This is a genomic window from Cellulosimicrobium sp. JZ28 (genome assembly GCF_015327065.1).
Taxonomy (GTDB): domain Bacteria; phylum Actinomycetota; class Actinomycetes; order Actinomycetales; family Cellulomonadaceae; genus Cellulosimicrobium; species Cellulosimicrobium funkei.
Window position 1 is genome coordinate 1,937,740 of sequence record NZ_CP017660.1, and the last position, 227,687, is coordinate 2,165,426.

The 227,687-nt window shown below is 75.0% G+C and carries 205 protein-coding genes, 2 tRNA genes and 4 pseudogenes (2 of these 211 only partly in view); 119 read left to right on the top strand and 92 right to left on the bottom strand.

Translation table 11 applies throughout. The features are described 5' to 3' along the window. The 3 genes from BJP59_RS08925 to BJP59_RS08935 all read right to left on the bottom strand — a co-directional run. A protein-coding gene (locus tag BJP59_RS08925) for an SDR family NAD(P)-dependent oxidoreductase (protein ID WP_194522753.1) crosses the window boundary here: on the bottom strand, positions 1–850 show its 5' portion. The gene continues 5 nt to the left of window position 1, outside the view; 850 of the gene's 855 nt are visible here — the first part of the coding sequence; it begins with the start codon at positions 848–850; its stop codon lies beyond the left edge, outside the window. 101 nt (positions 851–951) lie between these two features. Then, the gene (locus BJP59_RS08930) at positions 952–1,641 is read right to left on the bottom strand and encodes a YoaK family protein (protein WP_194522754.1); all 690 of its coding nucleotides are present in this window, start codon (positions 1,639–1,641) and stop codon (positions 952–954) included. A gap of 70 nt (positions 1,642–1,711) precedes the next feature. Further along, positions 1,712–2,977, bottom strand: a complete 1,266-nt coding sequence (locus BJP59_RS08935; protein ID WP_194522755.1) for an MFS transporter — start codon at positions 2,975–2,977, stop codon at positions 1,712–1,714. A gap of 75 nt (positions 2,978–3,052) precedes the next feature. On the opposite strand from BJP59_RS08935, the gene BJP59_RS08940 reads away from it, so the two are divergent. From BJP59_RS08940 to BJP59_RS08975, 8 genes are all read left to right on the top strand, one after another. Next, entirely contained in the window at positions 3,053–3,730 is a 678-nt protein-coding gene (locus BJP59_RS08940; protein WP_043652628.1) for a FadR/GntR family transcriptional regulator, read from the top strand. A gap of 176 nt (positions 3,731–3,906) precedes the next feature. Further along, entirely contained in the window at positions 3,907–4,497 is a 591-nt protein-coding gene (locus BJP59_RS08945; protein ID WP_194522756.1) for a hypothetical protein, read from the top strand. 216 nt (positions 4,498–4,713) lie between these two features. Beyond that, positions 4,714–5,472 (top strand): ABC transporter ATP-binding protein, encoded by a 759-nt coding sequence (locus BJP59_RS08950; protein WP_086150538.1) that lies wholly within the window; start codon positions 4,714–4,716, stop codon positions 5,470–5,472. Continuing rightward, positions 5,469–6,350 carry an ABC transporter permease subunit gene (locus BJP59_RS08955; protein WP_194522757.1) on the top strand — a complete coding sequence of 294 codons (882 nt, stop codon included), beginning with the start codon at positions 5,469–5,471 and terminating at the stop codon, positions 6,348–6,350. The genes BJP59_RS08950 and BJP59_RS08955 overlap by 4 nt, the downstream gene beginning before the upstream one ends. 1 nt (position 6,351) lies before the next feature. Then, complete coding sequence (locus tag BJP59_RS08960) at positions 6,352–7,194, top strand: hypothetical protein (protein ID WP_228485358.1); 843 nt, start codon at positions 6,352–6,354, stop codon at positions 7,192–7,194. A 34-nt stretch (positions 7,195–7,228) separates the two neighbouring features. Further along, entirely contained in the window at positions 7,229–8,689 is a 1,461-nt protein-coding gene (locus BJP59_RS08965; RefSeq protein ID WP_228485359.1) for a sensor histidine kinase, read from the top strand. After that, positions 8,686–9,360, top strand: a complete 675-nt coding sequence (locus tag BJP59_RS08970) for a response regulator (RefSeq protein ID WP_194522759.1) — start codon at positions 8,686–8,688, stop codon at positions 9,358–9,360. The genes BJP59_RS08965 and BJP59_RS08970 overlap by 4 nt, the downstream gene beginning before the upstream one ends. Positions 9,361–9,507: 147 nt before the next feature. Next, complete coding sequence (locus tag BJP59_RS08975) at positions 9,508–12,219, top strand: cation-translocating P-type ATPase (protein ID WP_194522760.1); 2,712 nt, start codon at positions 9,508–9,510, stop codon at positions 12,217–12,219. Between the two features lie 22 nt (positions 12,220–12,241). Here the strand turns inward: BJP59_RS08975 and BJP59_RS08980 are convergent, their stop codons facing one another. The 3 genes from BJP59_RS08980 to BJP59_RS08990 form a co-directional block, all read right to left on the bottom strand. Then, the gene (locus tag BJP59_RS08980) at positions 12,242–14,923 is read right to left on the bottom strand and encodes a LuxR C-terminal-related transcriptional regulator (RefSeq protein WP_194522761.1); all 2,682 of its coding nucleotides are present in this window, start codon (positions 14,921–14,923) and stop codon (positions 12,242–12,244) included. A 65-nt stretch (positions 14,924–14,988) separates the two neighbouring features. Continuing rightward, positions 14,989–16,389, bottom strand: coding sequence for a hypothetical protein (locus tag BJP59_RS08985; RefSeq protein WP_194522762.1), 1,401 nt, complete (start codon positions 16,387–16,389; stop codon positions 14,989–14,991). Between the two features lie 9 nt (positions 16,390–16,398). Beyond that, positions 16,399–16,782 (bottom strand): SHOCT domain-containing protein, encoded by a 384-nt coding sequence (locus tag BJP59_RS08990; RefSeq protein ID WP_034654895.1) that lies wholly within the window; start codon positions 16,780–16,782, stop codon positions 16,399–16,401. A 189-nt stretch (positions 16,783–16,971) separates the two neighbouring features. Here BJP59_RS08990 and BJP59_RS19755 point away from each other — a divergent pair, with 189 nt between their 5' ends. The 9 genes from BJP59_RS19755 (at position 16,972) to BJP59_RS09035 (ending at position 28,698) form a co-directional block, all read left to right on the top strand. Continuing rightward, a complete protein-coding gene (locus BJP59_RS19755; protein ID WP_228485360.1) occupies positions 16,972–17,535 on the top strand; it encodes an SHOCT domain-containing protein in 564 nt (187 codons plus the stop codon). Positions 17,536–17,718: 183 nt separating this feature from the next. Further along, the gene (locus BJP59_RS09000) at positions 17,719–18,756 is read left to right on the top strand and encodes an ABC transporter substrate-binding protein (RefSeq protein WP_194522763.1); all 1,038 of its coding nucleotides are present in this window, start codon (positions 17,719–17,721) and stop codon (positions 18,754–18,756) included. Further along, on the top strand, positions 18,753–19,556 hold the full coding sequence (locus tag BJP59_RS09005; protein WP_086150547.1) for an ABC transporter ATP-binding protein: 804 nt from the start codon (positions 18,753–18,755) through the stop codon (positions 19,554–19,556). Before BJP59_RS09000 ends, BJP59_RS09005 begins: the two co-directional genes overlap by 4 nt. After that, positions 19,553–20,449, top strand: coding sequence for an ABC transporter permease (locus tag BJP59_RS09010; RefSeq protein ID WP_194522764.1), 897 nt, complete (start codon positions 19,553–19,555; stop codon positions 20,447–20,449). Before BJP59_RS09005 ends, BJP59_RS09010 begins: the two co-directional genes overlap by 4 nt. Positions 20,450–20,504: 55 nt before the next feature. Next, positions 20,505–21,164 carry a GntR family transcriptional regulator gene (locus BJP59_RS09015; protein WP_021483335.1) on the top strand — a complete coding sequence of 220 codons (660 nt, stop codon included), beginning with the start codon at positions 20,505–20,507 and terminating at the stop codon, positions 21,162–21,164. Between the two features lie 85 nt (positions 21,165–21,249). Next, positions 21,250–22,206, top strand: a complete 957-nt coding sequence (locus tag BJP59_RS09020) for an Ldh family oxidoreductase (RefSeq protein WP_194522765.1) — start codon at positions 21,250–21,252, stop codon at positions 22,204–22,206. Continuing rightward, a complete protein-coding gene (locus tag BJP59_RS09025; protein ID WP_194522766.1) occupies positions 22,203–23,507 on the top strand; it encodes an acyl-CoA thioesterase/BAAT N-terminal domain-containing protein in 1,305 nt (434 codons plus the stop codon). The genes BJP59_RS09020 and BJP59_RS09025 overlap by 4 nt, the downstream gene beginning before the upstream one ends. Positions 23,508–23,576: 69 nt before the next feature. Then, the gene (locus tag BJP59_RS09030; RefSeq protein WP_194522767.1) at positions 23,577–24,440 is read left to right on the top strand and encodes a DUF1684 domain-containing protein; all 864 of its coding nucleotides are present in this window, start codon (positions 23,577–23,579) and stop codon (positions 24,438–24,440) included. Between the two features lie 670 nt (positions 24,441–25,110). Continuing rightward, positions 25,111–28,698 carry a PQQ-dependent sugar dehydrogenase gene (locus BJP59_RS09035; protein WP_228485361.1) on the top strand — a complete coding sequence of 1,196 codons (3,588 nt, stop codon included), beginning with the start codon at positions 25,111–25,113 and terminating at the stop codon, positions 28,696–28,698. A gap of 97 nt (positions 28,699–28,795) precedes the next feature. Here the strand turns inward: BJP59_RS09035 and BJP59_RS09040 are convergent, their stop codons facing one another. After that, entirely contained in the window at positions 28,796–29,932 is a 1,137-nt protein-coding gene (locus BJP59_RS09040; protein ID WP_194522768.1) for an FUSC family protein, read from the bottom strand. A gap of 212 nt (positions 29,933–30,144) precedes the next feature. Here BJP59_RS09040 and BJP59_RS09045 point away from each other — a divergent pair, with 212 nt between their 5' ends. The 5 genes from BJP59_RS09045 to BJP59_RS19760 all read left to right on the top strand — a co-directional run bounded on the left by BJP59_RS09045 (position 30,145) and on the right by BJP59_RS19760 (position 35,546). Next, positions 30,145–31,533 (top strand): extracellular solute-binding protein, encoded by a 1,389-nt coding sequence (locus BJP59_RS09045; RefSeq protein WP_076404749.1) that lies wholly within the window; start codon positions 30,145–30,147, stop codon positions 31,531–31,533. Positions 31,534–31,624: 91 nt separating this feature from the next. After that, complete coding sequence (locus tag BJP59_RS09050; RefSeq protein WP_074807309.1) at positions 31,625–32,527, top strand: carbohydrate ABC transporter permease; 903 nt, start codon at positions 31,625–31,627, stop codon at positions 32,525–32,527. After that, the gene (locus BJP59_RS09055; RefSeq protein WP_194522769.1) at positions 32,524–33,483 is read left to right on the top strand and encodes a carbohydrate ABC transporter permease; all 960 of its coding nucleotides are present in this window, start codon (positions 32,524–32,526) and stop codon (positions 33,481–33,483) included. The genes BJP59_RS09050 and BJP59_RS09055 overlap by 4 nt, the downstream gene beginning before the upstream one ends. A 72-nt stretch (positions 33,484–33,555) precedes the next feature. After that, positions 33,556–34,749, top strand: coding sequence for a zinc-dependent alcohol dehydrogenase (locus BJP59_RS09060; RefSeq protein ID WP_194522770.1), 1,194 nt, complete (start codon positions 33,556–33,558; stop codon positions 34,747–34,749). Beyond that, positions 34,740–35,546, top strand: a complete 807-nt coding sequence (locus BJP59_RS19760; protein ID WP_228485363.1) for a phytoene desaturase family protein — start codon at positions 34,740–34,742, stop codon at positions 35,544–35,546. The genes BJP59_RS09060 and BJP59_RS19760 overlap by 10 nt, the downstream gene beginning before the upstream one ends. An 823-nt stretch (positions 35,547–36,369) precedes the next feature. On the opposite strand, the gene BJP59_RS09070 is transcribed toward BJP59_RS19760, so the two are convergent. Further along, positions 36,370–36,807 carry an SRPBCC family protein gene (locus BJP59_RS09070; RefSeq protein ID WP_043659384.1) on the bottom strand — a complete coding sequence of 146 codons (438 nt, stop codon included), beginning with the start codon at positions 36,805–36,807 and terminating at the stop codon, positions 36,370–36,372. 136 nt (positions 36,808–36,943) lie between these two features. Between BJP59_RS09070 and BJP59_RS09075 the strand changes: the two genes are divergently transcribed. The 3 genes from BJP59_RS09075 to BJP59_RS09085 are packed head-to-tail and all read left to right on the top strand — an operon-like array spanning position 36,944 to position 38,909. Beyond that, positions 36,944–37,621 carry a GAF and ANTAR domain-containing protein gene (locus tag BJP59_RS09075; protein WP_194522771.1) on the top strand — a complete coding sequence of 226 codons (678 nt, stop codon included), beginning with the start codon at positions 36,944–36,946 and terminating at the stop codon, positions 37,619–37,621. Further along, complete coding sequence (locus BJP59_RS09080; protein ID WP_194522772.1) at positions 37,618–38,100, top strand: DUF2243 domain-containing protein; 483 nt, start codon at positions 37,618–37,620, stop codon at positions 38,098–38,100. The genes BJP59_RS09075 and BJP59_RS09080 overlap by 4 nt, the downstream gene beginning before the upstream one ends. After that, positions 38,100–38,909 carry a cytochrome c oxidase assembly protein gene (locus BJP59_RS09085; protein ID WP_194522773.1) on the top strand — a complete coding sequence of 270 codons (810 nt, stop codon included), beginning with the start codon at positions 38,100–38,102 and terminating at the stop codon, positions 38,907–38,909. Before BJP59_RS09080 ends, BJP59_RS09085 begins: the two co-directional genes overlap by 1 nt. Before the next feature lie 12 nt (positions 38,910–38,921). Here BJP59_RS09085 and BJP59_RS09090 read toward each other — a convergent pair whose 3' ends face one another. Continuing rightward, a complete protein-coding gene (locus BJP59_RS09090) occupies positions 38,922–39,356 on the bottom strand; it encodes a DUF6098 family protein (RefSeq protein ID WP_194522774.1) in 435 nt (144 codons plus the stop codon). A gap of 223 nt (positions 39,357–39,579) precedes the next feature. Here BJP59_RS09090 and BJP59_RS09095 point away from each other — a divergent pair, with 223 nt between their 5' ends. Further along, the gene (locus BJP59_RS09095) at positions 39,580–39,759 is read left to right on the top strand and encodes a hypothetical protein (RefSeq protein WP_021482207.1); all 180 of its coding nucleotides are present in this window, start codon (positions 39,580–39,582) and stop codon (positions 39,757–39,759) included. Positions 39,760–39,832: 73 nt separating this feature from the next. Here BJP59_RS09095 and BJP59_RS09100 read toward each other — a convergent pair whose 3' ends face one another. Genes BJP59_RS09100 through BJP59_RS09110 form a run of 3 tightly spaced genes read right to left on the bottom strand, consistent with a single transcriptional unit; the run spans position 39,833 to position 42,555 of the window. Beyond that, entirely contained in the window at positions 39,833–41,188 is a 1,356-nt protein-coding gene (locus BJP59_RS09100) for a cytochrome P450 (protein WP_194522775.1), read from the bottom strand. Next, positions 41,185–41,658, bottom strand: a complete 474-nt coding sequence (locus tag BJP59_RS09105; RefSeq protein ID WP_021483047.1) for a DUF4383 domain-containing protein — start codon at positions 41,656–41,658, stop codon at positions 41,185–41,187. The genes BJP59_RS09100 and BJP59_RS09105 overlap by 4 nt, the downstream gene beginning before the upstream one ends. Before the next feature lie 15 nt (positions 41,659–41,673). Further along, a complete protein-coding gene (locus BJP59_RS09110) occupies positions 41,674–42,555 on the bottom strand; it encodes a manganese catalase family protein (RefSeq protein ID WP_043659575.1) in 882 nt (293 codons plus the stop codon). 386 nt (positions 42,556–42,941) lie between these two features. On the opposite strand from BJP59_RS09110, the gene BJP59_RS09115 reads away from it, so the two are divergent. Further along, positions 42,942–43,538, top strand: a complete 597-nt coding sequence (locus BJP59_RS09115) for a DUF2231 domain-containing protein (RefSeq protein ID WP_194522776.1) — start codon at positions 42,942–42,944, stop codon at positions 43,536–43,538. After that, entirely contained in the window at positions 43,535–44,377 is an 843-nt protein-coding gene (locus tag BJP59_RS09120) for an SDR family NAD(P)-dependent oxidoreductase (RefSeq protein WP_228485364.1), read from the top strand. Before BJP59_RS09115 ends, BJP59_RS09120 begins: the two co-directional genes overlap by 4 nt. On the opposite strand, the gene BJP59_RS09125 is transcribed toward BJP59_RS09120, so the two are convergent. The 4 genes from BJP59_RS09125 to BJP59_RS09140 form a co-directional block, all read right to left on the bottom strand. Next, a complete protein-coding gene (locus tag BJP59_RS09125; protein WP_051028329.1) occupies positions 44,311–44,604 on the bottom strand; it encodes a CDGSH iron-sulfur domain-containing protein in 294 nt (97 codons plus the stop codon). The two genes, BJP59_RS09120 and BJP59_RS09125, sit on opposite strands and share 67 nt — an antisense overlap. Then, positions 44,601–45,605 carry a glycosyltransferase gene (locus BJP59_RS09130; protein ID WP_194522777.1) on the bottom strand — a complete coding sequence of 335 codons (1,005 nt, stop codon included), beginning with the start codon at positions 45,603–45,605 and terminating at the stop codon, positions 44,601–44,603. Before BJP59_RS09130 ends, BJP59_RS09125 begins: the two co-directional genes overlap by 4 nt. Continuing rightward, positions 45,598–46,800, bottom strand: coding sequence for an iron-containing redox enzyme family protein (locus BJP59_RS09135; protein WP_194522778.1), 1,203 nt, complete (start codon positions 46,798–46,800; stop codon positions 45,598–45,600). The genes BJP59_RS09130 and BJP59_RS09135 overlap by 8 nt, the downstream gene beginning before the upstream one ends. Before the next feature lie 116 nt (positions 46,801–46,916). Then, positions 46,917–47,174 (bottom strand): hypothetical protein, encoded by a 258-nt coding sequence (locus tag BJP59_RS09140; protein WP_034654615.1) that lies wholly within the window; start codon positions 47,172–47,174, stop codon positions 46,917–46,919. A 271-nt stretch (positions 47,175–47,445) separates the two neighbouring features. On the opposite strand from BJP59_RS09140, the gene BJP59_RS09145 reads away from it, so the two are divergent. From BJP59_RS09145 to BJP59_RS09155, 3 genes are read left to right on the top strand one after another with little or no spacing between them, the layout of a single operon-like run. Continuing rightward, positions 47,446–48,363, top strand: coding sequence for a hypothetical protein (locus BJP59_RS09145; protein WP_194522779.1), 918 nt, complete (start codon positions 47,446–47,448; stop codon positions 48,361–48,363). Further along, on the top strand, positions 48,347–48,853 hold the full coding sequence (locus BJP59_RS09150) for a phage holin family protein (RefSeq protein ID WP_081600158.1): 507 nt from the start codon (positions 48,347–48,349) through the stop codon (positions 48,851–48,853). The genes BJP59_RS09145 and BJP59_RS09150 overlap by 17 nt, the downstream gene beginning before the upstream one ends. Further along, positions 48,850–49,473 carry a DUF3618 domain-containing protein gene (locus tag BJP59_RS09155; RefSeq protein WP_086150568.1) on the top strand — a complete coding sequence of 208 codons (624 nt, stop codon included), beginning with the start codon at positions 48,850–48,852 and terminating at the stop codon, positions 49,471–49,473. Before BJP59_RS09150 ends, BJP59_RS09155 begins: the two co-directional genes overlap by 4 nt. Positions 49,474–49,620: 147 nt before the next feature. On the opposite strand, the gene BJP59_RS09160 is transcribed toward BJP59_RS09155, so the two are convergent. From BJP59_RS09160 to BJP59_RS09170, 3 genes are all read right to left on the bottom strand, one after another. After that, positions 49,621–53,406 (bottom strand): PQQ-dependent sugar dehydrogenase, encoded by a 3,786-nt coding sequence (locus tag BJP59_RS09160; RefSeq protein WP_194522780.1) that lies wholly within the window; start codon positions 53,404–53,406, stop codon positions 49,621–49,623. 314 nt (positions 53,407–53,720) lie between these two features. Further along, on the bottom strand, positions 53,721–54,518 hold the full coding sequence (locus BJP59_RS09165) for an MBL fold metallo-hydrolase (protein ID WP_194522781.1): 798 nt from the start codon (positions 54,516–54,518) through the stop codon (positions 53,721–53,723). Then, entirely contained in the window at positions 54,515–55,951 is a 1,437-nt protein-coding gene (locus BJP59_RS09170; RefSeq protein WP_194522782.1) for an aldehyde dehydrogenase family protein, read from the bottom strand. Before BJP59_RS09170 ends, BJP59_RS09165 begins: the two co-directional genes overlap by 4 nt. Positions 55,952–56,137: 186 nt before the next feature. Here BJP59_RS09170 and BJP59_RS09175 point away from each other — a divergent pair, with 186 nt between their 5' ends. From BJP59_RS09175 to BJP59_RS09220, 10 genes are all read left to right on the top strand, one after another. After that, the gene (locus BJP59_RS09175) at positions 56,138–57,814 is read left to right on the top strand and encodes a carbamoyltransferase family protein (RefSeq protein ID WP_194522783.1); all 1,677 of its coding nucleotides are present in this window, start codon (positions 56,138–56,140) and stop codon (positions 57,812–57,814) included. Further along, on the top strand, positions 57,811–59,466 hold the full coding sequence (locus BJP59_RS20300; protein ID WP_194522784.1) for an HAD-IIIA family hydrolase: 1,656 nt from the start codon (positions 57,811–57,813) through the stop codon (positions 59,464–59,466). The genes BJP59_RS09175 and BJP59_RS20300 overlap by 4 nt, the downstream gene beginning before the upstream one ends. Beyond that, positions 59,463–60,539 (top strand): glycosyltransferase family 9 protein, encoded by a 1,077-nt coding sequence (locus BJP59_RS09185; RefSeq protein ID WP_194522785.1) that lies wholly within the window; start codon positions 59,463–59,465, stop codon positions 60,537–60,539. The genes BJP59_RS20300 and BJP59_RS09185 overlap by 4 nt, the downstream gene beginning before the upstream one ends. Further along, on the top strand, positions 60,536–61,567 hold the full coding sequence (locus BJP59_RS09190) for a glycosyltransferase (protein ID WP_194522786.1): 1,032 nt from the start codon (positions 60,536–60,538) through the stop codon (positions 61,565–61,567). Before BJP59_RS09185 ends, BJP59_RS09190 begins: the two co-directional genes overlap by 4 nt. Next, positions 61,564–62,838 (top strand): glycosyltransferase, encoded by a 1,275-nt coding sequence (locus BJP59_RS09195; RefSeq protein ID WP_194522787.1) that lies wholly within the window; start codon positions 61,564–61,566, stop codon positions 62,836–62,838. The genes BJP59_RS09190 and BJP59_RS09195 overlap by 4 nt, the downstream gene beginning before the upstream one ends. Further along, a complete protein-coding gene (locus BJP59_RS09200; protein WP_194522788.1) occupies positions 62,835–65,048 on the top strand; it encodes a PfkB family carbohydrate kinase in 2,214 nt (737 codons plus the stop codon). The genes BJP59_RS09195 and BJP59_RS09200 overlap by 4 nt, the downstream gene beginning before the upstream one ends. Then, positions 65,045–65,773, top strand: a complete 729-nt coding sequence (locus BJP59_RS09205) for an SDR family oxidoreductase (RefSeq protein ID WP_194522789.1) — start codon at positions 65,045–65,047, stop codon at positions 65,771–65,773. The genes BJP59_RS09200 and BJP59_RS09205 overlap by 4 nt, the downstream gene beginning before the upstream one ends. Then, on the top strand, positions 65,764–66,903 hold the full coding sequence (locus BJP59_RS09210; RefSeq protein ID WP_336244621.1) for a glycosyltransferase family 9 protein: 1,140 nt from the start codon (positions 65,764–65,766) through the stop codon (positions 66,901–66,903). Before BJP59_RS09205 ends, BJP59_RS09210 begins: the two co-directional genes overlap by 10 nt. Further along, positions 66,900–67,754: an SDR family oxidoreductase gene (locus BJP59_RS09215; protein WP_194522790.1), complete on the top strand. Its 855-nt coding sequence runs from the start codon at positions 66,900–66,902 to the stop codon at positions 67,752–67,754. Before BJP59_RS09210 ends, BJP59_RS09215 begins: the two co-directional genes overlap by 4 nt. A 66-nt stretch (positions 67,755–67,820) precedes the next feature. Continuing rightward, positions 67,821–68,075, top strand: coding sequence for a DUF6480 family protein (locus BJP59_RS09220; protein WP_043654002.1), 255 nt, complete (start codon positions 67,821–67,823; stop codon positions 68,073–68,075). On the opposite strand, the gene BJP59_RS09225 is transcribed toward BJP59_RS09220, so the two are convergent. Next, a complete protein-coding gene (locus tag BJP59_RS09225; RefSeq protein WP_194522791.1) occupies positions 68,051–69,391 on the bottom strand; it encodes a UDP-glucose dehydrogenase family protein in 1,341 nt (446 codons plus the stop codon). The genes BJP59_RS09220 and BJP59_RS09225 overlap by 25 nt on opposite strands. After that, positions 69,388–70,434: an NAD-dependent epimerase/dehydratase family protein gene (locus tag BJP59_RS09230; protein WP_144723418.1), complete on the bottom strand. Its 1,047-nt coding sequence runs from the start codon at positions 70,432–70,434 to the stop codon at positions 69,388–69,390. Before BJP59_RS09230 ends, BJP59_RS09225 begins: the two co-directional genes overlap by 4 nt. Before the next feature lie 247 nt (positions 70,435–70,681). Between BJP59_RS09230 and BJP59_RS09235 the strand changes: the two genes are divergently transcribed. Then, positions 70,682–72,022, top strand: a complete 1,341-nt coding sequence (locus BJP59_RS09235; RefSeq protein ID WP_194522792.1) for an APC family permease — start codon at positions 70,682–70,684, stop codon at positions 72,020–72,022. A gap of 36 nt (positions 72,023–72,058) precedes the next feature. Here the strand turns inward: BJP59_RS09235 and BJP59_RS09240 are convergent, their stop codons facing one another. Continuing rightward, positions 72,059–73,081 carry a LacI family DNA-binding transcriptional regulator gene (locus tag BJP59_RS09240; protein ID WP_168945965.1) on the bottom strand — a complete coding sequence of 341 codons (1,023 nt, stop codon included), beginning with the start codon at positions 73,079–73,081 and terminating at the stop codon, positions 72,059–72,061. 175 nt (positions 73,082–73,256) lie between these two features. On the opposite strand from BJP59_RS09240, the gene BJP59_RS09245 reads away from it, so the two are divergent. The 5 genes from BJP59_RS09245 to BJP59_RS09265 all read left to right on the top strand — a co-directional run bounded on the left by BJP59_RS09245 (position 73,257) and on the right by BJP59_RS09265 (position 77,788). Beyond that, positions 73,257–74,000: a glutamine amidotransferase gene (locus BJP59_RS09245; protein WP_194522793.1), complete on the top strand. Its 744-nt coding sequence runs from the start codon at positions 73,257–73,259 to the stop codon at positions 73,998–74,000. Further along, positions 74,000–74,920 (top strand): ribokinase, encoded by a 921-nt coding sequence (locus BJP59_RS09250; protein ID WP_194522794.1) that lies wholly within the window; start codon positions 74,000–74,002, stop codon positions 74,918–74,920. Before BJP59_RS09245 ends, BJP59_RS09250 begins: the two co-directional genes overlap by 1 nt. Continuing rightward, the gene (locus BJP59_RS09255; protein ID WP_255541889.1) at positions 74,809–76,056 is read left to right on the top strand and encodes a DMT family transporter; all 1,248 of its coding nucleotides are present in this window, start codon (positions 74,809–74,811) and stop codon (positions 76,054–76,056) included. Before BJP59_RS09250 ends, BJP59_RS09255 begins: the two co-directional genes overlap by 112 nt. Continuing rightward, on the top strand, positions 76,053–77,102 hold the full coding sequence (locus BJP59_RS09260; RefSeq protein ID WP_085387813.1) for a phosphotriesterase family protein: 1,050 nt from the start codon (positions 76,053–76,055) through the stop codon (positions 77,100–77,102). Before BJP59_RS09255 ends, BJP59_RS09260 begins: the two co-directional genes overlap by 4 nt. 110 nt (positions 77,103–77,212) lie before the next feature. After that, positions 77,213–77,788 carry a CueP family metal-binding protein gene (locus tag BJP59_RS09265; protein WP_021483840.1) on the top strand — a complete coding sequence of 192 codons (576 nt, stop codon included), beginning with the start codon at positions 77,213–77,215 and terminating at the stop codon, positions 77,786–77,788. 97 nt (positions 77,789–77,885) lie between these two features. On the opposite strand, the gene BJP59_RS09270 is transcribed toward BJP59_RS09265, so the two are convergent. Next, positions 77,886–79,331 carry a ThuA domain-containing protein gene (locus tag BJP59_RS09270; RefSeq protein WP_168945962.1) on the bottom strand — a complete coding sequence of 482 codons (1,446 nt, stop codon included), beginning with the start codon at positions 79,329–79,331 and terminating at the stop codon, positions 77,886–77,888. Between the two features lie 280 nt (positions 79,332–79,611). Between BJP59_RS09270 and BJP59_RS09275 the strand changes: the two genes are divergently transcribed. Beyond that, the gene (locus BJP59_RS09275; RefSeq protein WP_194522795.1) at positions 79,612–80,382 is read left to right on the top strand and encodes a response regulator transcription factor; all 771 of its coding nucleotides are present in this window, start codon (positions 79,612–79,614) and stop codon (positions 80,380–80,382) included. Then, positions 80,375–81,970, top strand: coding sequence for a sensor histidine kinase (locus BJP59_RS09280; protein ID WP_194522796.1), 1,596 nt, complete (start codon positions 80,375–80,377; stop codon positions 81,968–81,970). Before BJP59_RS09275 ends, BJP59_RS09280 begins: the two co-directional genes overlap by 8 nt. A gap of 22 nt (positions 81,971–81,992) precedes the next feature. On the opposite strand, the gene BJP59_RS09285 is transcribed toward BJP59_RS09280, so the two are convergent. The 4 genes from BJP59_RS09285 to BJP59_RS20135 all read right to left on the bottom strand — a co-directional run bounded on the left by BJP59_RS09285 (position 81,993) and on the right by BJP59_RS20135 (position 83,761). After that, positions 81,993–83,165 carry an RtcB family protein gene (locus BJP59_RS09285; RefSeq protein ID WP_194523006.1) on the bottom strand — a complete coding sequence of 391 codons (1,173 nt, stop codon included), beginning with the start codon at positions 83,163–83,165 and terminating at the stop codon, positions 81,993–81,995. Positions 83,166–83,285: 120 nt separating this feature from the next. Beyond that, positions 83,286–83,358, bottom strand: a tRNA-Arg gene (locus tag BJP59_RS09290). A 44-nt stretch (positions 83,359–83,402) separates the two neighbouring features. Further along, positions 83,403–83,474: transfer RNA gene (locus tag BJP59_RS09295), tRNA-Arg, on the bottom strand. Between the two features lie 155 nt (positions 83,475–83,629). Further along, positions 83,630–83,761, bottom strand: coding sequence for a hypothetical protein (locus BJP59_RS20135; RefSeq protein WP_255541878.1), 132 nt, complete (start codon positions 83,759–83,761; stop codon positions 83,630–83,632). Positions 83,762–84,155: 394 nt separating this feature from the next. Here BJP59_RS20135 and BJP59_RS09300 point away from each other — a divergent pair, with 394 nt between their 5' ends. Beyond that, positions 84,156–84,983, top strand: a complete 828-nt coding sequence (locus BJP59_RS09300; protein WP_194522797.1) for a metal-dependent hydrolase — start codon at positions 84,156–84,158, stop codon at positions 84,981–84,983. Between the two features lie 8 nt (positions 84,984–84,991). Here the strand turns inward: BJP59_RS09300 and BJP59_RS09305 are convergent, their stop codons facing one another. Further along, positions 84,992–87,430: an HAD-IC family P-type ATPase gene (locus tag BJP59_RS09305; protein ID WP_194522798.1), complete on the bottom strand. Its 2,439-nt coding sequence runs from the start codon at positions 87,428–87,430 to the stop codon at positions 84,992–84,994. A gap of 356 nt (positions 87,431–87,786) precedes the next feature. On the opposite strand from BJP59_RS09305, the gene BJP59_RS09310 reads away from it, so the two are divergent. The 3 genes from BJP59_RS09310 (at position 87,787) to BJP59_RS09320 (ending at position 90,179) form a co-directional block, all read left to right on the top strand. Then, complete coding sequence (locus BJP59_RS09310) at positions 87,787–88,617, top strand: serine protein kinase RIO (RefSeq protein ID WP_228074523.1); 831 nt, start codon at positions 87,787–87,789, stop codon at positions 88,615–88,617. Positions 88,618–88,704: 87 nt separating this feature from the next. Continuing rightward, a complete protein-coding gene (locus BJP59_RS09315) occupies positions 88,705–89,715 on the top strand; it encodes a Gfo/Idh/MocA family oxidoreductase (protein WP_194522799.1) in 1,011 nt (336 codons plus the stop codon). Between the two features lie 62 nt (positions 89,716–89,777). Continuing rightward, on the top strand, positions 89,778–90,179 hold the full coding sequence (locus BJP59_RS09320; protein ID WP_194522800.1) for a hypothetical protein: 402 nt from the start codon (positions 89,778–89,780) through the stop codon (positions 90,177–90,179). A 42-nt stretch (positions 90,180–90,221) separates the two neighbouring features. On the opposite strand, the gene BJP59_RS09325 is transcribed toward BJP59_RS09320, so the two are convergent. The 4 genes from BJP59_RS09325 to BJP59_RS09340 all read right to left on the bottom strand — a co-directional run bounded on the left by BJP59_RS09325 (position 90,222) and on the right by BJP59_RS09340 (position 97,057). After that, complete coding sequence (locus tag BJP59_RS09325) at positions 90,222–90,506, bottom strand: hypothetical protein (protein ID WP_194522801.1); 285 nt, start codon at positions 90,504–90,506, stop codon at positions 90,222–90,224. A gap of 113 nt (positions 90,507–90,619) precedes the next feature. Continuing rightward, positions 90,620–94,270: an error-prone DNA polymerase gene (locus BJP59_RS09330; RefSeq protein WP_194522802.1), complete on the bottom strand. Its 3,651-nt coding sequence runs from the start codon at positions 94,268–94,270 to the stop codon at positions 90,620–90,622. Continuing rightward, positions 94,263–95,978 carry a DNA polymerase Y family protein gene (locus tag BJP59_RS09335; RefSeq protein ID WP_194522803.1) on the bottom strand — a complete coding sequence of 572 codons (1,716 nt, stop codon included), beginning with the start codon at positions 95,976–95,978 and terminating at the stop codon, positions 94,263–94,265. The genes BJP59_RS09330 and BJP59_RS09335 overlap by 8 nt, the downstream gene beginning before the upstream one ends. Continuing rightward, the gene (locus tag BJP59_RS09340) at positions 95,975–97,057 is read right to left on the bottom strand and encodes a hypothetical protein (protein ID WP_194522804.1); all 1,083 of its coding nucleotides are present in this window, start codon (positions 97,055–97,057) and stop codon (positions 95,975–95,977) included. Before BJP59_RS09340 ends, BJP59_RS09335 begins: the two co-directional genes overlap by 4 nt. A 380-nt stretch (positions 97,058–97,437) precedes the next feature. Between BJP59_RS09340 and BJP59_RS09345 the strand changes: the two genes are divergently transcribed. Continuing rightward, positions 97,438–98,019 carry a YbaK/EbsC family protein gene (locus BJP59_RS09345; RefSeq protein WP_194522805.1) on the top strand — a complete coding sequence of 194 codons (582 nt, stop codon included), beginning with the start codon at positions 97,438–97,440 and terminating at the stop codon, positions 98,017–98,019. Between the two features lie 79 nt (positions 98,020–98,098). Here BJP59_RS09345 and helR read toward each other — a convergent pair whose 3' ends face one another. The 6 genes from helR to BJP59_RS09375 form a co-directional block, all read right to left on the bottom strand. Further along, complete coding sequence (gene helR, locus BJP59_RS09350) at positions 98,099–100,324, bottom strand: RNA polymerase recycling motor ATPase HelR (RefSeq protein ID WP_194523007.1); 2,226 nt, start codon at positions 100,322–100,324, stop codon at positions 98,099–98,101. Positions 100,325–100,750: 426 nt separating this feature from the next. After that, positions 100,751–101,743, bottom strand: coding sequence for a siderophore-interacting protein (locus BJP59_RS09355; protein WP_194522806.1), 993 nt, complete (start codon positions 101,741–101,743; stop codon positions 100,751–100,753). Positions 101,744–101,823: 80 nt separating this feature from the next. Continuing rightward, positions 101,824–104,031 carry an iron ABC transporter permease gene (locus BJP59_RS09360; protein WP_228485366.1) on the bottom strand — a complete coding sequence of 736 codons (2,208 nt, stop codon included), beginning with the start codon at positions 104,029–104,031 and terminating at the stop codon, positions 101,824–101,826. A gap of 58 nt (positions 104,032–104,089) precedes the next feature. After that, the gene (locus BJP59_RS09365; RefSeq protein WP_051876420.1) at positions 104,090–105,088 is read right to left on the bottom strand and encodes an ABC transporter substrate-binding protein; all 999 of its coding nucleotides are present in this window, start codon (positions 105,086–105,088) and stop codon (positions 104,090–104,092) included. A gap of 85 nt (positions 105,089–105,173) precedes the next feature. After that, entirely contained in the window at positions 105,174–106,034 is an 861-nt protein-coding gene (locus BJP59_RS09370) for an ABC transporter ATP-binding protein (protein ID WP_269467728.1), read from the bottom strand. A gap of 80 nt (positions 106,035–106,114) precedes the next feature. After that, complete coding sequence (locus BJP59_RS09375) at positions 106,115–106,999, bottom strand: endonuclease/exonuclease/phosphatase family protein (RefSeq protein ID WP_194522807.1); 885 nt, start codon at positions 106,997–106,999, stop codon at positions 106,115–106,117. Between the two features lie 105 nt (positions 107,000–107,104). Here BJP59_RS09375 and BJP59_RS09380 point away from each other — a divergent pair, with 105 nt between their 5' ends. The 4 genes from BJP59_RS09380 to BJP59_RS09395 all read left to right on the top strand — a co-directional run bounded on the left by BJP59_RS09380 (position 107,105) and on the right by BJP59_RS09395 (position 109,932). Then, positions 107,105–107,737, top strand: a complete 633-nt coding sequence (locus BJP59_RS09380; RefSeq protein WP_076404711.1) for a nucleotidyltransferase family protein — start codon at positions 107,105–107,107, stop codon at positions 107,735–107,737. 85 nt (positions 107,738–107,822) lie between these two features. Beyond that, positions 107,823–108,272 carry an SRPBCC family protein gene (locus BJP59_RS09385; protein WP_194522808.1) on the top strand — a complete coding sequence of 150 codons (450 nt, stop codon included), beginning with the start codon at positions 107,823–107,825 and terminating at the stop codon, positions 108,270–108,272. Beyond that, positions 108,251–109,231, top strand: a complete 981-nt coding sequence (locus BJP59_RS09390) for an alpha/beta fold hydrolase (protein WP_194522809.1) — start codon at positions 108,251–108,253, stop codon at positions 109,229–109,231. The genes BJP59_RS09385 and BJP59_RS09390 overlap by 22 nt, the downstream gene beginning before the upstream one ends. After that, entirely contained in the window at positions 109,228–109,932 is a 705-nt protein-coding gene (locus BJP59_RS09395) for an esterase/lipase family protein (RefSeq protein WP_194522810.1), read from the top strand. The genes BJP59_RS09390 and BJP59_RS09395 overlap by 4 nt, the downstream gene beginning before the upstream one ends. A 9-nt stretch (positions 109,933–109,941) precedes the next feature. Here BJP59_RS09395 and BJP59_RS09400 read toward each other — a convergent pair whose 3' ends face one another. Continuing rightward, entirely contained in the window at positions 109,942–112,176 is a 2,235-nt protein-coding gene (locus BJP59_RS09400; protein WP_228485367.1) for a HelD family protein, read from the bottom strand. An 87-nt stretch (positions 112,177–112,263) separates the two neighbouring features. Continuing rightward, on the bottom strand, positions 112,264–113,145 hold the full coding sequence (locus BJP59_RS09405; RefSeq protein ID WP_228485368.1) for a TrmH family RNA methyltransferase: 882 nt from the start codon (positions 113,143–113,145) through the stop codon (positions 112,264–112,266). Between the two features lie 89 nt (positions 113,146–113,234). Here BJP59_RS09405 and BJP59_RS09410 point away from each other — a divergent pair, with 89 nt between their 5' ends. The 3 genes from BJP59_RS09410 (at position 113,235) to BJP59_RS09420 (ending at position 116,872) form a co-directional block, all read left to right on the top strand. Further along, positions 113,235–113,486, top strand: a complete 252-nt coding sequence (locus BJP59_RS09410) for a type II toxin-antitoxin system Phd/YefM family antitoxin (protein WP_085387794.1) — start codon at positions 113,235–113,237, stop codon at positions 113,484–113,486. Continuing rightward, positions 113,483–113,896 carry a type II toxin-antitoxin system VapC family toxin gene (locus BJP59_RS09415; RefSeq protein ID WP_194522811.1) on the top strand — a complete coding sequence of 138 codons (414 nt, stop codon included), beginning with the start codon at positions 113,483–113,485 and terminating at the stop codon, positions 113,894–113,896. The genes BJP59_RS09410 and BJP59_RS09415 overlap by 4 nt, the downstream gene beginning before the upstream one ends. Positions 113,897–113,980: 84 nt before the next feature. After that, complete coding sequence (locus BJP59_RS09420; RefSeq protein WP_194522812.1) at positions 113,981–116,872, top strand: cation-translocating P-type ATPase; 2,892 nt, start codon at positions 113,981–113,983, stop codon at positions 116,870–116,872. Here BJP59_RS09420 and BJP59_RS09425 read toward each other — a convergent pair. After that, a complete protein-coding gene (locus BJP59_RS09425) occupies positions 116,796–117,944 on the bottom strand; it encodes a glycosyltransferase (RefSeq protein ID WP_194522813.1) in 1,149 nt (382 codons plus the stop codon). The genes BJP59_RS09420 and BJP59_RS09425 overlap by 77 nt on opposite strands. Beyond that, complete coding sequence (locus BJP59_RS09430; protein ID WP_194522814.1) at positions 117,944–118,999, bottom strand: phosphodiester glycosidase family protein; 1,056 nt, start codon at positions 118,997–118,999, stop codon at positions 117,944–117,946. Before BJP59_RS09430 ends, BJP59_RS09425 begins: the two co-directional genes overlap by 1 nt. A 240-nt stretch (positions 119,000–119,239) precedes the next feature. On the opposite strand from BJP59_RS09430, the pseudogene BJP59_RS20305 reads away from it, so the two are divergent. From BJP59_RS20305 to BJP59_RS09445, 4 genes and pseudogenes are all read left to right on the top strand, one after another. Further along, a pseudogene (locus BJP59_RS20305) lies at positions 119,240–120,055 on the top strand (NAD(P)/FAD-dependent oxidoreductase); the annotation flags it as partial. 374 nt (positions 120,056–120,429) lie between these two features. Continuing rightward, entirely contained in the window at positions 120,430–120,915 is a 486-nt protein-coding gene (locus tag BJP59_RS20310; protein ID WP_336244622.1) for a rhodanese-like domain-containing protein, read from the top strand. Then, positions 120,912–121,271 carry a rhodanese-like domain-containing protein gene (locus BJP59_RS09440; protein WP_194522815.1) on the top strand — a complete coding sequence of 120 codons (360 nt, stop codon included), beginning with the start codon at positions 120,912–120,914 and terminating at the stop codon, positions 121,269–121,271. Before BJP59_RS20310 ends, BJP59_RS09440 begins: the two co-directional genes overlap by 4 nt. Positions 121,272–121,534: 263 nt before the next feature. After that, positions 121,535–121,807: a metal-sensitive transcriptional regulator gene (locus tag BJP59_RS09445; RefSeq protein ID WP_021482683.1), complete on the top strand. Its 273-nt coding sequence runs from the start codon at positions 121,535–121,537 to the stop codon at positions 121,805–121,807. A gap of 75 nt (positions 121,808–121,882) precedes the next feature. Here BJP59_RS09445 and BJP59_RS09450 read toward each other — a convergent pair whose 3' ends face one another. The 6 genes from BJP59_RS09450 to BJP59_RS09475 form a co-directional block, all read right to left on the bottom strand. Further along, positions 121,883–123,994 carry an ABC transporter ATP-binding protein gene (locus tag BJP59_RS09450; protein ID WP_194522816.1) on the bottom strand — a complete coding sequence of 704 codons (2,112 nt, stop codon included), beginning with the start codon at positions 123,992–123,994 and terminating at the stop codon, positions 121,883–121,885. Further along, entirely contained in the window at positions 123,991–125,724 is a 1,734-nt protein-coding gene (locus BJP59_RS09455) for an ABC transporter ATP-binding protein (protein WP_194522817.1), read from the bottom strand. Before BJP59_RS09455 ends, BJP59_RS09450 begins: the two co-directional genes overlap by 4 nt. Before the next feature lie 113 nt (positions 125,725–125,837). Continuing rightward, positions 125,838–126,587 (bottom strand): TetR/AcrR family transcriptional regulator, encoded by a 750-nt coding sequence (locus BJP59_RS09460; protein ID WP_228485369.1) that lies wholly within the window; start codon positions 126,585–126,587, stop codon positions 125,838–125,840. A gap of 162 nt (positions 126,588–126,749) precedes the next feature. Beyond that, positions 126,750–128,078 carry an SPFH domain-containing protein gene (locus BJP59_RS09465; RefSeq protein ID WP_086150611.1) on the bottom strand — a complete coding sequence of 443 codons (1,329 nt, stop codon included), beginning with the start codon at positions 128,076–128,078 and terminating at the stop codon, positions 126,750–126,752. Positions 128,079–128,145: 67 nt separating this feature from the next. Continuing rightward, positions 128,146–128,616 carry an NfeD family protein gene (locus tag BJP59_RS09470; protein WP_306303300.1) on the bottom strand — a complete coding sequence of 157 codons (471 nt, stop codon included), beginning with the start codon at positions 128,614–128,616 and terminating at the stop codon, positions 128,146–128,148. Between the two features lie 73 nt (positions 128,617–128,689). Further along, on the bottom strand, positions 128,690–129,478 hold the full coding sequence (locus BJP59_RS09475; protein WP_021483599.1) for an ABC transporter ATP-binding protein: 789 nt from the start codon (positions 129,476–129,478) through the stop codon (positions 128,690–128,692). 27 nt (positions 129,479–129,505) lie between these two features. Between BJP59_RS09475 and BJP59_RS09480 the strand changes: the two genes are divergently transcribed. Continuing rightward, positions 129,506–130,342 (top strand): hypothetical protein, encoded by an 837-nt coding sequence (locus BJP59_RS09480; protein ID WP_228485370.1) that lies wholly within the window; start codon positions 129,506–129,508, stop codon positions 130,340–130,342. 50 nt (positions 130,343–130,392) lie between these two features. Here the strand turns inward: BJP59_RS09480 and BJP59_RS09485 are convergent, their stop codons facing one another. Both BJP59_RS09485 and glgA read right to left on the bottom strand, forming a co-directional pair. Further along, positions 130,393–130,875 carry an SRPBCC domain-containing protein gene (locus tag BJP59_RS09485; RefSeq protein WP_194522818.1) on the bottom strand — a complete coding sequence of 161 codons (483 nt, stop codon included), beginning with the start codon at positions 130,873–130,875 and terminating at the stop codon, positions 130,393–130,395. Beyond that, on the bottom strand, positions 130,872–132,083 hold the full coding sequence (gene glgA / locus BJP59_RS09490; protein WP_034655639.1) for a glycogen synthase: 1,212 nt from the start codon (positions 132,081–132,083) through the stop codon (positions 130,872–130,874). The genes BJP59_RS09485 and glgA overlap by 4 nt, the downstream gene beginning before the upstream one ends. 118 nt (positions 132,084–132,201) lie before the next feature. Between glgA and glgC the strand changes: the two are divergent. Both glgC and serB read left to right on the top strand, forming a co-directional pair. After that, a pseudogene (glgC, locus tag BJP59_RS09495) lies at positions 132,202–133,442 on the top strand (glucose-1-phosphate adenylyltransferase). 86 nt (positions 133,443–133,528) lie between these two features. After that, positions 133,529–134,197: a phosphoserine phosphatase SerB gene (gene serB, locus BJP59_RS09500; protein WP_255541881.1), complete on the top strand. Its 669-nt coding sequence runs from the start codon at positions 133,529–133,531 to the stop codon at positions 134,195–134,197. 70 nt (positions 134,198–134,267) lie between these two features. On the opposite strand, the gene BJP59_RS09505 is transcribed toward serB, so the two are convergent. The 3 genes from BJP59_RS09505 to fabG all read right to left on the bottom strand — a co-directional run bounded on the left by BJP59_RS09505 (position 134,268) and on the right by fabG (position 136,434). Beyond that, the gene (locus BJP59_RS09505) at positions 134,268–134,822 is read right to left on the bottom strand and encodes a SixA phosphatase family protein (protein ID WP_076404699.1); all 555 of its coding nucleotides are present in this window, start codon (positions 134,820–134,822) and stop codon (positions 134,268–134,270) included. After that, the gene (fabI, locus tag BJP59_RS09510; protein ID WP_021483251.1) at positions 134,819–135,586 is read right to left on the bottom strand and encodes an enoyl-ACP reductase FabI; all 768 of its coding nucleotides are present in this window, start codon (positions 135,584–135,586) and stop codon (positions 134,819–134,821) included. Before fabI ends, BJP59_RS09505 begins: the two co-directional genes overlap by 4 nt. A 122-nt stretch (positions 135,587–135,708) precedes the next feature. Beyond that, on the bottom strand, positions 135,709–136,434 hold the full coding sequence (gene fabG / locus BJP59_RS09515; protein ID WP_034655611.1) for a 3-oxoacyl-ACP reductase FabG: 726 nt from the start codon (positions 136,432–136,434) through the stop codon (positions 135,709–135,711). Positions 136,435–136,632: 198 nt separating this feature from the next. Here fabG and BJP59_RS09520 point away from each other — a divergent pair, with 198 nt between their 5' ends. From BJP59_RS09520 to BJP59_RS09550, 7 genes are all read left to right on the top strand, one after another. Further along, positions 136,633–137,001 (top strand): DUF3099 domain-containing protein, encoded by a 369-nt coding sequence (locus tag BJP59_RS09520; protein ID WP_074807059.1) that lies wholly within the window; start codon positions 136,633–136,635, stop codon positions 136,999–137,001. Then, the gene (locus BJP59_RS09525) at positions 136,998–137,246 is read left to right on the top strand and encodes a hypothetical protein (RefSeq protein WP_076404697.1); all 249 of its coding nucleotides are present in this window, start codon (positions 136,998–137,000) and stop codon (positions 137,244–137,246) included. Before BJP59_RS09520 ends, BJP59_RS09525 begins: the two co-directional genes overlap by 4 nt. Next, entirely contained in the window at positions 137,243–138,256 is a 1,014-nt protein-coding gene (locus tag BJP59_RS09530) for an SURF1 family cytochrome oxidase biogenesis protein (RefSeq protein ID WP_194522819.1), read from the top strand. The genes BJP59_RS09525 and BJP59_RS09530 overlap by 4 nt, the downstream gene beginning before the upstream one ends. Before the next feature lie 119 nt (positions 138,257–138,375). Then, complete coding sequence (locus BJP59_RS09535; RefSeq protein ID WP_194522820.1) at positions 138,376–139,311, top strand: ABC transporter ATP-binding protein; 936 nt, start codon at positions 138,376–138,378, stop codon at positions 139,309–139,311. Continuing rightward, the gene (locus BJP59_RS09540) at positions 139,311–140,075 is read left to right on the top strand and encodes an ABC transporter permease (RefSeq protein WP_194522821.1); all 765 of its coding nucleotides are present in this window, start codon (positions 139,311–139,313) and stop codon (positions 140,073–140,075) included. Before BJP59_RS09535 ends, BJP59_RS09540 begins: the two co-directional genes overlap by 1 nt. A 6-nt stretch (positions 140,076–140,081) precedes the next feature. Then, positions 140,082–141,428, top strand: coding sequence for a sensor histidine kinase (locus tag BJP59_RS09545; RefSeq protein WP_194522822.1), 1,347 nt, complete (start codon positions 140,082–140,084; stop codon positions 141,426–141,428). Beyond that, positions 141,413–142,045 carry a response regulator transcription factor gene (locus tag BJP59_RS09550; RefSeq protein ID WP_336244623.1) on the top strand — a complete coding sequence of 211 codons (633 nt, stop codon included), beginning with the start codon at positions 141,413–141,415 and terminating at the stop codon, positions 142,043–142,045. The genes BJP59_RS09545 and BJP59_RS09550 overlap by 16 nt, the downstream gene beginning before the upstream one ends. Positions 142,046–142,051: 6 nt before the next feature. Here BJP59_RS09550 and BJP59_RS09555 read toward each other — a convergent pair whose 3' ends face one another. Then, entirely contained in the window at positions 142,052–143,650 is a 1,599-nt protein-coding gene (locus tag BJP59_RS09555) for an ABC-F family ATP-binding cassette domain-containing protein (protein ID WP_021481119.1), read from the bottom strand. Positions 143,651–143,898: 248 nt separating this feature from the next. On the opposite strand from BJP59_RS09555, the gene BJP59_RS09560 reads away from it, so the two are divergent. The 3 genes from BJP59_RS09560 to ypfJ are packed head-to-tail and all read left to right on the top strand — an operon-like array spanning position 143,899 to position 145,746. Next, the gene (locus BJP59_RS09560; protein WP_021481118.1) at positions 143,899–144,267 is read left to right on the top strand and encodes a hypothetical protein; all 369 of its coding nucleotides are present in this window, start codon (positions 143,899–143,901) and stop codon (positions 144,265–144,267) included. Positions 144,268–144,272: 5 nt separating this feature from the next. Continuing rightward, positions 144,273–144,806, top strand: coding sequence for a hypothetical protein (locus BJP59_RS09565; protein WP_144683509.1), 534 nt, complete (start codon positions 144,273–144,275; stop codon positions 144,804–144,806). A gap of 34 nt (positions 144,807–144,840) precedes the next feature. After that, on the top strand, positions 144,841–145,746 hold the full coding sequence (gene ypfJ / locus BJP59_RS09570; protein ID WP_194522823.1) for a KPN_02809 family neutral zinc metallopeptidase: 906 nt from the start codon (positions 144,841–144,843) through the stop codon (positions 145,744–145,746). Between the two features lie 19 nt (positions 145,747–145,765). On the opposite strand, the gene BJP59_RS09575 is transcribed toward ypfJ, so the two are convergent. Next, a complete protein-coding gene (locus tag BJP59_RS09575; protein WP_194522824.1) occupies positions 145,766–146,899 on the bottom strand; it encodes a GNAT family N-acetyltransferase in 1,134 nt (377 codons plus the stop codon). A 121-nt stretch (positions 146,900–147,020) separates the two neighbouring features. On the opposite strand from BJP59_RS09575, the gene metH reads away from it, so the two are divergent. Beyond that, positions 147,021–150,614 (top strand): methionine synthase, encoded by a 3,594-nt coding sequence (gene metH, locus BJP59_RS09580; protein WP_194522825.1) that lies wholly within the window; start codon positions 147,021–147,023, stop codon positions 150,612–150,614. A gap of 47 nt (positions 150,615–150,661) precedes the next feature. On the opposite strand, the gene BJP59_RS09585 is transcribed toward metH, so the two are convergent. Continuing rightward, positions 150,662–151,330 (bottom strand): hypothetical protein, encoded by a 669-nt coding sequence (locus BJP59_RS09585; RefSeq protein ID WP_194522826.1) that lies wholly within the window; start codon positions 151,328–151,330, stop codon positions 150,662–150,664. Positions 151,331–151,714: 384 nt separating this feature from the next. Between BJP59_RS09585 and BJP59_RS09590 the strand changes: the two genes are divergently transcribed. The 4 genes from BJP59_RS09590 (at position 151,715) to BJP59_RS09605 (ending at position 153,711) form a co-directional block, all read left to right on the top strand. Continuing rightward, complete coding sequence (locus BJP59_RS09590; protein WP_194522827.1) at positions 151,715–152,191, top strand: DUF2975 domain-containing protein; 477 nt, start codon at positions 151,715–151,717, stop codon at positions 152,189–152,191. Continuing rightward, positions 152,192–152,428, top strand: a complete 237-nt coding sequence (locus BJP59_RS09595; protein WP_194522828.1) for a helix-turn-helix domain-containing protein — start codon at positions 152,192–152,194, stop codon at positions 152,426–152,428. It begins immediately after the preceding gene. 85 nt (positions 152,429–152,513) lie between these two features. Beyond that, positions 152,514–153,161 carry a dihydrofolate reductase family protein gene (locus tag BJP59_RS09600; protein WP_194522829.1) on the top strand — a complete coding sequence of 216 codons (648 nt, stop codon included), beginning with the start codon at positions 152,514–152,516 and terminating at the stop codon, positions 153,159–153,161. A gap of 109 nt (positions 153,162–153,270) precedes the next feature. Further along, on the top strand, positions 153,271–153,711 hold the full coding sequence (locus BJP59_RS09605; protein ID WP_194522830.1) for a VOC family protein: 441 nt from the start codon (positions 153,271–153,273) through the stop codon (positions 153,709–153,711). Between the two features lie 9 nt (positions 153,712–153,720). Here the strand turns inward: BJP59_RS09605 and BJP59_RS09610 are convergent, their stop codons facing one another. The 5 genes from BJP59_RS09610 to BJP59_RS09630 form a co-directional block, all read right to left on the bottom strand. Continuing rightward, positions 153,721–154,089 (bottom strand): DUF2200 domain-containing protein, encoded by a 369-nt coding sequence (locus tag BJP59_RS09610; RefSeq protein ID WP_034655594.1) that lies wholly within the window; start codon positions 154,087–154,089, stop codon positions 153,721–153,723. A gap of 71 nt (positions 154,090–154,160) precedes the next feature. Further along, positions 154,161–154,748, bottom strand: a complete 588-nt coding sequence (locus BJP59_RS09615) for a DUF6580 family putative transport protein (protein ID WP_168945924.1) — start codon at positions 154,746–154,748, stop codon at positions 154,161–154,163. Beyond that, a complete protein-coding gene (locus tag BJP59_RS09620) occupies positions 154,745–155,218 on the bottom strand; it encodes a DUF4430 domain-containing protein (RefSeq protein WP_194522831.1) in 474 nt (157 codons plus the stop codon). The genes BJP59_RS09615 and BJP59_RS09620 overlap by 4 nt, the downstream gene beginning before the upstream one ends. A 64-nt stretch (positions 155,219–155,282) precedes the next feature. Further along, a complete protein-coding gene (locus BJP59_RS09625; RefSeq protein ID WP_194522832.1) occupies positions 155,283–155,927 on the bottom strand; it encodes a cation transporter in 645 nt (214 codons plus the stop codon). 2 nt (positions 155,928–155,929) lie between these two features. Beyond that, entirely contained in the window at positions 155,930–158,059 is a 2,130-nt protein-coding gene (locus BJP59_RS09630) for a DNA gyrase/topoisomerase IV subunit B (RefSeq protein WP_061267349.1), read from the bottom strand. Between the two features lie 190 nt (positions 158,060–158,249). Here BJP59_RS09630 and BJP59_RS09635 point away from each other — a divergent pair, with 190 nt between their 5' ends. Then, the gene (locus BJP59_RS09635) at positions 158,250–158,462 is read left to right on the top strand and encodes a DUF7455 domain-containing protein (RefSeq protein ID WP_021479923.1); all 213 of its coding nucleotides are present in this window, start codon (positions 158,250–158,252) and stop codon (positions 158,460–158,462) included. A 199-nt stretch (positions 158,463–158,661) separates the two neighbouring features. Here BJP59_RS09635 and BJP59_RS09640 read toward each other — a convergent pair whose 3' ends face one another. From BJP59_RS09640 to BJP59_RS09650, 3 genes are all read right to left on the bottom strand, one after another. Then, complete coding sequence (locus BJP59_RS09640; RefSeq protein ID WP_194522833.1) at positions 158,662–160,215, bottom strand: RNA polymerase sigma factor; 1,554 nt, start codon at positions 160,213–160,215, stop codon at positions 158,662–158,664. Between the two features lie 348 nt (positions 160,216–160,563). After that, entirely contained in the window at positions 160,564–160,965 is a 402-nt protein-coding gene (locus tag BJP59_RS09645; RefSeq protein WP_021479921.1) for a universal stress protein, read from the bottom strand. Positions 160,966–161,034: 69 nt separating this feature from the next. After that, positions 161,035–162,240, bottom strand: coding sequence for a DUF4192 domain-containing protein (locus BJP59_RS09650; RefSeq protein ID WP_194522834.1), 1,206 nt, complete (start codon positions 162,238–162,240; stop codon positions 161,035–161,037). Here BJP59_RS09650 and BJP59_RS20140 point away from each other — a divergent pair. The 3 genes from BJP59_RS20140 to BJP59_RS09660 all read left to right on the top strand — a co-directional run bounded on the left by BJP59_RS20140 (position 162,239) and on the right by BJP59_RS09660 (position 164,190). After that, positions 162,239–162,367, top strand: a complete 129-nt coding sequence (locus BJP59_RS20140) for a hypothetical protein (RefSeq protein WP_255541882.1) — start codon at positions 162,239–162,241, stop codon at positions 162,365–162,367. The two genes, BJP59_RS09650 and BJP59_RS20140, sit on opposite strands and share 2 nt — an antisense overlap. Positions 162,368–162,380: 13 nt before the next feature. Then, on the top strand, positions 162,381–162,950 hold the full coding sequence (locus BJP59_RS09655) for a hypothetical protein (protein ID WP_194522835.1): 570 nt from the start codon (positions 162,381–162,383) through the stop codon (positions 162,948–162,950). Between the two features lie 70 nt (positions 162,951–163,020). Further along, on the top strand, positions 163,021–164,190 hold the full coding sequence (locus tag BJP59_RS09660; RefSeq protein WP_228485371.1) for a polyprenyl synthetase family protein: 1,170 nt from the start codon (positions 163,021–163,023) through the stop codon (positions 164,188–164,190). A 72-nt stretch (positions 164,191–164,262) separates the two neighbouring features. On the opposite strand, the gene BJP59_RS09665 is transcribed toward BJP59_RS09660, so the two are convergent. Next, positions 164,263–164,688, bottom strand: coding sequence for an Rv2175c family DNA-binding protein (locus BJP59_RS09665; protein WP_034655478.1), 426 nt, complete (start codon positions 164,686–164,688; stop codon positions 164,263–164,265). A 91-nt stretch (positions 164,689–164,779) separates the two neighbouring features. On the opposite strand from BJP59_RS09665, the gene pknB reads away from it, so the two are divergent. Continuing rightward, positions 164,780–166,810 carry a Stk1 family PASTA domain-containing Ser/Thr kinase gene (pknB, locus tag BJP59_RS09670; RefSeq protein ID WP_194522836.1) on the top strand — a complete coding sequence of 677 codons (2,031 nt, stop codon included), beginning with the start codon at positions 164,780–164,782 and terminating at the stop codon, positions 166,808–166,810. 93 nt (positions 166,811–166,903) lie between these two features. Here pknB and BJP59_RS09675 read toward each other — a convergent pair whose 3' ends face one another. The 3 genes from BJP59_RS09675 to BJP59_RS09685 form a co-directional block, all read right to left on the bottom strand. Then, a complete protein-coding gene (locus tag BJP59_RS09675; RefSeq protein WP_043658206.1) occupies positions 166,904–168,253 on the bottom strand; it encodes a class II 3-deoxy-7-phosphoheptulonate synthase in 1,350 nt (449 codons plus the stop codon). Positions 168,254–168,293: 40 nt separating this feature from the next. Beyond that, the gene (locus BJP59_RS09680) at positions 168,294–169,520 is read right to left on the bottom strand and encodes a pyrophosphate--fructose-6-phosphate 1-phosphotransferase (RefSeq protein WP_043658209.1); all 1,227 of its coding nucleotides are present in this window, start codon (positions 169,518–169,520) and stop codon (positions 168,294–168,296) included. 110 nt (positions 169,521–169,630) lie between these two features. Further along, the gene (locus BJP59_RS09685; protein ID WP_228485372.1) at positions 169,631–170,416 is read right to left on the bottom strand and encodes a lysophospholipid acyltransferase family protein; all 786 of its coding nucleotides are present in this window, start codon (positions 170,414–170,416) and stop codon (positions 169,631–169,633) included. 57 nt (positions 170,417–170,473) lie between these two features. Here BJP59_RS09685 and BJP59_RS09690 point away from each other — a divergent pair, with 57 nt between their 5' ends. Then, positions 170,474–171,118 carry a hypothetical protein gene (locus BJP59_RS09690; protein ID WP_194522837.1) on the top strand — a complete coding sequence of 215 codons (645 nt, stop codon included), beginning with the start codon at positions 170,474–170,476 and terminating at the stop codon, positions 171,116–171,118. A 37-nt stretch (positions 171,119–171,155) separates the two neighbouring features. On the opposite strand, the gene BJP59_RS09695 is transcribed toward BJP59_RS09690, so the two are convergent. Then, the gene (locus tag BJP59_RS09695) at positions 171,156–172,103 is read right to left on the bottom strand and encodes an ROK family glucokinase (protein ID WP_194522838.1); all 948 of its coding nucleotides are present in this window, start codon (positions 172,101–172,103) and stop codon (positions 171,156–171,158) included. Between the two features lie 251 nt (positions 172,104–172,354). On the opposite strand from BJP59_RS09695, the gene BJP59_RS09700 reads away from it, so the two are divergent. Continuing rightward, entirely contained in the window at positions 172,355–174,172 is a 1,818-nt protein-coding gene (locus BJP59_RS09700; protein WP_194522839.1) for an AMP-dependent synthetase/ligase, read from the top strand. Positions 174,173–174,241: 69 nt separating this feature from the next. On the opposite strand, the gene BJP59_RS09705 is transcribed toward BJP59_RS09700, so the two are convergent. Beyond that, positions 174,242–175,567 (bottom strand): NYN domain-containing protein, encoded by a 1,326-nt coding sequence (locus BJP59_RS09705; RefSeq protein WP_194522840.1) that lies wholly within the window; start codon positions 175,565–175,567, stop codon positions 174,242–174,244. A 186-nt stretch (positions 175,568–175,753) separates the two neighbouring features. On the opposite strand from BJP59_RS09705, the gene BJP59_RS09710 reads away from it, so the two are divergent. Together BJP59_RS09710 and BJP59_RS09715 are read left to right on the top strand one after the other, a co-directional pair. Next, positions 175,754–177,610, top strand: a complete 1,857-nt coding sequence (locus tag BJP59_RS09710; protein ID WP_194522841.1) for a DEDD exonuclease domain-containing protein — start codon at positions 175,754–175,756, stop codon at positions 177,608–177,610. Beyond that, positions 177,589–177,870 (top strand): Lrp/AsnC family transcriptional regulator, encoded by a 282-nt coding sequence (locus tag BJP59_RS09715; protein ID WP_034654744.1) that lies wholly within the window; start codon positions 177,589–177,591, stop codon positions 177,868–177,870. The genes BJP59_RS09710 and BJP59_RS09715 overlap by 22 nt, the downstream gene beginning before the upstream one ends. Positions 177,871–177,877: 7 nt before the next feature. Here the strand turns inward: BJP59_RS09715 and trpD are convergent, their stop codons facing one another. After that, positions 177,878–178,975, bottom strand: a complete 1,098-nt coding sequence (gene trpD / locus BJP59_RS09720; RefSeq protein ID WP_194522842.1) for an anthranilate phosphoribosyltransferase — start codon at positions 178,973–178,975, stop codon at positions 177,878–177,880. A gap of 34 nt (positions 178,976–179,009) precedes the next feature. After that, positions 179,010–179,447 carry a response regulator transcription factor gene (locus tag BJP59_RS09725; protein WP_021481151.1) on the bottom strand — a complete coding sequence of 146 codons (438 nt, stop codon included), beginning with the start codon at positions 179,445–179,447 and terminating at the stop codon, positions 179,010–179,012. Positions 179,448–179,764: 317 nt separating this feature from the next. On the opposite strand from BJP59_RS09725, the gene ctaE reads away from it, so the two are divergent. From ctaE to BJP59_RS09750, 5 genes are all read left to right on the top strand, one after another. Beyond that, entirely contained in the window at positions 179,765–180,415 is a 651-nt protein-coding gene (ctaE, locus tag BJP59_RS09730; protein WP_021481150.1) for an aa3-type cytochrome oxidase subunit III, read from the top strand. 73 nt (positions 180,416–180,488) lie between these two features. Next, a complete protein-coding gene (gene qcrC, locus BJP59_RS09735) occupies positions 180,489–181,268 on the top strand; it encodes a cytochrome bc1 complex diheme cytochrome c subunit (RefSeq protein WP_021481149.1) in 780 nt (259 codons plus the stop codon). Further along, positions 181,265–182,326: a cytochrome bc1 complex Rieske iron-sulfur subunit gene (qcrA, locus tag BJP59_RS09740; RefSeq protein WP_442861539.1), complete on the top strand. Its 1,062-nt coding sequence runs from the start codon at positions 181,265–181,267 to the stop codon at positions 182,324–182,326. Before qcrC ends, qcrA begins: the two co-directional genes overlap by 4 nt. Continuing rightward, positions 182,323–184,077, top strand: a complete 1,755-nt coding sequence (gene qcrB / locus BJP59_RS09745) for a cytochrome bc1 complex cytochrome b subunit (RefSeq protein ID WP_021481147.1) — start codon at positions 182,323–182,325, stop codon at positions 184,075–184,077. Before qcrA ends, qcrB begins: the two co-directional genes overlap by 4 nt. Positions 184,078–184,269: 192 nt before the next feature. Next, positions 184,270–184,893 carry a superoxide dismutase gene (locus BJP59_RS09750; RefSeq protein WP_085387761.1) on the top strand — a complete coding sequence of 208 codons (624 nt, stop codon included), beginning with the start codon at positions 184,270–184,272 and terminating at the stop codon, positions 184,891–184,893. A gap of 695 nt (positions 184,894–185,588) precedes the next feature. Here BJP59_RS09750 and BJP59_RS09755 read toward each other — a convergent pair. From BJP59_RS09755 to ctaC, 3 genes are read right to left on the bottom strand one after another with little or no spacing between them, the layout of a single operon-like run. Next, a complete protein-coding gene (locus tag BJP59_RS09755; RefSeq protein WP_194522843.1) occupies positions 185,589–185,987 on the bottom strand; it encodes a cytochrome c oxidase subunit 4 in 399 nt (132 codons plus the stop codon). Beyond that, entirely contained in the window at positions 185,984–187,807 is a 1,824-nt protein-coding gene (ctaD, locus tag BJP59_RS09760; RefSeq protein ID WP_021482036.1) for an aa3-type cytochrome oxidase subunit I, read from the bottom strand. Before ctaD ends, BJP59_RS09755 begins: the two co-directional genes overlap by 4 nt. Then, positions 187,807–188,727 (bottom strand): aa3-type cytochrome oxidase subunit II, encoded by a 921-nt coding sequence (ctaC, locus tag BJP59_RS09765; RefSeq protein ID WP_021482035.1) that lies wholly within the window; start codon positions 188,725–188,727, stop codon positions 187,807–187,809. Before ctaC ends, ctaD begins: the two co-directional genes overlap by 1 nt. A gap of 428 nt (positions 188,728–189,155) precedes the next feature. Between ctaC and BJP59_RS09770 the strand changes: the two genes are divergently transcribed. Together BJP59_RS09770 and BJP59_RS09775 are read left to right on the top strand one after the other, a co-directional pair. Next, positions 189,156–190,274: a cysteine desulfurase family protein gene (locus BJP59_RS09770; RefSeq protein ID WP_228485373.1), complete on the top strand. Its 1,119-nt coding sequence runs from the start codon at positions 189,156–189,158 to the stop codon at positions 190,272–190,274. Next, on the top strand, positions 190,271–190,567 hold the full coding sequence (locus tag BJP59_RS09775) for a sulfurtransferase TusA family protein (RefSeq protein ID WP_336244624.1): 297 nt from the start codon (positions 190,271–190,273) through the stop codon (positions 190,565–190,567). The genes BJP59_RS09770 and BJP59_RS09775 overlap by 4 nt, the downstream gene beginning before the upstream one ends. Positions 190,568–190,678: 111 nt before the next feature. Here BJP59_RS09775 and erpA read toward each other — a convergent pair whose 3' ends face one another. Both erpA and BJP59_RS09785 read right to left on the bottom strand, forming a co-directional pair. Continuing rightward, the gene (gene erpA / locus BJP59_RS09780; RefSeq protein WP_043658948.1) at positions 190,679–191,029 is read right to left on the bottom strand and encodes an iron-sulfur cluster insertion protein ErpA; all 351 of its coding nucleotides are present in this window, start codon (positions 191,027–191,029) and stop codon (positions 190,679–190,681) included. Positions 191,030–191,253: 224 nt separating this feature from the next. Further along, positions 191,254–192,471, bottom strand: coding sequence for a glycerate kinase (locus BJP59_RS09785; protein WP_194522845.1), 1,218 nt, complete (start codon positions 192,469–192,471; stop codon positions 191,254–191,256). A gap of 138 nt (positions 192,472–192,609) precedes the next feature. Between BJP59_RS09785 and nadA the strand changes: the two genes are divergently transcribed. Both nadA and BJP59_RS09795 read left to right on the top strand, forming a co-directional pair. After that, complete coding sequence (gene nadA, locus BJP59_RS09790) at positions 192,610–193,818, top strand: quinolinate synthase NadA (RefSeq protein ID WP_194523016.1); 1,209 nt, start codon at positions 192,610–192,612, stop codon at positions 193,816–193,818. 56 nt (positions 193,819–193,874) lie between these two features. Next, positions 193,875–194,474: a DJ-1/PfpI family protein gene (locus tag BJP59_RS09795; RefSeq protein WP_086151535.1), complete on the top strand. Its 600-nt coding sequence runs from the start codon at positions 193,875–193,877 to the stop codon at positions 194,472–194,474. Positions 194,475–194,519: 45 nt separating this feature from the next. Here the strand turns inward: BJP59_RS09795 and BJP59_RS09800 are convergent, their stop codons facing one another. Further along, positions 194,520–194,885 carry a DUF3817 domain-containing protein gene (locus BJP59_RS09800; RefSeq protein WP_228485374.1) on the bottom strand — a complete coding sequence of 122 codons (366 nt, stop codon included), beginning with the start codon at positions 194,883–194,885 and terminating at the stop codon, positions 194,520–194,522. Positions 194,886–194,978: 93 nt separating this feature from the next. Here BJP59_RS09800 and BJP59_RS09805 point away from each other — a divergent pair. Next, positions 194,979–195,508, top strand: a pseudogene (locus tag BJP59_RS09805) (acyl-CoA thioesterase). A 72-nt stretch (positions 195,509–195,580) separates the two neighbouring features. Here BJP59_RS09805 and BJP59_RS09810 read toward each other — a convergent pair. Continuing rightward, positions 195,581–196,990, bottom strand: coding sequence for a dipeptidase (locus tag BJP59_RS09810; protein ID WP_194522846.1), 1,410 nt, complete (start codon positions 196,988–196,990; stop codon positions 195,581–195,583). Positions 196,991–197,201: 211 nt separating this feature from the next. On the opposite strand from BJP59_RS09810, the gene BJP59_RS09815 reads away from it, so the two are divergent. Both BJP59_RS09815 and BJP59_RS09820 read left to right on the top strand, forming a co-directional pair. Then, entirely contained in the window at positions 197,202–197,657 is a 456-nt protein-coding gene (locus BJP59_RS09815) for a DUF3043 domain-containing protein (protein WP_336244626.1), read from the top strand. A 50-nt stretch (positions 197,658–197,707) separates the two neighbouring features. After that, positions 197,708–198,721, top strand: a complete 1,014-nt coding sequence (locus BJP59_RS09820; RefSeq protein WP_021483071.1) for an aldo/keto reductase family protein — start codon at positions 197,708–197,710, stop codon at positions 198,719–198,721. Positions 198,722–198,779: 58 nt separating this feature from the next. On the opposite strand, the gene BJP59_RS20315 is transcribed toward BJP59_RS09820, so the two are convergent. After that, positions 198,780–199,115: a hypothetical protein gene (locus tag BJP59_RS20315; protein ID WP_336244627.1), complete on the bottom strand. Its 336-nt coding sequence runs from the start codon at positions 199,113–199,115 to the stop codon at positions 198,780–198,782. Next, entirely contained in the window at positions 199,112–199,522 is a 411-nt protein-coding gene (locus tag BJP59_RS20320) for a hypothetical protein (protein ID WP_336244628.1), read from the bottom strand. Before BJP59_RS20320 ends, BJP59_RS20315 begins: the two co-directional genes overlap by 4 nt. A gap of 62 nt (positions 199,523–199,584) precedes the next feature. On the opposite strand from BJP59_RS20320, the pseudogene BJP59_RS19780 reads away from it, so the two are divergent. Continuing rightward, positions 199,585–199,812 (top strand): annotated as a pseudogene (locus tag BJP59_RS19780) (GntR family transcriptional regulator); the annotation flags it as partial. 398 nt (positions 199,813–200,210) lie between these two features. After that, on the top strand, positions 200,211–201,095 hold the full coding sequence (locus BJP59_RS19785; RefSeq protein ID WP_228485375.1) for an aminotransferase-like domain-containing protein: 885 nt from the start codon (positions 200,211–200,213) through the stop codon (positions 201,093–201,095). A gap of 108 nt (positions 201,096–201,203) precedes the next feature. Here BJP59_RS19785 and BJP59_RS09835 read toward each other — a convergent pair whose 3' ends face one another. The 4 genes from BJP59_RS09835 to BJP59_RS09850 are packed head-to-tail and all read right to left on the bottom strand — an operon-like array spanning position 201,204 to position 203,443. Continuing rightward, positions 201,204–201,413, bottom strand: coding sequence for a hypothetical protein (locus tag BJP59_RS09835; RefSeq protein ID WP_076405433.1), 210 nt, complete (start codon positions 201,411–201,413; stop codon positions 201,204–201,206). Further along, positions 201,410–202,522, bottom strand: a complete 1,113-nt coding sequence (locus tag BJP59_RS09840) for a quinone-dependent dihydroorotate dehydrogenase (protein WP_194522847.1) — start codon at positions 202,520–202,522, stop codon at positions 201,410–201,412. The genes BJP59_RS09835 and BJP59_RS09840 overlap by 4 nt, the downstream gene beginning before the upstream one ends. After that, complete coding sequence (locus BJP59_RS09845; RefSeq protein ID WP_228485376.1) at positions 202,519–203,070, bottom strand: hypothetical protein; 552 nt, start codon at positions 203,068–203,070, stop codon at positions 202,519–202,521. Before BJP59_RS09845 ends, BJP59_RS09840 begins: the two co-directional genes overlap by 4 nt. A gap of 16 nt (positions 203,071–203,086) precedes the next feature. After that, a complete protein-coding gene (locus BJP59_RS09850) occupies positions 203,087–203,443 on the bottom strand; it encodes a hypothetical protein (protein ID WP_034652936.1) in 357 nt (118 codons plus the stop codon). Positions 203,444–203,532: 89 nt separating this feature from the next. Between BJP59_RS09850 and BJP59_RS09855 the strand changes: the two genes are divergently transcribed. Then, on the top strand, positions 203,533–205,038 hold the full coding sequence (locus BJP59_RS09855; protein ID WP_194522848.1) for a leucyl aminopeptidase: 1,506 nt from the start codon (positions 203,533–203,535) through the stop codon (positions 205,036–205,038). Positions 205,039–205,122: 84 nt separating this feature from the next. On the opposite strand, the gene BJP59_RS09860 is transcribed toward BJP59_RS09855, so the two are convergent. Then, complete coding sequence (locus BJP59_RS09860; RefSeq protein ID WP_043658675.1) at positions 205,123–205,479, bottom strand: hypothetical protein; 357 nt, start codon at positions 205,477–205,479, stop codon at positions 205,123–205,125. 215 nt (positions 205,480–205,694) lie between these two features. On the opposite strand from BJP59_RS09860, the gene lpdA reads away from it, so the two are divergent. The 3 genes from lpdA to BJP59_RS09875 all read left to right on the top strand — a co-directional run bounded on the left by lpdA (position 205,695) and on the right by BJP59_RS09875 (position 210,004). Further along, a complete protein-coding gene (gene lpdA / locus BJP59_RS09865; protein ID WP_194522849.1) occupies positions 205,695–207,077 on the top strand; it encodes a dihydrolipoyl dehydrogenase in 1,383 nt (460 codons plus the stop codon). Between the two features lie 30 nt (positions 207,078–207,107). Next, entirely contained in the window at positions 207,108–208,940 is a 1,833-nt protein-coding gene (sucB, locus tag BJP59_RS09870) for a 2-oxoglutarate dehydrogenase, E2 component, dihydrolipoamide succinyltransferase (RefSeq protein WP_194522850.1), read from the top strand. 170 nt (positions 208,941–209,110) lie between these two features. After that, entirely contained in the window at positions 209,111–210,004 is an 894-nt protein-coding gene (locus BJP59_RS09875; protein ID WP_009864240.1) for a TIGR01777 family oxidoreductase, read from the top strand. A 76-nt stretch (positions 210,005–210,080) separates the two neighbouring features. On the opposite strand, the gene BJP59_RS09880 is transcribed toward BJP59_RS09875, so the two are convergent. Beyond that, positions 210,081–211,601, bottom strand: a complete 1,521-nt coding sequence (locus tag BJP59_RS09880; RefSeq protein WP_194522851.1) for a hypothetical protein — start codon at positions 211,599–211,601, stop codon at positions 210,081–210,083. An 89-nt stretch (positions 211,602–211,690) separates the two neighbouring features. Next, on the bottom strand, positions 211,691–212,731 hold the full coding sequence (locus BJP59_RS09885; protein WP_194522852.1) for a Gfo/Idh/MocA family protein: 1,041 nt from the start codon (positions 212,729–212,731) through the stop codon (positions 211,691–211,693). 173 nt (positions 212,732–212,904) lie between these two features. On the opposite strand from BJP59_RS09885, the gene BJP59_RS09890 reads away from it, so the two are divergent. Further along, entirely contained in the window at positions 212,905–213,618 is a 714-nt protein-coding gene (locus BJP59_RS09890; protein ID WP_034654648.1) for an HNH endonuclease family protein, read from the top strand. On the opposite strand, the gene BJP59_RS09895 is transcribed toward BJP59_RS09890, so the two are convergent. Further along, complete coding sequence (locus BJP59_RS09895) at positions 213,531–215,909, bottom strand: MMPL family transporter (RefSeq protein WP_194522853.1); 2,379 nt, start codon at positions 215,907–215,909, stop codon at positions 213,531–213,533. The two genes, BJP59_RS09890 and BJP59_RS09895, sit on opposite strands and share 88 nt — an antisense overlap. 20 nt (positions 215,910–215,929) lie before the next feature. On the opposite strand from BJP59_RS09895, the gene BJP59_RS09900 reads away from it, so the two are divergent. From BJP59_RS09900 to BJP59_RS09920, 5 genes are all read left to right on the top strand, one after another. Further along, the gene (locus tag BJP59_RS09900; RefSeq protein ID WP_228485378.1) at positions 215,930–216,433 is read left to right on the top strand and encodes a MarR family winged helix-turn-helix transcriptional regulator; all 504 of its coding nucleotides are present in this window, start codon (positions 215,930–215,932) and stop codon (positions 216,431–216,433) included. 9 nt (positions 216,434–216,442) lie between these two features. Beyond that, a complete protein-coding gene (gene lipB / locus BJP59_RS09905; protein ID WP_194522855.1) occupies positions 216,443–217,114 on the top strand; it encodes a lipoyl(octanoyl) transferase LipB in 672 nt (223 codons plus the stop codon). A gap of 83 nt (positions 217,115–217,197) precedes the next feature. Continuing rightward, positions 217,198–218,520: an MFS transporter gene (locus BJP59_RS09910; protein ID WP_194522856.1), complete on the top strand. Its 1,323-nt coding sequence runs from the start codon at positions 217,198–217,200 to the stop codon at positions 218,518–218,520. A gap of 106 nt (positions 218,521–218,626) precedes the next feature. Further along, positions 218,627–219,637, top strand: a complete 1,011-nt coding sequence (gene lipA / locus BJP59_RS09915; protein ID WP_163186892.1) for a lipoyl synthase — start codon at positions 218,627–218,629, stop codon at positions 219,635–219,637. Between the two features lie 10 nt (positions 219,638–219,647). Continuing rightward, positions 219,648–220,391, top strand: coding sequence for a DUF4191 domain-containing protein (locus tag BJP59_RS09920; protein ID WP_021480396.1), 744 nt, complete (start codon positions 219,648–219,650; stop codon positions 220,389–220,391). Positions 220,392–220,507: 116 nt separating this feature from the next. On the opposite strand, the gene BJP59_RS09925 is transcribed toward BJP59_RS09920, so the two are convergent. Further along, positions 220,508–220,984 carry an RDD family protein gene (locus tag BJP59_RS09925; protein WP_031315289.1) on the bottom strand — a complete coding sequence of 159 codons (477 nt, stop codon included), beginning with the start codon at positions 220,982–220,984 and terminating at the stop codon, positions 220,508–220,510. Between the two features lie 262 nt (positions 220,985–221,246). Between BJP59_RS09925 and glnA the strand changes: the two genes are divergently transcribed. After that, positions 221,247–222,671 carry a type I glutamate--ammonia ligase gene (gene glnA, locus BJP59_RS09930; protein ID WP_061269191.1) on the top strand — a complete coding sequence of 475 codons (1,425 nt, stop codon included), beginning with the start codon at positions 221,247–221,249 and terminating at the stop codon, positions 222,669–222,671. 179 nt (positions 222,672–222,850) lie between these two features. Continuing rightward, the gene (locus BJP59_RS09935) at positions 222,851–223,768 is read left to right on the top strand and encodes a glycoside hydrolase family 19 protein (protein WP_194522857.1); all 918 of its coding nucleotides are present in this window, start codon (positions 222,851–222,853) and stop codon (positions 223,766–223,768) included. 99 nt (positions 223,769–223,867) lie between these two features. Here the strand turns inward: BJP59_RS09935 and BJP59_RS09940 are convergent, their stop codons facing one another. After that, positions 223,868–225,601, bottom strand: a complete 1,734-nt coding sequence (locus tag BJP59_RS09940; RefSeq protein ID WP_194522858.1) for a flavin-containing monooxygenase — start codon at positions 225,599–225,601, stop codon at positions 223,868–223,870. 119 nt (positions 225,602–225,720) lie between these two features. Continuing rightward, positions 225,721–227,316 carry an SLC13 family permease gene (locus BJP59_RS09945; protein WP_228485379.1) on the bottom strand — a complete coding sequence of 532 codons (1,596 nt, stop codon included), beginning with the start codon at positions 227,314–227,316 and terminating at the stop codon, positions 225,721–225,723. A 23-nt stretch (positions 227,317–227,339) separates the two neighbouring features. Between BJP59_RS09945 and BJP59_RS09950 the strand changes: the two genes are divergently transcribed. Beyond that, positions 227,340–227,687 carry the start of an NADPH-dependent F420 reductase gene (locus tag BJP59_RS09950; RefSeq protein ID WP_137281137.1) on the top strand. Its footprint extends 360 nt past the window's final position, so 348 of the gene's 708 nt are visible here — the first part of the coding sequence; the start codon lies at positions 227,340–227,342; its stop codon lies beyond the right edge, outside the window.

The window sequence follows — 227,687 nt, forward strand, 5'->3', positions numbered from 1 at the left end:
CCGTGACGTTGGCGCTGTCGCCGCCGGTGACCGCGAGGCTCGTGCCGCTGATCATGGACGCCTCCGGCGAGGCGAGGAAGACGACGGCCGGAGCGACGTCCTCCGGCGCGAGCCACGGCACCCCGAGGGGGAGCTTGCTCGCCAGCCCGGCGGCGGCCGCCCGCTCGTCGCGGGCGACGTCGCCGGTGGGCGCCTTCCCCGACGACTCCAGGGCCTGGGCGTACCGCTCCTCGTGGCGCGTCAGGGCGGTGTCGATCAGGCCGGGGATCACGGCGTTGACGGTGATCCCGTGGGGGCCGAGGTCGAGCGCCGCGGACTTCATGAGCCCGATGAGCCCCCACTTGGAGGCCGAGTACGCGCTGCCCTCGAGCGTGCCGTGCTGCCCCTGGGTCGACGAGGTGAGGATGATCCGCCCGCCGCCGCGCTCGACGAGCAGCGGCGCCGCGGCGCGCAGCACGTTCGCGGCGCCGGTGAGGTTGACGTCGATCGTGTCGTGCCAGAGCTCGTCGCTCATGTCGAGGACCGAGGCGAAGCCCTGGATCCCGGCGTTGGCGAACACGACGTCGAGGCCGCCGAACCGCTCGACGACCTCCCCGAGCGCCGCGCGCACGGCAGCGAGGTCGCGCTGGTCGGCGACCAGCGGCAGCCACGACGCCCCGGCCTCCTCCACGAGCTCGCCGGTCCGCGCGAGGTCGGCCGGGCTCGCGGGCTCGTACTCGAGCGCGCGGCTCGCGACGGCCGCGATGTCGAGGCCGGCGACCCGGTAGCCCGCCCGCGCGAACGCGACCGCCGTCGCGCGCCCGATCCCGCGCGCCGCGCCGGTGACCACGACCACTCGTCCCTGGCTCATCCCGCTCTCCCTCCGAGGGTGCCGTCCCGCGAGGCTAGCCGCGGGACCGAGGGCTGGCAGCCGGAGCACGGCTGACGCGCCCGGGGAGCCCGTCGGGCGCGTCAGCGTGGCGCCCCGGCGTCGTGGCGGCGGGCCAGGGCGAGCGTCGTCGTGCCCACCGCGACGAGGAGGCCCGCCAGCAGCAGGCCGGCCGCACCGGACCACGACCGCACGACGACGGCGCCGACGGCCGCGCCCGTGCCCATCGCGAGCACGGCCCCCGCGCGTCGGGCCGCGCCCTCTCCGGAACCGCCCGCGAGCGGGCTGCTGAGGGCGAGGTTCACGAGCGTCGTGGTGACGACGACGGTCGAGACGTCCTGGACGTGGGCGCCCCGCACGGCGACCGCCTGGGCGCCCATCACGAGCGCGAGGGCGGCGGTGAGGGCCAGGACCGCGGGCGTGGGCAGGCGCCCGACGGCGAGCCACAGCGCGCCGCCCGCGACCACGAGCACCGCTCCCCCGGCGAGCACGCCGAGCGCGCGCCGCGGCATCCGCGCGTCGTCGGCGCGCCCGCGGAGCAGCGCCCCGCACAGGGCGGCGCCGAGGACGAAGGCGACGAGCGCGACGACGTTGTTGAGCAGCGGGATCCCGCCCGCACCGGCGGCGGCGAACCCGACGAAGAGCACGTTGCCCGTCATGTTGCCGGTGAACACCTGGTCGAGCGCGAGGTAGCTCACCGCGTCGACGACGCCCGTCGCCACGGTCAGGACGAGCAGGCCGGCCACGTACGGCCGGTCGCGCGGGTCGGTCATCGTCCGACCGTACGGGCCCGGTCCGGCCGCGGCGCGTCGGCCGGGCGCCGCCCCGAGCCCGCGTGCGGCGTCACGCGCCGGCCGCGCGGTCCTCCACGTCGTCCGCCGGACGGTCGGCGATGACGACGGCGTCGTCGACGAAGCGGGGACGGCAGGCGAACCAGCCGGCCACGACCCCGGGGACGGCGGTCGCGGCGAGCACGACGAGCGGGACGGACCACGAGCCGGTCGCCTCGCGCAGCAGGCCGAGCCCGAGGGGCCCGAAGCAGGCGATCCCGTACCCGATGCCCTGGACGAAGCCGGACACGGCCGACGCCGCCTGGGCCGTCCGCGTGCGCCGGTTGATGAGCGTCATGCACAGGGGGAAGGTGCTCACCCCGATGCCGAGGGCGCACACCCACACCACCGTGCCGTCGAGCGGGGAGAGCAGGAGGCCCAGGTACCCGGCGACGAGCACCACCGAGCACGCGACCACGACGACGAACGGGTTGGTCATCCGGGTGGCGACCTGGGGCACCACCAGCGCCGCGAGCACGCCCCACGCCGAGTACAGCGCGACCATGGAACCACCGAGCGCCGCGCTGCCACCGGCGTCGGTGAGGACGGCCGGCACCCACGTGATGATCGCGTAGTTGGACAGCGACATCATGGCGAAGAGGCCGACGAGGCCCCACGCGGTGGACGACCGGCCCACCCGGAGGCGCGCGCCGGCCGCCGCGACGGGTGCGGGCGCGTGGTGGGCGGCGGGCAGCCGGAGCGCGAGCAGGAGCCAGACGACGGCGGCCACGGCGGCGGGCCCGGCCCAGAGCCCCACGGACAGGCGCCAGCTGCTCGCCTCGGCGACCGGCACCGCGAGCAGCGGGGCGACGAACTGCCCCGTCTGCATGAGGAGGAGGTAGAGCGAGGTCCACAGCGCGAGTCGGTCGGAGAACCAGGCCTTCACCAGCGGCACGATGACGACGTTGGCCGCCCCGATGCCCGCGAGCGCGAGCACCGTCGACAGGACGAGCACGGTCGTCGTCGGGGAGGCCGCGCGCAGCACGAGGGACAGCGCGGTGAGGCCCAGCGCCACGGTGGCCGTGCGCTCGAGCCCGAACCGCCGCGTGACCGCGGGCGCGAGGAAGCCGAACACGGCGAACGACGCCGCGGGGACCGTGCCGAGCAGGCCCGCGACGGCGACACCGAACCCGAGGTCGGCGCCCACCGTCTCCAGCAGCGGGGTGAACCCGGTCACGGCCGTCCGGAGGTTGAGGGCCGTCAGCGCGACGGCGAGACCCGCCCAGAGAGTGAGGCGTCCGGGGCGCACGCGGGGCCGGGAGGGAGAGAGGGTCGTCACGCTACACTCCACACTGAGGTCGGCGGATGATGGGATCATGGGATGAATCTGGAGCAGTCTGGCACAGGCGGACCGATGCGTCGAGTAGGCCTCATCGACCAGGCCGCGGCGCGCTTCCGGGACGAGATCGTCTCGGGTCGCTGGGCGGTCGGCGAACGGATCCCCACGGAGGCCGCGCTCGTGGCGGAGTTCGGCGTCGGGCGCAACACCGTGCGCGAGGCGCTGCAGTCTCTCGTGCACGCCGGGCTGCTGCGCCGCGAGCAGGGCCGCGGCACGTTCGTCATCTCGAGCTCCGAGCTGACCGGCACCCTGGAGCGCCAGCTCGCAGGCGGCAGCCGCCGCCACTACCTCGAGCTCCGGCTCGCCCTCGACAGCACCGCCGCCTCGCTCGCCGCGGCGAGCCGCTCGGACGACGACGTCGAGCACCTGCGCGAGCTCCGCGACCGGCGTGAGGCGGCCTGGGAGGCCGACGACCGCGACGCCCGCGCGCGCGCCGACCTCGACCTGCACCGCGCGATCGTCGCCGCGACGCACAACCCGCTCTACGTCACGCTCTACTCGAGCATGCTCGACGTCTTCACCGTGCACATGCGCGACGAGGAGAACGAGGACGACGAGGCGGCGCACCGCCACCACCACGAGCTGGTCGAGGCCGTCGCGCGGCAGGACGCCGCCGGCGCCGCCGCAGCGGTCGCCGCCATCTTCGGCCCGTTCCTGCCGGGAGCGGACGCCGCGCCCTCCCCGGTCCGGTGAGGCACGGCACCCGGCCGGGCGGCAGGACGCGCCGGGACAGCGAGAGGCCCCGTCGTGTGGAGCGACGGGGCCTCTCGATCCGCTGTCTCATTCGGATCCCGCCGGCGCTCTCACGCCGGAAGCATGCCCCCGAGCCTACCGCTCCCGCGCGGACCCGGGTGCCGTAGCGTCGGGGCGTGACCGCGACCACGCCCGGCGACGACCGGGCGGAGCTCCTCTGGCTGCCCGTCGGGGCGGGGGGCCACGTCGTCCGCCGCACGAGCGCCGCGTGGGAGCGCGCCGCCGCGCTGCTCGCGCGGCGGCGTCCCCGCCCGCTGTTCCACGCGGCGCTGGGACTGCGCTGCGACGGGGTGCCGTACGTCGTCGAGATGACCCCCGCGTGGGGCGGCCCGGTGTGCGACCGGGGCGTCGTCGTGACCGGCCCCGTGGGTCTGCGGCCGCTGGGCCGCTCCCGCTGGTTCCGGTACGAGGTGCGCTGCTGGGCGCACGGCGCCATCCCCGACCGGGAGCACGCCGTCGGGCCACCCGTCGTCGTCACGCGCGACGCCGCCGCGGTCGTGCGGATCCTGCGGGCCGTGCGTGGCGTCCCGCCGCTCACGTGGGGTCGGCGGCCGCCCGGCGGGGGCGAGATGTGGAACTCGAACTCGCTCGTCGCGTGGTCCCTCGCCCGGGCACGACTCGCGACCGACCACGTCCCCCCGGGCGGCGGGCGCGCACCGGGATGGGACGCGGGCGTCCGGATGGCCGCAAGGACCGCCACCGCCTGACCGTCGTCGTGCCCGCCCGCGCCGCGCCCCGTCCCCCGGGCAGGACCGTCCCACCTGGGCATGCTCGTCCCACCCCGGCACGACCTCCTCCTCCCCGAGGAGGAGGCGGGAGGGTCGCGGATCTCGGCCGACCGCCCGAGCCGGGGCCCCGCAGGCGTCCGTAGCGTCGACGACGGCGGTGCCCGACGACCGGGCCCGCGGACGACGGGAGGACCGATGATCCAGGTGGAGGCGCTGACGAAGCGCTACGGACCCACGACGGCGGTGGACGGGCTGACGTTCACGGCGCGGCCCGGGACCGTGACGGGCTTCCTCGGCCCGAACGGTGCCGGGAAGTCCACGACGATGCGCGTCGTCGTCGGGCTGGAGCGCCCGACCTCCGGCACGGCGACCGTGGACGGCCGCCGGTACGCGGACCTGCCGGCGCCCCTGCGCGCGGTCGGGGTCATGCTCGACGCGCGCTCCGTGCACCCGGGCCGCACGGCGTTCCGCCACCTGACGGCGCTCGCCCGCACCCACGGGATCGGGCGGGCGCGCGTGGACGAGGTGATCGGGATGACCGGCCTCGAGAGCGTCGCGGGGCGACGCGCGGGCACGTTCTCGCTCGGGATGGGCCAGCGTCTCGGCATCGCGGGCGCGCTCCTCGGCGACCCCGGGACGCTCGTCCTCGACGAGCCCGTCAACGGCCTGGACCCCGACGGCGTGCTGTGGGTGCGCGGGCTCGTGCGCGGTCTCGCGGCGGAGGGCCGCGCGGTGCTGCTGTCGTCGCACCTCATGCACGAGCTCGCGCTGTGCGCCGACCGCGTCGTCGTCATCGGCCAGGGCCGGTTGCTCGCCGACGCGCCGGTGCAGGAGCTCGCGGGCGAGGCGGGCTCGCTCGAGGAGGCCTACCTGCGGCTCACCGCCGACGCCGTCCAGTACCGCGGCCGTGCCGCGGGCGAGACCGGTCTGGCGTCGGCCGGAGGTGCCCGATGACCGCCCCCACCGCACCGACCGCGTCGTCGCGGCGTGCGCACCCGGCAGGACCCCGGCCCGCGAGCGCCGCTGGTCCCACGCTCCCCCGCGCCGTCGCCGCCGAGTGGACGAGGCTGACGAGCCTGCGCTCGTCGTGGTGGGCGGCCGCGCTCACCGTCGTCGTCTCGGCCGTGCTGACGTACCTCTCGGCCCAGGCGTCGTCCGTGGACCCGGGGTTCGACCCGCTCGGCTCCCTCACGTCGGGCCTCCTGCTGGCCCAGGTGCCGCCGCTCGTCCTGGGCGTCCTCGTCGGGACGGGCGAGTACAGCACGGGCACGTTCCGCACGACGTTCGTCGCCGAGCCGCGGCGCTGGCCCGTGCTCGTGGGGCAGACGGCGGCGACGGCCGCGTTCGCACTGCTCACCGCGGTGCTCGCGGTCGGGGCGGCTGTGCTCGCGCTGCTGCCGTCGGCCCGTGCGCGCGGCCTCGCGCTCGACCTCGGCCGGGACGGCACGCCGCAGGTCCTCGTCGGGATGACGCTCCTGCTCGCCGGCATGGCGCTGCTCGGCCTCGCGATCGGCGCGCTCGTGCGGCGGCCCGTCCCCGCGCTCACCGCGGCGGTGCTCGTCGTGCTCGTGCTGCCGGTCGCGCTCGTGCTGGCGGCCGACCTGTCGGGCGACCCGCTCGCGGCACCCGCGGGCGTCTCGTCGGCGCAGGCGGCGGTGAACACGGTCGTCACGTTCCTGCCCACCGGGGCGGCGTCCCTGCTCACGGGCGAGGGCCCGGTCGAGGGCGCACCCGACCTGGGTGCCGTCGGCGGAGGGCTCGTCCTCGCGGCGTGGGTCCTCGTCCCGCTCGCCCTGGCCGCCGCCCGCCTGCGCACGCGGGACGTGGTCTGACGTGGCCGCGACGATCCCCCCGACGACCCCGGCGCCGACCCGCACCGCGCCCGCGCCCGACCGGCCGCAGGTGAGCCTGCCCCGGGTGCTCGCGGCGGAGTGGGACAAGCTGACGAGCCTGCGCTCGACGGCCTGGCTCGCGCTCGCGACCGTCGCCGCGGCGGCGGGGACGGCATGGGCGCTGGGCGCGTTCGCCCGGCCCGACGCCGGGTCCTCCGGGGCGCCGCTCGCCGTCGCAGGGTCCGTGCTCGCCCAGCTCGGCTTCCTCGTGCTCGGCGCGTGCGTCGGCGCCGGCGAGTTCCGGACCGGCACCGCGCGCGTGACGTTCGCCGCGGTCCCCCGCCGCCTGCCCGTGCTCGCGGCGCAGGCGCTCGTGACGACGGCGGCCGCGCTCGCCGTCGCCGTGCTCGCGCTGGGCGCGGCGCTCGCCGCGACCGCCGGGCAGCGCGCGGACGCCGCGCTCGTGCTCGACCTCGCGGACGGCGAGACGCTGCGCGTGCTGGCGGGATTCGTGCTCTACCTGACCGGGGTCGCCCTCGTGGGCCTGGGCCTGGGGGCGCTCGTGCGGCGGCCGGACGGGGCGCTCGTCGGCGGGGTCGTGCTGCTCGTCGTGCTCGACCACGTGCTCGCGACGAACCCGGGACGCGTCGCGGACACGGCGCGCGCCCTCCTGCCCGGAGCGGGCGCTCGCCTGCTGCAGGACGACGCCCGGCTCGCCGCCCTCGACGCGACGACCCTGGGACCGCACCTCGGCACGTGGGGCGGGGGTCTCGTCCTCGCGGCGTGGGCCGCCGCGCTGCTCGCGGCGGCGGCGTACCGGTTGCGGCGCCATGACGTCGTCTGACGCACCGCGCGACGGCCGATGGGAGAGTAGGCCCGTGCCCTCGTCGCCCCTCGCCCTCCCGTCCGCACCCGGGGCGCACGACGGCGGCCCGCGCGCCGAGCCCGACGTGCGGCGGCGCGGCGCCGTCGGCCGCGTCCTGGCGCGGCACCCGTGGGCGACCGACCTCGCGCTCGCGGGCGCGGTCGCGCTGCTCGGGCTCGTCACCGCGGCGGTCGCGCTCACGACGGTCGAGGGGTCCACCGGGCTGGGGCTGTTCCGCCCCGACGAGCCCGTCGCCCAGGTGGTCGTCGCGGCCTGGCTCGTCGGGGCCGCCCTCGGGGCGGGCCTGCTCCTGGTCCGGCGGTCGCGCCCGCTGACCGTGACGGCGGCCCTCACCGTCCTGGCTGTCGCGTCGCTCGCGACGGCGGGCGTGCTCGGGGTGCTCGGCGTGTGCCTCGCGTGCGCGGTGCACACCGTGGCCGCCGAGCGCGCGCCCCGCACGGCGTGGATCGTGTGCGGGGCGGTGCTCGCCGTCGTCGTGGCGGCGCTGTGGTGGTGGCAGGACATCGGCCTCGCCGAGATGCTGCTGTGGAGCGACCCGATCGTCCTGCCGGACGGCGACCCGGTGCGCGACCTCGCGCAGCCGCCCTTCTCCCCCGGCCGGCGCTCCGTGTCGGTCCTCCTCCTGCTCGCGCTCCTGCTGCTGGGGATGGCGACGGGATCGGGAGCACGGGCACGACGGCTGCACGACGAGGACCTCGTCGCGCGCTACCGCGCCATGGCGCGCGACCGCGACCAGAGCGCGGCGCTCGCCCGGGCCGCCGAGCGGGCGCGGATCGCGCGCGAGATGCACGACGTCGTCGCGCACAGCGTGTCCGTGATGGTCGCGCTGTCCGACGGCGCGGGCGCGGCGCTCGACCGGGCGCCGGACCGCTCGCGCGAGGCCCTGCACGAGCTGTCCCGCACGGGACGGGACGCGCTGGCCGACATGCAGCGCGTCCTCGGCGCGCTCGACCCCGAGGAGGGCGGCGACGGGGCGGGCACCCCGGTCGAGCCGACCGGGACGGACCTCACGGCCGTCGTCGCACGGTTCCGCGCGGCGGGCGTGCCCGTCGCCGCGAGCGGCCTCGACGTCGCGCTGCCTGCGGACACGTCGCTGCGGCTCGGGGCCGTGCGCATCGTGCAGGAGGCCCTGACCAACGTGCTGCGGCACGCGCCCGGGACGCCCGCGGCCGAGGTCGAGGTGCGGCGCACCGCGCACGCGGTCGAGATCGACGTCCGGGACGAGGGCGGAACGCGTCCGGCGGCCGGCGGCGGGACCGGGCGCGGGATCGTGGGCATGCGCGAGCGCGCCGCGCTGCTCGGCGGCGTCGTCGAGGCGGGGCCGCGACCGGGCGGCGGCTGGGCGGTGCACGTGGTCCTGCCCTGCGACCCGGGCGAGGTCGGGGCCCGGAGCGCGCCCGAGCAGGAGCACCCGCACCGCGACGTGCACGACGACGAGGGAGGACGACCGTGACGACCGTGCTGCTCGTCGACGACCAGGCGCTGCTGCGGATGGGCTTCCGGCTCGTCATCGAGTCCGAGCCCGACCTCGAGGTGGTGGGCGAGGCCTCCGACGGACGCGTCGCGCTCGCCCAGGTCGCGGCCCTCGCCCCCGACGTCGTCGTCATGGACGTCCGGATGCCCGGCATGGACGGCATCGAGGCGACCCGGCGCGTCGTCGCCGAGCAACCCGGGACGCGCGTGCTCGTGCTCACGACGTTCGACGTGGACGAGTACGCGTTCGCGGCGCTGCGCGCCGGGGCGAGCGGGTTCCTGCTGAAGAACGCGCGCCCGCACGAGCTCGTCGAGGCGATCCGCACCGTCGCGGCAGGCAGCTCGGTCGTCGCGCCCCGCGTGCTGCGCCGCATGCTCGACCTCTTCGCGCCGCACCTGCCCGCGGGCGAGCAGCCGGCCGTCGACGACGGCCTCGACCCCCGGCTGCGCTCCCTCACGCCGCGCGAGCTCGACGTCCTGCGGTGCGTGGCCGAGGGTATGTCGAACGCCGAGATCGCCGACCGCCTCGTGCTGTCCGCGACGACCGTGAAGACGCACGTCGGCAACCTGCTGGCCAAGCTGGGCGTGCGCGACCGGGTGCAGGCCGTGATCGTCGCGTACGAGAGCGGGCTCGTGGGGTCGCGCGGCTGAGGCCCGGGCGGCACGCGCGTCGAGCGCGGGCGTCGGCGGCACGTCGCGCACCGGTGCCGCGCCGCCGCGGGGCGTTCACCCCCGCCGGGTGAGGACCCCGCCCGAGCCCGCTGCGACGGTGGGACGAGCGCCCGAGAGGAGCCGAGGATGACGGCTGCACCGATCCCCCGACAGCAGGCACCGGCCCCCACGGGCCCCTGGCACACGGCACCGCCCGAGGCGGTGTGCGCGGCGCTCGACGTCGACCCGGCCGTCGGGCTGACGTCCGCGCAGGTCACCGAGCGGCGCGCGCGCTACGGGCCGAACGCGCTCGCGCAGGAGCGCAAGGAACGGCCGTGGCAGGCGTTCCTGCGCCAGTACCGCGACCTCATGCAGCTCGTCCTCGTCGGCGCGGCCGTCGTGAGCATCATCGCGCTCGGGGACGTGACGACCGGCGTCGTCGTGCTCGCCCTCACCGTCCTCAACGCGCTCATGGGCCTGCACCAGGAGGGCAAGGCGGCCCAGAGCGTCGCCGCGCTCCAGCAGATGCTCGTCATGACGGCCACCGTGCGCCGCGACGGGCGCCAGGAGCAGGTTCCCGCCGAGGAGCTCGTGCCGGGCGACGTCGTCGGGTTCGAGGCGGGCGGCAAGATCCCCGCGGACGGGCGGCTGCTCGTCGCCGCCTCGCTCGAGATCGAGGAGGCCGGGCTCACGGGCGAGAGCACGCCCGTCGCGAAGGGCGTCGCGGCGGTCACGGCGGACGACGCCCCGCTCGGCGACCGCACCGACATGGCGTACATGAACTCCCAGGTCACGCGCGGGCGCGGCGAGATGGTCGTCACCGCGACGGGCATGACGACCGAGGTGGGCCGCATCTCCGGGATGCTCAGCGGGGTCGAGCAGGACAGGTCGCCGCTCACGCGCCAGCTCGACCGCATCACGGTGATCATCACGGTCATGGCGGCGGTCGCCCTCGTCGTGGTCGTCGTGCTGGGGCTCGTGCGCGGCGAGGACTTCGACAGCCTCTTCGTGGTCGGGATCAGCCTGGCGATCGCCGCGATCCCGACGGGGCTGCCCGCCGTCGTGACGATGCTCCTGTCGCTCGGCACGCGCCGCCTCGCCGAGGAGGGCGCGATCGTCAAGCGGCTCAAGTCCGTCGAGACGCTCGGGTCGACGTCGGCGATCTGCTCCGACAAGACCGGGACGCTCACGCTCAACCAGATGACGGCGCGCCGGCTCGTGCTCGCCGGGCGCCGGTTCTCCGTCGACGGCGAGGGCTACTCCACGACCGGCCGCATCCTCGCGGCGGCCGGGTCGACCGACGTCCCGCTCGAACCCGTCGCGCTCCCCCTGGCGCTCGCGAGCGACGCCGTCGTGCGCGACGGCGAGTGCATCGGCGACCCCACGGAGGGCGCGGTCGTCGTCCTCGCGGCGAAGGCCGGGCTCGACGTCGAGGAGACGCGCGCCGAGCACCCGCGCGTCGCGGAGGTCCCGTTCGACGCCGCGTACAAGCTCATGGCGACGTTCCACGAGATCGACGGCGAGCTCGTGTGCTTCGTCAAGGGCGCCCCGGACGTGCTGCTCGCCCGCTCGGCCCGGTACCTCACGGCCGACGGAGGGTCGGCGCCCCTCGACGACGCGGGCCGCGCGCGCGTCCTCGCGGAGAACGACGCGCTCGCGGGCGAGGGCATGCGGGTGCTGGCCGTCGCACGGCGCACCGTCGCGCGCGACGAGCTCGCGGGTGACCTGCTCGACGCGGTGCGCGACCTCGAGCTCCTCGCGCTCGTCGGGATCGTGGACCCCCCGCGCCGCGAGGCGCGCGACGCCATCGCCGAGTGCCGCGACGCCGGGATCCGCGTGCGGATGATCACGGGCGACCACGTCACCACGGCCGCGGCGATCGCCGGGCAGCTCGGGATCGAGGGGCGCGCGCTCACGGGCGCCGAGTTCGCCGCGATGTCCGACGCGCAGCTCGAGGCGGAGGTCGGCGAGATCGGCGTGGTCGCGCGCGTGGCGCCGGAGGACAAGGTGCGGCTCGTCGACGTGCTCAAGCGCAAGGGCGACGTGGTCGCGATGACGGGCGACGGCGTGAACGACGCCCCCGCCCTGACGCGCGCGGACATCGGCGTCGCGATGGGGATCACGGGCACCGAGGTGACGAAGGACGCCGCCGAGATGATCCTCACTGACGACAACTTCGCCACGATCGTGGCGGCGGTCGAGGGCGGCCGCGGCCTCTACGACAACCTCATGAAGTACATCCGCTTCCAGATGGTCGTCCTCGTCGGGTTCATCCTCACGTTCGTCGGCGCGGGCATCTTTACCGTGGCCGGGGGCACCCCGCTCACGCCGCTGCAGATCCTGTGGGTCAACTTCGCGATCGACGTGCTGCTCGCCGTCGGTCTCGGCTTCGACGCCGCGACGCCCGGCCTCATGCGGCGTCGACCCCGCCCACCCACGGAGCCGGTCATCGGGCGCGCGCTCGGCGTGCGGCTCGCCGTCGGGGGCGTGCTCATCGCCGTCGGCACGCTCGTCGCCGTCGCGTGGGGCGAGGCCGACGCCGACCTCGCGGTCGCGACGACGATGGGCCTCACCGCGATGTCGCTCCTGCACGTCGTCGCCGCGCTCGAGTGGCGCGACCCGCGGGCGAGCATCCTGTCGTCCGAGACGCTCGCGAACGGCCGCTTCGTCGTGCTCCTGCTCGCGTCGCTCGGGCTCACGTTCCTCGTCACGACGCTCGACGGGCTGCAGCGGATCTTCGGCACCGTCGACCTCGACGGAGGCCAGTGGGGGGTGTGCGCGCTCGTCGCGCTCGCCTTCCTCGTCCTCGTCGAGCTCGGGAAGCTCGTGCTGCGCACGATGGACCGGCGTCGCGCCTGAGCGCGTCTCCTCGGAAGACCCGTCAAGGCACGACGCCGAGCTCGCGGCCGCGCCGCACCGCCTCGCGCCGCGAGCCGACGCCGAGCTTGCGGTAGACCGACTTCAGGTGCGCCTTGACGGTGTTGACCGACACGAAGAGGTCGGCGGCCACCTCGGCGTTGCTCGCCATCGACGGCAGGACGGCGAGGACCGCGAGCTCGCGCTCGGTGAGCGGCTCGACGAGCGGGACCGGCTCCGGTGCCCGGCCCGGTGCGTCCAGGTGGGTGCGCAGCAGCGCGGCGAGCGCGTCGTCGCGGCGCGCGACCGCGCGCGCGAGCGGCTCGTCGAGCTCGGTGCCCCGGACGGCGAGGAACGGCCGGACGACCCGCTCCGCGGCGGCCAGGTCGAGGGCTCGCCCGAGCGAGGCGTCGACGCGGCGCGTGCCCGCCCGGGCGAGCGCGGACGCCTCGACGAGCGCCGCCTCCACCCGCACGACGACGTCCGCCTCCACCCCCGGCGCGTCCCCGAGGCCGGCCACGGCACGCTCCGCCGCCCCGGTGCGGCCCGCCGCGAGGAGCTCGCGCGCACCGCAGACCGCGACGACCGCGGCGCTCCCGAGGCGTTCGCGCGCGAGGCGCGCCCCGAGCGCCGGGCCCGTGCCGTCGTCGACCAGACGCGCGGCCGCCGTGGCGCGCACCCACAGGTCCGCGAGCACGGGGGGCGTCGCGGACCGCCCCAGGGCGCGGTCCGCGGCGACGAGCGCCTGCCGCGCGGCGCGCGCGTGCCCGCGGTCCGCGGCGACGAGCGCCTGCAACAGCCGCACGGCCGCCTCGGACGCGGGCTCGCGCCCGCCGGCGTCCGCCGCGAGGGCGTGCGCGAGGTGCCGGTCGAGCCCGTCGTCCGACGCCCGGAGATACCGCACCCACGCGCGCGCCGCGTGCGCGGGCCGCACGTGCGCGTACCCGTCCCAGCCGCGGCGCTCCGCCTCGACGAGCACCTCGCGCGCGGCGGCGTCCCCCACGTCGAGCCGACCGGCCGCGACGGCGAGGAGCGCCGCGGCGGCGCGCGCCCCGAGGACGTAGAGCTGCGGGGCGCGCCACGACCGGCCACCAGGGGCGGCGAGCGTCCCCGACGTCGTCTCCCCCGCCGGCTCGGGGCCGACCGCGCACCACGCGAGGCCCGCCGCGCGGTGCGCCCGCGCGAGGCCCCGGTACGTCTCGAGGGCGGGGAACGGGTACGGCACCGCGTCCGCCGCGGCGAGCGCGGCGCCCGCGGCCGTCGCAAGGGCCCGCACGTCGCCCGTCGACCGCGCGGCGGACGCGGCGAGCAGCTCGAGGAGCACGGCGGCGGCGGGGTCGGCCACCGGGTCGGCGGCCGGGGCGAGGAGGTCGCGCGCCCGCGCGACGTGGAGCCGGACGGCGTCGAACCGCTCGTCGACGGTCGCGAGCGCGCCCGCGCACAGGTGCAGGCGGGCATCGGGCCGCAGGGTCGCGTACGGCACGCGCCGCAGGACCTGGGCGACGGTCTCGCGGTGCGGCCCCGCGAGCTCCGCCGCCGCGCCCTCGACGAACACCTCGCCGAGCAGCCGCCAGTCCTCCGCGGCCGCCGCGTGCTCCAGGGCGCGCAGCGCCTGCCCGTCCTGCGCGAACCAGCGGGCCGCGGCCTGGTGCGCCTCGCGCAGCCCCGCCGCGTCCTCGGTGCGCAGCTGGTGCAGGAGCATCTCGCGCAGCAGCGGGTGGTAGCGGTACCAGGTGCGCCGGCCGCCCGACGTCATGACGAAACCGTCCGCCGCGGCGAGGCCGGGGAGCAGCCGGTCCGTCGGCGCCCCCGGGTCGAGGACGGCCGCGAGGTCGGGGCACACCGCCGACGCCACGCTCGTGCGCAGGAGGAAGCGCCGGGCCTCGGGCCCCTGGCTGTCGAGGACCTCGGCGAGGAGGAACTCCGCCGCCGAGCGGGCGGCGCGCGCCCGGCTCGTCGCGTCGTGCTCCTCGACGCGCAGCCGCACCCCGACGGCCCAGCCGCCGGTCTCGCCGACGACGCGCCCGGCGTCGTCCGCCGCCAGGTCGCGTCCCTGCGCCGTCGCCAGCGCCGCCACCGCGGGGGCGTCGAACGCGAGCTCGGCGGCACCGACCTCCGTCATCTCGCCCTGCGCGCGCAGGCGCTGCAGACGCAGGAGCGGGTCGACGCGGGTGAGGACCACGAGGTGCAGGGGCAGCCGGTAGCGCAGGAGGTCGTCCACCGTCGCCGCGACCTCGGCGCACGCGGCGTGGTGGAAGTCGTCGAGCACGAGGACCACCGGCTCGGGCAGCGCCTCGATCGCGGCGAGCACGCGGCGCAGGAGGGCGGGCGTGAGGCGCGGCGGCACGACGAGGGTCTCGAGCGGGTGCCCCGCGGGCACCGCCCCGGCCGCCCGCAGCGCCGCGAGCATGTCGGCCCAGAAGGCCGCCGGCTTGTCGTCGAACGGCTCGAGCGTCAGCCACGCGACCCGCGGGCCGGTGCCGCCGCGCGCCCACCGCGCCGCGACGGTCGTCTTCCCCCAGCCCGGGCCCGCCGACACGAGGGTGAGGCGGCGCGTGGCCGCCGCCGCGACGAGCGCCTCGACCTCCGGGCGGCCCACCGTGGACGGTGGCAGCTCGGGGACGGTGGTGCGGGCGCGCGAGGTCCCGGAGGCGTCCGTGGCGTGCGTCACGTCCTCCCGCTCGGCACGCGGCTCGACCGAGGCCATGGGGGCAGGGTATTCCCGGGGCCCCCGGACCGCAGGGCGAGCGGAGCGCGGGCTCGCCACGCGCCTCAGGCCGGCCCGGGACCGGGCGGCGGGGCGACGACGGCGGGCGGGCGGGCGAGGACCTCGACGACGACGAGCACGAGGCCCGCGACGAGCGCGACCCCGACGACGAGGCCGGGCGTAGGCGTGCCCGCGAGCAGCAGGACGAGCGCGGCGGCGGCCACGACGACGACGCGCACGAACGCCTTGTGCCGGCCGAGCCAGTCGCCGACGGGACCCGTCGAGACGCCCCGGCCCTCGCCCCAGCCGCGCGCGGCGGCGCCCGCGCGCCCGAGCCCCGCGCGCAGGCTGCGGGCCGAGGCGCTCGGCCCGCCCACGTACGCGGCGAGCGCGACCACGAGGCCCAGCACGCCCACGGTGCGCAGCGTGAGACGCAGGTAGCCGACGGCCTGGTCGAACACGACCTCCGCGGCGTCGAGCCGCAGCACCTGCCCCGAGAGCGCGCCGAGGTACAGGCCGCGCGCGACGGCGAGCCCGACGCCCAGCGCGACCATCGCCCCCGTGAGGGCGAGCCCGGCCACGACGAGCGCGCGCGAGCGGTGGTTCGCGACGAGGACGCCCGCGGCCAGCAGACCGAGCACGACCCACGGCAGCCACGTCGTGAGCGTCACGACCTGCGCGTACCGGTTCTGGAGCATGACGAGCTCGGCGGACTGCGCGACGGTGAACGTCGCGTCGACCGAGGGTATGCGGGCCGCGACGTCCAGGCCGCGGTCCACGAGACGTTCCTTGAGCAGGTCGATCAGGCCGGAGAGCTGGATGGACAGGCGGCCGTCGTCGCTCACCTGCAGGACGTCGCCGTCCTCGCCGCGCATCACGGCGACGAGCTGCTCGTGCGCCACCCGGTTCGCCTGGAGCCAGGCGCCCTCGAACGCGTCGCTCTCCACGAGCCGCGTCGCCGTCTCGTGCACGAGCGACTCGACGCCGCTCGTGAGCGGCGCCTCCAGCGCGGCGAGCGCGCGGGTCGCGCGCGGCGGGACGTCGCGCTCCTCGAGCCCGCCGACGAGGTCGTCGACGAGCGCGGCCACGTCGATGCGCGACATGACGACCTCGGTGAGCCGCCCGGCGACGGCGGACTGCACGACGGGGTCGCCCGCGAGAGGTCCGACCGTCGCGACGTAGCGGTCGGTGTCCGTGAGCTCGCGCTGCGCCCACGCCGACACCGCGCCGAGCGGCGCGAGGAGCGCCCCGAGCGTGATGAGGACCGCGCACGCGGCGGCGCGCAGCCCGCGCCGGGGCCGCCGCGCCGCCTCCGGCGGGGTCGCGTCGCCGTCCGGGCCCGCGGGCGCCGCGGCGGCCGGCCGCTCCTCGAGCCGGCGCCGCAGCTCCGCGTTCTCGCGCTCCAGCGCGGCGAGGCGCGCGGCGACGTCGGACGCCTCGCGCCCCGGCGCGGTCTCGTCGGCCATCGCGCGTCCTCAGGCGAGCGCTCGGGCCTTGAGCCGGGCGAACTCGTCGGCGTCGATCGTGCCGGCGTCGTACAGCGCCTTGGCGTCCGCGATCTCGCTCGCGGGCGACCTGCCCGTGCCGGCGGTGGCCCGCACGTAGTCGTCCATGACCTGCCGGCGCGCCTGCTGCTCCTCCGCGTGCCGCTCCGCCATGCCCCGCCCGCGCGCGATGACGTAGATCAGCGCGGACAGGTAGGGGACGAAGATCAGCGCGACGATCCACAGCGCCTTCCACCAGCCGCTGAGCGTCTTGTCGCGGAACAGGTCCGCGACGATCTGGAACAGCACGACGAGGTAGGCGATGAAGAAGAACCACCACACCATGAGCCAGAACCAGTCCCAGAATCCGTCCATCGGGCACCCCTCGTGTCGGGTCACGGCGGTCCCGTGACGCTCCCACTGTGGAGCGGCCCCGGCGTCCGCGTGCTCACCCGTCGGGGGTAGTCGGCCGCCCGGCGCCGCGGGCCACCCCCGCCGGGTGATCCCGCCCGGGTCCGTGCCCGCGCATCCTGGACCGACGTGGGCGAGCCGGGAGAAGGACGCATGGACCGCACGACGCTGGTCGAGGTGACGGTGCTGGGGCCGGTGGTGCTGCCCGAGCCCGACCTCGCCGAGCTCGGCGTGCGCCGGTCCGTGGAGTGCACGCGGCTGGAAGCGCGGGTCCGCGACCAGGCCGCGCTGTACGGGCTCCTCCAGCGGCTCGCGGCGCTGGGCCTCGACCTCGTCGAGCTGCGCACGGCGGCGCCCGACGACCGGCCCGACGTCGAGCTCGTCGTCCGCGGCCCCGTGGGCGCGCTCGTGCAGCAGATGCTGGACGACGTCGGGCGCGCCCACCCGGCGTCGAGCACGACGTACCGCGTGCAGGACACCGACCTCGTCGGCGTGCTCGGCGCCGTGACCGGGCTGCCCGACGACGACCGGTCCGGCGCGCACGTCGGGGCGCACGGCGGGGCGCACGACCCCGGGCACGGCGGGACGGCCTCCGGGGGCGCGTCCGCGATGGACGTGCGCATCGCGCAGCTGCGCGACCTCGCCGCGCTGCGGGACCGGGGCGTTCTCACCGACGCCGAGCTCGCGGAGCAGAAGGCGCGCGTCCTCGAGCCCTGAGGACGGCAGACCGGGCGGGCGGGCCGCGCACGGCCGGCCGATGCCCCGTGCGGCGTTGTTTCGCGTTACGTCGTCCCACTCAGCGAGACGATGGGGACCACGCTGGGGCCAACTGATGCACTAGCGCATAGTGGCAAGCACATCACGGCGCGCTTGCTCGTGTGTCAGACCCCAGGAGGACTCATGGCCATCTCACGCCGCTCGTCGGTCACCATCACGCTCGTCGCGGCGGCAGGGATCCTGGCGGGCTGTGCGGGCGGGAGCGACCCGTCCGGCGGCGGGGACGACGCCGCGCCGCAGATCTCGTTCCTCTACTCCCCCTACGCGGACTACGCGCCGTTCTTCCTCGCGGAGGACAAGGGGTACTTCGGGGAGGCGGGCGTCGACGTCGAGCTCCTCGCCAAGGGCGGGACGTCGGGCGAGACCTACCAGCTCGTCAGCACGAACAACGTCACGGCCGGTGGCGCGACGTGGGGCGCGGGCCTGTTCAACGCGACCGAGGCCGGCGCGTCGCTCTCGGTCATCGCGAGCGTCTCGCGCGTGCCGGAGAGCGGGCCGAACCCGGCCCCGTTCGTCGTCGCGGCCGACTCCGGCATCACGTCGATCGAGCAGGTCGCCGGCAGCCGCGTCGGCATCCCTGGCGACGGCGGCTTCGGCATCTACTCGGTGGCCAAGGCGCTGGAGGCCGGCGGCCTCACGCTCGACGACGTCGAGCTCGTCAACGTCGGCCCGCCGGAGACGGGCCCCGCGCTCGTGGGCGGCTCGGTCGACGCCGCCTGGTCGATCGAGCCCATCTCGTCGTCCCTCGAGAGCGAGGGCATCGCGTCCGAGATCCTACCGATCGACTACCACGCGGGCACCGAGCTCGGCGCCCTGGTGTTCAGCACCGAGTACGTCGACGAGCACCCCGACGCGGTCGTCGCGTTCACGGCCGCGTACCTGCGCGCCGCCGCGGAGCTCGAGGCGGGCGGCTGGGACGACCCGGCGAACCAGGAGATCATCGCGCGGTACACCGAGCTGCCGGTCGAGACGCTCACGTCGCTCGCGCTCACGGAGCAGGACCCGACGGGCGAGATCGACTGGGAGGACGTGCACGCCCAGGAGCAGTTCTTCCGCGACCGCGGCACGCTCGAGTACGAGGGCGAGGCGGACGTGGAGAGCATCTTCCGCGCCGACCTCCTCGAGCAGGCGCGCGAGCGGGCCGCGGAGCTCGGCTCGTGACGGCCGTCTCCGTCGAGGGCCTCTGGAAGGGGTTCCACGACCGTCGCCGGGACGACGTGCTCGTCGCGCTCCAGGACGTGTCGCTCACCATCGAGGACAACGAGTTCGTCTGCGTGCTCGGACCCTCCGGGTGCGGCAAGAGCACCCTCCTGCGCATCCTCGCGGGTCTGGAGGAGGCCGACCGCGGCACGGTGACGATGGCGGCGCGTCCGTCCGTCGTCTTCCAGGACCACGGCGTGCTGCCGTGGCTCACGGTCGAGCAGAACGTCGAGTACCCCCTGCGCCTGCGCGGCGTGCGGCGCTCGGCCCGGCGCGAGCGCGTGGCCCCGCTCCTGGACATGGTGGGCCTCACGGAGTTCCGCGGCTTCTACCCGCACCAGCTCTCGGGCGGCATGCGGCAGCGCACGTCGGTCGCGCGGGCGCTGGCCGACGACGGCGCGACCCTCCTCATGGACGAGCCGTTCGGCGCGCTCGACGAGCAGACGCGCGTCGTGCTGCAGCAGGAGCTGCTGAAGATCTGGTCGCAGACCTCGCGGTCGGTGCTCTTCATCACGCACAGCGTCGACGAGGCGCTCGTGCTCGCGGACCGCGTCGTCGTCATGTCCGCGCGGCCCGGGCGCATCCTCGCCGACGTGCGGGTCCCCTTCGACCGCCCGCGCGACATCCTCGAGCTGCGCCGCGACCCGCGCCACGGCGAGATCACGTACGAGCTGTGGCGGCTGCTGCGGGACGCGGAGGCGCAGGACGCGGCGGGGGCGGACGAGCGCTCCGCCGCGGGCGTCCGGGAGGCGGTCGCATGACGACCCCGACCGACGAGCAGGCCCCCGTCCGCCCGGGCGGCCACGCCGCGACGGGCGGCGCCCCGGACACGCCTCACGACGCCGACGACCGCACGGCCGAGATCACGCGCGAGCTGACCGAGGAGCTGCGCCGCCGGCGCACGGGTCGCCTCGTGCGGGTCGTCGGGCCCTTCACGCCGCTCCTGCTCCTCGCGGTGTGGGAGCTCGCGAGCCGGACGAACGTGCTCGACGCGCGGTTCTTCCCGCCGCCGTCGTCGATCGCCGAGACGTTCGCGCAGCTCGTCGGGAGCGGCGAGCTCTTCGAGCACGCGGGCATCACGCTCACGCGCATCGCGATCGGGTTCGTGCTCGGCGCCGTGCCCGGGCTGGTCCTCGGGATCGCGCTCGGGTCGGTCACGACCCTGCGCACGCTCCTCGGGCCGATCTTCGCGAGCCTGCTGCCCGTGCCCAAGGTCGCGATCTTCCCGCTGCTGCTCCTCGTGTTCGGCCTCGGCGAGGCGAGCAAGTACGTGATCGTCGCGATCGGCGTGTTCTTCTACGTCTTCTACAACGCGATGGGCGGCGTGCTCCAGACGCCGCAGATCTACTTCGACGTGGCGACCGCCAACGGCGCGGGCCGGCTCCAGCGCTGGCGCACGGTCGCGCTGCCCGCCGCGCTGCCGAGCATCTTCACCGGGCTCAAGCTCGCCGTGGGCGGCGCGTTCGTCATCATCGCGGCCTCGGAGTTCGTCGGATCGCGCAACGGCCTGGGCTACCTCATCTGGAGCTCGTGGACGACGTTCGCCGTCGCGAAGATGTACGTGGGCATCGTCACCATCTCCGTGCTGGGCTACCTCTCCACGACCCTGGTCACGGTGCTCGAACGACGTCTCGTGCCCTGGTCCCGTCAGTAGGAGGCAGCATGAACCCACCCCACCACGACCCGTCCCGCGTGCCCGGGGCCGGCGCATGAGCGTCGTCCCGGCCGCGGACCGGATCTACCACGAGCTGCGGCGCCGGATCATCTTCACCGAGCTGCGCCCCGGCGAGGAGATCGACGTCACGGAGACGGCGTCCGAGTTCGGGACGTCGCGCACGCCGGTGCGCGACGCGCTGCACCGCCTCGACCACGACGGCCTCGTGGACGTGCGCCCGCGCGCGCTGTGCCGCGTCGCCCCGGTCACCCTCAAGACGCTCGTCGACGTGCTCGACGTGCGCGAGGCGACGGGACCGATGGCGACGCGCCTCGCGGCCGCCCACGCGAGCCCGGCCGAGGTCGACGAGCTCGCGGCGATCGCCGAGGGCACGTACCCGCAGGCGCAGGACGTGCAGTCGATCCTGTCGGCGTCGCACCTGTTCCACTGCCGGGTCGCGAAGTACTCGCGCAACCCCCGGCTGCACGCGATCACCGAGCTCGCGCTCGAGGACCTGGAGCGGGCGTTCCGGCTCTGCGGGCGCCAGCCCCTGGAGCCCGGACCTCCGCTCGACGACCACCGGCTCCTCATCGAGGCGCTCCGCGCGGGCGACGGCGAGCGTGCCGCCCGCCTCGAGCTCGAGCACATCCGCCGCGGTCGCAGCGTCGTCATGGGCCTCGCGATCGACTCCGGGGCGTTCTTCGGCGACGACTGAGCGTCCCTCCCGCGTGACGACCCGCACGTCCCGCCCCGCCCCGCTCGCACGACCCGACCCACCGCCACCACCCGAGAGGACCGCCGTGCCCGCCACCCCCACCGTGCGCGTCGACGCCGCGGAAGCCCGCGCCCGGGCCCGCGCGGCGCTCGCCGCCCACGACCCCGCCGACGCCGACCTCGCTGCCCGCGCCGTCGTCTCGGGGGACGCGTCGGGGTGGCCGGAGTTCGGCCTCGCGCTCCTCGTCCGCGAGCTGCGGGACGCCCGCGAGCGGACGACGACGGGGCGGGCCGGGTCCGCGGCGCCGTCCGCCGTCGTGACCGGGGCGACCGCGACGCTGGACGCGTACGACCTCCCCGGGCCGGTCGCGCTCGCCGGGGCGGTCCGCCAGGCGGCGGGGCTCGCGCGCGGGCTCGGCGTCGGCGTGGTCGCCGTGCGCCACGCGGGCGGGACCGGGCGCGTCGGCGCGTACGTCCGCGCGCTCGGCCAGGACGGGCTGGTCGGGGTCGCGCTCGCCCAGTCCCCCGCGACCGTCGCCCCCTACGGCGGGACCGCGCCCGTGGTCGGCACGAACCCGCTCGCCGTGGCGGTGCCGCGGGCCGGGCAGGGTCGTGCGCTCGTCGTGGACGCCGCGACGAGCGCCGTCACGCTCGCCGACGCGCGGCGCCGGGCCCGGCAGGGCACGCCCCTGCCCGACGGCGCGGCGCTCGGCCCCGGCGGCGAGCCCACCCGGGACGCGGGCGCCGTCGGCGCGCTGCTCCCCGCAGGCCTGCTCGGATCCCTCCTCGGCCTCACGGTCGAGGCGCTCGCCGGGCTGCTGACCGGGGCGCGCGGCGACGCCGTGGGGCGCGGGCTCTGGGTGCTCGCGCTCGACCCCCGCGCGTTCGGCGCCGAGGACCTCGCCGACCGGGCCGACCGCCTCGGCGACGACTGGGAGCGCGCCGGGGGCCATGTCCCGGGCGCCCGGCCGGACGCGGAGGCGTTCGACGTCGACCGCGACGTCTGGGACGCGCTGGATCCGGCGACGGGAGGCACGCCGTGACGCTCCGGCTCGCCGTCAGCCCCGCCGACGACCTGCTCGACGTCGCCCGCCGCATCGAGGTGAGCGGCGCCGCACCGGGCGCGCTCGTCACGGTCCGCGCGACGACGGACCGCGCGGGGACCGCGTGGTCCGCCCGCGCGACCTACCGCGCGGACCGGGCCGGCACCGTCCGGCTCGACCGCGACCCGCCGATGTCCGGGGACTACGGGCGCGTCGACGGGATGGCGCTCCTCACGTCGCAGCGGCCCGACCCGACAACCGGCACGGCGCCCGGTCGGCCGGCCGCGACCGACGTCGCGCGCCCGCTGCGCACGCGCCTCGAGGCGTGGGACGAGTCCGACGCCACGCAGCGCGCGACGGCCGACCTCGTGCAGCGCTGGACCGGACCGGGGGTGCGACGGCGCGAGGTCCGCGAGGACGGGCTCGTCGGCACGCTCTTCGTGCCGCAGGGCGACGGTCCGCACCCGACGATCGTCGTGCTCAACGGCTCCGGCGGCGGGATCAACGAGCAGCGCGGCGCGCTCTACGCGTCGCGCGGCGTGCAGGCGCTCGCGCTCGGCTACTTCGGCGTGCCCGGGCTGCCCGACCACATCACCCGCACGCCGCTGGAGTACTTCGAGACCGCGCTGCGCCACGTGCACCGCGAGCTCGCGCCGCGCGCCGGCGTCGTCGTGGTGAGCGGCCAGTCGCGGGGCGGCGAGCTCGCGCTCCTGCTGGGCGCCACTTACCCCGACCTGGTGGGCGCCGTCGTCGCGTACGTGCCCGGGGCCCACGTGCACGGCTCGCAGGGCGCCGCGGACCCCGCGCAGGGGTGGGACTCCCCCACGTGGACGCTCGGCGGCGAGCCGCTCCCGCACCTGTGGCAGGACAACCCCGGCGTGACGTGGCAGCCGTGGACCGGCGGGCCGCCCCCGGACCGGTACCGCGACGTCTACGTCGACGGCCTGCGCGACCGCCGGTTCGCCTCCGCGTCGCGCATCCCCGTCGAGCGCGTCGCGGGCCCCGTCGCGTGCGTCTCCGGCATGGCCGACGGCCTGTGGCCCTCGAGCATGTACGCGCGCCAGGTCGTCGAGACGCTGCGCGCCGCGGGCCACGCCCACGAGACGCTGCTGCTCGACTACCCCGACGCGGGCCACTCGATCGCCCTGCCGCACCTCCCCGTCGCGCAGGGCCCGACGCGCCACCCCGTCTCCGGCATCGAGCTGTCGGTCGGCGGGACCCCCGCGGGCAACGCGTTCGCCGACGCCGACTCGTTCGCGCAGGTGCGCGCGTTCGTGGAGCGCGCGACGCGCGTGCCCTGACCTGCACCCCGGACCCTGTCCAGACCTGTGACCCGACCCGTGACCCGAACCATCGACGAGAGGACCGACATGTCCGCAGTGAGCGCCGAGTACCGCCAGGAGTGGGAGCGGTGGCACCGTGCCCGGATCGACGAGCTGACGAGCCCGTACGGGTGGATGTCCATGGTCAGCCAGGACTGGCTGACGGGCGACGAGCCGCTGCAGGTCGAGGGCGTGCCCGGCACCTGGTCGGTCCAGGACGACGAGGTCGTGTACACGCCCGACGGCAGCGGGGAGACGGTCACGCTCGACGGCGCCCCCGTGACCTCGCCGACGCCCGTGTCGACCGGCCACAAGTACTCCCTCGTGCCCGCGTTCTACGGCGACCTGCGCGTCGAGACCATCCGCCGCACCGACGCGACCGGCCGCCAGATCTTCGGCGTGCGCGTCCGCGACCCGCGCGAGGCGGCCCGCAAGCGCCTCGACGACATCGAGACGTTCCCGCTCGACGAGCGGTGGATCCTCCCGGCGCGGTTCACGCGGACGGCCGAGCAGGCGTCGGACTACCCGACGGTCGAGCGCGGCGTGTTCGAGGAGCAGCGCGTGATCGGCACCGTGACGTTCACCCTGGACGGGACGGAGCACACGCTCCTCGTCGCCGGGCGCCCGGACGACGACACGGGCATCGAGCGCGGCAACGCGCACTTCACCGACACCACGAGCGGCAAGGAGACCTACGGCAACGGCCGGCTCGTGCGCGTCCCCGACACCGAGCGGGACGGCGACACCGTGGTCGACCTCAACCGCGCCTTCTCCTTCCCGTGCGCGTTCACGAACTTCGTCACGTGCCCGCTCGCCCCGGCGCAGAACCGGCTGCCGGTCGCGGTGACCGCGGGCGAGAAGAAGCCGCCGCTCCAGATCGACCGCATCCAGACCTTCGCGCAGGCCTCCTGACCCGTCCGCGCGACGCCCCCGACGGCGGGCGACCGGCACGTCCGGTTGCCCGCCGTCGTCGTCCCTGCGGCCTCCTCGGCGCCGCGCGCACGGATCTCTTGACACTCGGAAAGCGCTTCCCTACGCTGCGAGAGTCGCGCACACGGACGTGCCGCTCGAGAGCAGGACGGGAGAGCAGGACGCGGCGACCGACGAGGTCACCGACCGTGCGCCCGGCCCGGACGGGCCTCGCCGCAACGACGCGGGGACGAGGACCGACGGCGTGCAGGAGGGCCGGCCCGGCGGCGGACGCCCGGCGGGTCGGTCGCATGACAGCGCTAACCAGCGTCGTGCCAGCACCATCCGACGAAGTGGAGCAGACGATGACGTCTACGCATGCGAGCCGACGAGGCAGGGCGGCGCTCGCCCTGTCCCTCGCGGCCGTCCTGGGAGGGACCCTCCTCGGACCACCGGCGGCCGCGGAGGAGGCCGCGGACGAGTTCAGCGAGGTCCTCAGCTTCGAGTCCTACCAGCGGACCGCCCTGAACGGCCAGGACGGCTGGTCCGCCTCCTCCGCCGCCCGGGTGATCGCCGACCCGCTCAACGGCAACAACCAGGTGCTCGAGATGGTCGGGGGACCCAGCGCGCCCACCGCGCCGTCCCCGGCATCGCCGACGGGACGACGGGGACCGTGTTCTTCCGCTTCCTGCGCACGGGGAGCGTGGACACGTCGTTCGGGATCACGGACCACGACGCGCCGTCCGACTACGCGCACAGCCGCGCCTACGTGAACAACCAGAACAACGACGTCATGCTCGTGCGCGACGGCGGCGCCTTCAAGCCCGCGGGCATGTGGTCGCGCGACACGTGGCAGTGCGTCTGGATCGTCGCCGACAACGCGACCGACAAGGTCAGCGTGTACAGCCAGGGCGGCCCGTACGAGGAGGTCACGCGGCTGCCCGCGGGCACCGAGCAGCAGTTCGGCTTCCGGCAGGGCGTGAGCGGCGCGCTCGACCGCTTCTTCTGGATCAACGGCGCGAGCAGCGCGGGCCGGCTCATGCTCGACGACGTCGCGGTCGACACGACCGGGCAGAACCTCGCCGTCCCGACCGGCAACCCGGCCGACTGCGCCGGGGGCGGCACCGCGCCGAGCGAGCCGCTGCTCAACCCGCTGCCGGACCCGACGCCGTCGACCCTCGGCATCGAGGTGACCGAGCTGGCCCAGCTCCCCGAGTCGTCGACGACGCCGGCGACGCAGGACCAGCGCCTCGTGCGGCACAACCGGATCACGCACCTCGACGAGATCCCGGACGGCTCCGGCCGCCTCATGGTGCCGGACAACAACGCGGTGCTCTACACGGTCGACAAGGACACCGGGGAGCACGTGGCGTACCTCGACGTGCGCCAGCAGTTCCTCGACAACTTCCACAACAGCGCGGGCCTCGGGACCGGACTCGGCTCCGCCGAGTTCCACCCCGACTTCGCCGAGAACGGCCTGTTCTACACGGTGCACACCGAGGGCGGCACCGCGCTGACGCAGGACACGCCGGACTACCCGGCGTACGGCAACACGCAGTTCCACAGCGTCGTCACGGAGTGGAAGGCCACCGACCCGTCCGCACCGGTCTTCGCGGGCACGAGCCGCGAGGTCCTGCGCGTGCCGTTCGCCGGCCGCGTGCACACGGTGCAGCAGATCGCGTTCAACCCCACGGTGACCGAGGGTGACGCCGACTACGGAAACCTCTACGTCCTCGTGGGCGACGGCGGCAACGGCGTCGGCAACGGCAACCCGCAGGACCTCGCGACGCCGCAGGGCAAGGTCTTCCGCATCGACCCGCTCGGCGACGACAGCGCCAACGGGAGATACGGGATCCCCGCGGACAACCCGTTCGTCGGCACCCCCGGGGCGCTGCCCGAGATCTACGCCCTCGGCCTGCGCGACCCGCACCGCATCAGCTGGGACCCCGAGGGCGACCACACGATGTACCTCGGGCACATCGGCGAGTGGCAGGTCGAGTCGGTGTACGCCGTCGAGCCGGGCGACAACTTCGGCTGGTCCGTGCGCGAGGGGCCGTTCCTCGCGGACAACCGGCAGATCTTCCCCCTGCCCGCCGACGACGCGCAGCACGGCTTCACCTACCCCGTCGCCGCGTACGACCACAACCGCGACCCGGGCCAGACCGGCGACGCGGGCGTCGCGCTCAACGGCGGCTTCGTGTACCGCGGGGACATCCCGGAGCTGCGCGGCCGCTACCTGTTCACCGACCTCGTGCGCGGGTGGGTCCTGGGCACCGAGGCCGACGAGATGGTCCGGAACGACGGCGACCCGGCCGACCTCGCCGAGATCGAGCACCTGCGCGTGTTCGCCGACGGCGCGGAGACGACGTTCCAGGAGCTCGTCGGCGACCAGCGGGTCGACCTGCGGTTCGGCGCGGACGCCGACGGGGAGCTGTACCTCGTCTCGAAGGCGAACGGGAAGATCTGGCAGGTGACCGGCGCGCGGCGCGCGACGGCCGCCTCCCCCGTCGCGCTGCCCGAGCTCGCCCCGAACCTCGTCGCGCACTACGACTTCGACCACCCCGTCCCGGGTGCGCCGACGTGGGAGGCGGACCAGGGCTGGTCGGGGACCGACATCGAGCTCGTCAACGGCGGCGTCGAGATGCGCGTGGCGGACCGGGCCTACCCCGGTGCGGGCGAGGCGCTCCAGACGCAGCAGATGAGTCCCCGGACGGCGTCGAACGACGACTGGAAGGCCGGCGTCTACGACCCCGACGGCGTCGACTCCCTCGGTGCGTTCGCCGGGGCGGACGAGATCTCCGTGATGGGCTGGTTCAAGCCGACCGGCGAGCACCCCGCCCTCAACTCGGGCACGGCGAACCCCGACGACCGCTACAACGCGATCGGGCTCGCCGGAGTCCTGACCGGGACGTCGGACGGGCACGCGGTGCGCGCGCTGCTCGAGGTCATCACGGTGGACGGCGAGCTGCGGCTCGTCGCGCTCGGGCGCCGCCTCGACGGCGGCGGCTCGTGGACGTTCGCGGCCGACCTGCCGTGGGACCAGATCCTCCAGCGCAACCAGTGGGTGCACCTCGCCGCGACGTTCGACTTCGCGGGCGGGGAGATGAAGCTGTACCGCAACGGCGATGAGCTCGAGGGCCGGTACACGGCCTCGAACCCGTGGGGCGCGGGCGCGACGTCGCCCACCGACCCCGCGGGGATCAAGATCGGCGGGAGCTTCCCGCAGGACACGCGCGAGGCGAACCCGTTCCACGGCCGCATGGACGACCTCATGTTCCTCGACGTCGTCCCGACGCCCGAGCAGGTCGCCGCGCAGTACGCGCTGTTCGGCGCCCAGCCGGTCGAGCCTCCGACGCCGCCGTCGTGCGCGCCGGCGGGCGAGCCGATCACCGACGTCCTCGGTGCCGAGCACTGGGCGCCGCGCACGCCGTCGAAGTGGCAGTTCCCGGGCGACGCGGTCGTGCTCGCGCAGGCGGGCGACAACCCGAACGACGGCATCCGCCGTCCGTTCGAGTACGCGGTCCTCACCGAGGGCCCCGAGCTCGGGTCGTTCGCGCTCGACGCCGAGGTGCGGCTCGACGCCCCCGCGTCCGTGAACAACCGCGACGTGATCGTGGTGTTCGGCTGGCAGTCGGACACGCAGTACTACTACGCGCACCTGTCGCAGGACAACACGATCTACGCGCACAACGGCATCTTCAAGGTCGACGGCAAGGACCGGGAGCGGATCGACGACCAGTGGGACGGCGCCGTCGGGGCTCCCCCGGCGGTCACCGACGAGGAGTGGCACGACGTGCGCGTCGTGCGCTGCGCGGACAGCGGCGACGTCGCCGTCTACGTCGACGGGCTCGACACACCGCTCCTCACCGCGAACGACACGACGTTCGGCACGGGCCGCGTCGGGTTCGGCTCGTTCGACAACACCGGCAGCCTGCGCGACCTCGTCGTCACGCCGGCGCAGGAGCCGGCCGGCGTGGCGCTCGACGTCGTCGTGACGCCGCGGTGCCTCGCGGGCAAGGCGTACCTCGCGGTCGCGGCGACGAACGCGTCCGACGTCGTGGCGGACGTGACGCTCACGACGGCGTTCGGGTCGCGCACGGTCGCGGGCGTCGCGCCCGGGGCGGCGGCCTACCAGTCGTTCGCCACGCGCGCGACGACGCTCGACGCAGGGGCCGTCACCGTGTCCGCCATGGCGACGGTCGACGGCGAGGAGGTGACGAGCGAGGAGGTGGTCGAGCACGCGGCGCACGCCTGCGGCTGACGCGCCCCTGAGCACCTGAGCTGACGACCCGAGCCGCCCCGGCTCCCACGGCTGCGTCCGACCAGCCTGCGGGACCGGGGCGGCTCTGCGCCCGGTGTCACACGGCCGTCAGCACCGCCACGCCGCGCCGCAGGGCGAGCACGACCGCGCCTGCGACGAAGTAGTCCCGGTCGTCCTCGCGGCGCGCCGCCCGGACGCCGTCGTGCAGCGCCTGCGTCCGCGCGGAGACCTCGCGCAGCGCGTCCGCGTCGGCGGGCTCCGTGCCGACGGACCGCAGCGCACCGGCGTAGGCGTCCAGAGCACGGGCCGCGAGCGGCCGCAGGCGGGCGCCGAGCGCGAGGTCGTCGCGGTCCTCGCGCTCCCACTCGACGAGCAGCCGCACGAGCGACCCGACGACGCCGGCCGACCCCTCGAGCTCCTGCGCGCGCCGCACCTGCGACGCGGCCCAGTCGCGGTGGCGACGCAGCCGGATGTTGGCGCGCGCGGCCTCCCGGGTCCGCGCGACGGCGTCGCGCGCGCGGGTGAGCGTCGGCTCCACCTCGCGCCGTCGCTCCTCCCACTCCTCCGCCGACGGCGGGCGCTCGCCCGCGAGACCGTCGCCGAGCGCCTCGACCTGGTCGACGAGCGTGTCGCGCAGCCCGTCGAGGGCCTCCTCGGTCGGGGTGAGGGGCAGCGGGGGCACGAGCAGGTTGATCACGACGCCGATGCCCGCACCCACGACGACGAGACCGGCGTACGCGCCGACGAACTCGACCTTCGCGTCGTTGCCGATGATGAGCACGAACAGGGCCGACGTGACCGCCCACGTGCCCATCTCGCCGAACCGCCGCCACCCCGCGCACAGGAGCGCGAGGCCCACGACGACCGCCACGGACAGCGCGCTCGGGGCGAGGACGAGGTCGACGCCCCGGGCGATCGCCGCGCCGACGAGGATCGCGAGGATCGCCTGGGTCGACTCGCGGACGGAGCGCGCGAGCGTGCTCGTCGTCGCGACGACCGCGCCGAGCGGGGCGTAGTAGGGGTACTCGGAGAACGGGGCTGGGGCGAGCACCCCGACGTACCACGCGACGGCCGCCGCGAGCGCGCCCTTGACCGCCAGCGACCACCGAGGGTGGCGCACCCACTGCCGCTGCGCGGCCGTGACCGCGCGGCGCGCCCGTGTCCCTGCCTCCACCACCCGGGGTGCCCGGGCCGCGGGCGGGGTCGGTCCCGTCCTGCTCTCGTCTCGTGCCACGGGACGAGGGTGCCCCGCACGGCGGGCGCCCGCACGCGCGCCTGCCGTGCACGCGCCGGGCGCCGGGCGGGAGCAGCGGTTCGACGTGTGAGCGGGCAGAGCCGGTGCTTCACTGGCGGCGTCGGTGCAGAGAAACGCCGACGCCGTCGAGCACCACGGTGGCGTCGCGCACCCCTGCCGTCCGCCCCGTGGCTCCCACGAGGAGGCAGATGATGGTCCGCCGACGCGGCGCGGCAGCCGCAGGAACGAGCATGGTGGTCGCCGCCCTGGCCCTGACGGGCTGTGCGCAGGGCACCGGTGACGACGGCTCGGACGTCGACTTCACGGCCGACGGGTCACCGTCGGGCGAGCTCTCGGTCATGGGCTTCGGGACCGGCGACGAGATCGGCGAGGTCCGCTACGACCGCGCCGTCGAGGGCCTCGACGGCGTCGACGTGCGCCTCTCGGAGGGCGAGCTCGACATCCAGGCCTTCCTCTCGGCGGTCGCGTCGGGCAACCCGCCGGACGTGGTGTACGCGAACCGTGACCAGATCGGCACGTTCGCGTCGCGCGACGCGATCCTCCCGCTCGACGAGTGCGTCGCGGCCGAGGAGATCGACCTGGACGCGTTCGTGGACACCGCCGTCGACCAGGTGACGTTCGACGGCAGCGTGTACGGGATCCCGGAGTTCAACCAGGTCCAGGTGACGATGGCGAACGCCGACCTGCTCTCCGCGGCCGGGCTCACCGTCGAGGACGTCAACGGCTCGGACCGCGAGGCCGTCACGGCGGCGAACGAGGCGCTCCTGCGCACCGACGGCGGGGCGCTGAGCGTCATCGGGTTCGACTCGAAGCTGCCCGAGTTCCTCCCGCTGTGGTCGAAGGCGGTGGGCGCCGACCTCCTCTCCGAGGACGGCCGCACCGCGCAGCTCGACGCCCCCGAGGTCGTCGAGTCGCTCGAGTGGGCGGTGGGGATCTACGACGCCCAGGGCGGCTTCCCGGCGGTCAAGACGTTCCGCGACTCCGCCGACTTCTTCGGCGCCGGGAACCAGTTCGCGACCGACGCCCTCGGCGCGATGCCGATGGAGCAGTGGTACATCAACGTGCTCAACGAGTCGTCCCCGGACGCCCCCATGGCGTTCGACGCCGTGCGCACGCCCGACGGCGACGCGATCGCGTTCGCGTCCGGCTCCGCCTGGGCCGTCCCGCGCGGGAGCGAGAACCCCGCGGCGGCGTGCCGGTTCGCGCGCCTCATGACGGAGAAGGACGCCTGGGTCGAGGCGGCGCAGGCGCGCGCCGACGCGCGTGCGCAGGACGGCCTGGTCTTCACGGGCGTCCTCACCGGCAACGAGGAGGCGGACCAGCAGATCCGCGACGACCTCGTGCCCGACGACGCGCCCCAGCCGTGGCAGGACGCGATCGACGCGATGTACGAGGCGAACGACGCGACCTTCGCGCTCCCGGCGAACCCCGCGGACAACGAGTTCGAGACCGCCTGGCAGGACGCGGTGAACCGCGTCCTCAACGGCCAGCAGGAGCCGGCCGAGGCGCTCGCGCAGGCTCAGGACGAGGCGCAGAAGGCGCTCGACGACGCCTGGGCGCGGTGGGACGAGGAGGACTGAGGTGGCGGCAGCCGACGTCGCGCCGACCCTGCCGACCCCTCCCCCGGCGTCGGACGGCCCGCGCACGGCCTCGGGCGGTCGCCGCCCGCGCCTGAGCGCGTCCGCGCGGCGGGAGCGCAACGCGGCGCTGCGCTTCATCAGCCCGTGGATCGTCGGGTTCCTCGTGTTCACGGCGTGGCCGATCCTCTACAGCGCCTACCTGTCGCTCACGGACTACGACGTCATCAACGACCCGACGTTCGTCGGTCTCGACAACTACCGGGAGATGGCGCAGGACCCGAAGGTCGCGCTGTCGCTGTGGAACACGCTCGTCTACACGGTGGTCCAGGTGCCCCTCTACACGGTCGTCGCGCTCGCGCTCGCGCTGCTCCTCAACCAGGCGGGCCGGTCGGCCGGCTTCTTCCGCACCGCGTTCTTCATCCCCAAGATGACGCCGCCGGTCGCCGTCGGCGTGCTGCTCCTGCTGCTGTTCAACGGCCAGTACGGCGTCGTCAACCAGGTGCTGTCGTGGTTCGGCATCCAGGGACCGTCGTGGACGACCGACCAGGCCTGGATCAAGCCCGGACTCGTGCTCATCAGCCTCTGGACCGTCGGGTCGGCCGTGATCATCCTGCTCGCCGCCCTGCGCAACGTGCCGAACGACCTGTACGACGCCGCGCGCGTCGACGGGGCAGGGTTCTGGCGCCGCACGCGCGCCGTCACGGTGCCGATGATCAGCGGCGCGCTGTTCTTCGTCGTCGTCATCAACACGATCGCCGGGTTCCAGATGTTCACCGAGGCGTACTCGGCCTACTTCGGCGCCGGCAACTCGACCTACCGCAACGACGCCGCGCTGTTCTACGTGATCTACCTCTTCCAGGAGGGGTTCCAGGAGCTCCACATGGGGTACGCGTCGGCGCTCGCGTGGCTGCTGTTCGTCGTCATCATGCTCGTCACGCTCGTCCAGCTCGTCGTGTCCCGACGGCTCGTCTACTACGAGGGGGAGCAGCGATGACCACCGCACCCTCGTTCCCCCGCCCCGCCGTGAGCGGCCCGGGCGCCGCGCCGGACCCGGCCACGGGTGCGCCCGAGGCGCAGGGCCCGCCGCCCCCCGCCCGGACGCGCGGCGCCGGGCGCGGGCCGCGCCGCCGGTGGCTGCGCGCCGTCGTGCTCGCCGCGCTCGTGCTCGCCACGGTCGCGTTCGTGTACCCGCTGCTGTGGCTGCTCTCCGCGTCGTTCAAGCCGCGCGCCGAGGTGTTCGACAACCGGCTCGTGCCGCGCACGTTCACGCTCGACAACTACGTGACCGTCTGGCAGGAGGCACCGCTCGCGCTGTGGCTCGGGAACACCGTCGTCGTCACCGTGCTCGCCGCGGGCCTCGTCACGGTGTCGAGCGCGCTCGTCGCGTGGGGCTTCGCGTTCTTCCGCTTCCGCGGCCGCGGCGCCCTGTTCGGGCTCGTGCTCGCGACCATGATGCTGCCCGGCGCCGTGACGATGATCCCCACGTTCCTCATCTGGAACCAGCTCGGGCTCGTGGGGACGAACGTGCCGCTGTGGGCGGGGAACCTGTTCGCGAGCGCGTTCTACGTGTTCCTGCTGCGGCAGTTCTTCCTCGGCCTGCCGCGCGAGCCGTTCGAGGCCGCCCGCCTCGACGGCGCGAACAACTGGCAGATGTTCTGGCGCATCGCGGTGCCGCTGTGCCGGCCCGCCCTCGTCCTGACGCTCCTCTTCGAGGCCCAGGCAGCCTGGACGGACCTCATGCGCCCGCTCATCTACCTGCAGGACTCCTCGACCTTCACCATCCCGCGCGGCCTCAAGGCGCTCATCGACCAGTTCGGCCCCGGCGGCGAGTCGCAGTGGGAGGTCGTCGTCACGGCCTCCGTCATCACGACCCTCCCGATGATCCTCCTCTTCTTCCTCGGCCAGCGGCACTTCGTCGAGGGGGTGGCGACGACGGGGAGCAAGGGCTGAGCCCGCGGTCCGCACCACGCACGCGCACCACGCACCACGCACACGCACCACCCACGGAAGGACGGCAGCACCATGCGAGCACTGACCTGGCAGGGACGCGAGAAGGTGAGCGTCGAGGACGTGCCCGACCCCCGGATCGAGCAGCCCACGGACGCGATCGTGCGCGTCACGTCGACCGCGATCTGCGGCTCCGACCTGCACCTGTACGGGGTGCTCGGGATGTTCCTCGACTCCGGCGACGTCCTGGGCCACGAGGCCATGGGCGTCGTCGAGGAGGTCGGGCCCGAGGCGGGGAACCTCCGGGTCGGCGACCGCGTCGTCGTCCCGTTCAACATCGCGTGCGGGCACTGCTGGATGTGCGAGCGCGGGCTGCAGACCCAGTGCGAGACGACGCAGGTCCGGTCGCAGGACAAGGGCGCCGCGCTCTTCGGGTACACGAAGCTCTACGGCCAGGTGCCCGGCGGGCAGGCCCAGTACCTGCGCGTGCCGCAGGCCCAGTACGGGCCGGTCGTCGTGCCCGACGACGGCTCCCCGGACGAGCGCTACCTCTACCTCTCCGACGTCGCGCCCACCGCGTGGCAGGCCGTCGAGTACGCCGACGTGCCGCCCGGCGGCACGGTCGTGGTGATGGGGCTCGGCCCGATCGGGCAGATGTCCGCGCGGATCGCGCTGCACCGCGGCGCGTCCCGCGTCGTCGGGATCGAGCGCGTGCCGGAGCGGCGCGCGATGGCCGAGCGTCACGGCGTCGAGACCCTCGACCCGTCGGCGGTCGACGACCTCGTCGGCGCGGTGCGCGACCTCACGTCGGGCCGCGGCGCGGACTCCGTCATCGACGCCGTCGGGATGGAGGCGCACGGCTCCCCCGTCGCCGAGGCCACCCAGAAGGTCGTCGGCGTCCTGCCCGACGCGCTCGCCGCGCCCCTCACCGAGCGCGCCGCGACCGACCGCCTCGCGGCCCTCTACACCGCGATCGACCTCGTCCGCCGCGGCGGCACGATCTCGATCTCCGGCGTCTACGGCGGGGCGAAGGACCCGCTGCCCATGATGCAGCTCTTCGACAAGCAGGTGACGCTGCGCATGGGCCAGGCGAACGTGCGCCGCTGGACCGACGACGTCCTCCCCCTCGCCGCCGACGTCTCCGACCCGCTCGGCGTGCTGGACCTGCGCACGCACCGGCTGCCGCTCGAGTCGGCGCCCGACGCGTACCGCACGTTCCAGCGCAAGGAGGACGGCTGCATCAAGGTCGTGCTCGACCCGTGGGCCTGACCACCGTCGACGCCGTCGTGGTCGGGGCGGGGCCCAACGGCCTCGTCGCCGCGAACGCGCTCGCCGACGCCGGGTGGGACGTGCTCGTCCTCGAGGCGCAGGAGACGTACGGCGGCGCGGTCCGCTCCGCCGAGGTCGCGGCGCCGGGGTACGAGACGGACCTCTTCAGCGCGTTCTATCCGCTCGCGGCGGGGTCGCCCGTGATCCGGGGCCTGCACCTCGAGGAGCACGGCCTCACGTGGTCCCGCGCCCCGGACGTCCTCGCGCACGCCCTCGACGACGGCGGTGCCGCCGTCCTGCGCGCCCGCGCCGAGGACACCGCCGCCGGGCTCGACGAGGTCGCGCCCGGCGACGGCGACGCGTGGCTCGAGCTCGTGGCGGGCTGGGACCGCGTGCGCGACCCGCTCCTCGACGCGCTGTTCAGCCCGCTCCCGGCGGCCGGGCCGGTGCTGCGCGTGCTGCGCCGGCTCGGCGCGGCGGGCACGCTCGACCTCGCCCGGCTCGCCGTCCTGCCCGTGCGCCGCCTGGCCGACGAGACGTTCCGCGGGGAGGGGGCGGCCTGCTGCTCACCGGCAACGCGATGCACGCCGACGTCCCGCCCGACGCCGCGGGCAGCGGCGTGTTCGGCTGGCTGCTCGCCATGCTCGGCCAGGACGTGGGCTTCCCCGTCCCGACCGGGGGTGCCGGACGGCTCCCCGACGCGCTCGTCTCGCGGCTGCGCGCCCGCGGGGGCGACGTCGTCACGGGCGCGCGGGTCGAGCGCGTGCACGTGGTGTGCGGTCGCGCGGTCGGCGTGAGCACGGCCGACGGGCGGCACGTGCGCGCCCGCCACGCCGTGCTCGCCGACGTCAGCGCGCCCGCGCTCTACCTCGACCTCGTCGGCGCCGACCGGCTCCCGGCGCGGCTCGTGCGCGACCTCGGCCGGTTCCAGTGGGACCACCCGACCGTGAAGGTGAGCTGGGCGCTCGACCGGCCCGTCCCGTGGACCGCGCCCGGGGCGCGCGGTGCGGGCACGGTGCACCTCGGCGTCGACCGCGCGGGGTTCGTCGACGTCGCGGCCTCGCTCTCGCGCGGCCACGTCCCCGAGCGGCCCTTCCTCGTCCTCGGGCAGATGACGACGTCGGACCCCACGCGGTCGCCCGCGGGCACCGAGTCGGCGTGGGCCTACACGCACGTGCCGCACGGCGTGCCGTGGACGCGCGAGCGCGTCACGGACGAGGTGCGCCGCGTGGAGGACGCGGTCGAGCGGGTCGCGCCCGGCTTCGCCGACACGGTCGTGGGTCGCTTCGTGCAGACGCCGGCCGACCTGGAGGCGGCCGACGCGAACCTCGCGGGCGGGGCGATCAACGGCGGCACGTCGGCCGTCCACCAGGAGCTCTTCCTGCGCCCGACGCCCGGCCTCGGCCGCCCCGAGACGCCCGTCGCGTCGCTCTACCTCGCGAGCGCGTCCGCCCATCCCGGCGGCGGGGTCCACGGGGCGTGCGGGTGGAACGCGGCGCGGGCCGCACTCGCCGCCGCCGGACCCCGCGGGTCGCTGCGCCGCGCGCTCGTGCGCACCGCGTGGGCACGGCTGCTGCGCGACCCCTGACGCGGGGGCGCCGCGGGCACGGTGCTCCCGCGCTACGGGGTCCGGCGCTCCGCGAGGTACGCGAGCCGGCGCAGGGCCTCGACGTTCCGGGGGCCGATCACCGCGCTGCGCACCGGTCGGGGCACGAGCGTGCCCGGCCCCTTCTCGGCGTCCTCCGTGATCCGCACGGTGCAGCCCTGCTCCGTCGGGCGCACCTCGATCCGCACGCGCGCCTCGCCCGCGGGCCAGCCGCGCGCCTGCAGGTCGATCCCCCGGTCCGGGTCCCAGGCGCGCACGACCGTCTCGTCGTCGAGCAGCGCGGGCCACAGCCCGACCGAGTGCAGGATCCGCGACCCGGGCGCGGGCCACGTGTCGTCGACGGCACGGATGCGTGCCGTCCCGACGACCCACGTCGAGTACGACCAGCCGTCCGCGAGGACGCCGAGCACCGCGTCGGAGGGGCATCGCACGGCCCGAGTGACGGTCACCATGAGGCGACGCTAGTCGCGCGCCCCGCACTGGCAACCGCTCGGGCACCCCGACGCGAGTGCGCGCGAGCGGGGGGCACCCGCCATAGCGTGAGGACCTGCCCGCGACAGCGCGGGCGCCGACCCCCAGGAGGGCACGATGGGCATCGCCAGCTTCCCGCAGGAGCTCGCGGACCGGGCCGCGACGATCCTCGGCCACGGCCTCGAGGTCAGCATCACGGTGCGTCAGGCCGGCGTGAGCGTGCGCGCGGGCAGCAGCACCGACGCCGCGGCGCGCTGCGACCAGGCCGAGGCGCTCGACGACGCCGGCCCCTGCATCGACGCGATGGAGGACGGCGGCTCCCGGCTCGTGCCGTCCGTCGAGGAGTCGGCCGGCTGGGAGCGCTGGGCACGACAGTGCACCGAGGAGGGCTTCGTCTCCTCGGTGGCCGTCCCCGCGATCGTCACCGCGGACGTCGCCGTCGCGCTCAACCTGTACTCGCGCGCACCCGACCCGTGGACGCCGGAGCTCCTGACCGCCGCCGACGCGTACGCCCAGCTCGTGGCGTCCGCGGTCGGGCTGCGGCTCGAGCTCGCGGCGCTCGAGGACTCGACCGCGGGCTTCTACCGGGACATGTCCGACGCCGTCGCCACGGAGCGTGCCGTCGGCGCGATCATGCAGACGAACCAGTGCTCCGCCGACGAGGCCCGCCGCATCGTCGACTCGGCGGCCCGGCACCGGAACGTGAGCCCGCGCGAGGTCGCGGAGTCCCTCCTGCGCGCGCTCGTCGTCGAGGACGCGCCGGACCCCGCCGACGACGACCCCGGCCGCTCGTGAGCGGTCCGGCCGACGCGGCGCGCGCGCACGACCGCCGGACCGTCCTGTCGGGCGTCCTGTTCGGCGCCGGGATCGCGGCGTCGATCATCGACCTGTTCGTGTTCCACCTGAGCCTGCAGTGGCACCACTTCTACGACCTGTCGACGACCCAGGTGGCGCTCGCCGCCGACGGCGTCTTCCACGCGGTGGGCTGGTTCGTCACCGTCTGGGGGCTGTTCCTGCTCGCGGACGTGCGCCGCCGCACGGAGGTGTCGTGGTCGCGGTGGGTCGGTGGCGTGGTCGTCGGCGTCGGGGGCTTCCAGCTCCTGGACGGCGTCCTCAACCACAAGATCCTCGGGATCCACCAGATCCGGTACGGCGTCGACCTCCTGGTGTACGACGTCGTGTGGATCGGGACGGCGGTCGTCGCGCTCGTCGTCGGGCTGGTCGTCCTGCGCCGCGCGCGGCCCGCCCGTGCGGGCGCCGCCGGGACCGCGTGATGCCCCCGCACCATCACGTCGCGACCGGCGGGCCTGCCCTGCTGACGGTCGTCGCGGTCGTCGCGCTCGCCGTGGGCGCCACCGCCTACGCCGCCGGGCTGCGGGCGGCCCGGTCGCGCAGCCCCTGGCCCGTGCGGCGCACGCTGTCCTGGTACGCGGGGCTCGCGTGCGCGGGCGTCGCGACCGTCGGGCCGCTCGCGGAGGCGTCGCGGTCGAGCTTCACGGCCCACATGGCCGGGCACGTCCTGCTGGGGATGCTGGCGCCGCTGCTCCTCGTCCTCGCCGCGCCCGTGTCGCTGCTCCTGCGCGCCCTGCCGCCCGCCCGGGCGCGTCGCGTCAGCGCGGTGCTGCGCTCCCCCGTGCCGCGCGTCGTCGGCCACCCCGTGGTGGCCGGGCTGCTCGACGCGGGCGGGCTCTGGCTCCTGTACACGACAGGGCTCTTCCACCTCGCCCACTCCTCCGCCGTCGTGGGCGTGGTCGTGCACGCGCACGTCCTGCTCGCGGGCTGGTTGTTCACCTCGTCGCTCGTCGGACCGGACCCGCACCCGTCCCGCGCGTCCTTCCGGGTGCGCGCGGGCGTGCTCGTCGCCTTCGTCGCCGCGCACTCCGTGCTCGCGAAGTGGCTCTACGCCCACCCGCCGGCGGGCGTCTCCCCCGCCGACGCGCGCACGGGCGCGCAGCTCATGTACTACGCGGGCGACGTCGTGGACGTCACGCTCATGGTGCTCCTCGTGGCCGGGTGGTACACGGCGACGCGGCCCCGGGAGATCCCGGCCGCGCGCGTCCGCACGCGACCCGGGCTCGCGTGACGGCGCCGCTCCTCACGTGCCGTCGTCGCCCGCGTCGAACGCCTCCCGGTAGAGCCGGCCCGCCTCCTCGACGACCCGCGGGTCGAGCGACGCGGCCGACACGACGTCCACGAGGAGCGGCTCGCTGTCCGGGCCGCGCCCCGCGACCTCGCCCGTGAGGAGCCACGGGAAGCGCTCCGGCGTCATGAGGTGCGCGTACTGGTAGAGCTGGCGCGCCACCCAGTGCTCCACCGGGCGGTCCCACCACGGCTCGGGCGTCAGCGGGTTGACGCTGAGACCGGGCAGCAGGCACCCGCTCTCGTGGTCGCGGCTCACGCTCTCGGCGTCCTGCTCCGGACCGCCGCTGAACCGCACGTAGAGGGGGCGCACCACCTCCACGAGCCCGGCGACCTCCGCGAGGGTCCGCAGGCGGGGCAGCGTGTCGAGCATGCTGGGCGCGTCGGGCATCGGGACCTCCTGGACTGGCGTCGCTGCGTGCCGGCGGGGCCCCTTCTCGACTCTCCGTGACGGACGGGACCTGCCGGTCACGTCCGCCGTCCCCAGGCTACGAGCGGGTCGGCGGCCTGGCATCCCCAGGCCTGCGAGCGCCGGGAGGTCGTGCGACGGTGGCAGGACGCGCCGCCCGTGCGGGGCGCGAGACCAGCACGAGAGCCCGACCGAGGAGGCCGACATGAGCGAGAACGACGAGCGCGGCTACGACCCCGCCGAGGACCCGGACGCCGACCCGCGGTCGCTCAACCCGCGCGAGGGGCGGCAGGCGAGCGGGTCGGGGTCGGAGGACACGGACCCCGACGCCGAGCCGGGGAACGTCAACCCGCGCACCGGCGGGGAGGCGTCCGGCGACGCCTGACGCACGGCAGCACGAGGGCCCGGGTGCGTCGCACCCGGGCCGTCGTGCTGTCTGGGCAGTGTCCAGGCGGTGTCTAGGCGGCCGCGCTCGAGGCGAGCTCGCCCTCGCGGCGGGCCGTCTCGCCGCGCAGCCCGAACCGCAGGCCGAGGTGGTCCATCGTCGGCGGGAGCGGGTCCCGGGCGAGGTAGCGGCCGCGCGCGACGGCCAGGTCGAGGCGCGCGACGCGCACGAGCGTGTGCGACGCCAGGAGCAGCACGACGTTGCGGCCGGGGCACGACACGGGACCGCCGCTGAACGGGACGAGGCCCCAGTCGGCGTCGGCCCGGCCGTCGAGCCACGCCTCGGGCGTGAACGCGTCGGCGAACGGCAGGCGGTCCGCGTCCCGGTGGAAGAACGCGCTGAGCACGACGAACCCGGTGCCCGCCGGGAAGGTGCGCGCGCCCCAGCGCACGGGGGCGGTCGCGTCGCGCAGGATGGCGAGGGTCGTCGGCCACAGCCGGACGGACTCGAGCACGCACCCGCGGGCGTACGGGAGGACGGCGGGACCGTCCCCTGCGGTCGCCGGCTCCGCGAGCAGCCGGTCGCGCACGGCGGGCCGCGCGGCGGCGACCGCGAGCGCGCGGAACGTCGCGGCGCCCGCCGCGTCGAACGCGAAGAGCCAGTGCGGGATCTGCCGACGCACGGCGTCCGCCCCGCCGGTGTCGCGGCCGCGCGCCGCGAGGGTCCCCGGCTCGGCGACCGCGACGTGCTCGGCGATCCGTCGTTCCAGGGCGGCGCGGAGCCAGGGCCGGCGCGGTCGGAACCACGACCAGTTCCCGTCGCGCCGCAGCGCGTCGAGGATCGCGACGAGTCGCTCGTCGTCGCGCGCCGCCCGGCCGAGGACGACCGTCCGCACGGTGCGCCACCACGACGCGGCGAACGTGTCCCAGTCGAGCCGGCCCGACGCCTCGACGGTCGCGACGAGCGCGCGGGTCTCGCGCTCGACCGCGGCGACGAACGCGTCCCCGTCGCGGTGCACTGGCTCGGACATGTCGAGCACCGCCTCGTTGTACGGGCGGCGCACCAGCCGCTCCGGGAGCGGCGAGATCAGCACGCCGTCCGGCTGGAAGTGGGCGAGCGCGCCCCGCTTCTCCCAGGACGCCGGCGTGAAGGGCTCGGGCGACCCCGCGAGGACGCGCTCGACGTGCTCGGGCCGCGTGGCGACCACGAGCCGCCGGCCCCCGAGGCGCACGACGAGCGGCGCGCCGTCGTACCGGGCACGCAGCCGCTCGAGGACCCGGCGCGACGTGCGGTCGACCTGGCGTCGCTCCGCCCAGGCGGTCGCGCGGGGACGCCGCACGATGGCGCCCTGGGCGACGAGCGGACCGAGCACGTCCCGCAGGACGCGCCCGGTCTCGCTCGCCGTCAGGTCGACCGGGGTGTCGGTCACGCGGCCGTCCTCGTGGTCGGCGTCGCGGGACCGGTCTCCCGGCGCGCCGGCCACAGCGCGATGGCGAGGCCCGCGGCCGCGCTCACCGCGTGCAGCACGTTGTCCGCGCCGTTGATGTTGAGGACGTTCGCCTCCGGGTCGTTCACGACGACCAGCCCGTAGACGAACGCGGCCCCGTAGCCGATCGCGAGGATCCAGCCGTACGTCCGGGCGCTCGACGACCGGCTCCACAGCAGCACGCCGAGGAGGCCGATGACGAGGTGGACGACGTTGTGCAGCGGGTTGATCGCGAAGACCAGCAGGGTCTGCGAGTGGTCGTGCACGGTCCACCCGTCGAACCCCGTGACGGCGAACCCGACGACGCCCACCAGCAGGTAGACGATCCCGATGACGAGCGCCAGGTACTGGTGCACGCCCCGCGCCGGGCGGTCGGCCCGCGCGGCGTCCCGTGGTGCGGATGCGGCGGTCATGACGGTCTCCCCCTCTCAGTCCTTGTGCAGGGCGTCCTTGACGGCGCCCTTCGCCTTCTCGAGCGTCGAGGGCTTCCCGGTCGTGCCGTGGAAGCGCTCGTCCGGCGTCGTGGGCGGCGGCATCGGGACGCCCGCGGGCGGCTCGGCGACGTACGTGAACTCGCCCTTGCCGTCGGGGGTCGGGCCGCTCGCCCAGCGCCCCTCGGACGCGTGCTCGCCGTCGGAGAAGTTGATGTACTGGTAGGACACGTCGCGGTCCTCCTTCGACAGCGGGAACGTGCTGGGCACCGGGAGCTCCTCGACGCCCTCGTCGCGCAGCTCCTGCGCCGCCGCGAGCCACTGGTTCTGGTGCATCGTGTCCCGCGCGAGCAGGAACGCCAGGAGGTCCTTCACCCCGGCGTCGTCGGTCATGTGGTAGAGCCGCGCCACCTGCACGCGGCCCTGCATCTCGGCGTTGGCGTTGGCCGTGAAGTCGGCGAGCAGGTTCCCGCTCGCGGTCACGTACCCGGCCGTCCAGGGGTTGCCGTTCGAGTCGACGGGCCGTGCACCGGCCCCCGCGACGATCGCGTGCTGCGGGTCCGTGCCGCCGATGATCGCGGCCACGGTCGGGTCGTTCTGGACCGCTCCCTCGACGGCGCCGACGGGCGCCTTCTCGAGGAGCTGCGCGATCATCGTCGCGAGCATCTCGACGTGCCCGAACTCCTCGGCCCCGATGCCGTAGAGCAGGTCGCGGTACTTGCCGGGGATGTGGGCGTTCCAGGACTGGAAGCCGTACTGCATGGCCACGGTGATCTCGCCGTACTGCCCGCCCAGCACCTCCTGGAGCTTGCGGGCGTAGACGGCGTCCGGGCGGTCCGGCGTGGCCTGGTGCTGGAGCTCTTGACGGTGGAAGAACATGGTCTCTCCCTCGGGAGGTCGCCTCCCGGGCACGAGCGTGCACGGGAGGACCACGGCACGCGCCCCGTTCTCGACGCGTCGAGCGTCCTCCCACCCTGTGGCCGTCCGCCGCCGGTCGCATCTGGGGGCGGCCGAGACGCGACACGCCGGATTTCACCCTCGGCGGGGAACGCCGCCGCGGGAGCCGAGCCCCTAGCGTGGTTCCCGTCGCGGGGCAGCCGGTGAAGAAGACCGCCGCACGCCTGCCCCGCGGCGAACCGCCCTCGTCCGGGCCTGCCGGGACGAGGGCGACGTGCGTCCGGGCCCACGCGCGCGAGCGCACGCGAACGTGCCTACGGTCGACGCAGCTTCGAGAACGGGAGCTCGACGAGACCTGAGGAGCCACCATGCCCGACGCCCCCGGAACCGCCGCCCACGACGACTCCCCCGTCCTCCTGCGCCTCGCCCGGCGGCTCGAGGACTCCCCCGCGCTCGACGGGCTCTCCGGCACCGTGCGCGGCGTCGCGCTCGCCCTCGTGCCCTCGCACGGACGGCTGCGCGAGGAGCTGCACGGCCGCTCGCTCGGCCACGCCCTGCACGCGACCCTCACCGACGTGCCCGTCGGTCTCTGGACGAGCGCAGCCGTCCTCGACCTCGTCGGGGGCGAGCGCAGCGCGCCCGCGGCGCAGCGTCTCGTCGGGCTCGGCGTGCTCGCGGTCGCGCCGACCGCGCTCACGGGCCTCGCCGACTACCTCGACGTCGACCGCCGCGCGCGCCGCGTCGGCGCGGTCCATGCCGCGCTCAACTCCGGCGTCTCGCTGCTCTACGGCGCGTCGTGGCTGCTGCGCCGCGGCGGCCGGCGCCGGTCGGGCGTCGCGGTGTCGCTCGCCGCCTACGGGCTCGCCGGGGCGAGCGCGTTCCTCGGCGGCCACCTGGCCCAGGCGCTGCGCGAGCCCCCCGCCGAGGTCGCGCTCGGCGACGACGACGTCCCGGACCTCCCGTGACGCCGCCGCCCCCGGCGGTCGTGCGGGACCGCGCGAACGCGCTCGTGACGGGCGCGACGAGCGGCATCGGCCGCGCGCTCGCGCACGAGCTCGCCCGGCGGGGGCACGACGTCCTGGTCGTCGCCGACCGCGACGTCGACGCGACCGTGGGCGAGCTGGCGGGGCACGGCGGGACGCACGAGGGCCTCACGGTCGACCTCACGACACCGCGCGGCGTCGAGGCCACCGCCCGGCGGGCGCGCGAGCTCGGCGTCTCGACCGTCGTCCTCAACGCGGGCGTCGGGGTGCACGGCGCGTACGCGCGCACCCCGCTCGAGGCGCAGCTGCGGCTCGTGGACCTCAACGTGCGCTCGGTCGCGCACCTGACGCACCTGCTGCTGCCCGACCTCCTCGCCGAGGGGCACGGGCGGCTGCTCGTCACGGCGTCCGTCGCCGGCGAGATGCCGGCGCCGCACTTCGCGACCTACGCGGCGTCGAAGGCGTTCCTGCGGTCGTTCGCGTGGTCGTTGCGCGGCGAGCTCGCCGGCACGGGCGTGACGGTCACCGCGCTCCTGCCCGGGCCCACCCGGACGCCGTTCTTCCGGGAGGCCGGGATGGAGCGCACGCACGTGGGGCGCCTGCCGAAGCCCAGCGCCGCCGCGGTGGCGCGGCAGGCCGTGGACGCGCTCGTCCACGGCCGGCCCGAGGTGGTCCACGGCGTCCAGGGCAAGGCCATGCTGGCGGTCGCCCGCGTCCTGCCCCAGCCGGCGCGGGCCGCGTTCCACGGCTGGTTCTACGCGCCCGTCCCGCCGTCGCTGGCGGTCCCGCGCGCACCGTCGTCGGGCTCGCCGCTGCGGTAGCCGTTCACCTTGTGCGTCCCGTCGCACCACGGCGGGATGGCCGTGCCGCCGCAGCGGCACAGGGCGACCGTCGCGCGGTGCCGCTCGATCTCGCGGCCCTGCTGGTCGACGAGCCGCGCGGGACCACGCACGAGGAGCGGCCCGTCCGGGCACGCCGTGACGGTGACCTCCTCCGCCCGCGACCCCGCCCGGGACTCCTCGCGCGACGCACCCCCGGCGCCCGTCATGCGGCCACCGCCCGCGTCGTCGCGCCGCGCAGCGCGGCCGTCGGGTGCGCGGCCCGGCGGATCCGCGTGCCGGCGTACGGCACGCCGCCGCGGACGCGCCAGACGACCGCGACCCACACGCACACGGCCCGCTCGACCAGCCACGCGGGGGCCCACAGCGCCGACGACGCGGGCCACGCCGCGCTGCCCCCGGCACGCCGTCGTCCCGCCTCGGCGAGCGCGACGGCGCCCGCGAGCAGCCCCACCAGGGTCCCTAGCCACGCGGCGCGCGCCGGCCCGTGGTGCCGCACCGCACCGGCGACGCACGCGCCGAGGAGCGGGCCGAGCGCGAGCTCCGCGGCGAGCCGCACGGGCTGCGCGAACGAGTCGTACGCCTGGCGCACGCGCTGCTCGACGAACTTCCGCGTCGGCGGCGGGCGCCGGACCACGAGGAGGTCGGGACGGTGCGCGACCGTCCCGCCGCGGGCGCGCACGGTGCGCTCCAGCTCGAGGTTCTCGAACAGCACGCGGGCGTCGTACCCGGCGGGGCCGAGCGCGTCGCGCCGCAGCACCACCGTGCCCGCCCAGTCGTGACCGAGCGCGCGGTTCACGAGCGAGCGCGCGGTGTCCCAGCGCGCGTGCCACGGCAGCGGGTCGAACACGTTCTGCGGCACGACGGCGTCGGCGTCGTCGAGCGCCGCGAGCGCCCGGTCGAGCGTCGCGGCGTCCCAGCGCACGTCGTCGTCCGCCACGACGACGCGCGGCGCGGTCGTCGCGGCCAGCGCGGCGAGGACGCCCACCACCTTCCCGTTGCAGCCCGGGGGCGGCGGGCCGACGGCGACGGTGCGCGCCGCGCCGCCCCACGCGGCGGCGTGGCGGTCGCGGACGGGACCGGGCGACCCGTCCGCCACGACGACCTCGACGTGGCGCGCGAGGTCGTGCAGGTACGCGGACAGCTCGGCCGTCGCCGGCTCGTCGGGCCGCTCGCGGCGCAGCGGCAGCACGTAGGTCACGTCAGCCACGCGGCGCGTCGCCCTCCTGCGCCGCGGCGGGGCCGGTGCCCTGCTGCGGCTCGACGGCGGGTGCGAGCGGCACGCGCAGCGCCGACGCGCCCTGCTGCCAGCGCTCGAGCGCGTGGGCGGCCACGTCGCCCTCCACGGCCAGGCACGCGGCCGCGCCGAGCAGCACGTCGTCGCGCAGCGCGGGCTCCTGCTCGACGAGGCGCCCCGCGAGGTCGCGCGCCGCGATCTGCTCGTGCACCGCGTCCGCCTCGACGTGCTCGTCGAAGTACCAGGTGGTGTCCGCGTCGTGCCCGAGGCGGCGGAAGCCGTTGCCGTACAGGCGGCTCGGCACCGACGACGTCATCTCGAACGCGGCGAGGTGGCCGACGATCGCGCCCCGCAGGCGCCGGTGCAGGCCGAAGAGCGACATCGTGTTCAGGGCCGCGAGCACGACCGCGGGCACGGCGTCGACGTAGCGGCCGTACGTGTCGTCGAGCCCGACGCCGCGCATCGCCTGCGCGAACAGCTCGGCGTGCATGCGGCCGGGCCGACCGCCGCCGTACTCGTCCGCCTGGATCTCCACGAGCGCCGCCTTCGGCACGCCCGCGAGCCGCGGGACCGCCCACGTGTGCGGGTCGGCCTCCTTGAGCTGGTAGAGGGACTTCAGCGCGAGGAGCTCGCGCGCCTGCCCCGCGTCGGCGCGCTTGGCGACGTACCGCGACAGGCTCGGGCCGTCGTCGGCCGCCGCGAGCTCGAACAGCCGTCGCGCGACGCCCGCCGCGTCGGTCGCGTCGCACGCCGGCCGGCCGGCGCGCTCACGCACCGCGGCCTCGAACGGGGCCTCGAGACGTGCCCGCACCGCGAGCAGCGCCGGGTCCCACTCCCAGTCGTCGTCGACGCCCTCGACCCCGCGGTAGTGGAGCTCGTAGAGGAGGGTGAGGGTGAGCTGGACGTCCTCGTCGCGCAGGATCGTCCCGGCCGCGGCGTCGAGCGCCGGCCCGACGGCGTCCTCGAGCGGGCGCAGGCGGTCGGCCGCACCGGGGGGCTCGACGAGCGCGGCGAGGAGCGCGGCGCTCAACGGGCCCCGCGGACGGGGCCGCGGCAGGCGGCCCGACCCCGGTGCCGGCGAGGCTCCGGGCGCGGGCTCGTCCGCCGGGCCGGTGGTGGTCGCCGACCCGGCGGTGGGGACGTGGGCGGGGAGGGCGGTGGAGGTCATCACGTGTTCCTGACGCTCGCGCGGACGGCGCCCCTGCTCGACGCCACCGCCATGCTCCCCACGGACCGCCCGACTCGCGAGCCGAACCGGCTCCCGAGCGGGCGGCCGGCGGTGCATCAGCCCTGCTGGGAGCCCTGCGGGGACGTCGCGGACGTGCCGTCCTGGGTCAGGTCGGCGAGGAAGCGGTGGCACTGCTGGGCCCGCTCGGAGTCCTCCGCCATCACCTTCTCGAAGAACGCGGCGATCTCCTCCTTGCCCGCGTTCCGGGCGTCGCGCACGTACTGGCCGTAGTCGTGCCCGGCCTTGAGCGAGTGGTACTGCACCGAGATGAGGTCGAACGTGACGTCGTCGAACCCGGTCTCTCCTGTGGCCATGGTCGAAACCTCCTGCGCCCGGAGGCGCCGTCGTGCTGCCGGGCCGGGCCCGGCGGGGGCGGCCGGTTGCTGGACCTCCTCCCACGGTCGCAAGGCCCCGTCCGCTCGCAACCCGCGGGGCGACCCCCGTTCCAGTTGTGTGCGCGCGGCCCGCGCCTAGCGTGGGAGGTGGTCCAGGAGGTGGCCGTACCGGCGGAGCGAGAGCCCGGCACGGCTACCGCTCCGTCATCAGTCACGCCGCACGAGCGGCGACGACGACGGGAGTCCGACCATGAGCGAGACGAACGTGCCGTACGGCTCGGGGCCCGGTTCGCCGGGTGTCGGGACGGCGCAGGGCACCGGGGACGGCGGCGGCGCCGCGTCCGGGGTGAAGCAGCGCGCGAGCGAGGCTGCGTCCCACGCGGGCGACGCCGGCCGCGAGGTCGCGCAGGACGCGAAGGAGAAGGCGCGCGACGTCGCGCACGAGGCCACGGACCGCGCCCGCGGCCTGGTCGACCAGACGAGGACGGAGCTCAGCGACCAGGCGCGCACGCAGCAGGAGCGCCTCGCGGGCGGGCTGCGGTCCCTCGGTGACGAGCTCCGCCAGATGGCGGACGGCACCGAGGACCCGGGCTACGCGACCGACCTCGTGCGGCGCGCCGGGGACGCCACCGGGCAGGTGGCGCAGTGGTTCGAGGACCGCGAGCCCGCGTCGGTGCTGCACGAGGTCGAGGACTTCGCGCGGCGCCGCCCGGGGACGTTCCTCCTCCTCGCCGCCGGGGCCGGCCTGCTGGTCGGGCGCCTCGTGCGCGGGATGAAGGACGCGCCGGACACCGGCTCCGACCGCGAGCAGAGCGGCGGCACCGGGTCGACGCCGTCGGCGACGCGCGGCGCGCACGCCGCACCGCTCGGCACGACCACGGGCACGGGCACCACCACCGGCGCGACGACCGGGACCACCGGGACCGTCGGCGGGACCGGCACGACCGGGACCACCGGCGTGCCGGGCACGACCGGCGGCACGGGCACGACGGGCGCGCCGGACATCGGCACGGCGGGCGCGTACCCGGGCCTCGCGAACGACCGCCTGGCGCACGACCCCGACGTCGCGACGTCGGCCGAGGGCGCTCCCCCGGCGCCGTCGTACCCGCCCACGACGCCCGGCTCGGGCGCCCGGCCGGGAGGTGGCCCCGATGTCGTACACCCCTGACCCGTTCGCCGCGGCGGGCACCGGTCGGCACACGACGGGCAGCGGCCCCGACCCGGGTCTCGCGGCCACGCCGCAGCCCGTGCCGACGTCGGCGGACCAGCAGGCCGAGCAGCAGAGCCTCGGCGAGCTCGTCGCCGAGGTGAGCCGCGACCTGTCGACCCTCATGCGCCAGGAGGTCGAGCTCGCCAAGGCGGAGGCCAAGCAGTCCGCGCAGCGCGCCGGGAAGGGCGCCGGGATGCTCGCCGGCGCCGGGGTGGCGGGCCACATGGTCCTGCTGTTCCTCTCCGTGGCGCTGTGGTGGGCGCTCGGCGCCGTCATGGGCCGGGGCTGGTCGGCCGTCGTCGTCGCGGTGCTCTGGGCGATCGTCGCCGCGGTGCTCGCGGCGCGCGGACGCAAGGAGCTGCGCACGGTCGAGGGCATGCCCGAGACCACGGACACCCTCAAGAAGATCCCGAACGCCGTCCGAGGACACGAGGAGAAGAACTCATGAGCACCAGCGATCCGGAGGAGATCCGGGCGGACATCGAGCGCACGCGGACCGAGCTGAGCCGCGACGTCGACGCCCTCGGGGAGAAGGTCAAGCCCGGCAACGTGGCGCGCCGCCAGGTGGACCGCGTGCGGTCGGGCGTGACGAGCGTCAAGGACCGCGTCATGGGCAGCGCGCACGACACGGTCGACTCGGCCCGGGACACGTCGCACGGCGTCGCCGAGCGCGGGCGCGAGGCGGCCTCCTCGGTCGCCGACTCGGCGCGCAGCACGGCGTCCTCGGTCGCCGACACCGTGGGCTCCGCCCCGCGGGCGGTGCGCGAGCAGACGCAGGGCAACCCGCTCGCCGTCGGCCTCGTGGCCTTCGGCGTGGGCCTCGTCGTCGCCTCCCTCCTCCCGTCGAGCCGCGCCGAGCAGCGCGCCGCCGTCGGGGTCAAGGAGAAGGCGGCCCCGCTCGTCGAGGACGTGAAGTCCACGGCGCAGGAGGTCGTGCAGGACCTCAAGGAGCCCGCGAAGGAGGGCGCCGAGGCCGTCCGCGACGCCGCGAAGGACGCCGCGCAGTCCGTGGGGCAGCACGGCAAGGAGGCCGCGGCGGACGTCCGCGACCAGGTGAAGGAGGGCTGACAGGCCCGCACGACGGCGGCCCGGGTGACGCGTGCGTCACCCGGGCCTCCGTGCGTCCGGAGCGGGTCGGTGCCCGGACGCGCGAGCGCCGGGTGAGGCGGCGTCGGACGTCCGCCTCACCCGGCGCTCCTGCGCGTCAGGCCGGTGTCAGCCGCACGACAGCGCGTCGTGCTCGGCCGTGACCGTGGCCGTCCTCCCCTCGGCGTCGGTGGCGGTGACCGTGGCGGAGCCGGCCTCGACCTCGCCGGAGCGGACCGCGAACGACTGGTAGGCGTTCGCGCCCGGGGCGACGTTCTCGACCGTCTTCGTGCCGTACGGCGTCTCGAGCGTCACGGTGAGCGGCACGTCGTCCTCGTTGAGGGCACGGACCGCGACGTAGGTCTTGCCCGCGAGGCAGCGCGCCTGCGCGGTCGCCGTGACGTCGGGCCCGGCCTCGCCGGCGGGGACGCCGGTGAGGTACTCGAAGCCGTGGGCCGCGAAGTCCTCGCCGTCGGGCGCCTGGTCCCACTCGAGGACGTAGTACGCGACGCCGGCCTCCTGCGCCGCCGTGAGGATCTCCTGGAGCGGCACCTCGCCCTCGCCCAGGTTGGTGAACGACGGGCGGCCGCCCGCGTTCAGGCCCGTGGCGTCCTTGACGTGGAGCAGCTCGATCCGGTCGCCGTACTGCTCGATGAGCGCCGGGACGTCGACGCCCGCGTGGGCGGCCCACGCGACGTCGAGCTGGAACGTCACGTACTCGGGGTTCGTCTCGCGGACCAGGATCTCCCAGGCCGAGAGCGTCTCCCCCTCGTGCTCGTACGTCGTGCGGAACTCGCCGTCGTGGTTGTGGCCGAAGAACTTCGTGAAGCCGGCGTCGACCGCCCGCTCCCCGAGCCGGTTCATGGCCTCGGCCGTCGCGAGCGTGTTCTCGTAGGTGCCGATCCCCGGTGCGGGCCAGCCGCCCGAGCCGACGTACTCCTGGCCGAGCGTCCCCACGTAGTCCAGGGTCGCGTCGAACGTGGCCTCGTCGACGTTGTAGTGCGACGACTTCACGCTCAGGCCGTAGGAGTCGGCCAGCGCACGGAACTCCTCGGCGGTGTAGCCGGAGAAGTTGCCGCCGAAGGGCTCGATGTTCTTGAAGCCGATCTCCGACAGGCGCTCGAGGACGGCCGGGAGGCCCGCCTCGTTGACCCACGGGATGAGCGAGAACATCTGGATGGACACCTGCTCGGCCGGCACGACGACCGGCTCGGTGCTGCCCTCGCCCACGGCGAACGTCACCGCGTCGACGTCCACGCCGCCGGTGGTCGTCACGACGACCGAGCCGGTGCCCTCGGGCACGCTGCTCAGCGTCTGCGTGACGTCCTGCCAGCCCTCGCCCGTGAAGGCGAAGTCGGCCAGCGGCTCGGAGGACTCGGCCCCCGCACCCTGCCAGCTCAGGGTGACGGTGCCCTCGCCGCTGCCGCGGACGGTCACCTCGTCGACGGCCTCGCCCGTCGGGGCGTGGACGAGCGCGAGCGGCCGGTAGGTGAACGAGTCGCCCTCGTCGAACGAGGTGACGTAGCGGCCGGCGTTCGCCGCCGCGTCCTCGACGACCTCGACGCCCTCGGCCGCGTCGTACCACTCGGCCTGCTGCGCCTGCGGCTTGAGGATGTGCGTGGCCTCGCCGGTGATGGCGGGGACGTCACCCTGGGCCTTGTCCGTGTAGGTCACGACGAGCGTGCCGAAGATCTTCTCGCCCTCGCCGTGCTCGACGGCGTCGGGGCTCGTCTGGATCGTGAAGCCGCAGCCGTCCTCGGTGACCGCGGCGCGCCCGCTCACCTCGGGGTGGGCGTGCTCGTTGTGGCCGAGGCCGAACGTGTACTGGATGTTGGTGCACACCGGCTCGTCGCCGTCCTCGGCGTCGTGCACGGCGACGGTGTACGGGACGGCGTCGCCCCAGTCGAAGACCGCGCCGTCCGGCTGGCTCAGCGTGATCTCCGGGGCGGTGTTGCCGACGGTGACCTGCTGGATCGCGAGGCCGAAGTTGCCCTCCGGGTCCGTGACGCGCAGCTGCACGGCGAACCGGCCGCGCTCGGTGAACGTGTGCGTCACCGTCTCGCCCTGGGCGTCGTACTCGCCGTCGGCGTCGAAGTCCCAGTCGAAGGTCAGGCCCTCGTTCGGGGTCTCCGCGTCCGTGGTCGCCGAGGCGTCGAACGTCACCTCGAGCGGTGCGTCGCTGCCCGACACCGGGGTGGCGGAGATCGCCGCGCGCGGGGTCTTGTTCTCCGACCCGTAGGTGATGCGGTACAGCCCGGCGTCCGGGTTCTGGCGGAAGAAGCCGTCACCGTACTCCAGGACGTACATGGACCCGTCCGGACCGAACTCCATGTCCATGACGTTGTCCCAGATCGGCTGGTTCACCGTCTCCAGGTGCGCGTTGGGCAGGAAGTCCTCGACGGCGGTGACCTCACCGGCCGACGAGAGCTCGTCGAGCGTGAACGCGACGACGTAGTCCTGGGAGAACTCCGCCATGAACGGCTTGCCGTCCCAGTACGCGGGGAACTTGCCCGGCGCGTCGGGGTAGTCGGCGGAGCGGAAGATCGGGCCGCCCATGGGCGCCTGGCCGCCGCCGCCCAGCTCGACCAGCGGGTCGAGCAGCTCCGGCTGGTCGCCGGGGCGGTCGCCGTAGTAGACCTGCGGCGCCGTGGCCGGCGGGACGACGTCCAGACCGGTGTTCCACGTGGAGTTGTTCTTCGCGCCGGCCTCGCAGTCGAACCACTCGCCGGGCGTGCCCGTCGCGAAGTCCCACTCGTTGTAGTTCGCGTTGGGGCCGTGGCAGTAGGGCCAGCCACCGTTCATCGGCTCGGTCGTGAGCTGCCACTCGACGTAGCCCATGGGGCCGCGGTCGGGGTTGGCGTTCGCCGCGTCGGGGCCGTAGTCGCCCCAGACGAGCGCGCCGGACTCGAGGTCGTAGTCGATCCGGAAGGGGTTGCGCACCCCCATCACGTAGATCTCCTCGCGCACCAGGTCCTCGGAGCCCTCGTACTGCGGGTCGTCGAAGAGGTTGCCCTCGGGGATCGTGTACGTGGTGCCGGGCCCGACCTCGGTGCCGGGGGCGATGTCCTCGATCGGGTTGATCCGCAGGATCGCGCCGCGCAGGTCGTTCGTGTTGCCCGCGCTGCGGCGGTCGTCGAACCCGGGGTTCATGCCGGGCGCGTTGTTGTTCGGGGCGTACCCGTCGGCGCCGGGGGCACCGGCCGGGGTGTTGTCACCCGTGGACAGGAAGAGGTTGCCCTCCGCGTCCCACGCCATGTCGGCGCCGACGTGGCAGCACTGGCCGCGCTGCGCGTCGACCTTGAGGATCGCGCGCTCGCTGTCCAGGTCGAGCGTGCTGCTCTCCGCGTCCCACGTGAACCGCGAGAGCTGGTTGTAGCCCAGCCACCGGTCCCAGTAGCTCTCGTCCTCGCCCGCGGGGAGCGAGTTCGGCGCGCTGCCCTGCGGCGTCGTCTCGGGGTACTCGACCCCGGTGGGCGAGGTGCCCTCCATGACGCGGGGCGCGTACACGAGGTAGACGAACCCGTTCTCCTCGAAGTCCGGGTCCAGGGAGATGCCCTGCAGCCCGTCCTCGGAGTTCGCGTAGACGTCGAGCTTCGCGATCTGCGTCGTCCGCCCGGTCGCGGTGTCGGTAAGACGGACGACGCCGTCGCGCGCGGTGTGCAGGACCCGCGAGTCGGGCAGCACGGCGAGGTCGATCGGCTCACCGGTGTCCTTGCTCAGCAGGACCTTCTCGTAGTTGTTCCAGTCGAGTGCCCCGTCGTCCTGCGCGGCCTCGGCGGCGGTCTCGCTCTCGTCTCCGCCGTGGCCGGGGTGCGCGCTCGCCCCGCTCATCGCGAGCGGGACGAGCAACGCGGCGGACAGCGCCGCCGCGGCGCCTCGGGCGAGCCTGCGTCGGCTCGTGGATGGTCTGTGCACAACGTCCTCCTTGACGTGGATCGAGGAGCCCGTGGTCCCCGACCAGCAGCGCGGCACCTGTGCTCGGTGCCGCTGCTCGACGATCGCCGCTGATCGGTCGACCCGGATGGGTGGACGGCCCCGGGGACCGGGGCCTGCGCGGCGCCGTCCTGGCCCCGCGCTGCGTTCGACCCTAAGCGCGACTTTCGCTGATGCCAAGTCAGAAGTTGAAATATTGAGACGAAAAGTTGGGCCGGACCCCTCACGAAAACCGACCACAGGGTCGCTGTTCCCGGTGGGTCGCCGGGCGGCCCCCCACGGTGGGCATCCGCCCGTCAGTCGACCCGGAGGTCGACCGTCGCGCCCCGCGCCACGGGCCGGATCTCGACCCCGGGCAGCTCCGGCGACCGCGCGAGGAAGTCGCGCATCGGGCTGCGGAACACGCCGTAGTCGTCGTAGTGGATCGGGACGACGAGCGGCACGCCGACGCGCCGCACGAGGTCCGCTCCCTGCACGTCGTCCATGGTCACGGTCCGGCCGAGGATGCGCGTCCCGCCCAGGTGCGCGACCACCGAGTCCAGGTGCGGGAACGCGTCCGCGACGACGTCCACGTGGTCGCCCGTGAGCGTGTCGCCCGTGACGTAGACCTGGGTCTGGCGGTCGCCGTCCACGCGGTGCGTGTAGACGGTGCCCATGACCTCCGGCAGCAGCGAGCGCATGACGCCGCGCGCGTGGATCGCCGGGACCGACTCCACGTCGAGCGTCTCCTTCCCCGAGCGGAACGTCTCGATCGTGCCGGTCGGCATGCCGACCGTCGCGAAGTGGTACCGCGCCAGGCGCCGCGCCGCGGACGGCGTGGTGAGGAGCGGCACCTGTCGCGTCAGGCCGCGCCGCGCGACCCGGTCGAAGTGGTCCCCGTGCAGGTGGGACAGCACGATCGCGTCGAGCGGCGGGAGGCCCGTCGGCCCGAGCGCGGGCTGGGTGCGGCGCCGCGACGCGAGACCCTTGCCGAGGTAGGCCCACTGGCCGCGGTGCAGGAAGTTCGGGTCGGTGAGCACGGTGAAGCGCCCGAACCGCAGGAGCGCCGTCGCCGTCCCGCCGAACGTGAGCGTCGCGCTCGCGCGGCGGCTCACGGCTCCCCCAGCGCTTCGAGGTGGACGGCCTTGCGCACGGTCATCTCGTCGAGCAGGTCCGGCCCGTACCCGGCCCCGCCGCCGCTGCCGCGCCGCGGGTCGGCGGACCCGCCCGGCGCGCCCCCGAACACCGCGTTCACCTTGACCGTGCCGACGTCGAGCACGTCCGCCGCGCGCAGCGCGTGGGCGAGCGACGGCGTGAGCACGGTCGCCGCCAGCCCGTACGCCGACGCGGACGCGCGTCGCAGGCCCTCGTCGAAGTCGGCGACGCGCACGACCGGCGCGACGGGGCCGAACGTCTCCGTCGTGAGCAGGTCCACGTCGTCCGGGCACCGGTCGAGGACCGTGGGCGCGTAGTACGACCCGGCCCGGTCGAGCCGCCGGCCGCCGGTCACGACCTCGGCACCCGCCGCGAGCGCCCCCTGCACGTGCTCCTCGACGACGGCGAGCTGCGCGTCGTCGACGAGCGGTCCCATGGTCGTCGCGTCGTCGGCCGGGTCGCCCACCACGACGGCGTCGGCGAGGCGCGCGAGCTCGGCGACGACCGCGTCCGCGACCTCCTCGACGACGTACGCCCGCTCGACGGCGGTGCACAGCTGGCCGCCGTTGGTGAACGCGCCGGTCGCGATCTGTCGCGCGGCGAGCACCGGGTCGACGCCCGCGTCCACGACGAGCGGGTCCTTGCCGCCGTTCTCGAGCAGCACCTTCGCACCGCGCGCGCCGGCGGCGGCGGCGATGCGCCGGCCCGCGGCCGTGGAGCCGACGTGCGCGACCAGGGCGACGTCGTCGTGCGCGACGACGGCCGCGCCCGTCCCGCCGTCGCCGCTGACGACGCGCAGGACGTCCGGCGGGAGCGCGCCCGCCACGATCTCGGCGAGGCGCACGCCGGGGGCGTCGCTGCGCTCGGACGGCTTGTGCACCACGGTGTTGCCGGTGACGAGCGCCGCGGCGAGCAGCCCGGCGGCCGCCGGGTAGGGGTCGTTCCACGGCGTGATCACCGCGACGACGCCGCGCGGCTCGCGGCGCACGACGTCCAGCGCCGCGGGGTCGCCCGCGAGCACACGCCCTGCACGGCCGAGACCCGCGACGGCGGCCTCGTCGAGCAGGTCGGCGGCGACCTCGGCCGACGCGCGCGCCTCGGCACGCAGCCGTCCGGTGGTCGTGCACAGCAGGTCGCCGAGCTCGTCGACGGCGGCGCGCACCGCGCGGGCGGCGGCGCGCAGGGCACCGGCCCGCTCCCCCGGCGGGGTCGCGCGCCACGCGGGCCAGGCGGCCGCGGCGGCGCGCACGGCGGCGTCGACCTCGTCGGCGCCCGCGCAGCGGACCGGGGCGGCGGGCTGACCCGTGGCCGGGTCGGTCCGGTCGAGGCGGCGCTCGCCCGCGGCCGGCGTGGTCGGGTCGGGGTGGGTGGTGGTTGCGGTGGTCGTGGTCATGCAGGCCTCCCGGGAATCACACGAAGAGAACTACCCATGGGTGCGACGTCGGCGTGCGAGAACCGCTTCTCCGGGTCAGGGTGAAGTCGGGTTGCAGCAGAGCCGACCCGCACGCGTCAGGTCCAGTGCCCCCGGTTTCTCGAGGCGCACCACGAGCCTGACCCGAACGAGGAAGGCTCGCAGCCCATGCGCGTCCTCGGAGTCAACGCCCTGTTCCACGACCCGTCCGCCGCCCTCGTCGTCGACGGCCGGGTGGTCGCCGCCGCGGAGGAGGAACGCTTCTCGCGGCGCAAGCACGGCAAGCGACCGCTGCCGTTCGCGGCGTGGGAGCTCCCCGAGAAGGCGATGGCCTGGTGCCTCGAGGAGGGCGGGCTGCGTCCCCAGGACCTGGACGCCGTCGCGTACTCGTTCGACCCGGCGCTGGCCAAGCCCGCCGAGGAGATGGGCCTGCCGGACCCGTGGGACTGGCTGCGCGTGCAGTACGCCGAGCGCGCGCCGCAGTTCCTCGCCACCGCGCTGCCGGGCCTGTCCCCCTCGACGGTGCGGTTCGTGCCGCACGAGGTCGCGCACGCGGCGTCGGCCGCGCTGGCGTCGCCGTTCCCGGTCGCGAGCGTCCTGTCGCTCGACGGCCGCGGGGAGCGCTCGTCGCACCTCGCGGGCCGGTACGACCACGGCCGCCTCGAGGTGCTCGCGAGCCAGGAGCTGCCGCACTCGCTCGGGCTGGTCTACGAGTCGCTCACCGAGCACCTGGGCTTCCTGCGGTCGAGCGACGAGTACAAGGTCATGGCGCTCGCGTCGTACGGCGAGCCGCGCTTCCTCGACGACCTGCGCGAGGTGCTCTACGCGGCCGGCGACGGCGGCTTCGTCGCCGAGGTTCCCGACTGGGAGCGCTGGGCGCCGCGCCGCACGGACGACGGCACGTGGGGCACCGCGCACGGCGGCCGGGCCGAGCACGCCGACCTCGCGGCGTCGGTGCAGGCGCGGCTCGAGGAGGTGCTCGTCGACCTCGCGACGTGGCTCCACGGGCAGACGGGCGACCGCGTGCTGACCATGGCGGGCGGCACGGCGCTGAACTGCGTCGCGAACTCGCGGGTCTGGCGCGAGTCGCCGTTCGAGGAGGTCTGGGTCCAGCCCGCGGCGGGCGACTCCGGCACGGCGCTGGGCGCCGCCCTCCAGCTCGCCGCGGAGGCGGGCGACACCGTCGAGCCGATGGGCTCGGCGGCGCTCGGCCGGGCGTGGGGCGACGAGGCGCTCGCCCGGTGGCTGCGCACCGCGCAGGTGCCGTTCACGACGCCCGACGACCTGCCCGCCGAGGTCGGACGCATCCTCGCCGACAACGGCGTCGTGGCGTGGTTCGACGGCCGCGCCGAGCTCGGACCGCGCGCGCTGGGGCACCGCTCCCTGCTCGCGCACCCGGGACCGGTGGAGAACCTGGAGCGCCTGAACGACGTGAAGGGCCGCGAGCAGTTCCGGCCCGTCGCGCCCATGGTCCTGCTCGAGGACGCCGCGGAGATCTTCTCCGGCGGCCCGGTCCCGAGCCCGTACATGCTCTTCGTGCACGAGGTGGCGCCCGCGTGGCGCGACCGGATCGCGGCCGTCGTGCACGTGGACGGCACCGCGCGCATCCAGACCGTCGACGACTCGACCCCGCGCCTGCAGGCGACGATCCGGGCGTTCAAGGAGCTGACCGGGCTGCCGGTCGTCGTCAACACGAGCCTCAACACCGCGGGGCGCCCCATGGTCGACGACCCGCGCGACGCGCTCGAGCTCTTCGGGTCCGCCCCCGTGGACGCGCTCGTGCTCGGCCCGCACCTGGTGCGCCGGCCCGACGTGTTCGCCGCTCCGTCCGGGGCGACGGCGTGAGCGCGCCTGCGGGCCGTCCCGCTCCCCCGGCGCCGTACGCCGTCGTCGTGCCCTCGATCGGCCGCCCGTCGCTCGACCGGCTCCTGGAGACCCTCGTCGCCCAGGCCGACGGCCCGGGCTCCCCCGGGCCGGCCGAGGTCGTCGTCGCGGACGACCGCCGGCTGCCGCGGCCCGGCGCAGCCGACCCGGTGCCCGACCCGCTCGACCTCGGGGACGCCGGCCGTGCGCTCGGCGCGCGCGTCGTGCGCACCGGGGGCCGGGGGCCGGCCGCCGCGCGCAACGCCGGGTGGCGCTCGACGACCGCGCCGTGGGTCGTGCTCCTCGACGACGACGTCGAGCTCCCCGCCGGGTGGGCGCGCCTCCTCGCGCACGACCTCGCGGCGGCGACGCCCCGCACCGGCGGCGTGCAGGGCCGCCTGCACGTGCCGCTGCCCGCGCACCGCCGTCCGACGGACTGGGAGCGCGGGACCGCCGGGCTCGAGCGCGCGGCCTGGGCGACCGCCGACATGGCGTACCGGCGCGCCGCGCTCGAGCAGGTCGGCGGGTTCGACGAGCGCTTCCCCCGCGCCTACCGCGAGGACGCCGACCTCGCGCTGCGGGTGCGCGAGGCGGGCTGGGAGCTCGTGCGCGGCACGCGCACGACGACGCACCCCGTGCGCCCCGCGGACGACGCCGTGAGCCTGCGCGTCCAGGCCGGGACCCGCGACGACGCGACGTTCCGCGCCCTCCACGGGACGGGGTGGCGCGAGCGTGCCGAGACCGGCCGCGGCCGCCTCGCGTGGCACGTCGCGACCGTCGCGGCCGCCGCGGTCGGCGTCGGCGGGCTCGTCGCGCGGCGCCCGCGCGTCGCGGCGCTCGGCGTGCTCGGGTGGGCGGCCCTCACCGCGCAGTTCCTCGGGCGCCGCCTCGCGCCGGGGCCGCGACCGGGCGACGACGCGTTCGGGCCCGAGCTGCGGCGCATGGCGTGGACGAGCGCCGCCATCCCGTTCGCCGCGGTGCGGCACCGCGTCGCGGGCACGCTCGCCGCCCGGCGCGGGCTCGAGCCGTGGCCGCCGCCGCTCGCGGCCGTGCTCCTCGACCGCGACGGCACGCTCGTGCACGACGTCCCGTACAACGGCGACCCGGCGGCGGTGCGTCCCGTCGAGGGCGCCCGCGCCGTGCTCGACGACCTGCGCGCCCGCGGGGTCCGGCTCGGCGTGGTGTCCAACCAGTCCGGCGTCGGGCGCGGGCTCCTCACACGCGCGCAGGTCGACGCCGTGAACGCGCGCGTCGAGGAGCTGCTCGGCCCGTTCGACACGTGGCAGGTGTGCCCGCACGCGCCGGACGACGCGTGCGCGTGCCGCAAGCCCGGTCCCGGCCTCGTGCTCGCCGCGGCGGCCGACCTCGGCGTCGAGCCGTGGCGGTGCGCCGTCGTGGGCGACATCGGCGCCGACGTGGCCGCCGCGCTCGCCGCGGGCGCGACCCCGGTCCTCGTGCCGACGCCCGTCACGCGCGCCGAGGAGGTCGCCGCCGCCCCGTGCGTCGTGCCGGACCTCGCCGCGGCGGTCCGCGCGCTCGACGACCGCCTGCCCGGCTCGCCCCGGGAGCACTCCCCCGACGCGTCGGTTCCCGGCGCGTCCGCGGCGGCGCCGGACGAGGAGCGTGCGGCATGAGCGCCGACGTGCTCGCCGTGCGCCTCGACAGCGACGGCGACGTCCTGCTCACGGGCCCCGCGGTCCGGGCGATGGCGCACGCGGCCGCGCGCGACGGCGGCCGCGTGGACGTCCTGGCGGCCCCGGCCGGGCGCGCGGCGGCAGAGCTCCTGCCGGACGTGCGCGACGTGCTCGTCTTCGACGCCCCCTGGTCCGGCTACCGACCCCCGCCCGTCGACCGCGCGAGCGTGCTCGACCTCGTCGCGACCCTCGCCGAGAGGCGCTACGCCGCCGCGGTCGTCTTCACCTCGTTCCACCAGAGCCCGCTGCCCGCGGCGATGGTGCTCAAGGTCGCGGGCGTCGGGCGCGTCGCCGCCGTGAGCGAGGACTACCCGGGCTCGCTCCTCGACGTGCGGCACACCCGCGCGGACGGCCTGCACGAGGTCGAGGCCGCGCTCGACCTCGCCCGCGCCGCAGGGTTCGGCGCGCCGCCCGACGGCGACCGGCTGCGCGTGCGCGGGCCGCTGCCCGACGTGTCGTCGCTCGTGCCCGCGGGGCCCTACGTCGTCGTGCACCCCGGCGCGTCCGTCCCCGCCCGGGCCCCGGCGCCCGACCACGCGCGCGACCTCGTCGCGGCGCTGGTGCGCGCGGGCCACGAGGTGGTCGTCACGGGCGGCCCCGGCGAGACCGACCTCGCGGCGCACGTCGCCGCCGGGCGCGCGCGGGACCTGTCGGGGCGCACGGACCTCACGGGCCTGGCCGCGGTGCTCGCGGGCGCCCGGTGCGTCGTCGTCGGCAACACGGGGCCCGCGCACCTGGCCGCCGCGGTGGGCACGCCCGTCGTGTCCCTCTTCGCCCCCGTCGTCCCCGCGGAGCGCTGGGCGCCGTGGGGCGTGCCGACCGTCCTGCTCGGCGACCAGGAGGCCGCGTGCCGCGGCACGCGCGCCCGGGTGTGCCCGGTGCCCGGCCACCCGTGCCTCGGCGTCGACCCGGACGACCTCGTCGCGGCCGTCGACCGGCTCGTCGTCCCACACGTCGTGGGGACGCCCGCGCCCCGCGCGACACCGCTCCGGACCGTGGGGGTGACCCGATGAGGATCCTCGTGTGGCACGTGCACGGGTCGTGGGCGACGTCGTTCGTCGCCGGCGGCCACGAGTACCTGGTCCCGGTCGTCCCCGACCGTGGACCCGACGGCCGCGGCCGCGCGCGCACCTGGGACTGGCCGCCCGGGGCGCGCGAGGTCGCGCCGGACGAGCTCGCCGACCTCGCGGCGGACCGTGCGATCGACGTCGTGGTGCTCCAGCGCCCCGAGGAGGTCGAGCTGCTGCGGCGCTGGACCGGGCTCGTGCCCGGCCGCGACGTCCCGGCCGTCTACGTCGAGCACAACGCCCCGACCGGCCACGCGGCCGCGACCCGGCACCCGCTCGCCGACCTCGACGTCGTCAAGGAGGGCCTCGTGCCGATCGTGCACGTCACGGCGTTCAACGCGCTCATGTGGGACACGGGTGACGCGCGCACGCTCGTCGTCGACCACGGCATCCCCGACCCCGGCCCGCTGTACACCGGGGAGCGGGCGAGCGTCGGGGCCGTCGTCAACGAGCCCGTGCGGCGCTGGCGCGTCGCCGGGACCGACGTGCTCGTCGGGCTGGGGCGGCACGTGCCGCTCGACGTCTACGGCATGGGCGTCGGCAAGCTCGCCGAGCATCTCGCCGCGCCCGGCGGCGCGCCGCACGATCTGCCGCACGACCTGCCGCACGACCTGCCGCACGGCCTGCACGACGACGTCCCCCAGGCCGCGATGCACGCGCGGCTCGCGACGTCGCGCGCCTACCTGCACCCCTACCGCTGGACGAGCCTCGGGCTCTCCCTGCTCGAGGCGATGGCCCTCGGGATGCCCGTCCTCGCGCTGCCGACCACCGAGGCGCCCGTCGCGGTGCCCCCGGCCGCGGGGCTCCTCAGCGCCCGTCCCGACGAGCTCGCCGCGACCGCGCGGCGCTGGCTCGCCGACCCCGACGACGCCCGCGAGCACGGCCGGGCGGCCCGCGCCCACGTGCTCGAGCACTACTCCCACGCCGCGTTCCTGCGGCGCTGGGACACGGTCCTGACGGAGGTGACCTCATGAAGATCGCGATGATCTCGGAGCACGCCAGCCCCCTCGCCGCCCTCGGCGGCGTCGACGCCGGAGGGCAGAACGTGCACGTCGCGTCGCTCGCCACGCGGCTCGGCGCGCAGGGCCACCGCGTGGAGGTGTTCACGCGCCGCGACGACGCGTCCCTCCCGGAGCGCGTCCCGCTCGCGCGCGGCGTCGAGGTCGTGCACGTGGACGCCGGTCCGCCGGTGCCCGTGCCCAAGGACGACCTCCTGCCCCACATGGACGCGTTCGGCGCCGACCTCCTGCGGCGGTGGATCGAGCCCGGGCCCCGGCCCGACGTCGTGCACGCCCACTTCTGGATGTCCGGGATCGCGGGCCTGCTGTCCGCGCCCCCGCTCGGGGTCCCGCTCGTGCAGACCTTCCACGCGCTCGGCTCCGTCAAGCGCCGCCACCAGGGCGCGCACGACACGAGCCCCGCCGAGCGCGTGGCCCGTGAGCGCCTGCTGTGCCGCGCGGTCGACCGGATCGTCGCGACGTGCGCCGACGAGGTCGCCGAGCTCGTCGCGCTCGGCGCCGACCCCGACCGCATCGACGTCGTGCCGTGCGGCGTGGACCTCGGCCGCTTCCTGCCCGACCCGGACCGCACCGAGCACCTGCACCGCGAGCCCGGCCGCCTGCGCCTGCTCTCGGTGGGCCGGCTCGTCGAGCGCAAGGGCGTCGACACCGTCATCGAGGCGCTCGCCGAGCTGCCGGGCGCGGAGCTCGTCGTCGCGGGCGGCCCCGCGCCGGGCGCGCTCGACGAGGACCCGGAGGTCCTGCGGCTGCGCGCCGTCGCGGTCGCCTCCGGCGTCGCGGACCGCGTGCGGTTCGTGGGCAGCGTGACGCAGGACGACGTGCGCGACCTCATGCACGCCGCCGACGCCGTCGTGTGCGACCCCTGGTACGAGCCCTTCGGGATCGTCCCGCTCGAGGCCGCCGCGTGCGGGCGTCCCGTCGTGGGCGCGGCCGTGGGCGGGCTGCTCGACTCGGTCGTCGACGGGCGCACGGGCCTGCTCGTCCCGCCGCGCGACCCCGGGGCGCTCGCCGTCGCGCTGCGCCGGCTCGCCGACGACCCGGCGTTCGCGGAACGCCTCGGCTCGGCCGCGCGGCTGCGCGCCGAGCACCTGTACGGCTGGGTCACGGTCGCCGAGCGCACCGCCGAGTCGTACGAGCGCGTCACCACGGCCCGCCGGGCCGAGCGCGGCCGAGCCCGGCCGGTGGCGGCCGGGCGCACCGCGCTGCGGGCGGTGAGCGCACCGTGACCGCGCCCCGGACGCCCTACGGCGACACGCCCGGTGCCGGGCCCGGCGACGGCCCGCACGACGCCGCGCGCCGCTGGCTGCGCGCGCACGCCGACGACCTGCACGACGGCCTGGACCTGCTCACCGCCGAGGCGGGCCGGATCGACGCGTGGGGCGCGCGGCTCGCCGACACGGTGCTCGCGGGCGGGCGGCTGCTCGTCGCGGGCAACGGGGGCAGCGCCGCCGAGGCGCAGCACCTCACCGCCGAGCTCGTGGGCCGCTTCGACGGCGAGCGCACCCCGCTGTCCGCGATCAGCCTGCACGCGGAGACGTCGAGCCTCACGGCGATCGTCAACGACTACGGCATCGCCGAGATGTACGCGCGCCAGGTCGCGGCGCACGGTCGCCCCGGCGACGTGCTCGTGCTCCTGTCGACCTCCGGCGAGAGCGAGAACGTCGTCGCCGCGGCCCGCCGGGCCCGCGAGCTCGGCCTCACCACGTGGGCGCTCACGGGCCCGCGGGACTGCGCGCTCGCGGCCGCGTGCGACGACGTGCTCGCCCTGCGCGGCGCGTCGACCTCGTCCGTCCAGGAGCTGCACCTCGTCGTCGTGCACGCGCTGTGCGCCGCGCTCGACGCGCACGTGCGCCACCGCGAGGCGCGCGCCGCGGCCGGTCTCCCGGGCGCCGGGTCGGCCGACGACCGACCGGCCTCGGCGCCCGCACCGGCCTCCGCGGCGGCGACCGGACCGCAGGTCGTCGTCGTCGGGGACGTGCTCCTCGACCGCGACGTCGACGGCCAGGTCACCCGCTTCTCCCCCGACGGCCCCGTGCCCGTCGTCGACACGCTCGGCGTCCGGCGCAGCCCGGGCGGCGCGGGGCTCACCGCGCTCCTCGCGGCCGACGGCGCGAGCGTGCGCCTCGTCGCGCCGTTCGGGGACGACGACGCGGGCTCCGAGCTGCGGGCCCTGCTGCGCCCGCACCTCGACGTCGTCGCGCTGCCGCAGGTCGGCACGACGCGGCGCAAGACCCGCGTGCGCTCCGGCGGCCAGACCGTCGTGCGCGTCGACGACGGCGGCCCCGCCCGGCCCGGCGACCTGTCGGAGCGCGCGGCGCGGGCGGCGCTCGCGGGCGCGGACGTCGTGCTCGTGTCCGACTACGGCGCGGGGACGACCCACGCCGGGCCGGTCCGCGACGCGCTCGCGCACGCGGCCCGCACCGGGACGCTCGTGTGGGACCCGCACCCGCGCGGCGGCGCCCCGGTCCCCGGGACCGCGCTCGTGACGCCCAACCTCGCGGAGGCGCTCGACGCCGCGGAGGCGCTCGGCCTGGACGCGACGCCCGACGACCCCGGGGGCCTCGCGCGGTCGCTCGCGGCCGCGTGGGACGTGGGGGCGGTGTGCGTCACGGCGGGCGACCGCGGGGCGTTCGTCGCGCGCGCGGACGGCGAGCCGGCGTACGTGCCCGCGACCGTGGCGCACGGCGACCCGTGCGGCGCGGGCGACCGCTTCGCCTCGACGGCCGCGGTCGCGCTCGCCCGGGGCGAGGGGCTCGTCCCGGCGGTCGTCGCCGCCGTCGCCTCGGCCTCGGCCTGGGTCGCGGCGGGCGGCGCGGAGGGCTACCGGCGCCGCGCCGACTCCCCCGCCGACCGCACGCCGGGCGCGGCCCGGGAGCACGTGCCGGACCCCGCGTCCGGCGACCCGGCGCCCTCCGGCACGGCGCAGGACGCCCCGCCGTCGGACCCCGACGGGCCCGAGGCCGTGGCCGCCCGGCTGCGTGCCGCGGGCGGCACCGTCGTCGCCACGGGCGGCTGCTTCGACATCCTGCACGCCGGGCACGTCGCGACGCTCGAGGCGGCCGCGCGCCTGGGCGACCACCTCGTCGTCCTGCTCAACGGCGACGCGTCCGTGCGGCGGCTCAAGGGGCCGCAGCGCCCCGTCGTCGGGCAGGCCGACCGGGCCCGGGTCCTCGCCGCGCTCGACTGCGTGGCCGCCGTCGTCGTGTTCGACGAGGACGACCCGCGCGCCGCGCTCGACCGGCTGCGCCCCGACGTCTGGGCGAAGGGCGGCGACTACACGGAGGAGACGCTCCCCGAGGCGGAGACGGTCCGGCGCCACGGCGGCCGGGTCGTCGTCCTGCCCTACGTCGACGGCCGCTCCACGACCTCGATCCTCGAACGCTCCGGGCGGTTCGCGCCCGGGGTCCCCACCCTGACGGAGGAGACCACCGCATGACCACCACCACGTCCGCCCAGCGGACCGACGTCCCCGTACCCCGCGAGCTCGGCACCGTCTACGTCACCGGGGGCGCGAGCGGCCTGGGGGCCGCGCTCGTCGAGGCGGTGACGGCGGCGGGCGGCAAGCCGGTCGTCCTGGACCGGGTCGCGCCCGCCGACGGCGTGCCGCACGCGGTCGTCGACCTGTCCGACTCCGCCGCCGCGGCCGCCGCGGTCGAGCGGCTCGCGCTCGAGGTCGGGCCGCCCGACGCCGTCGTCACGGCCGCCGGCACCGACGCGTGCGGGCGCCTCGACGAGATCGACGTCGAGACGTGGGAGCGCGTCGTGCGTGTCAACCTCTTCGGCACGGTCGCCGTCGTGCGCGCCGCGCTGCCGTTCCTCGAGGAGCGCCGCGGCACGGTCGTCACGGTGGCGTCGACGCTCGGCCTCAAGGGCGTCTCGGACGCGACCGCCTACTGCGCGTCGAAGTTCGCCGTGCGCGGGTTCTCCCAGGCGCTCGCCGCGGAGCTCGCGGGCCGCGTCGGCGTCACGTGCCTCGTGCCCGGCGGGATGCGCACCGCGTTCTTCGACGGCCGCACCGAGCAGTACAAGCCCGGGCCGGACGCCGACCTCAACGACCCGCGCGCGACCGCGGCCGCCGTCGTGACGGCGCTGCGCCAGCCGGCGGGCTGCGAGATCCGCGAGATGCTCGTCATGGCGTCCGGCGAGACGTCGTGGCCGTGACGGCGGGCGCGACGGAGCTGGCGCCCGACCTGCCGGGGCTCGCGGGGCAGGACGAGGGGACCGTCCTCGTGCTGCGCGCGCTCGGGCTCGGGGACGCGCTGACGGCCGTGCCCGCGCTGCGGGGCGTGCGGCGCGCGTGGCCCGGCCGGCGCGTGCTCCTCGCCGCGCCAGCGGAGGTCGGCGGCTGGCTGCGCGACCTCGGCCTCGTCGACGGCGTCGTGCCAACGCGCGGCCTCGAGCCGCTCGTCTGGGCGCAGGAGGCGCGGACGCTCACCGGTGCTGACCCCGGGCACGTGGCGGTGAACCTGCACGGCAGCGGTCCCGAGAGCCACCGGGTGCTGCTCGACACCGCCCCGGAGCGGGTCGTCGCGTTCGCGTCGGGCGACGCGGGGGTCGACGGGCCGGACTGGGACCCGGACGAGCACGAGGTCGACCGCTGGTGCCGGCTCGTCACCGCGGCGGGCGGCGCGTGCTCGCGCGAGGACCTGCGGCTCGACCCGCCGGGGTCGCGCGGGCGCCACGTCGTCGTGCACCCCGGCGCGGCGTCCGGCGCGCGCCGCTGGCCCGCGGACCGCTTCGCCGCGGTCGCGCGCGACCTCGCGGCCGCCGGTCACGACGTCGTCGTCACGGGCGGCCCCGACGAGAGCGACCTGTGCGCGCGGGTCGTGGCCGACGCGCACGCCGCCCTCGGCGGCCCCGCGGGGGCGCCGGACGGGACCGGCAGCGTGACCGACACGGCCGGGACGCTCGACCTGCCCGCGCTCGCCGACGTGGTCGCGACGGCCCGGCTCGTCGTCTGCGGGGACACGGGCGTGGCCCACCTGGCGACCGCGTACGGCACCCCGTCGGTGGTGCTGTTCGGCCCGACGCCGCCCGCCACGTGGGGCCCCGCCGTGGACCCGGAGCGGCACGCGGTGCTCTGGCACGGCGACACGGAGCAGGGGCCGGCGCACGCGCCCGACGACGCGGCGGGCGGCTACCGGGGTGACCCGCACGCCGCCGACCTCGACCCGGCGCTCGGCCGCATCACCGTCGCCGAGGTCGTCGCGGCCGCGCGGTCGCTCCTCGCGGGGCCGCAGGACCCTGCCGAGATGCGTGCGGGCGACGAGGTCCGGAGGGTCGAGTCATGACCTCTCCCGATCTCGACCCCCGCACCGCCCGGTCCGCGACCTCCACGGGCGAGGGAGCGCACGAGCGCCCCGTCGCCCTCGTCACGGGCTCGGAGTCCGGCATCGGACGCGCCACCGCCGTCGCGCTGGCGGCCGACGGCTTCGACCTCGGCCTGTGCTGGTACGCCGACGAGGAGGAGGCGCAGGAGACCGCGCGCCAGGTCCACGAGCGCGGCGCGACGGCCGTGACGCGCCGCGTCGACGTCACCGACCTCGACGCGCTGGCCCCCGCCGTGGACGCCCTGGCGGCCGAGCTCGGGCGGGTCGACGCGCTCGTCAACGTCGCCGGGACGGGCACCGCGACGCCGTTCCTCGACCTCGACCTCGGGACGTGGCGCGAGGTGCTGACGACGGACCTCGACGGCCCGTTCGTGCTCACCCAGGCCGCGGCGCGGCACATGGTCGCGGGCGGGCGCGGGGGCCGCGTGGTCAACGTGACCAGCGTGCACGAGCACGCGCCGCGCGTCGGGGCCGCCCCGTACTGCGCGGCGAAGGGCGGGCTCGGGCTGCTGACCCAGGTCGCCGCGCTCGAGCTCGCGGAGCACGGCATCACGGTGAACGCCGTCGCCCCCGGCGAGATCGCGACGGCGATGACCGGCCAGGAGGACGAGGACCCGCACCCGACGGCGCGCCCGGGCGTCCCCCTCGGGCGGCCCGGGGACGCGCGCGAGGTCGCCGCCGTCGTCGCGTTCCTGTGCGGCCCGGCCGCGACGTACGTCACCGGGGCCTCCTGGCCGGTCGACGGCGGCATGCTCCGCATGGGGCCGATGGCCGGCTCGCACCTCACCTCGGACGACTGGCGCCGCCCGTGACGCGCCGCCCCTGACGACCGTACCCGCAGCGACCAAGCACCACCGCACCGACGGAAGGACCGCACCATGACCGGACCCGCCTCCCCCGATCCCGACCCGCTGGACGCCTCGCACCGCTCGTCCGCGGCCGACTTCTCGGCGAGCGGCGACGTGCAGCCCGGCGAGACCCCGCCCGCGGAGGACCAGGTGAGCGCGCCGCAGGGCCACGAGGAGCACGGCCCGCACCGGGCCGTGCCGTGGGTCTGGATCGGGGTCGTCGGCGTGGTCGCCGTCGTGACGGCCCTGTTCTTCGTGGGCTACGCCGTGGGGCTGCTCGACTGAGGCCGGGCCGCGCGCGGCGCGGCGACCCCGAGCGAGCGCACGTCCCACCCGGCAGCACGCCACCGCGCGCCGTCGACGGCGTTGCGCGCGTCCACGAGGCGCGGCGACCGCACCACGTCGGCCAGGGTGTCGGGGTCGAGGTCGCGGTACTCGTCCCACTCGGTCGCGAGGACCACGACGTCGGCGCCGGTCGCCGCCTCGCGCACGTCCGTGGCGTACCCGAGCTCGGGGGCGGCCGCCTGCGCGAGCGCGAGGGCCTGCGGGTCGGTGACGACGACGTCGGCCCCCTCCGCGGCGAGCGCCCGGGCCAGCGCGAGGGCGGGCGAGCTGCGCACGTCGTCGCTGTCCGGCTTGAACGCGGCGCCGAGCACCGCCACGCGTCGCCCCGCGAGGGAGCCGCCGCACGCGGTGCGCGCGAGCACGACGGCGCGCTCCCGGCAGCGGTCGTTGATGGCGTCGACCTCGTCGAGGAACGACACCGCCGGGCCGACGCCGAGCTCGCGCGCCCGGGCCGCGAACGCGCGGATGTCCTTGGGCAGGCACCCGCCGCCGAACCCCAGTCCCACGCCCAGGTACTCGCCACCGATCCGGCGGTCGAGCGCCATGGTGCCGACGAGCGCGACCGCGTCGCCGCCCGCGGCCTCGCACACCTCCGCGACCGCGTTGGCGAACGAGATCTTCGTCGCGAGGAACGCGTTGGCGGCCACCTTCGCGAGCTCCGCGGTCGCGAGGTCGGTCACGAGGCGGGGCACGCCGTCGTCGAGCAGCCGCGCGTAGACGGCGTCGAGGCGCTCGACCAGCGCGTCGCCGTCGTCGGGCACGCCGTAGACGAGCCGGTCCGGGTGCAGCGTGTCCGCGACCGCGTGCCCCTCGCGCAGGAACTCGGGGTTCCAGGCGAGCCGGACGCCGTCGGGCAGGTCCGTCGCGAGCCGGGCCGCCGTACCGACGGGGACGGTCGACTTGCCGACCACCACCGCCCCCGGGCGCAGGTGGGGGCGCAGCGCCGCGAGCGCGGCCTCGAGCTGCTGCAGGTCCGCGACGCCGCTGCCCGCCGACTGCGGCGTGCCGACGCACAGGAAGTGGACGTCGGCGACGCCCGCGTGCGCGACGTCGGTCGAGAACGTGAGCGAGCCCGCTCCGCCCGGGTCGGCGAGGAGCGCGGCGAGACCCGGCTCGAAGAACGGGGCGCGGCCCTCCGCGAGCGCCGCGACGCGGGCCGGGTCGACGTCGATGCCGACGACCTCGTGCCCCAGGCGCGCGAGGGCCGCCGCGTGGACCGCCCCGAGGTAGCCGCAGCCGTGCACGGAGACCCTCATGCCGGCTCACCCGCCTCGTCGGCGGCGCCGCCGTGCGCCGCACCGACCGCGACGGGCGTCTCGCCGCCGCCGTCGGCGCGGAACCACTCGACCGTCCGGGCGAGGCCCTCGGCCCACGGCGTGCGGGCCCGCCAGCCGAGCGTGCGCTCCGCGAGGCTCGTGTCCGGCCGACGGCGGCGCGGGTCGTCCTCGGGCAGGTCGACGTGCACGATCCCGGCGTCGCTCCCCGTCGCCGCGAGCACGTCCCGCGCGACGCGCTCCACCGTGAGCTCCGTCGGGTCGCCGAGGTTCACCGGGCCCGGGTGGTCGGTGCGCGCGAACGCGAGGATGCCCTCGACGAGGTCGTCCACGAAGCACACGGACCGGGTCTGCGACCCGTCGCCCGCGACGGTCAGCGGCTCGCCCGCGAGCGCCTGCCGCACGAACGTCGGGACCATGCGGCCGTCGTGCCCGCGCATCCGCGGCCCGTACGTGTTGAAGATCCGCACGATCCCCGTGTCCACGCCGCGGCTGCGGCGGTACGCGGCGGTGGTCGCCTCCGCGAACCGCTTGGACTCGTCGTAGACGCTGCGCGGCCCGACGGGGTTCACGTGGCCCCAGTAGTCCTCGCGCTGCGGGTGCACCTCCGGGTCGCCGTACACCTCGGACGTCGAGGCGAGCACGAACCGCGCCCCGGCACGCTCGGCCAGCTCGAGGCCGTGGCGCGTCCCCGCCGAGCCCACGAGCAGGGTCTCGAGCGGGAGCCGGAGGTAGTCCACGGGCGAGGCGGGCGACGCGAGGTGCAGCACGAGGTCGACCCGCTCGGGGTCGGGCACGTCGATCCCGGCGCTGACGTCTCCCTCGACGAAGCGGAACCGCGGCTCGTCGCGCAGCGCGTCGAGGTTGCGGACCCGCCCGGTCGACAGGTCGTCGACGCACACGACCTCGACGCCCTGTCCCACCAGCGCCTCGCACACGTGGCTGCCCACGAACCCGGCACCGCCCAGCACGACGGCGCGGCGCACGGTGCGGGCCGCGCTCGAGGTCTCCGGGGTGTCGCTCATGCTCGTCTCCTCGCGACGGAGCGCGACGCAGGCACGCGGGGACGTTCCGTCCCGCCGGTCGCGCTCGTGCGGACGGGCTCGTGGCTGGACCCGGGGCTCCCACGCTCACACGCCTCCTGGCGGCTCGCACGGCGGCTCGCACGCCGTGCCCGCGCGGGTTCGTCCGGGCGCACGGGACGGGCGCACGTGGCGGGAGCACGGTCCGGCACCGGGCGCGAGCGATCCGGGGTCGTGGCACGGTGACGCGATGAGCGCACCGACCGCACCCCAGCAGCAGGCCACCGACCCGGACACGAAGCTGTCCCGCTCGGTCGGGGGACGGCTCCTGTACCTCTTCATCCTCGGCGACGTGCTCGGCGCGGGCGTCTACGCGCTCGTCGGCGAGATGGCCGGCGAGGTGGGCGGCGCCGTCTGGCTGCCGCTCCTCGTCGCCCTCGGCCTCGCCCTGCTGACCGCCGGGTCGTACGCCGAGCTCGTGACCAAGTACCCGCAGGCCGGCGGCGCGGCCGTGTTCGCGGACCGTGCGTTCCGCAGCCCGCTCGTGTCGTTCCTCGTCGGGTTCTCCATGCTCGCGGCGGGCGTGACGAGCGCCGCGGGTCTCTCCCTGGCCTTCGCCGGCGACTACTTCGCGACGTTCGTCGACGCTCCCGACCGACTCGTGGCCGTGCTGTTCCTCGCCGTCGTGGCGGCGCTCAACGCGCGCGGCATCAAGGAGTCGCTGCGCGCCAACGTCGCGATGACCGCGATCGAGCTGTCCGGGCTCGTGCTCGTCGTCGTGCTGGCCGCCGTCGTGCTGGGGCGCGGCGAGGGGTCGCCGGGCCGCGTCACGCAGTTCGCGGAGGGCACGACGCCGGCGCTCGCCGTCCTCGCGGCCGCCATCCTCGCGTACTACTCGTTCGTCGGGTTCGAGACGTCGGCGAACCTCGCCGAGGAGGTCCGCGACGTGCGCCGCACCTACCCGCGCGCGCTGTTCGGCGCGCTCGTCACCGCGGGCGTCGTGTACGTCGCGGTGGGCGTCGCCGCGGTCGCGGTCGTCGACCCCGAGACGCTCGCCGGGTCGACCGGGCCCCTGCTCGAGGTCGTCGACGCGGAGGGGTCGGTGCCCGCCTGGGTGTTCTCCCTCGTGGCGCTGATCGCCGTCGCGAACGGGGCGCTGCTCACGATGATCATGGCGAGCCGGCTCGCGTACGGCATGGCCGAGCAGGGCCTGCTCCCGGCCACGCTCGGGCGCGTGCTCCCCCGGCGCCGCACGCCGTGGGTCGCGATCGTCGTGACGACCGTGGTCGCGATGGGGCTCGTGTTCACGGGCGACGTCGCGGGCCTCGCCGAGACCGTCGTGCTGCTCCTGCTGCTCGTGTTCGCCTCGACGAACGTCGCGGTCCTCGTACTGCGCCGCGACCCGGTCGACGCGCCGCACTTCCGCGTCGCGACGGTCGTGCCGGTGCTGGGCGTGGCGTCGTGCGTCCTGCTCCTGACGCAGCAGGACGCCGTGACGTGGCTGCGCGCGGGCATCCTGCTCGCCGTCGGCGCGGTGCTGTACGTCGTGATGCGCTGGACCCGCCGGGCCGCGGACGCGCGCGCGGCGTAGGGACCGCTCGCGACCGCCGGTGCGCGAGCCGCCGCGCTACGCGTCCGCGGGCCGGGCGACCGAGCCGCGCACGACGAGGTGCAGCGGCAGCACGGTGCGTGCGGGCGGGACCGCGGGCGGGGTGCCGGTCATCGAGCGCTCGATCGCGTCCATGGCGGCGAGCGCGAGCGCCGCGACGGGCTGCTCGAGCGTCGTGAGCTTGGGGCGCAGCCACTGGCCGACACGGATGCCGTCGCACCCGACGACCGAGAGGTCCTCGGGGATGGAGATGCCGTGCAGCTCGGCGGCGCCCAGCATCCCGACGGCCACGATGTCGCTGCCGACGAACACGGCCGTCGGCGCGTTCCCGGGCCGCGTGAGGTAGGGGAACGTCGAGGCGCCGAACTGCTCGGTGTACGGCCCGTGGCGCACGAGGTCCGGGTCGACGTCGAGGCCGGCGTCGTGCATCGCGTCGACGTAGCCGCGCAGGCGGTCCTGGGTCGTGGACAGCTCCGCGGGCCCGGCGACGTGGGCGATGCGCCGGTGCCCCTGCTGCACGAGGTAGCTCGTGGCCTGGTAGGCGCCGCCGTAGTTGTCGACGGTGATCGTCTCGACGGGCAGGTCGAGGTCGACCTCCTCGTCGATGACGACGACGGGCAGCCCGTCCGCGACGGCGCGCGCGAGCCGGTCGTCGGTGCGCGACATCCCCACGTAGACGACGCCGCCGAGCGAGCCGTCGCTCGCGAGGAGCTGGCCCAGGCCGGACTCGGCGTCGCCGTGCCGCGTCGACAGCGCGACGACGAGCGGGACGCGGCGGTCGCCCGCGAGGCGCGCGACCTCCTCGGCGAGGGCGGTGAAGAACGGGTTGACGAAGTCGGGCACGACGAGCGCGACCACCCCGGTGCGACGCTCGTCGTCGCGCGCGGCGGGACCGGGCGCGGGGACGACGTACCCCACCTCGCGCACCGCGGCGTCGATCCGCGCCGCCGTCTCCGGCTGGACGTTGAGCTGCCCGCGCAGGTAGCGCGACGCCGTCGAGGCCGACACGCCGGCACGTTGCGCAACACGCGTGAGCGTCATGGCTCCCCTTCCTCGGGGCGGTCCCCCAGATCCCCTGCACTCTACCGGGAGCGTCGGGCCGCGCACGGTGTTGACAGCCGCGCCGCTCGCCCCCTACGGTCTTGCGCAACGCTACACAACGTTGCGCAACGTCGTCGAGGACGTCGCCGCGCGACCTGATCGCAAGGAGGCCGGGATGAGCCGGGTTCTGCTCGCCGGGGAGTCGTGGATCAACGCGACCACCGACTACAAGGGGTACGACGCGTTCCCCCACGCCCAGCTCGAGATCGGGTGCGCGCGCCTGCTCGAGGCGCTGGCCGCCGAGGGCCACGAGGTCACGCACCTGCCCTCGCACCTCGTCGCCGAGGACTTCCCCTCCACGCTCGACGAGCTCGACGCCTACGACGTCGTGATCCTGTCGGACATCGGCGCCAACTCGCTCCTGCTCCCGCCGGTCGTGTTCTCCCAGGGGCGCCCGTTCCCGAACCGGCTCAAGCTCCTCGCCGAGTGGGTCCGCCGCGGCGGCGGCCTCATGATGGCCGGTGGCTACCTCAGCTTCCAGGGCTTCCAGGCCAAGGCGAACTACCACGGCACCGCCGTCGAGGCCGTCCTGCCCGTCGACATCCTCCCGCACGACGACCGCGAGGAGACCCCCGAGGGCATCGGCGGCACCCTGACCGACGTCGAGCACCCCGTCACCGCCGGCCTCGACCGCGAGTGGCCGATCCTCCTCGGCTACCAGCGCCTCACCGCCAAGGCCGACGCGACCGTCCTCGCCACCATCGAGGGCCGCCCGCTCGTCGCCGTCCGCAGCGAGGGCGAGGGTCGCACGCTCGCGTTCGCCTCCGACATCTCCCCGCACTGGGCCCCGCGCGAGTTCATGGACTGGGCCGGCTACGGCCCGCTGTTCGGCCAGGCCGTCACCTGGCTCGCGGGCTGATGACGCCCGAGGTGGTGGTCGTCGGCAGCCTGAACATGGACCTCAGGCTGACCGTCGACCGCCTGCCCCGCTCGGGCGAGACCGTCTCCGCGACGGGCCTCGTCCGCTCCCCCGGCGGCAAGGGCGCCAACCAGGCGGTCGCCGCCGCCCGGCTCGGCCGCCGCGTCGCCATGGTCGGCGCCGTCGGCGACGACGACGACGGCCGGGCGATCCGCCGCCGCCTCGCCGTCGAGGGCCTCGTCCTCGCCGGCCTCGCGACGGCGGACCGCCCCACCGGCGTCGCCGTCGTGCTCTGGGAGCAGCCCGAGTCGACGATCGTCATCGAGCCCGGCGCGAACGCCGTCGTCGACGAGGCGTTCGTCACGGAGCGCGCCGACCTCGTCCGCGACGCGGCCGCCGTCCTGTGCCAGTGCGAGACGCCGCTCGGCGCCCTGCGCGCCGTCGCCGCCACCGCGACGGGCACCACGGTGCTCAACCCGGCGCCCGCCGTCCCGCTGCCCGCCCCCGTGCGCGCCGCGTTCCGCGTGCTCGTGCCCAACCGGTTCGAGCTCGCGACCCTCGTCGGCGCGAGCGACGAGCCCGTCGGCACCGACGCCGTGCTTGCCATGGTCCGCGCGCTCGACCACCCGGGGGACGTCGTCGTCACCCTCGGGGCCGACGGCGCGCTCGTCGTCCCCGCGGGAGGCGCACCCGTCACCGTCCCGGCGGAGCGCGTCGACGCCGTCGACACGACCGCCGCCGGCGACTCGTTCTGCGCGGCGCTCGCGGACGGCCTCCTCCACGGCGGCGACCTCGTCGAGTCCGCCCGCTGGGCGGCGCACGTCGCCGCCTCCACCACCACCCGCCACGGCGCCGTCGACTCCCTGCCGCGCGCCACCGACCTGGCCCCCGAGGGCACCAGGATTCCGCTCCACAGCTAAGTCCGACGTACCGTCGGAGGAAGGCACGGTCACGCAATGAAGCACACCACGCCGGCGACCACCGGTTCCCCGTCCGGCACTCAGGGAGGTGCTGTGAGCCCGTCAGCCCGCCGCAGCAGGGTCAAGGACACCGCGACCGCCCTGCTCGTCGTCGCGACCGTCCTCGCGGGGCCCTCGGCCCCATGCAGGCGGCCGTCAACGGCCAGCTGGGCAAGACGATCGGCGACGGGCACGCCGCCGCCCTCATCTCGTTCGGGACCGGCCTGGTCCTCATGTTCGGCGTCGTGTTCGCGCGCCCCGCGACCCGACGCGAGGCGCTCGCGATCCCCGGCCTGATCCGCTCGCGCACCATCCCGTGGTGGAACTACCTCGCGGGCCTGTGCGGGGCCGTCATCGTCCTGTCCGAGGGCGTGACCGTCGGCGTCCTCGGCGTCGCGACGTTCCAGATCTCTCTCATCTCCGGCCTCGTCATCTCGGGCGTCATCTGCGACCGCCTCGGCGTCACGGCGTCCGTCAAGCAGCCGCTCACCACCACGCGCCTGCTCGGCGCGGCGCTCGCCATCGCGGCGACCGTCGTCGTCATCTCGCCGAGCTTCTCCGTGCCGCACACGATCGTCCTCGCGATCATGCCGTTCGTGGGCGGTCTGCTCGCGGGCTGGCAGCCTGCCGGCAACGCGGCCGTCGCCGACGTCACCGGGTCGATGCTCGTCTCGATCGGCTGGAACTTCCTCGTCGGCTTCACCGCCCTGCTGATCGCCTACCTCGTGCGCGCGGCCGTGGGCGGCGTCGACTTCCAGCTCCCGAGCGAGTGGTGGATGTACCTGGGCGGCCCGCTCGGCCTGCTGTCCATCGCGCTCATGGCGCTCCTCGTGCGCGGCCTCGGCCTGCTCCTGCTCGGCCTCGCCTCGGTCGCGGGCCAGCTCGTCGGCTCGCTCGTCCTCGACGCCGCGATCCCCGCGCTCGGCCACACCGTGCACGTCGCGACCGTCGTCGGCACGGTCATCGCGCTCGTCGCCGCCGGGATCGGCATGATCCCGTCCGGCAAGGCCGCGCACGCCGACGGCCCGGACGGCTCCGACGCGGGCGTCGCGGCAGCCGTCGCGGGCGGCGAGGCTGGCGAGACGAGCGCGCGATGAGCGTCACGCCCGCCGGCCACGTCCAGACGGTCACCGGCCGCGCCGCGGCTGCGGACCTCGGCCTCACGCTCCCCCACGAGCACCTCTTCAACGACCTGTCCGGGGTGCTCGACCCGCCGAGCTACCGCTTCTCCGAGGCGGTCGTCGAGGTCCCGGTCTCTGCGTCGGTCGCGTGGGCGCTGCGCCAGGACCCGTACTGCTGCGCGGACAACATCGCCGACAAGCCGGTCGCCGCGGTCGCGGCGGAGCTCGAGAGCTTCGCCGCGCTGGGCGGGCGCACGATCGTCGACGCGACGTCGAGCGCCGCGATCGGGCGCAACCCCGAGCGCCTCGCGGAGGTCGCGCGCCGCACGGGCCTGCACGTGGTCGCGGGCTGCGGCGCGTACCTCGAGAAGTTCGAGGGCGACCGCATCGCCGCCGCGGCCGTGGACGCCCAGGCGTCCGCGATCGTCGCGGAGCTCGCCGACGGGATCGGCGGGACCGGCGTGCGGCCCGGCATCATCGGCGAGATCGGCGTCTCGCCGTCGTTCACGCCGGGCGAGGCGGCGTCGCTGCGCGCCGCGGCTCTCGCGCAGCGCGAGCACCCGCACGTCGCGCTCCAGGTGCACCTGCCCGGCTGGCAGCGCCGCGCGCACGAGGTGCTCGACCTCGTGCTCGACGAGGTGGGCGTGCGCCCGGAGAAGGTCGTGCTGTGCCACATGGACCCGTCCGCCGACGACCCGGGCTACCAGCGGTCCGTGGCCGAGCGCGGCGTCTGGCTCGAGTTCGACATGGTCGGCATGGACATCACCTTCCCGAAGGAGGGCGTGTCCCCCGACCCGCACACGACCGCGACCGCGGTGCAGCGCCTCGTCGAGGCCGGTCACGCGGGCCAGGTGCTGCTCAGCCACGACGTGTTCCTCAAGCAGATGTGGGTGCAGCACGGCGGCAACGGGTTCGCCTACGTCCCGACGGTGTTCACCGAGATGCTCGCCGCGCGCGGGGTGCCGCGCGACGTGCTCGCGCGCCTCACCCACGACAACCCGGTGGCGATGCTCACCGCGTGACGCGACGCCGTCCGCCACCCGCACGGCCGGGGCCCGCCAGGGTCCCGGCCGTCGGCGCGCCCGGGACCTCCGACCCTGGTCACGGCGTCGCGCTCTGAGAGGATCGGCGCATGAGACGACGTGCCCTCCCGACCCTCGTGGCCGCCGTGGCCGCCACCGCCCTCGTGCTCGCCGGCTGCTCCGGCGGGTCCCCGGAGCCCTCCGCTCTGGACGCCCTGCTCGACCGCCACGACCTCACCGGGCTCAGCGGCCAGGAGGTCGTCGACCGCCTGGAAGGGCTCGAGACCGCCGACCGGCCGACCGACCTCGTGGCCTCCGTCCGCGCGGCGGAGCTCGTGCTCGCCGACGAGTCGTACGAGACCACGGTCCCGCTGCCCGAGGACACGTTCTACCTCTCCGTCGCGCCTTTCGTGGACGAGACGCACGAGTGCTTCTACCACTCGCTCACCACGTGCCAGGGCGAGCTCGCCGGCGAGCCGGTCTCGGTGACGGTGGTCGACGCGGCCACCGGCGACGTGCTCGTCGAGGAGGACACGACGCTCGGCGCCAACGGCTTCGTGGGCTACTGGCTCCCGCGCGACGTCGACGCAGAGCTGCGCGTCGAACACGACGGTCGGGTCGGCACCACGACCGTCTCGACGCGCGACGACGACCCCACCTGCCTCACGACCCTCCAGCTCGCCTGACGAGCGACGGGCGCGCCCGGCGGCGTCCCGCTCCGCGCACGACGACGCCCGCCGCACCGGGGTGCGACGGGCGTCGTGCCTGCTGGGCCGGGAGGCGTCAGGCGGTCCCGCCGAAGTCGACCACGAGCTCCTCGGTGACCGTCTCGCCGTCACGCTCGGCGGTGGCGGTGACCGTCACCTGCCCCGCCGGCACCTCGACGAGGCGCGTCGCGAAGGCCTGGTAGGCGTTCTTGGTCGGCGCGACGGCCGCGAACTCCTTGGTCCCGTACGGCGTGGTGACCGTGAGGTCCACGGCCGTGTCGTCCTGGTTGACCACCCGGACCGCGAGGTACTGCTTGCCGCCCATGGTGCGCAGCTCGGCCTCGGCCGAGAGGTCGAGCGCGGGGCCGTCGTCGACGAGGGCCGACTGCCAGTCGACGAGGTCGTCGATCTTCGTGCCGAGCAGCGCGCGGTCGCCCGCCGCCGCCGACAGGTGGTCGACGAGCGAGCGCGCGCCGCCGAGCACCTGGACGGCCGTCGCGGGGTCGTCCGCGTCGGCCGCGCTGCGCGCGCTGCCGAGCAGGGACGAGATCGCGCCCGCGATGACGCCGTCGCCGACCGCGGAGGTGTTCAGGCCCGCCACGAGCTCGTCGACCTCGCCGAAGGTGACGCAGTTGCCGCCGCCCTCGACGACGCCCGCGGTCCACTCGACGCCCTTGAGGACGTGCTCGAGGAACAGCGGGTCGGTCCACGAGGCGTCGGTGTGCCCGGCGCCCTCGTACCAGGAGCGACCGCCCTCGAAGTTCTGGCACCACGCGATCGGGTGGTCCTCGCCCATCGCGTTGTTGCCCGGGTTGTACGTCGACTCGTCGAGCGTGATGAGGACGTGGACGTCCTCGCGCGGGTTGGTCGTGTAGTTGTACCACTCGTCGAACCGCTCCCAGACGGCGGGCAGGTGCGCCGTCGAGGGGTGGCCCGGGCTCTCGACGCGCATCGTCGCCGTCTGCTGCTGCGGGTGGCTGACGAACCGCGCGCCGCCGCCCGTGAGCTGGCTGTACCAGGGCACGGTGTGCATCGTGTCCGTCGCCGCGTGCAGGCCCACGAACCCGCCGCCGCCCCGGATGTAGCCCTGGAACGCGGCGAGCTCGGCGTCGTCCAGGAGGCGCGGCGTGGCCGGGTTGAGGGAGTTGGTGTTGTCGACCGGCGACGCGAAGACGATGGTCGCGTACTGCGCGAGGTCCTCGGCGCTCGTGAAGGGCGAGGAGTCCATCGTCAGGTCCGGCTGACCGGGCGAGCCGCTGCCCCACCACCCCGCCGAGCTGTTCGGCGGGTCCCACACGTCGACCGTGAAGCCGTTGTCGGCGCCGAGCTCGATGAGCGCGCGCGTGGTGTCGTCGATGTGCGAGTGGCGGAAGCCGAGCGTCTCACCGACGACGAGGATCTTGTAGTCCTCCTCGTCGGCGGCCGCCGGGCCCGCGGTCATGAGCGTGGCACCGCCCACGAGCGGCAGCGCGGCGGCCGCAGCCACCGCCCGCCGGAACGTCATGCCGCTGAACAAATCCATGCGTGCTTCTCCCTCGTCGTCGAGAGCGCGAGCCGGAGGGTCGCCGACGGCGACCCCACGGGGCGACGCGCGCACTCCTGCGTGCGTGGACGTCGGCTGCTGCCGATGCAGCGAGTTTTGACGGCAGGCGCACAAAAGTCAAGGTTTCAACGACTCGCGACTGCGGTTTCTCACCCCGGCTCGCGGCGCGCGTCGGGCGGGGACCGGGCCGGCCGCGGGGCACAGCGAGCGCACAGGGTCACCACAGGCACGCCTCCGCGTCCCGCGCGACCCTGGGAGCATGACCGCAGCCCCCGCCCCCGTCGGCCGCCCGGACCAGCCGCGCCTCACGCGCCCGGACGGCTCCCCCGTCCGCGTCCTCGTGGTCGACGACGAGCCGAACCTCGCCGAGCTGCTCACCTCGGCGCTGCGGTACGAGGGCTGGGACGTCTCCACCGCGCTCGACGGGCACACCGCGATCCGCACCGCGCGGGAGACCGGGCCGGACGTCGTGGTGCTCGACGTCATGCTCCCCGACATGGACGGGCTCACCGTCCTGCGCCGCCTGCGCGAGCGCGACGCCGACGTGCCCGTGCTGTTCCTCACCGCGCGCGACGCCGTCGAGGACCGCGTCGCCGGGCTCACCGCGGGCGGCGACGACTACGTGACCAAGCCGTTCAGCCTGGAAGAGGTCGTCGCCCGGCTGCGCGGGCTGCTGCGCCGCGGCGGTGCGACCGCCCAGCGCGAGGAGTCGGTGCTCGTCGTCGGCGACCTCGAGCTCGACGAGGACGCGCACGAGGTGCGGCGCGGGGGCGAGGAGATCCGGCTCACCGCGACCGAGTTCGAGCTCCTGCGGTACCTCATGCGCAACCCGCGCCGCGTGCTGTCCAAGGCGCAGATCCTCGACCGCGTCTGGAACTACGACTTCGGCGGCCAGGCCAACATCGTCGAGCTCTACGTCTCCTACCTGCGCCGCAAGATCGACAAGGGCCGCGCACCCATGATCCACACGCTGCGCGGGGTCGGGTACGTGCTCAAGCCCGCCGCCGACGCGGAGAGCGCCCGTGCCTGACCTCGGCGGGACCCGCCCGACGGCCACCGGCAGGGACCGGCGGCCCACCGCGCTGCGCCGGCGCCTCGTGCTCGTGCTCGCGGCCGTCGTGCTGCTCGTCACCGTCGGGCTCGCCGTCGCGTCCGCCGTCGTGCTGCGCACCCAGCTCGTCGCCCAGGTCGACCACGAGCTGCGCCAGGCGAGCGACCGGCTCGCCCGCGGCAACGGCCCCGCGCAGCCCCCGGACGGCACCGGCGACGCGTCCGGGCCGGAGCCCGGCGGCCCCGACGACCCGTCGCGCTTCCCCGCGGGCACCGGCCCCGGCAGCGCCGTGCTGCGGTACGACGGCGGCGCGCTCGTCCTCGCGGAGTACGTCACCCCGGACCTCCAGCGCGTGGCGCTCGACGACGCCCAGGTCGCGGCGCTCGAGGCCGTCCCCGCCGACGGCGCAGCGCACGACGTCGACCTCCCCGACCTCGGGTCGTTCCGCGCGGTGCACCGCACCACCGCGGACGGGCAGCCCGTCGTCGTCGCGTCGAGCACCGCCCAGGTCGATGCGACCGTCGAGAGGTACGTGCTCGTCGAGGCCGCGCTCGGCGCGGCCGGAGTCCTCGCGGCCGTGCTCCTCGGCACCTGGCTCGTGCGGCGCTCGCTGCGCCCGCTCGACGACGTCGCCGCCGCCGCGGGCCGCGTCTCCGAGCTCGAGCTCGCGCAGGGCGAGATCGACGCCATCCCGCGCGTCCCGGACGACCTCACCGACGAGCGCACGGAGGTCGGCCAGGTGGGCGCCGCGCTCAACCGGATGCTCGAGAACGTCGAGACCTCGCTCCAGGCGCGCCACGACTCCGAGACCCAGGTGCGGCGGTTCGTCGCCGACGCGAGCCACGAGCTGCGCACGCCGCTCGCCTCCATCCGCGGGTACGCCGAGCTCGTGCGCCGCTCCCCCGACGACGTGCCGCCCGCGACCGCGCGCTCGCTCGACCGCATCGAGGCCGAGGCCGTGCGCATGACCGGTCTCGTCGAGGACCTGCTGCTCCTCGCCCGGCTCGACGCCGGACGCCCGCTCGACCGCGCGCCCGTCGACCTCGCCGTGCTCGCCGTGGACGCCGTCACGGACGCGCACGCCGCGGGACCCGACCACGACTGGGCGCTCGACCTGCCCGGCGCGGACGACCTCGACGTCGACCCGGCGTCCGGCGCCCCGGACCCGGACGACCTGCCGGACGACGCCGTCGACCTCGAGGTGACCGGCGACGAGGCCAGCCTGCGCCAGGTGCTGGCCAACCTCCTCGCCAACGCCCGCACGCACACCCCGCCCGGCACGCACGTGGACGTCCGGCTCTCCGCGGACGCCGACGCCGTCGTGCTCGCCGTCGCCGACGACGGGCCCGGCATCCCCGCGCCCCTGCGGCCGACGCTCCTGCGCCGCTTCACCCGCGGCGACGACGCCCGCAACCGCACCGGCGGCTCCACGGGCCTCGGGCTCGCGATCGTCGACGCGATCGTCACCGCCCACGGCGGCACGATCACCGTGACGTCCGCGACGGCGGACGAGCCCGGCCCCACCGGCACCACCGTCGCGGTCCGCCTCCCCCGAAACCACCCCTGACCGTCCCTCCGGGGCCGCCTGGTCAGCCCTTGACGCAGAGGAGCGTCGTGAGGCGGGCGACGACCTCGACGAGGTCGGACTGGGCACGGACGACCTCGTCGAGGTCCTTGTAGGCGGCCGGGATCTCGTCGAGCACCCCGGCGTCCTTGCGGCACTCCACGCCGGCCGTCTGGGCGGCGAGGTCGTCGAGCGTGAAGGTCTTCTTCGCCTTCGTGCGCGACATGCGACGGCCCGCGCCGTGCGACGCCGACCAGTACGACTCCGGGTTCCCGAGCCCGCGCACGATGTACGAGCCGGTGCCCATGGACCCCGGGATGAGCCCGAGGTCGCCCTTCCCGGCCCGGATCGCGCCCTTGCGGGTCACGACGAGCTCCTGGCCGTCGACGCGCTCGACCGCGACGTAGTTGTGGTGGACGTTCACGGCCTCGTCGAACGCGATCTCGCGGCCGGGGAACGACGCACGCACGGCGTCGACGACGAGCGTCATCATGACCGCTCGCGAGCGCGCCGCGTACTCCTGCGCCCACCACAGGTCGGCGAGGTACGCGTCCATCTCCGGCGTGCCGCCGAGGAACACGGCGAGCTCGCGGTCGACGAGCCCCTGGTTGTGCTCCAGGCGCTTCGCGACCGCGACGTGCTGCTCCGCGAGCGTCTTGCCGATGTTGCGCGACCCCGAGTGCAGCTGGAGCCAGACCTGCCCGTCGGTGTCCGTGCACAGCTCGACGAAGTGGTTTCCCCCGCCCAGCGTCCCGAGCTGACGGCGCGCGCGGCCCTCGATGTCCGAGACGCGCCCGTGCAGCCCGGAGAACCGCGACCAGAACGCGTCCGCGCCGCGCGCGATCTCGGCCGGGCCGCGACCGGAGATCGAGCGCAGCCGGTGCGGGTCGACCGGCTCGTCGTGCGCGTGGAAGCCGACGGGGATCGCGGCCTCGATGCGCGCGCGGACCGGCCCGAGGTCGTCGGGCAGGTCCTCCGCCGTGAGGGACGTGCGGACGCCGATCATCCCGCACCCGATGTCGACGCCGACGGCGTTGGGCGACACGGCGTCGCGCATCGCGATGACCGAGCCGACGGTCGCACCCTTGCCCAGGTGGACGTCGGGCATGACACGCACGCCCTCGACCCACGGCAGCGCGGCGATGTTGCGCAGCTGCTGCAGCGCGGCCGGCTCGACGGCGTGCTCGTGCGCCCACATGAGAGTGGGTGCCTTCGCGCCCGACAGCGGGACGGGGAACGCGTGGGCCTCGGTGCTCACGATGCTGACCTCCTCGGGTCGTCCTGACGATCATGACGCCGCCCCGGCGGGGCGGCGAGGTGCGCGCGGGAGGACTCGAACCCCCGCCGCCCGGCTCCGGAAGCCGGCGCTCTGTCCGCTGAGCTACGCGCGCTGGTGCTCCTTAACGTCGAGCAGACGGGACGCGAGGCGTCCAGGTGCCCTCGGAGGGAGTCGAACCCCCGTCTCCGCTTCCGTAGAGCGGCGTCGTGTCCGTTGGACCACGAAGGCAGTGCTTTTCACCGCAGGCGCACGACAAATGCGCGCCGACGGCGGAGAGAAGAGAAAGACAGCACGAGAAATGCACCCCGACCGGGTGCATTCCCGCACAAGAAAAAAGGCCGCCCCGGCGATGTCCGGGACGGCCTGTCGTGACGACGCTGTGGTCAGACGACAGGACCGCCGGGGTCGCCGACGAGGAACGAGGACACGCGGAGATACGCCACGGGCAGCACGACGCGCGGCCGCTCGCAGGGCAGGACGGGACGTCGCCGGTCCTGCTGGACGGGTTCGCGCACGGCACTGCTCCTCTCGGTCGTGTCGGGTGGCCCACGCACCGGAATGTGGTCGACCGAGGAAGACCGTACGCGCCTTTCCTGGTCGACACAACCCCATTTCTCGAATTCGTGGAGGAATTCTCCGACCGAGGGCCGCCGCACCGCCGGGAGCACCCACCGGCCGGCAGTCTTTCCTGCCCCCACGGGCGGCCTTTCCTGCCCGCGGACGAGCTCGCACCCGCGCCGGGCGCGTCGGCGCTTGGCACACTTTTCTCTCGGCCGAGGTCCTGGCTCCCGGCCTTCCGGGCGGTCGACCGGGACTGTCAGCGGCACCCGGTAGGGTTCCGGACGTTCCGGACAGACCTCCCGACGCCGACGAACCGCGCGCGGGCCCGACGACAGGAGATGCGCCGCCATGATGGGTGCCAACCACGCCGCGACCGGTGCGGCGGCGTGGATCGCCGTGACGTCCACGGCCCCGTTCGCCCTCGGCTGGCACCCCGTGTCGTCGGTCGGGGTCATGACGGGTGCGGTCGTGTGCGCCGGGGCCGCGCTCCTCCCCGACGCCGACCATCACAACGGCACGTTCGCGCACTCGCTGCCGCCCGTGAGCGAGTGGGTGTCCGACGCCGTGGAGACGGTCGCGGGCGGGCACCGCCAGGGCACGCACTCGTTCCTCGGCATCGCGGTGTTCACCACGCTCGCCTGGCTCGCGGGCCTCGTCACGGTCGAGACGGCGAGCTTCGGCACGGTCTACGTCGGCGGCGGGCTGCTCGCCGTGCTGCTCGTCGCGCTCGCGCTCAAGGCGCTCAAGCTCACGCGGCGCGGCAAGCTCGTGCCGTGGGTGACGTCGCTCACCGTCGCCGTGCTCGTCGCCCTGTTCTCCCCGGAGGAGTGGAACTGGCTCCCCGTCGCGGTCGGGCTCGGCGTCGCGATCCACATCCTCGGCGACGTGCTCACGACCAACGGCGCCCCCCTGCTGTGGCCGGTGAAGATCCGCTCGCCGCACTGGGTGCGGCGCTCGCTCGTCGTCGACGACGTGTGGCGCCCGAGCGGGAGCTTCGCCCTCCCCCTGCTCGGCTCCACGGGGTCGGTGCGCGAGTGGATCCTCGCGACGGTCGTCGGGATGTACGCGACGGTCGGGTTCGTGTGGTCGGCGCTCGACCAGATGGGCTTCGACACCCTGGGCACGTACGAGCGCGTGGTGGCGGCGATCCAGGTCCTCGCGTCCGGGGCGGCCTGAGCCCGTCCTCAGCCGGCGGCGCGGAAGCGGGGGACGCGCGCCGTCGACCACCGCAGCGCCTCGGTGAGGAGGATCGCGAGCGCGCCGCACGCCAGGCCGACGCCGAGCGCGGCGGGGTCGGAGACGTCGAGCGACAGGAGCTCCCTCGCCGCAGGGACGCTGAAGAGCGCCACGTAGAACACCGCGCAGAAGCCGACCAGGACGACCTTCCACGCCGTGTACGGGCGCGCCACGACGGCGAGCACCCACAGGGCGCCCACGAGCAGGGTGACGAGCGCAGCGGTGGACGCGCGGACCTCCGCCGGGGCGAGCGTGTCCGTCGGGCCGCCCAGCGACGCCCCGCCCGCGCCCGGGTCCACCACGAGGTAGCACAGGAAGGTCATGACGCCGATCGAGACGCCCGCGGGCACCGCGAGCCGGAGCACCCTGGGCACGAAGCCCGGGCGCGCCCGCTCGTCGTTGGGCGCCAGGGACATGACGAACGCGGGGACCCCGATGGTGAACCACGCCGCGACGGTCACGTGGATCGGCAGGAACGGGTAGGAGACGGGCGCGGCCCCGAGGAGCCACGCGCCGACCCCGACGAGGCCGACGAGGACGGCCAGCACCACCGCGTACACGGTCTTGGTGAGGAAGAGGTGCGCGACCCGTTCGATGTTCCCGATCACCCGGCGCCCTTCCCCGACGACGGACGGCAGCGTCGCGAAGCGGTCGTCCAGCAGGACGATCTGCGCCACGGACCGCGCGGCCGGGCTCCCCGACCCCATGGCCACGCCGATGTCCGCGTCCTTGAGCGCGAGGACGTCGTTCACGCCGTCCCCCGTCATGGCGACGGTGTGCCCGCGCGCCTGCAGCGCCCCGACGACGGCCCGCTTCTGGTCCGGTCGCACCCGGCCGAACGTCGTGGCGCCCTCGACGACCGTCGCGAGCTCCTCCCGGTCGGCGGGCAGGGTCCGGGCGTCGACCGACGTCTCGGGGCCGCCCAGGCCGAGGGACCGCGCGACCGCGGCGACGGACACCGGGTTGTCGCCCGAGACGACCTTCACCGTGACGCCCTGGGCGTCGAAGTAGTCCAGGGTCTGCCGGGCGTCCGCGCGCACCCGCTGCTCGAGCGCGACGAGCGCCCGCGGGACGAGGTGCCCCGGAGCACCTCCGTCCGGGGCGGCGGCGTCGACCGGGGTGTCGGTCGACGCGACGAGCAGCACCCGGAGGCCGTCGGCGCCAAGCGCCGTCGCCCGGCGGGCCACGTCGGACCGGGGGTCCAGCAGCACGTCCGCCGCGCCGAGCACCCAGCTCCCCTGCGGGCCGTCGGCGTCCGCGAACGCCATGCCGGACCACTTCGCGGCCGACGAGAACGGGACGACGGCGGTCGCCCGCCAGGCCGGTGCGTCCGGGAACGCCTCCGCGACCGCGGCGACGGACGCGTTGGGCCGCGGGTCGAGGGCGGCGAGCGCCGCCAGGGCGCGCTCCACCTCGTCCCGGGGGCCGTCGAGCACGTCCACCCGGGCGAGGCGCATCCCGTTCTCCGTGAGCGTGCCCGTCTTGTCCGCGCACACCACGTCGACGCGCGCCAGCCCCTCGATGGCCGGCAGCTCCTGCACGAGGCACCGCCGTCGGCCGAGCCGGACCACCCCGATCGCGAAGGCGACGGAGGTCAGGAGCACCAGGCCCTCGGGGACCATGGGCACGAGGGCCGCGACCATGCCGAGCACGGACTGCCGGAACCCCTGCCGCGAGATGACGAGCTGGTTCACCACCGTGAGGACGCCCGCGGGCACCAGCAGCCACGTGATGACCCGCAGGATCGAGTCGATGCCGGACCGCAGCTCCGAGCGCACGAGCGTGAACGCGCTCGCCTCGTGCGCGAGCCGCGCGGCGTACGCGGCCGGGCCGACGTCCGTCGCCCGGTAGGCGCCCGACCCGGCCACCACGAAGCTCCCGGACAGGAGGCGGTCCCCGGGCCTCTTCACGACGGGGTCGGCCTCGCCCGTGAGGAGGGACTCGTCGACCTCGAGCGAGGCGGACTCGACCACCGGACCGTCGACCACGACCTGGTCCCCGGCGCCGAGCTCGACGACGTCGTCGACGACGACGTCCGCCTGGTCGACCTCCGTCACCGCCCCGTCGCGGCGCACGCGCACCGGCGCCCGCCCCACGATCGCCAGCGCGTCCAGGGTGCGCTTCGCGCGCAGCTCCTGGACGATCCCGATGCCGGCGTTGGCGAGGATCGCGAGACCGAAGAGGCTGTTGATGAGCGAGCCCGTGCTCAGCGCCAGGACGAGAAGCACCCCGAGCAGGGCGTTGATCCGCGTCGCGGTGTTGGCCCGGACGATGTCCCAGGTCGTGCGCCCCGAACGGGGCGGCAACCGGTTGACCCTGCCGTCGGCGACGCGTTCTTCGACGTCCCGTGACGTCAGTCCCGCAGCCCTCGTCGACGGCGCCGTCATGGGCGCGATCGTATCCGCCGTAATTCCGTTGCGCCGGGCCGCGCGGCGATGAGACGGTCGCAGCACGTCGCCCGCGTCGTCGGGCACCGGAGGAGAGGAGGAACGCCATGAGCTGGACGACCCCCGCTCGCGTGTCCACCACCCCCGGGAGCACCCACCGCCGCTGACCGGTCCACGACCGTTCGCGACGACCGTCCCCGACCGCCGCCCGGCGGCCGCGGCGACGCGCGCTCCCCTCCCCCGAGGAGCCCCCCGTGCCCGAGCACGACCTGCCGTACCCCGACCTCTCCCTCCCGCCCGCCCTGGCGCGCGACCCCCGCACTCCCCCGCCGCGCCGTCTGCGGCGCCTCGCCGACCTGGCAGACGCCGAGGCCGAGGCCGGCGTCCTCGACGCGGCGCTCGGCGACGACCAGCGCTGGTCCACGTGGTCCGCCGTCGAGAAGGGACAGCGCGGGCCGGAGCCGCGCCCCGACTGGGTCGTGACGGCCGATGCCGCCCTCGACACCGAGCTCGGCCTGCTCAAGACCGGCAAGGAGGCGGACGTCTTCCTCCTGGAGCGGGCCGTCCCCGGCGACCCCGCGCGCCGCAGCCTGCTCGCCGCGAAGCGCTACCGCGACCTCGACCACCGCTCGTTCCGCCGCGACACCGTCTACACCGAGGACCGCCGCGTGCGCCGGACGCGTGACCGTCGCGCCCTCGACCGCAAGTCGCGCTACGGCCGCCAGGTCGCGGCCGGGCAGTGGGCCGCCGCCGAGTTCGCCGCGCTGTGCGAGCTGTGGTCGGCCGGTGCGCCCGTCCCGTACCCCGTCCAGATCGACGGCGACGAGATCCTCATGGAGTTCGTCGGCACGTCCGACGGCGTCTCGCACGAGGCCGCGCCACGGCTCGCGCGCACGCGGCCCGACCGCGACCTCCTCGCGTCGTGGTGGGACCAGGTCCGCGACGCCATGGCCGTGCTCGCCCGGCTCGGCTACGCGCACGGCGACCTGTCGCCGTACAACGTCCTGGCGGACGGCGAGCGGATCGTCGTCATCGACCTGCCGCAGGTCGTGGACCTCGTGGCGAACCCGTTCGGCACCGAGCTCCTGCTGCGCGACTGCCGCACGATGTCCGCGTGGTTCGCCGGGCGCGGGCTCGAGACGGACGCCGACGAGCTCTTCGCGGTGCTGCTCGCGCAGGCGTGGTGACGACCGCGCCCGGACCGTCGACGGCGCCGCCCGACGTCACCGTCCGACGGTCCGGGCGGCTCGGCCGTCCGTGCGACGATCGACCGCGTGCTGCGCCTCGCCCTCGTCGGTCTCGACTCGTCCCACGCCGACCACTACGTGCGGCTCGTGGCCGCCGAGCGGCGCTGGCCCGGCGTGCGGCTCGTGGCGCTCGTCGACGGGGAGCCCGGCCGCCGCGCGGAGCTCGCCGCGGCCGGCGGGCTGCTCCTGGACGCGGGCGACGCCACCGTGACCGACGTCGTCGGGCACGTCGACGCCGCGATCGTCGCCCACCGCGCGGGGCGGCGGCACGGCGCCGCGACGCGCGCGCTCCTCGCGGCGGGCGTCCCGGTGCTCGTGGACAAGCCGTTCGCCGCGTCGGTGGCCGACGCGCGGGCGACGCTCGACGTGGCGCGCGCGCACGGCACGGCCGTGACGACGGCGTCCGCGCTGCGGTTCGCGCCCGAGGTCGCGGCGGCGCACGCCGCCCTCGCGACCGCCGACGGAGGTTCCGTCGCGCCGCGCGTCGCCGCGGCACCGGCGTCGCCACCCAGGCCAGCGGCGCCGCCGCCCGGGCCCGCCGTCGAGGTGTCCGGCCCGGCGGACCCGCACGACGAGCGCGACGGGCTGTTCTTCCTCGGCATCCACGTCGTCGAGGCGGCGCGCGCCGTGGTCGGTGCGCCGCCCGGGGCGGCGTGGTCGCTGCCCGCCGTGGCGCGCTCGGCGGACGGGATCATCGTCACGACGCGGCTGGGCGGTGTCGACGTCCGCCTGCTCCTCCTGGACCCGGACACCCACCCCACCGCGGGGTTCGCGGTCGCGGTGCGCACGCCCCGCGGCGTCGAGCGCACCGAGGTCGTGCTCGACGCCGACTACCTCGCCCCGGTGGTCGAGCACGGGCTCGCGGTCCTCGCACCCGGTGCCGCCACGACCGCGTCCGCCGCGGCGCGCACGACGGCGGACCCCGCCGACGACGCGGGCCGGGTCACCGACGACGCGGGCCGGGTCGCCGCCGAGCACGCGACGATCCTCGCCGACCTCGCGCTCCTCGAGCAGGTCGGGGCGGCCCTGCGGCCCTGAGCCCGGGCCCCGGAGCTCCCGCCGCCCGCGCCGGGGCGCGGCGGACGGGGTAGAACGGGACCATGGAGCCCTCCACCGAGTCCTTCGACGCCGACGACGTCCGCACGTTCCTCACGACCTACGGCGTCGCGCTCTCGACGGGCGACCTCGACACGATCGGCGAGAGCTACGCCTTCCCGGCGCTCGTCGTCGGCACGACGGGCTCGGTGCTCCTCGGCGACCCCGAGGACGTGCGCGCGTCGACGGCCGAGCTCGCCCGGGGGTTCCGCGAGCGCGGGCTCGTCGGCGTGGTCGCGCACCTCGTCGGGGTCGAGGAGGTCGGCGACGCGCTCGTCTGGGCGCACGCGCGCTGGAGCTGCCGCGACGAGTACGCGAACGAGCAGGAGGCGCAGGAGGTGCGGTACCTGCTGCGCCGCGCGCGGGACACGTTCGAGGTGTGCGTCGCGGTGCCGATCGGCCCGTAGGCCGCGCCGACCGCGCCCGCCGACCGGCCGCGAGCGCCCGGGTCAGGACAGCCGGTTGTCCCGGTCCTCCCACGGCGACGCGGCGGGCGACCGCCCGGGCGGGGTGACGTCGTCGGGCTGGAGCGCCCGCACGACGAACGACCCCGCGGCGAGCACGACGCCCCCGGTGAACGCGACCTGCAGCACGGTGAGCAGCACGCCCACGAACCAGGTGCCGACGAACGCGTAGGTGACGTTCGTGAGCCCGATGTTCTGGACGAGCGCGCTCCCGACGGTCAGGCCGAGCCCGGTCCAGAGCATCGTGCGGGCGGTGAGACGGGGCGGCATCACGGGCTTCCTCTCGTCGGCGAGACGGTCCGGGGCCGCGACGTCGGCGGACGTACGGCACCCGGTCCGTTCCTACCACGCCGCCCGCGGCGCCGCGGTCCCCGCCTCCCGCGTCAGCGGAAGTCGCGCGAGGTCGTGCCGACCTGGAGCGAGAGCGGCGCGAGGTGCTCCGCGACGAGGTTCGTGGCGCCGTCGGCCCGCTCGAGCCGCCCGCGCACGACGAGCGCCGCGGACCCGCGCGCGACCTTCCGGAACCGCTGCCACAGCCCGGGCGAGCACACGACGTTGAGGATGCCCGTCTCGTCCTCGAGCGACAGGAACGTCACACCTCCGGCGGTCCCGGGCCGTTGCCGGTGCGTGACGACGCCGCCCACGGCGACGCGCGACGGCGGGTGCGGGCGCGTGCCCGGCACCTCGCCCGCCGCGCGCTCCGCCTCGTCGACCTGCTCGATCTCGCGCGACACCGCCACGGCGCCGACGACGGTGAGCACCCCGGCCGCGGTGAGTCCGTCGCGGACGTACTGCGTCGGGTAGGAGTCGGTGGACACGCCCGTGGCCCAGACGTCGGCGACGGCGGTCTCGACGTCGGTCATGCCGGGCAGCGCCGGCGCCTCGACGCCGACGCTCACACCCGGCAGCGTCCCCGGACCCTCCTGCGCGAGCGCGCCGGCCGCCCACAGCGCCTCGCGTCGCGTCACGCCGAGGCCGTCGGTCGCGCCGGCGGTCGCGAGCCCTTCGAGCTGGGCGGTCGTGAGGTCGACGCGCCGCACGAGGTCGCGCAGGTCGCTGAAGGCCCGCCCCTCCCCCGGTGCCCCGCGCGCCGCGACGACGCGCTCGGCCGCGTCCTTCCCGAGCCCGCGCACGCTCGCGAGCCCGAGCCGCACCGCGAGCCCGAGGTCGGGCGCCGGCCCGTAGCGGGTATCGACCCCTACCTTCCCGCCGAGCATGCGGCTGTCGCCCGTCCGGGCGCCAGGACGGTCCTCACCCGCATGCTCGGCGGGCACAGCCGCATGGTCAGCGGGCAGCCGCTCGACCGTCGCCTCGACCTCGGACGCGTTGACGTCGGGGCGCAGCACGGTGACGCCGTGGCGGCGCGCGTCCGCCACGAGAGACTGCGGCGAGTAGAACCCCATGGGCTGCGCCGCGAGCAGCCCTGCGTAGAACGCGGCGGGATGGTGCACCTTGAGCCACGAGCTCGCGTAGACGAGGAACGCGAACGAGTACGCGTGCGACTCGGGGAACCCGAAGTCGGCGAACGCCTTGAGCTTGTCGTAGATCTCCTCGCGCACGGCCGGGTCGGTGACGCCCTTCTCCCGCATCCCGTCCATGAGCCGCCCCCGCAGCTCCTCCATGCGCTCGACCGACCGCTTGGACCCCATCGCACGCCGGAGCTGGTCGGACTCCTTCGGGGAGAAGCCCGCGACGTCGATCGCCATCTGCATGAGCTGCTCCTGGAACAGCGGCACGCCCTTCGTCTTGCCGAGCGACTTCTCCAGCAGCGGGTGCAGGAACGTCACCTCCTCCCGGCCCCGCGCCCGGTTGATGTACGGGTGCACGGAGCCGCCCTGGATGGGACCCGGGCGGATGAGCGCGACCTCGATGACGATGTCGTAGAACGTCCGGGGTCGCAGGCGCGGGAGCGTCGCCATCTGCGCGCGCGACTCGACCTGGAACACGCCGACGGTGTCGGCCGCGCACAGCAGGTCGTACACCGCCGGGTCGTCCTCGGGCAGCGTGTGCAGCGCGAGGCGCGGCCCGCCCTCGTGCCGTTCCACGAGGTCGAACCCGATGCGCAGCGCCGTGAGCATCCCGAGGCCGAGGAGGTCGAACTTCACGAGCCCCGCGTCCGCGCAGTCCTCCTTGTCCCACTGCAGGACGGTGCGGCCCTCCATGCGCGCCCACTCCACGGGGCACACCTCGATGACGGGGCGGTCGCACATGACCATCCCGCCCGAGTGGATGCCCAGGTGCCGCGGGAGGCGCAGCATCCGGTCGGCGAGGTCGAGCACCGCGTCCGGGATCTCGCCCTCCTGCGCGGCCGACGGCGGCCGGTGCGCGGGCACGACGTCGTGCGTGTCGTCCGCGCGCAGGACGTCGCCCTCGTCCACGGCGAGCGGGTCGACGACGCGCGCGCCCCGGCCGGTGAGGTCGGGCGACCAGTCCCGGCTCCCCCACAGGCGCGACGTCGCGGCGTCCTTCCGGGCGGTGCGCGTCGTCACCCGCGGGGCGGCCGGGCCGGCGGACCCCGGGGTCTTCGCCGCGATCGACCGCTCCTTCGCCGCCCGGTCGGCCGCGGGCGACGACGGGTCGGGACCGCGCAGCGACCCCCACCGCTCGATCGACTTGCTCCACGCGTCGGCCTGCCCGACGTCGTACCCCAGCGCCCGGGCCGCGTCGCGCACCGCCGACTTCGGCCGGTAGGAGATGACGTTCGCGACCTGCGCGGCGTGCGTGCGCCCGAACGTCGCGTAGACGTGCTGGATGACCTCCTCGCGCCGCGCCGACTCGATGTCGATGTCGATGTCCGGCGGGCCGTCGCGCTCGGGTGCGAGGAAGCGCTCGAACAGCAGGCCGTGCTTCACCGCGTCGACGGCCGTGATGCCGAGCGCGTAGCAGACCGCGGAGTTCGCGGCCGACCCGCGGCCCTGGGCGAGGATCCCGTTCCTGCGGCAGAACTCGACGAGGTCGTAGACCACGAGGAAGTACCCCGGGAAGTGCAGGTCCTCGATGACGCGCAGCTCGTGGTCGATCTGCGCCCACGCGCCCGTGATCTTCTCCTGGCCGCGCGGCCCGTACCGGTCCTCGCCGCCGCGCCGCACGAGCTCGCGCAGCCAGGTCGCCTCGGTGTGCCCGTCCGGCACCGGGTAGGGCGGCAGGTCGGGTGCGACGAGGTGCAGGTCGAACGCGCACTCGTCCCCCAGCGCCGCCGCCGTCGCGACGGCCTGCGGGTGCCGGGGGTGGCGCGCGAGCATCTCCGCCGCGGAGCGCAGGTGGGTCGTCGGGGCACCGGGCAGCCAGCCGTCGAGGTCGTCGAGCGACGAGCGCGCGCGCACGGCCGCGAGCGCCCCCGCGAGGTCGGCGTCGCGCGGGTGGGCGTAGTGCGCGGCGGTCGTCGCGACGAGCGGCAGGCGGGCGTCGGCGGCGAGGTCGGCGAGCGCCGCGTGGAGGTCGGCGTCGCGCGGGTCGTCGGTCGTGGTGATCTCGACGGCCACGTTGTCGGCGCCGAAGAGGGCGACGAGACGGTCGAGCTCGCGGCGGGCCGCGGCGCGCCCGGACGTGACGAGCGCGCGCCGCACCGCGCCCTTGCGGCACCCGGTGAGCACGAGCCACTGCCCGGCGGCCTCCGCCGCGAGCTGCTCGAGGCGGTAGTCGGCGGCGCCCTTGGTGCCCGTCGCGAGGTGCGCGGTCGCGATGGCGCGCGACAGGTTGCGGTAGCCCTGCGTGCCGCGCGCGAGCACGAGCAGGTGGGTCGAGCGCGGGTCAGGGACGCCGGTGGGCGGGTCGAGCACGGGCGCGCCGGTCGCGGTCGGCGCGGGCAGGTGCAGCTCGGACCCGAAGACGGTGGGGAGACCGACCTTGCGCGCAGCCTCGGCGAAGCGCACGACGCCGTACAGGCCGTCGTGGTCGGTGACGGCGAGCGCCGACAGCCCGAGCCGCGCGCCCTCGGCGGCGAGCTCCTCGGGGTGGGACGCGCCGTCGAGGAAGCTGAACGCGGAGTGCGCGTGGAGCTCGGCGTAGCGCGGGCCGGTGGTCCGGTCAGTCATACAGGCCCTCCACGGTCCACCGCCCGCGCGCGCTCGCGAGGAGCAGGCCGCGGCCGTCGTCGAGCAGGACCTGCACGTGCACGCGGCGCCGGGGCGCGGGCGTCCACCAGCGCTCGGCGAGCGGCCACGGCCCGGCCCAGTCCACGACGGCGCGCGCGGACCCGGGCCCGGGCAGCGCCGTCTCGTCCCGGGGCGGCACCGCACGGCGCGGGCCCTCCTCCGGCGCGGGGGCCGGCCACCGCACGGTCGCGGGCTCGCCGCTCATCGCGAGGCGCGCGTCGACGACGACGGGCCGCCCGGCGTCGTCGAGCACGACGACGTCCTGCGGCTCGACGGGCACGAGCGCGGGGGCCGGGCTCGGCAGCGCGCCGGGCCACGGCAGGGCCGGGTCGCGCGGGCGCACGACGTCCTCCCCGAACGGCACGAGGTGCACGCGGTCGGTCGCGTCGCGGCCGCCCTGGACCTGGACGCGCAGGACGGCGTCGCCGCCGAGGATGCCCTGCACGCGCCCGAGCGCGCGGTGGGCCCGCGCGTCCTCGCCGCTCGACGCGCCCCACAGGCGCGGCTGCTCCGCCCCCGCGGGCACGACCTCCTCGGCCGTGAGGGACAGGCGGGCCAGCGGCGCGACGCCCGGGACGACGTCGGCCCCGCCGGGCGAACCGTGCTCGCCGCCACGACGCCCGGCCCGGGCCGCGCGCCCGGCGCGGACGGACGTGGTGGTGAGCCAGCCCTCGAGCTGCCACCGGACCTTGTCCGTGAGGCGCGCCGGGCTCATCGCGCCCGGCCCGTCGAGCCGCCAGGTGCGCTCGAGGTCGTCGCCCTCGACGGTCCGTGCGGTGATGCGCAGGCGCCCGGCGACGAGCGAGCGCGCGACGAGCTGGTCGTGCAGGTCCTCGGAGAGCCGACGCGCGGCGAAGGTCGCGACGTCGACGCGCTCGGCGGGCGGGTCGAGCTCGGCGCTCACCGCGACGTCGGGCTCGACGCGGCGCCGCGCGGGCGGGCGCAGGTCCTCGCCGCGCGCGAGCCGGTGCGCCCACGCGCCGAGGTCGCCGAAACGCCCCTCGACGGTCGCGGGCGGCAGGGCCGCGAGCGCCCCGAGGGTGCGCACGCCGAGCCGGCCCAGGAGGTCCACGAGCTCGTCGACCGCGACGGCGGCGTCCGGCCGGGCGGTGACGTGCACGAGGTCGCGCGCGGGCCGCGGCGCGAGGAACGCGGCGGAGCGGCCGGGCGGGACGACGGCGGCGTCCCGCGCGGCGAGCACGGCGGCGAGGATGTCGTCGGCGACGCCCACCTGGCTCTCGTGGCCGGTGCGCTCGGCGACGCGCGCGACGAGCGCCTCCGCGAGCGCGGCGTCGGACCCGTGGTACCGGCTCGCCCCGGCGGCGGGCAGGAGCAGCAGGCCGGGCCGGGTGATCTCCAGCCCCGCGACGACGGTCTCGGCCGCGAGCGCGACGGGCTCGAACTCGCGGGCGTCGCGCGCGTCGTCGACGTCGAGCAGCTCGAGCTCGGGGCAGCACTCGCGGGCCCGACGGCGGCGCATGCCCCGGCGCACGCCGTGGGCGCGCGCGGTCGCGGAGACGGCGACGACGCGGCGGCCGTCGTGCGTCGCGGCGGGGACGTGCGCGGGGACGTCGCGCACCGCCATCGCCGCGAGCACCGGCCAGTCCGGCACCCACAGGGCCGCCGTGCGGGTCGGGCTCGTGGTCATCCGACGAGCCGGAGCCGGGAAGGCCGGTCGGGGTCGTCGGCCCGGGCGGTCTCGTGGGCGGTCTCGGCGGTCCCGGCCGCGACGGCGCCGGTCCCGGCCGCGGGCCGGGGGCCGCGGGCGTCCTCGGCGAGGAACGCGGGCCAGTCCTCGTGGCCGAGCGGGAGCTCGACCTCGAGCCGCGCGGGGCGCGCGGCTCCCCCGCGGCCCGCGCGCTCGACGACGAGGGTGCGACGGCGCAGCCAGCCCGCGCCGCGGTCCGCCCCGGACCAGCCGCCGCCCGTCACGGTGAGCGCGACGTGCGCGCCCGGCCACGTCCCCGCGGCGACGAGCAGCGCCCCGCGCTCGCGCGCCCGCGCGGCCAGGCGCCGTCGGTCGGGGTCGGTGAGGGCGGCGTCGGGCCCGACGACCACGACGTCCAGGCCGTCGACGAGCGCCGAGATCGCGAGCGCCGCGTCCGGGCCGGGCCGCGGGACGAGCACGACGCGGTCGAGGTCGGCGCCGGCGTCGGCGGCCGCGAGCAGCCCGACGGCGGGGAACCCGACGGCGGCGGTCCACGCCCCGGCCCGCGACGGCCGCGCGACGAGCGCGAGCAGGAGGCTCGTCGAGCCGCGCACCGCCAGCACGGTGCCGCGCTGCAGCGCGCCGATCGGGAGGAGCGGCGCGAGCGCGTCGTGCACCGGCCACACCCGCTCGTCCGTGCCCGCGTCCCGGCTCGCGCCCGAGGTCCGGACGTGGCGGGTGCGGGCGCGCGCCGGAGGGTCGGACGGCGCGGGGGCGGGCCGCACGACCGGCGAGGCGGCGGCGTCCGCGAGCGGGGCGACCTCGGCGAGGAGTGCGGTGCCGGCGCGCGGGACGGTGTCGGCACGCGGGGCGGTCTCGGTGCGCGGGACGACGGTCGGTGCCGCCGGGGCGGTGAGCGGTTCCGGGGCCGCGGGGGCGACGACGGGACGGTGTCGGCGGACGCCCGTACGCTCCTCCGCACGGCGCAGGACGGCACGGGCGCGCTCGGCCTTGTCGACGGCCGCAGCCGTCGGGCCTGGTGCCCCCGCCCGTTCGGCGGGGTCGGCGAGAAGGGTCATCTCGCCTCCCGGGATGCGGCTCGGACGGGACGCGCACCGCGCGTCGACTGCTGCGGGCGGTGTGCTGCACCCGCTGGGCGTTCGAACACACGTTCGAACACTTCCAGTGAACGACCGCCGCTCCGAGGTGTCAACTCCGCAGGTCGGAGGCGCCTGCTTCGTCCGAGATGCCCACCCCAACCTTCGACCCCCACTGGAGACTTGCCCGAAACCCTCGACCTCTACCTGACCCTCCTCCCCCGCCGACCATGCGGCTGTCGCCCGTCCGGCGGGCGGCACGGGCTGCGACCGCATGCTCGGCTGGCTCGAGGGGCTCCGGGGGTGTGTTCGGCATCCGGCCTCTCCCGCGCGGCGGCCCGCCGGGGTGGCAGGCTGACGCCATGGACGCCCGCACGACCCTGCCCACGCTCGGCTCGCTCACCTGGGAGCCGGCGCTCGACCACCTCGACCTCGTCGCCCCCGTGACCGCCGACGCGCTGCGCCGGTGGGCCGACGCCGACCCGGACGTCGCGACGCTCGTCGCCGTGACGGAGATCGACCCGGACCTCGCCGACACCGCGACGCTCAACGCCGCGTTCGACCTGCCCGTCGAGGCGTCGGCGAACTGCGTCGTCGTGGGCGGCACGCGGGCGGGCGACGAGCGCGTCGCCGCCGCCGTCGTGCGGGCCCACACGCGCGCCGACGTCAACACGCGCGTCCGCAAGCTGCTCGACGTGCGCAAGGCGTCGTTCCTGCCGACCGACCGCGCGACGGCCGAGTCCGGGATGGAGTACGGCGGCATCACGCCTGTCGGGCTGCCCGAGGGGTGGCGCGTGCTCGTCGACTCCCGCGTCGTGACCGACGGCGCGCTCGCGCTGATCGGCAGCGGCGTGCGGCGCTCGAAGCTGCTGCTCCCCGGCGACCTGCTGGGCCGCCTGCCCGGTGTCGAGGTCGTCGAGGACCTGGCCGTCCCGGTCGCCTGACCCGTCCCCCTGCCGAGCACGCCCTGGCGGTCGCCACGGGCGGCCTGACGACCGCCAGGTCGTGCTCGACGCCCGGCGGTCAGCGATCCAGGACGACGAGCCGCTGCGTCGCGCGCGTCATCGCGACGTAGCGGTCCACGGCGCCCTCGACGCCGTCGCCGAACGCTTGCGGCTCGACGAGCACCACGAGGTCGAACTCGAGGCCCTTCGCCGTCTCGGGCGTGAGCCACCGCACCCGCGCGGACCCCTCGCCCTCGCCACCGACGTCGCCGACCCTGCCGTCCGACTCCTCGCCGGACGGCCCGGACGGCCGGGACGGCTCGGTGGCACCGATGACGCACGCCGTGCCGTCCGCGTGCTCGGCGAGCCACGCGCCGAGGACCGCGTCGAGGTCCGCGACCGCCCCGTGGGCGACGGGCACGCCCGTGCTGCGCACCGACGTCGGGACGTTCGCGTCCGGGATCGCGGCCCGGACGACGGGCTCCGCCTCGGCCATGATCTCCCGCGGCGTGCGGTAGTTGACGCTCAGCGACGCCTCCTCGACGCGGGCGAAGCCCACGCGCGCGAGCCGCTCGCGCCAGCCCTCGGGGAAGCCGTGGCGCGCCTGGGCCCGGTCCCCGACGACCGTGACGCTGCGCGACGGGCAGCGGCTGAGGACCATCTGCCACTCGGCGTCGGTGAGCTCCTGCGCCTCGTCGACGACGACGTGCGCGAAGGGCCCCGCGAGGCGGTCCGGCGTCGCGACGACGAGCGCGCCGTCGTCCACGAGCGCGTCGCGCAGGTCCTGGCCGCGGAGCATCTGCATGACCCCGAGCTCGCTGTCGTCGGTCGCCACGAGGTGGTCGACGACGTCGTCCATGCGCGCGCGCTCCGCCGCCACGGCAGCCTCGTTGCGGCGGCGTCGGCGCGACGCCTCCGGGTCCCCGAGCCGACGGCGCGCGGCGTCGAGCAGCGGGAGGTCCGCCGTCGTCCAGGCGTGCGCGTCCTCGCGCTGGAGCGCGCGCACCTGCTCGGGCGTGAGCGACGGCGCGCACAGGCGCAGGTAGGCGGGCACGGACCACAGGTCGGCCACGAGGTCCGTCGGCTCCACGAGGGGCCACGCGCGGTCGAACGCGGCGCCGAGCCCGCGGTGGCCGCGCAGGGCGCGGCGCACGTCGTCGGCCTCGACGTCGACGCCGTCCTCCGCGGCTCCCCCGCAGGCCTTGTCCACGAGGATCTCGACGAGCGCGGCCCAGACGTCGTCGCGCGCCTCGTTGTGCGGGGTGCCCGGGTCGACGGACTCGAACGCCTCGGCCCAGTCGGCCGGGGAGAGCCAGACGTCGGCCCACGGCGTCTCGACCTCCATGCCCTCGTCGGGCGGGCGTTCGGAGAACCGCACGGCGGGCTCGATCGCGGCGACGAGCCCGGCGGACGCCTTGAGCCGGGCCACCTCGGGGTCTGCCTCCGCGCGCGCCGTCGCGCCCTCGGGGACGAGGTCGCGCAGCGTGCAGGTCTGCACGCCCTCCTCGCCGAGGCCGGGCAGCACGTCGGCCACGTACGCGAGGTAGGGACGGCTGGGCCCGACGACGAGCACGCCGCCGCGCCCACCACCGTGTCGGCCCCCGTGCCCGCCGCCCACCTGCGGGTCGGCGTACAGCAGGTAGGCCGCGCGGTGCAGCGCCACGACCGTCTTGCCCGTGCCGGGGCCGCCGTCGACGACGAGCGCGCCGCGCGAGCCCGAGCGCACGATCGCGTCCTGGTCGGCCTGGATCGTGCCGAGCACGTCGCGCATCCGCGGCGACCTGCTCGCGCCCAGGCTCGCGACGAACGCCGACTGGTCGTCGAGCGCCGCGCTCGACCCCGCGCCGTCGGGCACGAGCTCCTCGTCCCAGTAGTCGGTGACGCGCCCGCGCGCCCACCGGTACCGGCGCCGCGCCGCGAGGCCGAGCGGTCGCGCGGGCGTGGCCGCGAAGTACGGCTCGGCGGCGGGCGAGCGCCAGTCGACGAGCAGGCGCTCCCCCGCCGGGTCGGTGAGGCCCACGCGGCCCACGTACACCGGCGCGGAGCCGTCGGCGAAGGTCATGCGACCCAGGCACAGGTCGACGCCGTAGCGCTGGAGCAGCCGCAACCGGCTGCTGAGGCGGTGGATCTCCTGGTCGCGCTCGAGCGCCTCGGTGCCGCTCCCGCCCGGCGCGCGCCGGGCCGCGTCGAGACGCTGCGCGAGGTCCGTCACGGAGTGCTCGAGGCTCGCGGCGATCGCCGCGAAGTGGCGCTCGTCGGGGTCGACGAGCGCAGGGTCGGCCTTCGCGGCCAGCCGCGCGGGCAGGTCGAAGAACGGCGCGGGCCGCGGGTCCTGGTCCGCAGTGGAGTGCGTCGACGGGCGGCGGGACGGGTCGGTGGTGGCGGTCACGGGGGCGTCGGGCAACGTCATCAGCTCCGGTCCGGGTCCTGCGGAGGGACGCACGGGCCACGACGACCCGCGCACGAGCGGAGATTCTGCGCCCCCGAGGGGGCCTTGCCGCAAGACCCCCGGTGCGCTATACCTTGGAGAGGGAGGCCGGTCGAGCCTCCCTTTCTCGTTGCCGGACGTCGTGCCGGTGCGCTCGGTGCCGACGCTCTCGGCCCGGTCGTCGACCGCCCAGCGTCTGCGCGGCGCCGCACAGCCGACATGCGAGAAGTGGCCCCCTACCGTGCTCGGTGGGGGCCACTTCTCGTGTCTCGACGGGACCCTCGACAGGATCCCGGGAACGCCTCAGCTCTCGGCGCGGCCCTCGCGCCAGTAGCCCATGAACGCGACGGCGCGGCGGTCGACGCCGAGGTCGGCGACGAGGTGGCGGCGCAGCGTCTTGATGGCGCTCGCCTCGCCCGCGAGCCACGCGTAGAGGACGGTCTCCTCGTCGAGGAGCCCGGGGACCTCCCAGAGGATCGACGCGTCGACGTCGACGTCCTCGAGGTCCTCCGCGGTGCGGCACTGGACGGGCGGGTCCGTCCCGAGGACGCCCGCGCCGAGCATGCGGGCGGCGGCCTCCTTGACGGCCGGCACGAGACGCGCGCCGTGGGCGTCGTGCGGCCCGCCGGGGACGTCGTCGCGCGCGAGGAACGTCACGCGCACCCCGGGCGGGGTCACGAGGTCGCGCGCGTCGCCCACGTGCGGGACCTCGACGTAGACCTCGCCCCACGCGTCGGCGGGCAGGTCCTCGCAGATCGCTGCGATGGCAGGCAGCGCGGTCTCGTCGCCCGCGAGCAGGAGCGCGTGCGGGCGGGTGGGCGGGCGGAACTCGATGCCGCCGGCCGGGCCCTCGAACGTGGCGTCCGGGCCGAGCAGGACGAGCGGCGTGCCGACCTCGGCGGCGAGCGCCCAGCGCGACGCGGGGCCGGCGTCGCCGTGCAGCACGACGTCGACGTCGACCTCGCGCGCCTCGGGGCGCACCGCGACGGTCGTGTAGGTGCGCAGCGGGTTGCGGCGCTCCTCGGGCTGGTCGCGCCACGCGGCGTACCAGGACTCGGCGTCGCGCACGAGGTGCGCGTAGCCGCCGTCGGGCGCGGGGAGCACGAACTTGATCCGGACGTCGAGCCCCGGGTCGCCGAAGAGGTCGAGCTCCGGGCCGGTGAAGGTGAAGCGGCGGAAGCTCGGCGAGAGCTGCTCGACCCGCGCCACCTCGACGTCGAAGAAGCGCCAGGGGGCGGTCGCACGGGCGACGGGACGACGAGCGCGGGTGCGGGGTGCGACGACGGTCTGGCTCACACAGGTGAGGCTAACCTACGCGCCCACGGCGGGGTCAACCCGTCCGGGACGCGGACCTGCGCCCGGCGGGGTGAGACACGTCACGCTCCGCGGCCGCGGCTGCGCCAGAGCAGGTAGACGAAGTACGGCGCGCCCAGCAGCGCGGTGCCGAGACCCGCGGGGATCTGCCCGGGCGCGATGACGACGCGGCCCAGCGTGTCCGCGACGGACACGAGGAGGGCCCCGAGCAGCATCGCGACGGGCACGACCCGGGAGTGCCGCGACCCGACCAGCGCGCGGGCGGCGTGCGGCGCGACGAGGCCGACGAACGCGAGCGCCCCGATGGCGCACACGGCCGCGGCGGTGAGCAGCGCGGCGACGCCGAGCAGGAGCAGCCGCGTGCGGTCGAGCGCGACGCCGAGGACGCGCGGCGTGTCGTCGTCGAGCGCCACGACGTCGAGGTCGCGCCGGAACACCGCGGTGAGCGGGGTGAGCACGAGCAGCGCGAGCGCGACGGGGATCAGCTGCTCGAGCGTGCGCCCGTACGTGGAGCCCGACAGCCACGTGAGCGCGAGGTTCACGTCCCACGGCGCGACGACGACGACGAGCAGCGTGATGATCGCCATCACCCCGGCCTGGGCGCCGATGCCGATGAGCACGAGCCGGTCGGAGCTCAGCCCGCCCCGGTAGGAGAGCCCGTAGACGAGCCCGAACACGGCGAAGGCCCCGACCGCGGCGGCGGCGGACATCGGCCAGATCCCGACGCCGGGGACGAGCAGGATCATCGTCACGGCACCGAGGCCGGCGCCCGACGTCACGCCGAGCAGGCTCGGCTCCGCGAGCGGGTTGCGGCACACGGCCTGCACGATCGTGCCGGCGAGCGCGAGCGCGGCGCCCGCGAGGAGGGCTGCGAGCACGCGCGGGACGCGCTGGTCGAGCACGAACGTCACGTGCCGGCCGGCGACGCCGGCCCACCAGTTGGCGACGTCCCCCAGCAGCACGACCCGGTCGCCGAGCAGGAGGCCCGCGACGGCGGCCGCGGCGACGGCGAGCGACAGGACGACCACGACCACGACGACCGCGCGCCGCGAGCGCGGCCGGCTCAGCGCACCGTGCCCGCCGCGCGACGACGTGGGCCCCGAGTCGCGCAGGCGGCGCGCGAGCCACACGAGCAGGATCGCGCCGAGGACGGTCGTGACGATGCCGGTCGGCACCGCGATCGAGAGCGTCCCGGGCAGCAGGAGGCGGAGCAGGACGTCGGCGCCGAGCACGACGACCACGCCGACGAGGGCCGCGAAGGGCAGGAGGAGCAGGTGCCGCCCGAGCCCGGGCACGCGACGCGCGACGAGGCGGGCCACGACGGGCGCGGCGAGACCGACGAACCCGACCGGCCCGGCGACGGTCACGGCGATCGAGGCGAGCAGGACGGCGACGAGCACGGAGGCGACGCGCGTGCGGCGCACGTCGACGCCGAGGACGGTCGCGGCGTCGTCCCCGAGGCCGAGGAGGTCGAGCCGGCGCGCGAGCACGAGCGCGGCGAGGACGCCGACCACGACGACGGGCGTGGCCAGCGTGACCGTGCGCGTGCCCGACTGGACGATCGAGCCGCTCCCCCACGCGAACAGGCCCATCGTCTCCTGCTCGAACAGCACGAGGAGGACCGTCGTCAGCGAGTGGAGCGCGAGCATGATGGCCGAGCCGGCGAGCACGAGCCGGGTCGGCCCGTCGGCGCCGCCGCGCGCCAGGACGAGCACGAGCCCGGCCGCGGCGAGCCCGCCGAGGAACGCGAGGCCGCCCTGGAGGTAGAACGGGACGGAGAGGCCGAACGCGGCGACCACGACGACCGTGAGGTAGGCGCCCGCGTTGACCGCGAGCGTGTCGGGCGACGCGAGCGGGTTGCGGGCGACCGACTGCAGCACCGCGCCGGCGACGCCGAGCGCGACGCCCAGCAGCAGGCCGGCGAGGAGCCGCGGCACGCGCGACGCGACGAGGACGGCGACCGTCTGGTCGACCCCGTCTCCCCCGGTCGCGAGGCGCAGCAGGTCGAGCGGGCCGACGTCGGCCGTGCCCTGCGTGAGGTGCACGGCGGCGAGCAGGAGCGCGACGACGACCGCCGCGAGGAACGCGCCCGCGACCCCGAGGCGCGACGTCCGCGCGCGGGGGGCGGCCGCCGTCGGGCCCGGGGCGGTGCCGGCGCCCGGAGGGACGCCGCCCTCCGGGCCGTCCGCGCCGGGGACGACGGCCGGAGCCGGGTCCTCCAGGAGGAGGGTGTCCGGCTCCGGCGCGGTGCGCTGCTCTCGCCTGCTCACAGTGGGTCTCGTCAGCCTTCTCGTCGTCCTGGCGGGGTGCGCGCCCGGGGCTTCCGCGTCAGGCCGTCAGAGCCTCGACGACCGCGTCGGCGTAGGCCGCGGCGGACAGCGGGCCGCCGAACATCCAGATGCCGTCGGGCAGACGGTGCACGTCGCCGGCCGTGACGAACGGGAGCTGCTCCCACACGGCGTTGCCGGCGAGGCCCTCCTCGAACGGGTTCGCCTCGGAGTCGCTCGCGACGTAGAGGAACTGCACGTCGCCGAGCTGGGTGAGGCCCTCGACGTCGGTCTGCGCGAGGCCGTAGTCGGGGTCGCCGCCCTCGGTCCAGGCGTTGACGAGGCCGATCTCCTCGCCGATGGCGCCGAAGAACGAGCCCGGCGTGTACATGCGGATCGAGACGGCGCCGTTCGTCACCCAGCCGTCGGCCATCGTGAACTCGGCCCCGGCGAGGCCCGCCTCGTCGAGCGCGGTGGTGGCCTCGGCGATCTTCGCGTCGTACTCCTCGAGCGCGGCGGCCGCCTCGTCCTCGCGGCCCGTCACGGTGCCGAGCGTCTCGACCGTGGAGCGCATGTAGCCGATGGGGTCCTCGCCGTCGGAGCCGCGCAGCGCGAGCACCGGCGCGACCTCCTCGATCTGCGCGATGACGTTCTCCGGCAGGTCCGTGGTCGTCACCACGAGGTCCGGCTCGAGCGCCGAGATCGCGTCGAGGCTCGGCTCGCCGCGCGTGCCGACGTCGGGCGTGCTCGCGTCGATCGGCGCGACGGTGTCCCACGTGTTGTAGCCCTCGACGTCCGCCTGGCCGACGGGCTCGACGCCCAGCGCCACGAGGTTCTCCGTGAGGCCCCACTCGAGCGAGACGATGTCGGTGGCCGGGGCGTCGAGGGTGACCTCGCCGCGCTCGTCGGTGACGGTGACCGGGCCGGACGCGGCGTCGGTCGTCGCGCCGTCGGACGTGCCGTCGGTCGCGGGCTCCTCGGTCGTGCCGCACGCGGTGAGCGCGAGCGCGGTCGCGAGCGCGACGGCGCCCACGGCGAGGGAACGGGTGGTCGAGCGCATGGGTGTCCTTCGGGTTCGGTGCGGAGACGGTGCGGAGGAGTACGAAGAGGTGCGGAGAGTCGCGGCCCGGCGGCGGACGCCGCGGTCAGACGAGGACGGCCGCGTCCAGCCGGGCGGCGTGCCGACCGAGCGGCTCGCAGCACGTGCGCCCCGTGAGGGGGTGCGTGTAGACGTCGACGTGGATGCCGTAGACCTCGGTGAGGAGCTCGGTCGTGAGCACGTCCTCGGCCCGGCCCGTGGCGCGCACGACGCCGCCGTGGAGCAGGACGACGTGGTCGGCCACCGCGGCGGCCTGGTTGAGGTCGTGCAGGACGACGCCCACGGCCACGCCGTGCTCGCTCGCCAGGTCGCGGACCAGGTCGAGCAGCTCGACCTGGTAGCGCAGGTCGAGGTACGTCGTCGGCTCGTCGAGCAGGAGCACCTTCGTGTCCTGCGCGAGGCACGTCGCGAGCCACACGCGCTGCAGCTCGCCGCCGGAGAGCTCGTCGACGCCGCGGTCGGCCATCGCGGTGATGCCCGTGACGTCCATGGCGTGCGCGATCGCGCGCGGGCCGTCGGGGTCGTTCGAGCGGAACCGGCCGCGGTAGGGGTGGCGCCCGTAGGCGACGACGTCGCGCACGCTCACGCCCGACGGCGTGGGCCGGCTCTGCGACAGGAGCGTCACGCGCCGCGCGAAGTCCTTGGCGTGGAGCGCGAGCGCGTCGGGCACGTCGTCCAGGGCGACGGTCCCGGCGTCGGGCCGGTGCAGGCGCGCGAGCGAGCGCAGGAGGGTCGACTTGCCCGAGCCGTTGGGCCCGATGAGGGCCGTGACGGCCCCCGGGGCGAGCTCGAGCGCGGCGCCGTGGACCACGGTGCGGTCGTCGTAGGACAGCCGCAGGTCGTGACCCGCGAGCGCCGGGGCGCCGGGCAGGCCCGGCGCGACCGAGGCAGCTGAGGTTCCACTCACAAAGGTGAGGCTAATCTATGTCGCCCGCCCGGAACCAGCCCCTCACGTCCGTGTGACGGGGCTCACGAACGGCGTCGTGGTCAGCCCTCGGCGGCCCGGCCGGCCCGCCGTCGGGGCTCTCCCGCAGCCGCGGTGGGCGGCGCGTGGTCCTCGTCCGCCGCGTGCGCGCGCGTCGGGGACGCGTGCCGCTCCCCGCCGAGCGCGACGGGCACGACGAGCGCCCGGTGGTCCGACAGCCCCGTGTCGACCGCGACGGCGGGCGCCGTCGCCCGGACCGGGCCGTGGGCGAGCACGTGGTCGAGCTGGCGCGCGGGCTCGCCGACGGGGAACGTCGGCGCGGAGGCGAGCGGACGCCACCTGCTCGTGCGCGCCGCCTGGGGCGCCTCGATGTTGAGGTCGCCGAGCAGGACGACGGGCTCGCCGTCGGGCACGTCGGCGGCGAGCTCCCGGGTGAGCCGCACGAGCTGCGTGAGGTTGCGCCCCGGCACGAAGGTCAGGTGCGTGCACACGACCGTCACCGGCCCGCCCGGCGCCTCGACGCGCGCGACGAGGGCCGCGCGCGGCTCGTCGCGCACGAGCGTCGGCAGCCGGCGCCCGGGGAAGCGCACGGGCACGCGCGTGCGCGGCGCGGGCAGCAGGACGGTGCGCCACGCGGTGACCGGGTACCGGCTCACGACGGCGATCCCGTAGGCGGCGCGCCCCGGCTGGTGCTCCCCCGTCGGCGCGGTCCACACGCCCGGCTCGCCGACGAGCGTCGCGACGAACCGGTGGTCCACGGCGCCCGCCGCCTCGGCCGCGACCGCGGTGAGGTCGGCGCGGTGCGAGCGGGGCTGGTCCCGGTCCACCTCCTGGAGCGCGAGGACGTCCGCGTCGAGGGCCCGGACGGCACCGGCGAAGCGGTCGACGTCGACGCGGTCGTCGACGAGCGACCGCCCGTGCAGGATGTTGAACGTCGCGAGGCGCACCCTCCCGATTGTGGGGACCACGGCCCGACGCCGCACGCGCTCCGCGGGGCGACAGCTCCCTCGTGGCGACGTGCCAGCACCCCCGGGGTGGTGTAGACCCTGGGCATGGTGGACGACAGGGACGCACTGCACGACGGCCTCCGGATGACCGCCGCGGCGCTGGCCGAGGCCGAGATCCCGCACGCGCTCGTCGGCGGCTACGCGGCGTGGGCGCGCGGGGCGCCGGAGCCGAGCCACGACGCCGACTTCGCGATCCGCGAGGTGGACGTGGACCGCGCGCGCGAGGTGCTGCGCGAGGCGGGGCTCGAGATCACGGAGCCGACGGAGAACTGGCTCTTCAAGGCGTACCACGGGGGCGAGCTCATCGACGTCCTGTACCGGATGGTCGGCGAGCCGATCGACGACGACCTGCTCGCGCGCACCGACGAGCTCGAGGTCCTCGCGGTCCGCATGCCCGTGCTGTCCGCGACCGAGATCATGGCGTCGAAGCTGCGCGTCCTCGGCGAGCACTACTGCGACTTCTCGCGGCTCCTGCCGGTCGCGCGGGCGATGCGCGAGCAGATCGACTGGTCCGACGTCCGGGAGCGCGTGGACGACAACCCGTACGCCCGCGCGTTCCTGTTCCTCCTCGACGAGCTCGCCGTCGTGGACGCGCAGGACATGGGCGACGACTCCCTCGGCTCGCGCACCGACGCGGCCGAGCCGGCGTCCGGGGACCCGTCGAGCGCGCTGGAGTGAGGCCGACCCCCGTTCGCCGCGCGAGCGGGACGGACCCCGGGAAGGGTGTGGTCGTACCGCCCGCCAACCACAGGAGGTATCACCGATGAGCACGGTCACCCAGTCGATCGACGTCGACGTCCCCGTCCGCACGGCCTACGACCAGTGGACCCAGTTCGAGGAGTTCCCCCGCTTCATGGAGGGCGTCGAGGAGATCCGCCAGCTCGACGCGACGCACACGCACTGGAAGACGAAGATCGGCGGCGTCGAGCGCGAGTTCGACGCGGAGATCACCGAGCAGCACCCCGACGAGCGGGTGGCGTGGAACAGCACGTCGGGCTCCGACCACGCGGGCGTCGTGACCTTCCACCGGCTGAACGACACGCAGACCCGCGTCACGGTCCAGCTCGACTGGACGCCGGAGGGGGTCGTGGAGAAGGTGGGCGACGTCCTCCAGCTCGACGAGCGCCGCGTCAAGGGCGACCTCGCCCGGTTCAAGGAGTTCATCGAGTCCCGCGGGGCCGAGACGGGCGCGTGGCGAGGAGACGTCAGCTGACGACCCGGAGCACGTCGTCGGCCACGGCCGGCGACGACACCCAGCACGTCACGGAGCGGGTCCGGTTCGCCCGGGCCCGCTCCGGCGCGTCGTCCGCGCCGTCGACGCCCTCGGCGGCAGCGTCGGCAGGCACCGCGGAGGTGCGCTGCGCGGTCGGCGACCTCACCGCCGTCGTGCACGTGTCCGGGGCGGACGCGCCCGACGTCGTGGTCGTGCTCGTGCACGGCGTCGGGTCGTCGGCGCGCGCGTTCGACCCGGTGCGGCGCGCGCTCCTGCGGCCGGGCGCGCTCCACCGGGTCGCGGTGCACGCGATCGACCTGCCCGGCTTCGGCGCGGCGCCCCGCGCGCCGCGCGACGTGTCGATCGAGGAGCACGCGGCCGTCGTCGCGGAGCACGTGCGCCGCCACGTGCTCGACCTGCCCGACGGCGCCCCGCGCCCCGTCGTCGTGCTCGTCGGCCACTCGATGGGCGCGCAGGTCGTCGCCCAGGCCATGGCCGACCACCCCCGCGAGGCGCCCGCCGGGGTGCTCGTCGGGCCGACGGCGGACCGCCACGCCCGCAGCGCGCCGCGCCAGGCGCTGCGGCTCGCGCGCGACGCGGTGGGCGAGCGGCCGCGCGCGCTCGCGACGCTCGCCGTCGACTACGTGCTGCGCTGCTCGCTGCCGCACTACGCGCGCGAGGTCCGGCACATGCTGGCGCACCGGCTCGAGGACGTCGTGCCGCACGTGCCGGGGCGTCTCGTCGTGGTGCGGGGCGCGCACGACCCGATCGCGCCGCGCCGGTGGTGCCGCGAGCTCGCGCTCGCCGCGCCGCGCGGCATGTTCCGCGAGGTCCGGGGACGCCACCATGCGATGGACGCCGACCCGGAGGGGATCGTCGCCGCCGTGCGTGATGCCGGTGGACTGCCGCGCGGACTGCCGCGAGACCTGCCCCAAGGCCTGCCCCGGGACCTGCCGTGAGGGCGCCCCGCTGGCCCCGCTCCCTGCGGCTGCGCGACCGCGCGGTGGACTACGCGTACGTCGCCGCGCGCCAGGTCCAGGGCGCCCTGCGCGCGCGCCGACCCGTCCCGACCGGCCCCGGCGGCGCGAGCCCCGTCGTGCTCCTGCCCGGCGTCTACGAGACGTGGCAGCTCCTCGGGCCGGTCGCGACGGCCCTCGCCCGGGCCGGGCACCCCGTGCACGCCGTGCCCGGCCTCGGCTACAACCGGCGCCCGTTCGCCGAGGCTGCCGATCGCACGGCGGCGTTCCTCGAGCGGTCCGACCTGCGCGACGTCGTCCTCGTCGCCCACAGCAAGGGCGGCCTCGTCGGCAAGCGCGTCATGCTGTCGGCCGCCGGGCCGCGCGTCGCCGGCATGGTCGCCGTGGCGACGCCGTTCCGTGGCTCGCGCTACGCGCAGTACCTCCTCGGGCGCACGCTGCGCGCGTTCTCGCCGCGCGACGCCGCGCTGGTCGCGCTCGCCGCCGAGCGCGGGGTCGACGCGCGCATCACGGCCGTCTACCCGCGCTTCGACCCCCACATCCCCGAGACCGGCCGCCTCGAGGGCGGACGGAACGTCGAGCTGCCGCTCGCCGGGCACTTCCTCCCGCTCGGCGACCCGGCACTCGTCGAGGTCGTGGTGCGGGAGGTCGACCGGTTCGCCCGGTCGACCTCCCGCGACTGAGCGGGGCGCTCAGGCCGAGCCGGAGGGCTCGCCCACCGCGACGCGCACGAGCTCCTGCGTGCACCGGGTCATCGCCACGTACAGCCCGTTCCACCCGCGCGGCTCGGCGGCGACGCCGTCGGGGTCCACGACGACGACCGCGTCCCACTCGAGGCCCTTCGCCTCCGACGTCCCGAGGACGGGCACGCCCTCGACCGCCGCGCGCAGCGTCGCGAGGCGCGCGACCGGCCCCACGACGCCCACGGTCCCGCCGTCGTACCGGGCCGCGAGGCGTGCGACCTCGGCGGCGACCGTCTCACCCAGTCGTCCCGGCGCACCGCCCGGGACGACGACGTCCCGCGGCTCGACGCCCGCGTCCCGCACCGCGCGCGGCGGGTCGTTCCGGCTGCCCGCCGCGCGCAGCACCGGGCCGACGAGCGCCATGACCTCGCACGGCGTGCGGTAGCAGATGGTGAGGTCCGCGCGCCGCCAGCGGTCCCCGAGGACCGGCCCGACGGCGTCCGCCCAGTCCGTGTGACGGTGCGGCGCCTCGGTCTGGTCGACGTCCCCGACGGCCGTCACGGACCGCGTCGGGCAGCGGCGCAGGACCATGAGCCACTGCATGGGCGAGAGCTCCTGCGCCTCGTCGACCACGACGTGCCCGTAGACCCAGTCGCGACGCGCGGCCGCGCGCTGCGCGAGGAACTCGCCCTGCTCGCCGGGCGCGTCGGGAGCCCCCAGCGCGTCGGCGAGCGCGTCGAGCAGCGGCACGTCGCTCGGTGCGAGCGCGGGCGGCCCGCTCGTGACGCGACGCACCTCGGCCGCCGTCAGGTCGGGCGCGTGGCGCGCGAGGAGCGCGGCGTCGCCCAGCAGGTGCGCGAGCGCGGTGCGGACGTCCGTGACGGGCCACCAGGCGTCGACGGCGGCCGCGAACCCGGCGTCGCGCGCGAGGTCCTCCCGGAGCCGGTCGAGGTCCTCCTCGGTGAGCTCGCCGTCGACGTCGCCGCCGCGCGCGCCGGTCGTGGGGGCGCGGTCGTCGCGCGCGGCGAGCCCGGCGTCGAGCTTCCCGAGCACGTCCTCGAACCCCTCCTCGACCCGTTCGAGCAGCTCGGCGTGGCGTGCCGCGGCCTCGTCCACGAGAGCGTCGAGCAGCAGGTCCACGGCCCGGCCCCGCGCGGCCAGCACGCTGCGACCTCCCGCGCGAGAGGCACGGAGGACCTGGGCGACGCGGGCCGCGTCGAGCGTGAGCGGCTCGCCGTCGAGGCGGACCGTCAGTTCTCGCGCATCCGGGACGAGGGAGTCCGCGTACCGGGCGACGACGTCCTGCCACAGCGCGCGCCCCTTGATCTCCGCGACGTCGCGCGCCTCGTCACGCTCCGGCGCGACGCCGGGCACGAGCGTGTCGCACGTCGCCGAGACGACCGCCGTCTCCCCGAGCGCGGGCAGCACCTGCGCCACGTACTCGAGGAAGCGCGACGACGGCCCGAGCAGGAGGACGCCCCGCTCCGCGAGGTGCGGGTGGGTGAACAGCAGGTACGCGACGCGGTGCAGCGCGACGACGGTCTTGCCCGTCCCCGGGCCGCCCTGCACGACGAGCACCTGGTCCGCCGGGGCGCGCACGATCGCGTCCTGCTCCGTCTGGAGGGTCGCGACGGCGGTGCCCATGCGCCCGGTACGGCGCTCCGACAGCGCCGCGAGCAGCGCGCCCTCGCCGACGAGGCCGCCCTCCTGCTCCGCCCCGGTCGCCGAGCCGTCGAGCGGCTCGTCGTCCACGCCGGTGACCCGGTCCCCCGCGGTCCGCACGTGCCGACGCCGCGCGAGACCCTGCGGTTCGCGCGCTGTCGCGGTGTAGAAGGCGCGTGCACCGTCAGCACGCCAGTCGAGCACGAGCGGGTCCGCGTCGTCCTCGGGCGCAGTGATCCCGACGCGCCCGACGTGGCGCGTGACCCCGTCGACGGTGTCGACGCGGCCGAAGACGAGCCCGCTCTCCGCGCGCTCGAGCTCCGTGCGACGGCGGCGCAGCCCGGCGCGCCGCGCGCGCTCGACGACGGCCTCGGCCCCGGGCGGGCCCGCGGCCGGGACCCGGTCGGCGACGTCGTCGGCAGGGGCGGCGAGCTGCGCGTCGAGCTCCGCGAGGAGCTCCGCGCGGCGGGCGAGCGCGGCGTCGAGGTGCTGCTGCTCCTCGGCGACGGCATGCGCCGCGGCGTCGCGCAGGCGGTCGGGACGGGTGGTGGCACGCTGGGACGGGGAGGGCTGGACCGGCACGGGACCTCTTCTCGTACGACGTACGGACACGGGCCCAACGCGTCGGGGAGCACCGTTGTTCCCGTCGCTCCCGCCGCGACCGACGAGTCAGGGAACGCGCGTCGCCCAGAACGCGACAGCCGACGCCGCGGCGACGTTGAGCGAGTCCACTCCCCCCGCCATGGGGATCGTCACGACCCGGTCCGCCGCCTCGATCGCGCCGCGCGACAGGCCGTCGCCCTCCGTGCCGAGCACGAGCGCGAGCCGCTCGGGCGGGTCGGCCACGACGTCGTCGAGGCTCACCGCGTCGTCGGCGAGGGCGAGCGCCGCGACCGTGAACCCCTCGTCGCGCAGCAGGTCCAGCCCGCCCGGCCACGTCTCGAACCGCGTCCACGGCACCTGGAACACCGTGCCCATGCTCACGCGCACGGAGCGGCGGTAGAGCGGGTCCGCACAGCGCGGCGAGACCAGCACCGCGTCCACGCCGAGCGCGGCTGCCGAGCGGAAGATCGCCCCGACGTTCGTGTGGTCCACGATGTCCTCCAGCACCGCGACCCGCCGCGCGCCCGTCCCGCCGCGCGCCGCGGAGAGCAGGTCGCGCACGGGGACCAGCGGCGGGCGGTGCATCGCCGCGAGCGCCCCGCGGTGCAGGTGGAACCCGGTGATCGCCTCGAGCACGTCGGGCGCCCCGACGTACACCGGGACCTGCTCGCCCGTGCCGCCCGGGGCGTCGTCGACCGGCAGCGCGGCGATGTCGTCGGCGAGGTCGTCGAGCCAGCGCTCGGCCATGAGGAACGACCGCGGGCGGTGTCCCGCGGCGAGCGCGCGCCGGATCACCGTCGAGCTCTCGGCGATGTACAGCCCCTTCTCCGGCTCGTGCTTGGACCGCAGCGCGACGTCGGTCAGGCGGTTGTAGTCCGCGAGGCGGTCGTCGGCGGGGTCGGTGACGTGCACGACCCGCAGGCCGGCTCGGGTGCTGGTCTCGCTCACGTCGTCGATTCTCCCAGGCATGCCACGCGCCTTGATCCCCGGCTTCGTCCTGTCTAGTCTGTCCAGACAGGACGAGGGGCGGGGGTCGCATGAGCTGGCAGGTGCAGGACGCGAAGCAACGCCTGAGCGAGGTCTTGCGAGAGGCCGAGAACGGTCCCCAGGTCATCACCCGGCACGGCAAGGAGATCGCCGTCGTCGTCGGGATCGACCTCTACCACGAGCTCGCCGGGGTCCGGGTGGAGCTCGCCGACTATCTCCTCGAGGCACCCACGGCGGACGACCTCGACCTCACCCGTGACCGCACTCCGTTGCGCGAGCTCGACCTCGGGGCCGACGCGTGAGGTACCTGCTCGACACGAACGTCGTGTCCGAGCTCGTCCGAACCCGACCGGACGAGCAGGTCGTCGCCTGGCTCCGCGGGCTGCGGACGCACCAGATCTACCTCTCGGTGCTGACCGTCGGCGAGATCCGCACGGGAGTCCAGCGCCTCGTGCCCCGCGACGCCGCGCGGGCGACCGCGCTCGAGACGTGGGTCCACGGTCTCGAGGAGACGTACGGGGACCGCATCCTCCCCGTGACGCTCGAGATCGCGCAGCGATGGCCGGCCGTGCACGCGGCGCGCCCGCTGCCCGTCGTCGACTCCCTGCTCGCGGCGACCGCGCTCGCCCACGGGCTCACGGTGGCGACACGGAACACCCGGGACTTCGTCGACAGCGGCGTCCCCGTCGTCAACCCGTTCTCCTCACCCTGACCGCTGACCGCCGGCCGCTGGCGTGTCGCGGGTCACGGTCCTTCGCCCCTCGCGCGATCCGGGCATCGGGGGTCGAATAGGGGCATGGGATCCGCGCCGGACGCTGCACCGACCCCCGCCACGGCGGCCTCCTCGACCTCGGCGAGCACGACCGAACGGTCGCTCGACGCGCCGTGGTCGCGCCCGCCCGACGCCGTCCTCGCCGAGCTCGGCACGGGCGCGGGCGGCCTCTCCAGCGCCGACGCCGCGACGCGGCTCGCGGAGGTGGGGCCCAACCGGCTGCCGCCGCCGCAGCGCGACCCGCTGTGGAAGCGGATCCTCGTCCACTTCGACGACATCCTCATCTACATCCTGCTCGTCTCGGCGGTGCTCAAGGCGATCCTCGGCGACTGGGTCGACTTCACGGTGATCCTTGCGGTCGCGGTGATCAACGCGGCGATCGGGTTCATCCAGGAGGGGCGCGCGGAGAGCGCGCTCGAAGGCATCCGGAACATGCTGTCCGTCAACGCCGAAGTGCGGCGCGACGGTGCGTGGGCCCGCGTGGACGCCGACGACGTGGTGCCCGGCGACGTCGTGCGCGTGCGCTCGGGCGACCGCGTGCCCGCGGACGTCCGGCTGATCCAGGCGACGAACCTGCGCGTCGAGGAGTCGGCGCTCACGGGCGAGTCGGTCGCGGCGGCAAAGTCGGTGGCCCCGGTCGGGGCGGACGCGGGCGTGGGCGACCGGTCGAGCATGCTCTTCTCGAGCACGCTCGTGGCCGCGGGCCAGGGCGTGGGCGTCGTCACCGCGACCGGGACGGCGACCGAGATCGGCCGGATCCAGACGATGATCTCGGAGGTCCGCAGCCTCGCGACGCCGCTGACGCGCCAGCTCGACCGGTTCGGCAAGCTGCTCGCGGTGCTCATCCTCGCGATGGCCGTCGTCATGGTCATCATCGGCCGGGTCGTGCACGACTTCTCGGTGCCCGACCTCATCTCGGCGTCCATCGGCTTCGCCGTCGCCGCGGTGCCGGAGGGCCTGCCCGCGCTCGTGACGATCACGCTCGCGCTCGGGGTGCAGCAGATGGCCCGGCGCCGCGCGATCACGCGCAAGCTCCCCGCGGTCGAGACGCTCGGCTCGGTGACCACGATCTGCTCGGACAAGACCGGCACGCTCACCAAGAACGAGATGACGGCGCGCACGGTCCGCACGAGCGGGCGCACGTTCACGGTCGCAGGCGCGGGGTACGCGCCCGTAGGAGACGTGACCGTGCCCGACGACGCGCCCCGCCCCGGGTCGACCGACGCACCCGGCGAGGTGGACGGCGGGGGCGAGGGACCGGCGTCGGGCACCCGGCACGCGGACCTCGCCGACGACCGCGACCTCGCGGCCCTCGCGACGGTCATGATGCTGTGCAACGACGCGCGGATCGTGCCCGACGGCGAGGACGCCGACGGCTGGCGGCTCGTCGGCGAGCCGACGGAGGGCGCGCTGCGCACGCTCGGCATGAAGGCCGGCGTCGACCCGACGGGGTGGCGGCGCGTCGCCGTCGTGCCGTTCGAGTCCGAGAACAAGTTCATGGCGACGCTCGACGCAGACCCCGACGGCGGCCTGCACGTGCACGTCAAGGGCGCGCCCGACCGCGTCCTGGACCGCTGCGCGACCCAGGTCGCCCCGGACGGCGGCAGCGAGCCGCTCGACCGTGCGTTCTGGGACGCGCAGATCGACGCGCTCGGCGGGCAAGGTCTGCGCGTGCTGGCAGCCGCGCGACGCCCGGCCGCGGACGGCACGGCGGAGCTCGACGTCGCCGACGTCGCGGACGGCCTGGAGCTGTGCGGGCTCGTCGGCATCGTGGACCCGCCGCGCCCCGAGGCGATCGAGGCCATCGCCGAGTGCCGCGACGCGGGCATCCGCGTGAAGATGATCACCGGCGACCACGCGGGCACCGCGCTCGCGATCGGCCGCGAGATGGGCATCGTCGACGCCCACGACGGCTCGTCCGCGCCGGCCGTGCTCACCGGCCCCGAGCTCGAGGAGATGAGCACGGAGAAGCTGCGCCAGGTGGTGCGCGACGTCGACGTGTACGCGCGCACGAGCCCCGAGCACAAGATCCGGATCGTGTCCGCGCTCCAGTCGCACGGCGAGGTCGTCGCGATGACGGGCGACGGCGTCAACGACGCCCCCGCGCTCACCCAGGCGGACGTCGGCGTCGCGATGGGCATCAAGGGCACCGAGGCGACCAAGGAGGCCGCCGAGGTCGTGCTCGCCGACGACAACTTCGCGACCATCGAGCGGGCCGTGAAGGAGGGGCGGCGGATCTACGACAACATCCGCAAGTCCGTCCTGTTCCTGCTCCCGACCAACGGCGCGCAGTCGCTCGTCATCCTCGTCGCGGTCCTGTTCGGTCTCACCCTGCCGCTCCAGCCGGTCCAGGTGCTGTGGATCAACATGATCACCGCGGTCACGCTGTCGCTCGCGCTCGCGTACGAGAAGGCGGAGCCCGACGTCATGCGCCGCGCCCCGCGCGACCCGAAGGCGTCGATCCTCGACGGCGCGTACGTGCGCCGCATCCTGCTCGTGTCGCTCCTCATCGGCGGCGCGACCATCCTGCTGTTCTACGTCGAGCGGGCGCAGGGCGTCCCGCTCGCCGAGGCCCAGACGACGGCGGTCACGATGCTCGCGCTCGGCCAGCTCGCCTACCTGTTCAACTGCCGGTTCCTCGACCGGTCGAGCCTCACGCTCGACGTGCTGCGCGGCAACCGGGTGGTCTGGGTCTCGGCGGCGACGCTGCTCGCGCTGCAGGCCGTCTTCGTCTACGCGCCGTTCATGCACTCGTGGTTCGACTCGGCACCCATCGCGCTCGCGGAGTGGGGCAAGACGCTCGGGCTCGCGCTCGTCGTCTTCCTGCTCGTCGAGGTCATCAAGTGGGTCGGCCGGCGCTGGACGGCGCGCGACCACGTGCCCGCCCTCGTCGAGCGGGACGCCGGTCAGCGCTGAGAGGCGCGAACACCACGCGCCGCTGCACCTCGTAGCTCGTCGCGACGAGCACGGCGTCGGTGCCGACCTTGGCCGCGAGGAGCGGCAGGCCGATCCCGGTCAGCAGCGCGAGCAGCCCGTAGCTCGCCGCGAGCAGCACGGCCGCGAGCGCCACGTACCGGGCCGCCGCGACGCGCAGCGGGAGATCGCGCCCGCCCGGGAACACCAGGCGGCGGTTCACGGCGAAGTTCACGCCCGCGCTGAGCAGGCGCGCGCCCACCACGGCCGCGAGGAGCGACCCGGTGACCGCGTGCAGCGCGAGCAGCGCGACGACGTCGACCGCGGCCGAACCGAGCGACGACGCCGCGAACCGCAGCAGCGGCGCCCACACGCGCAGCGAGTCGGCGACGGGCCGGAAGTGCGAGGACGCGTTGTCGTCGAGGTACACCGTCGCGACGTCCACCTCGACGATCCGGCGGCCCGCGCGGGTCGCCTCGAGGAGCGCGCGCAGCTCGTACTCGTACCGGTCCCCGCGCACGGCGAGGAGATCGCCGAGCAGGCCCGGCCCGTAGGCGCGCAGCCCGGTCTGGGTGTCCCGGACACGCGTGCCGGTCATCGCGGCGAACGCCCAGCGGGTCGCGGCGTTGCCGATGCGGCTGCGCACCGGCACGTCGCCCGCGAAGCGCCGCGCGCCGAGCACGACGGACTCGGGCTCGGCCTGCGAGCGCGCAGCGACCCGCAGCACGTCGACCACGGTGTGCTGCCCGTCCGCGTCGGCGCACACCACGCCGTGGCCGGGCAGCCGGTCGCGCACCCACCGGATCCCGGTCCGCAGCGCGTAGCCCTTCCCACGGTTCACCGGGACGGTGAGCACCACGGCGCCCAGCGCCCGCACCGCGCGGAACACTCCCCCGCACCGCCGGTCGCTGCCGTCGTCGACCACCACGACCGGCGACTCGGGGACGGCCGCCCGCAGCGCGTCGACGAGCGCGACGAGCCGCGCGTCGGGCTGGTACGCAGGCACCACGACGGCGGTCCGCGCGACGCTCGTCGCCGGGTCCGCGGGCTGCTCGCGCGTGGTCGCGGCGGCCATCAGGCACCGTCCGCGACGTAGAGGACGTCGGACGTGCCACGCTCACGACCCTGCGACGGGCTGTTGACGACCTCGCCGTCGAACCAGAGTGTCGAGGACCCGCCGCCGTCGATGTTGTAGGCGGTCGTCGCGCCGAGGTCCTGCAGGATCCCGGCGAGCTCGGTCGTCGTCGCGCCGCGCGAGTAGCCCTCCTGACGGCCGTCCACGACGACGAGGACGAGGTGGTTCTCGTCGACGACCCCGATCGCCGTGCGCGGCTGCTCGCCCTGGATCGAGTGGTTCCCGACGTTCGTGTCGACCTCGACGTCGTCGATCCCGGCCACGACCTCGCCGTCCTCGACGAGCGCGGGCCCGAACGACAGCGTGTTCCACACCCCGGCGTCGACGAGGCTCTGCGCGTCCGTCGTCGTCTCGTCGTAGACCTCGACGTGGCCGTCGCGGTAGAGCGCGAGGCCCTCGCGCGCACCCTCGTCCCGGTACACGACGCCGTTGCGGATGACGATGCCGGTGTCACGGAACCCGTAGTAGTCGCCGTTGACCGCGAGGACGGCGCCGTTGTCGGCAGCGATGTCCGACGTCGTCTCCGTGATGTTCGTGCCGAACGCGTCCTGCGCGAACGCGGAGCGCAGGTCCGTCATGTCGGAGAGCACGACGTCGGCCACGTAGTACGTCAGGGTGTCGTCCCCCGACCCGGTGGTCACCCGGGAGACCGTGATGCTCGTGCTGTCGGACGTGTACGTGTCGCCGTCGACCGTCCCGGTGCCCACGGAGGTGCCCGCCGAGGTGCCGGTCGAGGCGCCCGCGCCGTCGTCCACCGTCGACCCCTGGCCCGACGCCCCGCTCGCGTCGAGACCCTGCGAGGCCTCGTACGCCGACACGTCGTCGATCTCGACGTGCTCGACGACGAACCGGTCCAGCGCCCACGCCGTGGCGCCTCCCAGCGGAAGCAGCACGGCGAGGGCCGTGACGATCGCGGCACGCCACCGTCGTCGGCGTCGGGACACGGGCGGCGGGGACGAGGCGGGAGGGGCGGGGTGCGGGGCGGGAGTGCTCATGTGCCGTGTCTACGGAGCGGGCGTGTGCTGTCCGGATGCCACCGCTGTCCGTCCGCTGTGAGCGGCCGCGCGGCTCCCGGGGCGTCCCGTGACCGACCTCTCAGCCCGTCGGCTTGCGTCGACCGATACCCCGGGGGGTATCGTCGGAGCATGATCCCCTCGACCCCCGGCTCGACGACCCACCCGTCCGACCCCGACGGCGCCCGCCGCATCGTCGTCGTCGGCGGCGTCGCGGGCGGCATGAGCGCCGCCGCGCGCGCCCGCCGCCTCGACGAGCGCGCGTCGGTCATCGTGCTCGAGCAGTCCGACCACGTCTCGTTCGCGGGCTGCGGCCTGCCGTACCAGGTGGCGGGCGAGATCGCGGAGCGCGACGCCCTCCTTCTGCACACGCCCACCTCGCTCCGCGCGAGCCTCGACCTCGACGTGCGGACGCGCCACCGCGTCACCGCGGTCGACCGCGCGGCGCGCACGGTCACCGTCGCCGCCGAGGACGGCACGTACGAGCTCGGTTACGACGCGCTCCTCCTCGCGCCCGGCGCGACCACCGTCCTCCCGCCCGTCGCGGGCCTCGACCACCCGGCCGTGCACACGCTGCGGACCATGGCAGACCTCGACGCCCTGTCGGCCCGGCTCGCGCAGCTCGAGGCGGAGGTCGCCGCGGGCCGCACGGCCCCGCTGCGGGCCGTCGTCGTCGGCGCGGGCTTCATCGGGCTCGAGGCCGTGGAGGCGCTCGTCGGCCGCGGTCTAACGGTCGACGTCGTCGAGCGCGCCGACCAGGTGCTCCCGCCGCTGGAGCCCGACCTCGCGCCGCTGCTCGCGGACGAGCTCCGCGACCACGGCGTCGGTCTCCACCTCGGGACCTCCGCGAGCGCCGTCGTGCCGCAGCCCGAGGTCGCGGACCACGCCGTCGCGCTCGAGCTCGCGGACGGCACCGTCCTCGACGCCGACGTCGTGCTCGTGAGCGTCGGGGTGCGGCCCGCGAGCGACCTCGCGGCGGCGGCCGGGCTCGCGCTCGGCGAGCGCGGAGCGATCCGCGTCGACGCCGACCAGCGCACGTCCGACCCGCACGTGTGGGCCGTCGGCGACGCCGTCGAGGTCGTGCACGCGGTCACCGGCGCGACAGGCCCCTTCCCGCTCGCCGGCCCGGCCAACCGCCAGGGCCGGCGCGCCGCGGACGCGATGACCGGGCACCGCACCACACCGCAGGCGCCCGTGCTCGGGACGGCGATCGTGCGCGTGTTCGGCCTCACCGCCGCCGTGACCGGGCCGAGCCACGCAACCTTGGCGGCGGCCGGCGTCGTGCACGAGCAGGTCCGCGTCCACGCGGCCCACCACGCGGGCTGGTTCCCCGGCGCCGAGCCGGTCCACGTGACGGCGAGCTTCGCGCCCGACGGCCGCCTGCTCGGCGCGCAGGCCGTGGGCCGCGCGGGGTGGACAAGCGCATCGACGTGCTCGCGACCGCGCTGCGCGCCGGGCTCACGGCCGACGACCTCGCGGAGCTCGAGCTCGCGTACGCCCCGCCCTACGGCGCCGCCAAGGACGTCGTCAACATGCTGGGTTTCGTCGCGCAGAACGTGCTCGACGGCACCATGCCGCAGTGGCACGCGGCCGACCTCGACGAGGTCGTCGCGACCTCCCTCGTGCTCGACGTCCGGTCGCGCGCCGAGCACGCCGGCGGCCACCTCGACGGCGCCCTCAACGTGCCGCACACCGAGCTGCGCGAACGGCTCGACGAGGTGCGCGCCGCCGCGGCGGGGCGCCCCGTCGCCGTGCACTGCGCGAGCGGCGTGCGGTCCTACCTCGCCACCCGTGTCCTGCTCGCCGCCGGGCTCGACGCGCGCAACCTCTCCGGCGGCTGGCTCACCCTGACCACCACGCCGCGCGCCGCGCGCACCCTCGAAGGAGTCCCCGCATGATCGACCGCCTCCGCCGCCTGTTCTCCCGCTCGTCCGACGACGCCGGCGTGCGCCCGACCGTCGACGCCACCACCGCGGTGCAGCTCGTCCGCGACGGCGCGACGCTCCTCGACGTGCGCGAGCGCGACGAGTGGCGCGCCGGGCACGCGCCCCAGGCCGTGCACGTGCCGCTCGCCGACGTCCCGTCGGCCGCGCCGCGGCGCCTGCAGGACGGCGCGACCGTCGTCGTCGTGTGCGCGTCGGGGATGCGCTCGCACACCGCGGCGCGCCAGCTCCGCTCGCTCGGCTACGCCGCGACGAGCCTGTCCGGCGGGCTCGGCGCGTGGCAGGCCGCGGGCGGAGCCGTGCGACGCTGATCCTGCGCCACCACGCACGGGCCGCCCCCGGCCCCGCCGAGCCCCGACCCCCGCACCCCCGATCGACCCCCACACCCGAGGAGACCCACCATGTGCAGTCCCGCCCTGTGCCGCACGTGCGGCAAGACCACCTGGACCGGCTGCGGCATGCACGCCGACGAGGTCATGGCCGAGGTGCCGCCCGAGCAGCGCTGCACCTGCGCCTGACCAGGCACGCCACGACGAGAACCGACAAGAACACCGACGAACGCAGGAGGACGACCGTGGAGCTCGACCCCACCGACATGAGCAAGGTCGCCAACCGGCTCAAGCGCGCCCAGGGCCAGCTCGCGGCCGTCGTGCGCATGCTCGACGAAGGGCGGGACTGCGAGGACGTCGTCACGCAGCTCTCCGCCGTCTCGCGCGCCCTGGACCGGGCCGGGTTCGCGATCATCGCGTCCGGCATGCGCCAGTGCCTCACCGAGCCGACCGAGGACGGCGAGGACCCGACGCTCGACGTGGCGAAGCTCGAGAAGCTCTTCCTCTCGCTCGCCTGAGCGCGACGGCCGGAACGCACGCGGCCCGCACCTCGCCGCACCCCTCGGGGTGGGCGCGGTGCGGGCCGCGGCGTGTCAGCGTCCCGCGGGACCGCCCGCGGGAGCGCCCACGCCCTCCGGGTCCTCCGCCTCGGCGTCGAGCGGCGCCGCGAACTGGCTCTCGTACAGCCGGGCGTAGGCGCCGCCGGCTGCGAGCAGCTCGTCGTGCGACCCCTGCTCGACGATCGAGCCGTGCTCCATGACGAGGATCGTGTCCGCGTCGCGGATCGTCGACAGGCGGTGCGCGATGACGAACGACGTGCGCCCCTCGCGCAGCGCGTTCATCGCCTGCTGCACGAGCACCTCCGTGCGCGTGTCCACGGAGCTCGTCGCCTCGTCGAGCACGAGGATCGCGGGGTCGGCGAGGAACGCGCGCGCGATCGTGAGGAGCTGCTTCTCCCCCGCGCTCACGCTCGAGCCCTCGTCGTCGATCACCGTGGCGTACCCGTCGGGCAGCGTGCGCACGAACGGGTCGACGTGCGTCGCACGCGTCGCGGCGAGGAACGCCTCGTCGTCCACGGTGCGGCCGTCGCGGACGCCGTAGCGCAGGTTCTCCTCGATCGTGCCCTGGAAGAGCCACGTGTCCTGCAGGACCATCCCGATGTCGGAGCGCAGGTCGTCGCGCGTCATGTCCCGCGTGTCCACGCCGTCGAGCGTGATCCGGCCCCCGTCCACGTCGTAGAACCGCATGAGCAGGTTGACGAGCGTCGTCTTGCCCGCGCCCGTCGGCCCGACGATCGCGATCGTCTGCCCCGGCTCCACCACGAGGTCGAGGTGCTCGATGAGCGGGACGTCCGGGTCGTAGGAGAACGAGACGTCCTCGAACGCGACGCGGCCACGCACCGGGTCGACCGTCTTCGCGGGCGACGGGTCCGGCGTCTGCTCCTGTGCGTCGAGCAGGTCGTACACGCGCTCCGCCGACGCGACGCCCGACTGGAGCAGGTTCATCATCGACGCGATCTGGGTGATGGGCTGCGTGAACTGCCGCGAGTACTGGATGAACGCCTGCACGTCGCCGAGGGTCATCGTGCCCGACGCGACCCGCAGGCCGCCCACGACCGCGACGATCACGTAGTTGAGGTTCGCGAGGAAGCCCATCGCGGGCTGGATGGTGCCCGAGATGAACTGCGCGCGGAAGCTCGCGTCGTAGAGCGCCGCGTTCTCCCGCTCGAAGTCGTCGATCGCGGCCTGCTGGTGGCCGTACACCTTGACGAGCGTGTGGCCGGTGTACATCTCCTCGATGTGCGCGTTGAGGCGGCCCGTCGCGGCCCACTGCCGGATGAACTGCGGCTGGGAGCGCTTCGCGATCTGCGCCGTGACCAGGACGGACAGCGGCACGGTGACGAGCGCGACGACCGCGAGCAGCGGCGAGATCCAGAACATCACGCCCAGCACGCCCACCACCGTGAGCACGGACGTCACGAGCTGCGACAGCGTCTGCGTGAGCGTCTGGGAGATGTTGTCGATGTCGTTCGTCACGCGCGAGAGGATCTCGCCGCGCGCGTTGCGGTCGAAGTACGACAGCGGCAGGCGCGCCAGCTTGGCCTGCACCTCGCCCCGCAGCCGGTAGACCGTGCGCTGCACGACGATCGCCGTGATGCGCCCCTGGAGCCAGCCGAAGAGGAACGAGCCGACGTACACGGCGAGCACCCACGCGAGCACGGTCGCGAGCGCGGTGAAGTCGATGCCCTCCCCCGGCACGAGCCCCGGCACGCCGGAGACCAGGTCGGCGACCTGGTCCTGGCCCTGCGCCCGCAGCGCCTCGACGGCCTGCTGCTGGGTGACGCCGGCCGGGAGCTGCGAGCCGACGACGCCCGCGAAGATGATGTTCGTCGCGTTGCCGAGGAGCTTCGGCCCGGCGACCGCGAGCGCCACGGACACCACGCCGAGGATCACGACGGCGACGATCGGCACGCGCTCGGGGCGCAGCGAGGCTACGAACCGGCGCAGGGAGCCCTTGAAGTCGAGCGCCTTCTCCCCGGGGACGCCCATGCCGCCCATGGGGCCGTGCCCGCCGCCACCGCGGGGTCGGCCCGCGAGCCGGGTCGCGGCGACGTCGCGCCCGCCGGCCGCCGCGGGTGCGCCGGTCTCGGGAGCGCCGTCGCCCGACGTCGCGGGCGTGCGCGAGGCGTCCTGCTCGCCGCTCATGCTGCCTCCTCGATCGAGAGCTGGGAGTAGACGATCTCCTGGTACGTCTCGTTGGACTCGAGGAGCTCGGCGTGCGTGCCGCGACCGACGATGCGGCCGTGGTCGAGCACGAGGATCTGGTCGGCCCCCCGGATCGTCGCGACGCGCTGCGCCACGACGATCACGGTCGAGCGCCGCGTGCGGGGCGCGAGCGCCGCGCGCAGGCGGGCGTCCGTCGCGTAGTCGAGCGCGGAGAACGAGTCGTCGAACAGGTAGACCGCCGGGTCGCGCACGATCGCGCGGGCGATCGCGAGCCGCTGGCGCTGCCCGCCCGAGAAGTTCGTGCCGCCCTGCGCGACCGGTGCGTCGAGTCCGCCGTCGAGCGCCTCGACGAAGTCGCGCGCCTGCGCCACCTCGAGGGCCTCCCACATCTGCTCCTCGGTGGCGTCGGGCCGGCCGTAGCGGAGGTTGTCGGCGACCGTCCCGGAGAACAGGTAGGCCTTCTGCGGCACGAGGCCGAGGAGGGAGCCGAGGTCCGCGCCGGTGAGGTTGCGGACGTCCGTCCCGTCGATCCGCACGGCGCCGCCCGTCACGTCGAACAGCCGCGGGACGAGGTTGAGGAGCGTCGTCTTGCCGGAGCCGGTCGAGCCGATGATCGCCGTGGTCCGCCCGGGCTCGGCGACGAACGACACGTCGTGGAGCACGGGCTCCTCGGCCCCCGGGTAGCGGAACTCGACGCCGTCGAGCTCGACGCGGCCCGTCCGCGTGGTGAGGGCGACCGGCCGCTCGGGCTCGACGACCGTCGCGCGGGTCTGCATGACGTCGGTGATGCGCTCCGCGGAGACGGCCGCGCGCGGCACCATCATGAACATCATCGTCGACATCATCACGGCCATGAGGATGTACATGAGGTACGACAGGAACGCGGTGAGCGCGCCGACCTCCATGTCGCCGGCGTCGATCTGGCGCCCGCCGAACCACAGCACCGCGATGCTCGACGCGTTCATGACGAGCATGACGGTCGGGAACATGAGCGCCATGAGCTTGCCCGCCTTGAGCGAGACGTCGAACAGGGCGTCGTTCGCGACGTCGAACCGCTCGGCCTCGCGGCGCTCGCGCACGAACGCCCGGATGACGCGGATGCCGGTGATCTGCTCGCGCAGCACGGCGTTGATGCCGTCGATCTTCTTCTGCATCTGCCGGAAGTAGGGCACCATCCGCCAGATGATGAGCCCGACGCTCACCCCGAGGACGGGCACGATGACGAGCAGCAGGCCGGAGAGCTCGACGTTCTCCTGCAGCGCCATGACGACGCCGCCGACCAGCATGATCGGCGCCATGACCATGATGGTCAGCGAGAGCAGCACGAGCATCTGCACCTGCTGCACGTCGTTCGTCGTGCGGGTGATGAGGGACGGCGCCCCGAACTGGCCCATCTCCTGGGCCGAGAAGCGCTGCACGTTGGTGAACAGCCCGGCGCGCACGTCGCGGCCGAACGACATGGCGACCCGCGCGCCGAAGTAGACGGCCGCGACCGCGCACACGACCTGGCCCAGGCTCACGAGGAGCATGAGGCCGCCGGTCCGCATGATGTAGGCGGTGTCGCCCTGCGTGACGCCCTGGTCGATGATGTCGGCGTTGAGGCTCGGCAGGTAGAGCGACGCGAGCGTCGCGAGGAGCTGGAGCACGAGGAGGACGACGATCGGCGTCCGGTAGGGACGCAGTCGCGTCCGCAAGAGGCTGACGAGCATGGGCTTCCTGTCCGGGTGGGGGCTGCGGGACGAGGGCGCGAGCCGCGGGTCGCGGGTGCGCGGGGCGGGCGGCACCGGGCGAGAGTGCGCGCGCGTCGTGGACGGGCCGCCGGTCAGGGCGACGGGTCGGTCGTGACGTCCGCCCCGATGCCGCCGAGGATGAGGTCGGCGAGCTGCACGGCGTCGAGCCTGTCACCGCCCGAGAGGTGCGGCAAGGCGTTTCCGAAGACGAGCGAGAACAGCGCCCGCGCGGCCAGCGCCGGGTCCACGCGCAGCTGCGTCCGGTGCGCCGCGAGCTTGCTCTCGATCGCCGCGACGATCTCGCGCGCCGAGCGCTCCCGGGCGTCGAACCCGGCCCGACGGGCGTCCCGGCCGTCCCCGGCCCGCATCCGGCGCACGGCCTCGGCGCGGTCCGCCGTCGCGCGGTGCGGGTCGAGCACCTGGTGCGCCGCGGCGAAGATGCGCATCCCGACGCGCTGCGCCTCGAGCAGGAACTCGACGATGCTCACGACGAGCGGGCGCAGCCCGTCGTCCTCCGGGAGCGTGCCGATCGCGGCGACGGCGGGCGCCGGGTCGAGCGAGCGCACGACCGCGGCGTGCAGGATCTCGTCCTTGTCCGCGAACGCGCGGAACAGCGTGCCCTCCGCGACGCCCGCGGCGTCGGCGATCTGGCGCGTCGTCACGGCGGCGCCGTGCTGGACGAGCAGCGGGATCGTCGCGGCGGCGATCGCGTCGCGGCGCTCCTCGCGCGAGAGCGGCCGTGCGCGCGTGCGCTCCGGAGCGGACGCCTCGGACCGCGCGCCCGAGGGCGCGTCGAGAGGAGCTTCGGGCGGGGCGTCGGAAGGCACGGAGACGGGAACCACGCCTCGACGGTAACTGAGTGAGCACTCACTCTCAAGGTCGTCCGCTCCCGGCGAACCTCCCGCGGCCGGCACGACGACGCCCCCGCACCCGGGTGGGTGCAGGGGCGTCGTTGTACGTGGCCGGGACCACCGCGGCCGCTCGGGCTGCGCGGTGGCGCCCCGTCAGTGCCGCGGCGAGAAGGACGGCGGCCCGCCGGCGGGCGGCTCGTCGCGCGGGGGCTCGTCCGTGGTCGGCGCGTCCTCGACGATCGGCTGCGGGGGCGGCGGCGCGTACTGCGACGGCCCGCCCAGCGGACGCGGCGTGGCGGTCCCGGGCTCCGGCGCGGCAGCGTGGTGCTCGCCGGGGCCGCCCGGGTGCTGGCCCCGCTCGGTCTGCGGGTCGAACGGCAGGCCCGACCGCGTGCCCGAGCTCGTCGCGTCCGCCGTCGCGGCCTCCGCCTGACGCCGCGCCTCGGCCAGGGCCTCGGCAGGGTCGGTCAGCGACGGGACGCCAAACTTCACACGGTCACGGTCGCGCTCGCGACGCGCCTCGGCGCTCGCCTCGGCCGCCTCCGCGTCCTCGGCAGGGCCCCCGCTCGGCACTCCCCCGCCGTCGATCCCCGGCACGCCGCCGAACCCCTTGGCGATCGAGCCGAGCGCCGCCGTGAACTCCGTCGGCACGACCCACAGCTTGCTCGCCGTGCCGTTCGCGATCTGCGGGAGCATCTGGAGGTACTGGTAGGCGAGCAGCTTCGGGTCCGCGTCGCCCTCGTGGATGGCGTCGAAGACCTGGAGGATCGCGCGCGCCTCGCCCTCGGCCCGGAGGATCTGGGACTGCGCGTCACCCTCGGCCCGGAGGATCGCCGCCTGCTTCTCACCCTCGGCCGTGAGGATCTGCGACTGCTTGACACCCTCCGCGGTGAGGATCGCGGCGCGGCGGTCACGCTCGGCGCGCATCTGCTGCTCCATCGAGCCCTGCACGCTGGGCGGCGGGTCGATCGACTTGAGCTCGACGCGGTTCACGCGGATGCCCCAGCGACCGGTCGCCTCGTCGAGGACGCCGCGGAGCTGACCGTTGATCTGGTCGCGGCTCGTGAGCGTCTGCTCGAGGTCCATCGAGCCGATGACGTTGCGCAGGGTCGTGACGGTGAGCTGCTCGATCGCGGTGATGTAGTTCGCGATCTCGTAGACCGCGGACTTCGGCTCGGTGACCTGGAAGTAGATCACCGTGTCGATGCTCACCACGAGGTTGTCGGACGTGATGACCGGCTGCGGCGGGAACGACACGACCTGCTCGCGCAGGTCCACGGACGCGCGGACGCGGTCGATGAACGGCACCAGCAGGTGCAGGCCCGGCTCGAGCGTGCGCGAGTACCGGCCCAGGCGCTCGACGATGATCGCGACCGCCTGCGGCACGATGCGCACCGCCTTGACGAGCGCGACGATCACGAAGATCAGGATCAGCGCGAGGACGACGTACGCGAGGATCGTTCCGGGACTGGGGTCGTTCATCGACTGCCTCCTGGTCGTCGGTCGCGCGACCGGTCGCCCGGCGGCGCGGTGCGGGTGTGCCGGCTGGTCACGACCCGGTGGGGTGCTGGGCGGGCAGCGGCGCGACGACGGCCGTCGCGCCGTCGATCCGGACGACGCGCACCTCCGTGCCCACGGGGATCTGCGGCGCGTCGGGCTCGGTCCGCGCGGTCCAGACCTCGCCGACGAGCTTCACGCGGCCGCCGAACTCGCTCACGCGGTCGACGGCGAGCGCCGTGCGGCCGACGTGCGCCGCGACGTTCGTCTCCGTGAGCGGGACGCGCGAGCGCAGGTGCCGCAGGAGCCACGGGCGCAGCGTGAGGAGCAGGATGACGCTCACGACCGCGAACGCGACGATCTGGAGCCAGAGCGGCCCGCCGGCGGCGTTGACGCCGGCGGCGGCGAGCGATCCCCCGGCGAGCATGATGAGCACGAGGTCGAGCGAGATGATCTCCACGAGACCGAGGAGCAGTGCCGCTCCGACCCACCACAGCCAGTCCATCTCGACCCCCGTTCCCACGTGCGCGCTTTACGTGTACTTTACCGAATTTCCGCCCGCCGTGCACGGCCCAGGCGCCGGCCGCGCGCGAAAGTCACGCCCGCGCGGCGCGCGCCATCCACCGGCCGCCCCCGTGCGCGACGAGCAGCGGCACGCCGAACGCGTCGCTGAGGTTCTCCGCGGTGAGCACCTCGCGGATCGGGCCGGCGGTGTGCACGACGCCGTCCTTGAGCAGCAGGACGTGCGTGAAGCCCGGCGGGATCTCCTCGACGTGGTGCGTGACGAGCACGAGGACCGGCGACGCCGGGTCTCCGGCGAGCTCCGCGAGCGCGCCCACGAGCTCCTCGCGGCCCCCGAGGTCGAGGCCCGCGGCGGGCTCGTCGAGCAGCAGGAGCTCCGGGTCCGTCATGAGGGCGCGCGCGATCTGCGTGCGCTTGCGCTCCCCCTCGGACAGCGTGCCGAAGGTGCGGTCCGCGAGGTGGTCGACGCCGAACGCGGCGAGCAGGTCGTCCGCGCGCTGCGCGTCGAACTCCTCGTACTCCTCGCGCCACCGGCCCGTGACGCCGTAGGCGGCGGTGAGCACGACGTCGCGCACGGTCTCGTCGCCGGGGATGCGGTCGGCCAGGGCCGCGGACGCGAGCCCGACGCGCGGGCGCAGCTCGAACACGTCGACGCGGCCGAGCCGCTCGCCGAGGACGTCGGCCGTGCCGGCCGTGGGGTGCATGCGCGCGGACGCGATCTGCAGGAGCGTCGTCTTGCCGGCGCCGTTGCGGCCCAGCACGACCCACCGCTCGCCCTCGTTCACCTGCCAGTCCACCGCGTCGAGGATGGTCTTGGGGTGGCGTCGGACGGTGACGCCCTTCAGGTCGAGAACCGCGCTCATGGTCACCGACCCTATAGGTTGGCCGTCGTGGTCTCACACTCGTCCGGGGGTCCGCACGACGCCCCGCAGCCCGCCCCGGGCCCCGGCTCCGCGTCGAGCGCGGGCGCCCTGCCCCGCAGCGCCCTGCTCGCGCTCTGGCTGCGCGCCGCGCGCCTCGGCGACGACGACGGGACGGCCCGCCTCGTGCGCGCCGTGGAGCGCGACGACGAGCCGCACGTGGTGTCCGGGGCGCTCGGCGACGTCCGGCTCGCGGACCTCGCGGGCGCGTGGGCCGGCGACGCGCGCGAGGTCGTCGCTCTCGCACCTGTCCCCGGCGACGTGTCGGGCGTCCCGCCCGAGGCCGCCGCACGCGCGACGGACGCGGGCGAGTGCGTCGTGGTCACGACGTCGTCCGGGTCGTGGGCACTCGTGCCCGAGGTCACGGAGTTCGGCAGCGACCTGGAGCCGGGCCACCTCGTCACGTGGCACGTCACGCAGGTCGGGCCGTGGAGCGCCCGCGTGCTCGGCGCGGTCGGGTCGCTCCCCGAGGCGGAGCGCGACCTGCGCACGGCGCTGCTGCTGGCCACGCGCGCCCTCGACGAGCTCGACGTCGCCCGGTGGCGCGACGACGCCGCGGGCGCCATCGCCGACCTGCGCGCGGGCGGCGCCCCGACCTGGCAGCTCCCGCCCGGCGTCCCGCCGCGCGCCGTCCAGGTCCTCGTGCAGGCCGTGCGCCTGCGCGCGATCGTCGACCTCGCGACCGCCGACGACGGCGGGGCCGTCAACCTCTGGCAGGCCGACCAGCGCTCGACCGCGCTGCGCGAGGTCGACCGCGCGTCCCGCCACGCCGTGGGCGCCGCCACGTTCTGGACCGCCACGGCCTGACCCGGACCGCGGACCGCCACCGCCTGGCCCGGTCCGCGCGGCGTCGGCCGTCAGGCGCGCGACGTCACGTACGCGTCGAGGTGGGCGAGCGAGGAGGCCATCCCGGCGGCGTGGTCCGCCGGGGAGATGCCCGGCGGCACGCCCGTCGCGCGGACCGTGACGCGCGCGCCGTCCCCGACCGGCTCGACGGTCCACGTCATCGTCATGGTCCCGGCGAACGCCGGGTCGTCCGCGGCGAAGGCGACCTGCTGCACGACGCTCCGGCCCGGGACGAGGTCGAGGATCGCGACGTCGACGACGTCGGTCCCCTCGCCCGTCTTCCCGGGGTCGGCCTGCGGGTCGTCGTAGGCGAGGACCATGCGGTAGCCGCCGCCGGGGCGCAGGTCGAAGCGCTCGAAGCTCCCCGTCATGCCGTCGGGCGGGAGCCAGGCCGCGAGCGCGTCCTGGTCGACGAGCGCGCGGTACACGGCGCGGGGCGCGGCGGCGACGAGGCGCGACGCCTCGTCGACCCGGCCGCTCCCCGCGGTGCTCACGACTGCCCCAGCACCGTCCGGTAGACCTCGAGCGTGCGCTCGCCGATCGCGTCCCACGCGAAGTGGTCCTCGACGCGCTGCCGCGCCGCGCGGCCCATCGCGGCGGCCCGCTCGGGGTCGCTCACGACCTGCGTGAGCGCGGCGGCGAGGTCGGCGACGAAGCGGTCGGGGTCGAGCGGCGTGCCCGTGCCGTCGTCCGCCTGGTCGATCGGCACGAGGAGGCCGGTGACGCCGTCGTCCACGACCTCGGGGATGCCGCCCGTGGCGGTCCCGACGACGGGCAGCCCGACCGCCATCGCCTCGAGGTTGACGATGCCGAGCGGCTCGTACACGGACGGGCAGACGAAGACGGTCGACGCGGCGAGCACCGCGACGAGCTCGGCGCGCGGCAGCATCTGCTCGATCCAGACGACCCCGCTGCGCTCGGCCTGCAGCTCGGCGACGGCGCCGCTCACCTCCGCGGCGATCTCCGGGGTGTCCGGGGCGCCCGCGCACAGGACGAGCTGGACGTCGTCGGGCAGCGAGCGCGCGGCCCGCAGCAGGTACGGCAGCCCCTTCTGGCGCGTGATCCGCCCGACGAACACCACGGCGGGTCGCCCGGGGTCGATCCCCAGGTCGCGCACGACGCGGTCGGCGACGTCCTGCTGCACGCCCGGCTCGGGGCGGCGCCAGCCGTCGAGGTCGATCCCGTTGTGCACGACGTGCACCTTCGCCGGGTCGACCTGCGGGTAGACGCGCAGGATGTCGTCGCGCATCCCGCCGGAGACCGCGACGATCCCCGCCGCGCCCTCGTAGGCGGTGCGCTCCGCCCACGACGACAGCGCGTACCCGCCGCCGAGCTGCTCCGCCTTCCACGGCCGCAGCGGCTCGAGCGAGTGCGCGGACAGCACGTGCGGGACGCCGTGCAGCAGCCCCGCGAGGTGGCCCCCGAGGTTCGCGTACCAGGTGTGCGAGTGCACGAGGTCGGCGCCCGCGACGTCGTCGGCCATCTGCAGGTCGACGCCGAACGTGCCGAGCGCGGCGTTCGCCCCGGACAGGACGCCGGGCACGGAGTACCCGGTCACGCCGTCGTCGCCGCGCGGGCCGTCGAAGCAGCGCACGCGCACGTCGACGTGGCGCCGCAGCACCGCGGACAGCTCGGCGACGTGCACGCCGGCCCCGCCGTAGACGTGCGGCGGGTACTCACGGGTCAGGAGGTCGACTCTCACGCGCCACACCGTAGCCGAGTCGCCCGCCGCGGACCCCCGGTGGGCGGGGCCGACGCGACCCGCGCCCAGGATGCGGGTCCTGCTGCGTGGTCCCGCCCCGAGGGGCTACCGTCTGGGCATGGCCGCCGCACCCCGAGTCCTCGCCATCGTCCTCGCCGGGGGCGAGGGCAAGCGCCTCATGCCGCTCACCGCCTCGCGGGCCAAGCCCGCGGTGCCGTTCGGGGCATCTACCGCCTGGTCGACTTCGCGCTGTCCAACCTCGTGAACTCGCACTACCTGCACATCATCGTGCTCACGCAGTACAAGTCGCACAGCCTCGACCGGCACATCACGAAGACGTGGCGCATGTCGTCGCTGCTCGGCAACTACGTCGCGCCGGTGCCCGCGCAGCAGCGCGTCGGCAAGCACTGGTACCTCGGCAGCGCGGACGCGATCTACCAGTGCCTCAACATCATCGACGACGAGCGTCCGGACATCGTCGTGGTCGTGGGCGCGGACCACGTGTACCGCATGGACTTCTCCCAGATGGTCGACGCGCACGTCGAGTCGGGCGCGCAGCTCACCGTCGCGGGCATCCGCCAGCCGATCTCGATGGCGGACCAGTTCGGCGTCATCGAGACCGATCCGAAGGACCCGACGAAGATCGCCGCGTTCCGCGAGAAGCCGTCGGACCCGGTGGGCCTCGCCGACTCCCCGGACGAGGTGCTCGCCTCGATGGGCAACTACGTCATCGACACCGACGCGCTGATCGAGGCCGTCACGTCCGACGCCGCGAACGCGGACTCCCGCCACGACATGGGCGGCGACATCGTGCCCGCCTTCGTCGAGAAGGGCACCGCGGCGGTCTACGACTTCATCCGCAACGACGTGCCGGGCTCGACCGACCGCGACCGCGACTACTGGCGCGACGTGGGGACGATCGACTCGTACTACGACGCGAACAAGGACCTCATCGCCGTCACGCCGGTCTTCAACCTCTACAACGAGGAGTGGCCGCTGCACACCGGCTACACCGGTCTGCCGCCCGCGAAGTTCGTGCACGCGGGCCGCGGCCGCCTGGGCCACGCCGCGGACTCGATCGTCTCCCCCGGCGTGATCATCTCGGGCGCGACGGCGGTCGGCTCCGTCCTGTCGCCCGGCACCTACCTGCACTCGTGGTCGTCCGTCTCGGACTCCGTGCTCATGGACGGCGTGCAGGTGCACCGCCACGCGCAGGTGCACCGCGCGATCATCGACAAGAACGTCGTCGTCGGGGAGCAGGCCCGCATCGGCCTCGACCCGGAGCAGGACCGCGCCCGCGGCTTCACGGTCACCGAGTCCGGGATCACGGTCGTCCCCAAGGGGACGGTCGTCGAGTGACGCCTTCCCCGACCGGCGTCGTGCACGTGCCCGACGCCGCGCCGAGCCCTGCCCCGCCCGCGACCGCCAGCCCGAGGAGCCCTCGCGTGACCCCCGACCCGCCGAGCGCCCCCGTGCGGCTCCTCGTCATGGACGTCGACTCGACGCTCATCGAGCAGGAGGTCATCGAGCTCCTCGCCGACCACGCCGGCACGCGCGGGGAGGTCGCGGCGGTGACCGAGCGCGCGATGCGCGGCGAGATCGACTTCGGCGCCTCGCTGCGCGAGCGCGTCGCGACCCTCGCGGGCGTGCCCGTCGAGGCGTTCGACGACGTCCGCGAGCGCGCGACCTTCACCCCCGGCGTCCGTGAGCTCGTGGCCGAGGCCCGACGCCGCGGCTGGGAGGTCGCGCTCGTCTCGGGCGGCTTCGAGGAGGTCGTGGCGGGTCTCGCGGCCGAGCTCGGCATCACGCGCTTCCGCGCGAACCGGCTCGAGGTGTCCGGCGGGCGGCTCACGGGCCGCACGACCGGGCCGGTGGTCGACCGGGCGGCGAAGGAGGCCGCGCTGCGCGAGTTCGCGGCCGAGCTCGACCTGCCCATGAGCGCGACGATCGCCGTGGGCGACGGCGCGAACGACCTCGACATGATCGGCGCCGCGGGCGTCGGCATCGCCTTCGCGGCCAAGCCCGTCGTGCGCGAGCAGGCACCCTACGGCGTCGACGGACCCCGTCTCGACGCGGTGCTCGCGGTCGTCGACCAGGTCGACGCCGCGCGCTGACCCCGGACGCACGAGAGCCCTGGCACCGTGGGGTGCCAGGGCTCCGTCGTGCGGGTGCGCCGGGACCGGGTCAGGACGGGCGGCCCACGTAGGTCAGCAGGGCGGCCTGCGGCTCCCACGCGTCCCACGACGCCCCGGACTCCAGCACCGAGTACGTCGCGGTCGGCACGCCGACACGCACCTGGGCGAGCGCGCCGCCGTCGGACGCCGGGTCCGCCAGGTACGACGCGGTGGCCGCCATCGTGGGCTCGTGCCCGACGACGAGCAGCGTGCGGACCCGCGGGTCCGTGGTCCGCAGGAGGTCCAGGACGTCGGCGACGTCGGCCGCGTAGAGACCGTCGCTCACGAGCACGTCGGGCGCGACGTCGCCCAGGTGCGCCGACAGGAGCTCCCACGTCTGACGCGTGCGCAGCGCCGAGGAGCACAGCACGCGCTCGGGGACGAGCCCCGTCTCGCGCAGCGCCGCGCCGACGCGCACCGCCTGCCGGCGCCCGTTCAGCGCGAGGGGGCGCAGCACGTCGTCGACGCTCCCGCCGCCGGGCTCGGCCTTCGCGTGGCGCAGCAGGACGAGGCGGCGCGTGCCGCCGTCGGGGGTCTGCGCGCCGTTGCGCTCCTCCGCGGTCACTGCCCCATGGCGTGCACGCCGCCGTCGACGTGCACGATCTCGCCGGTCGTCGCCGGGAACCAGTCGGACAGGAGCGCGACGACCGCGCGCGCGGCGGGCTCCGCCGTCGTCTGGTCCCAGCCGAGGGGCGCCCGGTTCGGCCAGGCGTCCTCCATCTGCGCGAAGCCCGGGATGGACTTCGCCGCCGTGGTGCGGATCGGGCCCGCGGAGACCAGGTTGGCCCGGATGCCGTCGGGGCCGAGGTCGCGCGCGAGGTAGCGGTTCGCGGACTCGAGGCCCGCCTTCGCGACGCCCATCCAGTCGTAGACCGGCCAGGCGAACTGCGCGTCGAACGTGAGGCCGACGACGGCGCCGCCGTCGGTCATGAGCGGCTTCGCCGCGACCGCGAGCGACTTGTAGGAGAACGTCGAGACCTGGAGCGCGGTCGCCACGTCCTCCCAGGTGCCGGAGAGGAAGTTGCCGCCCATGACGCTCTGCGGCGCGAAGCCGATGGAGTGCACGACGCCGTCGAGGCGGTCCGTGTGCTCGCGCACCGCGTCCGCGAGACCGGCGAGGTCGTCGTCGTTCGTGACGTCGAGCTGCACGACGGGCGCCTCGACCGGCAGGCGCTTCGCGAAGGCCTGCGTGAGCTTCATCTGGCGGCCGAACGAGGAGAGCACGACCTCGGCACCCTCCTCCTGCGCGAGCCGCGCCGCGTGGAACGCGATCGAGGAGTCGGTGAGCACTCCCGTGACGAGGAGCTTCTTGCCGTCGAGCAGACCCATCGGTTTCCTTCCGTCGTGCGCCCGCTGTGGGCGCGCTGAGGCGAGCGTACTGAAAGAGAGGCGGGGCGGGCGCGTCGGTGACGGCTCCGCGGGACGAGCGCGCGAGGCGCCGCGGGGTGCGGTCAGTGGCCCATGCCGAGGCCGCCGTCGACGGGGATCACGGCCCCCGAGACGTACGCCGCGTCGTCGGACGCGAGGAACTGCACGACCCCGGCGACCTCGTCCGCCTGGGCGAACCGGCCCGCGGGGATGGCGGACTTGTACGCGGCCTGGCGCTCCTCGGGGAGCTCGGCGGTCATCGCGGTGTCGATGAACCCGGGCGCCACGACGTTCGCCGTGATGTTGCGCGACCCGAGCTCGCGCGTGATCGAGCGCGCCATGCCCACGAGCGCGGCCTTCGAGGCGGCGTAGTTGACCTGGCCCGCGCCGCCGTAGAGGCCGATCACGGACGACACGAGCACGATGCGCCCGCGGCGCAGCCGGATCATGCCCTTCGTCACCCGGCGCACGCAGCGGAACGTGCCCGTGAGGTTGACGTCGATCACGGACTCGAAGTCCTCGTCGGTCATCCGCAGCAGGAGCTGGTCGTGCGTGACGCCCGCGTTCGCGACGAGCACCTCGACCGGGCCGAGCTCCTTCTCGATCTCGGAGAACGCGGCGTCGACGGCGGCGGTGTCGGTGATGTCCGCCACGGCGCCGAAGACGCCCTCGGGCAGGTCACCGCCGCGGTAGACGGTCGCGACGCGGTCGCCGTTCGCGACGAAGCGCTCGGCGATGGCACGGCCGATGCCCCGGTTCGCGCCGGTGACGACGACGGTGCGCGGGGCGGGGGCGGTGGCTTCGGACACGTGCGGCTCCTCGGGACGGTCGGGTGGGTCGGCGGCCGGGGACGGGTCCCGCACGGCCGGTGCCGGGTGGGCCCTGCCGGGCCCGGCGCGACGGCGCCGCACCGACCGTACCGTGCGCGGGCCCCGCGGTGCGCGGTGCGCCCAGGTCACACCGCTCCCCCACACTTTGTGGGGTCCCGACAAACGTAGACTGGACGGGTGACCACACGACGCGCCGCCCGGAGGTCGGCCGAGGCGGTCCCGAGCATCACCGCCGCACCGGAACCGCTCGCCGCGGACCAGGCGCGCCGGGAGCGCAAGTACCTGATCCAGATGGGCATCCGCCTCGTGTGCATCTTTGGCGCCATCCTGGCGCAGGGCAGCTGGGTGACCTGGGTCCTCGCCGTCGGTGCGGTCGTGCTGCCGTACAGCGCGGTGCTCGTCGCCAACGCGGGCCGCGACCAGGCGCACTACGACACCTCCCCCATGGAGCACCGCGCGCTGCCCACGGCGGGTGCGCCCGGGAGCCACGGCATCGCGGGCGCCGAGCCCCGCGAGCCGCACGACGACGAGGAGGACCGCCGGTGACCGACGTCCTGGGCCTCGCCGACCCTGTCGGCGAGGACGAGCTGGTGTGCAGCGCCAAGGGCTGCCGCGAGGCCGCCGCGTGGGGCCTGCTGTGGAACAACCCCAAGATCCACACGCCCGAGCGGCGCAAGGTGTGGCTCGCGTGCGACGCGCACCGGGAGCACCTGGAGACGTTCCTCGGCGCCCGCTCGTTCTGGCGCTCGACGGTGCCGGTCGACGAGCTCGAGCGCCGGGCGGCCCCGTGACGCAGGCCGCACCACCGCAGGTCCCCGCGGGCCCGACGCCGCAGCGCGCCACCGCGGACGCCCACCAGCCGCGTACCCCGCGCCAGTGGGCGACGCTCGCGGTCGGGGTCCTCGTCCTCGTCGCGCTGTGCCTCGTCGCGGGCCGCTGGCAGTGGAACCGCTACGTCTCGCGCGACGCCGAGATCGAGCGCATCGAGGCGAACTACACGTCGGACCCGGTCCCGGTGGACGACGTGCTGCCCGCCCCGGGCGCCGGGCTCGACGAGGCCGACCTCTGGCGGCCGGTGACCCTCGAGGGCCGCTACGAGACGGACGCCACGGTCCTGCTGCGCAACCGCCCGGTGGGCGGCAGCGCCGGCTTCCACGTGCTCGTCCCGTTCGTGACGAACCCCACGCCGTCCGCCCCGGACGGGCTCGTCGTCGTGGTGGACCGCGGGTTCGTGCCGCTGGGGACCGACGCCGTCACCCCCGGGGACGTGCCCCCGCCCCCCGCGGGCGACGTCGAGGCGACCGTGACGCTGCGCGGCGACGAGCCGCCGTCGGGCCGGGACGCGCCCGCGGGACAGGTACAGGCCATCGCGACGGACCAGGTCCTCGCCGCCGGCCCGGACGGCGGCGGCTGGGCCGAGGGCCGCACGGTCGGCGCCTACGGGCAGCTGCGCACCGAGGTGCCGCCCGCGGCGCAGACCCTGGAGGCGCTGCCGAAGCCGGACACCGACCCCGGCTCGCACCTGTCGTACGCGTTCCAGTGGGCGGTGTTCGCCCTGGGCGCCGTCGCCGGCTTCTGGCTCCTCGTGCGCCGCGACCGGCGCGACGCGCGCGGGGAGGAGACGACGCTCACCGCCGGCGACCTCCTCGCGGCCCAGGACCCGGACGCCGCGCGGGCCCGGCGGGAGCCGCGCTCACGCCGTCCGAGCGCCGAGGACGAGGAGGACGCCCTCATCGACGCGCAGCTCGGCGCCGCACCAGGTGCCGCGAGCGAGCCCGCGAGCGAGCGCCCGCCGCGCTAGGTCGCGCTCGCCTCGTCCGCACGACAGCCCGGGTCCACCGAACGGTGGAGGCGCGGGTCCACCCGAGCAGCGACGCGACGGTCGATCCCCGGGCCGACGCGCGTCCCTAGCCTCGCAGCATGACCGCACTGGAAGTCCGTCATCTGCACAAGCGCTACGGACGGCACGTCGCCGTCGACGACGTCTCGTTCTCCGTCGACGAGGGAGAGATCTTCGGCATCATCGGGCCCAACGGTGCCGGCAAGACGACGACCGTCGAGAGCATCGCCGGGCTCCGGAGGCCCGACTCCGGCTCGGTCTCGGTGCTGGGGCTCGACCCGGTCGCGGACCGGGCCGAGGTGCGTCGGCGGCTCGGCGTCCAGCTGCAGGAGAGCAGCTTCCCCGACGCGATCACGGTCGCCGAGGCCCTGGACCTCTACGCCTCCTTCTACCGGGACCCCGCCGACCCGCGCGAGCTGGTCGAGCTCCTCGACCTCGGCGACCAGCGCGGCAACCGGTACAAGGCCTTGTCCGGCGGGCAGAAGCAGCGGCTGTCGATCGCGCTCGCCCTGGTCGGCAACCCGAGGATCGCGATCCTCGACGAGCTCACGACCGGGCTCGACCCGCAGGCACGCCGCGACACGTGGAGCGTGGTCGAGCGGGTCCGTGACCGCGGCGTCACGGTCGTCCTCGTCACGCACTTCATGGACGAGGCGGAGCGCCTCGGCGACCGGATCGCCGTCATCAGCGACGGCAGGGTGGCGGCCGTGGACACGCCCGCAGGCCTGGTCGCGCGGGTCGACGCGCCGCAGCAGGTCCGCTTCCGCCTGCGCCAGCGCCTCGACGCGAGCGTCCTGACGGTGCTGCCCGACGTGACGGGGGTGGACGTCGTGGGCGACCGCTGGAGGGTCACCGGGCGGGGGCAGGTCCTGAGCAGCGTCGCGGGGGCCCTCGCCCGGGCGCAGGTCGTCGCGGAGGACCTCCGGGTCGACCGACGCAACCTCGACGACGCGTTCCTGGCGCTCACGGGACGTGCGCCGCGCTCCGTGGACGCCTCCGAGAGGAAGGCCGGCTGATGGGCGCTCTGCGCAGGACGGTGTCCGTAGAGACGAGGCTCTTCCTCCGCGACCCGACCACCGTCGTCTTCGGCGTGCTGTTCCCGACAGCCCTCCTGCTCGGCCTGGGCGCGGTCCCCGCGCTCCGCGAGCCGACGCCGGAGTCCGGCGGGCTGCGCGCGATCGACGTCTGGGCACCGACCGCGCTGGTGTTCGGGATGGTGATGATCGCCGTCCAACACGTCCCGGCGGTGGTCGCGACGTACCGCGAGCGCGGCATCCTGCGCAGGCTGTCGACCACTCCCCTGCCGCCGCAGCGCGTCCTGCTCGCACAGATGCTCGTCGCGTCCGCGTCGGTGGTCGTCTCGGCCGTGCTGCTCGTCCTCGCTGCCTGGGTGGTGCTCGACGTCGCACCGCCCGAGCGGCCGCTGGAGTTCGTCGTGGCCTTCGTCGTCGGCTACGCGGCGCTGCTCGGGGTCGGCCTGGTCTCCGCGGCCGTGGTCCGCACGAGCAGCGCGGCCAACCAGGTCGGCACGGTCCTGTTCGTCGCGCTCATGTTCTTCGGCGGGGCCTTCCTGCCCCGCGCCGTCATGCCCGACGCGCTGCGCGCCGTCGGCGAGCACGTGCCGCCCGGGCTGCAGGCCCTCACCTCGGCCTGGTCCGCCGAGGCGGGCCAGGTCACCGCGACCAGCGCCGGGCAGCCCTTCTGGCTGCAGGTTGCCATAATGGCGGGCATCGCGGTCGTCGCGAGCGCGGTCGCCGCGAAGCTCTTCCGCTGGGAGTAGGGGTCGATGATGCGGGAACTCGCGGCGGGGCCGGACCCGAGCCTCGACATGCTCCCGCCGCGCGCCACGGACGAGACGGGGGCAGCCCACCGCTCCCGGCTGGCGTGGAGGGAGGAGCAGCTGCGGGTCTGGGACCTGCTGCAGCTGTTCGCGCCGTGGCTGCTGCTGACCGTCTCGACGGTCGCCTACCTCGCCCAGGCGCTGCCGCCCTCGGGGGTCGACTTCTGGCCGGAAGGCGCGTCGACGCTCGGGCTGATCGTCGCCACGGCGCTGTGGGTGCTGTTCGGGCAGACGCTGCCGCTGCGGAGAAGGGCGCTGCGACCGGTGCCGGCGGGCCTCTACCTCGTCGGGCTGCTGGCGCTGTGCGTCGCCCTCATGGCGATCTCCGACGTCTTCCTCGTGCTCACCGTCGCCGGCTTCTTCCAGGCCTACCTGCTCCGGCCGTGGCAGGTCGGCGTGCTCGGGGTGCTCGCGACCTCCGTGGCCCTCAACGGGGCGGCGATGGACGTGTGGGCCGGCCCGAGCACGGACGTGCTCGCGGAGTTCCTCGTGATCGTCACCGTCCAGACCGCGGCGATCGGCGCCGGCATCCTCCTCACGGCGCGGAGCGAGCCGGAGGAGCGCAGGCGGGAGGAGCTCGTCGACCGGCTCGAGGCGGCCCTGCACGAGAACGCCGGGCTCCACGCGCAGCTCGTCGTCCAGGCTCGCGAGTCGGGGGCGCAGGACGAGCGGCAGCGGCTGGCCGGCGAGATCCACGACACCCTCGCGCAGGGCCTCGCCGGGATCATCACGCAGCTCCAGCTCGCGGAGCGCTCCGCGAGTGCCCGGGGCGAGCCGGACGAGCACGTCACGCGGGCGCTCCGTCTCGCACGGAGCAGCCTGACGGAAGCGCGACGCTCCGTCCGGGCGCTCGCGCCGCAGGAGCTCGGGCAGGCGCACCTGCCCGACGCGCTGCGCACCCTGGCCGAGCGCTGGTCGCGCGACCAGGGGGTCGGCACCCAGGTCGAGATCACCGGCACGCGGGAGCCGTTGAGCCCGGCGATCGAGGTGTCGCTCTTCCGGGTCGCGCAGGAGTCGCTCACCAACGTGGCGAAGCACGCCGACGCGTCGCGCGTCGGTGTCACGCTGTCGTACACGGGCACCGAGGTGCTGCTCGACGTGCGGGACGACGGACGCGGCTTCGCCGACGGGGCCGGCACCGGTTTCGGGCTCACGAGCATGCGCCAGCGCATCCGCGGGGTCGGGGGCCAGGTGGTGGTGCAGAGCACGCCGGGCGAGGGCACCTCCGTCAGCGCACGCGTCCCGGCGATCGCCCTCGGGGGCGTGAGCGAGAGGGGGTGGACGGACCGATGATCCGGCTCGTCGTCGTCGACGACCACCCGGTCGTGCGGGGCGGTCTGCGCGACACCTTCGCCGGGGCGGAGGACGTCGTCGTGGTCGGAGAGGCCGGGGACGGCGCCGAGGGCGTCGAGCGCGCGCGAGCACTGGCGGCGGACGTCGTGCTGATGGACCTGCGCATGCCCGGGATGGACGGGGTCGCCGCCACGGCCGCCCTGCGCGCGCAGGTCCCCGACGCCCGGGTGCTGGTCCTGACGACCTTCGACGGCGAGAGCGACGTCCTCCCCGCGATCGAGGCGGGGGCGATCGGCTACCTCCTCAAGGACGCGCTGCCGGACGACCTGCTCCGCGCCGTGCACGCGGCCGCCCGCGGAGAGCCGGTGCTCGCGCCGTCCGTGACCCACCACCTCATGGGTCAGGTGCGCCGCCCCGGTGCCGGCACGCTCACCGACCGAGAGAGGCAGGTGCTGCAGCTCGTCGCGAACGGCAGCTCGAACCGGGAGGCCGCGGCGACGCTGTTCATCGGTGAGGCGAGCATCAAGACCCACCTCCAGCACATCTACGACAAGCTCGGCGTGCGGGACCGCGCCGCCGCGGTGGCCGAGGGCTACCGCCGCCGCCTCCTGACCTGACGCCTGTCAGGCCAGCGAGACGAGCTCCGCGTACTCGTCGCTCCAGAGGTCCTCGTCGCCGTCGGGCAGCAGGAGGACGCGCTCGGGCTCGAGCGCCTCGACCGCGCCGTCGTCGTGCGTGACCATGACGACCGCGCCCTCGTACGTCTTGAGCGCCCCGAGGATCTCGGCGCGCGACGCGGGGTCGAGGTTGTTCGTCGGCTCGTCGAGCAGCAGCACGTTCGCCGCAGAGACGACGAGCGTCGCGAGCGCCAGACGCGTCTTCTCCCCGCCGGACAGCACGTTCGTCGGCTTGTCCGCGTCGTCGCCCGAGAACAGGAACGACCCGAGCACCGAGCGCACCTGCGTGTCCGTGAGGTCGGGCGCCGCGTGGCGCAGGTTCTCGACGACGGTCGCGTCCATGTCGAGCGTGTCGTGCTCCTGGGCGTAGTAGCCGATCTTCAGGCCGTGACCCGGGTGCACCTCGCCCGTGTCCGGCTGCTCGACGCCGCCGAGGATGCGCAGGAGCGTCGTCTTGCCGGCGCCGTTGAGGCCGAGCACGACGACGCGGCTGCCGCGGTCGATCGCGAGGTCGACGCCCGCGAAGACCTCCTGCGAGCCGTAGGCCTTGGACAGCCCGCTCGCGGTGAGCGGCGTGCGGCCGCACGGCGCGGGCTTCGGGAAGCGCAGCTTCGCGACCTTGTCGCTCTGGCGCTCGCCCTCGATGCCCGCGAGCATCTTCTCGGCGCGGCGCATCATCTGCTGCGCGGCCACGGCCTTGGTGGCCTTGGCGCGCATCTTCTCGCCCTGCGCGAGGAGCGCGCCCGCCTTCTTCTCGGCGTTCTGCCGCTCGCGACGACGACGGCGCTCGTCGGACTCGCGCTGCGCGAGGTAGGCGTCCCAGCCGAGGTTGTACTGGTCGAGCTCGCCGCGGTTGGCGTCCAGGTGGAACACCTTGTTCACCGTCGCGCGCAGCAGCTCGACGTCGTGCGAGATCACGACGAAGCCGCCGCTGTACGACTTGAGGTAGTCGCGCAGCCAGACGATCGAGTCGGCGTCGAGGTGGTTCGTCGGCTCGTCGAGGAGCAGCGTCTCGACGCCGGAGAAGAGGATGCGCGCGAGCTCGATGCGGCGGCGCTGCCCGCCGGACAGCGTGCTCAGCGGCTGGCCGAGCACGCGGTCGTCGAGACCGAGGTTGCTCGTGATGCGGTGCGCCTCGCTCTCGGCCGCGTAGCCTCCGGCCGCGAGGAACCTCGCCTCGAGCTTGGGGTAGCGCTCCATCGCGGCCTCGTGCGTCTCCGCGTCCGCGCTCGCCATCGCGCCCTCGGTCTCGCGCATCTGGCGCACGATCCTGTCGAGGTTGCGCGCCGAGAGGACCCGGTCGAGCGCGATGACCTCGAGGTCGCCCGTGCGCGGGTCCTGGGGCAGGTAGCCGATGTCGTTGCCGCGCGTGATCTTGCCCGCCGTGGGCTGGGTCTCGCCCGCGAGGGTCTTGGTCAGGGTCGTCTTGCCGGCGCCGTTGCGACCGACGAGGCCGATCCGGTCGCCCGCGGCGATCTGGAACGTCGCCTCGTGCAGCAGGACGCGGGCGCCGACGCGCAGCTCGACGCCGTGGGCGGTGATCACGTGCAGGTCCTCTCCGAAGGGTGACCCCGGTGGATCCAGCCTGGTGGGGCGATCCGATCGACGGGGCCCGACGATTCTACGGGCCGCGGGCCCGCGCCCGCGCGGCCTTTCTCTCGACTTCCTCCCGGACCGTCCCACGGTCGTCCCACGCACAGGGAACAGAACGGGACAATCAGCCCATCGTGCTAGCCTCCGGACGTCCCGGACCGTCGAGGAGATGGCGGGGGGACCCGAGCAAGGAGAGCACGTTGAGCAACGCCGAAGCAGCACTGAGCAAGGTCCTCGAGCTGGACGGGGCGATCGCGATCGCGGTCGTCGACTACAGCAGCGGCCTGGCCCTGGTCCAGAAGCAGGCCGCCCCGTTCGACCTCGAGCTCGCCGCGGCGGCGAACACCGAGGTCATCCGCGCGAAGCTCCGGGCGATCGAGCAGCTCGGGCTCGAGGACGGCATCGAGGACATCCTCATCACGCTCGGCCGCCAGTACCACCTCATCCGCCTGTCGCAGCGCGAGAGCCTGCGGGGCACCTTCTCCTACCTCGTGCTCGAGCGCGGACGGGCGAACCTCGCGCTCGCGCGCCGCGGCCTGGCCCAGCTCGACGAGTCGCTGTCGCTCTGACGCCCGTGGTCGCGGACGCCCTCGACCAGCGCGGGCGGGTCGCCCCCCGCAGCGTGGTGGACGTGCTGCGGGGCATCGACGACGCCCTCGACCACGAGGCGCACGTGCTCGCGCTCGGTCCCGGCGGCCGGGTCCTCGGCAGCGCCGGGCCCTCCCCCGGCCCGGTCGTCGAGGTGGCGCGGGCCGTCGCCGCGGCCCTCACCCAGGGCCCGGCCGTCCCGGGCAGCTCGGCACGCTGCATCCTCAACACCGCCGAGGCGTGCGTCTTCGTCTACCTGCTCGGGCAGGACCTGTCGGTCATCCTCGTGGGCCCGACGGACTGGAACATCGCCCTCACGGGCCGTCGCGTCGAGCGGTTCCTCGTCGACTTCGTCGACACCTACCTGGCCGAGACCGTCGCCGAGGCACCCGGTGACGACCCCGGGACGCTGCCGCGTCGCGAGCCGCCGGCGCCTGTCGTCGGGCCCGCCGAGCGGCACGAGCACCGCGGCGACCACGACCTGCTCGCGCGGGTGCTGCGCGCGCTGGTCCGCTTCTGAGGCCTGCGACCGCGCCCGGGGGTAGCGTTCCCCTGTGACATTCCAGGAAGGCGGATCGTTCGAGGGCGGACGCGTCCGCAAGGGTGGCGGCCGCGGGCGCGGCCCGATGATCGCGGGCGGCGGGATCGGCGCGGTGCTCGTCGCGCTGCTCATCGCGTTCGTCGGCAACCAGACGGGCGTCGACCTCAGCGCGCTGACCGGCGGCGACGGGTCGGACTCCGGCGCGTACGGCGACGGCCAGCAGGAGTACATCGACACGTGCACCGCCGAGCAGGCGAACACGACGCGCGAGTGCCGGCTCAACGGCACCGTCCAGTCGCTCGACGCCTACTGGACCGAGGCCCTCCCCCAGCAGGCCGGCGTCGAGTACGCGCTGCCCGAGGTCGTGAGCTTCACCGGGCAGGTCTCGACGGGGTGCGGCGCGGCGACGAGCGCCGTCGGTCCGTTCTACTGCCCGCCCGACCAGACGGTGTACATCGACCTCGGCTTCTACGACGACCTGACGAACCGCTTCGGCGCGAACGACGGCGGCCTCGCGGAGATGTACGTCGTCGCGCACGAGTTCGGGCACCACATCGAGCAGCTGACCGGCGCCATGGACGCGGCGGACCGGCAGGGCACGGGCCCGGAGTCCGACTCCGTGCGCATCGAGCTCATGGCCGACTGCCTCGCCGGCATGTGGGCGGGCCATGCCGCGACCACCGTCGACCCGGACACCGGCGTGACGTTCCTCGCACCGATCACCGAGCAGGAGCTGGACGACGCGCTGTCCGCGGCGTCCGCCGTCGGCGACGACCGCATCCAGGAGGCCGCGACCGGCCAGGTGAACCCCGAGGGCTGGACCCACGGGTCGAGCGAGCAGCGCCAGCGCTGGTTCACGACCGGCTACGAGGGCGGCACCCTCCAGGACTGCGACGCGCTCTCCGCCTCGTCGCTGTGACCGCTCCCGCCGAGGACGCTCAGAGCTCGATCGAGTACATGCGCGAGCCGGTGACCTTCTCGTAGCCGAGGCTCGCGTACAGGCCGTGCGCACCGGACGGGTTCTCCGTGTCGACGTCGAGCGCGGCGTACTGCATGCCGTCCGCCGCGAACGCGCGCATCGCGGCCGCGAGCGCCGCGACGGCGACGCGGCGCCCCCGGTACGCGCGCCGGACACCGAGGAGCTCGGTGTACCCGAAGGTGTACCCCCGGACGGGGAAGTCCTCGTCGTACCGGCCCGCCATCTCGTAGCCGACGACGAGCGGCTCGCCGGCGCGCAGCGCGGCGGCGGTCTCGGGGTCGGTGGTCGGGTCGGCGAGGAGCGCGTCGGCGTCGGGCGCGTCGTCGACCACGAGGAACGACCACTGGGGTGCGAACTCGCTGCGCCCGTGCGTCCACGCCTCGGCGGTGCGGGGCTCGCTCCCCCAGTGGTCGCGGAAGGCGTCGTTGTGCGCGAGGCGCGTCGCCTCGTCGAGCTCGGCGGACCACGGGACGACGCGCAGGGAACCGTCGAGCGGGACGTCGGGCACGGGGGCCGCGAGGTCGCGACGCAGGTCGGAGTAGAAGCGGCGGGCGACGAACCCGAACCGCGCGTAGAGCCGCGCCTTCTCGGGCGGGTCGGTGTCCTCCCCGAAGACGGCGAGCCGCGCGGGCAGCTCCTTGCCGCTCGCGGCGAGCACCTGCCGGGCGCGTGCCACCTGCCAGGCGAGCACCTCGCGTCCGATCCCGCGCCCCCGGTGGGTCGGGTGGACGCCGCCGCCGAGGAACGCCCGCACGGTGCGCTCGTCCCCCGGGTTGGTGTCGACCATCCCGTAGGCGCGCAGCGTCCCGTCGGTGTCGACGCCGACGATCGAGTCGGCCGCGACGTCGCGCCACGGCGCGGTGAAGATCTCCTCGATCTCCGCGAGCGTCTCGCGGTACGGCTCGTCGTCCGCCTCCGCGATGTCGTTGCGCAGCGTGAGCAGGGCCGGCGCGTCGGCGGGCGTGGCCGGGCGCCACGTGAGCCCGCCCGCGGTCACCGGCGGCAGGGTCGAGGGGGCGGCGGCGCGCTCGGCGATCGGGGCGAGCGTCGAGGGCGCCGCCTCGGCGCGGTCGGTCGTCGAGGGAGAGGACATGGCGACCACGGTAGGGGGGCCCGCGCCGTCGGGCACGTGCTTTTCCCAGGGCGTCCGCGCGACGCGTCGGCCCGCTGAGACGGCTCCCCGTGCCGTGCCGCACGCGATCTACGCTGCGAGCATGCCGACCGTCGCTCCTCAGGACCTCGCCGACGCCCGCTCCCGGGCCCTCGCGGAGGCGCTGCGCACGCGCGTCGTCGTCGCGGACGGCGCGATGGGCACGATGATCCAGGAGCAGGACCCGACGCTCGAGGACTACCAGGGGCTCGAGGGCTGCAACGAGATCCTCAACGTCTCGCGACCCGACATCATCGCCGCGGTGCACGACGCGTACCTCGAGGTCGGGGTGGACGCGATCGAGACGAACACGTTCGGCGCCAACTGGTCCAACCTGTCGGACTACGACATCGACGACCGGATCCGCGAGCTCGCCGCCGCCGGGGCGCGGATCGCGCGCGAGCGCGCGGACGCCCACGCGACCGCCGACCACCCGCGCTGGGTGCTCGGTTCGATGGGTCCCGGGACCAAGCTGCCGAGCCTCGGGCACACGACGTACGCGCACCTGCGCGACACGTTCGCCGAGCAGGCCGCGGGTCTGCTGGAGGGCGGGGTCGACGCGATCCTCGTCGAGACGAGCCAGGACCTGCTCCAGGCGAAGGCCGCGGTGACGGGGTCGCGGAACGCGATGCGCGACGTCGGGCGCGAGGTGCCCGTGATCGTCCAGGTGACGGTCGAGACCACGGGCACGATGCTCATGGGCTCCGAGATCGGGGCCGCGCTGACCACGCTCCAAGCGCTCGGCGTCGACGCGATCGGTCTCAACTGCGCGACCGGCCCGGCCGAGATGAGCGAGCACCTGCGGCACCTGTCGCGGCACGCGGAGATCCCCGTGACGTGCATGCCCAACGCGGGGCTGCCCGTGCTCGGCCCGAACGGGGCGACGTACCCGCTGACGCCGGACGAGCTCGCGGCGGCGCACACCCAGTTCGTCACCGAGTTCGGCCTGGGCCTCGTGGGCGGCTGCTGCGGCACGACGCCCGACCACCTGCGGCGCGTCGTCGAGGCGGTGCGCGCGCGGCCGGTCGTCGAGCGCCACCCGGAGCGCGAGAACGGCGTCGCGAGCCTGTACTCGCACACGGACCTGCACCAGGACGCGTCGTTCCTCGCCATCGGCGAGCGCACGAACGCGAACGGGTCGAAGGCGTTCCGCGAGGCGATGCTCGCGGAGAACTGGGACGAGTGCGTCGAGATCGCGCGGGCGCAGACGCGCGACGGCGCGCACCTGCTCGACGTGTGCATCGACTACGTGGGGCGCGACGGCGTCGCGGACGTGCAGCAGGTCGTCTCCCGCCTCGCGAGCGCCTCGACGCTTCCGCTCGTCATCGACTCGACCGAGCCCGAGGTCATCGCGGCGGGCCTCGAGCTCGTGGGCGGGCGCGCCGTCGTGAACTCGGTGAACTTCGAGGACGGCGACGGGCCGACCTCGCGGTTCGCGCGGATCATGCCCCACGTCGTCGAGCACGGGGCGGCCGTCGTCGCGCTGACGATCGACGAGGAGGGCCAGGCGCGGACCGCGTCGGGCAAGGTGGAGATCGCCACGCGGCTCGTCGAGACGCTCACGCGTGACTGGGGCCTGCGGGTCGACGACATCATCGTCGACGCCCTGACCTTCCCCATCGCCACCGGCCAGGAGGAGACGCGTCGCGACGCGATCGAGACCATCGAGGCGATCCGCGAGATCACGCGCCGCTATCCCGGCATCCACACGACGCTCGGGGTGTCGAACGTGTCCTTCGGCCTCAACCCCGCCGCGCGCACCGTGCTCAACTCGGTCTTTCTCCACGAGGCGGTCGAAGCGGGGCTGGACTCCGCGATCGTGCACGCCGCGAAGATCCTGCCGCTCGCGCAGATCCCCGCCGAGCAGCGCGAGGCCGCGCTCGACCTCGTGTGGGACCGGCGGCGGTACGACGACGAGGGGAACCTCGTGCACGACCCGCTCGCCCGGCTGCTCGAGCTGTTCGACGGCGTGGACTCGGCGGCGCTCAAGGACCAGCGCGCGGCGGAGCTCGCGGCGCTGCCCGTCGGCGAGCGGCTGGAGCGGCGGATCGTCGACGGCGCGCGCAAGGGTCTCGAGGAGGACCTCGACGCGGCGATGGCGTCCGGGATCAAGGCACTCGAGATCGTCAACGACCACCTGCTCGAGGGCATGAAGGTCGTGGGCGACCTGTTCGGCCGCGGCGAGATGCAGCTCCCGTTCGTGCTGCAGTCCGCCGAGGTCATGAAGACCGCGGTCGCCTACCTCGAGCCGCACATGGAGAAGATCGAGGGCTCGAGCGGGTCCAAGGGCACGATCGTGCTCGCGACCGTGCGCGGCGACGTGCACGACATCGGCAAGAACCTCGTCGACATCATCCTCACCAACAACGGCTACACGGTCGTGAACATCGGTATCAAGCAGCCGATCTCCGCGATGATCGAGGCCGCCGAGGAGCACGACGCCGACGTCATCGGCATGTCCGGGCTGCTCGTGAAGTCCACCGTCGTGATGAAGGAGAACCTCGCGGAGCTCACGTCGCGCGGGCTCGCCGGCCGCTGGCCGGTCCTGCTCGGTGGCGCGGCGCTCACGCGCACCTACGTCGAGGACGACCTCGCGGGCCAGTTCCCGGGCGTCGTCCGGTACGCGCGCGACGCGTTCGAGGGCCTGCGTCTCATGGAGCCGCTCGTGCGCGTCGCGCGCGGCGAGTCGCCCGACGCCGTCGGGCTGCCCGCGCTGAAGAAGCGCCGGCACGCCGTGGTCACCCTGACCGAGACGCCCGTCGAGGACCTGCCCGCGCGGTCCGACGTCGCGGCCGACAACCCGGTGCCCGCTCCCCCGTTCTGGGGCACGCGCCTCGTCAAGGGCGTCCAGCTCGCCGAGTACGCGGCGTTCCTCGACGAGCGCGCGACGTTCATGGGCCAGTGGGGGCTCAAGCCCGGCCGAGGCGACGACGGTGCGTCGTACGAAGAGCTCGTCGAGACCGAGGGCCGACCGCGCCTCAACGCCTGGTACGAGCGGATCCGCACCGAGGGGGTCCTCGACCCGTCGGTCGTGTACGGGTACTTCCCGGTGTGGTCGGAGGGCGACGACGTGGTCGTCGCGCACCACGGCGCCGGGCTGGCCGGGATCGGCGCGCCCGACGGCGGTTCGGGCGGCGAGCCGGGGACCGAGCGGCTGCGCTTCACCTTCCCGCGCCAGCGCCGCGACCGGCACCTGTGCCTCGCCGACTTCGTCAAGCCGAGGTCGTGGGTCGAGGAGACGGGCCGGTACGACGTGCTGCCCGTCCAGCTCGTCACCATGGGCGCGAGCGTGGACCAGCACACCGCGAAGCTCTTCGCGGGGAACCACTACCGCGAGTACATGGAGCTGCACGGCCTGTCGGTCCAGCTCACCGAGGCGCTCGCCGAGATGTGGCACTCGCGCGTGCGCGCCGAGCTCGGGTTCGCCGACGAGGACCCCACCGAGGTCGAGGGCATGTTCAAGCTCGAGTACCGCGGCGCCCGCTTCTCGCTCGGCTACCCGGCGTGCCCGGACATGGAGGACCGCACGAAGGTCGTCGAGCTCCTGCGGCCCGAGCGCGTGGGTGTCGAGCTCTCCGCGGAGCTCCAGCTCCACCCCGAGCAGTCGACCGATTGCTTCGTGTTCCATCACCCCGAGGCCAAGTACTTCAGCGTCTGACCATCGCCAGCCGCGGGGCGTCCTGCCGGGGCGAGCGGGGAGCAGCGTCAGGACCACGTCCACGTGCCCGTGACCTGCTCGATGAGCTCGTCGCCGTTGTCGTAGGGGGTGACGATCGCGATCACGAAGAACTGGACCTCGTCCGTGCCCGACGCGAACCGCTCGGGTGCGAAGGCGGTGATGAAGGCCTTCGTCCGCGTCTCCTCGAAGCTCCCCTCGACCCGGGTGATGTTCGCCGGAACGCCGTCGAGGGTGGTCGCCTCGTACAGTCTGAGGATGCTGCCGTTCTCCGCGAAGTACGAGTCCGCGAGGAGGTCGACCGCTCCCCCGAGATCGGTCCCGACCCCCCACGCCTCGGACGTCGCGACCCGCACCGGTTGGACCGAGACCTGCCCGTAGACCGCCCCGACACCCGTGGGCACCACCACCCCGTCGACGACCTCGCCCCAGAGCTCGAGGGCACCGTGGCAGTGTTCCTCCTGGTCCGAGGAGACGTTGTTCACGAACGCCTCCGGGCCCTCGTAGGACCAGCAGGGCGTCCGCACCGGCTGGCCCGAGACGATCGCGTACTCGGCCCCGGAGGGGGTCGCCGGCTCCCCCTCGCTCTGGGGCGTCACCGCCGCCGTAGGGGTGGCGCCGTCGTCGGTCTCGACGAAGGGCAGCGCGCAGCCGGGGACGACCGTGAGGACGACGGCGACCCCGAGCCCGGAGAGCACGCGACCGACGGTGGCTCTCCGACGCGTGGCGAGGCGAGCACGGGAACGGTGCCCCGTGCGAGGGACCGCGGTCGTTCGCTCGTGCTGGCTCGTGCGCTCGTGCTGGTCGCGCATGACGATCCTCCTGGTCGTGGGCTCCTGGACCGGACGCTAGACGCCACGACGGCGAGGGCCCCGGTTATCCACAGGCCAGGATCCGCAAGATCTCGGGACGCCACGCTGTGGCTCGGCTCATCGACCGTTTCGCGGACGAGAGAGCATCCGCGGCCGACGCCGCCGGCGGACGGGTACAGCGGATACCGCCCGGCCGCGCGCTCCCCCCTTCGCGCCACGGGTCGTGCCTCGGTCGTTGACAGAGCCGTCGCATCTATCGACAATCGATAGATGAGACCTGCCCTCGTCGCGTGCACACGAGCACTCCTGGTCCTCGTGGCCCTCGGCACCGCGCTGTCGATGTTCCTCGCCCCCCTCCTCGCGGCCGAGGTCGGGGCCCAGTACCCGGAGGTCCGCGGCCTCGTGGTCCCGTACTCCGTGCTGGCCGTGCTGGCGTTGCTCGCGGTCGAGGTCGCCCTCGTGGTGGTGTGGCACCTGCTCGGCCTCGCCGCCCGTGACGAGGTGTTCGACCCGCGCGCGCTGCGCTCGGTCACCGTGGTGATCGGGTGCGTGGTCACGGTCGCTACCCTCGCCGCGACGGTGTTCGGTCACCTGACCTTCGGGGCGCAGCTCGGCGGGCCGCTCGTGCTCCTCGGCCTCCTCGGCTCGCTCGTGGGCGGGGGCGCGCTGGCCCTGCTCGTCGTGGTGCTGCGCGCGCTGCTCCGCGCCGCGACCGCCGACCGCCGCGAGCTGGCCGCGGTGATCTAGGTGCCGATCGTCATCGACCTCGACGTCCTCCTGGCGCGGAGGCAGATGTCCGTCGGCGACTTCGCCGCCGCGGTCGGCATCACGCCGGCGAACGTCGCCGTCCTGAAGAACGGGCGTGCGAAGGCCGTGCGCTTCTCGACGCTGGACGCCGTCTGCCGCGTCCTCGGGTGCCAGCCCGGAGACGTCCTGCGGTGGGTCCCGGACGAGCCCGACGACGCGGGACCGCCCGACACCTGACCCGTCCGGCCGCCGCGTCGATGAGTTCGGCGACCGGACGACGTCTTACCCGTGACCGAGACCACGACGCCGCGGGAGCCGAGCCATGGGAAGCATCGAGATCGAGCTGTTCACGACCCTCGACCTCGTCGGGCAGGCGCCCGGCGGGCCGGAGGAGGACCCGGAGGGCGGATTCGCGTTCGGCGGCTGGCAGGCGCCGCTGCTCGACGACGTCGCGGGCGAGCAGATCGCCGCGGCGTACGAGGGCACGGACGCGCTGCTGCTCGGGCGCCGCACGTACGACATCTTCGCGGCGTACTGGCCGTTCCAGGAGGGCGGGCAGGACGACGACTTCGCGGCCCTGTTCAACCGCATCCCCAAGTACGTGGCGTCGCGCGGCACACCGGACCTGCCGTGGGCCGGGTCGACGCCGCTCGGCCCGGACCTGCCCGCCGCGGTGCGCGAGGTGCGCGACCGGCACGAGCACGTCAAGGTCGTGGGCAGCCTCGACCTGGTGCAGACGCTGCTGCGCGAGAGGCTGTTCGACCGCCTCGACCTGTGGGTGCACCCCATCGTGCTCGGCGCGGGCAAGACCGTGTTCGACGGCGGCGCCGTCCCCACCAACCTCGCCCTCCTCGAGCCTCCCGCACCGAGCCCGACGGGCACGGTCCTGCTGCGCTACGGCCTCGCGGACGGCACACCCCGGACGGGCGACATGAGCGAGCCGGGACGCGGCGTCGGGCAGGACGCCTGATCCACGAGAGCGCCACCAGGCACGAGAGCCGTCGGCGCCGGCGGTTCGGAGCCGTGCACCTCTATCCCACGAGTCCGCACCCACGATCCCGAACTCAGGAGACCCGCCCGTGACGATCCAGCGCCTCGACAACGTGGCCGTCGTCGTCGACGACCTCGACGCGGCCATCGCGTTCTTCGCCGAGCTCGGGATGGAGCTCGAGAACCGGATGACGATCGAGGGGCGGTGGGCGGAGCGCGTCGTCGGCCTCGACGACCTCCGCTCGGAGATCGCGATGATGCGCGTCCCCGGCGGCCCCGGGCGGCTGGAGCTCACGCGGTACCACGCGCCGGCGCCGCTCGACCTGGGGCTCGGCACCGCCCCGCCGAACGTGCTCGGCCTGCACCGGGTGATGTTCGCCGTGGACGACCTCGACGACACGGTCGAGCGCCTCGCCCGCCACGGCGGGGCCGTGCTGCGGGAGATCGTGCACTTCGAGGACGCGTACCGGCTCTGCTACCTGCGGGGACCCGGCGGCATCATCGTCGGGCTCGCGGAAGAGCTCGGGTGAGGCGCGCCGCTAGGAGGCGGTGGCCGCCTCGCCGCGCAGGATCGACGACATCTTCTTGCCGCGCGCGACCTCGTCGACGAGCTTGTCGAGGTAGCGGACCTTCTGCATCAGCGGGTCCTCGATGTCCTCGACGCGGACGCCGCAGATCACCCCGGTGATGAGCGAGGCGTTCGGGTTCCACGCGGGCGCCCGGTCGAAGAACTCCTCGAGCGTGATCTCGTCGGCGATCGCCTGCGCGAGGCCGGCGTCGTCGTAGCCGGTGAGCCAGCCGACGACCTGGTCGAGCTCGTCCGTCGTGCGCCCCTTGCGCTCCACCTTGGTCACGTAGAGCGGGTAGATGCTCGCGAAGCTCGTCCCGAAGATCCGGTGTCCCGCCATGGATGGCCTCCTCCTGCCCCGGCTGCGCCCGTCACCGGCCCGGCGCGTGCGGCCGTCCGGCACGAACCACGCTACCGCGCGGCGGGGACGGTGCGGGCGCCGACCATCCCGTGCGACGCCTCGAGCCGGTCCACGAGGAGCGTCCCGGCCGCGACCAGCGGCACGAGCACGAGGTTGCCGAGCAGCATGGTGCGCAGGAACGGCAGACCCGCGACGTAGCTCGCGACGAGCCCGTCCGCTCCCGCCGGGTACCAGACGCCACGACCCTGCAGCCAGACCCCGAAGTTCGTCCACGCGAAGAACCACAGCGAGCCCGCGACGCCGAACGCCGCGCCCGCGCCGACGCGGCGCCAGCCGGTCGTGTCCCGCGCGAGCAGCGAGCCCAGCCCGACGACGAGCCACGCGCTCCACGTGAACAGCGCGATCGTCGTGTTGCCGAGCACGACGTCGGACACGACCGTCACGGCGAGCGGCACGACGAACGCCCACCGCGAGCGCAGCAGGATGGTCGCCGCGAACGTCGCCGCGGTGACGAGCTCGAGGTTCGGGGGTGCGCCGAGGTCGGCGCGCACGAGCCGCCAGACGACGGCGAGCGCCGCGAGCGTGACGACGAGCGCCGGGCGCCACCAGCGCAGCGCCGTGCTCTCCGAGCGCGTCACGAGGTGAACGTCTCGAGCTTCCACGTGATCTCGTCCCCGTCCTTCGTCTCGAGGGAGCCTGCACCCACGGTAGCCATCTCGCCGTTCACGTACAGGGCCCAGAACTCGCTGTCCGGGTCGGCGGCGACGCCGTCGATCGCCGTGACGAACGCGTTCTCGCCCTCACCGGTCACCTGGGCGGACGGGTCCGCCTCGAGGAGCAGGTCGAGGGCCGTCGCGCCCTCGCGCCCGTCGTAGGAGAGCTCCGGCGCGTCCTCGCCGTCGCCGGACTCGTCGTCGGGCGCCTCGTCCGTCGCGTCCTCGGCCGGTGCGCTCGACTCCTCGCCCGCGGTCGCCGTGGAGGTCGACGTGGTGTCGGCGGCGGGCTCGTCGGCGGACGAGCACCCGGCCAGCAGGCCCGCGGTGAGCAGGACGGCGGTCAGGGCGGTGAGCGGGCGCGCGGACGTGGCGCGGAGCGTTCGGAGGGTCACGTCGTCAGCGTACGGAGCACCGCCCGGCTCGCGCCGGGTCGCCCGCCTGTCGGACGACGGCCCCTCACCCGATCTCCTCGCCCGCGACGGCCTTGGCCGCCAGCCGCTCCTCCTCGCTGACCTCCCACACCTCGTACGCGGAGTGGCCCGCGAGGAGGATGATCCCGCACCCCAGCACGAGGTCCGGCCAGCCGGACCCGGTCCACGCGGTCACGAGCCCCATCGCGATGACGGCGACGTTGACGAGCACGTCGTTGCGGGCCGACAGGAACGCGGCCCGGCTCAGCGACCCGCCGTGATAGCGGACGCGGACGAGGAGCCACGCGCACACCCCGTTGACCACGACCGCGCCGAGCGAGGCGAGGACGATCGGCAGCACCTCGGGAGCAGGCGGGTCGCCGAACCGGCGCACGACCTCCCACGCCGCGAACAGCGCGGGGACGAGGATGAGCAGCGCCAGCGCCTTGCCCAGGACCGCGCGCCGCGCGAGCGGGAAGCCCAGCGCGACGGCGATGAGCAGGTTGATCGCGGTGTCCTCGAGGAAGTCCACGCTGTCGGCGAGCAGCGAGACCGAACCCGCCGCGAGCGCGACGGTGAGCTCGACGACGAAGTACGCGAGGTTGAGCCCCGCGACCAGCAGGACGGTGCGCCGCAGCAGGCGGACCAGGTCAGGGTGGCCCGCCCGTGGCGCGTCCTGCCGGGCGGACATCGTCAGACGTCGATGCGGGCGTGGTCCAGCTCGGCCGCGCCGGCGACGATGAACTCCTTGCGCGGCGCGACGTCGCTGCCCATGAGCAGCTCGAACACGCGCTCCGCCGCCTCGGCGTGCTCGGCCGTGACGCGACGCAGGGTGCGGTGGCGCGGGTCCATCGTCGTCTCGGCGAGCTGGTCGGCGTCCATCTCTCCCAGGCCCTTGTACCGCTGGATGTCGTCCTTGTAGCGGCGGCCCGCCTTGTCGAGCTTCTTGAGCGTCGCGGCGAGCTCGGCCTCGGAGTACGTGTAGATGTACTCGTTCTTGCGGCGCCCGGCACCGATGACCTCGATGCGGTGCAGCGGCGGCACGGCCGCGAAGACGCGCCCCGCCTCGACGAGCGGCTTCATGTACCGGTAGAAGAGCGTGAGCAGGAGGGTGCGGATGTGGGCGCCGTCGACGTCGGCGTCCGTCATGAGCACGATCTTGCCGTAGCGCGCGGCCTCGAGGTCGAACGACCGCCCCGACCCGGCGCCGAGCACCTGGATGATCGCGGTGCACTCGGCGTTGCGGAGCATGTCGCTCACGGACGCCTTCTGCACGTTGAGGATCTTGCCGCGGATGGGCAGCAGCGCCTGGAAGTCGGAGCTGCGCGCGAGGCGCGCGGTGCCGAGCGCGCTGTCGCCCTCGACGATGAACAGCTCGCTGCGCTCGACGTCGTCGCTGCGGCAGTCGACGAGCTTGGCCGGGAGGGACGACGTCTCGAGCGCGTTCTTGCGCCGCGAGATCTCCTTCTGCTTGCGCGCGGTGATGCGCGCGCGCATCTCGGCGACGACCTTGTCGAGCAGCAGCGCGGCCTGCGTCTTCTCGTCGCGCTTGGTGGAGGTGAGGAGGGCGTTCAGCTCCTTCTCGACGACGCGCGCCACGATGCCGCGCACCGGTGCCGTGCCGAGGACCTCCTTCGTCTGGCCCTCGAACTGCGGCTCGGCGAGACGCACGGTGACGACGGCCGTCAGGCCGGCGAGGACGTCGTCCTTCTCGATGCGCTCGGACGCGTCCTTGGTCGACACCTTGAGGCGGCGCGCGTTGGTCTCGACCGCCTTGCGCAGCACCTTGAGCAGGCCCTGCTCGAAGCCGCCGAGGTGGGAGCCGCCCTTCGGCGTGGCGATGATGTTGACGAAGCTGCGGACCTCGGTCTCGTAGCCGGTGCCCCAGCGCAGCGCGACGTCGACCTCGCAGTCGCGCTGCACCGCCTGCGGGGTCATGTGACCGCGGTCGTCGAGCACCGGGACGGTCTCCGTGAACGAGCCCGAGCCCGTGAGGCGCCACGTCGCGGTGACGGGGGTGTCCGGCGCGAGGAAGTCGACGAAGTCGACCGACCCGCCCGTGTGCACGAACGTCTCCTCGTGCGGCCCGGACTCCCCCGGCGTCCCGGGCACGCCGCGCTCGTCGCGCACCGTGATCTCGAGACCGGGGACGAGGAACGTCGTCTGGCGCACGCGCGTGACGAGCTCGTCGTAGGAGAAGACGGCCGTCTTGAGGAAGATCTGGCGGTCCGCCCAGTAGCGGACGCGCGTGCCGGTGACGCCGCGCTTCGTCTTCCCGACGACCGCGAGCTCGGACCCGGAGACGAACGGCTCGAACGGGGCGTCCGGCGTCGGGCCCGTCCTCGGGTCGCTGAACACGCCGGGCTCGCCGCGGTGGAAGGTCATGCGGTGCGTCTTGCCGCCGCGGTCGACCTCGACGTCGAGACGCGAGGACAGCGCGTTGACGACGGACGCGCCGACACCGTGCAGGCCGCCCGACGCGGTGTACGACCCGCCGCCGAACTTGCCTCCCGCGTGGAGCTTGGTGAACACGACCTCGACGCCGGACAGGCCCGTCTTGGGCTCGATGTCCACGGGGATGCCGCGGCCGTCGTCCTCGACCGTCACGGAGGTGTCGGCGTGCAGCACGACCCGGATCTTCGAGCAGTTGCCCGCGAGCGCCTCGTCGACCGAGTTGTCGATGATCTCCCAGAGGCAGTGCATGAGACCGCGCGAGTCGGTCGTGCCGATGTACATGCCCGGTCGCTTGCGCACGGCCTCGAGGCCCTCGAGCACGGACAGGTGCCGAGCGGTGTAGCTGGACTCAGCGGAGGTGGTCGTCACGGCGGCAAGCCTAGACGAGGGCGCCCACAGCGCGGTGCTGCCCCGCCGCGCCGCCGCGGACGCCGCGCGATCCGGCGGGATGCGGCGGGATGCCGGCGGGAGGCCACGGCGCGGGTGAGCGCGCTTCGCGGGTAGCGAACCCGGCGCTCCCCCGGGACGAAACCTCAGGAGGGGATGGTTTGATGTTCATGTGACTGCTACGACGACCACCACCGAACCGCTGACCGCGGCCGACCGCTGCGACCGCTGCGGGGCCCAGGCGTACGTCCGTGTGGTCCTGCCGAGCGGCGAGCTGCTGTTCTGCGGCCACCACGCGCGGGCGCACGCGGATGCCTACACCGACCTCGCGACGTCCATCCAGGACGAGACCGACAAGCTGCTCGCGGAGCACGGCGCGCGCTGACCCGCCGGTCCGCCGACCACAGTCCCGCGCCAGGAGCGCACGACCGCGGGGACCGGCTCCACCGCCCGGTCCCCCGCGACGACCACCTCAGAGACAGACCTCAGACACGACGAAGGCCCCGAGGAGATCTCCTCGGGGCCTTCGTCGTGCGACGACGGCGGGCGGCCGGTGGTGCGCACCGGCCGCCCGTCGCCACGCGTCAGTCGAGGTAGTCGCGCAGGACCTGCGAGCGGCTCGGGTGGCGCAGCTTCGACATGGTCTTCGACTCGATCTGGCGGATGCGCTCACGCGTCACGCCGTAGACCTTGCCGATCTCGTCGAGCGTCTTGGGCTGGCCGTCCGAGAGGCCGAACCGCATCGAGACGACGCCCGCCTCGCGCTCGCTCAGCGTGTCGAGCACCTGGTGCAGCTGCTCCTGCAGGAGCGTGAAGCTCACCGCGTCCGCCGGGACGATGGCCTCGGAGTCCTCGATGAGGTCGCCGAACTCGGAGTCGCCGTCCTCGCCGAGCGGCGTGTGCAGCGAGATGGGCTCGCGGCCGTACTTCTGGACCTCGACGACCTTCTCCGGGGTCATGTCGAGCTCCTTGGCGAGCTCCTCGGGCGTGGGCTCCCGGCCCAGGTCCTGCAGCATCTGACGCTGCACGCGCGCGAGCTTGTTGATGACCTCGACCATGTGCACCGGGATACGGATGGTGCGCGCCTGGTCCGCCATCGCGCGCGTGATCGCCTGGCGGATCCACCACGTCGCGTACGTCGAGAACTTGTAGCCCTTGGTGTAGTCGAACTTCTCGACCGCACGGATCAGACCGAGGTTGCCCTCCTGGATCAGGTCCAGGAACAGCATGCCGCGACCCGTGTACCGCTTGGCCAGCGACACCACCAGACGCAGGTTCGCCTCCAGCAGGTGGTTCTTCGCCCGCTTGCCGTCGTGCGCGATCCACTGCAGCTCACGCTTGAGCTTGCGGTCCAGGTCGTCGCCCTCGGCCGCGAGCTTCTCCTCCGCGAACAGACCGGCCTCGATCCGCTTCGCGAGCTCGACCTCCTGCTCCGCGTTCAGCAGCGCGACCTTGCCGATCTGCTTGAGATAGTCCTTGACCGGGTCGGCCGTCGCGCCCGCGGTCACGACCTGCTGGACCGGGGCGTCGTCCTCGTCCGCGTCGGAGACGACGAAGCCGGTCTCCTCGGGCTCGTCGCTCGGCGCAGCGGCGGCAGCCTTCTTGGCGCCCGGCTCCGCGGCCTCCTCGTCCTCGGTCACGTCGATCTCGAGGTCCTCGATCTCGACCTCGGCGTCGTCCTCGTCGTCGTCCTTCTTCTTGGCGCGCGCGGGCGTCGCCTTGGACTTGGCGGGGGTCTTGGCCGCGGTCTTGCGGGCGGCGGGCTTGGCGGGGCCGGTCGACGAGGTCTCCGCACCCTCGGCGTCGGCCGCCGGGGCGGCCTTCGTCGTGGTCGTGCGCTTGGTCGCCGACGCAGACTTCGTCGCGGCGGTCTTGGTGCGCGCGGTCGTCGTGCTGCGCGGGGAAGCCGCCGCGGCCACCTTCGTCGTGGTCGGGATGTCGACCTCGACGCCGGCGCCCGCGAGCGCGCGGAAGACCGCCTTCAGCCGCTTGGCGTCGTTGACGGCAGCCTGCTCGCACGCGGTGCGGAAGCTCTCGGCGTCGACGCGACCGTTCGCGCTGCCGCGCCGCAGGAGCTCCTGCAGGGCGGGGTGCTCGAACTCTCGCGGGAGTGCGGAAATCGGGGTTGAGGGCGCCACAAACCGACCTTTCGGCAATCATGGGGGGCGGTAGGGCCGCCGGAGCGGGGACGTGAACCGTGAAGTGCGGGCTGCTCTGGACTCTCACGGTGAGTCGTCGGGCTCTGGCGGACTACCTATATTGTACCGGCGATCCGTGCGCCGGACGCCGCGACACGGGGTGATGTCGGACCTGGCCGTCTCCCGACGGCCCGGCGCACCACGGCGTCACGACGTTCGTCACCCGGATTCGTGACGTGTACAACGGGCCGGGGCCCCGGAAGATTCCCCTGACCGCGCTGCCCTCACCCTGCGCGCTCCGCGCGCCGGACCGCAGGGATCCCCGTCTGCGCCGACGCGCGGGCCGGGTCAGACGCCGGCGGGCCGCTCGGGCTTCACGGCCAGCACGGGGCAGGGCGCGTCGAGCAGGATGCGCTGGGCGTTCGAGCCGAGGATGAGCTTGCCCACGGGGCTGCGCCGACGCAGCCCGATGACGATGAGCTCCGCCGACGACCGCTCCGCGGCGCCCACGAGGTCGTCCGCGAGGTCCGCCGAGCCCTGCTCGCGGCGCAGCGTCGTGCCCGTCCCCTCGAGGCGCGCCTCCACGCGTCGCAGGTCGTCCTCGTGCGCGGCGACGAGCTCGGGGGTCGACATGGAAGCCTCGGTCACGACGACGACGAGGTCGGTGCCGCGCCGGACGGCCTCGGTGGCCGCGCTGTCGAGAGCCTCGCGACCCTCGGGCGTGCTCAGGTGCGCGACGACGACGCTCATGTGTCCTCCGGAGACGGCTCGTGGGTGCGGCCGGCCGCGGGGGCGACCGCAGGTCGTGTTGCCTCGAACCTACCCGACGTCGTGCGTGTCGGCGCACGCGTCGGCGCGGACCCAGCCCGGCGGGACCCCGGCGTCGAGCGCGCTCGCGAGCAGCAGCGCGAGCCGGTACGTCGGGTCCTCCGCGAGGGCCTCGGCCAGCCGCCGACGGGCCCGGCCGCCGTCGCCGTGCCACCAGGCCACGAGCGCCAGGAGCGTCAGCGCGGGTGCGGTGCTCCCGCGCGGCGCGTGGGCGACGACGGCCTCGAGCACGGCCCTCGCCGGTCCGGTGACCGCCGGGTCGGGCGCGAGGCCTGCACCCGGGTCCACGACGGCCGCGATGGCGCGGCCCGTCCCGGCGTCCACGTCCCCGCCCCGCACGGTGCGGTCCGGCAGGTCGTCGGTCCCCGGCACGAGGGACAGGAGCACGGCGTCGCGCACGGGGACCGACTCCAGGCCCGCCGCCAGGCGCCCGAGGACCGTCGCGGCGGGCACCGCGGCACCGGCGCCGTCGCCGACCGGCCCGCCGTCGGCCCGCCCGCCGTCCCGCGCGCGGTCGCGCGCGGCGACCTGCGCGACCGCGGTCCGCCACAGCGCGAGGGCGGACACCCGGGCCGCGACCCGGGACGCGACGTCGTCGCCGGCCGCCACGGACCGGGCGCGGTCGCGCGCCCGCCGTGCCGCGCGCGCGGCACGGCGCCGCGCGTCCGCGCCCGCGGGCGGGATCCGCAGCGCCTCCTCGCGCGAGTCCGCGAGCGCTGCCCCGGACAGCACCATGTGCGCGCCGACCTCGCTCGACTCGAGCTCGCGCAGCGACCTTCCCTCCGGCGGGCAGCAGTCGTCCTCGGCGCAGTCGAGCGCGTACCAGCCCGTCGACGACACGACCCACGCCTCGACGGGCCCGTGGTGCGGCTCGGCGGCCTCGCGGCAGTGCTCGACGGCGGCCCGCACCCGCGCGGCCGCGACGCCCGACGCGCGCAGCGGCGCGTCGGAGTAGACGACGAGCACGACGCGGCGTGCGCCGTCGGCCGCGAGGTGCCCCACGACGGACCGCGCGAGCTGCGGCCCGTGCTCGACGTCCGCCGCGTCGGCGACGTCGACGCGCACGACGAGACCGATGCGGCCGCGCGGTGGCCGCAGCCCCACGAGGACGACGCTGTCCTGCGGTCGGTAGCCGAGCCGGAAGGGGACGTAGGCGAGGAGCTCGCGCGGGCCCTGGGCCCGGATGAGGGTCGTCATGCGCCCATCCCAGCCGGTCGGGACGGCGTGCGGGGCGCCCGCCGCCCGGCTGTGGACGATGCGGGGCGCGTACCTGGGGCTGTGGTCGGCCCCCGACCTCGGTGGTGGCTCGCGCACGCGCGGGTGACTACGGTGTGCGCGTGCCACCACGAACCCGCGCCGCCGCGCACCCGGCGCTCTCCCCCGCCGGCCGGGCCGCCGTCGTCCTCGTCGCGGCCGTGCTGGGCTCGACGCTCGCGGGGTGCCAGGCGGACCTGGGCGACGTGCAGGGCGCCGCGGCACCCCGGGAGGCGCAGCCGGCGCCGGACGCCGACTCCGGCGCGCCGGGCACGCCGCTGCCCGACTACGACGCCGCCTCGGCGGTCGGGGACCTGGTGGAGGGGTTCCCCGCCGCGCTGGTCCCGGTGGCGCCGGGCGCCGAGGTGCTCGCGAGCTCGGCGCGGCCGTCGCAGGACGGCGCGCTCGTGGACATCACGCTGAACCTGCGCTCGACGGACACGGTCGAGGCGCTCACCGCCTACTACACCGACACGCTGGGCCCGGCCGGGTTCGAGGTGTCTCCGTCGACCGTGCCGAGCGCGCTCACCTCGCTCACCACGTTCGTCCGCACGACGACGCCCGAGGGCCCGACCGAGTCGGTCGCCGTCGGCGTCTTCGACGACGAGACGGAACGCCTCGTGACGATCAGCGGCCAGGTCGCCCCCGGCTGAGGTGCCGCGCCGCTCGACCGCCACCAGACCGGGCGGGCAGGGTGGCGCCCGCTCCGCATAGGCTGCCCCCGTGCCGAACCCGTCGCTGCCGACCTCGCCCTCCGTCCCTGCCCAGGCGTCCGAGGACCTCACCGACCCGAGCCCCGCCGCGCTCGTCGACCGCGAGGGGGTGCGCACCGGCGTCGACGACGCCCTGCACGCCTCGACCGCGGCGCTCCGCGCCGAGCTCGCCGGGACCCACCCGGACACGGACCTGCTCGCCGACGCGACGCAGGAGCTGCTCGCGGGCGGCAAGCGCCTGCGCGCCGCGTTCTGCTACTGGTCGTGGCGCGCTCACGGCGGTGACGCCGCGGGACCGCACCGCACCACGGTGCTGCGCGCCGGCGCGGCGCTCGAGCTGTTCCAGGCGGCGGCGCTCTTCCACGACGACGTCATGGACTCCTCCGACACCCGGCGCGGCCGCCCGACGGCGCACCGCGCCTTCGCGGCGCGCCACCGCGACCTCGGCTGGTCCGGCGACGGCGCGCGGTACGGCGAGAACGCCGCGATCCTGCTCGGCGACCTCGCGCTCATCGCGAGCCACCGCGAGCTCGGCGACGCGCTCGACGACCTCGCGCCCGCGGTCGCCACGCGGTCGCGACGCGTGTTCGGCCGCATGCAGACGGAGGTCACGGCCGGCCAGTACCTCGACGTGCACGCGCAGGTCCTGCCGTGGGGCGAGGACCCGGCGGCCGACGAGGAGCGGGCCCGGGCCGTCATCCGCTCGAAGTCCGCGCGCTACAGCGTCGAGCACCCCATCGCGCTCGGCGCCGCGCTCGCCGGGGCCGACGACGACGCGGTCACCGCGACGAGCGCGTTCGGCCTGCCCGTGGGCGAGGCGTTCCAGCTCCGCGACGACGTGCTCGGCGTCTTCGGCGACGCGCAGGTCACGGGCAAGCCGGCCGGCGACGACCTGCGCGAGGGCAAGCGGACGGTGCTCGTCGTGCGCGCGCTGGCTGCCGCCACGCCCGCGCAGCGCGAGCTGCTGCTCACGCACCTGGGCGACCCGGACCTCGACCCGGCCACGGTGGAGGACCTGCGCGCCGTCCTCGTCGAGACGGGCGCGCGCGACGCCGTCGAGTCGCTCATCGCGGAGCTCACCGAGCGCGCCGCGGCCGCCCTCGACGGGGCCGGGCTCGCGGAGCCGGGCGCGACGATGCTCGCCCTGCTCGCGCGCGCCGCCGTCGAGCGCACGGCCTGACCGCACCGCCGCCCGTCGGCCCGGCTCCGGCCCGGCACGGGCCCGGACGATCGGGGCGGCGGGCGGAGCGCGTCAGAGCTCGGACTGCGCCACGCGGCGCACGCGCGCCTTGTGCCCGCTGAGGAGCGTGTCGAACGGGGCCTCGCCGAGCTCGTCGTGCGGGGTGAAGAGCCACTCGAGGATCTCGGCGTCGTCGAAGCCGGCGTCGGTGAGGACGACGATCGTGCCCTGCAGGCTCGACAGGACACCCACGCGGCCGCTCTCGTCCGGGCGGCCGGCGTTCGCCGGGTCGACCAGGTGCAGCGGCACGAGGAAGCGCGCCGGGACCTGGAACGTCGTGCGCTCGCCGCGCTTCACGCCCACGACGCGCCGCTCCTGCACGAGACGGCGCACCTTGCCGACGTCGGTGCCGAGCGCCTCGGCGACGTCGGGGAGGGTCAGCCACTCGCCGACGAGGTCGTCGAGCGTGGGGCGGGGGCTGGTGTCGCGATCGGTCACCGGGCAAGCCTACGGCGTGCCTCCACACGACACCCACGCCGTACGCGCCGTGCTCACCGGATCGTGACACCCGGCCACCTAGACTCTCCCCGTGGCCACCGTGACGACCGATCCCCTCGTCGGCCGCCTGGTCGACGGGCGGTACGAGGTCGTCTCGCGCATCGCGCGAGGCGGCATGGCGACGGTGTACCTCGCGATCGACCGTCGGCTCGAGCGCGAGGTCGCGCTCAAGGTCATGCACCCCCACCTCGCCGAGGGCGCGTCCGGCGCCGACTTCGTCTCCCGCTTCCGCCGTGAGGCGCGCGCCGCGGCCCGCCTCACCCACCCGGGCCTCGTCGCCGTGTACGACCAGGGCCTCGACGGCGACACGAGCTACCTGACGATGGAGTACGTGGCGGGGTCGAACCTGCGCCGCACCATGCTCACCGAGCGCACCTTGACGCTGGGTCGCACGCTCGACGTGCTCGACCACGTGCTCGACGCGCTCGCCGCCGCCCACCGCGCGGGGCTCGTGCACCGCGACATCAAGCCCGAGAACGTCCTGCTCGACACCGAGGGCCGGCTCAAGGTCACCGACTTCGGTCTCGCGCGCGCCGTGAACGAGGTGACCGCGACGACGACGGGCACGATCCTCGGGACCGTCGCCTACCTCTCCCCCGAGCTCATCGCGACCGGCACGTGCGACGCCCGCACCGACGTCTACGCGGCGGGCATCCTCGCGTACGAGATGCTGCTCGGCACCGTCCCGCACACCGGCACGACACCGATCCAGGTCGCGTTCCAGCACGTGAACAACGACGTGCCGCCGCCGTCGGACGTCGCCCCGTGGATCCCGCCCGAGGTCGACGACCTGCTGTGCGCGCTCGCCGCGCGCGACCCCGCCGACCGCCCGGCCGACGCCGGCGCCGCGCTCGCGCTCGTGCGCTCGACGCGCGCGGCGCTCGACCCGGCCGACCTCGAGCGGCGCGTCGACCCGCCCGCCGGGGGGTCCGCCGTCGTGCCGCCCCCGCCGGGTCCGGGCCCGCGGACCGAGCCCGACGACCCGTCCGCCGCCGCGACCGCGTCCCTCGCGGCGCTCAGCCTGCGCGACCGCGAGGCCGCGGGCCTCACCGAGCCGCTCGCCGTCGGGCACGTCGTCGCGCCGACCACGCGGCCCGGCCCGCCGCCCCCTGCTGCCCCGACCCCGGCGCGGCGACGTGACCACGGCCGCGTGGTCGTCTGGTCGCTCGTCGTGCTCCTCGTCCTCGCGGGTGTCGGCGGCGGTGCCGCGTGGTGGTTCTCGTCCGGGCCGGGCGCCTACACCCAGGTCCCGGACGGCCTCGTCGAGGCGTCGCGCCCGGAGGCCGTCGCGCTCCTCGACGACGCGGGCCTCTCCCACACGGTCGAGGAGCGCTACGACGACGCCGTGCCCGAGGGCGCCGTCGTGGCGACGGACCCGGCGTCCGGCGAGGACGTGCGCAAGGACGGCAGCGTGCGGCTCGTCGTGTCGAAGGGCGTGCGGATGCTCACGGTGCCGACCGGCCTCGTGGGCGCGACGCAGGAGGAGGCGACCGCCGCGATCGAGGGCGCCGACCTGACGCTGGGCGACCCCGTCGCCACGCCGCACGACGAGGTGCCGTCGGGCCAGGTCATGGCCGTGCAGGACCCCGACGGCAACGCCATCGAGGAGGGCGCCACGATCCGGCACGACGTGCCGGTGGTGCTCACCGTCTCGTCCGGGCCCGCGCCCGTCGTCGTGCCGCAGGTCACGGGCTCCGCGAAGGACGTCGCGGTCGGCGCGCTCGAGGAGCAGGGCCTCGTCCCCTCCGTCACCGAGGAGTACTCCGAGACCGTCGGCGCAGGGCTCGTGATCCGCCAGGACCCCGAGCAGGGCTCCGACGCCCACCGGAAGGACACCGTGAACGTCGTGGTGTCGCTCGGGCCCCCGCTCGTCGACGTCCCGAACGTCAGCACCCGCAACGTCGCCGACGCCGAGAAGGCCCTGAAGGACGCGGGTTTCCAGGTCGAGATCCGCTACCCGCAGGGCATCCACCCGCTCAACATCGTCTACGCCCAGGACCCCCCGGGCGGTGACGGGCGCACCGCGCCCAAGGGCTCGACCATCGTCCTCAACGTCTTCTGACCTCGCGACCCGCGCAGACGGCCGTGGCCCGCCCCGACCACGGGACGGGCCACAGCCCTGCGCTCGACGGGAGACGGCCGTCTCCCCACGCCCTCAGCCGCGCAGCATCTCCGCGACCTGGAAGGCCATCTCCAGCGACTGCTGGTGGTTGAGGCGCGGGTCGACGAGGGTCTCGTAGCGCAGGGCGAGCCCCGCGTCGTCGATCTCCTCGCTCCCGCCCAGCACCTCGGTCACGTCGTCGCCCGTGAGCTCGACGTGCAGCCCGCCCGGCACGGTCCCCGCGGCGCGGTGCACCTCGAAGAAGCCGCGCACCTCGTCGAGGACGTCGTCGAACCGGCGCGTCTTGTAGCCGCTCGCGGACGTGATGGTGTTGCCGTGCATGGGGTCCGTGACCCACGTGACGGGCACGCCCGCGCGCGCGACGGCCTCGACCAGCGGCGGGAGCGCGTCGCGCACGTTGCCCGCGCCCATGCGCGTGACGAAGGTCAGGCGGCCCTCGACGTCGTCGGGGTTGAGACGGCGGGCGAGCTCGAGCGCGACGTCGGGCGTCGTCGTCGGGCCGAGCTTGACCCCGATCGGGTTCGCGACGCGCGAGAGGAAGTCGACGTGCGCGCCGTCGAGCTGGCGCGTGCGCTCCCCGATCCACAGGAAGTGGGCCGACGTGTCGTACGCGTCCCCCGTGCGCGCGTCCCGGCGCGTGAGCGCGCGCTCGTAGTCCAGCACGAGCGCCTCGTGGCTGACGAAGAACTCGACGGTGCGCAGCGCGTCGAAGTCGGCGCCGCACGCGTCCATGAAGCGGATCGCGCGGTCGATCTCGGACGCCGTCCGCTCGTACCGCGCGTAGGCGGGGTTGCGCATGAAGCCGCGGTTCCACTCGTGGACCTGGCGCAGGTCCGCGAAGCCCCCGGTCGTGAACGCGCGCACGACGTTCCACGTCGCCGCGGAGATCTGGTACGCCTGGACGAGGCGCTCCGGGTCGGGGATGCGCGCCTCGGGCGTGAAGGCGTGCCCGTTGATCATGTCGCCCCGGTACGCGGGCAGGGTCACGCCGTCGCGCGTCTCCGAGTCGGAGCTGCGCGGCTTGGCGTACTGCCCGGCCATGCGGCCCATCTTCACGACGGGCATGCTCGCGCCGTGCGTGAGGATGACCGCCATCTGCAGGATGGTGCGGATCTTGTTGCGGATCCGGTCGGCGTTCGCCTCGGCGAACGTCTCGGCGCAGTCGCCCCCCTGCAGGAGGAACGCCTCGCCCCGCCCGGCCGCGGCCAGGCGGGAGCGCAGCGTGTCGGCAGCCGCCGGCACCACGAGCGGCGCGGAGGCCGCCAGCCGGTCACGGACGGCGTCGAGCGCCGCCTCGTCCGGCCACGTCGGCTGCTGGAGCGCGACGAGCGTGCGGAAGTGGTCGAGCCCGGAGTCGGTCCCCGGCTCGCTCGTGGTGGTCATACGGCGTCCCCTGACGAGGTTCCTGGTGCGGTGGTGCCGGTCAGTGGGCCGCGGGCGCCGCGGGCACGAGCGGCTGGCCGATGCCCTCGAGGAGCTCGCCGAACCACTGCTGCGACACGTCGAACGCCTTGCCGCCGGCGATGCGCGGGAACTCGATGGCGCGCAGGCGGTCGCCGTTCTCCTCGTCGTGGCCGATGACACCCGACTCGCCGCGCAGCGCGCACTCGACCGCGAGGTCGGTCATCGACTTGATGAGGCGCAGGTCCTCGGCGTTCGCGGCGGCCGCGCGCGAGAAGTAGCCGGACTTCTGGACCATGACCTTCTCGGCGCCCAGCTTGTCGGCGAACTGCTTGGCGAACCACTGGCCGGGGTTGACCGTGTCGAGCTTGACGTGGCCGAACGGGTCGCGCTGGACCTCCTCGCCCGCCGCCTCGAGCTGCGCCACGATCTCGTGCATGCCGGCGCCCTCGGACAGGAAGATGTTGACGTTGCCCTGCTCGTCCATGATCGCCTTGAGGCGCTCGGCCTCGGCGTCGATGTCGAGCGCGAGCTCCGGCAGGAACACCGCGTGGACGTCCCAGCGCTCGCGCGTCAGACCGAGGGCCGGGGCCCACTCCTGCGCGTCGAGCCACTTGCGGTACTCGGCGGCGGACGCCGCGGTGAGCCAGCCGCAGTGCCGCCCCATGACCTCGTGCACGATGAGCATGCGCGGGCCCGAGCGGTGCTCGCCGATGACGTTGGCGGCGAAGCCCGCGGCCTCCTCGGCGGCGGTCCACGCACCGAGCGACTGACGGATCGGGATCACGTCGTTGTCGATCGTCTTCGGCAGGCCCACCACCGTGAGCTCGTAGCCGTTCTCGTGGAGGTACGCGGCGAGGTCGGCCGCGGTCGTGTTCGTGTCGTCGCCGCCGATCGTGTGCAGCACGTCGACGCCGTCCGCCTTGAGCTGCTCCGCGGCGACCTGCAGCGGGTCCTGGCCCTCCTGGACGAGGCCGCGCTTGACGCAGTCGGCCGCGTTGGTGAGCTTGACGCGCGAGTTGCCGATCGGCGAGCCGCCGAAGCGGTGCAGGATCCCCGCCTGCTTGCGCCCCTCGGAGTCCACGACGATCTTCGTGCCGGTCAGCAGGCCGTGGTAGCCGTACTGGTAGGCGATGATCTCGATCTCCGGGTCGAGCTCCGTGTACCGCTCGATGAGACCCCCGACCGCGGAGGACAGGCACGGGGCGAAACCGCCCGCGGTGAGGAGGGCGACGCGACGAACCGACATGTGAACTCAGAACCTCTCGTAGGACGGATCCTGGCCGGACGGACGCGGTCCGGCGGGGTGGCGGCGACGGGGCTCGGGCCCTGCACGGGCCCGGCGCGACCGGCCGTCGCTCAGTCTACTGACGACGCGCCGGGCTCCGGCGGCGGTTCCGGGACCTGGACGTCCGGGGCGGGACGCCCGCCGGGGGCTCCGCCCGCCACCTCGGACTCGGTGTGGCCCGCCGCGAGGCGCGCCTTGGCCGTGGCCGCGTAGATGTCGACGTACTCCTGCCCGGACAGCCGCATGATCGCGTACTGGATCTCGTCGGCGACGGCGCGCAGGATGAAGCGGTCGTTCTCCATGCCGCGGTAGCGCGAGAAGTCGAGCGGCTCGCCGATGACGACCCCGATGCGCATGGGCGTGGGGATGACCTTGCCGATCGGCTGCGCGATGTTCGTCCCGACCATCGCGACCGGGACCACCGGGGCGCCCGACTCGAGCGCGAGGCGCGCGACGCCCGTCTTGCCGCGGTACAGCCGTCCGTCCGGGCTGCGCGTGCCCTCCGGGTAGATGCCGAACAGGTCGCCCTCGCGCAGGACGCGCAGGCCCGTCTCGAGCGCGGCCTCGCTCGCCTTGCCGCCCGCGCGGTCCACGGGGATCGTCCCGACGCCGCGCATGAAGCCCGCGGTCAGGCGGCCTTTGACGCCCGTGCCTGTGAAGTAGTCGGACTTGCCGAGGAACTGGACCTTGCGGTCGAGGACGAGCGGCAGGATGAACGAGTCGATCACCGCGAGGTGGTTGCTCGCGAGGATGGCACCGCCCTCGTCCGGCACGTGCTCGACGCCCCGCGTCCAGGGACGGTACAGGAGCCGCAGGATCGGGCCGACCATCACCTGCTTCATGAACCAGTAGAACAACGTTCCTCCTCGCGGGGTCCCGGCGCGGGACGTGCATCCGACTCTAGAGTGATTCCCATGGCCGCACCGAACGCCCAGCCGGACTCCCCGCAGCCCGACGACGTCCCCGACCCCACGCCCGACGACGCGGCGCCGGGCACGGACCACCCTGCCGCCGACGACGGGGAGGCGACGGCGCCGCGCGACGAGGCGCCCGAGCCCGCGCTCGACGTCGACGCCCGGTGGGCCGGCATCGTGGCCGAGCTCGCGGACCTGTCCGAGCTCGACCGGTCCGACCCGGGCGCCCGGCCGGGCGACGACCCCCGGGCCGCGCAGGACCCGGCGGCCGGGGCGCCCGAGGGCTCCCCGCGCAGCGGCCGCGACGTGCTCGGGTCCGTGCCCGTGGCGCCCTGGGTGCGCCCGACGGGGCCGCGGGACTGGCCCACGACGCCCGAGGTCGAGGACCTGGAGGAGGCCGAGAGCCACTTCGTGCCCCCGGACCCGCCGCTCGTCCTCGGGCGCGACCCGCTCCTGACGATGGCGTGGGCGCTCGTCGTCGGCGTGCCGATCCTGCTGCTCGTCGTGCTGGTCGTCGCGCGCCCGTACCCCGTGCTCGTCGCGCAGGTGGGCGGCGGCGCCTTCCTCGTGGGGCTCGCGATCCTGCTCTGGCGCATGCCGCACCGGCGGGACGACGACGACCGGGGGCCGGGCGCCGTCGTCTGACGCCCGCGCCTCCCCCGCACCGCGCCCGCGCCGCCCGTCAGCGGCGCGCGAGGTCCGCGGCGCCGACGATGCCCGCCTCGTTGCCGTGCTCGGCGAGCTCGATCCGCGCCTCCGGGCGGTGCCCGCGCGCCGAGAGCTGGTCGGCGAACGCGCGCCGCACCGGCTGGAGCAGGAGGTCGCCCGCCGCACCGACGCCGCCGCCGATGACGATGAGCTCGGGGTCGAGCAGCGCCGTGACCGACGCCGCGCCCTCGCCGATCCAGCGGCCGAGGTTCGCGAGCAGCTCGACCGCGAGGTCGTCGCCCTCCTGCGCGGCCTGGGTGATCTGGGGGCCGTTGAGCTTGTCCGGGTCGCCGCCGCAGATCTCGAGCAGGCGCGTCGCGCGGTCCGGCTGGGCGATGAGGGCGTTCTGGCCGTCGCGCACGAGGGCGCGCCCGGACGCGTACTGCTCCCAGCAGCCCTCGTGGCCGCAGCCGCAGTAGTGCCCGCCCGGGACGACGCGCATGTGGCCGACCTCCGCCGCGACGCCCCACTTGCCGCGCACGAGCTCGCGGTCGACGACGATCGCGCCCCCGAGCCCCGTGCCGACCGTGAGCATGAGCATGTCGGTCGCGTCGCGCGCGACGCCGAACTGGAACTCCGCCCAGCCCGCCGCGTTCGCGTCGTTCTCCACGACGATCGGGACGTCGACGTCGCCGATGAGCTCGCGCACGTTGCGCGCCAGCGGGTACTCGCGCCACGCGATGTTCGGCGCGAAGAGCACCGAGGTGCGGTCCGGGCTGACGAAGCCGGCCGCCGCGAGGCCCATCGCGCCGACCTCGTGGTCGGCGGTGAGCTCGGCATAGACGTCGGCGATGGCGCGGTCGATGCTCGCGACGTCGTCGGGCTCGGTGTCGCGGCGCGTCTGGACGATGATCTCGCCTTTCTCGTCGACGACCCCGGCCGCGATCTTCGTCCCGCCGATGTCCACCCCGATGGCGTGCATGTCCCGTCCTCTACTCGCTCGGTTCCGCTGACTGCAAGGTCTCGCTGCGGGTGCTCGCCCGCTCACGGACCACGCACGACGACGGGGCCTCGACCCCGCGCCACGGGTCGGGCCACCGGAACTCCGCGCCCGCGCGAAACGTTGCGCAAGCAGCGCACAGCACCTGAAGCCTACCGACAACGGCAGGTCTCGGGCACACGCCGCCACTGGGTAGGGTTCTCCCACCGTCGACTACTGCCACTGGAGCCAGAATGGACGAGATCAGCGCCCCACGGATCGTCGAAGTCGATCCCTCGAAGAACCTCAACGACCTCCTCGCGAGCCGCGTCGCGGCCGACCCCGCCGCGCCGATGGTCGAACGCCGCACGGGTGCCGACGGTGCGTGGCAGGCGCTCAGCGCGCGCGAGTTCGACGCCGAGGTCGTCGCCGTCGCGAAGGGGCTCGTCGCCCGCGGCATCCAGCCGGGCGACCACGTGGGCATCATGTCGCGCACGCGCTACGAGTGGACGCTGCTCGACTGGGCGACGTGGGCGGCGGGCGCCGTGCCCGTGCCGCTCTACGAGACGTCGAGCCCGGAGCAGGTGCAGTGGATCCTCTCGGACGCGGACGTGCGCCTGCTCGTCGTGGAGACCGAGGCGCACGCGGCGACGGTCGAGGAGGTGCGCGACCAGGCCCCGGCCCTGGGGGACGTGCTGGCGATCGACGCGGGCGCGATCGCCACGCTCACGGCCGACGGCGCCGGCGTGGACGACGCCGAGATCGTGCGCCGGCGCGGCCTGGCCGACCTCGCGGACGTCGCGACGATCATCTACACGTCCGGCACCACCGGCCGCCCCAAGGGCGCGGAGCTCACGCACCAGAACTTCTACTCCCTCACGGTCAACGCCGTGGCCGCCGTGCCCGAGGTCTTCGGGGAGCCGGGCGGCCGCACGCTGCTGTTCATGCCGCTCGCCCACGTGTTCGCGCGGTTCATCGGCGTGCTCGTCGTGGCCGGCGGCACGGTGCTGGGCCACACGCCGGACACCAAGACGCTGCTCGAGGACCTCGGCACGTTCAAGCCGACGTACATCCTCTCGGTGCCGCGCGTCTTCGAGAAGGTCTACAACTCCTCGGAGCAGAAGGCGGCCGCGGGCGGCAAGCTGAAGATCTTCCACTGGGCCGCCGCGACCGCGATCGCGTACTCGCGCGCGCTCGACGAGCCGTCGGGGCCGGGCGTCGGGCTGCGCCTGCAGCACAAGGCCGCGGACGCGCTCGTCTTCAAGAAGCTCCGGCACGCGCTCGGCGGGCGCGCGAAGTACGCGGTCTCCGGCGGCGCGCCGCTCGGCGAGCGCCTCGGCCACTTCTACCGCGGCATCGGCGTGCGGATCCTCGAGGGCTACGGCCTCACCGAGTCGACGGCGCCGACGAGCGTCAACCGCCCCGGGAACACGAAGATCGGGACCGTCGGCGAGCAGCTCCCCGGCTGCGGCGCCCGGATCGCCGAGGACGGCGAGATCCTCCTGCGCGGGGACCACATCTTCCGCGGCTACCACAACAACGAGCAGGCGACCGCGGACGCGTTCGTCGACGGCTGGTTCCGCACCGGCGACCTCGGCTCGCTCGACGAGGACGGCTTCCTGCGCATCACCGGGCGCAAGAAGGAGATCATCGTCACCGCGGGCGGCAAGAACGTCGCACCCGCCGTCCTCGAGGACCGGATCCGCGCGCACGCGCTGGTCTCGCAGTGCGTCGTCGTGGGCGACCAGAAGCCGTTCATCGGCGCCCTGGTGACGCTCGACCCGGAGGGCCTGCCCGGCTGGGCGAGCATGCACGGCAAGGAGCCGCTGACCGTCGAGCAGGCGGCCAAGGACCCGGACGTCCTCGCCGCCCTCGACGCCGCGGTCACGCGCGCGAACCAGGCGGTGTCCCGCGCCGAGTCGATCCGCAAGTTCACGGTCCTCACGACGGACTTCACGGTCGAGAACGGCTACCTCACGCCGTCGCTCAAGGTGAAGCGCAGCGAGGTGCTCAAGGACTTCGCGGCCGACGTCGAGGCGATCTACGTGGACGGGCCCGCGCCCGTCCGCTGACACGGCCCGAGGCCCTCGTCCCCGCGCACCACGGCCCTCCCCGGCAGCACGCCGGGGAGGGCCGCGTCGTCAGCGGCGGGCGAGCCGCACCAGGAGCGCGTGGGCCGGGACGCACGCCGCGCCCATCGCCTGCACGTCGTCGGCGACGGCGCGGTCGCTCGTCACGACGACGACCGGGCGCCCGGGCGGCTCGGCGGCGACCAGGCGCCGGATGAGGTCGTCCGCGATCTCCCCCGACGAGAACAGCACGCGCACGCCGCGCGGGGCGTGCACCGGCCGGGGGCCGCCGTCGGCGCCGTCGAAGCACACGGTGACCTCCGTGCCGGCGGCGGCCACGCGGAGCAGGCCGGCGAGGAGGCGGTCGCGCTGGTCCGCGAGCGACAGCTCGCCGTAGCCCGTCTTCGTCACGTTGTAGCCGTCGACGACCAGGTGCGTCCGCGGGACCGACAGCAGGTCGTCGACGAGCGCCGGGTCGTCCGCCGCGCGGCCGCGCGACCCCGGCCGGGGACGCGCCGCGTCCGGCAGCCCGGCGGCGACGTCGTCGGCGGGCGTCGTCGTCGACGGGCCGAGCGCGAGCTCGCGCCGGAGCCCCGCCGCCGCGTCGACCACCGTGTCCAGCAGGAGCCGCGCGCGGGCCGTCGCGAGGTCGGCCGACGACGTCCGCGCCCGGCGCGCCTCGTCCCGCTCCGCGCGCGCCCGGGCCAGCTCGACGGCGGCCGCGCGACGTTCCTCGCGCGCGTCCCGCAGCGCGGCCTCGGCGGCGTCCCGCTCCCCCTGCGCCGCCCGCTCGGCGGCCCGCGCCTCGGCCCGCGCCCGGTCCGCGTCCGCGCGCAGCCGCCGCTCGGTCCGGCGTACCGCGGCGAGCTCGGCCGTCGCGGCCTCGGCGCGCGCGTCGGCGTCGCGGGCTCGCGCCTGGAGCTCCTCGACCTGGCGCGCGAGCCGGTCGCGCTCGCCGCGGAGGCGGGCCGCGTCGTCCCGGGCCGACCGGTCCGCCCGGAGGGTGTCGTCGAGCGAGCGAGCGCGCTCCACCTCCGCCTGCCAGCCGTCGGGCCGCAGGAGGAAGGCACCCGCCGCCCGCTCGCGCACCTGCGCCGAGGACAGGCCGTCCGGGGGCGCGGCGTCGGGCTCCGGCTCGCTGTCGTGCTCGCGGGACCAGGCCGCGGCGACCGCGTGCCGGAACCCCGCGTCGTCGACCAGGGCCCGCCACAGGGGTGCCGCGCCGGCCGTCGCCCGCCGCCGGGGCGCGAAGGCCCGCACCCGCTGGAGCGCGACCGGGACCAGGGCCGTGTCGAGCGCGCCGAGCGCCTCCGCCGCGGCGGCCACGAGGAGGCTGCGGACCGACGGCGGCACGTCCGGCTCCGCGGGCAGGGCGTCCTCCGGTCCGTCGGCCACCATGCGCCGCGCCTCCTCCGCACCTCGTCCGCGGGTCGCCGCGGGCGCTTCGTCCCTGATCGTCCTGATTCTCTCGGTCCCACCCTATGCCGCCCGGGGACGCGCGCCCCGGCTCCCGGACTTCGTGTCGGCGGGCGGCCGACGGACCTCGCGGCGGCGGTGTCGGTGGCCCTCGCTAGCCTCGCCGCCATGTCGTCCGGACCCGCCCTCGCCGCCCCTCGCGCCGGGTCCGCACCGCAGGGCGTCCCCGTCCAGCCCACGCTCGAGGACCTGGGCACGCCGCTGCACGAGGTGACGTTCGTCGTCGTCGACCTCGAGACGACCGGCGGCTCCCCCGCGGGCGCCGGGATCACGGAGATCGGCGCGGTAAAGGTGCGCGGTGGGGAGGTGCTCGGCGAGTTCCAGACGCTCGTCGACCCCGGGGTGCCCGTGCCCGCCTTCGTCGCCCGGCTCACCGGCATCACGTCGTCCATGGTCGCCACCGCGCCCCGCATCGAGGCCGTGCTGCCCAGCTTCCTCGAGTTCGCGCGCGGCGCCGTGCTCGTCGCGCACAACGCCCCGTTCGACATCTCGTTCCTCAAGGCCGCGTGCCGCACCGCGGGCTACGACTGGCCCGGGAACCAGGTGCTCGACACCGTGCCCCTCGCACGGCGGGTCGTCACGCGCGACGAGGCGCCGAACCACAAGCTCGCGACGCTCGCGGCCCTCTTCCGCGCCACGGTCACGCCGGACCACCGCGCGCTCGCCGACGCACGCGCCACCGTCGACGTGCTGCACGCGCTCCTCGGCCGCCTCGGCCCGCTCGGCGTGACGCACCTGGAGGACCTCGCCGGGGCGACGGACCCCGTGCCGCAGGACGTGCGCCGCAAGCGCCACCTCGCCGACGGCCTGCCGGACGCGCCCGGCGTCTACCTCTTCCGCGGCCCCGGCGACGAGGTGCTGTACGTCGGCACGTCGACGTCGATCCGGCGCCGCGTGCGGTCGTACTTCACGCGCTCGGAGAAGCGCGGGCGCATCACCGAGATGGTGCGCATCGCGCACGCCGTCACGCCCGTCGTGTGTGCGACGCCGCTCGAGGCGCAGGTCCGCGAGCTGCGCCTGATCGCCGAGCACGCGCCGCGGTACAACCGCCGGTCGCAGCACCCGGAGCGCATGACGTGGGTCCGGCTCACCGACGAGGCGTACCCGCGCCTCTCGCTGGTCCGCGACGTCCGCGCACCGGCGGCGCACATCGGCCCGTTCGCCTCGCGGCACCAGGCCCAGGCCGCCGTGGACGCCCTGCACGACGCCTTCGCGCTGCGCCAGTGCACCCGGCGCCTCCCCGTCGTCGCCTCGCCCGGCGCGACGGCGTGCGTGCTCGCCGAGATGGGCCGCTGCTCCGCCCCGTGCACGACGACCGAGCGCGACGCGGGCTACGGCGACGTCGCGGCGGGTGCGCGCGAGGCCTTCGAGGGCGACCCGTCGCGCGTGGTCGCCGAGCTCGGGCGCCGCATCGTGGCGCTCTCGCGCGACGAGCGCTTCGAGCAGGCCGGCGAGCTCACCCAGCGCCTGCGCGCCTTCCTCACGGGCGCGGCGCGTGCGCAGCGGCTCGCCCCGCTCGCCGCGTGCGCCGAGCTCGTCGCCGCGCGCCCGACGGACGCCGGTGGGTGGGAGGTCGTCGTCGTGCGGCACGCGCGGCTCGCCGCGACCGGCGTCAGCGCCCCGGGCACCGACCCGTGGCCGCTCGTGCACGCGCTCGTCGCGACGGGCGAGACGGTGACACCACCCGTGCCGCCGGCCCCCGCGAGCCATCCGCACGAGGCCGAGATCCTGCTGTCGTGGCTCCAGGAACCCGGGGTGCGGATCGTCGACGTCACGGGTCCCTGGACGTGCCCGGTCCGCTCGGCCGGGTCGCACGTGGACCTCGCGACCACGGCCCGCCACGTCGCGCGCCACGCGGACGCTGACGGCGCCGACCTGGCCCACGCGTCGGCCGGGCCGACCGTAGAGTGGTCGCCTGACGACGACCCGTCCCCGGAGGAACCATGCTCACCGCCATCGTCCTGATCGACACCGACCCCGCACGCATCCCCGAGGTGGCGTCGGAGGTCGCGGACCTGCGCGGCGTCAGCGAGGTCTACTCGGTGACGGGCAAGGCGGACCTCGTCGCGATGGTGCGGGTCCAGGAGCACGACCAGCTCGCCGACGTCATCGCGGACCGCATCAGCAAGGTCCAGGGCGTCGTGCGCACCGAGACGTTCATCGCGTTCCGCGCCTACTCGAACGTCGACCTCGAGCAGGCGTTCGCCCTCGGCCTCGACGACTGACCGGCGGTCAGTCGCGCGCCGCGGCCTCCGCCCAGCGGGCGAGCGCCGCGCGCGCGGCACCGGAGTCGACGCTCCGGGCCGCGACGTCGTAGGCCGCGCGCAGCCGCTCGACGAGCGAACCCTCCGCGGTACCGGGCAGCGTGCCGTCGGCGACGAGGCCCGCGGCCGCGTTGAGCAGCACGGTCTCGCGCACCGCGCCCGGCTCGCCCGCGAGGAACCGCCGCGCGACGTCGGCGTTGTGCGCCGCGTTCCCGCCCCGCAGGTCCTCGACGGTGACGGGCGTCAGCGCGAGGTCGGCGACGGGGTCGAGGCGGTGCTCCGTCACGGCGCCGTCGCGCACCTCCCACACCGTGGCGCCGCCGGTCGCCGCGAGCTCGTCGAGGCCGTCGTCGCCGCGGAACACGAGCGCCGACGTGCCGCGCCCGGCGAGCACGCCGGCGATGAGCGGCGCCATCCGGGCGTCGGCCACGCCGATCGCGGCCGCGCGCGGCTGCGCGGGGTTCGTCAGGGGGCCGAGCACGTTGAACGCCGTCGGGATGCCGAGCTCCTTGCGCGCGACGCCCGCGTGCCGCATCGACGGGTGGAACACCATGGCGAAGCAGAAGGTGATCCCCGCCTCCTGCACGATGCGCGCCACGCGGTCGGGACCGTGGTCGAGCCGGATCCCGAGCTCCTCGAGCACGTCCGCGGCCCCCGACGACGACGTCGCGGCGCGGTTGCCGTGCTTGACGACGCGCACGCCCGCGCCCGCGATGACGAGCGACGCCATCGTCGAGATGTTCACGGTGTGGGCGCGGTCGCCGCCCGTGCCGACGATGTCCACGGCGGCCCCGTCCACGGAGAAGCGGCTCGCGTGCGCGAGCATCGCGTCGGCGAGACCGGTGAGCTCGGCGACCGTCTCGCCCTTCGCGCGCAGCGCGACGAGGAAGCTCGCGAGCCTCACGGGCGAGACCTCGCCCGACATGACCTGATCCATGGCCCACGCGGTGCGCTCGGCGTCGAGGTCGTTCCCCGCGACGAGCTCGGTGAGCAGACCGGGCCAGGTGAGCCCCGCACCCGTCGAGTCGCTCGTGGTCGAGGCGGCAGGGTGCGGGGTGGCGGTCACGGGTGGCCCTTCGGCTGGTCGGTCTCCTGGTCGGCTACCGCGTGCCGGAGGCGCGCAGCAGGTCGGCGACGGCACGCTGGAGGGCGACCGCGTCGAACGGCCGGGGCACCGCGTCGTCGGCGAGCGACCACGATGCTAGCCAACCGTCCTGCGGCCTGCCGGTGAGGACCAGGACCGGCGGGCACGCGTAGATCTCGTTCTTGAGCTGGCGGCACAGACCCATGCCCCCGGCCTTGTCGGCCTCGCCGTCCAGGACCAGCAGGTCCCACCCGCCGGCGTCCGCCGACGCCACGACCGCCGCCGGGGTGGCCACCTCGTGCCACTCGATCTCCGGCTGCCCCGCGCCCAGCCGCCGCCCGACGGCGAGCAGCACCTGCTCGCGCACGGTCACGTCGTCGCTGTAGAGCAGGATGCGCGGCGCGCGCGGGGTCACGTCCGTGTCCCCGTGCGTCGTCGTCACGGTCGTCGTCATCGTCGTCACCGTCGCCTTCGTCGTTCCCTCGGGTGGGCCCGGGAGCGCGCGGCGCCGCGTGTGGCGGACGCACGTCCCGACTGGCATCTTGGCACGTCGGAGCGCTCCGCAGCACCCCTGCGGCGGGTCGTGCGCCGACCGGCGGCGGACCGGGGACCAAGGGCCCTGGCCCGCGCCCCGGACGCCCGGGTTTCATGGCACTCGGACGGTTTCCGTCACCAAGTGCAGGTCTCCGTGGGAAGTTCTGGAGACATTGTGAGATTCACCGCCTCCGGGCTGCCGTCTGCGTGCCGCGAAGCTGAGGTTCGTCGGCCATAATGGCTCCTGTGTCGACCGCAACGGCTGCCCCCCACGCCCATCAGCACGTGAGCGTCAACCGACCGAACCCCGTCTCGGTCGGGACGATCGTGTGGCTGGCCAGCGAGCTCATGTTCTTCGCCGGCCTCTTCGCCATGTACTTCACGGTCCGCGCCGTGATGCCCGCCGACGAGTGGGCCCTCGAGGCGGACAAGCTCAACCTGACCTTCGCGGCGATCAACACGACCGTCCTGGTGCTGTCGTCGGTGACGTGCCAGATGGGCGTGTGGGCCGCCGAGCGTTTCCAGCCCGTCCGCACCGGCTCGATCTTCCAGGTGAACCGCTGGGGGATGAACGAGTGGATGACGCTGACGTTCCTCATGGGCGCGTTCTTCATCGGCGGTCAGATCTTCGAGTACGCCGAGCTCGTCGAGCACGGCGTGTCGATCTCCTCCACGCCCTACGGCTCCGTCTTCTACATCACGACCGGGTTCCACGGCCTCCACGTCGTCGGCGGCCTGATCGCCTTCCTGTTCCTTCTCGGCCGCTCGTTCTCGGCCAAGAACTTCGGGCACCACGAGGCCACGACGGCCATCGTGACGTCCTACTACTGGCACTTCGTCGACGTCGTGTGGATCGCGCTCTTCTTCGTGATCTACATCTTGCGCTGACGTCGCGCCCGGGGTCCGCCCCGGACCGCCCACCCGCCCCCTGCTCCCCCACCTGCGAGACGAGGATCATTTCGTGAAGGCACTCGCCGCCCGCAGACACCACCGCTTCGCGCCGGTCGTGCTGCTGCTGCTGGCGCTGCTGGTCACCGGTGGCGTCTACGCCGCCTTTGCCCCGACTTCGGCCAACGCCGAGACCGCCAGCACCGAGGACATCGAGACCGGCCAGAAGCTGTTCCAGGCCAACTGCGCCACGTGCCACGGGCCGAACGCCGAGGGCACGGCCACCGCGCCCTCGCTCGTCGGTGTCGGCGCCGCGTCGGTCGACTTCCAGGTGTCCACCGGCCGCATGCCCATGCAGATGGACGGTCCGCAGGCCATCCAGAAGCCGCGCCAGTTCGACGAGGAGCAGACGGCGCAGCTCGCCGCCTACGTCGCGTCGCTCGGCGCCGGCCCCGCGATCCCCACGGACGAGCAGGTCGACGCAGCACTGGGCGACCCGGCCAACGGTGCCGCGGTCTTCCGCACCAACTGCGCGATGTGCCACAACGCGATCGGTGCAGGCGGTGCCCTCTCCGAGGGCAAGTTCGCTCCCCCGCTGTGGGACACCTCGGAGCGCAACATCTACCAGGCGATGCTCACCGGCCCGCAGTCGATGCCGGTCTTCAACGACGCCACCGTGACGCCCGAGGAGAAGCGGGACGTCATCGCGTTCCTCGCCGAGCAGCGCGACGGTTCCGCCGGCGGCCTGTCGCTCGGGTCGCTCGGTCCGGTCAGCGAGGGCCTGTGGGCCTGGATCGTCGGAATGGGCCTCCTCATCGGGGCCGCAGTGTGGATCGGAGCGAAGTCCTCGTGAGCGACTACCAGAGCCCCCGCTCGTCCGAGTCCTCGCAGCGCGAGGTCGGGCACCGCGAGGAGCACGGCACCCTCGACACGTTCCCGGACCCCGGTCTGCCGGAGCACAAGAGCCGCATGGCCGACCGCGACCCGAAGGCGTCGAAGCGCGCCGAGCGTCAGGTCGCCGCCCTCTTCGGGATCTCCGTCATCGGCACCATCGCGGCCCTCGTCGTCTACTTCGTGATCCCGCCGGACGGGACCACCGCGGGCGTCCGCCTCTCGACGGTGGCGCTCGGCGTCGCCATCGCGTTCGCCCTGCTCGGCATCGGCTTCGGCGCGGTGCACTGGGCCAAGGTCCTCATGTCCGACCACGAGAAGGTGGACGAGCGCCACCCCATCGCGAGCGACCCCGAGACGCGCACCGCCGCGCTCGCCGAGCTCGACGCGGGCGTCAAGGACTCGGGCATCGCCCGCCGCGGCGTCCTCAAGGGCGCGGTCATCTCCGCCCTCGCGCTCTTCCCGCTCACCATCGCGGTCCCGCTCGTCGGGAGCGTCGGCGGCGACTGGAACGTCTCCAAGTTCAAGCACACCCTCTGGCAGCGCGGCACGCGCCTCGCGATCGACCCCTCGGGCCGGCCCATCAAGGCCGCCGACGTCACCATCGGCTCGGTGGTCCACGTCATCCCCGAGGCCTCGCAGGAGGAGATGCAGTCCCACGAGTGGATCACGGAGAAGGCCAAGGCCGTCGTCCTCCTGGTCCGTCTCGACCCGCGCGACATCGTGTCCGAGCAGGCCCCCGCCGGGGAGAGCTGGTCGTACGACGGCATCGTCGCGTTCTCCAAGATCTGCACGCACGTCGGCTGCCCCGTCGCTCTCTACGAGCAGCAGACGCACCACCTGCTGTGCCCGTGCCACCAGTCGACGTTCGACGTGGCCGACAGCGCCAAGGTGGTCTTCGGCCCCGCGAAGCGGCCCCTGCCGCAGCTGCCGATCACCGTTGATGACGAGGGCTACCTGGTTGCGCAGAGCGACTTCCACGAGCCCATCGGCCCGAGCTTCTGGGAGCGTCTGAAGTGACCACCAGCACCGGAACCGCCGCACCTCGGGCGGCCGCACCGAAGTCAGCCGCGCCGACGACCCCCGCCGGGAAGGCCGCGGACTACCTCGACCAGCGCACCGGCATCGGTGTCGCCGTCAAGGAGTTCGCGCGCAAGGTCTTCCCCGACCACTGGTCGTTCCTCCTGGGCGAGATCGCGCTCTACTCGTTCGTCGTCCTGATCCTCACCGGCATCTTCCTGACGATGTTCTTCGTCCCGAGCATGTCCCTGGTGACCTACCACGGCGAGCCCGCCTCCATGGACGGCGTGCTCATGTCCGACGCGTTCGCGTCGACGCTGCACATGTCGTTCGAGGTCCGCGGCGGTCTGCTCATGCGGCAGATCCACCACTGGGCCGCGCTGATCTTCATGGCGTCGATCGTCACGCACATGATGCGCGTGTTCTTCACGGGCGCGTTCCGCAAGCCCCGTGAGGTCAACTGGCTCGTCGGCATGCTGCTCATGATCATGGGCCTCGCCGCCGGCTTCTCCGGCTACTCGCTGCCCGACGACGTCCTGTCGGGCAACGGCCTGCGCATCACCGACGGCGTCGTCAAGGCGATCCCGCTCATCGGCTCGTACATGTCGTACTTCATCTTCGGCGGCGAGTTCCCGGGCGAGCACATCATCCCGAGACTGTTCACGGTCCACATCCTCCTGGTGCCGGGCCTGATCCTCGCGCTCGTCGCGCTCCACCTGTTCTTCGTCGTGCTCCACAAGCACACGCAGTACCCGGGTGGCGGCCGCACGGACACCAACGTGGTCGGCTTCCCGCTGTTCCCGGTGTACGTCGCGAAGGCCGGCGGCTTCTTCTTCGTCGTGTTCGGCATCCTCGCCCTCATGGGCGGCACGATGGCGATCAACAACGTCTGGAACTACGGCCCCTACGACCCGTCACCGGTCTCCGCGGGAGCACAGCCCGACTGGTACATGCTGTTCCTCGAAGGGTCCTTGCGACTCATGCCGGGGCAGACGGAGTTCGTGATCGGCGGGTACACCCTGTCGCTGAACGTCCTCATCCCCGCGGTCGTCGTGCCGGGCCTGCTGTTCACGTTCCTCTTCGTCTACCCGTTCCTCGAGTCCGCGGTGACGAAGGACAAGCGCGAGCACCACGTCCTCGACCGCCCGCGCAACGTGCCGGTTCGCACCGGCCTGGGCGTCGCGTTCCTCACGGCGTTCATCATCCTGGCGCTCGCCGGGTCGAACGACCTCATCGCGACGCACTTCCACATGTCGATCAACACGATCACCTGGGCCTTCCGGATCCTGATCTTCGTCGGCCCCTGGTTCGCGTTCTGGGTCACCAAGCGCATCTGCCTCGGGCTGCAGCGCAAGGACCGCGAGCTCGTGCTGCACGGCCACGAGACCGGCCGCATCGTCCGGTTCGCGCACGGCGAGTACATCGAGGTCCACCGCCCGCTCGACGAGCAGGAGCGCTGGCTGCGGGTCAACTACTCCGCCCACGCCCCGCTCGAGATCGAGCCGGCGACGGACTCCCGCGGCGTACGTCGCAAGGGCTACAAGAAGGACAAGCGTCTCCAGCGCCTGTCGCGGTTCTTCTACGAGGACCGCATCGAGCCCGTGACGCCGGCCGAGCTCGCCGCCGCCCACTCGCACGGTGAGCACGACGCCCTCGAGAGCACGAGCCACGAGCAGATCGAGGCCGGGACCGCCCCCGTCGGCGGCGGTCGGGACCTCGTGGAGCCGGAGAAGGGCGCCGACGAGCGCTGACCTCCGGGTTCCTGCACAGTAGGACGATGACCCGCGACCAACCCCCTCTTCCAGGCGGGCAGGTCGCGGGTCATCGTCGTCTCTGCCCCCGGGGCGCGGCAGCGCCCGCTTAAGGCGGCAGGGACACCGTCAGTTCACTGCCCAGGGACCGTCGGACGACCTCCGGCGGTCCGTACCAGGAGGTACATCCGGATGCCCGCTTACACCCTGCCCGAGCTGTCCTACGACTACGGTGCGCTCGAGCCGCACATCTCCGGGCGGATCATGGAGCTGCACCACTCCAAGCACCACCAGGCCTACGTCACCGGCGCGAACACCGCCCTGGAGAAGCTCGCCGAGGCCCGCGAGTCCGGCGACTTCGCCGCGATCAACCTCCACGAGAAGAACCTCGCGTTCAACCTCGGCGGCCACGTCAACCACTCCGCCTTCTGGACCAACCTCTCCCCCGAGGGCGGCGGCGAGCCCACCGGCGAGATCGGCGCCGCGATCGACGAGCACTTCGGCTCCTTCGACGCCTTCAAGAAGCAGTTCGCCGCCGTCGCCGCCGGCGTCCAGGGCTCCGGCTGGGCCATCCTCGCCTGGGACTCCATCGGCCAGAAGCTCATCACCGTCCAGCTCTACGACCAGCAGGGCAACCTCACCCTCGGCCTGACCCCCATCGTCCTGCTCGACGTCTGGGAGCACGCCTACTACCTCGACTACCAGAACGTGCGCGCCGACTACGTCACCGCCTGGTGGAACCTCGTCAACTGGTCCGACGCCGAGGCCCGCCTCCAGCGCGCCAAGACCCAGACCGCCGGGCTCATCGTCCCCTGACGACCCCGCCGCACGACACCCGGTCGGCGAGCACGACCCCGCTCCCCCACCACAACGAGGTTGGTCCCGCTATCCACCGGATAGCGGGACCAACCTCGTTCTCGGCGGCCGCCCAGGGCCACCCCGGTCAGTCCGCGGTCGCCAATAGGTGCCGCGTCGTGGCGTCGGCCACGGGGGGCGTCGCCGGCAGCGTCTCCGGCCGTCACGACGTTCCGGCGCGCTCCGTCGCCTGCCCCACACCGCCCCTCACACTGCCCCGCACCGCGACCACGCACCGTCCCGCGCTGGACCACTGGACGAAGACGCCACAGCCGTTCAGCGAGCGAGCCGGGGCGCGTCCGGGCCGCCGTCGTCGTGACGGCTTCCCCGCTCGAAGTGAGGCCGCCCTGCGAACCTGCAGCCCTGCCCTGCCCCGCCCTGCCCTGCCCTGCCCGCTCCCGGCCCCGGCGTATGCGCTCCCGTCCGCGCGTGTGCCCTACCGTCCGCGCGAGGGCGCTCCCTCACGAACGGGGGCGCTCCCGGCCAGACGTTGGCGCTCCCAGCCCGGCCTGGGACACTAGAACGCCGTCAGTGCGCCACAGGATCGGCTCCGGCACTCGGACGCCTCCCCGCCGCGACGAACGCCCCACGCCCCCGCGCAGACAGCAGGACGGCCCGACCCCCGTGAGGGGATCGGGCCGTCCGGAAGAGGTGCGTCAGTGCGCGTGCTGGCCGCGGGAGAACTCGAAGACCCAGCCGACGAGGGCCACCGCGCTCATCGCGATACCCACGTAGACAAGCCACCAGCCGACCGCGAGGCCGAGGAAGACGACCGCCGCCGAGCCTGCGATCGCGAGCGGCCACCAGCTCCACGGGGCGTACACGCCCTGGTCGCCGGCACCCTGCTCGATGAGGCCGTCCGGGTCGTCCTCGGGTCGCGCGTCGATCCGCTTGGCGGTGAGCGCCAGGTAGGCGCCGATCATGCCCGAGAGGCCCGCGGTCAGGAGGAGCGCGGCGCTGCCGACGGGCTCCCAGCCGCTCCAGAGCCCGTACACCACGCCGATGAGCGCGAAGAAAGGCGTCAGGAAGATGAACAGCTTGTACTCGACCTTCACTTGCCGGCCTCCTCGTCCGTGTCACCCGTGCGCGGCTCGTCGATGATGATCGTCGACGTCGAGTCGCTGCCTGCCTGCTTGTCGCCGAGGCGGTCGAGCGCGACGCTCTTCTCACCGCGGCGGTCGGCCTCCCCGTAGACCTTCTCCAGGACGTTGGGGTTCGGCTCCGCGTGGTCCATCGCGGCGACCTCGGGGTGGTGCAGGTCGAACGCGGGCGACTCGGAGCGGATGCGCGGCAGCGACGTGAAGTTGTGCCGCGGCGGCGGGCAGGACGTGGCCCACTCGAGCGAGCGGCCGTAGCCCCACGGGTCGTCGACCTGGACCTTGGGCGCGTTGCGCCAGGTCGTGTAGACGTTCCAGAGGAACGGCAGCGTCGACGCGGCGAGGATGAACGCCCCGACCGTCGAGACCTGGTTCTCCCACGTGAAGCCGTCGGACGGCGCGTAGTCCGCGTAGCGGCGCGGCATGCCCTCGACGCCCAGCCAGTGCTGGATGAGGAACGTCATGTGGAAGCCGATGAAGAGCAGCCAGAAGTGGACCTTGCCGAGGCGCTCGTTGAGCATGCGCCCGGTGAACTTGGGCCACCAGAAGTAGAAGCCGGCGAACATCGCGAACACCACGGTGCCGAACACGACGTAGTGGAAGTGCGCCACCACGAAGTACGAGTCGGACAGGTGGAAGTCGAGCGCCGGGCTGGACAGGATGACGCCCGTGAGGCCGCCGAAGAGGAAGGTCACGAGGAACCCGATCGACCACAGCATCGGTGTCTCGAACGTCAGCTTCCCTCGCCAGAGGGTCCCGATCCAGTTGAAGAACTTCACGCCGGTCGGCACCGCGATGAGCATCGTCATGAAGGCGAAGAACGGCAGGAGGACCGCGCCGGTCACGTACATGTGGTGGGCCCACACGGTGACGGACAGCGCCGCGATCGCGATCGTCGCGTAGACGAGGCCCTTGTAGCCGAAGATCGGCTTGCGGGCGAACACCGGGAAGATCTCGGACACGATGCCGAAGAACGGCAGCGCGATGATGTAGACCTCAGGGTGCCCGAAGAACCAGAACAGGTGCTGCCACAGGATGGCGCCGCCGTTCTCGGGGTTGAAGATCTGGGCACCGAGGCGCCGGTCGGCACCGAGCGCGAAGAGCGCGGCGGCCAGGGGCGGGAACGCCATGAGCACGAGGAGGCTCGTGATGAGCGTGTTCCACGTGAAGATCGGCATGCGGAACATCGTCATGCCGGGCGCGCGCATCGTGATGATCGTCGTGATGAAGTTGACCGCACCGAGGATCGTGCCGAAGCCGGCGAGCGCGAGCCCGAACACCCAGAGGTCTCCCCCGAGCCCTGGACTGAACGTCGTGTTCGACAACGGCGCGTACGCGAACCACCCGAACGAGGCGGCGCCCTGCGGCGTGAAGAAGCCGGCCGAGGCGATGAGACCGCCGAAGAGGTAGAGCCAGTACGCGAACATGTTCAGTCGCGGGAACGCGACGTCCGGCGCACCGATCTGCAGCGGCATGATCACGTTCGCGAACCCGGCGAAGAGCGGGGTCGCGAACAGCAGCAGCATGATCGTGCCGTGCATCGTGAAGAGCTGGTTGTACTGCTCCTTGCTCTGCACGATCTGGATGCCGGGCTCGAAGAGCTCCGCACGGATCACGAGGGCCATGAGGCCGCCGATGCAGAAGAAGATGAACGACGTGATCAGGTACATGTACCCGATCGTCTTGTGGTCGGTGGACGTGACCCACTTGATCACGGTCCGCCCGAGGGTCTGACGCCGCGGCGCGAGACCGGGGATGACTTCGGCCTGCGCGACCATCAGTTCTCACCCTCCGTGGTAGCGGTGACAGGGTTCGGGTCCTGGAGACGGCTGAAGCCCTCCACCGGGATCTGACCCTCCTGGCCCTTCTCGCGGAGCGCCTCCATCTGCGCGTCGTACTCCGCGCGGTCGACGACCTCGACGTTGAACAGCATGCCGGAGTGGTGCTCGCCGCAGAGCTCGGCGCACTTGCCGGCGTAGACGCCCTCGCGCTCCGGGGTGACCACGAACTCGTTCGTCCGGTGCGGGATCATGTCGAGCTTGTAGAGGAACGCGGGGATCCAGAAGGAGTGGATGACGTCGCGCGACTGCAGCTCGAACCGCACCGACTCACCGACGGGCAGGTAGAGCGTCGGCAGCGCCGCCGCCGTGCCCGGGGCACCGTCGATCGTCGCGTCGTCGGTCATGGTGTCGCCGACGTCCGCCAGGTGCTGGCCCGTCTCGTAGACGTCGTCGTCCACGTAGTTGAAGTCCCAGCTCCACTGCTTGCCGATGACCTGGACCGTGAGGTCGGACTCGACGTCCTTGTCCACGATCGCGCTCATGTCGCGGTCCGTGTAGAAGAAGAGGACGAGGACCATGAGGATCGGCACGGCCGTGTACATGATCTCGAGCGGCAGGTGGTAGCGCGTCTGCACGGGGAGCTGGTGGTCGTCCTTGCGCTTGCGGTACGCGGCGACGCACCACAGCATCAGGCCCCACGTGATCACGCCGACGATGAGGGCCGCGATCCAGGAGCCGGTCCACAGCGACGTGATCCGGGCGGTCTGGTTGGTCACCTCCCCGTCCTCGTAACCGGGCAGGAACCCGCGCTGGACGGTGTCGGTGGCGCAGCCGGACGCCACCGCGGCGACGGCGACGGCGAGGGCCGTCGCCCGCAGGATGGTGCGCCGTGTGCGGCTAGGGGGTTGCGAGTGCAAGGGGGGCCTTTCACGTCACGTCCTGCCCGTGCCCGTCTTTACGAGCCCAGCACAGGACCTTCGTCCTCGACACACGAAGCCTAGCGCGGGATTCCGCCCTTCGTGGCCCGGAACGCGCTGCGGACGGGCGAGATGCGGCACACGTCGTGGCCGGTCAGGGGTGGGTTCGACACACCAGTCCCGAGTCTGTCAGATCCTTGCCACACCGTCGGCCCACCGGGCAGCACGGTAGCGTGCCGGTGGGACCTTCGGACTCCCGGAGGCACCTCGTCGCGGGGCGCGCGAGCGCAACGATCCGACGTCGTGCGCCGGACCCCGACCGGCGCCCTGCGCCCGCTCGGGCACTCTCAGCCCGGCCGTCCCCTGCTCCGCGACGGCCCCGCCCGCGCCCTGGAGGCCATGTGACACACACCACCCCCGATCGCCGGGTGCTTCTCGACAACGGGGGGCGCGCCCCCTGGCACCCGCTCGCGCGCGAGGCCTTCGACCGCGCGCTCGACGACGGCTGGGCCGACCCCCGACGTCTGCACGCGGAGGGCAGGCGTGCCGCGGCCCTGCTCGACGGCGCCCGCGAGGCCGTCGCCGCCGCGCTCGGCGCGCGCACGGAGGAGGTCGTCTTCACCGCCAACCACACCGCGTCCCTCCACACGGCCGTCGCCGCGCTCGCCGGCGCGCGTCACCGCGCGGGGCGACGGGTCGTCGTCGGCGCCGTCGAGCGTGCCGCCGTCCTGCACGCCGCCGAGCACGGTGGCCTGGAGCGGGAGGTCGTCGCGGTGGACGGGTCCGGCCGCGTCGACGCCGCGGAGATGACCGACGCCGTCGGCCATTCGGGCGTGGCGCTCGCCGCGCTCCAGGCCGCCAACGGCGAGGTGGGGACGCGTCAGCCGGTCACGGCCGTCCACGAGGCCGCGCGGCGGGCCGGGGTCCCGCTGCTCGTGGACGCGGGGGCCGCGCTCGGGCACGACGTCGTCCCCGAGAGCTGGGACGCGCTCGCCGCCGACCCGGCGGACTGGGGCGGCGGGCCCGGCATCGGTGTCCTCGCGGTGCGTTCCCGCGTCCGACGGCGCAGCCCGTTCCCGGAGGACGCGGACCCGTGGGCACCCGGCGGGGTGTCCGTCCCGGCGGCGTTCGCCGCGGCCGTGTCGCTCCAGGCGGTGCTGGCCGACCGGGACGCGCAGGACGCGCGGCGTCGGGCGCTCGTCGACCGCGTGCGGGCACAGGTCGCCCATATCCCCGACGTCGAGGTGGTCGGCGACCCGGTAGACCGGCTCCCCCACGTCGCGACCTTCTCGTTCCTCTACGTGGACGGCGAGGCGCTGCTCACCGACCTGGACCGCGAGGGCATCGCCGTCGGCTCCGGGTCGGCCTGCACGTCGAGCTCGCTCGAGCCCTCGCACGTCCTCGCGGCGATGGGCGTGCTCACGCACGGCAACGTGCGTGTCGCCCTGGACCGCTCGACGACGGAGGACGACGTCGAGCGGCTGCTCGCCGCCCTGCCGGACGCCGTCGCCCGCGTGCGCGCGGCGCTGGGGGTGCAGGGCCTGTGACCGACGCTCCCCCGCCCTTGCCGGCGTCCGGCGCGTCCGGCGACGCGGGCGCGGCCGGCGACGTGGTCGACGCGCGCGGGCTGCGCTGCCCGCTGCCCGTGATCCGGCTCGCGGCGGCAGCGCGCGACCTCGCACCGGGCGCCCGGCTCACCGTGTGGTCGACCGACCCGGCCGCCCGCCTCGACGTCCCCGCATGGGCGCGGATGCGCGGGCACGCGGTCGTGGGCGAGGAACGGCTCCCCGGTCAGGGAGAGGCTGAGGCCTGGACGATCACCGTCGAGATCGGCGGCTGACCCCGCCGCGAGCGGAGCGCCACGACCCGCGGACGACGCGAGCCCGGCCACCCGCGGACGGGTGACCGGGCTCGTGCGGTCCGGTGGCGTGCGCGCGGCACGCCGGACGGCTCAGCTGAAGGAGCCGCCGCAGGCGCAGGCGCTGCCCGCGTTGGGGTTGTCGATCGTGAAGCCCTGCTTCTCGATCGTGTCGGCGAAGTCGATCGTCGCGCCCTCGAGGTAGGGGACGCTCATCTTGTCGACCACGACCTCGACGCCGTCGTAGTCGCGCAGCGCGTCGCCGTCGAGCACGCGCTCGTCGAAGTAGAGCTGGTAGATCAGGCCGGAGCAGCCGCCGGGCTGCACCGCGACGCGCAGGCGCAGGTCGTCACGACCCTCCTGCTCGAGGAGCGTGCGGACCTTGTCCGCGGCCTCGTCGGTCAGGTTGACGCCGTGCGTGGCAATGTCGGTGGTCTCGCTCATCTCGTCTCCGCGCTGTCGGGGGCAGTGCTGCCCCGGTGGTGGCCGGCTTCTCGGATCTCTCGAGAGAGATCCCGTCAGGTCCTCAACACCACACGTGCCGGTGGTGTTCCCGAGTCTACGACCCCGCGCGGCAGGAAGGTCGAACGGGCCTCGCCGCACGGGGTGCGAGGACGACGACGGAGGAGCCGCACGGGCGGCGACGTCGACCTCGGCCGACGCGCGCCTCAGCCGCGCGACCACGTGCGCGCGACGCGCTCCACGAGGTCGCGCGGGTCGCCGTCGCCCCACGCGTACGCACCGCTGAGCCCCGCGGCCGCCTGCTCGCGGCGGCCCGCGACGACCGCGCGCGCGACGACCACCACGGGGAGCGCGTGCCGCGCCGCCCGGCCGGCCACCTCGCGGACGGTCCCCTCGCCGAGCTCGTGCGCGCCGAGCTCGTCCGCGAGCACCACGACGACGTCCGCGGCCGCGAGCCGCGCGTCGAGCCCGACGTCGTCCGCCACGACCCGCAGCGCGGGCACGAGCCGGCCGCCCAGCGCCGCGACGGCGAAGCCCAGACCTCCCCCGCTGCCCGCCCCCGGCAGCCCGGCGAGGCGGCGGCCCGCCGTCGCGCCCGCGAGCAGGTCGCGCCCGACGATCCCGCGCTCCCCGGGCCCGGCGGCATCCGCGCGGTCGACGGCGGCGGCCACGTCGTGCGCGACCGCGCCGAGCGCGCGCTCGAGGTGCTGGGCCACCAGCGGGTCGACACCGCGCGCGTCGAGGGTCGCGCTCGCCCCGTGCAGCCCGAGGAGCGTGACGTCGGACGCGACGGCCGCCACGAGGTGCGTGCCGCCCAGCGCGGCGCGCGCGGCGCGCACGACGTCGGCCAGCCCGGCGGGCGCGACGTCCGGCGCGACGCCGGGCGCCCACGGCTCGCCCGCGAGCGCGAGGAGCGCCCCGAGGCCCGCGTCGTGGCTCGTGCTGCCCCCGGTCGCGAGGACGACCCGGCCGGGGCCCGAACCCGCCCGGGCGGCGTCGACCGCGAGCGCGAGCAGGTGCCCCACGGCCGCCGACGAGCGGGCGGGCACCGTCGTCGGCGTCCCGTCGGCGTCGACGACGACGGCCTCCCCGGTGGCCGGGACCTGGGACACGTCGACGAAGACCGTCCGTGCCCGCGCGCCCTCGTGCGGCGAGGACGCACGCCGTCGCACGGCGACCGGGACCTCCGCGCCGCCCGGGCCCGGCACGACGCCCGCGAGGACCTCGGGCGCGACGGGAGCGAGGGCGTCGAGGAACGCGGGCCCCGACGCGGCGAGGGGCACGGTGTCCACGGCGCCGTGCGCGGACCACCACGAGGCGACGTCGGCGAGGCGCGGTCCGTCGGTAGTCGGCACGACGTCGCGGCCCGGCCACGCGCCGTCGGGCGGGGGCGGGACGGCGGACCCGGTGAGCAGCACGCGCATGCCCGGATTGTGCCAGCCCGGGCGCGGCCCGGCGGGTCATGCCTGGGCGCGCCGATCCGCGGTGGGAGGGCCCTCTCCGTCTCCGCGGCGCTGTGCGACGATGGTCCCGTGAGCACCGGGAGCACCTTGTTGTCGTCCGTGGGCGGTCAGAGCACCGCACGCCCGGGCGGTTTCGTCGAGCCCAGCCCGTCCGCCCTGCTCCTGCTGGGGCAGGGCCGCGACCTCGCGTCCGAGCGGGGCGTCGAGTGCGTGGGCGACCTGCCCGCGCCGAGCGACCCCGACCTGGTCGAGCGCGCCCGGGTCGCGCGCGCCGCGCTGGGCGAGCGGGCGTTCGTCCTGGGCCACCATTACCAGCGCGACGAGGTCATCGACTTCGCCGACGTCACGGGCGACTCCTTCAAGCTCGCGCGCGAGGCGGCCGCCCGCCCCGAGGCGGAGTTCATCCTGTTCTGCGGCGTGCACTTCATGGCCGAGAGCGCGGACATCCTCACCTCCGACGCGCAGCAGGTGGTGCTGCCGGACCTCGCGGCGGGCTGCTCGATGGCGGACATGGCCGCGATCGACCAGGTCGAGGACGCGTGGGACGTGCTGCAGGAGGTCGGCATCGCCGACTCGACGATCCCCGTGACCTACATGAACTCCTCGGCCGCGATCAAGGCCTTCACGGGGCGCCACGGCGGCACGGTGTGCACGTCGTCGAACGCGGAGGTCGCGCTGCGCTGGGCGTTCGACCAGGTGGGCGGCGTGGACGGCACGGGCAAGGTCCTGTTCCTCCCGGACCAGCACCTGGGCCGCAACACCGCGGTCCTGAAGCTCGCGATGTCGCTCGACGACTGCGTCGTGTTCGACCCGCGCAAGCCGAACGGCGGCCTCACCGACGCCGAGCTGCGCGACGCGCGCATGATCCTGTGGCGCGGGCACTGCTCGGTCCACGGGCGGTTCTCGGCGAAGAACGTCGACGACGTCCGCGCGGCCGTCCCGGACGTCAACGTGCTGGTGCACCCCGAGTGCAAGCACGAGGTCGTCACGGCGGCGGACTTCGTCGGGTCGACGGAGTACATCATCAAGATGCTCGACGCCGCCGAGCCGGGCTCGGCGTGGGCGATCGGGACCGAGCTCAACCTCGTGCGCCGCGTCGCGCGGGCGCACCCGGACAAGCAGGTGCACTATCTCGACTCGACGGTGTGCTTCTGCTCGACGATGAACCGGATCGACCTGCCGCACCTCGTGTGGGCGATGGAGTCGCTCGTCGCCGGACGCGTGGTGAACCGGATCGTCGTGGACGCCGACGACGCGCACTGGGCGCGCGTCGCGCTCGACCAGATGCTCGCCCTGCCCGGCCTCTAGGCGCGCGGGCAGGAGCGGTCGAGGCCCTCGGGACGCGGGGGCGCGCGGAGGTGGCCATGGGAACGGGTAACGGGACGAACGTCGGGATCTTCGTCTTCGACGAGGCCGAGGAGCTCGACGTCGCCGGGCCGTTCGAGGTGCTGTCGGCGTGGGCCGAGCACTCCGCGCTCAAGCCCCAGGTGTCGACGTTCTCGTGGGACGGCGGCGGCGTGCGGCTCGCGAAGGGCCTCCGGCTGCTCCCCGACCGCTCGGCGGACGACGTCGGCCCCCTCCACCTGCTCGTGTACCCCGGCGGTCGCGGGACGCGCCCGCTGCTCGCCGACCGCGTGCACCTCGAGTGGCTGCGCGCGATGCGGGCGCGCACCCCGGTGATCGCGAGCGTCTGCACGGGCTCGCTCGTCCTCGCCGCGGCGGGGCTCCTCGCGGGCCGGCCCGCGACGACGCACTGGGCGCACTACGACGAGCTCGCGCGGATCGACCCGAGCGTCGTGGTCGACACGGAGGCGCGCTACGTCGACGACGGCGACGTGGTCACCTCCGCCGGGGTGTCCGCGGGGATCGACATGGCGCTGCACCTCGTCGCGCGCCTGGAGAGCGCCGACGTCGCGCGCGCCGTACGGCGCGGGATCCAGTACGACCCCGACCCGCCGGTCTGATCGGGCCGAGCGGTCGGCGGGCCTGGGGTCAGCCGACCCGAGCGGTCAGCGGCGCGCGTAGCGGCCGGTGCGGTGCGCCCAGACGTCGAAGAGGACGGTGCAGAACGGCGGGACGGTCGCGGCGAGCGCGAGGAAGGTCGTCCAGAGCGACCAGCGGACGCGCACGGCCACGAGCACGGCGAGCGCGACGTACACGAGCACGAGCGCCCCGTGGACGGGCCCGAAGATCTCCACGCCGCGCTCGGTCGTCCCGGCGACCCACTTGAGGTACATGCCGACGAGCAGCCCGGCCCAGGAGAACGCCTCGGCGATCGCGACCGCGCGGAACGCGCGGACCTGCCACGGGTGCGCGGCGGGCGACCCGGTGTCGGCGGTGGCGGTGGGGCGAGGGGCGGGGCTCGTCGTCGTCACGGCGCGCATCTTCGCACACCGACCTGGAGGGGGATCGCCCGCCGTCGACTACAGATACCCGATACCGCTGGTGCGGGGTAGTAGCCTGCCCCGGTGACCCGCCAGATCCAGCTCCTCGTCGCCAGCACGATGCCGCGCAAGGCCGTGCCGGGCCGCGGCGTCCTCGAGCCGTCCGTCACGCGCATGCGCGTGCGTCCGGGCGACCTCGACTTCTACCTGCACGTGAACAACGGCGTGTACCTGCAGATGATGGACGTCGCGCGCAGCAACTTCATCGCCGACCTCGGCGGGTTCCCCCTGCTCAAGGACAAGGGCTGGTACCCCGTCGTCGCGGCGTCGACCATGAAGTACCGCCGCTCCCTGCAGCTCGGGGACCGCTTCGAGATCACGACGCGCGTGCTCGGGTGGGACGAGCGCGTCGTGTACCTCGAGCAGGTGTTCACGCGCCGCGGGGACCTCTGCGCGCGCGGCCTCGTCGCCGGGCGCTTCCTCGCGCGCGGGTCCGGCGACCGGATCGCCGCGCCCGACGTCGTCGGGCTCCTGGGCGGCGACGTCACCTCCCCGAGCTCCCGGACGACGTCGCGCGGTGGGCCCGGGCGGTCGACGTCGCGCACCGTGCCTGACGCCTGACGCCGCACGGCGACGCTCCCCGGCCGACCGGGGAGCGTCGCCGCGTGCGGTCCGGCGGGCGCGGGTCAGGCGACCGCGCCGCCGAGCCGGGCGAGCAGGAGCGCCTCGGCGAGCACGACCTTCTCCAGCTCGCCGAGGTGGACCGACTCGTTCGCGCCGTGCGCGCGCGAGTCCGGGTCCTCGACGCCCGTGACGAGGATCGCCGCGTCCGGGAAGACCTCGAGCAGGTCGGCGATGAACGGGATCGACCCGCCGATGCCGATGTCGACGGGGTCCGTGCCCCACGACGTCGCGAACGCCCACCGCGCGGCCCGCATCGCCTCGGAGTCCGCCGGGGCGAGGAACGGCTTGCCCTGCTCGCCGTCGCGCACGGTCACGCGCGCGCCGAACGGCGCGTGCGACTCGAGGTGCGTGCGCAGCGCCGCCATCGCGGCCGCCGGGTCCTGGCCGGGCGCGAGCCGCACCGAGAGCTTCGCGGTCGCGCGGGGCGTGAGGGTGTTCGACGCGTGCGCGACGCTCGGCGCGTCGAGCCCGATCACGGCGATCGCCGGCTTGGTCCACAGCCGCCCGGCGATGCTGCCCTCCCCCGCGAGGACGGTGCCGTCGAGGAGCGAGGAGTCGGCGCGGAAGTCGGCCTCGGCGTAGTCCACGGTCGGCTCGTCCGCGGTGGCGAGCCCGGGCACGGCGACGTTGCCCGCGTCGTCGTGCAGGGTCGCGATCAGCCGCGCGAGCAGCGTCACGGCGTCGAGCACGGGGCCGCCGAACATGCCCGAGTGCACCGCGTGGTCGAGCACCGCGACCTCGACCTCGCAGTCCACGAGCCCGCGCAGCGACGTCGTGAGCGCGGGCACGCCGATCTTCCAGTTCGAGGAGTCGGCGACGACGATGACGTCGGCCGCGAGCAGGTCGCGGTGCTGCGTGAGGAACGGCAGGAAGGTCGGCGAGCCGATCTCCTCCTCGCCCTCGACGAACACCGTCACCCCGACGGGGAGGTCGCCGATCTCCAGGAGGGCACGCAGGGCGCCGAGGTGGGCCACGACGCCCGCCTTGTCGTCGGCCGCGCCGCGGCCGTAGAGGCGACCGTCGCGCTCGGTCGGCTCGAACGGGTCGGTCTCCCACGTGCCGGCGTCGCCCGGGGGCTGGACGTCGTGGTGCGCGTACAGCAGGACGGTCGGGGCGCCGTCGGGCGCCGGGCGGCGCGCGACGACGGCGGGCGCGCCTTCGGTGCCGTCCTCGGCCCGGGCGCGCAGCACCTGGACCTCGGGCAGGCCGGCGTCGCGCAGGAGCGCGGCCACGGCGTCGGCGCTGGCGGCGACGTGCGCCTGGTCGAACGCGGCGTTCGAGACGCTCGGCACGCGCACGAGCGACTCCAGGTCGGCGCGCAGCGCCGGGAAGAGCCGGGCGACGGTCTCGCGGAGCGTGGTCGCGAGGGCGGTGCCGGGCGCGGGGGCGGTGGGTTCGGGTGAGTTCGTCACGACCAGCACGGTACGACACCGTGCGGCCCCGGACCCGCGTCCAGGCACCCCGTCGGCTCGACTACCCTGGAGGGGTGTTCTCCCGCAACAAGGCCGCCGCGACCCCCGCCGCCCCCGACCCCGTCGAGGAGGCGGCCGAGATCGAGCGCGCCGGCAAGGGCCGCCCGACCCCAAGCGCAAGGTCTCCGAGGCCGCGAACAAGCGTCCCCTCGTGCCGAACGACCGCCGCGCCGCCGCGAAGTCCGCGCGGGAGAAGCAGCGCGAGATGCGCGACCGTCAGTACCAGGCCATGCAGACCGGCGACGAGCGCTACCTGCCGCCGCGCGACAAGGGCCCGGTCAAGCGCTACGTGCGCGAGTACGTCGACGCCCGCTGGAACCTCGGCGAGTTCTTCCTGCCCGTCGCCCTCGTCTTCATCGTGTTCTCGTTCCTCACGGCGCAGAACCAGGAGCTCGCGTTCCTCACGGTCATGACGCTGTACGTCATCGTCCTGCTCACCGTCGTCGACGGCTTCATCATGTGGCGGCGCCTGCGCAAGCGCCTCCTCGCGAAGTTCGGCGACATCCCCAAGGGCACGGTCATGTACGCGGTCATGCGGGCGTTCCAGCTCCGCCGCGCGCGGCTGCCCAAGCCGACGCACAAGAAGCACGGCGTCTACCCCGAGTGACGACGGCGCCCGGCCCCGCGAGCGGCCGGGCCCGCGGCTAGGTTGGGTCCATGCCCACCTACCGCTACCTCGGCAACTCGGGTCTCAAGATCTCCGAGATCACCTACGGCAACTGGCTCACCCACGGCTCCCAGGTCGAGAACGACGTCGCGACCGCGTGCGTGCACGCAGCCCTCGACGCCGGCATCTCGACGTTCGACACCGCGGACGTCTACGCCAACACGAAGGCCGAGCAGGTGCTCGGCGACGCCCTCAAGGGCCAGCGACGCGAGTCGCTCGAGATCTTCACGAAGGTCTACTGGCCGACCGGCCCCGGCGGCCCCAACGACACCGGCCTGTCGCGCAAGCACGTCATGGAGTCGATCAACGGCTCCCTGAAGCGGCTCGGCACCGACTACGTCGACCTCTACCAGGCGCACCGGTACGACACCGAGACGCCGCTCGAGGAGACGATGCAGGCGTTCGCCGATATCGTGCGCCAGGGCAAGGCCCTGTACATCGGCGTCTCCGAGTGGACGGCGGACCAGATCCGCGCGGGCCACGCGCTCGCGCAAGACCTCGGGTTCCAGCTCATCTCCTCCCAGCCGCAGTACTCCATGCTCTGGCGCGTCATCGAGGACGAGGTCGTGCCGACGTCGCGCGAGCTCGGGCTCTCGCAGATCGTCTGGTCGCCCATGGCGCAGGGCGTGCTGTCCGGCAAGTACCTCCCCGGCAAGCCGCTGCCGGCAGGGTCGCGCGCGACCGACGACAAGGGCGGCGCGCGCATGATCCAGCGCTTCCTCACCGACGACGTGCTCACGCGCGTGCAGAACCTCCGGCCCGTCGCCGACGAGCTGGGCCTGAGCATGGCGCAGCTCGCGATCGCGTGGGTGCTGCAGAACGACAACGTCGCCGCGGCGCTCGTCGGGGCGTCGCGCCCCGAGCAGGTCGCGGAGAACGTCAAGGCGTCGGGCGTGACGATCCCGGCCGAGCTCATGACGCGCATCGACGAGATCCTCGGGGGCGCCGTCGAGCGCGACCCGGGCAAGACGGCGGAGAACGCCCCCCAGGGCCGCGTCGCCTGACGGACGCCACCGCACGCGACGACGGCCCCGGCGGCGCGCCGGGGCCGTCGTCGTCTCCTCACCGGCCGGACGCGGGCATGCCTCCCTCGTCCGGCCGGGGGCCTGCGGTCGCGGGGACGGGCTCCCGCGACGCGGTCTCGATGTCCGACGCGGGCTCGCCGTCCGACGCCCCCTCGACGTCCGCCGCCGCCTCGGAGGCCGCGGCGGCGACGAGCCCGCGCGGCGCGAACCAGCGCGCCGTGAGCTGGACGATCGGCCCGACGGCGAGCGCGTAGGCGACCGTCGCCCAGCCGAGCGTGCCGCCGAGCGCCCAGCCCAGCGTCACGACGACGACCTCGAGGAGGGTCCGCACGAGCCGCACCGACCAGCCGGTGCGCGCCACCAGGCCGGTCATGAGTCCGTCCCGGGGCCCCGGGCCGAGCCGCACTCCCAGGTAGGCCGCCGTCGCGAGGCCGTTGAGCACGATGCCCCGAGGGCCAGGGCCACGCTCGCGGCGACACCCGGGTCGGGCACGAGGCGCGTGACGAGCGCGATGGCCGGGTCGATCGTCAGCGTGATGATGACGACGTTCGCAACCGTGCCGATCCCGGGCCGCTGCCGGAGCGGTATCCAGGCCAGCAGGGCCAGCACGCTCAGCGACCCGACGACGACGCCGAACGGGAGCCCCGTGCGGCGGACGACGCCCTGGTGCAGCACGTCCCACGGCATCCCGCCCTGGCCCGCGTGGATCAGCAGCGCCATGGACAGCGCGTAGCCGAGCAGGCCGAGGAGGAGCTGGGCGGCGCGACGGGTGGGGCTCATGAGCGTCATCCTGACCGCCGAGTGGCATCGACATCCATAGCCAATCGCGAGAGAGTGGCCCCATGAGCCTCGCCCCGGCCGGGACGGTCGACGTCCACCGCCACCTGTCCACCGCTGCCGCCGCCCGGCTGCTCGGCCGGTGGCACGCGGGCGGCCCCGCGTACACCGCACTCGCCGACGCGCTGCGGGCCGCCGTCCTCGCGGGAACCCTCGCGCCGCACACGCGCCTGCCGTCCGAGCGCGACCTCGCCGTCGCTCTCGGCGTCTCGCGCACCACGACCGCCGCCGCGTACGGGCGGCTGCGCGAGCTCGGGTTCGCGCGCTCGCGCACCGGCTCGGGGACCGTCGTCGTGCTGCCCCGCCCGAGCGCGCGCCGGCCCGCGGACCGCGCGGCCGGCGGCGACGCCCCGCCCGGGCCCGCGCCGCGCACCGCGCCGATCGACCTCGCCGACCTGTCCCAGGCGACCTCCGCCGCCCCGAGCGGCCTGCACGCCGCCTACTCGCGCGCGCTGGAGCGGCTGCCCGAGTACCTGTCCGGCGGCGGCTACGAGCCGTACGGCCTCGGCGTGCTCCGCGAGGCCCTCGCCGACCACCACACGCGCCGCGGCACGCCCACCACGCCCGACGAGGTGCTCGTCACCACAGGTGCCCAGCACGCCATCACCACGCTCGCCGACACCCTCCTCGGGTGGGAGACCGCGCCGTCGTGCAGTCGCCCACGTACTACCACGCGATGGAGTCGCTGCGGCGGGCGGGCGCGCGGCTGGTGCCCGTCCCCGTGGGCCGGGGCGACCGCGGGGCGCGGGGCGGCCACGACCACGACGCGCCGGGGTTCGACGTCGACCTGTTCGACTCGACGCTGCGGCAGGTCGCGCCGCGGCTCGTCTACCTCGTGCCCGACTTCCACAACCCGACCGCCTACACCCTCACGCCCGAGGAGCGGGCGGGCGTGCGCGACGCCGCGGCGCGCCACCGCGTGACCGTGGTCGGCGACGAGACGCTCACCGACCTCGACCTCGACGGCGACCCGGACGCCACCGGTCCGGTCCTGGAGCCGCTCGCGGGAGACGGCACCTCGCCGTACGTCGTCACGGTCGGCTCGGCGTCCAAGTCGTTCTGGGGCGGGCTGCGGGTCGGCTGGGTCCGCGCCCACCCGGACCTCGTCGCCCGCCTCGCGCGCACGCGGCAGTCGGCGGACATCGCCACCGCGGTGCTGGAGCAGCTCACCGTCGTCGAGCTGCTCGACGACGCCCCCACGGTTCTCGCCGAGCGCCGTCGGACGCTCCGCGCGCAGCGCGACCTCCTGTGCGGCCTGCTCGCCCGGGCGCTGCCGCAGTGGCGCGTGGCCGTGCCCGAGGGCGGTCTCTCGCTGTGGGTCGACCTGGGCGCGCCGGTCGCGCAGGCGCTCGCCGCCGCCGCGGCGGCCGAGGGCGTGCTCGTCAACGCCGGCCCGACCTTCACGCCCGACGGCAGCGCGGCCGACCGGCTGCGCCTGACGTTCTCCCGACCGCCCGAGCAGCTCGAGCACGCCGTGGCACGGCTCGCCGCCGCGTGGGCCCGGGTCGCGGGCTGACGGTCCTCCGGGGCGACGGCGCGCGACGGGCTCGCGCGCCCGCGTTGCCCGCGTCGCCCGGGCCGGACCAGCCGGCCGTGCGTCCAGGTCAGGAGGCGGGCGACCCGGTCAGGGGACGCGCAGCTCCACCGTCGCGGTCGCCTGGCTGCCGTCGTGCAGGAGCCGGGCGGCGGCAGCGCCCTCCGCGGCGAGGCTCCGCCAGGTCTCGCCGAGCCACTGCTCGGCGTCGTACTGCGTCGTGAAGACGGGGCTCACCGGCGAGGCGAGCGCGCGCCCCTCGGCGTCGTCGAGCTCCCAGACCCACTGCGGCCGGATCATCGTGCCTCCTTCGCGTCGGCGCCCCGCACGTGCGCGCCGGGCTCGGGGTGCCGCGCGAGGGAGCGGTTGATCCGCGCCGCCCACAGCGGGCCCTGGTAGAGGAACCCGGTGTACCCCTGCACGAGGTCCGCGCCCGCGTGCAGGTAGTCGCGCGCGTCGTGCGCGGTGGTGATCCCCCCGACGCCGATGATCGCGCGCTGCGGCCCGAGCCGCTCGCGCAGGCGCGCGACGACGGCCAGGCCGCGCGCGCGGACGGGCGGGCCCGAGAGGCCGCCGGGCCCGCGGTCGTGCGCGATCGTCGTGTTCACGGCGACGACGCCGTCGAGGTCGAGCTCGTCCACGAGTTCGGCGACGGCGTCGACGTCCTCGTCCGCGAGGTCCGGGGCGATCTTGACGAGCAGCGGCACCCGGTCGACGCCCGCGTCCGCCGTGGCCGCGTCGGCCGCCTCGCGCACGGCCACAAGGATCGGCCGCAGCGACTCGACCTCCTGGAGGTCGCGCAGGCCCGGTGTGTTCGGGGACGACACGTTCACCACGAGGTAGTCCGCGTACGGCGCGAGCAGGCCCGCGCTCGTCGCGTAGTCCGCGGCCGCCTCCTCGGCGGGCGTGACCTTCGTCTTGCCGATGTTCGCCCCGACGAGCGCGGCCCGCCCGCCTCGCGTCGAGCGCAGGGCCGCGAGCCGGCGCGCGGCCGCCGCGGCGCCCTCGTTGTTGAACCCCATGCGGTTGCGCACGCCCTGGACGTCGAGCTCGCGCCACAGGCGCGGCCGCTCGTTGCCGGGCTGGGCGTGCGCCGTCACGGTGCCGATCTCGACGAACGCGAAGCCGAGCATCGTCAGCCCCCGCACCGCCCGGGCGTCCTTGTCGAAGCCGCCCGCGAGCCCGAACGGCGCCGGGAAGACCTTGCCGAGCACCTCGACGCTCCCCCGGCCCCCCGCCGCGCGGCCCAGGTAGGGCGCGAGCGCCCCCTGGACGACGTCGCGCAGCACGGGCACGCGCCCGGCGAACCCGATGAGGTCGAACGCCACGTGGTGCGCCCGCTCCGGGTCCATCCGGCGGAACACAGTGTCGAAGAGGAGGCCGTAGAGGAGCGGTCGGCGGCGGGTCATGCGGCGTCCTCCGGGGCGTCGGTGGCGGGGGTGGTGGGGGTGGTGGGGGTGGTGGGGGGCGGGGTGGTCGCGCCGGGCGCGGCGGGCCGGGTGCGCCAGAGCCACCAGAGCCCGACGAACGGCAGCACGAGCGGGACGTAGCCGTAGCCCTGGCCGAAGCCCGACCAGACGGTCGCGCGCGGGAAGGCCTCGGGGTCGGCGAGCGAGAACGCGCCGACGGTCAGGACGCCGACGAGCTCGACGCCCACGGCGAGCCACGCGACGCGGCGCGCGACGCGGCCGCCCCGCGCGAGGGCGATCGTCGCGACGACGTAGACCGCCGCCGCGAGCGCCGACAGCGCGTAGGCGAGCGGCGCCTCGTGCCAGTCGCGCAGGAGCTGGACCCCCGCACGGGCGGTGGCGGCGAGCGCGAAGATCCCGTAGACGGCGACGAGCACCCGGCCGAAGCCGCCGTTGGTGCGGCGCTGCCCCGAACGGGGGTCCGGGCGACCGCCCGCTGCGGGCGTCGCCGCCGGGTCCGCCCCGTCGGGGGCGGCAGGTGCGCTCATGGCGAGGGCCTCCAGGTCAGGCGTTCCAGATCTGCCACAGCCGCCACTCGAGGAACGCGACCGTGAGCGCGGCGACCGCGAGCACGACGGAGCTCCAGCGCGAGCGCTCCGCGAACGCCCACAGCGCGGCGACGGGCAGGATGACGAGTGCGGTCACGAGGTAGCCCCACAGCAGGACCGGGTCGGTGGGCGCCGTCCCGGTCGCGCCGAGCACACCGAGCACGACCGCCTGCACGAGGATCAGCCCCTCGATCACCGCGGCGCCCCACAGCTGGCGCAGGATCACCGCGCGGTCGCGCGCGACGAACACGACCGCCCAGGCGGCGAGCGCGACGCACGCCGCGACCACGAGGAGCAGGAGGGGGAGGACCACGCCGCCGAGCGTACCGGGGGCGGTGGGCGGCGCGGGAATCGTCCACAGGCCCGGCGGACCCCGCGGGCGGCCGGGGATAGCATCGCGGGGTGGCTGAACTGACCGTCTCCAGCAAGAATCCCGCCGGTGCCAAGGTCGACGCGCTCGTCGTCGGCACCCACACGACGTCCGACGGCGTCGCGATCGTCGGGGGCGACCTGCCCCGTCCGGTGGTCGCCGCCCTCGAGGACCTCGCACCCGCGCTCGGCATCACGGGCGCCGCCGACGAGGTCCGCAAGGTCCCCGCCGGTCCCGACCTCAAGGCGGGCGTGCTCGTGCTCGTGGGCCTCGGCGCCCGCCGGGCCGACGGCACGTTCGGCGCCGAGGCGCTGCGCCGTGCGGCGGGGGCCGCGCTGCGCGCGCTCGCCGGCACCGCGTCGGTCGCCGTCGCGCTGCCCGTCGAGGACGACGCGCAGCTCGCCGCCGTCGCCGAGGGCGCGCTCCTGGGCACGTACACGTTCGCGCGCTACCGCACGGGCGAGGCCGCGACGTCGGCCGGGAGCCGTCCGCCCGCGACCGTCGAGATCCTCGCGGCGAACGCGCGCAGCGCCGCGGCGAAGGCCGCGGTCGAGCGCGCGACGGTCGTCGCCGCGGCCGTCAACGCGACGCGCGACCTCGTGAACGCGGCGCCGAACGACCTGTACCCGGCCGCGTTCGCCGACGTCGCGAAGCAGGCCGTCAAGGAGTCCGGCGCCAAGGGCCTCAAGGTCACCGTGCTCGACGACAAGGCGCTCGCCGCGGGCGGGTACGGCGGCCTGGTCGGCGTCGGCCAGGGCTCGGCGCGCGGGCCGCGCCTCGTCAAGGTCGCCTACACGCCGTCGCGCCCTGCGGCGAAGGTCGCGCTCGTCGGCAAGGGCATCACGTTCGACTCGGGCGGCATCTCCATCAAGCCCGCGAAGGGCATGGAGGCGATGAAGTCCGACATGGCCGGCGCCGCCGCGGTGCTCCAGACCGTCGTCGCCGCCGCGCGCCTGGGCCTGCCCGTGGCGGTCACGGGCTGGCTGTGCCTGGCGGAGAACATGCCGTCCGGCACCGCGCAGCGCCCGTCCGACGTCATCACGATCCGGGGCGGCAAGACGGTCGAGGTGCTCAACACCGACGCCGAGGGCCGCCTCGTCATGGCCGACGGCCTCGTCGCCGCGGTCGAGGAGAAGCCCGACGTCGTGCTCGACGTCGCGACGCTCACCGGCGCCCAGATGGTCGCGCTCGGCAACCGCGTCTCGGCGGTCATGGGCGCCGACGACGTGCGCGCGGAGGTCGTCGCGGCGGCCGACGCCGCGGGCGAGCAGTTCTGGCCGATGCCGCTGCCCGAGGAGCTGGGCGCGTCGCTGAAGTCGAAGGTCGCGGACCTCGCCAACATCGGCGACCGGTTCGGCGGGATGCTCGTCGCCGGGCTGTTCCTCCAGGAGTTCGTCGGCGAGACGCCGTGGGCCCACCTCGACATCGCCGGCCCCGCGTTCAACGAGGGCTCCGCGCACGGGTACACGCCGGTCGGCGGCACGGGCGTCGCCGTCCGCACCCTGCTGAGCCTGGTCGAGGGCCGCGCCCGCCGCTGACCCGACCCCGCCGAGCAGGCGGTCCTGGTCCGTCCGGTCGCCCCGACGGACCAGGACCGCCTGCTCGCCCGGCGGACGACCCGGTCAGGAGCTCCTGCGCTGGCGCGAGTTCCAGTCCCGCATGCGCTGCGGGTAGCCGGTGAAGCGGACGTTGTAGACGGGCACGCCCAGCGAGCCGGCGACGTCGAACGCCGTCTTCTCGTCCGGGACGCGGCGCCGCGTCCACTCCCCCGTCGTCGCGATGAGCAGGAGCGTCGCGCCCGTGTCCGGCGTGGGCGGCTCGACGTACGCCTCGACGCCGACGCGCGTGCGCACGAACTCCTGCAGGTGCGCGAGCGTCGCGCGGCGGGCGTCCGACGGCGCGGCCGCGGCGCCGCCCGGCGACGAGGTCGTCGCGGGACGGCGGGAGAACAGGCTGGACAGCTTGGGCAGCCGGGGCACAGCGGCAGGGTACAGCGTGACCCTGGTCATACGGTGGGCACGCTGTCTCCATCGTCACAGCCGTACGGCCCAGGTTTCGATTGGGGAGCCCGTGCCCGAGGTGCCAAGATGGCTCCCGGAGAACGTTCACGCACCGTGGGTCAGCGGTTCCCGTCCGGCCCGCCGTCGTGCCGTGGACGCCCGCTCTCGCTCTCCCCTCGCTGAAGGAGTCGCACGTGGCCGAACCCGGCACACCATTCGACGTCGTCGTCCTGGGCGGAGGCAGCGCCGGCTACGCCACCGCGCTGCGTGCCGCCCAGCTCGGTCTCGACGTCGCGCTCGTCGAGTCGGGCCGGCTCGGCGGCACCTGCCTGCACAACGGGTGCATCCCCACCAAGGCGCTGCTCCACGCGGCCGAGCTCGCCGACGGCGCCCGCGAGGGCGCGAAGTTCGGCGTGCGCAGCACGCTCGAGGGCATCGACATGGCGGGGGTCAACGCGTACAAGGACGGCGTCGTCGCCGGCCTGTACAAGGGTCTCCAGGGACTCGTCTCCTCGCGCGGCATCACGTACGTCGAGGGCCACGGTCGCCTCGTGGCGCAGGACACGGTCGAGGTCGACGGCACCCGCTACACCGGCCACCACGTCGTGCTCGCCACCGGCTCGTACGCCCGGTCGCTGCCCGGTCTCGAGATCGGGGGCCGGGTCGTCACGTCCGACCAGGCGCTGCGGCTCGACCGCGTGCCGAAGTCGGTCGTCGTGCTCGGCGGCGGCGTCATCGGCGTCGAGTTCGCGAGCGTGTGGAAGTCGTTCGGCGCCGACGTCCAGATCGTCGAGGCGCTGCCCCACCTCGTGCCGAACGAGGACGTGGCGCTGTCGAAGGCGCTCGAGCGCGCGTTCCGCAAGCGGGGCATCGCGTTCTCGCTCGGCGACCGGTTCGCCGGCGTCAAGGAGACCGACTCCGGGGTCACCGTGACCCTCGAGTCCGGCAAGACGTTCGAGGCCGAGCTGCTGCTCGTCGCCGTCGGGCGCGGCCCGCGCACCGCGGACCTCGGGTTCGAGGAGCAGGGCCTCACGCTCGACCGCGGCTTCGTGATCGTCGACGAGCGCCTGCACACGGGCGTCGGCAACATCTGGGCCGCGGGCGACATCGTCCCCGGACTCCAGCTCGCCCACCGCGGCTTCGCGCAGGGCATCTTCCTCGCGGAGCAGATCGCGGGCCTCGACCCGACGCCGATCGTCGAGTCGTCGATCCCCCGGGTCACGTACTGCGAGCCCGAGGTCGCGTCCGTCGGCGTCACCGAGGCCGACGCCGCCGAGACGTGGGGGGCCGACCAGGTCGAGTCCCTCGAGTACAACCTCGCCGGCAACGGCAAGAGCAAGATCCTCGGGACGAGCGGCTTCGTCAAGCTCGTGCGCCGCAAGGACGGTCCCGTCGTCGGCGTGCACATGATCGGCGCCCGCGTCGGCGAGCTCGTCGGCGAGGGCCAGCTGATCGTGGGCTGGGAGGCGTACCCCGAGGACGTCGCCGCCCTGGTCCACGCCCACCCCACCCAGAACGAGGCACTCGGAGAGGCGCACCTGGCCCTGGCCGGCAAGCCTCTGCACGCCCACAACTGACCCCAACGATCGAAGGAGACCAGGCAGGTCATGTCTGAGAACGTGCAGATGCCGGCCCTCGGCGAGTCCGTCACCGAAGGCACCGTCACCCGTTGGCTCAAGTCGGTCGGCGACACCGTCGCCGTCGACGAGCCGCTGCTCGAGGTCTCGACCGACAAGGTCGACACCGAGATCCCGTCGCCCGTCGCGGGCACGCTCGAGCAGATCCTCGTCCAGGAGGACGAGACCGTCGAGGTCGGCGCGAACCTCGCCGTGATCGGCGACGGCTCGGGCGGTGGCGGCTCCACGCCGGCCCCCGCCGAGGCCGAGGCCGAGGCCGAGACCGAGGCTCCGGCCCCGCAGGCCGCGCCGGAGCCGGAGCAGCCGGCCGCCCAGGAGGCGCCCGCCGCCCCCGCGGCCGCCGAGCAGCCCGCGCCGTCCGGCGACTCCGCCGGTGGCGGCGAGGAGATCAAGCTCCCGGCGCTCGGCGAGTCCGTCACCGAGGGCACCGTCACGCGGTGGCTCAAGTCGGTCGGCGACACCGTCGAGGTCGACGAGCCGCTGCTCGAGGTCTCGACCGACAAGGTCGACACCGAGGTCCCGTCGCCCGTCGCAGGCACCGTCCAGCAGATCCTCGTCCAGGAGGACGAGACGGTCGAGGTCGGCGCCGTGCTCGCGATCGTCGGCTCCGGTGCCGCCCCGGCCGCGGCCCCCGCCGCTCCGGCCGAGCAGCCCGCGCAGGAGGCCCCGAAGCAGGAGGCTCCGAAGCAGGAGGAGGCGTCGACCGAGGCGCGCACCCCGGCGAGCGAGGCGGACGTCCCCGCGCAGGCCGCGCAGGAGGAGACGCCCGCCCCCGCGACGAGCGCCCCCGCTCCCGCCGCGGAGAAGCCGGCCGCGCCGTCGGCTCCTGGCGCGACCCCGGCCCCGGCCGCCAAGGCCGGCGGCACGTACCTCACGCCGCTCGTGCGCAAGCTCGCCGCGGACAAGGGCGTCGACCTCTCGTCCCTCACGGGCACGGGCGTCGGCGGCCGCATCCGCAAGGAGGACGTGCTCGAGGCAGCCCGCAAGGCCGAGGAGGCCAAGGCGGCGCCCGCCGCTGCCGCACCGGCCGCCCCCGCGGCCGGTGGTGGCGCCCCGAAGAAGGCGTCGGTCCCGGCGGTCTCCCCGCTGCGCGGCACGACCGAGAAGACGAGCCGCCTGCGCAAGCTGGTCGCGAGCCGCATGGTCGAGGCGCTGAGCACGCAGGCCCAGCTCACGACGGCGGTCGAGGTCGACGTCACGCGCGTCGCCGCCCTGCGCAACCGCGCCAAGGCGGACTTCAAGGCACGCGAGGGCGCGAACCTCACGTTCCTGCCGTTCTTCACGCTCGCCGCGGTCGAGGCGCTCAAGGCCTACCCGAAGATCAACGCGACCTTCGCCGAGGACGAGATCACCTACCACGGCCAGGAGAACGTGGGCATCGCGGTCGACACCGAGCGCGGCCTCGTGGTCCCCGTGATCAAGGACGCGGGCGACCTCAACCTCGCCGGCATCGCGCGCAAGATCGCCGACCTCGGCGCGCGCACGCGTGCCAACAAGGTCGGTCCGGACGAGCTCGCGGGCGCGACGTTCACGATCACGAACACCGGCTCGGGCGGCGCCGTCTTCGACACGCCGATCGTCCCGGTCGGTCAGGTCGCGATCCTCGGCACGGGCACGATCACGAAGCGCCCCGTCGTCGTGACGGACGTGGACGGGAACGACACGATCGGCATCCGTTCGACGTGCTTCATCTTCCTGTCCTACGACCACCGCCTGGTCGACGGTGCGGACGCCGCGCGCTTCCTCACCACCATCAAGAACCGCATCGAGGAGGGCGCGTTCGAGGCCGAGGTCGGCCTCTGACGGACCCGCTCCGCGGCACCCGCCGCGGACGGCGCCGGCCTGCTCCGGCGCGACGCTGACGAGGGCCCCGACCGCACGCCGGTCGGGGCCCTCGCTCGTCCCTCCGTCCCGGCCGCGGATCCGTCCCGCGGACCGTGCCGAGTCCGCCGCAGACCCGTAGCGTGTCTCCCATGGACATCGTCGTGGCGGGCTCGCACGGGCTCATCGGCACCGAGCTGCTCGAACGTCTCCGGGCGGACGGTCACCACGTGCGCCGCCTCGTGCGCCGCGCACCGCAGACCTCGGACGAGCACGAGTGGGACCCCGACTCCGGCCGGCTGGACCCGGGCGTGCTCGCGGGGGCGGACGCCGTCGTCAACCTCGCCGGAGCGGGCATCGGCGACCACCGCTGGACGACAGCGTACAAGCGGACGCTCGTCACGTCCCGCACGCGCACCACCGGGTTGCTCGCCCGCACGATCGCCGGCCTCGACTCGCCGCCGCCGGTCTGGCTCCAGGGCTCCGCCATCGGGTACTACGGCGACCGGGGCTCCCAGGTGCTCACGGAGACGTCGGCGTCGGGAGACGGCTTCCTCGCGCGGCTGGTCCGCGAGTGGGAGGCCGCGACCGCTCCCGCGGAGCAGGCGGGGGTCCGCGTCGTGCACGCCCGCACCGGCATCGTGCTCTCCCCCGACGGCGGCGCGCTCGGCCGGCTGCTGCCCCTCCTGCGGCTCGGCGTGGGCGGGCGCCTCGGCCCCGGGACGCAGTACTGGAGCTGGATCACGCTGCGCGACGAGGTCGCCGCGCTGCAGCACCTCCTCACCGCCCCCGTGCACGGCCCCGTCAACCTGTCCGCCCCGCACCCGGCGACCAACGCCGAGATCACCCGGGCGCTCGCGCGGGCGCTGCACCGTCCTGCCGTGCTCGCGGTGCCGTCGTTCGCCCTGCACGTCGCGCTCGGCGAGCTCGCGTCCGACATCCTCGGCTCCCAGCGCGCCCTGCCCACCGTCCTCGAGGCGAGCGGGTTCACGTGGTCCGACCCCGTCCTGGAGGACGCCGCGCGCGAGGTCGTCGAGAGCCGCTGACCGGCGGTCCTCACGGCCGGGCAGCGGACGGCACCCGGCGCGCTCGACGACGGCTCGCCCTGCGGTACGGACGAGGTCACCGCGCCTCGGCGACGCGCCACCCCGCGTCCGTCCACCGCAGCACCAGGACGACCGTGGTCCGCGGCGTGGCGGGCACCTCCACCTCGCCCGCGGCCGTGCGCTGGTGGTGGGCCGACACCGCGTAGTCCACGGCCACCGTCGCAGCCTCGGCCCCGTGCCCCTCGCCGGCATCCGGCGGCCGGGGCTCGACGTGCCGGGCGTCGAAGACCTCGGCCCGTGCCCCGACCACGTCGACGCCGTCGAGCGCGGCGAGCAGCTCGGCGTCGCGCGCCTCGGCGGCCGAACCGTCGACCACCACCGCGGACAGGTCCCCCGCACCGTCCGCGAGGAGCTCCAGCCGCCGCGCGGTGAGGGTGCGCGCCGCACCGAGCGGGTCGGCCCGGTCGAGCGTGGGGTCGGTCGCCGGATCCGCGGCCGACGCCGTGCGGGTGGTCGCGGGACCGTCGTCGCGCACGGGCGAGGACCACGGCGTGCCGACCGCGAGCGCGACGACCACCGCCACGACGAGCCCCGCGCCGCCGAGGAGGGCCGTCGTCGTGCGGCCGGACCACGGGAGTCGCCGCCGGTCCGGCCGGCGGGCGTGCGCACCGGCCCTCGCCCCGCGCCCGAGGCCGGACCGCCGCGCCGACCGCTCCGGGACCCCGCGCGGTCCGCGCACCCCACGACGACCGGACGCCGCGGCCACGTCGTCGCGGGCCGCTCGCCGCCCCGGCACCGCCGGGCGGGGAGATCGCCGACCCGCCAGGGCGCCGGCGACGAGCCGCGCGGGGTCCGGCATGACGATCGGCTGCGGCTCGACGGCGTCGTAGCAGCGCGCGGCGAACGTCCCGACGGCGGGACGGGCGGCCGGCTCGTCGCGGAGCGCGACGGCGAGCTCCGCGTGCAGCGCGGCGAGAGCCCGCGCCTCGTCGGGGTCGGGCGGCGCCGCGTGCGCGGGGTGGCTCGACGCGGGCGGAGGGACGAGACCGAGGACCGTGCGGGCGAGGTCGCGGACGTCGTCGGCGCTCGACGCCGTCGTGGGCGCCAGCGGCGGGCGCAGCACCGTCCGACCGTCCGGGGCGACGACGACCGACGTAGCGTCCAGGGCGCCGTGGCTGCGGCCCTCGCGGTGGAGCGCCGTCAGCGCCTGGGCGACCGGGACGAGGACCGTCACCGCCTCCCCCGCGCGGAGCGGCTCGCGCGCGGCGGCGAGCTCGTCGAGGCGCAGGCCGCCGACGTGGTCGACGAGGACGGCGAGCGACGAGCCGTCCCCCGCCACGACGCCGCGCACCGCCGCGAGGTGGTCGTGCTCCCCGCCGAGCCCGCGCAGGTGCTCGACGAGCGCGGCCCGCGCCCCCGGGTCCGCGGGCGCCGCGAGCAGCGCGACCTCGCACACCGTCCCGGCGGCGTCGCGGGCGACCACCCCGCCGACCGCGCCCGGCTCCCGGTGCAGCGACCACCCCGCCGCCGCGAGCGCCGGCCCGAGGTCGGCGACGGACGGCCCGGGCGGGCGCGGGCGGCGGGACGACGACGGCATGCCCCCATCCCACCGCACGACGCGCCCGCGCGAGCCGTCGTCCACAGGACGAATCTGGTCCGGTTCAGGGCCTACCGAACAGCACGCCGTCACACGTCGAGCAGGCGACCCTCCCGCGCGCTGCGGCGCGCGGCGTCGAGCACCTCGGCCGTGCGGACGGCGTCGCGCGGGTCGACCGGCACGGGGCCGTCGTCGAGCAGCCACGCGGCGACCGCGCGGTAGAAGTCCGCGTGCCCGCCGGGGGCCTGCGGCACGGGCTCGCGCTCGCGACCGCGCGTGACCCAGCCGAGGGTGCCTGCGGGCGCGGCGTCGTCGAACACCTCGAAGGGCGACGCGTCGTTCTCGAACGTCGTGACGACGTACGCACCGCCCGTGCCGAGCACGCGCGTGCGCGGGCCGGGTGCGCCGACGACGGACCCCGCCCAGAGGCGGCTCACGACGGCGTTCCCGTCGGCGTCCGGGGCGTGGTGGACCACGAGGAACACGTCGTCCTCGGTGGGGGTCGTGTGCGAGCGGAGCTCGGCCCACACGCCGGTGACGGGACCGAAGAGCTGCGTGGCGGAGTCGACGAGGTGCGGCCCGAGGTCGAGGAGCAGGCCGCCCCCGACGAGGTCGTTCTCCTTCCAGCGCTGCTGCGGCACGGGACGCCAGCGCTCCCAGCGGCGCTCGAACGTGTGGACCCGGCCGAGGTCGCCGCGGTCGAGCACGGACCGCAGCGTGAGCTGCTCCGGGTCCCACCGGCGGTTCTGGAAGACGGTGAGCGGGGTCCCCGCCTCCTCGGCGGCGTCGACGACGGCGCGCGACGCCGTGGCGCCCAGGGCGAGCGGCTTGTCCACCACGACGGGGACGCCCGCGCGCACGAGCGCGGTCGCGTGGTCCGCGTGGAGCGCGGACGGGCTGGCCACGACCACGACGTCGTAGGCCGCGCGGTCGGCGAGGAGGGCCTCGACGTCGTCGTGCAGGTGCACGCCGGGCCAGTCCTCGGCGGCGGCGGCGCGTCGCTCCGGCGAGCGCACGACGACGGCCGTGACGGTGTGCCCCGCCTCCCGCACGAGACGTGCGTGGATGCCGCGGCCGGCCCCTCCGTACCCGACGATCCCGACCCTGAGCGTGCGTGCGGCGGTGTCCATGTCGACCAATCTAGCGGCGTCGTGGCCGGACGCCCGGGGGTGCACGGGGCACGTCGGGCGCGGGCCGGAGCACTCCGGGCGACCTGGCAGAATGTGCGCGTTGGTCCGATATGGAGCGCTGCGTACCGTCTCGCGGGGGTCGGGCCGAGATTCGGTTTCGGGAAGGTCGTCCCTTGAGCACCACGAGCCGCCAGGTCCCTCGTCGGAGCGTCCTGCGCTACGTCCTCATCGCCCTGGCGATCGCGATCGTCGTCGCGAACGTCATCAACCAGCGGTCCGTCGCGGCGGACACCGACCCGGAGCCGGTCGCCGGGAGCGCGCTCGAGGCCCTCGCGGGCCTCGAGGTCAAGGGCCCCGGGCCGGACACCGGCTACGAGCGCGCGCTGTTCGGCCCGGCGTGGGCCGACGTCGACGGCAACGGGTGCGACACCCGCAACGACATCCTCGCGCGCGACCTCACGGACCTGACCTTCTCGACGCGCGGCGACGTCTGCGAGGTCCGCACCGGGACCTTCGACGACCCGTACACGGGCGAGACGATCGACTTCCGCCGCGGCAACGCGACGAGCGCGGCGGTCCAGATCGACCACGTCGTGCCGCTGCTCGACGCGTGGCGCAAGGGCGCTCGCGCCTGGGACGACGAGACGCGTCGGCAGTTCGCGAACGACCCCCTCAACCTGCTCGCGTCCGACGGCCCGGCGAACCAGTCGAAGGGCGCGCGCGACGCGTCGGCGTGGCTGCCCCCGAACCACGCGTTCCGGTGTCCGTACGTCGCCCGGCAGATCGCCGTGAAGGCGGCCTACGAGCTCTCGGTCACGCCGTCGGAGTCGGAGGCGATGGCGCGCGTGCTGGCGGACTGCCCCGCCGAGCCGCTCCCGGCGGGCTGAGCCGGCTCCCCCGGTCCGCGGTCCAGACGCCCGAGGGCGCTCGGCCACCAGGCGCGACGGCCGACGTCGTGCACGAGGGCGGGCACGAGGAGCGACCGCACCACGAGGGTGTCGACGAGGACGCCGAACGCGACGATGAACGCGAGCTGGGCGAGGAAGAGCAGCGGGATGATCCCGAGCGCGGCGAACGTGGCCGCGAGCACGACGCCCGCGGACGTGATGACCGACCCCGTGACCGCGAGCCCGCGCAGCACGCCGCGCCGTGTGCCGACGCGCAGGCTCTCCTCGCGCACCCGGGTCATGAGGAAGATCGAGTAGTCCACACCCAGCGCGACGAGGAAGCAGAACGCGTAGAGCGGGACGGCCGGGTCCGCGCCGGGGAAGTCGAGCACGTGGTTGAAGACGATCGCGGCGACGCCGAGGGCGGCCCCGAACGACAGCACGTTCGCGAGCATGAGCAGCACGGGCGCGAGCACGGACCGCAGCAGCAGGACGAGGATCAGCAGGATCACGACCAGCACGACGGGCACGATGACCCGCAGGTCGCGCTGCCCCGCGAGCTGGGTGTCCAGGCGCTCGGCCGCGGCACCGCCGACGACGGCCTCGGGCGAGACCTCGTGCACGGCGTCGCGCAGCGCCGAGACCGTCTCCACGGCCTCCTGGCTGTCGGACGGCGCCTCGGTCGTGACGTCGACGCGCACCTGCCCGTCGACGACGAGCGGGTCACCCTGCGCGGGCGCCCCGGGAGCGACGGCGGGCTGGTCGGTGACGGGCGTCGCCGCGGCGACGCCGTCCGTGCCCTCGGCCGCCGTGACGACCGCGTCGAGGTCCGCCTCGGGCGCGATGACGGTCGCCGGCTGCGCGGACACGCCCTCGAAGTGCGCGGTGAGCGCCTCCTCGCCCGCGACGGAGTCGACGTCCGCGAGGAAGACCTCCGAGTCGCCGGTCCCCTCGGCGTCGAGCGTCGGCACGAACGCCGCGCACGCGGCCAGGACGAGCGCCGTGACGATCCACACGCGCCGGTCGTGGCGGCCGACGAAGCTCGCGACGCGCGACCACACGCCGTGCCCCTCGATGCTCACGCTGTTCTCGCCCTCGGGCGACGCCTGGGCGACGGCGGCCTCGTGGGCCGCGTGGTCGGCGTCGTACCGCGGCATGCGCGGCCAGAACAGCGCGCGGGACCGCTGCCCCGCGACGAGCAGGAGCGCCGGCAGGAGCGTGAGCGCGGCGACGAACGCCGCGGCGATGCCGATCGCCGCGACGGGGCCGAGGCTGCGGTTGGACGACAGGTCGGACAGGAGCAGGCAGAGCAGACCCGCGATGACGGTGCCGGCGCTCGCCGCGATCGGCTCGACCGAGGCCCGCACGGCACGGCGCAGCGCCGTCGCCGTCGACCGCACGAGGCGCAGCTCCTCGCGGTAGCGGGCCACCACGAGCAACGAGTAGTCGACCGCGGCCCCGACGACGAGGATCGAGAGGATGCCCTGGGACTGCCCGTTGAGCGTCAGGACGTCCGCCGCCGCGAGCTCGTAGACGACGAGACCGGCGAGCGTCAGCGCGAGCACGGCCGTGAGGATGACGATGAACGGCAGGATCGGCGAGCGGTAGACGACCGCGAGGATGACGAGCACCGCCCCGAGCGCGACGAGCAGCAGCACGGTGTCGATCCCGCCGAAGGCCGTGACGAGGTCGGCGACGAACCCGGCGGGGCCGGTGACCCACACGTCGAGCGACGTGCCGGCGAGGCCGCCGTCGGCCGCGTCCGCGGCGGCGAGGTCACGCAGCGCGCCGACGGCGAGCTCGCTCACGCTGCTCTCGTCCGCCCCGATGCGGTCGGACGCGACGGACGCGTCGAGCGAGACGACGACGAGCGCGGCCTCCCCGTCCTCGGACGGCACGAGGACCGGGTCGGCGATCGAGACGTCGCCCACGGTCGCGGGCTCGTCGCCCGAGGTCCCCTCGAGCGGTGCGGCGGGGACGGCTTGCGCGTAGGCGTCGAGCGCCGTGAGGTCGTCGGGAGTGAGCGCGCTCCCCTCACCAGTCGTCGCGACGACGAGCGCGGGCAGCGTCTCGGCGTCGGTGAACTCCTGCGCGACCTCGGCGGCGCGCGTCGACTCGGCACTCGCGGGCAGGAACGCCGCGGCGTCGTTGGTCTGCACGCTGCTCAGACGACCCTGCGCCTGACCACCCAGTGCGCCGATGGCCATCCAGAGACCGATGACTGCGACAATGATCAGTCCGCGGAGGAACCCGCCCGTCCGATTGCTCAGCATGCTGAGGAATGGTGCCATGGTGGAGGGAGGAATGCACGTTGGAGCTTGCACCGAGGGACCGCACCGGGCCGCACGTCGACCCGGACGTCGGCGACCCCGCCCCCAGCGATCCCCAGGAGTGGGCCACCGGCAGGCTCCTCTTCGCCGTCGCGCGCCGGATCGAACGGGAGTGGAACGCCCACCTCGGGCAGTGGGACCTCAACCACGCCGGTTTCCCCGTGCTCATGCACCTGCTGTCCGGACCGCGGTCCCAGCGCGTCCTCGCGGACGAGTCGGGCGTCACGGAGCAGACCATGAGCCGGATCGTCGCGCGGCTCGAGCGGGCCGGCTACGTGACGCGCACCGGCGACCCCACCGACCGTCGCCGTCGGGCCGTGGCCATCACCGACGCCGGGCGCGCGGCCGGGCTCGCGGCGGCTCGCCGCCGCCCCGCGGAGGACCTCGCGACGCGCGGCCTCGACGACGAGCAGATCGCCGCCCTGCGCGCGGCGCTCCTCACGCTTCTCGAGACCCTCCCCCGCACACCGGGCGACGAGCGTTAGCCTGACCCGATGGACCTGCTCGCGCTGCCGGGGATCACGGACTACCACGAGGCCTGGGACCTGCAGCGCGCGGTGCACGACGACGTCGTGGCGGGCAACCGGCCGGACACCCTCATCCTCGTCGAGCACCCCGACGTCTACACGGCCGGACGGCGCACGAACCGCTCCGACCGGCCCGACGACGGCACCCCGGTCGTGGACGTCGACCGCGGCGGGAAGATCACCTGGCACGGCCCCGGCCAGCAGGTCATCTACCCGATCGTCCGGCTCGCCGAGCCCGTGGACGTCGTCGCGTACGTCCGGGCGCTCGAGGAGGCCGTCATGGCGGTCTGCACCCGCCTCGGGCTCGCGACGATGCGCGTCGAGGGCCGCAGCGGGGTCTGGGTCGCGGCCGACGCGTCCCGTCGCGAGCGCAAGGTCTGCGCGATCGGCGTGCGGGTCGCGCGCGGCGTGACGATGCACGGCCTCGCGCTGAACTGCGTGCCCGACCTGTCGAGGTTCGAGCGGATCGTCCCGTGCGGCATCGAGGACGCCGACGTGACGTCGCTCACGGCGGAGCTCGGCCGCGAGGTCACGCTCGCCGAGGTCTCGCCGCTCCTCGTCGACGCGCTCGGGACGGCGCTCGGCCCGCTGCTCGCAGCCGACGCTCCGGACGCCCCACCGGCCGCGCTCGCGGGATAGGCTGGAGGCTCCAGGGAATCCTCGCGCGCCGGAGTACGGGTGGGTCGGCGCGCGGTAGGACGTACCCCGAGGACCTGGACCGCATGACCACCACCCCCGCGCGCGCGACGTCGCGCCCCCGTACCCCCGCACCTCCCCCGCCCGGCGGCGCTCCCGTCCGCACGAGCTACGCCCGGCTCCCCCAGCTCGCGGGCCGCGCGTTCCTCCCCGTCGCGTTCCTCGCGCGCCTGCCGTTCTCCATGCTGACCATCGGGACGTTGCTGCTCGTGTCGTCGACGACGTCGTCGGTCGCGCTCGGCGGCCTCGCCTCCGCCGCGACGGCGCTCGGGACGGCACTCGGCGGCCCGACCCAGGGCGCGCTCGCCGACCGCGTCGGCCAACGCCGGGTCCTGCTCGTGTGCGTGCCGGTCGCGACCGTCGCCGTGCTGGCGCTCGTCCTCTCGGCGTCAGCGCCCGGCGCCACGGCCGCGGTGCTGCTCGCCGCGGCGGCGACCGGCGCGAGCGCTCCCCAGGTCGGTCCGCTGGCCCGCGTGCGCTGGCTGCGTCTCGCGGCCGACGAGCCGCGCACCGTCGAGGCCGCGATGAGCTACGAGAGCACGGCCGACGAGGTGAGCTTCGTCCTGGGGCCCGCCCTCGTGGGCGTCCTCGCGTCGGCGGGCTCGCCCCAGGTCGCGGTGCTCGCCGCGGCCGGCGGCATCGCCGTGTTCGGCGCCGCGTTCGCGCTCCACCCGACGGCGCGCGCGACCGCGCCGCACGGCCCCGGCCCGCACGCCACGACGGCCGGCGCGGCGGACGGCGGGACGGCCGCGCTGGTGCGTCGCGAGGCGGTCGTCCTCGTCGGGATGCTCGCCATGGGGCTGCTGTTCGGCGGGACCCAGGCCGCGCTCACCGCGCTCACGCGCGACGCGGGCGTGCCCGGCAGCGCGGGGCTCGTGTACGCCGTCATGGGCGTCGGCTCCGCGATCACCGCGCTCTCCGTGGTCGCCCTCCCCCGCCGCTGGGGGCTGCGCAGCCGCTGGATCACGTTCGCGGCCGGGCTCCTGGTCGGCACGGCCGGTCTCGTGCTCGCGGCCGCGGGCGGCTCGCTGACCGCCGTCGTCGTCGCCGTCGCAGCGACCGGCCTGTTCGTCGGGCCCGTCATGGTCACCGTGTTCACCGTCGCGGGCGAGCGCGCGCCGGCCGGGCGGACGGCGTCGGCCATGACGCTCGTGGCCAGCGCGAACGTCGTCGGCGTCGCGATCGGCGCGTCCGGGGGCGGCGCGCTCGCCGACACCGTGTCGACGTCGAGCGCGTTCGCGCTGCCGGTCGTCGCGGCGGTCCTGCTCGTGGTGACCGGGGTGTCGTTGACGGCACGTCCACAGGGTGAGCGACGCGCGGGAGACGACGAGCGCGAGCGCGTAGTCTGACCGGAGTCCGGCGCCGTACCAGGGCGCGCACCCGAACGGTGCGCCGCCCGCCCGCTTGCTCGGCGCGACGTCGGCGCTCACTCGCCACGACGACCGGGAGACACCCGTGACGATCGCACCTGAAGGACGGCGCATGCTGCGGGTCGAGGCCCGCAACGCCGCGACGCCGATCGAGAAGAAGCCCGAGTGGATCAAGACCCGCGCGACCATGGGCCCGGAGTACTCCGAGCTCAAGGGGCTCGTGAAGCGCGAGGGTCTGCACACGGTCTGCGAGGAGGCGGGCTGTCCCAACATCTTCGAGTGCTGGGAGGACCGCGAGGCGACCTTCCTCATCGGCGGTGACCAGTGCACGCGCCGGTGCGACTTCTGCCAGATCGACACGGGCAAGCCGGCCGACTTCGACGCGGACGAGCCGCGCCGCGTCGCGGAGTCCGTCCAGGCGATGGGCCTGCGCTACTCGACCATCACGGGCGTCGCGCGCGACGACCTGCCCGACGGCGGTGCCTGGCTCTACGCAGAGACCGTCCGCCAGATCCACGCGCTCAACCCCGGCACGGGCGTCGAGCTGCTCATCCCGGACTTCAACGCGATCCCCGAGCTGCTCGACGAGGTGAACGACTCGCGACCGGAGGTGCTCGCGCACAACCTCGAGACGGTCCCGCGCATCTTCAAGCAGATCCGTCCCGGATTCCGGTACGAGCGCTCGCTGTCCGTGCTCACGCGGGCGCGCGAGGCGGGGCTCGTCACCAAGTCGAACATCATCCTCGGCATGGGCGAGACGATCGACGAGGCGAAGGAGGCGCTGCAGGACCTGCACGACGCCGGCTGCGACCTCGTGACGATCACGCAGTACCTGCGCCCGTCGCTGCGGCACCACCCGGTGGACCGCTGGGTCAAGCCCGAGGAGTTCGTCGAGCTGTCGGACGCCGCGGAGGAGATCGGCTTCCTCGGCGTCATGTCCGGCCCGCTCGTGCGGTCGTCGTACCGCGCCGGGCGGCTGTGGGGCCAGGCCATGACGCGCCGCGGCATGGAGATCCCCGCCGCGCTCGCGCACCTCGCCGAGCCGACGACGTCCCGTCAGGAGGCCGCGAGCCTGCTGGCCCGCTCGCCCCACTAGACTGACCGGCATGGCCCGCAAGAACTCGGACAGCACCGGCGCGCCCGCCGCCGGCGAGCAGGTCGCGAAGCAGAAGAAGCCCAAGAAGCAGCGCTGGTACCACCAGGTGTGGGCCGCCTACCAGATGACCCGCAAGCAGGACCCGGCGGTCACGTGGGTCATGCTCGGCGTGTTCGTCGGCATCCTCGCCGTCGCGCTGGGCATCGGCCTGTGGTGGGGCCAGTGGGTCTACACGCTCATCGTCGGCATCCCGTTCGCGGCGCTGGGCGCGATGTTCGTCCTCACGCGTCGCGCCGAGCGCGCCGCCTACCAGCAGATCGAGGGTCAGCCCGGCGCCGCGCGCGCCGCGCTCGGCACGATCCGCCGCGGGTGGACGTTCGACGAGGAGCCCGTCGCGATCGACCCCCGCACGCAGGACCTCGTGTTCCGCGGCGTCGGGCGCGCGGGCGTCGTGCTCGTGAGCGAGGGCCCGCCGCACCGCGCCAAGCGTCTGCTCGACGCCGAGCGCAAGCGCGTCGCGCGCGTGCTGCCGAACGTGCCGGTCACCACGATCCAGGTCGGCGACGGCGAGGACCAGGTGGCGCTGCCCAAGCTCCCCCGCGCGGTCCAGAAGCTCAAGCCGACCCTCACGAAGCCCGAGACGGCGGAGGTCTCCAAGCGCCTGCGCGCGCTCGGCGTCTCGCGCCTGCCGATCCCCAAGGGGATCGACCCGACCCGGGCCCGCCCGGACCGCAAGGGCCTCAAGGGGCGCTGACGCGCACCCCCTGCACCACGACCGACGCCCGGTCGGCGAGGATCTTCCCTCTGCCGGCCGGGCGTCGTCGTGCGTGGGGTGGGGATCCGGCCGCCCGGCCGCCCGGCCGCCCGGGGTCAGGAGCGGACGAGGACCGTGCCCGCGGCGCGGTCGTGCAGGCCGCGGCCGTCGGCGTCCCACACGACCGCCGGGATGACGAGGCACAGCAGGACCGTGCGCAGCACGCCGCGGCCGAGGCCGACCATGCGGGCCGGCTCGGCGAGACGCCGGACGCGGATCCCCATGACGCGGTGGCCGACGGTGAACCCGAGCGTGCTCACGAGCAGCACGTTCTCGATCGCGAAGACCAGCGGCTGCGACCAGACGGGCAGCGCCGAGATGCCCTCGAAGAACCCCGGGGCGGCGGGCCGGAAGAAGAGGAACGCGACCAGGGTCGCGAGGACCCAGTCGATGACCAGCGCGACGACGCGCCGCCCGAGCGTCGCGAGGGAGCCGGGGCCGTCCGGCGGGAGTCCCAGCCGCGCACCGCGACCGCTGTGCTGACCGCCCGGGGCGCCCTCGAGCCACGAACCCATGTCCTCGCGTGAAACCACGGGACCAGCGTACGTGCCACGCGGTGGACGGGACCGCCCGCCGGCGGTCGGACGGCGGTATCGTGCCGAACGGCACACCGACCCCACGTCGGCTGCCGCGCGCCCTCGTGTCGCACGATCGTCACACGGGGACGCGGGACGTAACACGACCGAAACAAGGGGTACACCGCAGGGAAACCGCCCCGGCCTAGGTTCGTGGGCGCCACGTCAGCGGCTCGTCCGCCGCGCAGCCCGACGGCATCACCCGATCAAGGAGCAACGGATGTTCAACAACGCGGAGGAGGCAATCGCCTTCACGCGGAACGAAGGCGTCGAGTTCGTCGACGTCCGGTTCTGCGACCTGCCCGGCATCATGCAGCACTTCAACATCCCCGTCTCGCAGTTCGACGAGTCGGCGTTCGAGGACGGCCTGATGTTCGACGGGTCGTCGATCCGCGGCTTCCAGGCGATCCACGAGTCGGACATGAAGCTCGTGCCGGACGTCAAGACCGCGTTCGTGGACCCGTACCGCAAGCGCAAGACGCTCGTCGTGAACTTCTCCATCGTCGACCCGTTCACGGGCGAGCCGTACTCGCGCGACCCCCGCAACATCGCGGCCAAGGCCGAGGCGTACCTGCGCTCCACCGGCATCGCCGACACGGCGTTCTTCGCGCCCGAGGCCGAGTTCTACCTCTTCGACGAGGCGCGCTTCGCGACGAACCAGCACTCGAGCTTCTACTACCTCGACTCCGTCGAGGCGGCGTGGAACACGGGCCGCGAGGAGGAGGGTGGCAACCTCGCGTACAAGACGCGCTACAAGGGCGGCTACTTCCCCGTCTCCCCGTCCGACCGCTTCGCGGACCTGCGCGACGAGATGTGCGCGACGCTGGAGAAGGTCGGCCTCGAGGTCGAGCGCGCGCACCACGAGGTGGGCACCGCAGGCCAGCAGGAGATCAACTACCGCTTCAACACGCTGCTGCACGCGGCCGACGACCTGATGAAGTTCAAGTACGTCATCCGCAACGAGGCGTTCGAGGCCGGCAAGTCCGTCACGTTCATGCCGAAGCCGATCTTCGGCGACAACGGCTCGGGCATGCACTCGCACCAGTCCCTGTGGAAGGACGGCAAGCCGCTGTTCTTCGACGAGAAGGGCTACGGCGGTCTCTCCGACCTCGCGCGCTGGTACATCGGCGGCCTGCTCAAGCACGCGCCGTCGCTGCTCGCGTTCACCAACCCGTCGGTGAACTCCTACCACCGCCTGGTCCCCGGCTACGAGGCCCCGGTCAACCTGGTCTACTCGGCCCGCAACCGCTCCGCCTGCATCCGCATCCCGGTGACCGGCTCGTCCGCCGCCGCGAAGCGCGTCGAGTTCCGCGTGCCGGACCCGTCGGCCAACCCGTACCTCGCGTTCGCCGCGCAGCTCCTCGCCGGCATCGACGGCATCAAGAACCGCATCGAGCCGCCGGAGCCGATCGACAAGGACCTGTACGAGCTGCCGCCCGAGGAGCACGCGCAGATCCAGCAGGTCCCCGGCTCGCTCTCCGAGGCGCTGGACAACCTCGAGGCCGACCACGAGTTCCTCACGCAGGGCGACGTGTTCACGCCGGACCTCATCCAGACGTGGATCGACTACAAGCGTGCCAACGAGATCGACCCGATCCGGCTGCGCCCGCACCCGCACGAGTTCGAGCTCTACTACGACATCTGATCGGAGGGCCTCGCGGCCCTGCCCAGGATGACAGCGGAACGGCGTCCGTCCTGCACCTCTTCGGTGCCGGCCGGGCGCCGTTCCGCGTGGTGCGACGAGCATGCCCTTGTCGCCGTCGCACCCTCGCGCTAGGTTTGCGAGCGGCGGTAACGATGCCGCCCGCAACAGCAGGGGGATTCATGAGCACTCGCTTCCGGCGCGCCCTCACCACCGTCGTCTCCGTCCTCACCTCGGCGGTCCTCGCCGTGTCCGTCACGGCCCCGGCGGTCGCGGGAACGGGCCTCTCCCCCGCGAGCGCCGACCAGGCGGCGAGCGCCGCCGCGTGCGCCGCGACGTGGTCACCGACGACCGCGTACTCGGCCGGGAAGACGGCGTCGCACCACGGGCGGAACTGGACGGCGCGGTGGTGGACCCAGCGCGAGACGCCGGGGTCGACGAGCGTCTGGGTGGACGCGGGCCGGTGCACGGGCGGCGGGGACGACTTCGTGGTGAGCCGCGCGGAGTTCGACGCGATCTTCCCGAAGCGGCACCCGTTCTACACGTACGACGGGTTCGTCGACGCGCTGGGCGCGTACCCGGCGTTCGCCAGCACGGGGACGCCCGAGACGCGGACGCGCGAGGCCGCGGCGTTCCTCACGCACGCGGACTTCGAGTCGGTCGGGCTCCGGTACGTGAAGGAGATCAACGAGGCGAACTACTGGATCAAGTGCGACGACGAGCAGCCGTTCGGCTGCCCGGCAGGCCAGACGGCCTACTACGGGCGCGGGCCGATCATGTTCAGCTGGAACTTCAACTACAAGGCCGCCGGCGACGCCCTGGGCATCGACCTCCTCAACGACCCGTGGCTCGTCGAGGAGGACCCGTCCGTCGCGTGGCAGACCGCGCTCTGGTACTGGAACACCCAGAACGGGCCCGGCGTGATGACGTCGCACCAGGCGATGGTGTCCGGCGCCGGCTTCGGCCAGACGATCAACTCGCTCAACGGGGCGCTCGAGTGCGGCGGCGGCAACCCGGCGTCGGTGCAGTCGCGCGTGGACCGCTACGTGCGGATCACCGAGGTGCTGGGCGTCGCCCCGGGCTCGGGACTGACCTGCTGAGCGGTCCGGACCGCGGCGTGGGCGGCCGGTCGGCCGCAGCACGTCCGGCGGCGTGATCGGCGGGTGCGGTGCACGCAGGGGGCGCACCGCACCCGCCGGTCAGCCGCCGACCCCGGCGGCCAGCGGCGTGTCCTCGGCCCCGGACGCCGAACCGACGTCGGGCACAGGCTCCGGGTCAGGCACGGACCGCACGACGTGGGACGACGGCAGCCCCGCACCAGGGCGGAACCCGGCGTAGTGCTCGGCCGCGGCGCGGGCGCACTCGTCCTGGTAGACGTGCCCGCCACCGAGGTACACGGCGATCTCCTCGCGCTTGCCGGGCACGTTCCCGCCCACGAACCAGGCGCCCGCCTTCTTGCCCTCCTCGTACATGACGGTCGCGCGGGCCGCGCGCTCCGTCTCGGCGCGCCACCACTCCTCCGCCTCGGGCGTGGCCTCGAGCCGGTCGATGCCGTGCTCGCGCGCGTACGCGAGCGCGCGCTGGAGCCACTGCGCGCCGCGCTGGACCGGCACCGTGAGGTTGGACAGCGGCGTCTGCGGACCGAGGGACATGAAGAAGTTCGGGAAGCCGTGGACGGAGATGCCGAGGTAGGTGCGCAGACCGTCGCGCTCCCAGCGCTCGCGCAGGGTGACGCCGTCCCGCCCGACGACGTCGAACGCCGTGAGCGCCCCGGTCATGGCGTCGAATCCGGTGGCGAGCACGAGCACGTCGAGCTCGTGCTCGACCTCCCCCACGACGATCCCGCGCGGCGTCACGCGCGTGACCGGCGTGGTCAGCACGTCGACGAGCTCGACGTTCTCGCGGTTGTACGCCGCGTAGTAGCCGTGGCCCGTCGGGGGCCGCTTGCCCATGAAGCGGTACGTCGTCGGGGTGAGCAGGCGGGCCGTCTGCGGGTCCTCGACGACCTCGCGGATCTTGCCGCGCAGGAACTCGGACGCGAGCTCGCTCGCCTCGGGGCTGGACACGAGGTCCGTGAAGCACTCGTTGGCGAACCGGAAGCCGCCCGCCTCCCAGCGGGACTCGAACACCCGGCGGCGCTCCTCGGCGTCGACCTCGAGCGCGGACCGCGTGGGGATCTCCATGGGAACGCCGAAGGGGTGGCGCGCGGCGCGCTCGAAGACCTCGTCGTAGCGGGCGCGCAGTGCGGCGAGCTCGTCGGCCGTCACGGCGGGGCTCGCCGTCTCCAGCACGTAGTTGGGGGTGCGCTGGAAGACGGTGACGTGCTCCGCCACGGCCGCGAGCTCGGGCAGCATCTGGATCCCCGAGGCACCGACCCCGAGCAGGCCCACGCGCTTGCCCGCCAGGTCGACGCCGTCGTGCGGCCAGCGTGCCGAGTGGTGGACCGGCCCCGCGAACGTGTCGAGCCCGGGCAGGTCCGGGTACAGGGGCCGGGAGAGCAGGCCGGTCGCGGAGACGACGTACGTCGCGCGCAGCCGAGAGCCGTCCGCGAGGGTGAGGGTCCACAGGTTCGTCGCGTCGGAGTGCTCGGCCCGCTCGACGGCGACGCTGAGCCGGATGTCGCGGCGCAGGTCGAGCCGGTCGGCGACGAACTCGAGGTAGGCGCGGATCTCCTCACCGCGCGGGTAGCGCTCGGACCAGTCCCACTCGTCGCGCACCTCGCGCGAGAACGAGTACGCGTACGCGAGGTACTCGGAGTCGGTCCGCACGCCCGGGTAGCGGTTGGCCCACCAGGTGCCGCCGATCCCGTCCGCGGCGTCGACGACGAGCACGGACAGGCCGATCTCGCGCAGGTGGTGCAGCATCGCCAGGCCCGAGTAGCCCGCCCCGATGACGACCGCGTCGTAGAGCGTGCCGTTCGTGGTCTCCGCCATGGACGACTCCCCCGTGTCAGGTACGTCGGCGCGGGCCCGGTGCCCGCGCGACGCGGTATACCGTGCCACGACCTGCGACGTCGTGCCACGGCGACCGCAGGACGGTCAGGGGCCGCGGCTCAGAACGGCCAGACGAGCGGCACGTAGAGGACCGCGGCCGCGAGGAAGACCAGGGCGAGCGGCAGGCCGAGGCGCCAGTAGTCGCCGAACCGGTACCCGCCGGGCTGCAGCACCATGAGGTTGACGGGGGTCGCGATCGGGGTGAGGAACGCGGCCGCGCCCACGACCGTGAGCGCCATCATGAACGGCAGCACGCTCACGTCGAGCGTCTGCGCGAACGACACCGCCACGGGGGCCATGACGAGCACCGTCGCGACGTTCGAGATGAACTGCCCGAGCACGAGCGTGAGCACGCACACCACGAGCAGCGCGAGGCGCGGCGACCCGTCGCCCGTGAGCCGGAGCACGAGCCCGGCGATCGCCTCCGCCGCCCCGGACGAGACGAACGCCGCGGACAGCGGGATGAGCGCCGCGATGAGCACGACGGTGTCCCACGAGATCGCGCGGAACGCCTGCGGCACGGTGACCACCCCGCCGACCACCAGGGCGCCCGCGGCGAGCAGACCGGCGATGACGGGCGGCACGACGCCCGTCGCGAGCAGCACGATGGTCACGACGAGCACGGCGAGGCAGCGGCGCCACCCGCGGCTCAGCGGGACGCCGCGCTGCAGGCTGCGCGCCGAGTCGACCGCGAGCACGTCGGGCGACTGCGTGTACCGGTGGAGCGCGTCCCACGGGCCGCGCACGAGCACGGCGTCGCCCGGCTGGAGGGTCAGCGTCCCGGAGGCCCGCTCGGCATCGGAGGCCGACGCGTGCGCCTCGCCCCGCCGGAGGGCGACCACGACGAGCCCTTCGTCGCGCGTCGTCATGCCCGGGCTGACGGTGCGCCCGACGAGCGTCGAGCGGGGTGCGATGACCACCTCCACGACCCCGGTGCCGCCGGTGAACAGGCGGCCCGTGTCGAGGTCGGGCGTGTAGCTCTCGCGCCACGAGCGCACGCGCTCGCGCGGGTCGGTCGCGGTGTCGGCGAGGTGCTCGGGGACGCGCTCGGGCAGCAGCCGGTCGCCGAGGGTCACGACGAGCACCGCGGTGGCCAGGACGAGCGGGACGCCGACGAGCGCGAACTCGAAGTAGCCGAACTCGCGGCCGCCGGCCTCGGCCGCCGCCTCGGAGACGATGATGTTCACGGGCGTGCCCGTGAGGGTGAGCAGAGACCCCGCGCCGGCGGCGAACGCGAGCGGGACGAGCATGCGCGACGGCACGATCCCGGCGCGCGCCGCCGCGACCACCGCGACGGGGAGCAGCGCCGCGACGGCGCCGTTGATGCTGATGACCGCGGCGAGCAGCGCGGCGACGCCCACCATGAGCGTGAGCAGGCCCGCGCGCCCGAGCGACGCGCGCCGCTCGAGCCACTGCCCGATCCACGCCGTGACGCCGGTGGAGTCCAGCGCGTCGCTGAGCACGAAGAGCGACGCGATGAAGAGCACGATCGGGTCGCTGAAGCCGCCCAGCGCCTCGTCGAGCGGGAGCACGCCCGTCGCCCACAGCGCGACGGGCACGAAGAGCGCGACGACGACGAGCGGCAGGCGGTTCGTCATGAAGCCCACGACGGCGAGGGCCAGGATCGCGAAGGTGGCGACCAGCGGATCGATCATGGGGCCCCCTCTCGGACGTCAGGATGCCACAACGGCCCGGACGGCGAGCCGTGCGGAATAGTGACGCCGCCGACGCGTTGTCGATGACCATGACGACTCTCGGGATCATCGGCGCAGGCAACATCGGTTCCCAGGTGGCGCGGGCCGCCGTCGGGCAGGGGTACGACGTGGTCATCGCGAACTCGCGCGACCCCCGCACGCTCGACGACCTCGTCGCCGAGCTCGGTCCGCGGGCGCGCGCGGCGACCGCGGAGGAGGCGGCGCGGGCCGCCGACGTGGCCGTCGTGGCGGTGCCGTTCCACGCGTACCGCGACGTCCCGGTCGAGCCGCTCGCGGGGAAGATCGTGCTCGACACGAACAACTACTACTGG

What these genes read in the sequence shown, in the direction of transcription:
- BJP59_RS08930 (WP_194522754.1), bottom strand. Translation starts at nt 1,641, where the DNA reads ATGACCGACCCGCGCGACCGGCCGTACGTGGCCGGCCTGCTCGTCCTG.
- BJP59_RS08940 (WP_043652628.1), top strand. Translation starts at nt 3,053, where the DNA reads ATGCGTCGAGTAGGCCTCATCGACCAGGCCGCGGCGCGCTTCCGGGAC.
- BJP59_RS08950 (WP_086150538.1), top strand. Translation starts at nt 4,714, where the DNA reads ATGATCCAGGTGGAGGCGCTGACGAAGCGCTACGGACCCACGACGGCG.
- BJP59_RS08955 (WP_194522757.1), top strand. Translation starts at nt 5,469, where the DNA reads ATGACCGCCCCCACCGCACCGACCGCGTCGTCGCGGCGTGCGCACCCG.
- BJP59_RS08975 (WP_194522760.1), top strand. Translation starts at nt 9,508, where the DNA reads ATGACGGCTGCACCGATCCCCCGACAGCAGGCACCGGCCCCCACGGGC.
- BJP59_RS08980 (WP_194522761.1), bottom strand. Translation starts at nt 14,923, where the DNA reads ATGGCCTCGGTCGAGCCGCGTGCCGAGCGGGAGGACGTGACGCACGCC.
- BJP59_RS08985 (WP_194522762.1), bottom strand. Translation starts at nt 16,389, where the DNA reads ATGGCCGACGAGACCGCGCCGGGGCGCGAGGCGTCCGACGTCGCCGCG.
- BJP59_RS08990 (WP_034654895.1), bottom strand. Translation starts at nt 16,782, where the DNA reads ATGGACGGATTCTGGGACTGGTTCTGGCTCATGGTGTGGTGGTTCTTC.
- BJP59_RS19755 (WP_228485360.1), top strand. Translation starts at nt 16,972, where the DNA reads ATGGACCGCACGACGCTGGTCGAGGTGACGGTGCTGGGGCCGGTGGTG.
- BJP59_RS09000 (WP_194522763.1), top strand. Translation starts at nt 17,719, where the DNA reads ATGGCCATCTCACGCCGCTCGTCGGTCACCATCACGCTCGTCGCGGCG.
- BJP59_RS09010 (WP_194522764.1), top strand. Translation starts at nt 19,553, where the DNA reads ATGACGACCCCGACCGACGAGCAGGCCCCCGTCCGCCCGGGCGGCCAC.
- BJP59_RS09015 (WP_021483335.1), top strand. Translation starts at nt 20,505, where the DNA reads ATGAGCGTCGTCCCGGCCGCGGACCGGATCTACCACGAGCTGCGGCGC.
- BJP59_RS09030 (WP_194522767.1), top strand. Translation starts at nt 23,577, where the DNA reads ATGTCCGCAGTGAGCGCCGAGTACCGCCAGGAGTGGGAGCGGTGGCAC.
- BJP59_RS09045 (WP_076404749.1), top strand. Translation starts at nt 30,145, where the DNA reads ATGGTCCGCCGACGCGGCGCGGCAGCCGCAGGAACGAGCATGGTGGTC.
- BJP59_RS09055 (WP_194522769.1), top strand. Translation starts at nt 32,524, where the DNA reads ATGACCACCGCACCCTCGTTCCCCCGCCCCGCCGTGAGCGGCCCGGGC.
- BJP59_RS09060 (WP_194522770.1), top strand. Translation starts at nt 33,556, where the DNA reads ATGCGAGCACTGACCTGGCAGGGACGCGAGAAGGTGAGCGTCGAGGAC.
- BJP59_RS09070 (WP_043659384.1), bottom strand. Translation starts at nt 36,807, where the DNA reads ATGGTGACCGTCACTCGGGCCGTGCGATGCCCCTCCGACGCGGTGCTC.
- BJP59_RS09075 (WP_194522771.1), top strand. Translation starts at nt 36,944, where the DNA reads ATGGGCATCGCCAGCTTCCCGCAGGAGCTCGCGGACCGGGCCGCGACG.
- BJP59_RS09085 (WP_194522773.1), top strand. Translation starts at nt 38,100, where the DNA reads ATGCCCCCGCACCATCACGTCGCGACCGGCGGGCCTGCCCTGCTGACG.
- BJP59_RS09090 (WP_194522774.1), bottom strand. Translation starts at nt 39,356, where the DNA reads ATGCCCGACGCGCCCAGCATGCTCGACACGCTGCCCCGCCTGCGGACC.
- BJP59_RS09095 (WP_021482207.1), top strand. Translation starts at nt 39,580, where the DNA reads ATGAGCGAGAACGACGAGCGCGGCTACGACCCCGCCGAGGACCCGGAC.
- BJP59_RS09105 (WP_021483047.1), bottom strand. Translation starts at nt 41,658, where the DNA reads ATGACCGCCGCATCCGCACCACGGGACGCCGCGCGGGCCGACCGCCCG.
- BJP59_RS09110 (WP_043659575.1), bottom strand. Translation starts at nt 42,555, where the DNA reads ATGTTCTTCCACCGTCAAGAGCTCCAGCACCAGGCCACGCCGGACCGC.
- BJP59_RS09115 (WP_194522776.1), top strand. Translation starts at nt 42,942, where the DNA reads ATGCCCGACGCCCCCGGAACCGCCGCCCACGACGACTCCCCCGTCCTC.
- BJP59_RS09125 (WP_051028329.1), bottom strand. Translation starts at nt 44,604, where the DNA reads ATGACGGGCGCCGGGGGTGCGTCGCGCGAGGAGTCCCGGGCGGGGTCG.
- BJP59_RS09135 (WP_194522778.1), bottom strand. Translation starts at nt 46,800, where the DNA reads ATGACCTCCACCGCCCTCCCCGCCCACGTCCCCACCGCCGGGTCGGCG.
- BJP59_RS09140 (WP_034654615.1), bottom strand. Translation starts at nt 47,174, where the DNA reads ATGGCCACAGGAGAGACCGGGTTCGACGACGTCACGTTCGACCTCATC.
- BJP59_RS09145 (WP_194522779.1), top strand. Translation starts at nt 47,446, where the DNA reads ATGAGCGAGACGAACGTGCCGTACGGCTCGGGGCCCGGTTCGCCGGGT.
- BJP59_RS09150 (WP_081600158.1), top strand. Translation starts at nt 48,347, where the DNA reads ATGTCGTACACCCCTGACCCGTTCGCCGCGGCGGGCACCGGTCGGCAC.
- BJP59_RS09155 (WP_086150568.1), top strand. Translation starts at nt 48,850, where the DNA reads ATGAGCACCAGCGATCCGGAGGAGATCCGGGCGGACATCGAGCGCACG.
- BJP59_RS09170 (WP_194522782.1), bottom strand. Translation starts at nt 55,951, where the DNA reads ATGACCACGACCACCGCAACCACCACCCACCCCGACCCGACCACGCCG.
- BJP59_RS09175 (WP_194522783.1), top strand. Translation starts at nt 56,138, where the DNA reads ATGCGCGTCCTCGGAGTCAACGCCCTGTTCCACGACCCGTCCGCCGCC.
- BJP59_RS09185 (WP_194522785.1), top strand. Translation starts at nt 59,463, where the DNA reads ATGAGCGCCGACGTGCTCGCCGTGCGCCTCGACAGCGACGGCGACGTC.
- BJP59_RS09190 (WP_194522786.1), top strand. Translation starts at nt 60,536, where the DNA reads ATGAGGATCCTCGTGTGGCACGTGCACGGGTCGTGGGCGACGTCGTTC.
- BJP59_RS09195 (WP_194522787.1), top strand. Translation starts at nt 61,564, where the DNA reads ATGAAGATCGCGATGATCTCGGAGCACGCCAGCCCCCTCGCCGCCCTC.
- BJP59_RS09205 (WP_194522789.1), top strand. Translation starts at nt 65,045, where the DNA reads ATGACCACCACCACGTCCGCCCAGCGGACCGACGTCCCCGTACCCCGC.
- BJP59_RS09215 (WP_194522790.1), top strand. Translation starts at nt 66,900, where the DNA reads ATGACCTCTCCCGATCTCGACCCCCGCACCGCCCGGTCCGCGACCTCC.
- BJP59_RS09220 (WP_043654002.1), top strand. Translation starts at nt 67,821, where the DNA reads ATGACCGGACCCGCCTCCCCCGATCCCGACCCGCTGGACGCCTCGCAC.
- BJP59_RS09225 (WP_194522791.1), bottom strand. Translation starts at nt 69,391, where the DNA reads ATGAGGGTCTCCGTGCACGGCTGCGGCTACCTCGGGGCGGTCCACGCG.
- BJP59_RS09230 (WP_144723418.1), bottom strand. Translation starts at nt 70,434, where the DNA reads ATGAGCGACACCCCGGAGACCTCGAGCGCGGCCCGCACCGTGCGCCGC.
- BJP59_RS09235 (WP_194522792.1), top strand. Translation starts at nt 70,682, where the DNA reads ATGAGCGCACCGACCGCACCCCAGCAGCAGGCCACCGACCCGGACACG.
- BJP59_RS09240 (WP_168945965.1), bottom strand. Translation starts at nt 73,081, where the DNA reads ATGACGCTCACGCGTGTTGCGCAACGTGCCGGCGTGTCGGCCTCGACG.
- BJP59_RS09245 (WP_194522793.1), top strand. Translation starts at nt 73,257, where the DNA reads ATGAGCCGGGTTCTGCTCGCCGGGGAGTCGTGGATCAACGCGACCACC.
- BJP59_RS09250 (WP_194522794.1), top strand. Translation starts at nt 74,000, where the DNA reads ATGACGCCCGAGGTGGTGGTCGTCGGCAGCCTGAACATGGACCTCAGG.
- BJP59_RS09260 (WP_085387813.1), top strand. Translation starts at nt 76,053, where the DNA reads ATGAGCGTCACGCCCGCCGGCCACGTCCAGACGGTCACCGGCCGCGCC.
- BJP59_RS09265 (WP_021483840.1), top strand. Translation starts at nt 77,213, where the DNA reads ATGAGACGACGTGCCCTCCCGACCCTCGTGGCCGCCGTGGCCGCCACC.
- BJP59_RS09270 (WP_168945962.1), bottom strand. Translation starts at nt 79,331, where the DNA reads ATGGATTTGTTCAGCGGCATGACGTTCCGGCGGGCGGTGGCTGCGGCC.
- BJP59_RS09275 (WP_194522795.1), top strand. Translation starts at nt 79,612, where the DNA reads ATGACCGCAGCCCCCGCCCCCGTCGGCCGCCCGGACCAGCCGCGCCTC.
- BJP59_RS09285 (WP_194523006.1), bottom strand. Translation starts at nt 83,165, where the DNA reads ATGTGGGCGCACGAGCACGCCGTCGAGCCGGCCGCGCTGCAGCAGCTG.
- BJP59_RS09300 (WP_194522797.1), top strand. Translation starts at nt 84,156, where the DNA reads ATGATGGGTGCCAACCACGCCGCGACCGGTGCGGCGGCGTGGATCGCC.
- BJP59_RS09305 (WP_194522798.1), bottom strand. Translation starts at nt 87,430, where the DNA reads ATGACGGCGCCGTCGACGAGGGCTGCGGGACTGACGTCACGGGACGTC.
- BJP59_RS09320 (WP_194522800.1), top strand. Translation starts at nt 89,778, where the DNA reads ATGGAGCCCTCCACCGAGTCCTTCGACGCCGACGACGTCCGCACGTTC.
- BJP59_RS09325 (WP_194522801.1), bottom strand. Translation starts at nt 90,506, where the DNA reads ATGCCGCCCCGTCTCACCGCCCGCACGATGCTCTGGACCGGGCTCGGC.
- BJP59_RS09330 (WP_194522802.1), bottom strand. Translation starts at nt 94,270, where the DNA reads ATGACTGACCGGACCACCGGCCCGCGCTACGCCGAGCTCCACGCGCAC.
- BJP59_RS09335 (WP_194522803.1), bottom strand. Translation starts at nt 95,978, where the DNA reads ATGACCACGAGCCCGACCCGCACGGCGGCCCTGTGGGTGCCGGACTGG.
- BJP59_RS09340 (WP_194522804.1), bottom strand. Translation starts at nt 97,057, where the DNA reads ATGACCCTTCTCGCCGACCCCGCCGAACGGGCGGGGGCACCAGGCCCG.
- BJP59_RS09345 (WP_194522805.1), top strand. Translation starts at nt 97,438, where the DNA reads ATGGACGCCCGCACGACCCTGCCCACGCTCGGCTCGCTCACCTGGGAG.
- BJP59_RS09365 (WP_051876420.1), bottom strand. Translation starts at nt 105,088, where the DNA reads ATGCGCTCGACCACCCGTTCCCTCGCCGTGGGCGCCGTCGCGCTCGCG.
- BJP59_RS09380 (WP_076404711.1), top strand. Translation starts at nt 107,105, where the DNA reads ATGGTGGACGACAGGGACGCACTGCACGACGGCCTCCGGATGACCGCC.
- BJP59_RS09385 (WP_194522808.1), top strand. Translation starts at nt 107,823, where the DNA reads ATGAGCACGGTCACCCAGTCGATCGACGTCGACGTCCCCGTCCGCACG.
- BJP59_RS09410 (WP_085387794.1), top strand. Translation starts at nt 113,235, where the DNA reads ATGAGCTGGCAGGTGCAGGACGCGAAGCAACGCCTGAGCGAGGTCTTG.
- BJP59_RS09420 (WP_194522812.1), top strand. Translation starts at nt 113,981, where the DNA reads ATGGGATCCGCGCCGGACGCTGCACCGACCCCCGCCACGGCGGCCTCC.
- BJP59_RS09425 (WP_194522813.1), bottom strand. Translation starts at nt 117,944, where the DNA reads ATGGCCGCCGCGACCACGCGCGAGCAGCCCGCGGACCCGGCGACGAGC.
- BJP59_RS09430 (WP_194522814.1), bottom strand. Translation starts at nt 118,999, where the DNA reads ATGAGCACTCCCGCCCCGCACCCCGCCCCTCCCGCCTCGTCCCCGCCG.
- BJP59_RS09440 (WP_194522815.1), top strand. Translation starts at nt 120,912, where the DNA reads ATGATCGACCGCCTCCGCCGCCTGTTCTCCCGCTCGTCCGACGACGCC.
- BJP59_RS09450 (WP_194522816.1), bottom strand. Translation starts at nt 123,994, where the DNA reads ATGAGCGGCGAGCAGGACGCCTCGCGCACGCCCGCGACGTCGGGCGAC.
- BJP59_RS09455 (WP_194522817.1), bottom strand. Translation starts at nt 125,724, where the DNA reads ATGCTCGTCAGCCTCTTGCGGACGCGACTGCGTCCCTACCGGACGCCG.
- BJP59_RS09465 (WP_086150611.1), bottom strand. Translation starts at nt 128,078, where the DNA reads ATGAACGACCCCAGTCCCGGAACGATCCTCGCGTACGTCGTCCTCGCG.
- BJP59_RS09475 (WP_021483599.1), bottom strand. Translation starts at nt 129,478, where the DNA reads ATGAGCGCGGTTCTCGACCTGAAGGGCGTCACCGTCCGACGCCACCCC.
- fabI (WP_021483251.1), bottom strand. Translation starts at nt 135,586, where the DNA reads ATGGGTCTGCTCGACGGCAAGAAGCTCCTCGTCACGGGAGTGCTCACC.
- BJP59_RS09535 (WP_194522820.1), top strand. Translation starts at nt 138,376, where the DNA reads ATGACCGCACTGGAAGTCCGTCATCTGCACAAGCGCTACGGACGGCAC.
- BJP59_RS09540 (WP_194522821.1), top strand. Translation starts at nt 139,311, where the DNA reads ATGGGCGCTCTGCGCAGGACGGTGTCCGTAGAGACGAGGCTCTTCCTC.
- BJP59_RS09545 (WP_194522822.1), top strand. Translation starts at nt 140,082, where the DNA reads ATGATGCGGGAACTCGCGGCGGGGCCGGACCCGAGCCTCGACATGCTC.
- BJP59_RS09575 (WP_194522824.1), bottom strand. Translation starts at nt 146,899, where the DNA reads ATGTCCTCTCCCTCGACGACCGACCGCGCCGAGGCGGCGCCCTCGACG.
- metH (WP_194522825.1), top strand. Translation starts at nt 147,021, where the DNA reads ATGCCGACCGTCGCTCCTCAGGACCTCGCCGACGCCCGCTCCCGGGCC.
- BJP59_RS09590 (WP_194522827.1), top strand. Translation starts at nt 151,715, where the DNA reads ATGAGACCTGCCCTCGTCGCGTGCACACGAGCACTCCTGGTCCTCGTG.
- BJP59_RS09600 (WP_194522829.1), top strand. Translation starts at nt 152,514, where the DNA reads ATGGGAAGCATCGAGATCGAGCTGTTCACGACCCTCGACCTCGTCGGG.
- BJP59_RS09610 (WP_034655594.1), bottom strand. Translation starts at nt 154,089, where the DNA reads ATGGCGGGACACCGGATCTTCGGGACGAGCTTCGCGAGCATCTACCCG.
- BJP59_RS09625 (WP_194522832.1), bottom strand. Translation starts at nt 155,927, where the DNA reads ATGTCCGCCCGGCAGGACGCGCCACGGGCGGGCCACCCTGACCTGGTC.
- BJP59_RS09645 (WP_021479921.1), bottom strand. Translation starts at nt 160,965, where the DNA reads ATGAGCGTCGTCGTCGCGCACCTGAGCACGCCCGAGGGTCGCGAGGCT.
- BJP59_RS20140 (WP_255541882.1), top strand. Translation starts at nt 162,239, where the DNA reads ATGCGCCCATCCCAGCCGGTCGGGACGGCGTGCGGGGCGCCCGCCGCC.
- BJP59_RS09650 (WP_194522834.1), bottom strand. Translation starts at nt 162,240, where the DNA reads ATGACGACCCTCATCCGGGCCCAGGGCCCGCGCGAGCTCCTCGCCTAC.
- BJP59_RS09675 (WP_043658206.1), bottom strand. Translation starts at nt 168,253, where the DNA reads ATGACCACCACGAGCGAGCCGGGGACCGACTCCGGGCTCGACCACTTC.
- BJP59_RS09680 (WP_043658209.1), bottom strand. Translation starts at nt 169,520, where the DNA reads ATGTCGGTTCGTCGCGTCGCCCTCCTCACCGCGGGCGGTTTCGCCCCG.
- BJP59_RS09690 (WP_194522837.1), top strand. Translation starts at nt 170,474, where the DNA reads ATGGCCGCACCGAACGCCCAGCCGGACTCCCCGCAGCCCGACGACGTC.
- BJP59_RS09695 (WP_194522838.1), bottom strand. Translation starts at nt 172,103, where the DNA reads ATGCACGCCATCGGGGTGGACATCGGCGGGACGAAGATCGCGGCCGGG.
- BJP59_RS09700 (WP_194522839.1), top strand. Translation starts at nt 172,355, where the DNA reads ATGGACGAGATCAGCGCCCCACGGATCGTCGAAGTCGATCCCTCGAAG.
- BJP59_RS09705 (WP_194522840.1), bottom strand. Translation starts at nt 175,567, where the DNA reads ATGGTGGCCGACGGACCGGAGGACGCCCTGCCCGCGGAGCCGGACGTG.
- BJP59_RS09710 (WP_194522841.1), top strand. Translation starts at nt 175,754, where the DNA reads ATGTCGTCCGGACCCGCCCTCGCCGCCCCTCGCGCCGGGTCCGCACCG.
- BJP59_RS09715 (WP_034654744.1), top strand. Translation starts at nt 177,589, where the DNA reads ATGCTCACCGCCATCGTCCTGATCGACACCGACCCCGCACGCATCCCC.
- BJP59_RS09725 (WP_021481151.1), bottom strand. Translation starts at nt 179,447, where the DNA reads ATGACGACGACCGTGACGACGACGCACGGGGACACGGACGTGACCCCG.
- ctaE (WP_021481150.1), top strand. Translation starts at nt 179,765, where the DNA reads ATGGCTCCTGTGTCGACCGCAACGGCTGCCCCCCACGCCCATCAGCAC.
- BJP59_RS09750 (WP_085387761.1), top strand. Translation starts at nt 184,270, where the DNA reads ATGCCCGCTTACACCCTGCCCGAGCTGTCCTACGACTACGGTGCGCTC.
- ctaD (WP_021482036.1), bottom strand. Translation starts at nt 187,807, where the DNA reads ATGGTCGCGCAGGCCGAAGTCATCCCCGGTCTCGCGCCGCGGCGTCAG.
- erpA (WP_043658948.1), bottom strand. Translation starts at nt 191,029, where the DNA reads ATGAGCGAGACCACCGACATTGCCACGCACGGCGTCAACCTGACCGAC.
- BJP59_RS09785 (WP_194522845.1), bottom strand. Translation starts at nt 192,471, where the DNA reads ATGCGCGTGCTGCTCACCGGGTCCGCCGTCCCGCCCCCGCCCGACGGC.
- BJP59_RS09795 (WP_086151535.1), top strand. Translation starts at nt 193,875, where the DNA reads ATGGGAACGGGTAACGGGACGAACGTCGGGATCTTCGTCTTCGACGAG.
- BJP59_RS09820 (WP_021483071.1), top strand. Translation starts at nt 197,708, where the DNA reads ATGCCCACCTACCGCTACCTCGGCAACTCGGGTCTCAAGATCTCCGAG.
- BJP59_RS20315 (WP_336244627.1), bottom strand. Translation starts at nt 199,115, where the DNA reads ATGACCGGCCTGGTGGCGCGCACCGGCTGGTCGGTGCGGCTCGTGCGG.
- BJP59_RS20320 (WP_336244628.1), bottom strand. Translation starts at nt 199,522, where the DNA reads ATGAGCCCCACCCGTCGCGCCGCCCAGCTCCTCCTCGGCCTGCTCGGC.
- BJP59_RS09835 (WP_076405433.1), bottom strand. Translation starts at nt 201,413, where the DNA reads ATGATCCGGCCGCAGTGGGTCTGGGAGCTCGACGACGCCGAGGGGCGC.
- BJP59_RS09840 (WP_194522847.1), bottom strand. Translation starts at nt 202,522, where the DNA reads ATGACCCGCCGCCGACCGCTCCTCTACGGCCTCCTCTTCGACACTGTG.
- BJP59_RS09845 (WP_228485376.1), bottom strand. Translation starts at nt 203,070, where the DNA reads ATGAGCGCACCTGCCGCCCCCGACGGGGCGGACCCGGCGGCGACGCCC.
- sucB (WP_194522850.1), top strand. Translation starts at nt 207,108, where the DNA reads ATGTCTGAGAACGTGCAGATGCCGGCCCTCGGCGAGTCCGTCACCGAA.
- BJP59_RS09875 (WP_009864240.1), top strand. Translation starts at nt 209,111, where the DNA reads ATGGACATCGTCGTGGCGGGCTCGCACGGGCTCATCGGCACCGAGCTG.
- BJP59_RS09880 (WP_194522851.1), bottom strand. Translation starts at nt 211,601, where the DNA reads ATGCCGTCGTCGTCCCGCCGCCCGCGCCCGCCCGGGCCGTCCGTCGCC.
- BJP59_RS09885 (WP_194522852.1), bottom strand. Translation starts at nt 212,731, where the DNA reads ATGGACACCGCCGCACGCACGCTCAGGGTCGGGATCGTCGGGTACGGA.
- BJP59_RS09895 (WP_194522853.1), bottom strand. Translation starts at nt 215,909, where the DNA reads ATGGCACCATTCCTCAGCATGCTGAGCAATCGGACGGGCGGGTTCCTC.
- lipB (WP_194522855.1), top strand. Translation starts at nt 216,443, where the DNA reads ATGGACCTGCTCGCGCTGCCGGGGATCACGGACTACCACGAGGCCTGG.
- BJP59_RS09910 (WP_194522856.1), top strand. Translation starts at nt 217,198, where the DNA reads ATGACCACCACCCCCGCGCGCGCGACGTCGCGCCCCCGTACCCCCGCA.
- BJP59_RS09920 (WP_021480396.1), top strand. Translation starts at nt 219,648, where the DNA reads ATGGCCCGCAAGAACTCGGACAGCACCGGCGCGCCCGCCGCCGGCGAG.
- glnA (WP_061269191.1), top strand. Translation starts at nt 221,247, where the DNA reads ATGTTCAACAACGCGGAGGAGGCAATCGCCTTCACGCGGAACGAAGGC.
- BJP59_RS09935 (WP_194522857.1), top strand. Translation starts at nt 222,851, where the DNA reads ATGAGCACTCGCTTCCGGCGCGCCCTCACCACCGTCGTCTCCGTCCTC.
- BJP59_RS09940 (WP_194522858.1), bottom strand. Translation starts at nt 225,601, where the DNA reads ATGGCGGAGACCACGAACGGCACGCTCTACGACGCGGTCGTCATCGGG.
- BJP59_RS09945 (WP_228485379.1), bottom strand. Translation starts at nt 227,316, where the DNA reads ATGATCGATCCGCTGGTCGCCACCTTCGCGATCCTGGCCCTCGCCGTC.